This window comes from Lichenihabitans psoromatis, from assembly GCF_004323635.1.
GTDB classification, from domain to species: domain Bacteria; phylum Pseudomonadota; class Alphaproteobacteria; order Rhizobiales; family Beijerinckiaceae; genus Lichenihabitans; species Lichenihabitans psoromatis.
The window spans coordinates 3,931,647-4,162,332 of record NZ_CP036515.1; the positions used below are offsets into that span (position 1 = coordinate 3,931,647).

221 protein-coding genes, 6 tRNA genes and 1 pseudogene (1 of these 228 running past the window's edge) are annotated in these 230,686 nt (G+C 62.4%); 99 read left to right on the forward strand and 129 right to left on the reverse strand.

Going from position 1 to position 230,686, the window contains the following annotated elements; genetic code table 11:
• Nucleotides 1–311: the 5' end (the start) of a penicillin-binding protein 1A gene (locus tag EY713_RS18345; RefSeq protein WP_131117763.1), read on the reverse strand. It extends 2,107 nt beyond the left edge of the window; the window shows 311 of its 2,418 coding nt (coding positions 1–311); it begins with the start codon at nt 309–311; the stop codon falls past the left edge of the window.
• Nucleotides 312–585: 274 nt separating this feature from the next.
• Between EY713_RS18345 and EY713_RS18350 the strand changes: the two genes are divergently transcribed.
• Together EY713_RS18350 and EY713_RS18355 are read left to right on the forward strand one after the other, a co-directional pair.
• Complete coding sequence (locus EY713_RS18350; RefSeq protein WP_207388201.1) at nt 586–2,001, forward strand: cytochrome P450; 1,416 nt, start codon at nt 586–588, stop codon at nt 1,999–2,001.
• Complete coding sequence (locus tag EY713_RS18355; protein ID WP_131117766.1) at nt 1,998–2,882, forward strand: lysophospholipid acyltransferase family protein; 885 nt, start codon at nt 1,998–2,000, stop codon at nt 2,880–2,882. Before EY713_RS18350 ends, EY713_RS18355 begins: the two co-directional genes overlap by 4 nt.
• Nucleotides 2,883–2,925: 43 nt before the next feature.
• Here EY713_RS18355 and EY713_RS18360 read toward each other — a convergent pair whose 3' ends face one another.
• A complete protein-coding gene (locus tag EY713_RS18360) occupies nt 2,926–4,206 on the reverse strand; it encodes an N-acetylmuramoyl-L-alanine amidase (RefSeq protein ID WP_245572781.1) in 1,281 nt (426 codons plus the stop codon).
• A 733-nt stretch (nt 4,207–4,939) separates the two neighbouring features.
• Here EY713_RS18360 and EY713_RS18365 point away from each other — a divergent pair.
• The gene (locus EY713_RS18365; protein WP_131117771.1) at nt 4,940–8,191 is read left to right on the forward strand and encodes an Rne/Rng family ribonuclease; all 3,252 of its coding nucleotides are present in this window, start codon (nt 4,940–4,942) and stop codon (nt 8,189–8,191) included.
• Nucleotides 8,192–8,298: 107 nt separating this feature from the next.
• On the opposite strand, the gene EY713_RS18370 is transcribed toward EY713_RS18365, so the two are convergent.
• Nucleotides 8,299–9,483 (reverse strand): pyridoxal phosphate-dependent aminotransferase, encoded by a 1,185-nt coding sequence (locus EY713_RS18370; protein ID WP_131117774.1) that lies wholly within the window; start codon nt 9,481–9,483, stop codon nt 8,299–8,301.
• Between the two features lie 246 nt (nt 9,484–9,729).
• Here EY713_RS18370 and EY713_RS18375 point away from each other — a divergent pair, with 246 nt between their 5' ends.
• From EY713_RS18375 to EY713_RS18395, 5 genes are all read left to right on the forward strand, one after another.
• The gene (locus EY713_RS18375; protein WP_245572782.1) at nt 9,730–10,533 is read left to right on the forward strand and encodes a DsbA family protein; all 804 of its coding nucleotides are present in this window, start codon (nt 9,730–9,732) and stop codon (nt 10,531–10,533) included.
• 28 nt (nt 10,534–10,561) lie between these two features.
• The gene (aroQ, locus tag EY713_RS18380; protein WP_131117777.1) at nt 10,562–11,008 is read left to right on the forward strand and encodes a type II 3-dehydroquinate dehydratase; all 447 of its coding nucleotides are present in this window, start codon (nt 10,562–10,564) and stop codon (nt 11,006–11,008) included.
• 113 nt (nt 11,009–11,121) lie between these two features.
• Entirely contained in the window at nt 11,122–11,574 is a 453-nt protein-coding gene (accB, locus tag EY713_RS18385) for an acetyl-CoA carboxylase biotin carboxyl carrier protein (RefSeq protein ID WP_245504076.1), read from the forward strand.
• 76 nt (nt 11,575–11,650) lie between these two features.
• On the forward strand, nt 11,651–13,006 hold the full coding sequence (accC, locus tag EY713_RS18390) for an acetyl-CoA carboxylase biotin carboxylase subunit (protein WP_131117783.1): 1,356 nt from the start codon (nt 11,651–11,653) through the stop codon (nt 13,004–13,006).
• 59 nt (nt 13,007–13,065) lie between these two features.
• On the forward strand, nt 13,066–15,183 hold the full coding sequence (locus EY713_RS18395; protein WP_131117786.1) for a PAS domain-containing hybrid sensor histidine kinase/response regulator: 2,118 nt from the start codon (nt 13,066–13,068) through the stop codon (nt 15,181–15,183).
• A 21-nt stretch (nt 15,184–15,204) separates the two neighbouring features.
• On the opposite strand, the gene EY713_RS18400 is transcribed toward EY713_RS18395, so the two are convergent.
• Nucleotides 15,205–16,497 (reverse strand): RsmB/NOP family class I SAM-dependent RNA methyltransferase, encoded by a 1,293-nt coding sequence (locus EY713_RS18400; protein ID WP_131117789.1) that lies wholly within the window; start codon nt 16,495–16,497, stop codon nt 15,205–15,207.
• On the opposite strand from EY713_RS18400, the gene EY713_RS22860 reads away from it, so the two are divergent.
• Complete coding sequence (locus EY713_RS22860) at nt 16,460–16,747, forward strand: hypothetical protein (RefSeq protein WP_165490974.1); 288 nt, start codon at nt 16,460–16,462, stop codon at nt 16,745–16,747. The two genes, EY713_RS18400 and EY713_RS22860, sit on opposite strands and share 38 nt — an antisense overlap.
• 61 nt (nt 16,748–16,808) lie before the next feature.
• Here the strand turns inward: EY713_RS22860 and EY713_RS18405 are convergent, their stop codons facing one another.
• Both EY713_RS18405 and guaB read right to left on the reverse strand, forming a co-directional pair.
• Nucleotides 16,809–17,231: an MAPEG family protein gene (locus EY713_RS18405; protein WP_131117793.1), complete on the reverse strand. Its 423-nt coding sequence runs from the start codon at nt 17,229–17,231 to the stop codon at nt 16,809–16,811.
• A gap of 24 nt (nt 17,232–17,255) precedes the next feature.
• Nucleotides 17,256–18,746 carry an IMP dehydrogenase gene (gene guaB / locus EY713_RS18410; RefSeq protein ID WP_131117796.1) on the reverse strand — a complete coding sequence of 497 codons (1,491 nt, stop codon included), beginning with the start codon at nt 18,744–18,746 and terminating at the stop codon, nt 17,256–17,258.
• Nucleotides 18,747–19,026: 280 nt separating this feature from the next.
• On the opposite strand from guaB, the gene EY713_RS18415 reads away from it, so the two are divergent.
• Nucleotides 19,027–20,463: an MFS transporter gene (locus EY713_RS18415; RefSeq protein ID WP_131117799.1), complete on the forward strand. Its 1,437-nt coding sequence runs from the start codon at nt 19,027–19,029 to the stop codon at nt 20,461–20,463.
• Here EY713_RS18415 and EY713_RS18420 read toward each other — a convergent pair.
• The 3 genes from EY713_RS18420 to EY713_RS18430 all read right to left on the reverse strand — a co-directional run bounded on the left by EY713_RS18420 (nt 20,460) and on the right by EY713_RS18430 (nt 23,209).
• Nucleotides 20,460–21,221 (reverse strand): RlmE family RNA methyltransferase, encoded by a 762-nt coding sequence (locus EY713_RS18420; protein ID WP_131117801.1) that lies wholly within the window; start codon nt 21,219–21,221, stop codon nt 20,460–20,462. The genes EY713_RS18415 and EY713_RS18420 overlap by 4 nt on opposite strands.
• Complete coding sequence (locus EY713_RS18425; RefSeq protein WP_245573030.1) at nt 21,218–22,279, reverse strand: Ppx/GppA phosphatase family protein; 1,062 nt, start codon at nt 22,277–22,279, stop codon at nt 21,218–21,220. The genes EY713_RS18420 and EY713_RS18425 overlap by 4 nt, the downstream gene beginning before the upstream one ends.
• A 135-nt stretch (nt 22,280–22,414) precedes the next feature.
• Entirely contained in the window at nt 22,415–23,209 is a 795-nt protein-coding gene (locus EY713_RS18430) for a TerC family protein (protein WP_342635958.1), read from the reverse strand.
• Nucleotides 23,210–23,413: 204 nt separating this feature from the next.
• Between EY713_RS18430 and EY713_RS18435 the strand changes: the two genes are divergently transcribed.
• From EY713_RS18435 to xth, 3 genes are all read left to right on the forward strand, one after another.
• Nucleotides 23,414–24,637 (forward strand): FAD-dependent monooxygenase, encoded by a 1,224-nt coding sequence (locus tag EY713_RS18435; RefSeq protein ID WP_131117807.1) that lies wholly within the window; start codon nt 23,414–23,416, stop codon nt 24,635–24,637.
• A 93-nt stretch (nt 24,638–24,730) separates the two neighbouring features.
• Entirely contained in the window at nt 24,731–25,603 is an 873-nt protein-coding gene (locus EY713_RS18440) for a lysophospholipid acyltransferase family protein (RefSeq protein ID WP_131117810.1), read from the forward strand.
• Between the two features lie 23 nt (nt 25,604–25,626).
• A complete protein-coding gene (xth, locus tag EY713_RS18445; protein ID WP_131117813.1) occupies nt 25,627–26,403 on the forward strand; it encodes an exodeoxyribonuclease III in 777 nt (258 codons plus the stop codon).
• A gap of 30 nt (nt 26,404–26,433) precedes the next feature.
• On the opposite strand, the gene EY713_RS18450 is transcribed toward xth, so the two are convergent.
• The 5 genes from EY713_RS18450 to EY713_RS18470 all read right to left on the reverse strand — a co-directional run bounded on the left by EY713_RS18450 (nt 26,434) and on the right by EY713_RS18470 (nt 34,031).
• Entirely contained in the window at nt 26,434–27,270 is an 837-nt protein-coding gene (locus tag EY713_RS18450; RefSeq protein ID WP_131117816.1) for a tetratricopeptide repeat protein, read from the reverse strand.
• 536 nt (nt 27,271–27,806) lie between these two features.
• Entirely contained in the window at nt 27,807–30,518 is a 2,712-nt protein-coding gene (locus EY713_RS18455; protein ID WP_210215283.1) for a valine--tRNA ligase, read from the reverse strand.
• Nucleotides 30,519–30,530: 12 nt separating this feature from the next.
• Nucleotides 30,531–31,412: a PopZ family protein gene (locus EY713_RS18460; RefSeq protein WP_131117822.1), complete on the reverse strand. Its 882-nt coding sequence runs from the start codon at nt 31,410–31,412 to the stop codon at nt 30,531–30,533.
• A gap of 199 nt (nt 31,413–31,611) precedes the next feature.
• On the reverse strand, nt 31,612–33,042 hold the full coding sequence (locus EY713_RS18465; RefSeq protein WP_131117825.1) for a TolC family outer membrane protein: 1,431 nt from the start codon (nt 33,040–33,042) through the stop codon (nt 31,612–31,614).
• A 275-nt stretch (nt 33,043–33,317) separates the two neighbouring features.
• Nucleotides 33,318–34,031 (reverse strand): protein-L-isoaspartate O-methyltransferase family protein, encoded by a 714-nt coding sequence (locus EY713_RS18470; RefSeq protein WP_131117828.1) that lies wholly within the window; start codon nt 34,029–34,031, stop codon nt 33,318–33,320.
• Between the two features lie 179 nt (nt 34,032–34,210).
• Here EY713_RS18470 and EY713_RS18475 point away from each other — a divergent pair, with 179 nt between their 5' ends.
• Nucleotides 34,211–34,780 (forward strand): DUF4337 family protein, encoded by a 570-nt coding sequence (locus tag EY713_RS18475; protein WP_131117831.1) that lies wholly within the window; start codon nt 34,211–34,213, stop codon nt 34,778–34,780.
• Between the two features lie 27 nt (nt 34,781–34,807).
• Here the strand turns inward: EY713_RS18475 and EY713_RS22865 are convergent, their stop codons facing one another.
• Nucleotides 34,808–35,359: a hypothetical protein gene (locus EY713_RS22865; protein ID WP_165491185.1), complete on the reverse strand. Its 552-nt coding sequence runs from the start codon at nt 35,357–35,359 to the stop codon at nt 34,808–34,810.
• Nucleotides 35,360–35,558: 199 nt separating this feature from the next.
• On the opposite strand from EY713_RS22865, the gene EY713_RS18495 reads away from it, so the two are divergent.
• Nucleotides 35,559–36,467, forward strand: coding sequence for an EcsC family protein (locus EY713_RS18495; RefSeq protein WP_131117844.1), 909 nt, complete (start codon nt 35,559–35,561; stop codon nt 36,465–36,467).
• Between the two features lie 34 nt (nt 36,468–36,501).
• On the opposite strand, the gene EY713_RS18500 is transcribed toward EY713_RS18495, so the two are convergent.
• Nucleotides 36,502–36,575 (reverse strand) — tRNA-Cys (locus EY713_RS18500).
• Between the two features lie 185 nt (nt 36,576–36,760).
• Here EY713_RS18500 and EY713_RS18505 point away from each other — a divergent pair.
• The 4 genes from EY713_RS18505 to EY713_RS18520 all read left to right on the forward strand — a co-directional run bounded on the left by EY713_RS18505 (nt 36,761) and on the right by EY713_RS18520 (nt 39,107).
• Nucleotides 36,761–36,836: transfer RNA gene (locus tag EY713_RS18505), tRNA-Asn, on the forward strand.
• 143 nt (nt 36,837–36,979) lie between these two features.
• Nucleotides 36,980–38,461 (forward strand): cryptochrome/photolyase family protein, encoded by a 1,482-nt coding sequence (locus tag EY713_RS18510; RefSeq protein WP_131117847.1) that lies wholly within the window; start codon nt 36,980–36,982, stop codon nt 38,459–38,461.
• 36 nt (nt 38,462–38,497) lie between these two features.
• Nucleotides 38,498–38,902 (forward strand): acyl-CoA thioesterase, encoded by a 405-nt coding sequence (locus EY713_RS18515; protein WP_131117850.1) that lies wholly within the window; start codon nt 38,498–38,500, stop codon nt 38,900–38,902.
• Nucleotides 38,903–39,030: 128 nt separating this feature from the next.
• Nucleotides 39,031–39,107 (forward strand) — tRNA-Met (locus EY713_RS18520).
• 297 nt (nt 39,108–39,404) lie between these two features.
• On the opposite strand, the gene EY713_RS18525 is transcribed toward EY713_RS18520, so the two are convergent.
• Nucleotides 39,405–39,767: a hypothetical protein gene (locus tag EY713_RS18525; protein ID WP_131117853.1), complete on the reverse strand. Its 363-nt coding sequence runs from the start codon at nt 39,765–39,767 to the stop codon at nt 39,405–39,407.
• A gap of 149 nt (nt 39,768–39,916) precedes the next feature.
• Nucleotides 39,917–40,801 carry an NmrA family NAD(P)-binding protein gene (locus tag EY713_RS18530; RefSeq protein ID WP_131117856.1) on the reverse strand — a complete coding sequence of 295 codons (885 nt, stop codon included), beginning with the start codon at nt 40,799–40,801 and terminating at the stop codon, nt 39,917–39,919.
• A gap of 505 nt (nt 40,802–41,306) precedes the next feature.
• Between EY713_RS18530 and EY713_RS22870 the strand changes: the two genes are divergently transcribed.
• Complete coding sequence (locus EY713_RS22870) at nt 41,307–41,861, forward strand: helix-turn-helix domain-containing protein (RefSeq protein WP_165491186.1); 555 nt, start codon at nt 41,307–41,309, stop codon at nt 41,859–41,861.
• Between the two features lie 89 nt (nt 41,862–41,950).
• On the opposite strand, the gene EY713_RS18540 is transcribed toward EY713_RS22870, so the two are convergent.
• The 10 genes and pseudogenes from EY713_RS18540 to EY713_RS18585 all read right to left on the reverse strand — a co-directional run bounded on the left by EY713_RS18540 (nt 41,951) and on the right by EY713_RS18585 (nt 51,912).
• A complete protein-coding gene (locus EY713_RS18540; protein WP_131117862.1) occupies nt 41,951–43,531 on the reverse strand; it encodes an amidase in 1,581 nt (526 codons plus the stop codon).
• Complete coding sequence (locus tag EY713_RS18545) at nt 43,528–44,529, reverse strand: acetamidase/formamidase family protein (protein WP_131117865.1); 1,002 nt, start codon at nt 44,527–44,529, stop codon at nt 43,528–43,530. The genes EY713_RS18540 and EY713_RS18545 overlap by 4 nt, the downstream gene beginning before the upstream one ends.
• A 26-nt stretch (nt 44,530–44,555) precedes the next feature.
• Nucleotides 44,556–45,268, reverse strand: a pseudogene (locus tag EY713_RS18550) (ABC transporter ATP-binding protein).
• Nucleotides 45,261–45,989 (reverse strand): ABC transporter ATP-binding protein, encoded by a 729-nt coding sequence (locus EY713_RS18555; RefSeq protein WP_131117867.1) that lies wholly within the window; start codon nt 45,987–45,989, stop codon nt 45,261–45,263. The pseudogene EY713_RS18550 and the gene EY713_RS18555 overlap by 8 nt, the downstream one beginning before the upstream one ends.
• Nucleotides 45,989–47,011 carry a branched-chain amino acid ABC transporter permease gene (locus tag EY713_RS18560; protein WP_131119930.1) on the reverse strand — a complete coding sequence of 341 codons (1,023 nt, stop codon included), beginning with the start codon at nt 47,009–47,011 and terminating at the stop codon, nt 45,989–45,991. The genes EY713_RS18555 and EY713_RS18560 overlap by 1 nt, the downstream gene beginning before the upstream one ends.
• Nucleotides 47,012–47,075: 64 nt before the next feature.
• On the reverse strand, nt 47,076–47,942 hold the full coding sequence (locus EY713_RS18565; protein ID WP_131117870.1) for an ABC transporter permease subunit: 867 nt from the start codon (nt 47,940–47,942) through the stop codon (nt 47,076–47,078).
• 114 nt (nt 47,943–48,056) lie between these two features.
• On the reverse strand, nt 48,057–49,283 hold the full coding sequence (locus EY713_RS18570) for an urea ABC transporter substrate-binding protein (protein ID WP_131117874.1): 1,227 nt from the start codon (nt 49,281–49,283) through the stop codon (nt 48,057–48,059).
• Entirely contained in the window at nt 49,189–49,935 is a 747-nt protein-coding gene (locus EY713_RS18575; protein ID WP_131117877.1) for an ANTAR domain-containing response regulator, read from the reverse strand. The genes EY713_RS18570 and EY713_RS18575 overlap by 95 nt, the downstream gene beginning before the upstream one ends.
• Nucleotides 49,932–51,134 (reverse strand): transporter substrate-binding domain-containing protein, encoded by a 1,203-nt coding sequence (locus EY713_RS18580; protein ID WP_165491187.1) that lies wholly within the window; start codon nt 51,132–51,134, stop codon nt 49,932–49,934. The genes EY713_RS18575 and EY713_RS18580 overlap by 4 nt, the downstream gene beginning before the upstream one ends.
• Before the next feature lie 436 nt (nt 51,135–51,570).
• Nucleotides 51,571–51,912 carry a CsbD family protein gene (locus EY713_RS18585; RefSeq protein ID WP_165491188.1) on the reverse strand — a complete coding sequence of 114 codons (342 nt, stop codon included), beginning with the start codon at nt 51,910–51,912 and terminating at the stop codon, nt 51,571–51,573.
• 537 nt (nt 51,913–52,449) lie between these two features.
• Between EY713_RS18585 and EY713_RS18590 the strand changes: the two genes are divergently transcribed.
• A complete protein-coding gene (locus EY713_RS18590) occupies nt 52,450–54,645 on the forward strand; it encodes a putative bifunctional diguanylate cyclase/phosphodiesterase (RefSeq protein WP_131117882.1) in 2,196 nt (731 codons plus the stop codon).
• Between the two features lie 22 nt (nt 54,646–54,667).
• Here the strand turns inward: EY713_RS18590 and EY713_RS18595 are convergent, their stop codons facing one another.
• Both EY713_RS18595 and EY713_RS22875 read right to left on the reverse strand, forming a co-directional pair.
• Entirely contained in the window at nt 54,668–54,883 is a 216-nt protein-coding gene (locus EY713_RS18595) for a hypothetical protein (protein ID WP_131117885.1), read from the reverse strand.
• A 64-nt stretch (nt 54,884–54,947) separates the two neighbouring features.
• Nucleotides 54,948–55,106 (reverse strand): hypothetical protein, encoded by a 159-nt coding sequence (locus tag EY713_RS22875; protein ID WP_165491189.1) that lies wholly within the window; start codon nt 55,104–55,106, stop codon nt 54,948–54,950.
• Nucleotides 55,107–55,360: 254 nt separating this feature from the next.
• On the opposite strand from EY713_RS22875, the gene EY713_RS18600 reads away from it, so the two are divergent.
• The 6 genes from EY713_RS18600 (at nt 55,361) to EY713_RS18625 (ending at nt 59,735) form a co-directional block, all read left to right on the forward strand.
• Nucleotides 55,361–55,603: a hypothetical protein gene (locus EY713_RS18600; RefSeq protein ID WP_131117888.1), complete on the forward strand. Its 243-nt coding sequence runs from the start codon at nt 55,361–55,363 to the stop codon at nt 55,601–55,603.
• A 394-nt stretch (nt 55,604–55,997) separates the two neighbouring features.
• Entirely contained in the window at nt 55,998–56,192 is a 195-nt protein-coding gene (gene hemP, locus EY713_RS18605; RefSeq protein WP_245572783.1) for a hemin uptake protein HemP, read from the forward strand.
• Between the two features lie 5 nt (nt 56,193–56,197).
• Nucleotides 56,198–57,073, forward strand: coding sequence for a heme/hemin ABC transporter substrate-binding protein (locus tag EY713_RS18610; RefSeq protein WP_131117891.1), 876 nt, complete (start codon nt 56,198–56,200; stop codon nt 57,071–57,073).
• Entirely contained in the window at nt 57,073–58,119 is a 1,047-nt protein-coding gene (locus EY713_RS18615; protein ID WP_131117893.1) for a FecCD family ABC transporter permease, read from the forward strand. The genes EY713_RS18610 and EY713_RS18615 overlap by 1 nt, the downstream gene beginning before the upstream one ends.
• A complete protein-coding gene (locus tag EY713_RS18620; protein WP_131117896.1) occupies nt 58,116–58,919 on the forward strand; it encodes a heme ABC transporter ATP-binding protein in 804 nt (267 codons plus the stop codon). The genes EY713_RS18615 and EY713_RS18620 overlap by 4 nt, the downstream gene beginning before the upstream one ends.
• 108 nt (nt 58,920–59,027) lie before the next feature.
• Nucleotides 59,028–59,735: a hypothetical protein gene (locus EY713_RS18625; RefSeq protein ID WP_245572784.1), complete on the forward strand. Its 708-nt coding sequence runs from the start codon at nt 59,028–59,030 to the stop codon at nt 59,733–59,735.
• 51 nt (nt 59,736–59,786) lie between these two features.
• Here the strand turns inward: EY713_RS18625 and hmuQ are convergent, their stop codons facing one another.
• The 9 genes from hmuQ to EY713_RS18670 form a co-directional block, all read right to left on the reverse strand.
• The gene (hmuQ, locus tag EY713_RS18630) at nt 59,787–60,110 is read right to left on the reverse strand and encodes a heme-degrading protein HmuQ (RefSeq protein WP_131117902.1); all 324 of its coding nucleotides are present in this window, start codon (nt 60,108–60,110) and stop codon (nt 59,787–59,789) included.
• Between the two features lie 47 nt (nt 60,111–60,157).
• Nucleotides 60,158–62,332, reverse strand: a complete 2,175-nt coding sequence (locus EY713_RS18635; RefSeq protein WP_131117905.1) for a TonB-dependent hemoglobin/transferrin/lactoferrin family receptor — start codon at nt 62,330–62,332, stop codon at nt 60,158–60,160.
• A gap of 184 nt (nt 62,333–62,516) precedes the next feature.
• Nucleotides 62,517–62,792, reverse strand: a complete 276-nt coding sequence (locus EY713_RS18640) for a hypothetical protein (RefSeq protein ID WP_131117908.1) — start codon at nt 62,790–62,792, stop codon at nt 62,517–62,519.
• A gap of 123 nt (nt 62,793–62,915) precedes the next feature.
• Nucleotides 62,916–63,227 (reverse strand): hypothetical protein, encoded by a 312-nt coding sequence (locus EY713_RS18645; protein WP_131117910.1) that lies wholly within the window; start codon nt 63,225–63,227, stop codon nt 62,916–62,918.
• A 282-nt stretch (nt 63,228–63,509) separates the two neighbouring features.
• The gene (locus EY713_RS18650) at nt 63,510–64,307 is read right to left on the reverse strand and encodes a GGDEF domain-containing protein (protein WP_131117913.1); all 798 of its coding nucleotides are present in this window, start codon (nt 64,305–64,307) and stop codon (nt 63,510–63,512) included.
• On the reverse strand, nt 64,280–65,227 hold the full coding sequence (locus EY713_RS18655; protein WP_131117916.1) for a cache domain-containing protein: 948 nt from the start codon (nt 65,225–65,227) through the stop codon (nt 64,280–64,282). The genes EY713_RS18650 and EY713_RS18655 overlap by 28 nt, the downstream gene beginning before the upstream one ends.
• A 92-nt stretch (nt 65,228–65,319) precedes the next feature.
• Nucleotides 65,320–65,907: an SAM-dependent methyltransferase gene (locus EY713_RS18660; protein ID WP_131117920.1), complete on the reverse strand. Its 588-nt coding sequence runs from the start codon at nt 65,905–65,907 to the stop codon at nt 65,320–65,322.
• Nucleotides 65,904–66,644, reverse strand: a complete 741-nt coding sequence (locus EY713_RS18665; RefSeq protein ID WP_245572785.1) for a PIG-L deacetylase family protein — start codon at nt 66,642–66,644, stop codon at nt 65,904–65,906. The genes EY713_RS18660 and EY713_RS18665 overlap by 4 nt, the downstream gene beginning before the upstream one ends.
• Nucleotides 66,644–67,825, reverse strand: coding sequence for an acyl-CoA dehydrogenase family protein (locus EY713_RS18670; RefSeq protein WP_245572786.1), 1,182 nt, complete (start codon nt 67,823–67,825; stop codon nt 66,644–66,646). The genes EY713_RS18665 and EY713_RS18670 overlap by 1 nt, the downstream gene beginning before the upstream one ends.
• Nucleotides 67,826–67,997: 172 nt before the next feature.
• Between EY713_RS18670 and EY713_RS18675 the strand changes: the two genes are divergently transcribed.
• Nucleotides 67,998–69,254, forward strand: coding sequence for a glycosyltransferase family 2 protein (locus tag EY713_RS18675; protein WP_165491190.1), 1,257 nt, complete (start codon nt 67,998–68,000; stop codon nt 69,252–69,254).
• Between the two features lie 95 nt (nt 69,255–69,349).
• Here the strand turns inward: EY713_RS18675 and EY713_RS18680 are convergent, their stop codons facing one another.
• Nucleotides 69,350–71,659 carry a ComEC/Rec2 family competence protein gene (locus EY713_RS18680; RefSeq protein WP_245572787.1) on the reverse strand — a complete coding sequence of 770 codons (2,310 nt, stop codon included), beginning with the start codon at nt 71,657–71,659 and terminating at the stop codon, nt 69,350–69,352.
• A 220-nt stretch (nt 71,660–71,879) separates the two neighbouring features.
• Between EY713_RS18680 and gltX the strand changes: the two genes are divergently transcribed.
• From gltX to EY713_RS18700, 4 genes are all read left to right on the forward strand, one after another.
• Complete coding sequence (gene gltX, locus EY713_RS18685) at nt 71,880–73,307, forward strand: glutamate--tRNA ligase (RefSeq protein WP_131117929.1); 1,428 nt, start codon at nt 71,880–71,882, stop codon at nt 73,305–73,307.
• Between the two features lie 196 nt (nt 73,308–73,503).
• On the forward strand, nt 73,504–74,793 hold the full coding sequence (gltA, locus tag EY713_RS18690; RefSeq protein WP_131117931.1) for a citrate synthase: 1,290 nt from the start codon (nt 73,504–73,506) through the stop codon (nt 74,791–74,793).
• Nucleotides 74,794–75,286: 493 nt separating this feature from the next.
• Nucleotides 75,287–75,712, forward strand: coding sequence for an HIT family protein (locus tag EY713_RS18695; RefSeq protein ID WP_131117934.1), 426 nt, complete (start codon nt 75,287–75,289; stop codon nt 75,710–75,712).
• Between the two features lie 36 nt (nt 75,713–75,748).
• The gene (locus EY713_RS18700; RefSeq protein WP_131117938.1) at nt 75,749–76,615 is read left to right on the forward strand and encodes an NAD(P)-dependent oxidoreductase; all 867 of its coding nucleotides are present in this window, start codon (nt 75,749–75,751) and stop codon (nt 76,613–76,615) included.
• A 60-nt stretch (nt 76,616–76,675) separates the two neighbouring features.
• Here the strand turns inward: EY713_RS18700 and EY713_RS18705 are convergent, their stop codons facing one another.
• A complete protein-coding gene (locus EY713_RS18705) occupies nt 76,676–79,375 on the reverse strand; it encodes a caspase family protein (protein WP_131117941.1) in 2,700 nt (899 codons plus the stop codon).
• 94 nt (nt 79,376–79,469) lie between these two features.
• Nucleotides 79,470–80,096, reverse strand: coding sequence for a uracil-DNA glycosylase family protein (locus EY713_RS18710; protein WP_245572788.1), 627 nt, complete (start codon nt 80,094–80,096; stop codon nt 79,470–79,472).
• A gap of 158 nt (nt 80,097–80,254) precedes the next feature.
• On the opposite strand from EY713_RS18710, the gene EY713_RS18715 reads away from it, so the two are divergent.
• Complete coding sequence (locus tag EY713_RS18715; protein WP_131117947.1) at nt 80,255–81,799, forward strand: sensor histidine kinase; 1,545 nt, start codon at nt 80,255–80,257, stop codon at nt 81,797–81,799.
• Nucleotides 81,800–81,803: 4 nt separating this feature from the next.
• Here the strand turns inward: EY713_RS18715 and cobT are convergent, their stop codons facing one another.
• Nucleotides 81,804–82,820, reverse strand: a complete 1,017-nt coding sequence (gene cobT, locus EY713_RS18720) for a nicotinate-nucleotide--dimethylbenzimidazole phosphoribosyltransferase (RefSeq protein WP_131117950.1) — start codon at nt 82,818–82,820, stop codon at nt 81,804–81,806.
• Between the two features lie 144 nt (nt 82,821–82,964).
• Between cobT and cobS the strand changes: the two genes are divergently transcribed.
• The 3 genes from cobS (at nt 82,965) to EY713_RS18735 (ending at nt 84,708) form a co-directional block, all read left to right on the forward strand.
• A complete protein-coding gene (cobS, locus tag EY713_RS18725) occupies nt 82,965–83,795 on the forward strand; it encodes an adenosylcobinamide-GDP ribazoletransferase (RefSeq protein WP_131117953.1) in 831 nt (276 codons plus the stop codon).
• Nucleotides 83,788–83,997 (forward strand): DUF1289 domain-containing protein, encoded by a 210-nt coding sequence (locus tag EY713_RS18730; RefSeq protein ID WP_131117956.1) that lies wholly within the window; start codon nt 83,788–83,790, stop codon nt 83,995–83,997. Before cobS ends, EY713_RS18730 begins: the two co-directional genes overlap by 8 nt.
• Nucleotides 83,998–84,090: 93 nt before the next feature.
• On the forward strand, nt 84,091–84,708 hold the full coding sequence (locus tag EY713_RS18735) for a retropepsin-like aspartic protease family protein (RefSeq protein ID WP_131117959.1): 618 nt from the start codon (nt 84,091–84,093) through the stop codon (nt 84,706–84,708).
• A gap of 4 nt (nt 84,709–84,712) precedes the next feature.
• On the opposite strand, the gene dusA is transcribed toward EY713_RS18735, so the two are convergent.
• The gene (gene dusA / locus EY713_RS18740; protein WP_245573032.1) at nt 84,713–85,675 is read right to left on the reverse strand and encodes a tRNA dihydrouridine(20/20a) synthase DusA; all 963 of its coding nucleotides are present in this window, start codon (nt 85,673–85,675) and stop codon (nt 84,713–84,715) included.
• Between the two features lie 249 nt (nt 85,676–85,924).
• On the opposite strand from dusA, the gene EY713_RS18745 reads away from it, so the two are divergent.
• The 3 genes from EY713_RS18745 (at nt 85,925) to EY713_RS18755 (ending at nt 89,509) form a co-directional block, all read left to right on the forward strand.
• The gene (locus EY713_RS18745) at nt 85,925–86,359 is read left to right on the forward strand and encodes a pyocin activator PrtN family protein (RefSeq protein WP_131117965.1); all 435 of its coding nucleotides are present in this window, start codon (nt 85,925–85,927) and stop codon (nt 86,357–86,359) included.
• A gap of 240 nt (nt 86,360–86,599) precedes the next feature.
• Nucleotides 86,600–87,835, forward strand: a complete 1,236-nt coding sequence (locus EY713_RS18750) for a hypothetical protein (RefSeq protein WP_131117968.1) — start codon at nt 86,600–86,602, stop codon at nt 87,833–87,835.
• A 978-nt stretch (nt 87,836–88,813) separates the two neighbouring features.
• Nucleotides 88,814–89,509: a hypothetical protein gene (locus EY713_RS18755; protein ID WP_165491191.1), complete on the forward strand. Its 696-nt coding sequence runs from the start codon at nt 88,814–88,816 to the stop codon at nt 89,507–89,509.
• 28 nt (nt 89,510–89,537) lie between these two features.
• On the opposite strand, the gene EY713_RS18760 is transcribed toward EY713_RS18755, so the two are convergent.
• The 44 genes from EY713_RS18760 to EY713_RS18975 all read right to left on the reverse strand — a co-directional run bounded on the left by EY713_RS18760 (nt 89,538) and on the right by EY713_RS18975 (nt 125,575).
• Complete coding sequence (locus EY713_RS18760; protein WP_131117975.1) at nt 89,538–90,851, reverse strand: replication-associated recombination protein A; 1,314 nt, start codon at nt 90,849–90,851, stop codon at nt 89,538–89,540.
• A gap of 6 nt (nt 90,852–90,857) precedes the next feature.
• Nucleotides 90,858–92,276: a Do family serine endopeptidase gene (locus tag EY713_RS18765; protein ID WP_131117978.1), complete on the reverse strand. Its 1,419-nt coding sequence runs from the start codon at nt 92,274–92,276 to the stop codon at nt 90,858–90,860.
• Between the two features lie 142 nt (nt 92,277–92,418).
• The gene (gene rplQ, locus EY713_RS18770; protein WP_131117981.1) at nt 92,419–92,829 is read right to left on the reverse strand and encodes a 50S ribosomal protein L17; all 411 of its coding nucleotides are present in this window, start codon (nt 92,827–92,829) and stop codon (nt 92,419–92,421) included.
• Between the two features lie 91 nt (nt 92,830–92,920).
• Nucleotides 92,921–93,937, reverse strand: coding sequence for a DNA-directed RNA polymerase subunit alpha (locus EY713_RS18775; protein WP_131117983.1), 1,017 nt, complete (start codon nt 93,935–93,937; stop codon nt 92,921–92,923).
• 100 nt (nt 93,938–94,037) lie between these two features.
• A complete protein-coding gene (rpsK, locus tag EY713_RS18780; protein WP_131117987.1) occupies nt 94,038–94,430 on the reverse strand; it encodes a 30S ribosomal protein S11 in 393 nt (130 codons plus the stop codon).
• Between the two features lie 55 nt (nt 94,431–94,485).
• Nucleotides 94,486–94,854 (reverse strand): 30S ribosomal protein S13, encoded by a 369-nt coding sequence (gene rpsM, locus EY713_RS18785; protein ID WP_131117990.1) that lies wholly within the window; start codon nt 94,852–94,854, stop codon nt 94,486–94,488.
• Between the two features lie 209 nt (nt 94,855–95,063).
• A complete protein-coding gene (locus EY713_RS18790; RefSeq protein ID WP_131117993.1) occupies nt 95,064–95,681 on the reverse strand; it encodes an adenylate kinase in 618 nt (205 codons plus the stop codon).
• Entirely contained in the window at nt 95,678–97,015 is a 1,338-nt protein-coding gene (gene secY / locus EY713_RS18795; protein WP_131117996.1) for a preprotein translocase subunit SecY, read from the reverse strand. The genes EY713_RS18790 and secY overlap by 4 nt, the downstream gene beginning before the upstream one ends.
• A 396-nt stretch (nt 97,016–97,411) precedes the next feature.
• Entirely contained in the window at nt 97,412–97,891 is a 480-nt protein-coding gene (gene rplO, locus EY713_RS18800; RefSeq protein ID WP_131117999.1) for a 50S ribosomal protein L15, read from the reverse strand.
• Nucleotides 97,892–97,904: 13 nt separating this feature from the next.
• A complete protein-coding gene (gene rpmD / locus EY713_RS18805) occupies nt 97,905–98,102 on the reverse strand; it encodes a 50S ribosomal protein L30 (protein WP_131118002.1) in 198 nt (65 codons plus the stop codon).
• A 16-nt stretch (nt 98,103–98,118) separates the two neighbouring features.
• Nucleotides 98,119–98,673 (reverse strand): 30S ribosomal protein S5, encoded by a 555-nt coding sequence (gene rpsE, locus EY713_RS18810; protein ID WP_131118005.1) that lies wholly within the window; start codon nt 98,671–98,673, stop codon nt 98,119–98,121.
• A gap of 157 nt (nt 98,674–98,830) precedes the next feature.
• On the reverse strand, nt 98,831–99,190 hold the full coding sequence (gene rplR / locus EY713_RS18815; protein ID WP_131118007.1) for a 50S ribosomal protein L18: 360 nt from the start codon (nt 99,188–99,190) through the stop codon (nt 98,831–98,833).
• Between the two features lie 10 nt (nt 99,191–99,200).
• Complete coding sequence (rplF, locus tag EY713_RS18820) at nt 99,201–99,734, reverse strand: 50S ribosomal protein L6 (protein WP_131118010.1); 534 nt, start codon at nt 99,732–99,734, stop codon at nt 99,201–99,203.
• A gap of 2 nt (nt 99,735–99,736) precedes the next feature.
• The gene (rpsH, locus tag EY713_RS18825; protein ID WP_131118012.1) at nt 99,737–100,135 is read right to left on the reverse strand and encodes a 30S ribosomal protein S8; all 399 of its coding nucleotides are present in this window, start codon (nt 100,133–100,135) and stop codon (nt 99,737–99,739) included.
• Between the two features lie 10 nt (nt 100,136–100,145).
• Nucleotides 100,146–100,451 (reverse strand): 30S ribosomal protein S14, encoded by a 306-nt coding sequence (gene rpsN / locus EY713_RS18830; protein WP_131118014.1) that lies wholly within the window; start codon nt 100,449–100,451, stop codon nt 100,146–100,148.
• A 40-nt stretch (nt 100,452–100,491) separates the two neighbouring features.
• Nucleotides 100,492–101,064, reverse strand: coding sequence for a 50S ribosomal protein L5 (gene rplE / locus EY713_RS18835; RefSeq protein WP_131119940.1), 573 nt, complete (start codon nt 101,062–101,064; stop codon nt 100,492–100,494).
• A 79-nt stretch (nt 101,065–101,143) separates the two neighbouring features.
• Entirely contained in the window at nt 101,144–101,461 is a 318-nt protein-coding gene (gene rplX, locus EY713_RS18840; RefSeq protein WP_131118017.1) for a 50S ribosomal protein L24, read from the reverse strand.
• Nucleotides 101,461–101,829, reverse strand: a complete 369-nt coding sequence (gene rplN, locus EY713_RS18845) for a 50S ribosomal protein L14 (protein ID WP_131118020.1) — start codon at nt 101,827–101,829, stop codon at nt 101,461–101,463. The genes rplX and rplN overlap by 1 nt, the downstream gene beginning before the upstream one ends.
• A gap of 82 nt (nt 101,830–101,911) precedes the next feature.
• Nucleotides 101,912–102,154, reverse strand: coding sequence for a 30S ribosomal protein S17 (gene rpsQ, locus EY713_RS18850; protein ID WP_131118023.1), 243 nt, complete (start codon nt 102,152–102,154; stop codon nt 101,912–101,914).
• A 7-nt stretch (nt 102,155–102,161) separates the two neighbouring features.
• The gene (rpmC, locus tag EY713_RS18855; RefSeq protein WP_131118026.1) at nt 102,162–102,377 is read right to left on the reverse strand and encodes a 50S ribosomal protein L29; all 216 of its coding nucleotides are present in this window, start codon (nt 102,375–102,377) and stop codon (nt 102,162–102,164) included.
• Between the two features lie 14 nt (nt 102,378–102,391).
• A complete protein-coding gene (rplP, locus tag EY713_RS18860; protein WP_131118029.1) occupies nt 102,392–102,805 on the reverse strand; it encodes a 50S ribosomal protein L16 in 414 nt (137 codons plus the stop codon).
• A gap of 32 nt (nt 102,806–102,837) precedes the next feature.
• Nucleotides 102,838–103,569, reverse strand: a complete 732-nt coding sequence (gene rpsC / locus EY713_RS18865; RefSeq protein WP_131118032.1) for a 30S ribosomal protein S3 — start codon at nt 103,567–103,569, stop codon at nt 102,838–102,840.
• Nucleotides 103,570–103,579: 10 nt separating this feature from the next.
• Nucleotides 103,580–103,963, reverse strand: a complete 384-nt coding sequence (gene rplV / locus EY713_RS18870; protein ID WP_131118035.1) for a 50S ribosomal protein L22 — start codon at nt 103,961–103,963, stop codon at nt 103,580–103,582.
• A 2-nt stretch (nt 103,964–103,965) separates the two neighbouring features.
• Entirely contained in the window at nt 103,966–104,244 is a 279-nt protein-coding gene (gene rpsS / locus EY713_RS18875) for a 30S ribosomal protein S19 (RefSeq protein ID WP_131118038.1), read from the reverse strand.
• A 3-nt stretch (nt 104,245–104,247) separates the two neighbouring features.
• On the reverse strand, nt 104,248–105,087 hold the full coding sequence (gene rplB / locus EY713_RS18880) for a 50S ribosomal protein L2 (RefSeq protein ID WP_131118041.1): 840 nt from the start codon (nt 105,085–105,087) through the stop codon (nt 104,248–104,250).
• A 21-nt stretch (nt 105,088–105,108) separates the two neighbouring features.
• Nucleotides 105,109–105,405, reverse strand: a complete 297-nt coding sequence (locus tag EY713_RS18885) for a 50S ribosomal protein L23 (RefSeq protein WP_131118044.1) — start codon at nt 105,403–105,405, stop codon at nt 105,109–105,111.
• Nucleotides 105,402–106,022, reverse strand: a complete 621-nt coding sequence (gene rplD / locus EY713_RS18890) for a 50S ribosomal protein L4 (protein WP_131118047.1) — start codon at nt 106,020–106,022, stop codon at nt 105,402–105,404. Before rplD ends, EY713_RS18885 begins: the two co-directional genes overlap by 4 nt.
• A 3-nt stretch (nt 106,023–106,025) precedes the next feature.
• A complete protein-coding gene (rplC, locus tag EY713_RS18895) occupies nt 106,026–106,745 on the reverse strand; it encodes a 50S ribosomal protein L3 (RefSeq protein ID WP_131118050.1) in 720 nt (239 codons plus the stop codon).
• Between the two features lie 51 nt (nt 106,746–106,796).
• Complete coding sequence (gene rpsJ / locus EY713_RS18900) at nt 106,797–107,105, reverse strand: 30S ribosomal protein S10 (protein ID WP_131118053.1); 309 nt, start codon at nt 107,103–107,105, stop codon at nt 106,797–106,799.
• 59 nt (nt 107,106–107,164) lie between these two features.
• Nucleotides 107,165–108,355 (reverse strand): elongation factor Tu, encoded by a 1,191-nt coding sequence (gene tuf, locus EY713_RS18905; protein WP_131118056.1) that lies wholly within the window; start codon nt 108,353–108,355, stop codon nt 107,165–107,167.
• A gap of 47 nt (nt 108,356–108,402) precedes the next feature.
• Nucleotides 108,403–110,478: an elongation factor G gene (gene fusA, locus EY713_RS18910; RefSeq protein ID WP_131118059.1), complete on the reverse strand. Its 2,076-nt coding sequence runs from the start codon at nt 110,476–110,478 to the stop codon at nt 108,403–108,405.
• Between the two features lie 36 nt (nt 110,479–110,514).
• Nucleotides 110,515–110,985 carry a 30S ribosomal protein S7 gene (gene rpsG / locus EY713_RS18915; RefSeq protein ID WP_131118062.1) on the reverse strand — a complete coding sequence of 157 codons (471 nt, stop codon included), beginning with the start codon at nt 110,983–110,985 and terminating at the stop codon, nt 110,515–110,517.
• 22 nt (nt 110,986–111,007) lie between these two features.
• Complete coding sequence (rpsL, locus tag EY713_RS18920; protein ID WP_131118065.1) at nt 111,008–111,379, reverse strand: 30S ribosomal protein S12; 372 nt, start codon at nt 111,377–111,379, stop codon at nt 111,008–111,010.
• A 477-nt stretch (nt 111,380–111,856) separates the two neighbouring features.
• A complete protein-coding gene (locus tag EY713_RS18925) occupies nt 111,857–112,351 on the reverse strand; it encodes a hypothetical protein (RefSeq protein WP_131118068.1) in 495 nt (164 codons plus the stop codon).
• 173 nt (nt 112,352–112,524) lie between these two features.
• Nucleotides 112,525–116,703 carry a DNA-directed RNA polymerase subunit beta' gene (rpoC, locus tag EY713_RS18930; protein ID WP_131118071.1) on the reverse strand — a complete coding sequence of 1,393 codons (4,179 nt, stop codon included), beginning with the start codon at nt 116,701–116,703 and terminating at the stop codon, nt 112,525–112,527.
• A 114-nt stretch (nt 116,704–116,817) separates the two neighbouring features.
• Nucleotides 116,818–120,933 (reverse strand): DNA-directed RNA polymerase subunit beta, encoded by a 4,116-nt coding sequence (gene rpoB, locus EY713_RS18935; RefSeq protein WP_131118074.1) that lies wholly within the window; start codon nt 120,931–120,933, stop codon nt 116,818–116,820.
• A gap of 338 nt (nt 120,934–121,271) precedes the next feature.
• Nucleotides 121,272–121,643 carry a 50S ribosomal protein L7/L12 gene (rplL, locus tag EY713_RS18940; protein ID WP_131118077.1) on the reverse strand — a complete coding sequence of 124 codons (372 nt, stop codon included), beginning with the start codon at nt 121,641–121,643 and terminating at the stop codon, nt 121,272–121,274.
• A gap of 51 nt (nt 121,644–121,694) precedes the next feature.
• On the reverse strand, nt 121,695–122,210 hold the full coding sequence (gene rplJ / locus EY713_RS18945) for a 50S ribosomal protein L10 (RefSeq protein ID WP_131118079.1): 516 nt from the start codon (nt 122,208–122,210) through the stop codon (nt 121,695–121,697).
• Nucleotides 122,211–122,743: 533 nt separating this feature from the next.
• The gene (gene rplA, locus EY713_RS18950; RefSeq protein WP_131118082.1) at nt 122,744–123,454 is read right to left on the reverse strand and encodes a 50S ribosomal protein L1; all 711 of its coding nucleotides are present in this window, start codon (nt 123,452–123,454) and stop codon (nt 122,744–122,746) included.
• Between the two features lie 5 nt (nt 123,455–123,459).
• Nucleotides 123,460–123,888: a 50S ribosomal protein L11 gene (rplK, locus tag EY713_RS18955; protein ID WP_131118085.1), complete on the reverse strand. Its 429-nt coding sequence runs from the start codon at nt 123,886–123,888 to the stop codon at nt 123,460–123,462.
• 197 nt (nt 123,889–124,085) lie between these two features.
• Entirely contained in the window at nt 124,086–124,616 is a 531-nt protein-coding gene (gene nusG / locus EY713_RS18960) for a transcription termination/antitermination protein NusG (protein ID WP_131118088.1), read from the reverse strand.
• A 54-nt stretch (nt 124,617–124,670) separates the two neighbouring features.
• A complete protein-coding gene (secE, locus tag EY713_RS18965) occupies nt 124,671–124,862 on the reverse strand; it encodes a preprotein translocase subunit SecE (protein WP_131118091.1) in 192 nt (63 codons plus the stop codon).
• A 211-nt stretch (nt 124,863–125,073) separates the two neighbouring features.
• Nucleotides 125,074–125,150, reverse strand: a tRNA-Trp gene (locus EY713_RS18970).
• A 101-nt stretch (nt 125,151–125,251) separates the two neighbouring features.
• Nucleotides 125,252–125,575, reverse strand: a complete 324-nt coding sequence (locus EY713_RS18975) for a YbjQ family protein (protein ID WP_131118095.1) — start codon at nt 125,573–125,575, stop codon at nt 125,252–125,254.
• A 269-nt stretch (nt 125,576–125,844) separates the two neighbouring features.
• On the opposite strand from EY713_RS18975, the gene EY713_RS18980 reads away from it, so the two are divergent.
• The 3 genes from EY713_RS18980 to EY713_RS18990 all read left to right on the forward strand — a co-directional run bounded on the left by EY713_RS18980 (nt 125,845) and on the right by EY713_RS18990 (nt 127,169).
• A complete protein-coding gene (locus EY713_RS18980; protein WP_245572789.1) occupies nt 125,845–126,813 on the forward strand; it encodes a GlxA family transcriptional regulator in 969 nt (322 codons plus the stop codon).
• 187 nt (nt 126,814–127,000) lie between these two features.
• Nucleotides 127,001–127,085 (forward strand) — tRNA-Tyr (locus EY713_RS18985).
• Nucleotides 127,086–127,095: 10 nt separating this feature from the next.
• Nucleotides 127,096–127,169, forward strand: a tRNA-Gly gene (locus EY713_RS18990).
• Nucleotides 127,170–127,430: 261 nt separating this feature from the next.
• Here the strand turns inward: EY713_RS18990 and EY713_RS18995 are convergent.
• The 10 genes from EY713_RS18995 to EY713_RS19035 all read right to left on the reverse strand — a co-directional run bounded on the left by EY713_RS18995 (nt 127,431) and on the right by EY713_RS19035 (nt 137,432).
• The gene (locus EY713_RS18995) at nt 127,431–128,192 is read right to left on the reverse strand and encodes an SDR family NAD(P)-dependent oxidoreductase (RefSeq protein ID WP_131118097.1); all 762 of its coding nucleotides are present in this window, start codon (nt 128,190–128,192) and stop codon (nt 127,431–127,433) included.
• A 32-nt stretch (nt 128,193–128,224) separates the two neighbouring features.
• Nucleotides 128,225–128,530, reverse strand: coding sequence for a putative quinol monooxygenase (locus EY713_RS19000; RefSeq protein ID WP_131118100.1), 306 nt, complete (start codon nt 128,528–128,530; stop codon nt 128,225–128,227).
• Between the two features lie 11 nt (nt 128,531–128,541).
• Nucleotides 128,542–129,948, reverse strand: coding sequence for an amidase (locus EY713_RS19005; protein ID WP_245572790.1), 1,407 nt, complete (start codon nt 129,946–129,948; stop codon nt 128,542–128,544).
• Entirely contained in the window at nt 129,945–131,459 is a 1,515-nt protein-coding gene (locus EY713_RS19010) for an amidase (RefSeq protein ID WP_210215284.1), read from the reverse strand. Before EY713_RS19010 ends, EY713_RS19005 begins: the two co-directional genes overlap by 4 nt.
• 30 nt (nt 131,460–131,489) lie before the next feature.
• Nucleotides 131,490–132,194, reverse strand: a complete 705-nt coding sequence (locus EY713_RS23010) for an ABC transporter ATP-binding protein (protein ID WP_210215285.1) — start codon at nt 132,192–132,194, stop codon at nt 131,490–131,492.
• Nucleotides 132,194–132,913 (reverse strand): ATP-binding cassette domain-containing protein, encoded by a 720-nt coding sequence (locus EY713_RS19015; RefSeq protein WP_413771107.1) that lies wholly within the window; start codon nt 132,911–132,913, stop codon nt 132,194–132,196. The genes EY713_RS23010 and EY713_RS19015 overlap by 1 nt, the downstream gene beginning before the upstream one ends.
• A 2-nt stretch (nt 132,914–132,915) precedes the next feature.
• Nucleotides 132,916–134,001, reverse strand: coding sequence for an ABC transporter permease subunit (locus EY713_RS19020; protein WP_131118106.1), 1,086 nt, complete (start codon nt 133,999–134,001; stop codon nt 132,916–132,918).
• Nucleotides 134,001–134,867 (reverse strand): branched-chain amino acid ABC transporter permease, encoded by an 867-nt coding sequence (locus tag EY713_RS19025; protein WP_131118109.1) that lies wholly within the window; start codon nt 134,865–134,867, stop codon nt 134,001–134,003. The genes EY713_RS19020 and EY713_RS19025 overlap by 1 nt, the downstream gene beginning before the upstream one ends.
• Before the next feature lie 35 nt (nt 134,868–134,902).
• Entirely contained in the window at nt 134,903–136,144 is a 1,242-nt protein-coding gene (locus tag EY713_RS19030) for an urea ABC transporter substrate-binding protein (RefSeq protein WP_131118112.1), read from the reverse strand.
• A gap of 199 nt (nt 136,145–136,343) precedes the next feature.
• Nucleotides 136,344–137,432, reverse strand: coding sequence for a substrate-binding domain-containing protein (locus EY713_RS19035; protein ID WP_131118115.1), 1,089 nt, complete (start codon nt 137,430–137,432; stop codon nt 136,344–136,346).
• Nucleotides 137,433–137,527: 95 nt separating this feature from the next.
• Between EY713_RS19035 and EY713_RS19040 the strand changes: the two genes are divergently transcribed.
• A complete protein-coding gene (locus EY713_RS19040) occupies nt 137,528–138,010 on the forward strand; it encodes a MarR family winged helix-turn-helix transcriptional regulator (RefSeq protein ID WP_131118118.1) in 483 nt (160 codons plus the stop codon).
• A gap of 129 nt (nt 138,011–138,139) precedes the next feature.
• Here EY713_RS19040 and EY713_RS19045 read toward each other — a convergent pair whose 3' ends face one another.
• Nucleotides 138,140–138,328 (reverse strand): hypothetical protein, encoded by a 189-nt coding sequence (locus tag EY713_RS19045; RefSeq protein WP_131118123.1) that lies wholly within the window; start codon nt 138,326–138,328, stop codon nt 138,140–138,142.
• A gap of 61 nt (nt 138,329–138,389) precedes the next feature.
• On the reverse strand, nt 138,390–138,644 hold the full coding sequence (locus tag EY713_RS19050; protein ID WP_131118125.1) for a hypothetical protein: 255 nt from the start codon (nt 138,642–138,644) through the stop codon (nt 138,390–138,392).
• Between the two features lie 481 nt (nt 138,645–139,125).
• Between EY713_RS19050 and EY713_RS19055 the strand changes: the two genes are divergently transcribed.
• From EY713_RS19055 to EY713_RS19060, 3 genes are all read left to right on the forward strand, one after another.
• Complete coding sequence (locus EY713_RS19055; RefSeq protein ID WP_131118128.1) at nt 139,126–140,124, forward strand: GGDEF domain-containing protein; 999 nt, start codon at nt 139,126–139,128, stop codon at nt 140,122–140,124.
• Nucleotides 140,125–140,205: 81 nt separating this feature from the next.
• Nucleotides 140,206–140,835, forward strand: a complete 630-nt coding sequence (locus EY713_RS22880; RefSeq protein ID WP_165491193.1) for a hypothetical protein — start codon at nt 140,206–140,208, stop codon at nt 140,833–140,835.
• 2 nt (nt 140,836–140,837) lie between these two features.
• A complete protein-coding gene (locus tag EY713_RS19060) occupies nt 140,838–141,710 on the forward strand; it encodes an alpha/beta fold hydrolase (protein ID WP_165491194.1) in 873 nt (290 codons plus the stop codon).
• 7 nt (nt 141,711–141,717) lie between these two features.
• Here the strand turns inward: EY713_RS19060 and EY713_RS19065 are convergent, their stop codons facing one another.
• Nucleotides 141,718–142,299: a flavin reductase family protein gene (locus tag EY713_RS19065; RefSeq protein ID WP_131119946.1), complete on the reverse strand. Its 582-nt coding sequence runs from the start codon at nt 142,297–142,299 to the stop codon at nt 141,718–141,720.
• Nucleotides 142,300–142,382: 83 nt separating this feature from the next.
• Nucleotides 142,383–142,964 carry a nitroreductase family protein gene (locus EY713_RS19070; protein ID WP_131118134.1) on the reverse strand — a complete coding sequence of 194 codons (582 nt, stop codon included), beginning with the start codon at nt 142,962–142,964 and terminating at the stop codon, nt 142,383–142,385.
• Nucleotides 142,965–143,180: 216 nt separating this feature from the next.
• Between EY713_RS19070 and EY713_RS19075 the strand changes: the two genes are divergently transcribed.
• The gene (locus EY713_RS19075) at nt 143,181–144,203 is read left to right on the forward strand and encodes a hypothetical protein (RefSeq protein ID WP_131118137.1); all 1,023 of its coding nucleotides are present in this window, start codon (nt 143,181–143,183) and stop codon (nt 144,201–144,203) included.
• 17 nt (nt 144,204–144,220) lie between these two features.
• Nucleotides 144,221–144,457: an Lrp/AsnC ligand binding domain-containing protein gene (locus EY713_RS19080; RefSeq protein ID WP_131118140.1), complete on the forward strand. Its 237-nt coding sequence runs from the start codon at nt 144,221–144,223 to the stop codon at nt 144,455–144,457.
• Between the two features lie 271 nt (nt 144,458–144,728).
• Here EY713_RS19080 and thrS read toward each other — a convergent pair whose 3' ends face one another.
• Nucleotides 144,729–146,687 (reverse strand): threonine--tRNA ligase, encoded by a 1,959-nt coding sequence (gene thrS, locus EY713_RS19085; RefSeq protein WP_131118143.1) that lies wholly within the window; start codon nt 146,685–146,687, stop codon nt 144,729–144,731.
• 200 nt (nt 146,688–146,887) lie between these two features.
• Here thrS and EY713_RS19090 point away from each other — a divergent pair, with 200 nt between their 5' ends.
• Nucleotides 146,888–147,859: a hypothetical protein gene (locus tag EY713_RS19090; RefSeq protein WP_131118146.1), complete on the forward strand. Its 972-nt coding sequence runs from the start codon at nt 146,888–146,890 to the stop codon at nt 147,857–147,859.
• Here EY713_RS19090 and yidD read toward each other — a convergent pair.
• Together yidD and EY713_RS19100 are read right to left on the reverse strand one after the other, a co-directional pair.
• Nucleotides 147,823–148,176, reverse strand: coding sequence for a membrane protein insertion efficiency factor YidD (yidD, locus tag EY713_RS19095; RefSeq protein ID WP_131118149.1), 354 nt, complete (start codon nt 148,174–148,176; stop codon nt 147,823–147,825). The genes EY713_RS19090 and yidD overlap by 37 nt on opposite strands.
• Entirely contained in the window at nt 148,173–148,616 is a 444-nt protein-coding gene (locus EY713_RS19100) for an iron-sulfur cluster assembly scaffold protein (RefSeq protein WP_131118152.1), read from the reverse strand. Before EY713_RS19100 ends, yidD begins: the two co-directional genes overlap by 4 nt.
• Before the next feature lie 178 nt (nt 148,617–148,794).
• On the opposite strand from EY713_RS19100, the gene folE reads away from it, so the two are divergent.
• The 5 genes from folE to pnp all read left to right on the forward strand — a co-directional run bounded on the left by folE (nt 148,795) and on the right by pnp (nt 153,903).
• The gene (gene folE / locus EY713_RS19105) at nt 148,795–149,457 is read left to right on the forward strand and encodes a GTP cyclohydrolase I FolE (protein ID WP_131118155.1); all 663 of its coding nucleotides are present in this window, start codon (nt 148,795–148,797) and stop codon (nt 149,455–149,457) included.
• The gene (gene hisI / locus EY713_RS19110; protein WP_131118159.1) at nt 149,454–149,876 is read left to right on the forward strand and encodes a phosphoribosyl-AMP cyclohydrolase; all 423 of its coding nucleotides are present in this window, start codon (nt 149,454–149,456) and stop codon (nt 149,874–149,876) included. Before folE ends, hisI begins: the two co-directional genes overlap by 4 nt.
• A gap of 104 nt (nt 149,877–149,980) precedes the next feature.
• A complete protein-coding gene (locus tag EY713_RS19115) occupies nt 149,981–151,021 on the forward strand; it encodes a patatin-like phospholipase family protein (RefSeq protein ID WP_131118162.1) in 1,041 nt (346 codons plus the stop codon).
• Between the two features lie 231 nt (nt 151,022–151,252).
• Nucleotides 151,253–151,522: a 30S ribosomal protein S15 gene (rpsO, locus tag EY713_RS19120; RefSeq protein ID WP_131118165.1), complete on the forward strand. Its 270-nt coding sequence runs from the start codon at nt 151,253–151,255 to the stop codon at nt 151,520–151,522.
• Nucleotides 151,523–151,761: 239 nt separating this feature from the next.
• The gene (pnp, locus tag EY713_RS19125) at nt 151,762–153,903 is read left to right on the forward strand and encodes a polyribonucleotide nucleotidyltransferase (protein ID WP_131118168.1); all 2,142 of its coding nucleotides are present in this window, start codon (nt 151,762–151,764) and stop codon (nt 153,901–153,903) included.
• 72 nt (nt 153,904–153,975) lie between these two features.
• Here the strand turns inward: pnp and EY713_RS19130 are convergent, their stop codons facing one another.
• The 4 genes from EY713_RS19130 to fabA form a co-directional block, all read right to left on the reverse strand.
• Nucleotides 153,976–155,061 carry a Spy/CpxP family protein refolding chaperone gene (locus EY713_RS19130; RefSeq protein ID WP_131118170.1) on the reverse strand — a complete coding sequence of 362 codons (1,086 nt, stop codon included), beginning with the start codon at nt 155,059–155,061 and terminating at the stop codon, nt 153,976–153,978.
• 139 nt (nt 155,062–155,200) lie between these two features.
• Entirely contained in the window at nt 155,201–156,049 is an 849-nt protein-coding gene (fabI, locus tag EY713_RS19135; protein ID WP_245572791.1) for an enoyl-ACP reductase FabI, read from the reverse strand.
• An 11-nt stretch (nt 156,050–156,060) separates the two neighbouring features.
• Nucleotides 156,061–157,284, reverse strand: coding sequence for a beta-ketoacyl-ACP synthase I (gene fabB, locus EY713_RS19140; RefSeq protein ID WP_131119950.1), 1,224 nt, complete (start codon nt 157,282–157,284; stop codon nt 156,061–156,063).
• A 35-nt stretch (nt 157,285–157,319) separates the two neighbouring features.
• Nucleotides 157,320–157,841: a bifunctional 3-hydroxydecanoyl-ACP dehydratase/trans-2-decenoyl-ACP isomerase gene (gene fabA, locus EY713_RS19145; protein WP_131118173.1), complete on the reverse strand. Its 522-nt coding sequence runs from the start codon at nt 157,839–157,841 to the stop codon at nt 157,320–157,322.
• Between the two features lie 160 nt (nt 157,842–158,001).
• Here fabA and EY713_RS19150 point away from each other — a divergent pair, with 160 nt between their 5' ends.
• Nucleotides 158,002–158,403 (forward strand): (deoxy)nucleoside triphosphate pyrophosphohydrolase, encoded by a 402-nt coding sequence (locus EY713_RS19150; RefSeq protein ID WP_131118176.1) that lies wholly within the window; start codon nt 158,002–158,004, stop codon nt 158,401–158,403.
• A 6-nt stretch (nt 158,404–158,409) separates the two neighbouring features.
• On the opposite strand, the gene EY713_RS19155 is transcribed toward EY713_RS19150, so the two are convergent.
• The 3 genes from EY713_RS19155 to tsaD are packed head-to-tail and all read right to left on the reverse strand — an operon-like array spanning nt 158,410 to nt 160,949.
• Nucleotides 158,410–158,832, reverse strand: a complete 423-nt coding sequence (locus tag EY713_RS19155) for an EVE domain-containing protein (RefSeq protein ID WP_131118179.1) — start codon at nt 158,830–158,832, stop codon at nt 158,410–158,412.
• Between the two features lie 57 nt (nt 158,833–158,889).
• Nucleotides 158,890–159,891 carry an NAD(P)H-dependent glycerol-3-phosphate dehydrogenase gene (locus tag EY713_RS19160; protein ID WP_131118182.1) on the reverse strand — a complete coding sequence of 334 codons (1,002 nt, stop codon included), beginning with the start codon at nt 159,889–159,891 and terminating at the stop codon, nt 158,890–158,892.
• Nucleotides 159,891–160,949 carry a tRNA (adenosine(37)-N6)-threonylcarbamoyltransferase complex transferase subunit TsaD gene (tsaD, locus tag EY713_RS19165; RefSeq protein ID WP_131118185.1) on the reverse strand — a complete coding sequence of 353 codons (1,059 nt, stop codon included), beginning with the start codon at nt 160,947–160,949 and terminating at the stop codon, nt 159,891–159,893. The genes EY713_RS19160 and tsaD overlap by 1 nt, the downstream gene beginning before the upstream one ends.
• Nucleotides 160,950–161,167: 218 nt before the next feature.
• Between tsaD and hemC the strand changes: the two genes are divergently transcribed.
• The 5 genes from hemC (at nt 161,168) to EY713_RS19190 (ending at nt 164,694) form a co-directional block, all read left to right on the forward strand.
• Entirely contained in the window at nt 161,168–162,058 is an 891-nt protein-coding gene (gene hemC / locus EY713_RS19170; protein WP_245572792.1) for a hydroxymethylbilane synthase, read from the forward strand.
• Between the two features lie 3 nt (nt 162,059–162,061).
• Nucleotides 162,062–162,772, forward strand: coding sequence for a uroporphyrinogen-III synthase (locus EY713_RS19175; protein WP_131118190.1), 711 nt, complete (start codon nt 162,062–162,064; stop codon nt 162,770–162,772).
• A gap of 144 nt (nt 162,773–162,916) precedes the next feature.
• Nucleotides 162,917–163,231 carry a hypothetical protein gene (locus EY713_RS19180; protein WP_131118193.1) on the forward strand — a complete coding sequence of 105 codons (315 nt, stop codon included), beginning with the start codon at nt 162,917–162,919 and terminating at the stop codon, nt 163,229–163,231.
• A 185-nt stretch (nt 163,232–163,416) separates the two neighbouring features.
• The gene (locus tag EY713_RS19185; protein WP_131194783.1) at nt 163,417–163,758 is read left to right on the forward strand and encodes a CsbD family protein; all 342 of its coding nucleotides are present in this window, start codon (nt 163,417–163,419) and stop codon (nt 163,756–163,758) included.
• A 141-nt stretch (nt 163,759–163,899) separates the two neighbouring features.
• Complete coding sequence (locus EY713_RS19190; protein ID WP_131118199.1) at nt 163,900–164,694, forward strand: SDR family NAD(P)-dependent oxidoreductase; 795 nt, start codon at nt 163,900–163,902, stop codon at nt 164,692–164,694.
• Nucleotides 164,695–164,744: 50 nt separating this feature from the next.
• Here the strand turns inward: EY713_RS19190 and EY713_RS19195 are convergent, their stop codons facing one another.
• From EY713_RS19195 to EY713_RS19210, 4 genes are all read right to left on the reverse strand, one after another.
• Entirely contained in the window at nt 164,745–166,571 is a 1,827-nt protein-coding gene (locus EY713_RS19195) for a glycoside hydrolase family 15 protein (RefSeq protein WP_131118201.1), read from the reverse strand.
• Nucleotides 166,572–166,640: 69 nt separating this feature from the next.
• A complete protein-coding gene (locus EY713_RS19200; protein ID WP_165491196.1) occupies nt 166,641–167,525 on the reverse strand; it encodes a carbohydrate kinase family protein in 885 nt (294 codons plus the stop codon).
• Between the two features lie 4 nt (nt 167,526–167,529).
• Nucleotides 167,530–168,495 (reverse strand): pseudouridine-5'-phosphate glycosidase, encoded by a 966-nt coding sequence (locus tag EY713_RS19205; RefSeq protein WP_245572793.1) that lies wholly within the window; start codon nt 168,493–168,495, stop codon nt 167,530–167,532.
• A complete protein-coding gene (locus EY713_RS19210; protein ID WP_131118207.1) occupies nt 168,492–169,433 on the reverse strand; it encodes a nucleoside hydrolase in 942 nt (313 codons plus the stop codon). Before EY713_RS19210 ends, EY713_RS19205 begins: the two co-directional genes overlap by 4 nt.
• Nucleotides 169,434–169,615: 182 nt before the next feature.
• Between EY713_RS19210 and EY713_RS19215 the strand changes: the two genes are divergently transcribed.
• Both EY713_RS19215 and EY713_RS19220 read left to right on the forward strand, forming a co-directional pair.
• Nucleotides 169,616–169,831, forward strand: a complete 216-nt coding sequence (locus tag EY713_RS19215; protein ID WP_170314091.1) for a hypothetical protein — start codon at nt 169,616–169,618, stop codon at nt 169,829–169,831.
• 141 nt (nt 169,832–169,972) lie between these two features.
• Nucleotides 169,973–171,112 (forward strand): AI-2E family transporter, encoded by a 1,140-nt coding sequence (locus EY713_RS19220; RefSeq protein ID WP_425374322.1) that lies wholly within the window; start codon nt 169,973–169,975, stop codon nt 171,110–171,112.
• Nucleotides 171,113–171,114: 2 nt separating this feature from the next.
• Here the strand turns inward: EY713_RS19220 and tlpA are convergent, their stop codons facing one another.
• Nucleotides 171,115–171,777: a thiol:disulfide interchange protein TlpA gene (gene tlpA / locus EY713_RS19225; RefSeq protein ID WP_131118213.1), complete on the reverse strand. Its 663-nt coding sequence runs from the start codon at nt 171,775–171,777 to the stop codon at nt 171,115–171,117.
• 20 nt (nt 171,778–171,797) lie between these two features.
• Here tlpA and argH point away from each other — a divergent pair, with 20 nt between their 5' ends.
• Nucleotides 171,798–173,189: an argininosuccinate lyase gene (argH, locus tag EY713_RS19230; RefSeq protein WP_131118216.1), complete on the forward strand. Its 1,392-nt coding sequence runs from the start codon at nt 171,798–171,800 to the stop codon at nt 173,187–173,189.
• Here argH and EY713_RS19235 read toward each other — a convergent pair.
• Nucleotides 173,180–174,148, reverse strand: a complete 969-nt coding sequence (locus EY713_RS19235; RefSeq protein WP_131119956.1) for a LysR family transcriptional regulator — start codon at nt 174,146–174,148, stop codon at nt 173,180–173,182. The genes argH and EY713_RS19235 overlap by 10 nt on opposite strands.
• Nucleotides 174,149–174,310: 162 nt before the next feature.
• Between EY713_RS19235 and EY713_RS19240 the strand changes: the two genes are divergently transcribed.
• The 6 genes from EY713_RS19240 to EY713_RS19265 all read left to right on the forward strand — a co-directional run bounded on the left by EY713_RS19240 (nt 174,311) and on the right by EY713_RS19265 (nt 183,479).
• Complete coding sequence (locus EY713_RS19240; RefSeq protein WP_131118219.1) at nt 174,311–174,568, forward strand: hypothetical protein; 258 nt, start codon at nt 174,311–174,313, stop codon at nt 174,566–174,568.
• A gap of 14 nt (nt 174,569–174,582) precedes the next feature.
• Nucleotides 174,583–175,854, forward strand: coding sequence for a diaminopimelate decarboxylase (gene lysA / locus EY713_RS19245; RefSeq protein WP_131118222.1), 1,272 nt, complete (start codon nt 174,583–174,585; stop codon nt 175,852–175,854).
• A 99-nt stretch (nt 175,855–175,953) separates the two neighbouring features.
• On the forward strand, nt 175,954–177,402 hold the full coding sequence (locus tag EY713_RS19250) for a murein hydrolase activator EnvC family protein (protein WP_131118225.1): 1,449 nt from the start codon (nt 175,954–175,956) through the stop codon (nt 177,400–177,402).
• Nucleotides 177,399–178,748, forward strand: coding sequence for a S41 family peptidase (locus tag EY713_RS19255; RefSeq protein WP_170314092.1), 1,350 nt, complete (start codon nt 177,399–177,401; stop codon nt 178,746–178,748). Before EY713_RS19250 ends, EY713_RS19255 begins: the two co-directional genes overlap by 4 nt.
• Before the next feature lie 361 nt (nt 178,749–179,109).
• Nucleotides 179,110–180,330, forward strand: coding sequence for an efflux RND transporter periplasmic adaptor subunit (locus EY713_RS19260; RefSeq protein ID WP_131118228.1), 1,221 nt, complete (start codon nt 179,110–179,112; stop codon nt 180,328–180,330).
• Nucleotides 180,331–180,332: 2 nt separating this feature from the next.
• Nucleotides 180,333–183,479, forward strand: coding sequence for a multidrug efflux RND transporter permease subunit (locus EY713_RS19265; RefSeq protein WP_131118231.1), 3,147 nt, complete (start codon nt 180,333–180,335; stop codon nt 183,477–183,479).
• 12 nt (nt 183,480–183,491) lie between these two features.
• Here EY713_RS19265 and EY713_RS19270 read toward each other — a convergent pair whose 3' ends face one another.
• Nucleotides 183,492–184,811, reverse strand: coding sequence for an MFS transporter (locus EY713_RS19270; protein WP_131118233.1), 1,320 nt, complete (start codon nt 184,809–184,811; stop codon nt 183,492–183,494).
• Between the two features lie 441 nt (nt 184,812–185,252).
• On the opposite strand from EY713_RS19270, the gene shc reads away from it, so the two are divergent.
• The 3 genes from shc to EY713_RS19285 are packed head-to-tail and all read left to right on the forward strand — an operon-like array spanning nt 185,253 to nt 188,590.
• Complete coding sequence (shc, locus tag EY713_RS19275) at nt 185,253–187,238, forward strand: squalene--hopene cyclase (RefSeq protein ID WP_131118236.1); 1,986 nt, start codon at nt 185,253–185,255, stop codon at nt 187,236–187,238.
• A 4-nt stretch (nt 187,239–187,242) separates the two neighbouring features.
• A complete protein-coding gene (locus EY713_RS19280) occupies nt 187,243–188,025 on the forward strand; it encodes a phosphorylase (RefSeq protein ID WP_245572794.1) in 783 nt (260 codons plus the stop codon).
• Between the two features lie 46 nt (nt 188,026–188,071).
• Nucleotides 188,072–188,590, forward strand: coding sequence for a methylated-DNA--[protein]-cysteine S-methyltransferase (locus tag EY713_RS19285; RefSeq protein WP_131118239.1), 519 nt, complete (start codon nt 188,072–188,074; stop codon nt 188,588–188,590).
• Between the two features lie 67 nt (nt 188,591–188,657).
• On the opposite strand, the gene hpnH is transcribed toward EY713_RS19285, so the two are convergent.
• Entirely contained in the window at nt 188,658–189,806 is a 1,149-nt protein-coding gene (hpnH, locus tag EY713_RS19290) for an adenosyl-hopene transferase HpnH (RefSeq protein WP_131118242.1), read from the reverse strand.
• Nucleotides 189,807–189,863: 57 nt separating this feature from the next.
• Nucleotides 189,864–190,790, reverse strand: a complete 927-nt coding sequence (gene ispH, locus EY713_RS19295) for a 4-hydroxy-3-methylbut-2-enyl diphosphate reductase (RefSeq protein WP_131118245.1) — start codon at nt 190,788–190,790, stop codon at nt 189,864–189,866.
• 358 nt (nt 190,791–191,148) lie between these two features.
• Between ispH and EY713_RS19300 the strand changes: the two genes are divergently transcribed.
• The 6 genes from EY713_RS19300 to EY713_RS19325 all read left to right on the forward strand — a co-directional run bounded on the left by EY713_RS19300 (nt 191,149) and on the right by EY713_RS19325 (nt 199,447).
• Nucleotides 191,149–192,072 (forward strand): outer membrane protein, encoded by a 924-nt coding sequence (locus tag EY713_RS19300; RefSeq protein WP_131118248.1) that lies wholly within the window; start codon nt 191,149–191,151, stop codon nt 192,070–192,072.
• Nucleotides 192,073–192,239: 167 nt separating this feature from the next.
• Nucleotides 192,240–192,971, forward strand: coding sequence for an outer membrane protein (locus EY713_RS19305; protein ID WP_131118251.1), 732 nt, complete (start codon nt 192,240–192,242; stop codon nt 192,969–192,971).
• A gap of 90 nt (nt 192,972–193,061) precedes the next feature.
• A complete protein-coding gene (locus EY713_RS19310; protein WP_425374372.1) occupies nt 193,062–194,240 on the forward strand; it encodes a phosphoserine transaminase in 1,179 nt (392 codons plus the stop codon).
• Nucleotides 194,241–194,373: 133 nt separating this feature from the next.
• On the forward strand, nt 194,374–195,954 hold the full coding sequence (gene serA / locus EY713_RS19315; RefSeq protein ID WP_131118257.1) for a phosphoglycerate dehydrogenase: 1,581 nt from the start codon (nt 194,374–194,376) through the stop codon (nt 195,952–195,954).
• Nucleotides 195,955–196,109: 155 nt separating this feature from the next.
• Nucleotides 196,110–197,405 (forward strand): adenylosuccinate synthase, encoded by a 1,296-nt coding sequence (locus tag EY713_RS19320; protein WP_131118260.1) that lies wholly within the window; start codon nt 196,110–196,112, stop codon nt 197,403–197,405.
• Between the two features lie 92 nt (nt 197,406–197,497).
• Nucleotides 197,498–199,447, forward strand: a complete 1,950-nt coding sequence (locus EY713_RS19325) for a hypothetical protein (protein WP_131118263.1) — start codon at nt 197,498–197,500, stop codon at nt 199,445–199,447.
• A gap of 52 nt (nt 199,448–199,499) precedes the next feature.
• Here EY713_RS19325 and rpoH read toward each other — a convergent pair whose 3' ends face one another.
• The 3 genes from rpoH to EY713_RS19340 all read right to left on the reverse strand — a co-directional run bounded on the left by rpoH (nt 199,500) and on the right by EY713_RS19340 (nt 202,132).
• Complete coding sequence (gene rpoH, locus EY713_RS19330) at nt 199,500–200,405, reverse strand: RNA polymerase sigma factor RpoH (RefSeq protein WP_131118265.1); 906 nt, start codon at nt 200,403–200,405, stop codon at nt 199,500–199,502.
• Between the two features lie 346 nt (nt 200,406–200,751).
• A complete protein-coding gene (locus tag EY713_RS19335; protein WP_131118268.1) occupies nt 200,752–200,916 on the reverse strand; it encodes a YdcH family protein in 165 nt (54 codons plus the stop codon).
• A 229-nt stretch (nt 200,917–201,145) separates the two neighbouring features.
• Nucleotides 201,146–202,132: an SDR family oxidoreductase gene (locus tag EY713_RS19340; protein ID WP_131118271.1), complete on the reverse strand. Its 987-nt coding sequence runs from the start codon at nt 202,130–202,132 to the stop codon at nt 201,146–201,148.
• A gap of 318 nt (nt 202,133–202,450) precedes the next feature.
• On the opposite strand from EY713_RS19340, the gene EY713_RS19345 reads away from it, so the two are divergent.
• The 7 genes from EY713_RS19345 to EY713_RS19375 all read left to right on the forward strand — a co-directional run bounded on the left by EY713_RS19345 (nt 202,451) and on the right by EY713_RS19375 (nt 208,043).
• Nucleotides 202,451–202,666: a YdcH family protein gene (locus EY713_RS19345; RefSeq protein ID WP_131118274.1), complete on the forward strand. Its 216-nt coding sequence runs from the start codon at nt 202,451–202,453 to the stop codon at nt 202,664–202,666.
• Between the two features lie 124 nt (nt 202,667–202,790).
• Nucleotides 202,791–203,048 (forward strand): GlsB/YeaQ/YmgE family stress response membrane protein, encoded by a 258-nt coding sequence (locus tag EY713_RS19350; protein ID WP_131118277.1) that lies wholly within the window; start codon nt 202,791–202,793, stop codon nt 203,046–203,048.
• 135 nt (nt 203,049–203,183) lie between these two features.
• A complete protein-coding gene (deoC, locus tag EY713_RS19355; protein ID WP_131118280.1) occupies nt 203,184–203,897 on the forward strand; it encodes a deoxyribose-phosphate aldolase in 714 nt (237 codons plus the stop codon).
• A 64-nt stretch (nt 203,898–203,961) separates the two neighbouring features.
• The gene (locus EY713_RS19360; protein ID WP_245572795.1) at nt 203,962–204,912 is read left to right on the forward strand and encodes an alpha/beta fold hydrolase; all 951 of its coding nucleotides are present in this window, start codon (nt 203,962–203,964) and stop codon (nt 204,910–204,912) included.
• Nucleotides 204,913–205,011: 99 nt separating this feature from the next.
• Complete coding sequence (locus tag EY713_RS19365; RefSeq protein WP_165491197.1) at nt 205,012–206,205, forward strand: HlyD family secretion protein; 1,194 nt, start codon at nt 205,012–205,014, stop codon at nt 206,203–206,205.
• A 27-nt stretch (nt 206,206–206,232) separates the two neighbouring features.
• Nucleotides 206,233–207,273 (forward strand): cation diffusion facilitator family transporter, encoded by a 1,041-nt coding sequence (locus tag EY713_RS19370; RefSeq protein ID WP_131118289.1) that lies wholly within the window; start codon nt 206,233–206,235, stop codon nt 207,271–207,273.
• Nucleotides 207,274–207,275: 2 nt separating this feature from the next.
• Complete coding sequence (locus EY713_RS19375; protein ID WP_131118292.1) at nt 207,276–208,043, forward strand: MOSC domain-containing protein; 768 nt, start codon at nt 207,276–207,278, stop codon at nt 208,041–208,043.
• Here the strand turns inward: EY713_RS19375 and EY713_RS19380 are convergent.
• Both EY713_RS19380 and EY713_RS19385 read right to left on the reverse strand, forming a co-directional pair.
• A complete protein-coding gene (locus EY713_RS19380; RefSeq protein WP_245572796.1) occupies nt 208,040–208,552 on the reverse strand; it encodes a disulfide bond formation protein B in 513 nt (170 codons plus the stop codon). The two genes, EY713_RS19375 and EY713_RS19380, sit on opposite strands and share 4 nt — an antisense overlap.
• Complete coding sequence (locus EY713_RS19385) at nt 208,543–209,124, reverse strand: YqaA family protein (protein ID WP_131118297.1); 582 nt, start codon at nt 209,122–209,124, stop codon at nt 208,543–208,545. Before EY713_RS19385 ends, EY713_RS19380 begins: the two co-directional genes overlap by 10 nt.
• A 246-nt stretch (nt 209,125–209,370) precedes the next feature.
• Between EY713_RS19385 and EY713_RS19390 the strand changes: the two genes are divergently transcribed.
• The gene (locus EY713_RS19390; RefSeq protein ID WP_170314116.1) at nt 209,371–212,202 is read left to right on the forward strand and encodes an EAL domain-containing protein; all 2,832 of its coding nucleotides are present in this window, start codon (nt 209,371–209,373) and stop codon (nt 212,200–212,202) included.
• Between the two features lie 27 nt (nt 212,203–212,229).
• On the opposite strand, the gene EY713_RS19395 is transcribed toward EY713_RS19390, so the two are convergent.
• Complete coding sequence (locus EY713_RS19395; protein ID WP_425374373.1) at nt 212,230–213,594, reverse strand: nucleotide sugar dehydrogenase; 1,365 nt, start codon at nt 213,592–213,594, stop codon at nt 212,230–212,232.
• A gap of 160 nt (nt 213,595–213,754) precedes the next feature.
• Between EY713_RS19395 and EY713_RS19400 the strand changes: the two genes are divergently transcribed.
• The 4 genes from EY713_RS19400 to EY713_RS19415 all read left to right on the forward strand — a co-directional run bounded on the left by EY713_RS19400 (nt 213,755) and on the right by EY713_RS19415 (nt 217,096).
• Nucleotides 213,755–215,005, forward strand: a complete 1,251-nt coding sequence (locus EY713_RS19400; protein ID WP_131118303.1) for a BtaA family protein — start codon at nt 213,755–213,757, stop codon at nt 215,003–215,005.
• A complete protein-coding gene (locus EY713_RS19405; protein ID WP_342635960.1) occupies nt 215,002–215,646 on the forward strand; it encodes a class I SAM-dependent methyltransferase in 645 nt (214 codons plus the stop codon). Before EY713_RS19400 ends, EY713_RS19405 begins: the two co-directional genes overlap by 4 nt.
• A gap of 115 nt (nt 215,647–215,761) precedes the next feature.
• Nucleotides 215,762–216,427 (forward strand): HAD family hydrolase, encoded by a 666-nt coding sequence (locus EY713_RS19410; RefSeq protein ID WP_131118306.1) that lies wholly within the window; start codon nt 215,762–215,764, stop codon nt 216,425–216,427.
• 84 nt (nt 216,428–216,511) lie between these two features.
• Entirely contained in the window at nt 216,512–217,096 is a 585-nt protein-coding gene (locus tag EY713_RS19415; RefSeq protein ID WP_227400984.1) for an exopolysaccharide biosynthesis protein, read from the forward strand.
• Between the two features lie 22 nt (nt 217,097–217,118).
• On the opposite strand, the gene EY713_RS19420 is transcribed toward EY713_RS19415, so the two are convergent.
• Together EY713_RS19420 and iolG are read right to left on the reverse strand one after the other, a co-directional pair.
• A complete protein-coding gene (locus EY713_RS19420) occupies nt 217,119–218,288 on the reverse strand; it encodes an MFS transporter (protein WP_131118308.1) in 1,170 nt (389 codons plus the stop codon).
• An 82-nt stretch (nt 218,289–218,370) separates the two neighbouring features.
• Nucleotides 218,371–219,363, reverse strand: a complete 993-nt coding sequence (gene iolG, locus EY713_RS19425; protein WP_131118310.1) for an inositol 2-dehydrogenase — start codon at nt 219,361–219,363, stop codon at nt 218,371–218,373.
• A gap of 180 nt (nt 219,364–219,543) precedes the next feature.
• Between iolG and EY713_RS19430 the strand changes: the two genes are divergently transcribed.
• From EY713_RS19430 to EY713_RS19470, 9 genes are all read left to right on the forward strand, one after another.
• The gene (locus EY713_RS19430) at nt 219,544–220,392 is read left to right on the forward strand and encodes an SDR family oxidoreductase (protein WP_131118312.1); all 849 of its coding nucleotides are present in this window, start codon (nt 219,544–219,546) and stop codon (nt 220,390–220,392) included.
• A 15-nt stretch (nt 220,393–220,407) separates the two neighbouring features.
• A complete protein-coding gene (locus EY713_RS19435) occupies nt 220,408–222,354 on the forward strand; it encodes a bifunctional 5-dehydro-2-deoxygluconokinase/5-dehydro-2-deoxyphosphogluconate aldolase (RefSeq protein WP_425374323.1) in 1,947 nt (648 codons plus the stop codon).
• A gap of 31 nt (nt 222,355–222,385) precedes the next feature.
• Nucleotides 222,386–224,233: a 3D-(3,5/4)-trihydroxycyclohexane-1,2-dione acylhydrolase (decyclizing) gene (iolD, locus tag EY713_RS19440; RefSeq protein ID WP_131118316.1), complete on the forward strand. Its 1,848-nt coding sequence runs from the start codon at nt 222,386–222,388 to the stop codon at nt 224,231–224,233.
• A 27-nt stretch (nt 224,234–224,260) separates the two neighbouring features.
• On the forward strand, nt 224,261–225,160 hold the full coding sequence (iolE, locus tag EY713_RS19445) for a myo-inosose-2 dehydratase (RefSeq protein ID WP_131118319.1): 900 nt from the start codon (nt 224,261–224,263) through the stop codon (nt 225,158–225,160).
• A 34-nt stretch (nt 225,161–225,194) separates the two neighbouring features.
• Nucleotides 225,195–226,001, forward strand: a complete 807-nt coding sequence (gene iolB, locus EY713_RS19450; protein WP_131118321.1) for a 5-deoxy-glucuronate isomerase — start codon at nt 225,195–225,197, stop codon at nt 225,999–226,001.
• A 70-nt stretch (nt 226,002–226,071) separates the two neighbouring features.
• Complete coding sequence (locus EY713_RS19455) at nt 226,072–226,290, forward strand: hypothetical protein (protein ID WP_131118323.1); 219 nt, start codon at nt 226,072–226,074, stop codon at nt 226,288–226,290.
• 141 nt (nt 226,291–226,431) lie between these two features.
• Nucleotides 226,432–227,550, forward strand: a complete 1,119-nt coding sequence (gene dnaN / locus EY713_RS19460; RefSeq protein WP_131118325.1) for a DNA polymerase III subunit beta — start codon at nt 226,432–226,434, stop codon at nt 227,548–227,550.
• Complete coding sequence (gene recF / locus EY713_RS19465) at nt 227,547–228,725, forward strand: DNA replication/repair protein RecF (RefSeq protein WP_131118327.1); 1,179 nt, start codon at nt 227,547–227,549, stop codon at nt 228,723–228,725. The genes dnaN and recF overlap by 4 nt, the downstream gene beginning before the upstream one ends.
• Nucleotides 228,726–229,225: 500 nt before the next feature.
• On the forward strand, nt 229,226–230,563 hold the full coding sequence (locus EY713_RS19470) for a UDP-glucose dehydrogenase family protein (protein WP_131118330.1): 1,338 nt from the start codon (nt 229,226–229,228) through the stop codon (nt 230,561–230,563).
• Nucleotides 230,564–230,686 lie beyond the last annotated feature (123 nt).

The following is a 230,686-nucleotide window of genomic DNA, read 5'->3' on the forward strand; positions in this document are numbered from 1 at the left end:
CCCTCGGGATCGACGCCATTGTGACTATAGAAATTCTTGTCCTCGGCCGACAGGAACGCCTGCTTGACCAAAGGCGGAATCGCGGTCGACGGCAGATACAGCCGCCGCTCGCGTGCATATTCGGCCAAGAGGCTGCCATCGTTGGCATGAACGCGGGTCATCACCGGCGGCTCATAATTTTTTAGCTGCGTATAGTCCGGGAGATCCTGTTCGTATTTCCAGATCAGCAGGCCAGTCGCCGCGGCGCCGATGACGAACACCAATGCACCGGTCGCAAATACGAAACCCAGGAAACGGGCGATTAGCCGCATAAGGATAAGGCCTTCAACTGAGTGTTCGATCTGCCCGGGTAACGCGGGTGCCGGGAATGAAGGCGCGGGCTTCAGACATTTTTTAACGTCTTGGCGATGGAGATAAGCTGCGGCAGTTTTATGGTGTCAATGCGGCTGATCCTCCAGCCACCCCGTCGCGGAGAGCCCGACCGGCCGGAACCGGCCAATTGTGATATTTCAGCCACAGCTCTCCGCTTGGGGCTTCGGCGCTAGTCATCTAAGCTGTCCCCGCCTCAGGAGACGATACATCAGGATGGCTGCCTATATTCCGCCCTACCCGCTTCGCCCGCAAAAGGCATTGCCGCCCCTGGCGCTGTTGCGCCTGGCGCGCCGCAATCTTCTCGCCATTTGGCCGGAGGAAACGTTTTCCAAGACCATCTTCGGGCACCGCTTGTTCCGACGCGGCGTCATCGTGGTCAACAGCCCCGAGACCGTCAAGCAGACGTTCGTCGACGGGGCGGCCGCCTATGAGAAGAAGTCGCCGCAGCAGCGGAATGCCCTGAAACCGCTCATCGGCGACGGCTTGTTCATCAGCGACGGGGAGATCTGGCGCAACCGTCGCAAGGTCGTGGCGCCCGTGACCCACATTTCGCGACTGCCCGAACTCACCGAAGGCATCAGCGCCGGCGCCGGCGCCCATCTCGCCTCTTGGAAAGCGCTGCCCGAAGGCGCCGAGATCGACGCGCTGGCCGACATGGCTCATCTCACGGCCGGCATCATCTGCGCCACCATCTTCGGTCGCAAACTTGGCACGAAAGCCGCCGAAACGATCGTGTCGGCCTTCAGCGTCTACCAGAAGCTCATCAACCAGATGGACGTGTTGTCGCTAATCGGCGTGCCGGATTTCCTGCCCCGCTTTCAGGGCTTCCGCATCCGGGCGGCGGCACGGCGGATCCATACGGTTCTTGACGGGCTGATCGACTCGATCCTTGCCGATAAGAACGCGTCCGAGACCTCGTTGCTGCGGTCCATGTCGCAGACCAAAATGGGCGATACCGGGACCGCCATGGACCATCGGGCGTTTCGCGACGAAGCGGCGGTGTTGTTCATGGCCGGGCACGAAACCACCGCCAATACGCTGGCCTGGGCCTGGTTTCTGCTGTCGCAGGATCCAGAGACCGAGCGTCGCCTGCACGCGGAGGTCGATGCGGTGCTGGGCGAGGGCCCGGCGCAATTCGCCGATTTCGCCAAGCTTCCCTTCAGCCGCGCCATCATCGAGGAGACGTTGCGGCTCTACCCTCCGGTTCCGCTGCAGGCCCGCACCGCCGCCGAAGATCAGACCGTTGGCGGTCGCAGCGTCAAGAAGGGCGACCTCGTCATCCTCAACGCCTGGCTGCTGCATCGGCACAAGTCGCTGTGGGATCAGCCGGACACCTTCCTGCCCGACCGGTTTATGCCCGGCGGATCCGGGATCCCCTCGCGTTATGCCTATGTGCCGTTCAGCATCGGTCCGCGCGTCTGCACGGGGGCCGCATTCGGCCTGACGGAGGCGGTACTGTGCCTCGCAACCCTGGCGCGGCACGTGCGGCTGCGCCTCAAACCAGATTGGGTCGTGGAACCTGTGTGCCGGCTCAGCTTGCGACCGGGCGAGCGCCTGCCGATGCTGATCGAACATCGGCGAGCCGCTGTCGCCGCAGTGGCCGAAGACGTCGCCGAGACGCTTCCGTGAACACCGCCGATCGCATCGATTGGACGCTTCATCTCGCGATGAGCAAGATGCCGATCAGCCTTTGTTCGAGCCTCGGCGCGAGGCTGGGCTTCGCGATGGGCAAACGCAAACACCCGCTTGAACATCAACGGGCCGTAGCGCTTTTTCGGCGTCTCCGGCCCGATCTAGCGGCAGACCCCGGTGCCTATGATGCCATGGCGGACCGCCTGTGGGCCAATATCGGCCGCACCTTCGCCGAATTTGCGGTCAGTCATCGCATCCTCCGGAGCGGGCGCGTGACGATCGACAATCGCGACCGGCTCGATGCCACGCTTTCGGCCGGGAGGCCCATCGTCGCCATCTTTCCCCATCTGGGCAACTGGGAGCTGACCGAGATGCAGATCGGCTTCTATGCCCCTCACCGCGGCGCCGTGATCGTCGCGCCGCCCGCCAGCGCGGCTCGCGCCGCGATCGCGCATCGGGTCCGAAGCCAGGCTCCGGCGGAACTCCTGCCAACGTCACGCACCGTCTGGCGCAAAGCGATGGAGCGGCTTCGTCGGCCGGATGGCATTCTGATGGTGGCGGTCGACGACTATGCGAATGGTCGGGTGGGAGCGCCCGCTTTTGGCGCGCCGCCCCGTCTCGACGGCAATCTCGCCAAGGCGGTACGCTTGGCCATGATGCACGATGCGATCATCATGCCGTTTCACAACGAGCGGGTGGCCGGCTCACGCTTCATGACCCGGATCCTGCCGACCTTCATGCTCGACGGTTCGGCCGACGATGCCGGAGCCGTCCTGGCCGGGATCCAGCAGATCGACGCAGTCATGACCGAGCCGATCCTTCGCCTGTTAGATCAATGGTATATGGCGATCTCTTACCCTCAGCCGACACCGTCTTGACCATACGGCGACCGGCTCGTCGCGCCGGCCGTCTCATGTCTGCTCAATTCGTGGCGCGGGCCTCGTCGGCATGCCCAGCCGTGCGCGTTGCTCCGGCCGGTGCCGCCGGTATCGCCGCCGTCCCGTTGCTCGTGGGATGCCGAGGCGCAAAGAAGCTGTCGATGGCGTTGACGATCGATCCTGTCGCGCCGTCGCGCCATTCCGTCGAGGTCAGGTTTTTCACATCCTTGTCGCTCGACAGATAGCCGAGTTCGAGCAGCACCGAGGGCACATCCGGCGCTTTCAACACCATGAAGCCCGCCGATCGCTCCGGGTTTTTGTTGAGGCGCGCGATCTTCTGCCAGTAACCGACCAGGGTTCGCTGGAAAAGATGCGAATAGGTTCGGGTTTCACGCCGGGTCAGGTCGAAAAGAATGTCGTTGACGTCGGGCTTTTCCGGTTCGGCCTGAACCCCCGCCGCCTGATCCGATTGGTTCTCGGCATCCGCCACGCGCGCCGCCTCGGCGTCCGACGCTTTGTCGGAGGACGTATAGACCGTCGCGCCCGTGACGGAGCCGTTGACCGTCAGCGTGTCGGCATGAACCGAGACAAATAAGGCCGCATTGGAGTCGCGGGCGATCCGCACTCGATCGCCGAGACTGACGAAACTATCGTCAGTGCGCGTCAAGCGGACCCGGTAGCGGCCGGTCGCCTTCAATTTATCGGCCAGCATCGTGCTGAAATCGAAGACGATGTTCTTCTCGACCACCCCATCGAGGCCGCTGGCACCGGGATCGACGCCGCCATGGCCCGGATCGATCACGACGAGCGGCAGAGCCGTTGCGTCCGGCGCCTGGTCGGAGATGGTCGCCGTGCTGGCCGGTGGCGCGGGCGGCGCATCGATCATGACGGCTTTGTGGAACGTGCCGCGATCGACCTTGGCGAGTTCGATGACCATACGGGAGGGGTCGCCGCCCGCAATCGAGGTCGTGGCGAGCTTGGCCACGGTCGCTGGACCGGCGAGATCGATGACGATGCGGGATCGACCGGGAGCGAATAAGCCAAAGCGGAACGATCGGATCAGCGGATCACGATCGGGCTTGAGATGTCCGGCGAGCGGATCGATTTGAAAATTGACCTCGGGCAAATCGATGATGACGCGATCCGGCGCCTCGAGCACGGTGGCGTTGGCCGTGACCGATGAGGAGAGATCGAGGCTGAGGCGCGTTGTGGCTCCAATCCTCTCGAGCTTGTAGCCGACCGCCATGGGCGGAGCATGCTCGGAAAGGTCCGGCGCGGTCCAACCCGGCCCTGGCATGAGGAGCAAACCAAGCATTGCCAGCATTGACGCAATCAGACGTCGGCCGATCCACGGCTGAGTCGAACGACTGATCGAGATGTCGGTCAAACCTGCGTCCCTGCGTTGCTCGGCCACGAGGCGTTGCCCCATGCGCGGTGACATTCGTTTTAAAGCGATAAGGCCGGGTGGTTAACGGGTCGTAACGGCGCGGAGCGCGGTTGCGATGGGTCGTTGCGGAAATGAGACAAGACCGGAACCTTGCCATTTCGACGTCAAGCTCCTAATGAGGGTCTGTCCTTGTACGGCGGTCAGCTGGCCCTGCATGAACCTGTACTTTGCCCCTCGGCAATCTTCCGCGGCTTGGTGCGTTTCGTTGTGCAGGCTTTGCGCGTGAAGCTCTTTAACGAGACTTTGCACTGACGTCAGTCCTGTTTCGCCGCTGGGATGTGGACGACACGATCTCGGTCCGACGATCGTGCTTCTATAGGTATGCGACAATGACTCGCCCTGTCCTGGGTCATCACGCCAAAGCTGATCAGTCGTCCGCCCACGTGCCATCGAGGATGCTGCGTAGCGGACGCCGAACGTCGTCCGTGACCGGTGCTTCCGCGCCCATCGATCCGTCGTCGCTTCTCTCTCGAGCGAGCGTCGGCGCGCCTCTTCTTCCCCATAACAGCAACATATGCCGGCACCCTGCCGCGTCTCGTCTTGCACCCTGGCTCATCGCCAGCGGCGACGACGGCGCGCGGGGTGCTTCGGCCAAACCATAGAGTTCGCCATGGCCAATAAAATGATCATCGACGCCGCACACCCGGAGGAAACCCGGGTCGTGGTGCTGCGCGGCAATCGGGTCGAGGAATTCGATTTCGAAGCCGCCAATAAGAAGCAGTTGCGCGGCAACATTTATCTCGCGAAGGTCACGCGCGTTGAACCGTCCTTGCAGGCCGCCTTCATCGAATATGGCGGCAACCGCCACGGCTTTCTGGCCTTTTCGGAAATCCACCCCGATTATTACCAGATCCCCGTCGCCGATCGACAGGCGCTTCTCGACGAAGAAGCCCGCTCGCACGAGGACGAGGAAGACGACACCCGCTCGCCCAGCGCAAACAATAGCGGTAACGGCAACGGCAATGGTGGCCATCGGCGCAGCCGGCGGCATCGTCGCGGCGATCGCCCGGCTTCGGCCGAGAAGCGCGCCAACCCCAACGGCGAATCGATTTCGAGCGATGCGATCGGCAGCGATCTGGTCTCGTCCGATCCGACGATGGCGGCCGACGGCCAGGACGAAACCGGCCTTGAGCGAGGCGGCCTCAATCAGGCGGCGGGTTCCGAGGACCCGAGCGCGGCTGACTTCCTCGCTATCCAGGCTGATGAGCCGACCGACCCCCTCTTTCAGGATGCGGAGATCCACGCTGGCGAGTCGCAAATGGCAGTGTCGGATCAGGCTTTGTCCGAGACGACCGAGGGTGTCGACCATGCCGACGATGCCGGCTTCGACAATGCCGACCGCAGCGAGGACGACGACTCGCGCGACGATGTGACGACCTTCGAGCATGGCTTTGAGGCCGCGCACGAGCCGGCGGAGAATGACCAGGCCGGCCACGAGGACCGCAAGAGCGACGGCCAGCATCACGACCCCGAGCAGAATGACGCCGAAGAAGATGGCGTCGAGCAGCTGGGCGGAGACGCCATGGAAGACGTGCCGCAGCGCACGTCACGCCCGCGCCGCCATTACAAGATCCAGGAAGTGATCAAGCGCCGCCAGGTTCTGCTGGTTCAGGTCGTCAAGGAGGAGCGCGGCAACAAGGGCGCGGCGCTGACGACCTATCTGTCGCTCGCCGGTCGCTATTCGGTGCTGATGCCGAACACGGCGCGTGGCGGTGGCATCTCGCGCAAGATCACCGATGCGGAAGATCGCAAGCGCCTGAAGGCGATCGCGCAGGAATTGGAAGTGCCGGAAGGCATGGGCATCATCCTGCGGACGGCCGGTGCCGCTCGCGGTATGCCCGAGGTGAAGCGTGACTTCGAATATCTGATGCGGATGTGGGAGACGGTGCGCGAGACGACGCTGAAATCATCCGCTCCGACGCTCGTTTACGAGGAAGGCTCGCTGATCAAACGGTCGATCCGCGATCTCTACGGCAAGGAAGTCGACGAGGTGATCGTGGCCGGCGACGAGGGCTATCGCGAAGCCCGCGAATTCATGCGCCTGCTGATGCCGACCCACACCAAGAACGTGATCGCCTACCGCGACCCGCAGCCGATCTTCGCCAAATCCGGCGTCGAGGCGCAACTCGACGCGATGTTCTCGAACCAGGTGGTGCTCCGCTCGGGCGGCTATCTGGTGATCAACCAAACCGAAGCGCTCGTTGCGATCGACGTGAACTCGGGTCGGTCGACCCGCGAACATAACATCGAGGATACGGCGCTCCGCACCAATCTCGAAGCCGCCGACGAAATCGCGCGCCAGTTGCGACTGCGCGATCTCGCCGGCCTGATCGTGGTCGATTTCATCGACATGGAAGAAGGGCGTAACGATCGCGCCGTCGAGCGGCGCATCAAGGACGCCCTGAAGAACGATCGCGCCCGCATCCAGATCGGCCGCATCTCACACTTCGGTCTGCTCGAGATGTCGCGTCAGCGCATGCGGACCGGCGTGCTTGAAGGGTCGACCGTCATGTGCCCGCATTGCGCCGGCTCCGGCACGGTTCGGTCGGTGTCGTCGATCGCGCTGCACGTGCTGCGTCTGCTTGAAGATTCGCTCATCAAGTCGGCCGCCTACAACCTCGTGGTTCGCACCCGGCCCGACGTTGCGCTCTACATCCTCAATCAGAAGCGCGCCAACCTGCTCGATCTCGAGGCCCGGTTCGGTGTCTGTATCAACGTCTTCTCCGATCCGCTGATGAACGGCACGGTCTATCATGCGATCGATCGGGGGGCCGAAGCGACGCCGCCGCAATTGCTGAGCTTCCGGCCGGATGTGAGCCACGCGGCTTCCGCCATCGATGCTCTGGTGCAAGAAGAAGACGACCTCGACGCCGCCGCTGAGGAATTTGAAGAGGTCGAGACCGAAACCGGCTCCGAGGCCCAACCTGTCCAGGCTCGCGACGGCCAGACTGGCGAGCGCAGCGAAGGTGAGGGCGATGGATCGCGCCGCCGCAAGCGTCGTCGGCGTCGGCGTGGGCGTGACAATCAGAGCCAGTTCGCGACATCCGAGGGTGAACAGCAAGGTGGCGAAGCCGGTCTCGACGAGACAGACGGCACGGACGAAGAGGCTGGCGAACTCGCCTTCGAGGGTCGCGAGAGCGACGATATCGCCGTTACGGTCGATCGCAGCACCGGCGATCACGAGGTCGAAAATGTAGCGGACGTCACGGCCGACCCGATCGTCGCCGAAACGACGACCGACGTTTCTGTTCTGTCGTTGGCCGACGCGGATCAGCCCGTCTCTGCCTCTATCGAACCTGCAACCGCCGAACCTGCGGTGCTTGCCGACACCGTATCGGACGAAGCTGGGACAGCGGAGGCCGCACCGGTCGAAGCGCCGCGCCGCCGTCGCCCGCGCCGCCCAACCCGCAGCGCGGAGGCGGCAGCCGCCAGCGTGGCCGATCTCGACATGGGATCCCCTGCGGCGAGCCTCGATGCCGCCACCGACCCGGTCGATGAGGTGGTCGCGCCAGCCCGGCGTCCCCGCCGGTCACGTGCGCGGGTCGCCGAGGCCGTGACGGAGGTGTCGGCAGATCTCAGCCGCCCGTCCGCCGACCGTGATGTCGGTGCGGATACGGCCGAGCACCACCCAGCACAGGTGACCACGTCGCGCGAGCAGCCGGAATTGCCGTTGAGCAACGCGTCTCCGACGGTGCCCGCACCTGCGACCACGCTCGAGACTGTCGCCGAGGCGCCCACGCCTCATGCTGACCCGAGCGAGCCGGTTGCAACCGAAGCTGAGGCCGAGGTTGTCGACCCGGACCGGCCGAAGCGGTCAGGCTGGTGGCAGCGCGCCAAAGCGACCTTCACGACAGGGTCGTGAGGGTCATCTGAAGCACGCGAAAAATTAAAGCGATCCCGGCCTTGTGCCGGGATTTGCTTTTCGGCCACGCGTGACGCTTGAGGGCTGCCGATCCGTCGAGGCTCGTCTTAGGGCTTCAGCCAATCGCCCAGTCTCGTGACCGCCTGCTGAACGTCACTCGGCGCGCCCGCAAAGGACAGCCGCATCGTGCGATGACCACGGTCGCGATCGAAATCGATGCCGGGCGTCGCGGCCACGCCTGTCTCGGCCAGCATCCGGTTGCAGAAGGCGACCGAGTCGTTGGTGAACCGGCCGACATCGACATAGACGTAGAAAGCGCCGTCGACGGGATGAAAATCTCCGAGCCCGATCCGCGGCAAAGCGTCGAGCAGATGAGCCCGGCTGGTCGCATAGGTCTGCTTGATGAGATCGAGTTCAGCCGTGGCGTCGAAGGCCGCGATGGCCGCGATCTGGCTCAAGGTCGGGACCGAGATCGAGAGGCTCTGCTGAAGGCGCTCGACCGGACGAACGAGCGCCTCGGGCAGGATCAACCAACCGACGCGCCAGCCCGTCATGCAGTAATATTTCGAAAAGGAGTTCACCACGATGGCGTCGTCGGAGAAGGCGAGAGCCGTGTCGGCAGCGCGCTCGTAAGTCAGTCCGTGGTAGATTTCGTCAGAAATGAACGCCACGCCGGCCCCATCGCAGAACGCGGCGACGTCTCTGAGGTCATCCGTCGTCATCATCGTGCCGCTCGGGTTGCCGGGGCTCATCAGCAACACGCCATCCAGCGGTTTTTCCGCATGCGCGCGAGCCAGCATATCCGCCGCGACGACGTGGCGGCTCGCGACGGTCGTCTCCAGGGACACCACCTCGATACCGAGCGCCTCAAGGATGTTGCGATAGGCCGGGTAGCCCGGCGCAGCGATCGCGACCCGCGCCCCGACATCGAAGAGAGCCAGGAACGACAGGATGAACCCGCCTGAGGAACCGGTGGTGACGGCGACGCGGTTCGGCGTAACCTCGACCCCATAAGTGTCGTGATAGTGTTGCGCGATCCGCGCCCGGAGCGCCGGAAGTCCGAGCGCTTCGGTGTAGCCGATACGGCCGGCCTCCAGCGCCCGGATCGCCGCCTGACGAATGCGCTCGGGCGCAACGCCACCGGGTTCGCCGACCTCGAGATGCAGGATGCTTTCTCCTGCTCGCTCGCGCAACCCGGCCGCGCTAAAGACATCCATGGCCAGAAACGAGGTAATTTGGCTCCGCTTGGATGCGTTGAGGCGATACGGCTTTTGGCGAGGCTGGTTTGTCATGCCACGCGCATAGAGCAAGATCGCGGTGGATGAAACGCCTTTACGGTCGCGACAGCCGCGTTGCATCGTCGGCAGCGGCTCAATACCGACATGATTCTTCAGTAGCGGTATCGATGTTTTGACAACGTCCCAAGAATTTTGACGATGTCCCAAGAACGCCCTATCTCAGAGTGCGTGTATCGGACTCGTTGATGGTTCGGCATGCTGTCTTGAAGCCGAAGAAACGCCCTGCTTTGAAAGATCGTCATGTTTTCTGACATTCGGCCCATGTCGCTGCTCGTTTTCCGCCGTCCCCTCGAGGTCATCGCCACGGCGATGATGCTCGGCTCCGCTATCGTGGCTCCGGCCTCTGCTGCCGAGTTCACGGATGCCCAAAAGGCGGCGCTCGGCCCGATCATCCGAGACTATCTTGTGCAAAATCCTGAGGTGGTTCGTGATGCGATCGCGGCCTTGGACAAGAAGCAAAAGGACGACGAAGAGACGCGACGCCTGCAGGCGGTCGACACGAGTTCGTCCGACCTCTTCAACTCGCCCTATCAGGCAACGCTTGGCAACCCGAGCGGCAAGGTCACGCTGGTCGAATTTTTCGATTACAATTGTGGCTACTGCAAGCGGGCGCTCGACGACACCGCCAAGTTGCTGAAATCCGAACCCGAATTGAAAGTCGTGCTGAAAGACTTCCCGGTGCTCGGCCCGGGGTCGGTCGAGGCGGCGCAAGTGGCGGGTGCGGTCCGGAACCAATTCAAGGGCGACAAATTCTGGCAGTATCATTACAAGCTGCTGTCGAGTCACGGCCCCGTCGGCAAGGCTCAGGCGCTCTCCGTCGCCAAGGATCTTGGCGCCGATATGGATCAAATCGCCAAGGACATGGACAAGCCCGAGATTCGCGCCGGCATTCAACAGAATATGCAGCTCGCCGATATGTTGAGCCTGACTGGGACACCATCCTATGTGGTCGGCAAGGATGTCGTCGTTGGTGCGGTCGGCTATGACGAACTTAAAGGCCGCGTCGACAACAACCTGCGTTGCGGCAAGGCGGAATGCTCGTGAGCCCGAAACGCCTGGCGACTGAAGCCTGATGACGACCGTCTTCGTCCTGAACGGGCCGAACCTCAATCTTCTCGGCACGCGCGAACCTTCGATCTACGGGACCGATACGCTGGCGAGTATCGAGAGCGACCTACGGGCTCAGGCGCTTCCGCACGGCGTCGACATCGTCTTTCGTCAATCCAACCACGAGGGCGATCTTGTCGACTGGATTCAAGAGGCCGGTCAGGCGGGTAACCCCGTTATTCTGAACGCCGGAGCCTTGACCCACACGTCAATTGCGCTGCATGACGCCATAAAAGCGGTTGCGGCGAGTGTGGTGGAGGTTCATCTCTCCAATACGCATCGGCGTGAACCGTTCCGGCATCATTCTTTCGTCTCCCCCGTAGCCACAGGCGTCATCATGGGTTTCGGCGCGCGCTCTTATACGCTCGCGCTCGAGTCCATCCTGTCGTCGAACGTCAAGAGCAACTCATGATTCGTAACGGCGTGCGATCGCGCGGCAAGTCGCCCGAAGCTGTCGAGGCACCCGGCTCAGCGCCCTCCGATGGGGCAGGTCCGGTTTCCGAGACCGGCATCGACGCCAGCCTCATGCGGCAGCTCGCGCATCTGATCAGCGAAAGCGATCTCGCCGAACTGGAAGTCGAAAAGGGCGACCTTCGAATTCGCCTCGTCCGCTACTCGCCGGCCCCCGCCTCGCATCAGCATGCGATTTCCGCCCCCGTTGCGACCACGACCACCATTCCAGTGGCGGCCGCCCTGTCTCCAGCGGCTGTGGTGCCGGCTTTGTCGCCCAGCGACGCGGATCATCCAGGCGCCGTCAAATCCCCGATGGTCGGCACCGCCTATCGCCGCGCAAGCCCGGACAGCAAAGCCTTCGTCGAGATCGGCTCCGTCGTGAAAGCGGGCGAAAAGCTATTGCTGGTCGAGGCGATGAAGACGTTCAACGAAATCGTTGCGCCGCGCGCCGGAACCGTGACCGCGATCTTCATCGATGACGGGCAGCCGGTCGAATATGGCGAACCTCTCCTCGTGATCGAGTAAAGCCACCGAACCGATCCTTCGGCTGGCCGGTATCGGCCGTTTGCCGCCATGCCTTTATTAGAGTGCGCGAAACCTCATGTTCCAAAAGATCCTCATCGCCAATCGCGGCGAGATCGCCCTGCGCATTCTTCGGGCCGCCAAAGAACTCGGCATCGCCACCGTCGCGGTGCATTCGACAGCCGACGCCGAAGCCATGCATGTGAAGCTGGCCGACGAAAGCGTCTGTATCGGGCCGCCTGCAGCGCGCGACTCCTACCTCAACATCCCGGCCCTCCTGACCGCTTGTGAAATCACAGGCGCGGATGCGATCCATCCCGGCTACGGATTTCTGTCCGAGAATGCGCGATTTGCCGACATTCTGGCCGAACACAAGATCGCCTTCATCGGTCCAAAAGCCGACCACATCCGGATCATGGGCGACAAGATCGAGGCCAAGCGCACCGCCAAAGCGCTTGGCATCCCGTGCGTCCCTGGGTCGGAGGGGGGTATCACCGACGATGAGGAAGCCCTGCAGGTCGCAGAGGAGATCGGCTACCCGGTCTTGGTGAAGGCCGCATCGGGCGGCGGTGGCCGTGGCATGAAGGTCGCGCGCACCAAAGCGGACCTCAGTGACGCGCTTGCGATGGCGCGAACCGAAGCAAAGGCAGCTTTCGGCGATGATGCGGTCTATCTCGAGAAATATCTCGAAAAACCCCGTCACATCGAGATCCAGGTGCTCGGGGACGGCAAGGGCAACGCCATCCATCTCGGCGAGCGCGACTGCTCGATCCAGCGCCGTCATCAAAAGCTGTGGGAAGAGGGCCCCTCGCCCGCGCTTGATGATCGTCAGCGCGAGGACATTGGTGAGATCGTCGCGGCTGCGATGCGGAAGCTCGGCTATATCGGGGTCGGCACGGTCGAGTTTCTCTACGAGAACGGCCAGTTCTTCTTCATCGAGATGAACACGCGCATTCAGGTCGAACATCCGGTGACCGAAATGATCACTGGGATCGATCTTGTGAACGAGCAGATCAAGATCGCGGCCGGCTTACCGCTGACGATTCAGCAATCCGACGTGCGTCTGTCGGGTCATGCGATCGAATGCCGGGTCAATGCCGAGAACCCGGAAAACTTTCGGCCCTCGCCGGGGCGCATCAGCTATTATCACCCGCCCGGCGGTCTCGGTGTCCGGGTTGATAGCGCAGTCTACCAAGGCTATCTGATTCCGCCGAATTATGATTCGCTCGTCGGCAAGCTCGTGGTTCATGGCCGCACGCGAAGCGAGGCCCTGATGCGGTTGCGCCGCGCGCTTGACGAGTTCGTGATCGATGGCATCGAAACAACATTACCGCTGTTTCGCGTTCTCGTGCGGAATGCTGATATGCAAAACGGCGATTATGACATTCACTGGCTCGAGCATTTCCTGGCCGATGGGGGCATGTCGGCGCAATAAAGGCGCATCTCGACGGCGTCTCGCGTTTTCAAAGCCTCGACGCTTACGGGTGGTGACGCATGGCGGTTGACGAGATCCGGACCAGTGCGACGAGGGTCGTGCGAGAGGTCGGCACGCTCCAGCGCGATAGCGTGGCGCTTTATGCGGTTCTCGAGCAGTTGCCGCTCGGCATCGTGTTGGCGGACATTCCGTCCGGTCTCATCGTCTTTCACAATCGCCGCGCCGAGGAGATTTTGGGCGAGGCCGTCACGGCGTTAAGGTCCGTCGCCGACCTCGAACTTCTCGGCGGCCTTCACGCCGATGGAACGCCGTTCGATTGCGATGACTATTCGCTGGCCAAGACCGTGCGCGGTCACGTCGCCATCGAAGATCGCGACATTCTCATCCGACGCCGGGATGGGACGACGTTGCAACTCTCCGTCAGTTCGGCCGCGATTGCGGGCCCGAGCGGTGAACCGATCTACGCCATCTGCAGCTTCCACGACGTCTCGGCGCAAAGGCGCAGTGCGGATGAACTCCGCGCCACCTCGGTCAGCATGAGGCTGGCGACCGAGGCCGCTAAGCTCGGTCGGTGGGATCACGACATAGCCAGCGGAACTCGCTTCTGGGATGAGCGCAATAAGGCGCTTTTTGCCACGGCGGGAGATGCAGACCGGGCTGCTTCCGAGTCAGAGTATTTTCTGAGCCTCATCCATCCCGAGGATCGCGAGCGCGTCCAGCAGGCCATCAACGCCGCGATGCAGTCGCATCATTCACATGACTTCTACCAGGAATACCGGATCGGTGACGGCACCACTCCGACCATATGGGTCGCGAGCTACGGCACGACCTTGTTCGAAGACGATCGCTGCATCCGCTTCGTCGGCGTCACGCAGGACATTACCGAGGACAAGCGGCTCGAGGAGCGTTTGCAGCGCTCGAATGACGAACTCGAGGCGCAAGTGCGCGACCGCACGCTCGCGCTGCAATCGGCCAACGATCGTCTTGTCGCCGAAATGGCCGAGCGCGCGCGGGTCGAGAGCTCCTTGCGTCAGATGCACAAGATGGAAGCCGTGGGCCAATTGACGGGCGGCATCGCGCATGACTTCAACAACATGCTGACCGGGATCATCGGCAGCCTGGAGCTCATCAAACGCCGTGTCGCCAATGGACGCGCGGATGAGATCGGGCGGTTCATTGATGCGGCGATGGTCTCGGCCAACCGCGCCGCAGCCCTCACGCATCGGCTGCTGGCTTTTTCGCGTCGGCAGTCGCTCGAGGCTAAACCGGTGGATGTCGGCCGCCTCGTGATCTCGATGCAAGACTTGTTCGTGCGGACAATCGGGCCGTCCATCTCGCTCGATATCCGGGTTTCGGATACGGCGTGGCTGGCGCGCACCGATGAAAACCAGCTCGAAAACGCGTTGTTAAATTTGGTGATCAACGCGCGCGACGCGATGCCGGACGGCGGACTTTTGACGGTCGAGACCACGAATGCGCGGCTCGATCGCCACTCGGCCGATGCGTTCGGCGACCTTCAGCCGGGCGATTACCTGCTGCTCAGCGTCAGCGATACCGGCGCCGGCATGCCACCCGACGTGATCGCCAAAGCCTTCGAGCCGTTTTTCACGACCAAGCCGATCGGCCAAGGGACCGGGTTGGGCCTCTCGATGATCTACGGCTTCATGAAGCAAAGCGGCGGTCACGTTCTGATCTATAGCGAAGTCGGCCATGGAACGAGCGTCAAGCTGTATCTGCCGCGAGACCGATCAGACCCGAAACACCAAGCGCCGGAACCGTCGGAAGCCGTCACAGGCCACGCCAATGGTGATTGCGTTCTGGTGGTCGAGGACGAGCCCGCCGTCCGCATGCTGATCCTCGATGTGTTGGCGGACCTCGGCTACCGGACGTTTGAAGCCGGCGATGCCCCCTCGGCCTTGCCGATTGTCTCGTCCGATGAACGGATCGACCTACTCGTGACCGATGTCGGTCTGCCCGGCGTCAACGGGCGGCAGCTGGCCGAAATGGCGCGCCAAATCCGGCCCGACCTCAAGGTGCTGTTCATCACCGGCTATGCCGAGATCGCCGCCGTGCGCGGGGGCTTTCTCGCTCCGGGGATGGAGATGCTGAGCAAGCCCTTCGCGGTGAACGTGCTCAGCGCCAAAATCCGCAGCATGATCGAGGGGACAACCCGATAGCGGTTATGGCTCGCCTGCCGTTCAGGCCTTGACCAGCGCCGCCATGTAGAAGCCGTCGGTTCCGGTCGTGTGCGGGGTGAGGCGCAGCCCCGGGCCCAGGCGCGATGCGACCGAGGCAAGATCGTCGAGGCCGGCCGCATGCGTCAGGGTCGAGACCTCGACCGGCGACATGTCGCTTCGCTCGCCGAGCAGATGAGCAATCCGGTCTTCGTTTTCCTCACGCAGCACCGAGCAGGTGATGTAGGCAAGGCGGCCGCCCGGCTTCAAAAAACGACATGCTTGCGAGAGAACGAGATCCTGATCTTTCAGGCGTTCAGCCAAGGCGCCGGGGCGCATCCGCCACTTCGCATCCGGGTGGCGCCGCCAGGTGCCGGTTCCGGTACAGGGCGCATCGACGAGGACGAGATCGCAACGCCCTTCGAGATCGGCCACGACATCCTGCTCGCGTTTGGGCGAGCGAACCTGAATGTTGCGCGCATCTGCGCGCGCGATGCGATCGTAAATGGGCGCGAGACGACGGGCATCATCGTCCGTGGCATAGATCTGGCCCTTGTTGCCCATGATGGCCGCGAGCGCGAGCGTCTTTCCACCGCCGCCCGCGCAGAGGTCGAGCACCTGTTGGCCGGCCTGTGCGCCGCTGAGACGCGTCACAAGTTGTGAGCCCTCATCCTGGATCTCGACGTGACCCTTGAGATAGGATGGCTCGGTGCTGAGCGCCGGCGCCCGACCGTCGTCGCCCAAAGGCACCCGCAGGCCAACATCAGAACGCGGTGTCGGCTCGGCCCCAAGATGCGCGAGGGCCTTCAGGGCCTTCTCCCGGGTGGCCTTCAACATATTGACCCGCAAGTCGAGCGGTGCGCGCGCCGCGAGCGCACGCCCCTCAGCGGCGGCATCGCTCCCGAAGGCAGCCGTAAAGGCCTCGGCGAGCCATTCGGGATAGTTGCCGCGCACATGATCGGGCGCATCGTCGAGCGTCGCCACCGTCAAACGCAGGCGTTCGGCGTCGCTCAGCGCCGCAGGGGCGTGCCCTTCCCCGGTCGCCAAGGCGGCAAGCGTGTCGACGTCGAATCCGCGAAGGTCGCGCAACATGCCGAACAGGATCGCACGCGGCGTTTCCGCATCCATCAGCCAAGCCGCCGACGCTTTCACGCGAAGCGAATCATAGACGAGACTCGCGATGGCGGCACGATCCTTCGAGCCGGCAAATCGATGACCGATCCCCCATTCCTTCAGGCAGTCTGGCGCCGGGCGGCGTTGAAGGTCCATCACGGTCAGGATGTCGATTGCGGCAGAGAGCCGAGCGGCCGGTGTCATTGCGGTCTTGCGCCTTGTTAAAGCTTTGAAAAAAGAACAAAGAAACCACGCGTCCGAAGAAGCGGCATCTCCTGCTCGCGACGTTGTAGAAGAAAGTGACAAAATGTCGAAATTGATCAGCCGTTCAGCGCTCGCGCTGCTGGCTCTGTCATTGGCTGCCTGCGCCGCTGCGCCCCCGCCGCCGCCATCGATCCAGGCTCCGCCGCCGCGCCACGCCGATGCTAAGACGACCCTCGAAAACCATTACTGACGCGAGCCGCCGGGAGATGACGCGTTCCAGTCGTCTTCCGGCACCGTGAGGGTTCACCCGGTCACGCCCCGGCGAGGATCTCGAACCCGAAAATGATCCAAGCGATCGCCAGCACGACGCTGCTCGCCAAAAACGCGGGTCCCCGCAGCGACACGGTGTTGGAGGTCGTATGGATCAGCGCGTGCAAGACCCTGAACAGAACGAACAGCCATTCGAGGATGACGAACAGCAGGTCGGCCTTCCGCGTGACCATGACCAGCGGAACCAGGGCGAAAAACAGCACCGGCAGTTCAAACTGGTTGACGTAGCTGTTGCCGAACTGCGTGGCGCGCGGGGGCCAGACGTTCTGGCCGAGCGCGACATCATCGGTCGTCGTGGCACCCCGCGCGAGCGCCACTGTCCTCGACCAACACAACCCCGCCAGCACCCCATAAACCAGCAGGACCAGCACGAAGACAGGCGCAAGAATGCTGGCGACGCTCATGAGTTGCTCCGATTGGGCAAAACCTCAGATGCCGGTCGGGTAATTGGGGCTCTCGCGCGTGATCGCAACGTCATGGACGTGGCTCTCCCGCAAACCCGCGCCGGTGATCCGGACGAATTGGGCCTTGTCCTGAAACTCGCGTACGGTCGCGCCGCCGACATAGCCCATGGCGGCCCGAAGCCCGCCCGCCAGTTGATGCAGAATCGTGGCAGCCGGCCCACGATACGGAACCTGACCTTCGATCCCCTCCGGCACCAGCTTCAGCGCGTCCTTGATATCCTGCTGGAAGTATCGATCCGCCGAACCGCGCGCCATCGCGCCGACCGATCCCATTCCGCGATAGGCCTTGAAGGACCGTCCCTGGTAGAGAAACACCTCGCCGGGGCTCTCATCGGTACCGGCCAGCAGCGATCCGATCATGACCGCATCGGCGCCCGCCGCGATGGCCTTGGCAAAATCGCCGGAGAATTTGATGCCACCATCGCCGATGACCGGAACATCATGGCGGCGAGCCACTTCGGCGGCCTGCAGAATGGCGGTAAGTTGCGGCACGCCAACGCCCGCGACGATGCGGGTCGTGCAGATCGACCCGGGGCCGATACCGACCTTGATCGCATCGGCGCCCGCGTCGATCAGAGCCTTGGCGCCATCGCCCGTTGCGACATTGCCGGCAATGATCGCGACCTTGTTGGACTGCCGCTTCAAGCGGTTCACCTGATCGAGCACCTGCTGCGAATGGCCGTGAGCCGTATCGACGATGATACAATCGACCCCGGCATCGATCAGTTGAACGGATCGATCGAACCCCTTGTCGCCGACCGTCGAGGCCGCCGCAACCCGCAGGCGCCCCTCCCCATCTTTGCAGGCGTTCGGAAACAGAGTGGCCTTTTCCATGTCCTTGACCGTGATCAGGCCGACGCAACGGCCGTCGTCGTCAACGACGACGAGCTTCTCGATGCGGTGCACATGCAGGAGGCGGCGCGCCTCATCGAGGTTGACGCCCTCCCGAACCGTGATGACCGTTTTGGTCATCAGGCGCGACACGGGCTCGCTCGGATCGTCGGCGAAACGCACGTCGCGATTGGTCAGAATGCCGACCAACGGCGCGGGCTTGCCGGGAGGACCTTGCTCGACCACTGGAATGCCAGAGATATTGTAGCGCTTCATCATCGCCCAGGCGTCCGCAAGCGTCGCATCGGCATGGATCGTGATCGGGTTGACCACCATCCCGCTCTCGTAGCGTTTCACCTTGCGGACCTCTTCGGCCTGCGCGTCGGGATCGAGATTACGGTGGATCACGCCGATACCACCCGCCTGAGCCATGGTGATGGCCAACCGCGCTTCCGTGACCGTATCCATCGCCGATGAAATCAGCGGCAAGTTGAGGTCGATGCTACGGGTCAATCGCGTACGAAGATCCACCTGCCCCGGCATGACCACGGAATGAGCCGGAAGCAGCAGCACGTCGTCAAACGTCAAGGCTTCGGGAAATTGCGGATAGGCGATCGGGATCATGGGCCAACTCCACGTCGGGCGATGCGTCAGCAGAAGCAGACGCGCGCGACACGATTGTAAAAGATCGGGAACAATCCGCTTCGGTAGGCGGACTATAGTTGGCAGATGCCGTTAGCACGGTGAGGGTTTCGAGGAAAGTGTCACGATGCCCTGGAACGCGCGTCTTGTTGCAGCCCTGGAGAGCGTTTACAGCATGACGAGGTTGGCAGGGGCACAACGCGCAAATTTGCCAGCATCATCATGCCTCTTGCGCCTCGCCTTGTGCCACTAGGATAGAGCTGTGCCGAGCCGCCTTCTCACCCCGCTCATCATCGCCTGCGCGTTGTTCATGGAAAACCTCGACAGCACCGTCCTGGCGACATCGCTGCCGGCCATCGCGATCGATCTCCATGAAGATCCGATCGCCCTGAAGCTCGCGCTAACGTCTTACTTGCTCAGCCTCGCGATCTTCATCCCGGCGAGCGGCTGGGCCGCCGATCGATTTGGCGCTCGCACCATCTTTCGTGGCGCCATCGTGGTGTTTACGCTTGGATCGATCCTCTGTGGGTTCTCGAGCACCCTGCCCCAATTCATCGCCGCCCGCATTTTTCAGGGGTTGGGAGGCGCCATGATGGTGCCGGTCGGTCGCTTGGTGCTGCTTCGCTCGGTGCCGCGCAACGAGATCGTCCAAGCCTTGGCCTATCTGACGATGCCGGCGCTGATCGGTCCAATTCTCGGGCCGCCGCTCGGCGGTTTCATAACTACCTATTCGGATTGGCGCTGGATCTTCTGGATCAACGTTCCGATCGGTATCCTCGGCGTGACGCTCGCGACGCTCTTCATCGACGATGTGAAAGAGGCGGAGCCGCCGCGTCTCGACGTTCCAGGGTTTCTCCTCACGGGGTTCGGCCTGTCCGGTCTCATGTTCGGGATGTCCGTGGCGGGGCGCGGGTCGCTCCCGCCCCTCGTCACCGCAGGGCTGATCGGGAGTGGTGTGATCCTGCTCGGCTTGTATCTTCGACACGCCCGTAGGACCGCGTACCCGATCATCGACCTCGCGCTGCTTCGCGTTCCGACCTTTGCGGCGAGCCTCTACGGCGGTTTCCTGTTCCGGCTCGGCATCGGGGCGCTTCCGTTTCTTCTGCCGCTGCTGCTGCAACTCGGCTTCGGCCTCTCGCCCTTCCAGTCGGGCTGCCTCACGTTCGGCGCAGCAGCCGGCGCGTTCCTGATGAAGACGACAGCCCACCCGATTTTGCGGCGCTTCGGCTTCAGGCGCGTGCTGATCTTCAATGCGATCGTCAGTAGCCTCTTCTTGGCGCTCTACGGCCTTTTCACGGCCTCGACGCCCTGGTGGATGATGTTCGCTTTGCTGCTCGGCGGTGGCTTCTTCCGCTCGCTCGAATTCACCAGCATCAACGCCATCGCCTACGCGGATATCGACAATGCGGCCATGAGCCGGGCCACCAGCTTTGCCTCGGTGGTTCAGCAACTCTCGCTGTCGACGGGCGTGACGGTCGGCGCGGCCGTCATCGAATTCTCCCGACGAATCCATGGTGACAGCACGTTGCGGACCGAGGATTTCGGCGCCGCCTTCTTTCTGATCGCGCTGATCTCGGCCGCGTCCGCCTTGATCTTCATGCGACTGCCGCCGAGTGCCGCGGCGGCCCTGACCCAGCGCGGCGCGCGCCCCGCGCCTGCAATCGCCTCGGCCGCAACACCAGCCGGGCGAGACGGTTAGTCGGTCTCGGCCGACGCCTCGTCCGGGTGATGATCGATAGGCGTGCGCTTACCGCGAAACCCCGTCGCCAACACATAAAGTTCGGACGAGTCGGCGCGGCTGGATTGCGGCTTCACATGACGAACCGTGACAAAGTCGCGCTTCATCTCGGTCAGCAAGGCGCCTTCCGTACCGCCCTGCAGCACCTTTGCGAGGAACAGGCCGCCGGGGGCCAGGATCTCGCGCGCGAAAGCGAGCGCCAATTCGACGAGGGCCACGATTTTCAAATGGTCCGTCTTCCGATGGCCGACGGCATTGGCGGCCATGTCGGACAGCACGGCATCGACCGGACCGCCCATCATGGCGGTCAAACGCGCGGGCGCATCATCGTCGAGAAAGTTCATCTGCGTGAACTCGACGCCGGGCACCGGCTCCATTTCGAGGAGATCGATCGCGACGACGCGCCCTTTGCCGGTCTCCGACCCAACGCGACGCGAGGCGATCTGCGACCAGCCGCCCGGTGCAGCGCCGAGGTCGAGGACCCGCATGCCCGGCTTCAGAAGCTTATATTTGTCGTCGATCTCGATCAGCTTGTAGGTGGCTCGCGAGCGATACCCGTCGCGCTTGGCCTTCGCCACATAGGGGTCATTGAGCTGTCGGGATAGCCAAAGCGTGGACGACAAGGAGCGTTTCCTCGCCGTCTTCACGCGCGTTTTGAGCGAGCGGCCGCCTTCGCGTCCACCGGAGCCTGCGCCCCCGGCTCCGTTTCCTGTCGTCATTGCATCCGGCTTGTCTGTGCGTCGCGGCACCAAACGCCGTCGGCCGCCATCATCTGCATCAGCAAGCCTTCCCGCAAGCCCCGGTCTGCGATGCGAACGCGTTCGGATGGGAAAGCACGTCGGATCGCCTCGAAGATGGCGCAGCCAGCCAGCACCAGATCGGCGCGATCCGGGCCAATACAGCCATGTGCCACCCGCGCGTCGAAGCTCATGTTGCGAAGCCGCGCGATCGCCTCGTCGACATCGGCATGCGACATCCAGAGGCCATCGACCCGTCGCCGGTCGTAGCGGGGGAGATTGAGATGCACGCCAGCCAAGGTCGTGACCGTGCCGGACGTTCCGAGCAGGTGGAAGCGCGAACACCGCATCTCGCTGCGGGCGCGCTCGGCGAATTCCTTCATCTCGACGGTCACATAAGCCACCATGGCCTCGAAAACTGCCGGCGTAACGATGCGACCACCAAAGCTTTCGGCGAGCGACACCACACCGAGCCGCAGCGACGTCCAGAGTCGGATACGGTCGCGAATGCCCTCGTGCTCGCCGCTGCGGTTTTCCGTGTCCGATGCTCGCGTCAGCCAGACGACCTCCGATGAGCCGCCACCGATATCGAACAGAAGCACGCCTTCGGCGCGATCATCGGCCAGCGCGGCGCAGCCTGCCGTGGCAAGGCCCGCCTCCGTCTCGCGATCGACGATTTCGAGTTGAAGCCCGGTTTGAACGGCGACGCGATCGATGAAGGCCGCGCCATTGTCGGCGGCCCGGCAGGCTTCCGTCGCGATCAGCCTTGTCCGCGTGACGCGCCGAGAATCGAGCTTGTCACGACAGACGTGAAGCGCCGAGAGCGTGCGCTCGATCGCTTGCGGGCAGAGCCGTCCCGATTGACCGAGGCCCTCACCGAGCCGAACGATCCGGGAGAACGAGTCGATGACGCGAAAGCCAGCCGGTGCCGGACGGGCGATCAGCAGCCGACAATTGTTGGTGCCGAGATCGAGCGCGGCATAACATCGGTCGGTCGGGCCGGAACCGGACGCTTGCGGCGTCGCATTGTCCAAGCCGATCTGATCGGCATCACCCACACCCACCCCCGTGATCCACGCAACAGCGCCCCGATCGTGGAGCCCATCCGCAACCTACGATGCAGCGTTGCCCAAACGCAACGCCGGAAGCGGCATTGCGTCGCGATGAAGACCTGATCAGGATTTCAGCTTGGCAGTGGCCGGCGCTTTGACCGACGCGTTCCGCGCGACTGTCGATGCCTGTGCGGCGCGACGGCGATTGCGAGCCCAGATGTTGATGGCCTCGACCGCAGTCGAGAAGCCCATCGCCGCATAAATGTAGCCGCGTGGGATTTCGAAGCCCGATCCCTCCGCCACGAGCGCAAAACCGATCAAGACCAGAAAGCTGAGGGCCAACACCTTGGCGGTCGGATGCGCCTTGATGAAGGCCGCGACCGAGGTTGCGGCCAAATACATGGCCAGCAGCGCGATCACGATCGCAATGATCATGATCATGATGTCTTTCGCCATCCCGATCGCGGTCAGAATGCTGTCGATCGAGAACACCAGATCCATGACGGCGATGTTGACGATCACGATGCCGAAGGCGCGCGAGGTCGAGACCTTCGCGTCCGCCTCTTCGGTATGTTCGACTTCGCGGTGCAATTCGGTCGTGGCTTGCGCAATCAAGAAGAGACCGGCGGCCAGCAGGATCACGTCGCGCCAGGAAAATTCATGATCCCAGATGGTCGCGATCGGCTCGGTAAGATGGATCAACCACGTCAGCAGCGACAGGCACAGAACGCGGAAGGCGAAAGCCAGAACCAAGCCGAGCATTCTGGCGGTTGCGGCCTGTTTGGGCGGAAGCTTCGAGCTGATCAGCGACAGGAACACGACATTGTCGATGCCGAGCACAACTTCCATCGCGGTCAGCGTCAGAAGCGCGATCCAGCCGGACGGATGGTAGATCCAATCGAAGAGTTCGAGGTTCACGGTGGCTGTCGTCCCTACTGCGACGCCAATGCGCCAACCCCGCCCATATCGAGGTTATGCGACACTTTCGCCAGGGGTCAGGCCCAGAAACATAGGCGTGCTCGGGACTCGACAGGAGTTCGTCTCGATTTGAGGTCCGCGTTTCTTTGCCACGACCGCGAGATCGCTCTGGCTGAATCCGCGTCCCGACCGATATTGTGGCGCATGACTTCAAACCGCTCGACTCCCCTCACCGCAGACGTGATCGTGGCCGGCGCCGGCGCGGTCGGCCTTGCTCTCGCGATCGCCCTGGCCCGTGATGGGTTCTCGGTCGTCTCGCTCGGATCTGCGTCCGCCTCGCGCAACGGACGCACCGTCGCACTTCTCGACGGGTCTGTGCGGATGCTTCGCGCCTTGCAGGTTTGGCCTGGCCTCGAGGCGCTCGCGGCACCACTCGCCGTCATGCGGCTCGTCGACGATACGGGGTCTCTGTTCAGGGTACCGCCCGTCAATTTTAAAGCGAGCGAGATCGGACTGCCGGCCTTCGGCTACAATATCGAAAACGCCGATTTGGTGGAAAGCTTGATGCGTGTCGCCAACGACACTGTCGGTCTGGTCCGCGTCGACGCCTTGTTGCGGGACTTCCACCAAACCGAGGGCGGCATCGTGGTTCGCACCAACGGCGGACCGGAGATTGCCGCGCGCCTGCTGATCGCGGCCGACGGTGCGTCGTCGCCGACCCGCATCATGGCCGGCATCGCGACCCGCACGACGGACTACCCGCAAGTCGCCTTGACGACGGTGCTGCACCACGCCGCGCCGCACGGCAATGTGTCGACCGAGTTTCACACCCGCGAAGGTCCGTTCACGCTCGTGCCCCTGCCCGCGAATGACGACGCTCGGCATCGCTCCAGCCTCGTCTGGGTCATGACGCCCGCCAAAGCCTCGGAACGGCAGAGCCTCGCGCCGCTGGCCTTCGCACAAGCCATCGAATCGCAGTCGAGGTTGTTGCTAGGACGGGTGGAGCCACAGGGGACTGTCGGCCGGTTCCCCATCCGCAGCACGGTCGCCGATCGACTGGTCGGGACCCGATTGGCCCTTGCGGGCGAAGCCGCTCACGCCCTGCCGCCAATCGGGGCACAGGGATTGAACCTGAGTTTCCGTGACGCCGCGACCTTGGTCGATCATCTCGCCAAGGCTCGACAAGCGGGGCTCGATCACGGCAGCGCGACGGTGCTGGCCGGCTACGAGCGCGCCCGAATGGGTGACATCGCGATCCGGTCGCGCGGTGTCGACATGCTCAATTCGGCGCTGCTGTCACGCATGCTTCCGGTCGACCTGCTGCGAGGTGCTGGCCTGCTCGCTCTGGCGTCGATCCCGGCGGCGCGCCACGCCGTCATGCGCGAGGGGCTTCGCCCGCGACATGCGGTTCCGAGCCTGATGCGCTGATGCGTGCTTGACGGAGCGGTACAACATCAGCAATCAAACGCACGCAATCGCGACGACGCCGTGTCGGCGCGATCAGGAGTAGTCCACGCTTTCATGCCGCGCCTTGTGACGTCGCTCAAATTTGGGCTCGAATATGCCGGGTTCCAACTTGCGGCGCTGATCTTGGGATCGCTGAGCGTGGAGGCCGCCTCGAATCTGTCGGGGTCGATTTGGCGTAAGCTCGCGCCGCGCTTCCGCCGCCACGAGCGAGCGCTTGCCCATCTAGCCAGCGCCTTCCCCGAATTGTCGAGCGACGAACGCGAGGCGATCGCGATCGCGATGTGGGAAAATCTTGGACGCACGTTCGGCGAAGCGTTCCACCTCAAGGAAATTGCATCGAGCGGTCGGGTCACGATCGAAAACCAAGCAACTTTCGAAACCTGGGCGGCGCGCGAGGGCGGGAAGGTCGCCTGTGCCGGCCACCTCGGGAATTGGGAATTGGCGATCCTCGGCATCAGCCAGCGTGGCCTGAAGCCATGGAGCATCTATCAGCGGATCAAGAACCCCTATGTGGACCGCCGCGTCGCAGGGATGCGGGGCTTTCTCTATACGGGCGGTCTTGTTCAAAAAAACCCGGCGCTGCCCCGCCTTTTCATGCGCGTGCTGCGAGAGGGCGGCACGATTGGGTTTCTCGCCGATCTGCGCGAATTCAGCGGGGTCGATGTGCCGTTCTTCGGGCGGCTGGCTCCCTCGACCACCTTTCCGGCCTTGCTGGCGCGGAGCGTCAATGCGCCGATTCTCATGGTGCGGATGCAACGGCTTCCCGGTGTCCGTTTCGTGCAATCGTTCGAGTTGATCGAGACGCCCATCACCGAGGATCGAAAAGCGGACGTGACGAACGCGACCGCGATGATCCATGCTGCCTTCGAGCGTTATATTCGCGACCGTCCAGAGCAATGGATGTGGGCCCACCGGCGCTGGGGTTGAGTGCCGACCACGAAGGAGCCGCCTTGCGTATCGCCACGTGGAACGTCAATTCGGTGCGGCAGAGGCTCGAGCATCTTCTCGGCTACCTCAAGCAGGTCGAACCCGACGTCGTTTGCCTGCAAGAGCTGAAGTGCGTCGACGACGCCTTCCCCCGCGCCGAAGTCGAGGCTGTCGGCTACCACAGTCACGTGCATGGTCAGAAGGGCTTCAACGGCGTCGCGATCCTGACCAAGCGGGACGCGATCGTGACCTCCGGACTGCCGGGGGATCCGTCCGATGCTCAGGCCCGCTACATCGAGGCGATCGTGCCACACGGCGACCGATCGGTGCGGGTCGCCTCCCTTTACCTCCCGAACGGCAATCCGGTCGGAACCGAGAAATATCCTTATAAGCTCGGCTTCATGGACCGTCTCATCGCGCGCGCGCGCCACCTCCTCGACCACGAGGAAATCCTGGTGCTTGCGGGCGACTATAACGTCATCCCCGAAGCGATCGATGTCGCGGATCCGCAGAACTGGGTCAATGACGCGCTGTTCCTTCCCGAAACACGAGAGCGCTTCCGTTCGCTTCTCAATCTCGGTCTCGTCGATGCCGTCCGCGCCATGACGGATGAGGCCGGGCTCTATAGTTTTTGGGACTATCAGGCCGGCGCATGGCAGCGAAACCGGGGCATCCGGATCGACCACCTTCTTCTCTCGCCGCAGGCTGCGGACCGCCTTCAATCATTCTCGATCGACAAGGATCTCCGAGCGCTCGACAAACCGTCCGATCACGTCCCGGTTCGGATCGACCTCGCCTGAGCCAAGACGGAGCCCTCAAGCTCCGCTTAGTCAGTTCCGCTTGCGCCGTTCTTCGGCATAGACCATCGCAACCTGTCGGTCATTGTCGGTCGCCGTATCGGCTGCCTTGTTGTAAAGGTCCACGATCCAGCCGTCCTTCGGGTCTTTTGAGTCCAGCGCCGCGTCCCGCGCCAGCGTCAGCCACATCAAACCTTTGGCGCGTTGCTGGGCAAAGCCATCGAACCCGTTGAACAACATGTGGCCCAGCAAGGCTTCAGCTTGATAATGGTTCTTCTCGGCTGCCAGCGACAACCAGCGGGCCGCCTGCCGTATGTCTTTCGGGATGCCATCCGCGCCATCTAAAAACAGCCGCGCGAGATTGTATTGAGCGTCGGCGTTGCCGAACGTCAAAGCCGCATATTGAAACATCTCAAGCGCCCGCTCTGGATTCGGCTTCACGGGCGAGTTTGCGATCCCATTGAGACTATAGACGCCGAGGGCCACAAAGGCGTTGGACACGACCGACATGTCACGACGATTGTCATCATCCTCGTCATAGTTCTGGACGATCTGCGAGAAGTAATCGAAGGCCTTGGCGTCGTCGTGTGGGACGCCATCGCCATCCGCATACATCTTGCCCAGTTTCCACCGCGCGAGCGGATTGCCGTTGGCGGCCGCATATTTGAACGCCTCGACCGAGGATTTCACATCACCAGACCGATACCCGTCGACCCCCACCCGCAAGGCCTGTTGCGGGTTCTTGAAGACTTGCAAGGGACCTTTGTTGGCCGGCGCATAATCATTGCCGTCGAGCGCAGACGCGCTCGTGCCGACGGCGATGAAACATCCGGCCATCAACACAAGGGAGAAGCGGCTAGCGGCAAGCATCGTGACGCACCTCGGCCGTGCGTTCAACACGGATCACAGCGAAAGAGGACGAGCGACGCGTGATGGAAGGAGAAGGGTCCCTCCCGGAGCGGCTCGGCAGTTTCGTCTTGTCGAACACAGGCTCATCCATCGATAAACGCGTCACATGCACCGGCCGAAACCTCACACACCCAAGACGCCACGATCGGTGGCGCAGAAGGGGCGATAGGCCCATTGGAGCAATTCAAGAGACGCTGCGGCGGGCAAGCCAAGCAATTGAAGGCGTTGCCAAAACCCGAGCAGTTGCCCGCTTGTAATTGATCGAAATTAGCGGGAGGTTTATGGCGCAATCGCGGCGCTAATAGAGTTGCAAAACGACCCTATCAAGATGAACAACGGCTGTTGCCCAAAAGCGACGTTTATGCCGTGTTCATGCTGCCCGAGAGTCACATCAAGAGCGCACCGCCCGCAAATTCGAGCACAAGCGACGCTTTTCGCCTATCCAAAATGCGACGGCGAGACGGGCGCGATGCGCTCTCGCATCGCGCCGAAGCGGTTCAAGATTCGCTCAACCGATCGATGGCGTTGCGGAGCTTGTCGGCACGCGCCAGAGCCTCGGCGCGTCGCTCACGGTTTTCTTCGATCACCTCTTCGGGAGCCCGCGCGACGAAATCCGCATTGCCCAGCTTGGCCTCGATCTTGGCCACCTCGGCCTCGATCTTGGCGACGTCCTTGCGGAGCCGGTGACGCTCGGCCGCGATGTCGATCACGGCCCCGAGCGGCATGAGGGCGGTCAATCCAGCAACGACGATCTGCACCGAGCCTTGATCCGCGGCCGCGACGCTCACGATCTCCGACAGGCGAGCCAGCCGCTTTAACGTCTCCTCCCACCGGCCTAGACGGTCTATCGCACTGGCCTCGGCATCGAGCAGATGCAGCGGAATTTGCGCGCCGGCCGGAACGTTCAACTCCGACCGAACCGATCGAATTTCCGAGATCAGGTCGATGATCCAGCCGATTTCGGCCGAGGCCGCATCAGCACCCGCGTCAGGCGTTTGCGTCGGCCATGCGGTGAGAGCCAACAGGGCCGAGCGCGCCGGGCCCTGTTGGCCTTTGATGGCCCAAAGCTCTTCCGTGATGAACGGCATGAACGGGTGGAGCATCGTCAAAATGTGATCGAGCACGAAAGCTGTCGTCGCCCGCGTTTCGGCTTTTGCGTCGCCATCGGGCCCGGTCAGAAGCGGCTTGGCGAGTTCAAGATACCAATCGCAATAGAGGTTCCAGACGAACCGATAGACCACTGCCGCGGCATCGTTGAACCGATAAGCCTCGAGAGCGGTCGTCACGTCGGCGGCGGCTTTGTTGGCCTCGTCGATGATCCAGCGATTGAGCGGCTCGCGCAGCGCCTTGGGGTCAAAACCCGTGACCCGCTCACAACCGTTCATTTCGGCAAAGCGCGCGGCGTTCCACAGCTTGGTCGCAAAATTGCGATAGCCCTCGACCCGCGCGGTCGCCAATTTGATGTCGCGGCCCTGTGCCGCCATCGCCACCAAGGTGAAGCGCAACGCATCCGCACCGAACTGATCGATCAACCGCAGGGGGTCGATGACGTTGCCCTTCGATTTCGACATCTTCGCACCCTTCTCGTCCCGGACGAGCGCGTGCATGTAGACGTCTTTGAAGGGAACCTCGCCGGTGAAATGCAGCCCCATCATCATCATCCGGGCAACCCAGAAGAAGATGATGTCGAATCCGGTCACCAGCGTCGACGTGGGATAATAACGAGCCAGTTCGGGCGTCGACTGCGGCCACCCGAGGGTTGAAAACGGCCACAACGCCGATGAGAACCATGTGTCGAGCACATCCTCATCACGCCGCAGGTCGACCGTCTCGCCATAGACCGAGACGGCCTCGATCTGCGCCTCGGCCTCGGTGGCGGCGACGAAGACATGGTTGTCAGGGCCATACCAAGCCGGAATGCGGTGACCCCACCAGAGTTGCCGCGACACACACCAGGGCTGGATATTGTCCAACCACTCGAAATAGGTTTTTTCCCAAGTCTTCGGCACGAACACCGTCCGGCCGTCCCGCACAGCCTCGAGTGCCGGCGCCGCAAGCGTCTTCGCATCGACATACCATTGATCGGTCAACCACGGCTCGATCACGACATTCGACCGATCACCATGCGGCACGCCATGAACATGCGGCTCGATCGCGACGAGCAGCCCCCGCTCCTCCATCATCGCGACGATCCGCTTCCGCGCCGCAAATCTGTCGAGACCGTGCAACTCCATCACGGCCGACAGATCGGCGGACGCGATGAGATCGAGCAGAAACGCGTCGTTGCGGTCCAGCGTTAAACGAGCTTCCGCATCCAAAATATTGATAAGACGTAACGAATGTCGCTTTCCGACTTCGAAATCGTTGAAGTCATGTGCCGGCGTAATCTTGACCGCGCCGGATCCCTTTTCTGGATCGGCATAGTCATCAGCCACGATCGGAATACGGCGCCCGACGAGCGGCAGGACGGCAAATTGACCGATGAGATCGCGATAGCGCTCATCATCCGGATGGACAGCAACCGCGCTATCGCCCAGCAACGTCTCGGGTCGCGTCGTCGCAACCGTGATGAAACGACCGTCTTGCCCCTCGATGGGATAGTTGAAATGCCACAGGGAGCCGCGGGTCTCGACCGCCAGAACCTCGATATCCGACACGGCCGTCAGAAATTTCGGATCCCAATTGACGAGACGTTTGTCTTTATAGATGAGCCCGTCGCGATAAAGTTTGACGAACACCTGGACGACGGCCTCGCTCAGCCCCTCATCCATCGTGAACCGCGTGCGAGACCAGTCGCAGGAGGCACCAAGACGCTTGAGTTGATCGACGATCTTGCCGCCCGACTCGTCCTTCCAGGCCCACACACGCTCGATGAAGGCCTCGCGTCCTATGGTCCGTCGATTGGGCATCTGCCGCTCGGCAAGCTGGCGTTCGACGACCATCTGGGTCGCTATGCCGGCATGATCCATACCCGGTTGCCACAACACGTCCTTGCCGCGCATCCGCTCGAAGCGGGCCAGCACGTCCTGGAGCGTATGATTGAGCGCATGCCCGATGTGAAGCGACCCCGTCACGTTCGGGGGCGGCATCATGATGCTATAAGGCGCCGCGCCGGCGCGATCTGGTCGGCCTGACGCAAAAGCGTCTGCGGCCTCCCAGGCTTCACGTGTTCGTATTTCGACCGCGGCCGGATCGAAGGTCTTATCCATTATGCTTCTGACTTAGTTGTTCGAGGGACGTCCGCCACGAGCCAATCGTTCGATTTCTTGCCGAACGAGGCGCTCGACGAGCGCAGGAAGATGATCGTCCAACCATGACTTCAGCAAGGGACGCAGCATCTCTCGGGTGAGTTTCTCGATTGTGTCGGAATTCTGCAAAACGACCGATGTCGCGAGAGTTTGGAAGGCTGAACCGACCGTCGCGCCTGCTTCGGGAGAAACCAGGGTCTCAGGCTCGACGGAGGGTGCCCGAGTGCCTTGAAGCGAGGCCATGACATTCTCCTGCTCGCGCTCGGGCTCGACCAGGGCGACGTTGTCGACATCGAGTGCAAAATGGGACGCTGTCGACGCACCAGCGAAAGGTTCGGCAGGCGCTGAGGGGGCCGGCGGCTCGGTCGACGATTCTGGAACGGCGCTTGAATTGAGGTCCGAGGGTTGCGCGTCGACGGTCTCGGTCAAGGCATCCCAATTCGCCGCCAAATCCTCAGGCGTCGACTCGGCTTGCGAACTGAACCGCGGTCGCAGGATCGACGATACGGCCTCGTCGGCGATGCGATCCACCAGGGACGACGTCGTCGCCTCGTCCAACGCCGGAGCGGGCGGCACATTCAGATGTGGCTGCGCGTAGGAGCCTTGCAGGACTGGAGAGACCGCCTCGCCGACGACCGGCTCGTTCGTCGGAAGCGACCTTGCTTCCTGCTCAACGGGCGGAACCGGTCCGGTTTGTTTTCGGAAGGATGCGGACATCGACGCCGCGTTCCTCGACTGATCATCGGCGATGATCCGCCGGATGGAGGCGAGAATATCCTCCATGGAGGGTTCCGCCGAGCGCGGCTCGGCATAAGCGTCGTTTGACTGCGGAAGAGGTGCGTTAACCGCGCTCATGACTTTGACGCTTTCTACGCTGCTCCAACACCCCCGTTGACGGCAAGCATCGGATCACTGGTGGGAATTGTCGACCGCCGCGCCGGCGCTGATCGCTGTAACGAAGAATTAACCCCGCCGTACCGCGGCAACAAGCTCTTGCGGGCCTCAACACTTCCGTCCCACCGTTTTATTTCAGCGAGGCGGCGGCCGTCCGACGTTATTTTCCGTCGGGCGTCCGCATGCCGTACCACTTGTCCTTGACCTGCTCGAAATGCACCACGGGGTTATATTGCTTGACGTTGAGACCCAGCAGGGTCGTCGAGAGGCGACCGATCGTGGCGAGCACGGCGTAAGAGGCGACGACGCGATCGCGCTGCGCGCCGACGAGCGCGACGCGCGAGTTCAACAAGGTCTGCTGCGCGTTGAGCACGTCGAGAGTGGTGCGTTGGCCGACGCGAGCTTCCTCGCGAACACCGTTCAGCGCGATTTCCGATGCGTTGACCGACGCTTGATCCGAGGTCACCGTCGCCTTCGAGGATTCCAGCAGGCCCCAAGCAGAGATGACGGCGGCTCGGACGTTTTCGCGCTGGACGTCGGCCAGCAAACGCGACTGGGTCAGGGTCTCTTTCGCTTGGCGGATCGTCGCGTAATCGGCACCGCCCTCATAGAGCGGAATGCTGACTGACCCCACGACCGCGCCAACGAAGGCATGGCTGCCAGGAACATTGCTGACGTCATATTCCTGCGACAGCGATCCTTGCACGCTGACGGTCGGATAGAGCGCGCCTTCGGCGATCTTCACCTGCAAGGCCGCCGCATCTACTTGATGCAGCGCGGCCTGGACGGATGGATGCTCGACCTGCGAAATATTGATCGCGGTCGCCAACGTCGGCGGCAGTCCGCGCTCGAGCGGACGCGCAGGCTCGAGGCGCGTCGGCTGAACGCCCACAACCTGCCGGAAACTCGCGATTGAATTCTGCAGGTTTGACTGTGCGGTATAGAAGTCGGCGCGAGAGCCAGCGAGACCGGCTTCCGCCTGGGCCACATCGGTTCGTGTCACTTCGCCGACCTTGAACCGATCCTGCGTCTGACGCAGTTGCTCGTCCAAGACCTTGATATTGCTCGATCGCAGATCCAACACCGCAGTGTCACGCAACACGTCCATGTAGGACTGCGCGGCGCTCTGCAAAACGCTCTGCTCGGTGTTCCGCAAGGTCTCGCGAGACCCGAAGACATTCGATTCCGCCTGGCGAATGGAGTTCGGTGTCTTGAAACCATCGAACACGGTCTGCGTGACCGTCAGGCCAACACCTCGGGGAACCGTATCGTTGACGCCGGCAAGCGATGAGTTCGCTCCGCTCGCAAGACCTGCCACACCAGCGTCCGAATGCGTGAAGCCGACGCTTCCGGTTCCGCTCACTTTTGGCAAGTAGCCGGAGTTTGCGAGAGGGACGTTCTCGTCGGTTGCTCGTGTGCCGGCCCGCTGGGCATTCAGTTGTGGGTTGTTGACGTAGGCTTTCGTCAGGAAACTATTGAGCGATTCTGCGCTGGCGGGGGCCGACAGTCCAACGGTGAGGAGCACCGCGGAAAGCGCGACTGTCGTCTCGAACCGGACCGTTCCGGATTGCTTGGATCTCTTGAACAACATGCTCAAACCTTGGCTCACGCGTAAGCATCCAGTCGCACAGGCTTCCGGAGACGATGCGTTTCCGCACACTCCCGGATGGAATTCGATTCCCGCCGACGGCGCTTCGCCGTGAGCTTAAACCATTCGAAACCGGGTGTGCGACTTCTCGGAGAGCAACTGCGGCAAAAATGGAAGCTGCCGCAAAAATACGACACTTGGCTGCCTTAATGGTGGAACCACCGGCCGCGATCGAGCACCGAAACCGACGCCCGGATCTGGCACGCGACGCCGCAGACCTAAAAGTTGAAGCGCGGCGCGTCGCGAAATTCGGGCAAGACCGGAACGGTCGCGTCAAACAGAGCTCTCGCGCTCATTTCGCCGCCGACATTGTCGAACCGGGTCGCCTTACCGGACCGCCGCGTTGCGCCGCTCGACATGGTTTCGATCGTCAGCAACCGGCCTTTTGGGGCGAGTTGAGCGAAGAGAGCGTCAAGATTGCACTCGACTGCACCATCGACCAGAATCAGATCATAAGGCGCACCCTCGGCGTAGCCCTTGGCCAAGGGTCCGGTCACGCATGTCACGTTGGACAAACCCAAAGCCAGAAGATTGGCGGCTGCCGTCCCCGACATAGCGGCATCGGATTCGAGAGCCACGACCGAGGTGGTGAGTTCGGCCAGGATCGCGGCCGCATAGCCGGTCGCGCTTGCGACCAGCAGAACCCGATCGTTGATGTCGATCGTGGCGCCCTGCAGCAGCTTGGCCAGAAACATCGGGGGCAGGAGAACGCGGCTTTCCGCATTGGCCTCGGCCGACTTCAGCGCGATCTGCGCGTCCGAGTAAGCGAGCGATTGAAGATCGGCCGGCAGGAACTTGTCGCGCGGAATGAGGTAGAACGCTTCCAGCACGCGCTGGTCCGTCACATCGAAGGTGCGGACCTGATTATCCACCATGACGCGTCTCAGGTCGTGCGATACGCGCTCCGCCCGTGCGACCTCATCCTGCGCCATGCCGTTCGCCTTCCGCCGTTGAGCTCAATCGTATCGACAGGACCAGAATGGTCGAACCCGTGGTCGCAGCCGACGCGGATGTCTCACAGGGCGCAAAAAAACACAACGGGCCACCTGCCCAACCCAGATCCTATTCGGCATGATCGCGGGGCGTGCCCGTCGGCACCGAAGGATAGGCCATGAGCGATTCGCCGACCGAACATCTCGAGCATGCAGAACACGCCGAGCACGCGGCTCATAGCGGCGACCCCTTCCTGGCAGTCGTCTCGGTCACGATCGCGGTCCTCGCCGTGATCGCTGCAACCATCGGCAGCTTCGAGACGGTCGAAAGCGGCAAGGCGATCACGGACAAAAACGAATCCGTGTTGTTGCAGAACAAGGCGACCGACACCTGGGGCTTCTTCCAGGCTCAGAGCATCAAGAAGAACATGTATGATCTGGCGGCCGCGGCGCAGAGCGACGCCGGGCGGCAGGCCGACTACGTCAAAAAGGCGCGCCAATATGAAAGCGATAGCGGCGAGGTGAAGTCGAAGGCAGAAGGGCTCGAGAAAGAGCGCGATGCCAAGCTCGAGGAGAGCAACACCCACGAGCATCGCCATCACACGCTGACAGCCGCCGTCACGTTTCTCCATGTGTCGATCGCGATTGCCACGATCGCGATCATCATGCGCGGCAAACGCTGGCCCTGGCATGGCGCCATGGCGCTCGGTGCGCTCGGCACGATCCTGGCGATCTACGCCTATCTCTGATCGTGCCGCGGATGTCGCCGGTTGAGGTTATTGACCGGCGGCCTTCAGGCGCGTGTTGCACTGGCTGAGATATTTCGGCCAGGTGATCCCCGGGGTTTGCGCTTTGAGCGCGACCTTGTTGGCCTTCCACTCGGTGCCGCATTGCCGCTCGCGCGCCACGAAAGCCGTGCGGCCTGCCGATTGAGCCTTGACCGGGGTGGCGGCGGGTGCGCTGGCCGTGGTGGTGGCCGGAGCAGCCATCGGCGCGGTCGCGGGAGCCGCAGCGACGGGGGGCACGGTCGGCGCGGGTTTGAGCGGGTTGGCGGCGGCGGCCGTCGGCGGAGCTGCGGGCGTTGCCGCCGCGGGCGTCACCGAAGCGGAGGCAGGCTGGGCTTTGAGCTTGGCCGAACAATCGGCCCGGAACTGGTTCCAGGTCATCCCGCCCAACGTGTTGGCGGCCTTGGCGGCCTGATATTGCTGGCCGCATTGCTGCATGACCGACTGGGCCGAAGCCGGGTCGCTGCCGAAGGCGCTCAATCCCATGATTGCGGCGGCCGCGATCAAGCCCGACAAGGTTTTTGCTGTTGTTGAACGAGCCATGATGTTTCCTCGCGTCGACCCGCGACAGTCGGGCGAACATCGCCCTCAGGTGTCGCTTGCGGCCAGCCCTACCCTGTTAGAAACGGCAGATTTCGTCAATCCGCGACGCTCGCGCGTTGCAGACGCGATATGATGTTTGGCGTGAAGGCTGCCGCACCTCCGGTCGCGCCTTCCATCGTGGGAAAAGGACGCTGATTTCATGGTGACCGATATCGATATTCTACCGCCCGAGACGGATCTGACGAAGTTCGACGAGGCGGATCTCGATGCGCTTCGTAAAGCGGTCGCGACCCTTGAACATTCGAGCCTCGCGGCCCGATTCAGTTCAGTCCTTGGGCGACAGGTCGATCTTGCGGCGCAATTCGTGCCGGAGCCAGTTCTGGCGGTTGCCAACCGCGCCACGATGGCGGCGCTGCGCGTTGCTCTCCGCGCGGCCGTGAAGTCCCTGCCCGCAACAGGCAAGACTACCCCCTCGAACCGGGCCCACATGGCCTATGTGGCCCTATCGGGCGCGGCGGGCGGGACGCTTGGACTGATGTCATTGCCGGTCGAACTTCCGATTTCGACGACGATCATGCTGCGCTCGATCGCCGATATCGCCCGCAGCGAAGGTGAGGATCTGACGCAGCCGGAGGCACGGCTGGCCTGTCTGGAGGTCTTCGCGCTTGGAAGCGGCGGAGAGACTGGGCCGGCTGGCGAGAGCGGCTATCTCGCCATGCGGGCGCTCTTGGCCAAATCCGTCTCCGAGGCGGCACGGTTCATGATTCAACGCGGGGTGGCGGACGAGACCGCTCCCGTCATGGTCAAGCTTCTGACCCAGATCGCAGCCCGATTCGGGATCATCGTCGGCCAGAAGGCGATGGCCCAGGCGGTCCCGGTGCTCGGTGCTCTCACGGGCGCGGCCGTCAATGCAGCCTTCGCGGATCACTTCCAGGCTCTGGCGCAAGCGCATTTCACCGTGCGGCGGCTGGAGCGTCGTTATGGCCAGGAGCCTGTTCAGGATGTTTTCACCCGCATGCGCCAAGCGCTGCGCGACAAGCGAACCGGCGGCAGCGACGCGGGCCGCGCACCATTGCAGGTGTTGAGCGACCTGCGAAAGAAAAGCTGAGGGCGCCTAGGTAAAGGAGGTGCATTGCGCCGATTGGAGGCCTCGCCCGGAATCGAACCGGGGTGCAAGGATTTGCAGTCCTCTGCGTGACCACTCCGCCACGAGGCCTCGTGACGTCAGCGCGAACGCCTCGTCAACATCGTCGCTCTTAAAGCGGTTCGATGCGTTCGGCAAGCCGCTTGCGTCATGCCGCGGCGGGTAAGCTGACCATCGATGCCCGCCCACAAGGATGATGCTTTGAAAGCAAAAAAGCCTTTGCATTCCGGCCCAGGGTTGTTATGCAGCCCCGACGTTCCCCGATAGCTCAGCTGGTAGAGCATTCGACTGTTAATCGAATTGTCGCAGGTTCGAGCCCTGCTCGGGGAGCCAATAAGGCTTCACTCTCGCTCGAAACAGATCCTTCGCTGATTGATGCTGCGATGGATACTCCAAGCGAAGCCGCCCTTTCCTTTCCCCGCATGCGCCCCATAAGTCGGGAAGAGCCGTGCACGGCGCGGTGAAATGGGATCGGTATGGCCAAGAACACAAGCACCACGCTGACGCTGATGTGGTTTCGAGACGATCTTCGTATCAGCGACAACCCTGCGTTTCATGAAGCGGCGACTCGAGGCTGCGTGCTGCCGATCTATTTGTGGGACGAGCGATCGGATGGGCTGCGCGCGCTTGGCGGCGCATCGCGGTGGTGGCTGCATTATTCGCTCGCGAGCCTCGCGGAGCGGCTAACATCGGTCGGTTGCCCTCTTCACATCGTGAGGGGCGCGGCGGCTGAGGTTATTCCGGCGATCGCGGCCGCAAGTGGGGCCGTGGCTTGCGTCTGGAATCGACGCTATGGGCAAGCCGAGCGCGCCGTCGACACAGCCGTGACGACCCGCCTTCAAGGCATGAATATCGAGACCAAGACGTTCAACGGCACGTTGCTGCATGAGCCGGGCGAGGTCACGCCCAAGGCCGGAGGCTCATTCAAGGTCTATACGCCTTTCCTGCGCGCGTCTCTGGCGCTTGGCCCTCCCGGCCACCCCCTTGCCGCGCCGAAGACCATCACGGCGCATGACGGGCCGCTCGAGCTTCCGGGCAAGACGAGCCTCGAGGGCCTTGGCCTGTTGCCGACCGCGCCGGACTGGTCCGCCGGCTTACGCGACACGTGGCAACCCGGGGAGCCGCAGGCCCAAAAGCTGCTGCATGGATTTCTCGAAGGTGGGCTGCGGCGCTATGGGGAAGACCGCAATCGCCCGGCCCTGCCCGCCTCGTCGCGCCTGTCACCCCATCTTCGTTTCGGCGAAATATCACCGCGTCAGATCGTGACTTTGGCCCGCCACGCTGGAGCGGACGGAACCGCCAGCGGAGAGCAAGTGGAGAAATTCGTCTCGGAGGTCATCTGGCGAGATTTTGCCTATCTGCTGCTGACGAGCCATCCCGATCTCGCGGACAAGCCCTTCAATGCGGCCTTCGAGAAGTTTCCCTATGCGAAGGCGTCGCCGACACATCTGCGCGCTTGGCAGACGGGACAGACTGGCTATCCGATCGTCGACGCTGGAATGCGGCAATTGTGGAAGACCGGTGTGATGCACAACCGGGTTCGGATGATCACGGCCTCGTTCCTGGTCAAACATCTGTTGCTCGATTGGCGGCTCGGCGAACAGTGGTTTTGGGATACGCTGTGCGATGCCGATCCGGCCAGCAACCCGTTCAACTGGCAGTGGGTGGCGGGGTCCGGCGCCGATGCGGCACCCTATTTCCGCATCTTCAATCCGACGTTGCAGGGCGAGAAGTTCGATCCGGACGGCGATTATGTCCGCAGTTTCGTCCCGGAACTGACGCGATTGCCGGCCCGATGGATCCACACGCCCTGGGCCGCGCCGCGGGATGTTCTGGCTGCAGCCGGCATCACGTTGGGCAAAACCTATCCGCAGCCGATCGTCGACCATGACGCGGCCCGTTTGCGAGCGCTCGCGGCTCTCGCCGACATGCGTCAAGCGGAGCAAGCGGAAGCGTGACCTTGAAGACGGAGCGGGAGCGTTTATGCTTCCCCGATGTCCGATCCTTTGCTTCCCCTTCACCAGCCCCATGTCCGCGTCATCGCCATGCCGGCCGATACGAACCCGGCCGGGGATATTTTCGGCGGATGGCTGATGGCCCAAATGGATCTCGCGGCCGGAAATGCGGCGGCGCGCCGCGCGCGAGGTCGTTGCGCCACCGTGGCGGTGGATCGGATGACCTTTCATCGTCCCGTGCTGGTCGGCGACGAGGTTAGTTTTTACGCCGAGGTGGAATCGGTCGGTCGCACGTCGATGACGATCCACGTACAGGCCTGGCGTCGCAGCCGCGATTCGGAGGAGACCGGCCTCGTCACGCAGGCCACGTTTACCTTCGTGGCCATCGACGCCGAGCGACGGCCACGGACTGTCCCGGGGCTCGAGCCCACCGTCATGGTCTAGCGCCGCATCCCGAGGACGCGACTAAACGGCGATTGCGGAGCATTCGTGTCCCGCGTCTCAATGGACTGTTGACACTCCGCCGCGACCCTCATTATATCCGCCGTGCTTTGGGCCTTTGGCCCAGACGCGGCGGGGTAGCTCAGCTGGTTAGAGCAGCGGAATCATAATCCGCGTGTCGGGGGTTCGAGTCCCTCCTCCGCTACCATTCATCCTTTGAAGCGACTCCAAGAGCCCGGTTCTCTGGTTTGATCGTCGGGCTTAAAGGTCTCGCAGCGCCCGGGACGTGACGTCCAGCCGACCGCCTTCAACCTCTCGGCTTGCTCACGCTTTCGCTGAGCGTCATGGCAGCAAGAGGTGGCTCGGCACCCATGAGACGTAGGCGCGGGCGACGCACCCATCGTCTCGTCCTCGTCTGGCACACCTGCATTGGGTTTAACGGCGGCACCGGGAGCTGCCGCTGTGAGTCACAGGAATTGGCTGCCGAGCCGGCGTCTCCGCGCCGCTACTTCGCGGGTTCGGCCAGCAGCAGGCCGAGCGGCCAGAGGGGCCCGACCGGAATGATCTCGAAGACCATCATATCGGCCCGGCCCAAGGGAAGGTCTTCCAGCAGCTTATGGGCCTCGGCCGGGTCGGTGACGTTCATCAGGAAGACGGCGCCGGACCCGTCGGACTTCGCGAACCACTGATCGATCTTGCCGGCTAACATCAGACGCAACGTGTCCCGCGCCTCGTCGGGCATGATGGCGGGCCGTTTTTCCGGGGTCGCCTTGGCGGTCCACGTCCCGATCGCCAGAATACGGGTCGTCAGCGCCTTCGCGGCGGCCATCTCGGTTGCGCCCGTGCTGGATCGTGCATTGTCGGCCATGATGAGAAGCTCCTTTACTGGTTGATTGGGGGTCGAGCAGGCTGCGCCTGGTGGCGACGCGGCACGAAGGCCGGCGGTTCCCGCCCAGACAGGGTCGAGGGTCGTCAGCATCAGAGCGCCAGAGAGAAACGAGCGACGAGTCACCATTGTCAGGCGACTGTACCGTTGAGGACGTCCGCGTGAGCACGTGCGAATTCCCCGACCGTCATGGATCGGCGTCCTGTCAGTGCCTCGACGTTGTTGTCCGACCCCGACATGATGCCATGCTGGTAATCGACCATCGCTCCGCTGAGATGTTGGATGATATAGGCCGGGACATTCATCTGTTCGAGAGAGGCGCAGTATTCATCCACCGGTAGGTCTTGAAAGATGATCTTGCGACCAAGCGCCTCGGTTAATTCCAGCGCCATCTGTTCGTGGTTCATCTCGACCGGGCCGGAGATCGGAATGGTCTGGCCAATCTGTTTATCGGGGTTCGCCAGTAAGGCTGCGATGACGCGTCCCTGGTCGTCCGCGGCGATGGGAGAATGACGCCCCTTGCCGACCGGGATGCGAAGGATCCCTTTCTGCAAGAAAGGCAGTTGCCACGGGTACAGCAGCCACTCGAGGAAAAACGTCGGCCGCAGATGGACGACGCGAAGGCCGGACCAATTGAAGACCTGTTCGGCGATATAGCTATCGCGGCAGGAGTTGCTGGTGGAGTTGCGGTTTGCCGACCGTTGCGAAAGATTGATTACAGTCGCGACGCCGGCTTCCTTCGCGGCCTGGATGAAATTGACGGTGGCGTTGATCAGACCTGCCTGCACCGGCCACACGAAATAGGCGGCCTCGGCGCCCTCCATCGCGGCGCGGATGGTGTCGATGTCGAGAAGATCGCCGAACGCGATTTCGGCGCCGAGCGACTCAAGAGCGTCCGATCGGGCATCCTTACGGTGCACCATCGCCCGGACGACGAGCCCGAGCGCGAGGGCCTCGCGCACGGCTGCGCGACCCGTGTCGCCGGTCGCCCCCGTGATCAACACCATTTTGCTCATGCCACATCACCCGTTTTTGAACGTGGACCGTCGCTGTTAGGGCGCCGCTTCGGTCAGACGCTGATCCTCCCGCCGAACATATCGATCGCCTCGAAGCTGTCTTTCTGCGAAGGCGCGGGATATTATACGAGCGTCTCACCGAAGGGGTTGATCCGTGGCCGACGCACCATCGCGAGACCTCATCGGGCCGAATGACAGAGGGGAGTTCCGACGTTTCTGGCCCCGTCGGAGCCGTGACATCCTCAGCGGGGGCGAACTCCTGCTCGAAAATCACTTCGCGACCGGACGAAGCGAGTTTGAAGCGCCAGGAATGACGCATCACATGCTCATCATCCCGCTCAGGGCAAAGACACGCATGCGCTTCGGGTGGGCAGATGCGAAATTCGAGGGATTGTTTCGAACGGGAGACCAAATCCTGCTTCCGGCGAAAGAGCCGAGTCATTGCTTCTTCGATCGCATCGAAGACGCGTTAGTGGTCCATTTTCGACAGGAATATCTGAATCGTTTGCTCGAGAGCGAATGGGGCGTGGATTCGTCGAATTTAGCGATCGGGTGCGATCTCTGGTTCCAGAACACCTCCTTGCTGTCGATCGGCCGCATGATGCGCGACATCCTGAGCCTGGAGGAGCCGGGGCATCGATTGTTGCTGGAATCGCTCGGCACTGCCGCAGGAATGCTCTTGCTCGACGCCAGCCGCTCGGTCGAGGCGCGTCGTCCATCGGTCAGGCACCACGCCGGATTATCCGCGCTCCCGCGTGTCTTGGACTACATGCATTCCCATCTGGCCGATAACATCGGCCTTGCTGAACTTGCCACGCTCGCCGGTTGCAGCCTCCAGCACTTCAAGCGTGGCTTCAAGGCATCGACCGGTCAGCCGCCTCACCGCTTCCTGATGGATCTCCGCATTAAGCGAGCGCAGGCGCTGCTTGCCGAGAATGACCTGCCGCTCGCCCAGATTGCGCTGGAATGCGGCTTCTCGAGTCAGTCGCATTTTACCGTCGCGTTTCAACGCCAGACCGGGTGTTCGCCTGCTCGCTGGCGGCGAACGACGGTCGGTTGAGCGGCCGTCGGATAGGCAAACCACACGCTCATTCTGCCGCGCGTTGCAAAGCCTGATCGTCACCGCGTCGCAGCAGCCGACGCTGTGTTTCAGGACGGGTCGCGTGCCTTGCCGGCGGATTGAAGGACCGGGGGCCTGCGGTGGCGCGTTGCCTGTTCATACGCATAGGCGAAAGCAAGAAGATCGACCTCGCTCCATTGCGGCCCGACCACGATCAGGTTGAACGGCGCTCCTGACTGATAAAAGCCAGCCGGAACCGTGACGCCGGGCAGCCCCGCGATGTTGATTTCGCTGACCGTGGTTTCGTGGATGATATCGCCTGCATCGATGCCAGCGAGCGCGCTCCGCATTTGTGGAAACACCAAAGCATCGAGCTCGTTTTCGTCAAAGACGCGCGTAAAAATGTCGAGATGCGCTTCGCGCAACGCAATAAAATCAGCCATATCGGGCGGGCGTGTCGGGTCGGCCAGACAGGCGTCAAAGCCCGGCACGTGCGTCATGTAGGTGAGGACGCCGGAGGGTCCGAAGGCATCTTCCGCGGCGGTTGCGGCCGCAAAATCCGCGAAGGTCGGAAGAGCGGCGCCCGGCCCAAGGCGCGCAAGGTAGCGGCCAAGATCGTAAGGCACCGATTCGAGGCCACGCGCGTCGAATTCCTGCCCCGGCACGGTGGGTGTTCGCAGCGCCGCGAAACCGGAACCGTGGAACGGATCATCGACCAGGATCGCACCCGCGGCCCGCAGTTCCTCCTGCACCCGCGCGTAAAGCGACGCGGCTTCGTCCGACAAAGGCATGTCGCGCCAGCCCGGACCATAGGTGCCGATCCGTTTATGCTTCAACGCATCGACGTGGAGCCGCGACGTATAGCCCCCCTTGGGCCGCCGACCGACACCCGCAATGGTCTTCGGATCCTCCATCGTAAAGCCCGCCAGCACATCAAGCGTCAGGGCGGCATCCCACACGCAGCGAGCAATCGGGCCAACGACGTCGCGCAGGCTCGACAAGGGCATCACACCCGCGTTGGGGACCAGCGCGAAAGTCGGCTTGATCCCGACCAACCCTTGGGCCGATGCCGGGTTCTGGATCGACCCACCGGTCTCTTCGGCAAGGCCGAGCACCGCCATACTGGCCGCGACCGCCGTCGCCGTGCCGGCGCTGCTACCGCCGGGGAGCAACGCGACATCGGCGGCATTGTAGGTGGGGCCTGCCCAACTGTCATTGGCATGGCTCCCGGTGGCGCTCAGGACCGGAATGTTGGTCTTCCCCAGGATCACGGCTCCGGCGGCGCGCATGCGCGCCACGACGGGCGCGTCGGTCTCCGGCATCAGATCGATCCCTCCGGCCTTGCTGGAGAGCAGCCGCCAGCCTCCCGTGGTTGGGAAGCCCTTCATGTCCATCGCGTCCTTGACCACCACGGGGACGCCATCGAGCGGGCCGAGCGCTGCGCCCGCCTTCCGTCGATCGTCCGACGCGCGTGCATCGGTCAGTGCGTCGGGATTCATGAAGATGATGGCGTTATAGGGTGGGTTGTAGAGCGCGATCCGGTCGAGAAACGCCTGCGTCAGGCTTTCGGACGTAAAGGACCCCTGCGCGAAGCCCGTCTGAACCTGCTCGACCGTCATCTCGACAAGATCGATCGCGCCTGTTTCGTCCGTCATCGTGACCGCGCTCATGACTGATGTGCCTTGACGATGGCCTTCGAAATCGAGGCCGCGAGCGTGTATTTGGGATCGACCATATTGCCGAGCCGGACCTTGCCGCACATCGTCAACAGCAGATAGGCGTCGATTTCGTCGAAGCCGAATTCGGTCGCCATCCAGCGGATCAATTCACGATAGGCGATGCGTGAGGCATCTTCCATCGGTCGGGCCGAGCCGATCGTCATATAGAACTCGGATGTTTCGAGGCGCGGCCAAGCGAGGGTCCAACCCTTGATGAGATCGACCTGAACCGTGGTCGTGGTCGGATGTTCGAGCGCGACGCCGCATAACTCGCCATCGCCCTGGATGGCGTGGCAATCACCGAGATAGAGCAGGCCGCCCGGCGCGTGGACCGGCAGATAGATCACCGCATCCGGCCCGACATCCGGCAAATCCATATTGCCTCCATAATAGTCGGGAACGAGGGACGAGATCGCCTCGATCTCGGGCGATGTCCCGATCGTGCCGATGAAGGGCTGGTAGGGCAGCGTGATCTTGTCGCTCCATTTCACGCCCCCCTCGACCGTCACCTCGATTTTCTTGACATACTCGGGCAGCGGTTTGTTGAGCAGCGCCGTGACGCCGGTCCCGACCAGCCCGCCAAATTCGGGAATCAGGCAGGTGGTGCCGACCGGCTGCGGGCCACGCGGCACGATCGACTTGATATAAACCGCGAGGCAGTCGCCCTTTTCGGCGCCATTGACGAAAATCGGTCCGTTCTGCGGGTTGAGGAACGGAAAGTTCAGTTTTTCGCTCGGCTTGTCGGTCTCGCGCTTGATCGCGCCCTCGAAGGCATCATGGGTCTCGCAGGCGATCACCGCGCCCGGATCAACGGTCAGCACCGGCTTGGGGAACGGCCCATAGACGTAATGATACTTGCCCTGCTCAGCCTCGGTGATCGTGAACTCACGACCCGGCTTGCCCTTGGCAACGGCGGTACGCGCCATGATAGACTCGTCGAACCAGGACATCGTTGCGTCTCCTCTTTCGCTTTTGCTCAAACCGATAGATGCCGACGCACGACATCACGGTCGTCCAGCATCGCGGGGGTGAGTTCGGTAATGATGCGCCCTTGTCCATGACGTAGCAACGCTGCGCCATGGCTCGGATCATGTCGATATTCTGCTCGACCAGCACGACGGTCAGACCCGTCTTGCGGTTCAGGTCGACGACGATGCGGGCGATGTCCTGCACGATCGAGGGTTGAATGCCCTCCGACGGTTCATCGAGCAGCAGAAGCGCCGGGCCGCCGACCAGCACACGGGCGATCGCGAGTTGCTGCTGCTGGCCGCCCGATAACGTGCCGGCCGCCTGCCGCCGCCGCTCCTTCAGAATCGGAAAATAGCCGTAGACCGCATCGAAGTCCGCGATCGCGACCCCGCTGATGCTCAGCCCAACGGTCAGGTTTTCCTCTACGCTGAGCCGCGGAAACACATCCCTGCCCTGCGGCACATAACCAAGACCGAGGCGCGCCCGCGCATGCGGCGTCGTGCCCACAAGGTCATGGCCCTTAAAGCGCAGCGTGGCGGCGCTGGCAGGCAGCAACCCGATGATGGCTTTCATGAGCGTCGATTTGCCGACGCCGTTGCGGCCGATCACGGCGGTGATCTCGCCCTCGCGGATGTCGAGATCGACGCCTTGAAGCACCGGCTTACCGCCGTAGCCGCCGCGCAATCCTTGAATCGAAAGAAGGGCGGTGGGCTCAACCATGACGCACCCCATGACCCTGGCCGAGGTAGATTTCGGCGACGCGGTCATTCGCCATGATGTCGTCGATCGAGCCCTGCGCGAAGATATGGCCGAAGTGGAGAACCGTGACCCGGCTGGCGACCTGCCGCACGAAGTCCATGTCGTGCTCGACGACCAGCACCGTCATGCCCTCGGCCCTCAGGGCCCGGACCATCTCGCCTGTCGCGCGCGTTTCCTCCGGCGACATACCGGCGGTCGGTTCATCGAGCAGCAGAAGCTCTGGCTTAAGGCTCGTGGCCATCCCGATCTCGAGCCACTGCTTCTGGCCATGGCTGAGATTGCCAGCCAATTGCGCGGCCTCGGCCGCCAGATTGAGAAAGTCGAGTTGCTGGCGGATTTCACCGCGCAGGCTGTGGCCTTCGAGGTGATGCTGCAAAGCGATCTCCAGGTTTTGGCTGACGCTGAGCGCGCCAAAAATGCCAGGGACTTGGAACTTGACACTGATGCCGCGCCGGATCCGGTCATGCGGCTGCAGCGCCGTGATGTCGCGTCCATCGTAGAACACCTGCCCGCTGCTCGGCGCATATTCGCCGAGGATCAGGCGGAAGAGCGTGCTCTTCCCTGCCCCGTTCGGCCCGATCAGACAGTGGAGTTCGCCCGGCTCCAAAGCGAGATTCACGTCGGCCGTCACCTGCAGGCCGCCGAAATGCTTGTTGAGCTTCCGGGTTTCGAGCAGCGGCATCAGGCATTCTCCCCGGCGCGGCGGCGCAGCAGTTTGCCTGGTAGCAGCGCTAAGGCCGCGACGAGGCCCTCGGGCGCGAGCAAGACGGTCAGCACGAGCAGCAAGCCCATGACCACCAAGGCATATTGGCTACCATAGACCGTCAGGGCCTGAAATCCGCCGATCAGGACGATGGTGCCGAGGAGCGTCGTCGTGAGATCGCTGCGGCCACCGACCGCAACCCAAACGATCGGCAGAGCGGCCGCCGTGATCCCCATGCTGGACGGCGTGATATACTGGCCCCAACTCGTGTAAAGCACGCCGCTCAGACCCGCGAGCGCGCTACCGATCACGAAAGCGCCGAGCTGATACTTGCGGACGTCATAGCCGAGCATCGTGGCACGCAGCGGATTCTCGCGGATCGCCACCAAGACATTGCCGAAGGAGGAGTTCACCAGGATGCGGAGCGCCAGATAGGTGACGACCAGCAAGCCCAGCACCACGTAATAAAGCGGAATGTCCGGCGTCAATGCGATCGGATCGTCGCTGCCGGGCCACGGGATCGTCAAGGGCGGCATGCCGCTCATGCCGTTGAACCCGTTCAGGCGGGCAGCGCCGATATGCCATTCCGGCCCTGCGGTCTGCGCCATGAAGCGTTCGAGCACCAGCGTGACCGCGAGCGTGACGATGCCGAGAAACACGCCGTTGATGCGCCCGAAGAACAAGAAATAGCCCAGCACCGCCGCGACCAGGGCCGAGATCGCCACAGCGCCAAGCAGGGCCCACAGTGTCAGTCCGAAGTCCGAACCGAAATCGACCGTGATGACCCCATAGGCATAGCCTGCGATACCGAAGAAGGCCGTCTGCCCGAAGCTCAGCGCGCCGCCATAACCCCAGATGAGGCAGAGCCCGAGCGCCATGAAGGCCCAATTGAAGAAATAGACCGTGTTGCCGACCGTGTAGGAATCGGTCAGCAGCGGATAGATGACGGCGGCCGCGAGAACCGCTACGGCGCCGAGCCAGAACCAGGGGCCGCGGCCCATGGTCTGCGGACCTTCGAGGCGGGTCGCGATCCGCAGGATGAGGGGGCGTCGTACCGTCACGGCGTCAGGCCCTTTCACGAAGAATAAGCCCGGATATGCCGCGCGGCAGAATCCGGATCACGATGATGACCGCGACCAAAAGGCCGATCTGGCCGGCGAGCTGCCCCTCCCAGCTCGTTATGGCGGCGCGGATGAAGCCAAGCATCACCCCGGCCGGGGCCGTACCGAGAAACACATCGCCGCCGCCGGTCACGACGGTGACGAAAGCTTCCGTGATGAACTGGCTCCCCATGGTCGGAACGAGCGTCATGGTCGGCGCATAGAGCCCGCCGGTCGCACCCGCGAGCGCCGCCCCGATGCCGAACGTGAGGCTATAGATCAGCCGTGTGTTGACGCCGAGGGCCTCGGCCATATGCGGCACCTGGATGGTGGCGCGCGCCAGCACGCCGAAACGCGTGAAGGTGAAAAGCAGGTAGAGCGCCAGCAGGATGGCGGCAGCCGTTCCCATCAGAACGAAGCGGTAGACCGAATAGGAGAGATCGCCGATCTGCACGCTGCCGAGCGGCGTCGAAATATCGGACAGGCTCGGGCCGAGCAGGATGAGCGTGCCTTGCGAGGCGATGAGGCTGACGCCCCAGGTCGCCACGATGGTGTCGAGCGGGCGACGATAGAGATGCCGGATGACCAGCCGCTCGAGCACAATCCCGATCAACCCGGCCACCAGCGCTCCGCAGCCGATGGCAAGCGGCAACGGCACGCCGAGCTTGGCGACCGACACGGTCGTGTAAGCACCGGCCATGATGAACTCGCCATGAGCGAGGTTGATAACGCCCATCATGCCGAAGATGATCGCAAGGCCGCTCGCGGCCAGGATCAGAAAGGCGGCCGCGTCACCGAACTGGTACAAAAACCCAACCACTGCATCGACCATCGCAAAATCCCGCGCGAATGAAGACATCGGGCAGGCCGCAGCCCGTCCGATCGATCGTCCCTGTCGGCGACGACGCAGCGCGGTAAGGCGAGCCGCGTCGTCGGTTAACCCGTCTCAGCCCTTCGGCGGCGGGTTGCTCGGCGTATATTGCGCGTTGGGGTTCTTCTTGGTGAGGTCGCAACCCGCTTCGCCGAGCCAATAGGGCTTGATGTCCTTCCAGACCTTCGGGAAGCTGATCGAGTGGTCATCGTTGACCTTGGCGAGATAGATGGTGTGGCTCATGTGCTGGCTCTTGGGATCGAGGCAGACGTGGCCCTCTGGCGCGTCGACGCAGACATCACCTTGGGCGATGATCTTGCGGAGATCGTCGCGCTTGGTCGAGCCTTTCGCGCGCTCGACCATTTCCTTGTACATATAGACTGCGAGATAGGAGTTCTCGGCTTCTTGATTGATGTAGGGCTCGTTCGGGAACATCTTGTGCCACTTGGCCACAAATTCCTTGCTCTTCGGGTCGTCGACCTCCTCGATCCAATTGGTCGTCACATACATGTTGGCGAGGCTCGGCGGCTTGAAGCGCTTGTGCTCATAGGCTTGGCCGACGTTGACGGAGCTCCCCATCGGAATGTGCAGATTGGCGGCCGCAGCCTGCTCGTAATAGGAGGACTGCGCCGTGCCGACCAACAGCGTGATGAGGATATCGGGCTTCGCCTTCTGGATGTTCTGGATCGTCGAGGCGAATTGCGAAACGCCGAGCGGGATGAACTCCTCGCCGACCATCTTGCCGCCCTGAGCCTTGACGATGTTGCGGACCCATTCGGCCGAGATCTGACCGAAGTTGTAGTCGGCCGCGATCGTATAGACGTTCTTGCCGAACTTCTCCATCATCCAGGGGATGAGCGTGGAGAATTGTTGTTCGGGCACCGCACCCGTCACGATCATATGAGCGTCGCAGACCCCGCCTTCATATTGATTGTTGTAGAAAGCGAAGCCGCCGAGTTGGTCGACGATCGGCCGATAAGCCTCTCGCGACGCGCTCGAAAAGCCGGCGAAGACCACGTCGACCTTGTCCTTCTGCAGGACGCGCCGCATGAATTCCTGGAAGCGGGTGTTATCGGACTGCGTGTCGTAGATCACGAGTTCGATCTGTCGACCATCGATGCCGCCCGCTTTGTTGATTTCATCCGTGGCGAGCTGGATGCCATGAACCTTGCCGATCGTGGCCAGCGCGAAATCGCCCGACTGGTCCTCAAGCACGCCGAGCTTGATCGGATCCGCAGCTTTCGCGGTCAGCGGCATCAGGAGCGCCGTCAAGGCCGCCCCCATCATCAGAAAACGACGCATCTCCGTACTCCTCTGGCTCGGTCGGTGGGTGAAAGGCGGCCTTGGCCTTAGGCCAGGCGGCCGGGAAACTGCTGTCCCTCTCGAAAAGGGCTTCGCAGAATTCTTCGAGGCCGGTGCGCCGCCGCATAGACTCGCGGCGGAGTTCGGCGAAGGCTTCATCGTCGGTCAGGCCCCGCGCCTGCACCAGCGCCACGACCGCCTTGATGATGAAGCGGCGTCCCCGGCGTTTGCGGGCATGATCCGCGAGCTGGAGTTCCGCTGCTCGGAGCCGCCGATAGGTGTTCACGCCGAGAAACAGGACCGAATAGACCGATGTGGCCTGCACCGGTTTACGGAGGATCGCCGTCGCGCCGGCCTCGGCCAGCAAGCGCAGGCGGCTCGGCGCTTCCACGCCGACGAGGCCAATCACCGGGGCGGCCGGAAGTGACGAGCCCGCCTCGATCAGCGCCGTGGGCGTGATCGGCTGGTCGGCATCGAAGAATACGATGTCGCGATCGGGGTCGAGGCTCAACGGCACGACCTCTTCGAAGCGGACCAGCGACACGCCGAGGCGGTGCAAGCTGCGCTCGAGGATTTCCGCGTTGAAATCGCTCCCGGCCCACAAAATGCCTCGGCTATTGCGGAAATTCTGGATGAGGCGCTGTGGGGTCATGATGCCACCCGCAAGACAGGTCGGACCGACACCGCGCCATAGCGCGAGGAGCTTCTGATCAGATAGGGATCAGCCCGCACAGGCGCGCTCGCCTCGCGGAGGATGTCGAACCGGCCTTTGGCGTTGGAGCGTGCGATCCGGGGTGTCAGGCACGCATGCATCGTATCGGCATCGATGCTCACGTCACCCTGGGGTGCCGCAATGGATTGTCGACCGATGACGCGTTTGATCGCCGCCGCGTCGGTTGCGCCCGCATCCGCCAGAGCGAGAGCCAGGAGGCGCACCGCGATATAAGTCGCTTCGGCATCGGCCGAGACCGCAGGCCCATCCGGGAAGCGATCCGCATAAGCCGCAACAAAGCGCCTGTTGGCCTTCGTCGGGAGGGTCGAAAAATACACGCTCGAGGTGATGTGCCCGTCGATAGCGTTTGGCCCGATGGCTTCGAGTTCCGGCTCCGACAGGGTGCAACTCACCACCGGGATGTCGTTTGGCTGATCGATGCCCCGCTCAACGCAGGCGGCCCGCAGATCGCGGAGGAATTGGTAGGACGACACGCCGATCAGCGTGTTGAACACGAAGGAGGGACGGGCCACCAGGATCGCCTCGATGACCTGCCCGAAGTCCGTGCATCCGACTGGAAAATAGCGCTCGGCCAGAAGCGTACCGCCGCGCGGACCGATCGCCTCGCGCAGAATGCGATTATTTTCCCAGGCCCAGATGTAGTTCGACCCGACCCCGAAGGCGCGCGGCCCAAGATGGGTCAGCGAGTAGTCGACCAAGGGAAGCAGATGCTGATTGGCCACCGCTCCTGTGTAGATCACGTTGGCGGAGGTCTCGAAGCCTTCGTAATGCGAGGGATACCAGAGAAGCGTATCGGCCTTTTCGAAGAGCGGAATGATCTCCTTTCGGCTCGACGATGTGTAGCAGCCCACGACATGCTGGATGCCCGCCGCGAGCATATCGGTGGTCAGCGCGGCGTAACGTGAAAGCTCACCGCCGGGATTACCGATCGTCGGCTCGAAGCGAATATTCCCGGCTGCTGAATTCACCTCGTCGATCGCCAGGAGCGCACCACACAGCATGCTTCGCGACACGACACTGTAGGGGCCGTCGGACGAAATCAGAATGCCGAGTGGAACGCGGATGATGGACACGGCCAGCGTAGCCTCCACCGATCGGGTCAGACCGATCGGCCTCATGCGGCGCCATTGCCTTGAAACCGGGCTGTCGACCGCTCACGCTCAAGGGGCAGCACTGCCCGCGTGAAGTCGGTTTGTCACTCAGACAATTAAGCAAAGTCTGTGCCATGCCTTGGCTTGGTGACCGATCAGCGCGTCGCAAAAGGTCCGACGGTGAGGTGGGTCGTCCTGCCGGGAAGCCGGACAGACGGGTTGACCAACGACGCTCTCGTCCATGTTCGAGGGTCGCCTGCTCACTTTTTGACCCCAGAGACCGCATCGACGCTTAAACCATCGACAGCAAACGCTACCCGAAGACACGTCGCAATGTTGCGCGCAACAGAGGCAGGAGCTCTCTCCGCGCCACCACAGTAACGTGATGGGTCACGCGAGTCAGTCGCAGCGCAGGATGCCGGTCGTTCTCAGCCGTGACGATCCGGCCACCCGCGATGATAGTTCAGCGACGCTGCGAAACGACGAGGCCGAGCAGGAAGCCGATCGCACCGGCCAGGACAATCCCGGTCACAGGGTGCTGATTAATCGTCGTTTCGACAGTCTCGGCGCCCTGCTGGACGTAGACGCTTCCACGCTCATAGGCCTCCTCGGCATAGTTGGACACGCTATCGGCCGCATCCTTCAATCCATCTTTGGCTTGCCCATAGAGATTCTGGCTCTTGCCCCCGACTTCTCGAGCCAAGCCTTCGGCCCGGAGCCGCCCGCTTCCGGTTGCCATCCCGACGGTTTGCTGGATTTTGCCGCCGATCTCCTGGGCAGTCCCGTCGATACGATCAGAATTCATAGAATGCATCCTTTGAGCGAGGTTTGCCGTGCCGATACCGCGACGCGGCCAGTTGGACCAACAGAGTGTGAAAGAAGGCATTGGCTTCCGTCACGAGCCGCGTCTTGGCCGGTTGCTTCCCTCATCGTTCCTTTTGACTGATCGACAGCGCCGTCGCTCCGCTTTTTGTTCCTCATCCATCGCCTTCACGGGCCTGTTCGACGCAACACATCGGGATAGGGGATGAACTCCATGGATCGGTCGAGTAGCGGCCCCTGCGCGAAGGGCGGAAGCAACGCCGCCCCCTAACGCTCCGACTGGGAGGTCAGCAAGCTTGTCCGAAAATGCTGGATCCCCATCAAGTTATCCTGAAACAATCCGGCTTTTTAATAAAAATATTGTCGGCCTGTGGATTGATCTCAGGCTTGCTGGCGCGACGCCACTGGTTACAGCGCGAAAGCCAGGACGCTGCCGGAGCGACGCTCGGGCTTATCCAAAAACGTTTTAACGGATCAGCAATCACTCGGCTTTAGTGGTCGGCCGCACTCGGAGAACCTTATGCGCGCTGCTCCAATTCCGATCGATGAGGACGCTCGGCTCGCTCGTCTGGCGGATTATCAACTCGGCGATCAATCCGACGACCCGACTTTCGATCATCTGGTCCAGCTGACGTCGCGGCTGTTTAGCGTCCCAGTGGCGTTCGTGTCGTTCATGGAACGAGACCGACAAGTCTTCTACTGCAAAATCGGCTTGGATCTAGCCGAGACCGACCGCGAGCTGTCGTTCTGCACCCATACGATCTCGCGGGACGCCCTCTTCTTCGTGCTGGACGCATCTCTCGATCCGCGCTTCTACGACAATCCGCAGGTGACGGGCTGGCCCTTCGTTCGCTTCTACGCGGGTGTCCCGTTGCGTTCGCCGTCGGGCCACGCCTTCGGAACGATCTGCATTATCGATCACAGGCCCAGGAACCAGTTTTCCGAGCGCGATGCACAAAACCTGACGGATCTCGGCAAGATCGCAACCGATCTTTTCGAAAAGCGGCGGCTCGACCTTGCCCGTGAAACCAGCCAGTCTCGTTTTCAGGGCATCGCCGCAAGCTCTCCCGATGGGATCATCTGCTGCGACCAAGAGGGACACATCACGGTTTGGAACGAAGCGGCGACGCAGCTCTTCGGCTATGCCTCGAGCGAAGCGATCGGGCAAAGCGTCGACATCATCGTGTCACGGCGCGCCGCGGGCGCTCATAACACGGGGATGATGCGTGTCGTCGATGGGGGCGCGCCGCGGCTGATCGGCAAGACCATCGAGCTTCCAGCCCGACATAAGGACGGAACCGAATTTCCGATCGAACTCTCGTTGTCGATGTGGTCCGAGGATGGGCGCAGGGCCTTTGGATCGATCGTTCGTGATATCCGGGAGCGCCGCGCCAACGAAGAGCAACTCTTCAGCCTCGCGCATCACGACCCACTGACGGCCTTGCCGAACCGGATGGTTCTCTCGAACCGGATCTTGGAAGCCACGCAAGGAGGGCAAGCCGCTTCCATCTTGGTGATCGATCTCGACGGCTTCAAAGAGGTGAACGACGCGCTCGGTCATTCTGCAGGCGACCAGTTGTTACAGATAACGGCGAAACGCCTCCTCGATTGCGTGCGGCCGACCGATACGGTGGCGCGCATCGGTGGCGATGAATTTGCCGTCGTGCTCGTCGCGACGCCGGATCTGGCATCGGCGTCGGAAACCGCCTCCGTCATCCTGAAAGCGATTGCGGACCCCTTTACGATTTGTGATGAAAACATCAATCTTGGGGCCAGTATTGGGATTGCACGCAGCACGACCGACAATGAAACGGCGGAGGAGTTGCTGTCCCGTGCCGATTTGGCACTGTACCGAGCCAAAGCCGATGGGCGGAATTGCTTTCGTCAATTCACCCCGGATCTGAAACAGACGGCACTCAATAAGCGCGAAAGCCGGGAGGATCTTCACCGCGCCACCGAGAATGGCGAATTCGTGATTTTTTATCAGCCTCAGGTGCACTTGCCCGACGGCAGTCTGATCGGCGCTGAGGCCTTGCTTCGGTGGCAGCATCCAAAACACGGGCTGCTCTCCCCCGCCACCTTCATCAGCAACCTCGAAAACAGCCGTTATGCTGCCGAGGTCGGCACATGGGTGATGTCGCAGGCCTGCCTGCAAGCCGCCGAATGGCGCAGATACGCGCCGGATTTTCGCATCGGCGTCAACCTGTTCGGCGTCCAAAGCCGCAGCAGCGCCCTCGCCAAACAGGTGCTCGACGCCTTGTCGGCAGCTCATCTTCCCACGTCGGCGTTGGAGTTGGAGATCACAGAGAATATCATCTTGGTCCACGACAAAGCGCAGATCGCCATGTTCAGCGCGCTGCGGAAAGCCGGGGTCGGCATCGCTTTTGACGATTACGGAACCGGTTATGCCTCACTGAGTCAGTTAAAGGCTTTCCCGCTCACGCGGTTGAAGATCGACCAGTCATTTGTGCGTGGCATGTGCGATAGCCGAGAGGATGCCGCGATCATCCGGGCCGTTATCGACCTGAGCACCAGCTTCGGGCTTGCGATCATCGCAGAAGGCGTTGAAACCGAAGAACAACGATGCAGATTGCTCGACAAAGGCTGCTCGGAGGCCCAAGGCTACTTGTTCTCACGACCCATTCCGGCTGCCGACTTCACGGCGCTGTATCGCCTATCCGACGACATGACCTTGCCCGACAAGAAGAGCGCCTAACAGACGAAAGCAACGCGATCGATCATTCAAGATCGGGCAGTTCGGCTCCCTCGGCCTGCCATGTCTCCTTGTCGTCCATGATCTTGTAGGAAAATCCGCAGCCCGGGCCGATGTTGGGCTCATGGCTCAACTCTTCGATCTCGCGCTCGGCCGCATCGTCGTCCCCAGTGATATAATAGAGGGCGGTATGATGCTCGGGCATCATGGTTGGGCCGTACATGATCGCGATGATCGGCATGACTTTTTCCTCGTTCTCGACGCTGACGGCGCGACGCTCGAGGTCGCGGCCGTCCTGACCGCGACTATGTCACGATCCGAAGCCGTGGTGCAGCCCGGACGGGTTTGACGACCGGCAGCGCGCGCATTCCAACCACATGGGACAGGCGCAGTTTCGGAGACGCACGATCGAACAATCGATGCTGGACCGCATGCGCCATGCAGGCGTCGAAATGTGCGCTCAAGGAGTCCGTCCGCGGGATCAACCGCAGCGGCATGGCCACCGCGAGAGCAAGAAGGGGTAGCCACATCGTCGGAAAGCTCGGCCGGAGAATGTCGATTGTCGCCCGGTCAATGCCGCGCGACTAACATAGGTTGCGAGCATCCGATGCGCGTATCGCAGCAGGCGTCAAAGCCAAGCGACAGCGCTGCATCGGGTGGCCTGCAGCGCCAGGGTGTGGTTCTCTCGCAACCGACCACGAGAAGAGGATCTACCACGATGACTCAATTGATCCCGCCGAGAGTGGCGGCGCAGCGAGCCCGGGCGACGGGGGCGGTCGCGACCGGCGCAGGCGCGACCGGAGCCTTTGCGATAGGAGCCGCCGCAGTGGGGGCGCTGGCTTTCGGGGCCGTCGCGGTCGGGGCTTTCGTCATTGGGCGTTTGTCGGTCCGCAAAGCGCGTTTCGGCACCTTGGAGATCGATCGTCTGATTATCCGCGATATGACGCTCCCGCGTCGCTGACACGCGAGACCTGTCGCAAAGCCACGAGCGTCGATTGTCAATCGCCCATGAGCGATGAGGCAGGGTCGGTAACATGTCGTCGCCTCGGGCGGCGAATGCCCTCTGGCAAGCTGCCCGAGCGTGATCGCGACGCCTGACAGACCCCGAACGACCACAGATTTCGGCTTGTGAGCCATCCTGGACAAGGCTCTCGCCCACGACTGCCCGCCGATCCTCACCATACGACAATCCGCCGGATCACGAGGCCGTTCGGCCGACGCGAACACGCGTTCGTCAAAGATCATTTGACGCGGCCGCTTGGCTCGACGTACAGAAAACAAGCATCTACTGCATTTGTTTGACTTTAAAATGATTTCAAACTGTAAAGGCAGCTTGTCGCGAGGGTTTTACTTTTGTGAATGAGAGTAATTCCAAACAACCGAGCCGAACATCCTCAACCGATATGGCTGCGGCGAGACGTCCAGAGGCGCCGCCGGTGTTTGCGGTCGAGACGCTTCTGTCGCGCGGCGGCGAAGCCGTGCTTCTCCACGCCAACGAACGCTATCGCCTGAGGATTACGGCCAAAGGCAAACTGATCCTGACCAAGTGAGACTCATGATATCGCGCTCCGTCCACCGTGCCCTGATCCTGCTGTTTGGCCTGTTGCCGATCACCTTCGCAAGCGCTGCCACGCCAGCGGATGTAAACAGGGTCGTGGTGCTCGGCGGCTCGATCACCGAGATCATCTATGCCCTGCATCGCGAGGAGCGGATCGCCGCCCTGGATACGACAAGCCTGTTTCCGCCGTCTGCCCTGAAGGATAAGCCGAATGTCGGTTACGTCCGCAGCATCTCGGCGGAAGGCGTTTTGTCCTTACGGCCCGACCTCATTCTCTCGATCGACGGAGCGGGCCCGCCCGACGCCTTGATGCTGATCCGGCAGACCGGCGTTGCTTTCGTGACAATCCCGGACGACCCCACTCCGGACGGCATTCACCGGAAGATCGACGCGATCGGCAAAGCGCTTGGCGACGAAAGCGGGGCGGCCGCTCTCGATCGCGACGTTGCGGCAGGCTTTGCCTCGCTGGCGGTCCTCCGGACAAGGATTGAGAAACCGCGCCGCGTTCTGTTCGTCTTGTCTCTGCAGAATGGCCGATCGATGGTGGGCGGACGTCACACCTCCGCCGACGGGATGATCCGCCTGGCAGGCAGCGTCAACGCCGCCGACGACATCGACGGGTACAAGCCGATCACCGACGAAGCGATCGTGGCTGCCGCGCCGGATGTGATCCTGACGATGCAAAACGACCGGCATGCCCTCTCGGCCGACACCGTCTTCGCGATGCCGGCTTATGCGGCCACACCCGCTGCAAAAACCCGCAGCCTCGTCAGCCTCGATGGCTTGCTGCTGCTCGGGTTCGGGCCCCGCACGCCCGAGGCCGCGACCACGCTGATCAGAGCGCTTTATCCTGATCTTGCGCCCGCGCCCTGATGTCGCGCACCGCGATCGTCACCCTCGCACTGCTCTGCCTGTTGCTGGCCGGAACAGCGATCGCCTCCGTGGGGCTTGGAGCCGTCACGATATCGCCGTCGCGAATCCTGATGGTGCTGCGAGCCGCTTTGACGCGCGACCCCGCGCTCGACGCGGCCCATGATGCCCTGATCTTGCTCGACATCCGGATCCCGAGGACGCTGCTCGGCTTTCTGGTCGGGGCCGCGCTGGCGATGTCGGGGGCCTTGCTGCAAGGCCTGTTTCGCAATCCGCTCGCCGATCCTGGTCTGATCGGGGTCTCGGCCGGGGCGGCGCTTGCGGCCGCCGCCGCGATCGTGTTGGGAGACCGGTGGATCCCGGGCCTGCTGGACGGCCCATGGGCCGTCGTCGTTCTGCCGCTTGCGGCGTTCGGCGGCGGATTGGCCGCCACATCGATTTTATACGGCCTCGCGACTCGCGACGGTCGCACCTCGGTCGCGCTGTTGTTGCTGGCCGGTGTGGCGCTCGGCGCCCTCACGGGCGCGGCCACGGGACTTCTGGTTTATCTGAGCGACGACAGGCAATTGCGCGACCTCACATTCTGGTCGCTCGGCAGTCTCGGCGGCGCCACCTGGGGCAAGGTCGCAGCCGCGGCCGTGCTGATTCTACCGGTTCTGGTGATTGTTCCGTTCCTGGCCCGCAGCCTCAATGCCTTGGCGCTCGGGGAAGCGGATGCCTATTACCTCGGCGTGCCGGTGCAGCGAACAAAACGCATCATGATCGGCCTGGTGGCGCTCGCGGTCGGCAGCAGCGTGGCTTTGGCCGGTCCCATCGCGTTTATCGGGATCGTGGTGCCGCATCTCCTAAGGCTCACGGCCGGCGCCGATCATCGCATCGTGCTCCCGGCCAGCGCCTTGCTGGGTGGATCGTTGCTGGTGGGGGCCGATATTTTGGCCCGCACCCTCGCGGCTCCGGCCGAAGTCCCGATTGGTATCCTCACGGCAGCCATCGGCGCACCGTTCTTCCTCTGGCTTCTCCTCACCCGGGCCCAGGATATCGGCGCATGATACCGCTGCTCGAAGCCGAAGCTCTCACGTTCGCGGTTCGCGACGCGGTATTGATCCGCAATGCCGCGCTGACGCTGGACGCTGGTCGCGTCACCATCGTGGTCGGCCCCAACGGCGCGGGAAAATCGACGTTGCTGAAGCTCCTGGCCGGCGGCCTTCAGGCGCAATCCGGATCGGTCCGGCTGCATGGGCGAGCGCTGCGTGATTTTCCCGCGTGGCAGCTCTCGTGCCGTCGCGCGGTGCTGCCGCAGAACGCGCAGGTGTTCGTGCCGTTCAAGGCTCATCAAGTCGCCGCTCTCGGCAGCGATGGCGTTGGCCGGGCGCTCGGCAAGATCGAGCGAGCCGGCATCGTCGAGAGCGCTCTCGTGCGGGCGGGTGTCGATCACTTGCGCGATCGCATGTTTCAGACTCTATCGGGTGGCGAGCAGCAGCGGGTCCATTTTGCCCGTGTCCTGTGTCAACTGGCGGCAGGTCGCTCGCTCGCGCCCAGTCAGCTCCTGTTTCTGGACGAGCCCATCGCCAGCCTGGACCTGCGGCACCAGATCGGATTGCTGGACGAGCTACGCGTCCTGGCCAGGGAGGGCACCGCGGTGCTGGCCATCATCCACGATCTCAATCTTGCGGCAGCTTACGCCGATCACCTCGTCGTGCTCGATGGCGGTCATTTGGTGGCCCAGGGCCCCCCGGCCGAGGTGATGACCGATGCTCTTCTGCGAGACGTGTTCCGCGTCGATCTGCGGGTGGGTGCCGTGCCGGGCGCCGGCGTTCCCTTTGTGCTCCCGACCCGTCGCGGTCCGTAAGGCTCTTGGCGATGGCGGCGTGTTAAGCGTCGGATGACCACGAGTGTCCGGCCCTCGTTTCGTCACGCGGGTTTCGCAATGCTTGCGCACATCTCAGACATGGGACCAATGAGACAGCATCTGAAAACCGGCGCGACCGCCCTGATGATCTCCACGATTTGCGCTGCCGCGGGCGCGCCATCGGCATCAGCACGGGCCGAATGGCTTGGCTCGCCCCTCGGCCGCATGGAAGTGCTGGCCCTCTTGCAGACGCTGAGCGTGTCGTTGTTGAGCCACGACAGTGCGACGCTGGTTCTAGAAAAGTGGTGCGCCGATCACGGCCTTGCGTCGCGCGGAAGCCAAATCGCTGCGGAGCGTGTCAAGGGTGCAGACAAACAGGCCACCGAGCAGGATCGCGCGCTTCTCCGGATCTCCACGGACGAGCCACTCCGCTATCGGCGGGTCAAATTGCGGTGTGGCGACCATGTCGTCTCCGAAGCCGACAATTGGTACGTGCCGGCACGGCTGACGCCCGCCATGAACATGGCGCTCGACACCACCGACGGGTCGTTCGGCCGGATCGTTCAGCCTCTCCGGTTTTACCGGCGCACGCTCGCCTCACGCCTGCTCTGGTCGCCTGTTGCGGAGGGGTGGGACAACGGCCACGCGACCATCTTGGGCGGGTCGCCCGGCATCCTCTCCATCCCCGACCATCTCATCGAAAACCGTGCGCTTCTTTCGCTGCCCGACGCCACACCGTTCAGCCTCGTGGTCGAGACTTATACCAGCGAGATCCTGCAATTCACGCCGCCTGCCGTGCCAATGACCGACCCCTGATCGAAAAGGCTCGACGAGGCGATCGTCGGAGCCTGCTATGGTCGTGACAGATCAGGCCACCGCCTCCGCTTCCATCGACACCGCGTCAAAACCTTCGAAGACGGGATGGCCGGTCGTCAACGGGCGGCCCTTGCCGGCATTTTTGTGGGCGTCCCGGAACTGCTCGGACTGGGTCCAAGCTTGGAAAGCTTCGCGGTTCGCCCAGACCGTATGCGACGCATAGAGTGTGTAGTCCTCTTGCTGCGGACCGCGGAGCAGATCGAACGACACATAGCCGTTCATCTCATGCAGGCGGCTCTCACGCGAGCGCCAGACCTGCTCGAAGGCATTCTCCTCACCCACGATCACTTTGAATCTATTCATGGCGATATACATGCGATGGTCTCCATTGGTTGTGTGGCTTTGCATGAAATCGAGGCGCCTCACTTGGAGGCGAATTTCACGGTCAGGGAGGCTTTCACGACCGTGCCGGCGCTCGGCTCACTGTCGAGATATTGGCGATATTGTCGGTCGAAGAGGTTTTTGACCGTGAAGTCGCCAGCGACCCGGTCGTTGACCTTATAATTGGCGAAGAGGTCGACCAGCGCATAGCCGCCGCTCGGCGTGTTGGTCACGGTACCGGTCGCCAACGATATGACGACGCTCTTGTCCACCAGCGTCAGCCGTGTCCCGACGGTGAGACGGTCGTCGAGGAAGCGGAGCCCGAGCGTCGAGGTGAGCCGATCCGGGATCGACGTGACCAATGCGCCCTTGGTGGTCTCGTTCTTGGCGTCGATATGCTGACCCGAGAGCGTGAAGAACCCCTGCCCCCAATCATAGCCACCCTCGACCTCGACGCCCGTCAGATTGGCCTTGGCGATATTCAGATATTGATAGGAGGTGATCGGGAAACAGAGCGAGGGTCGGCTGGCGCAGAGCGACACCGGAGCGCCGGGAATGAACGGCACCAGATAAGGCGCGCCCACGGTCTCCATATCGATGTAGTTGCTGACGTCGTTGGAGAAGACCGTCAGCTTGCCTCTGATCTTGTCGCCATCTCGGAAAACGTCGTCGTATTTGACGTTCACGCCACCCTCGACGTTATGCGCGACCTCGGGCCTCAGTGTGGGATTGGGCAGAATGTTGAACGCCGGAAACGGATGCGCGCCGGAGATCAGAGTTTCGGTGATCGAGGGCGCGCGGTAGCCGTCGGCATAGGTCGAGTAGAGCTCGATGCCGCGGATCGGCGTCACCCCGACGGTGATCTTCGGCGAGACCCGGCTGCCTTCCGAGTGATAGGCGCCCCCGTTCAACTCGTAATCGTCATAGCGGGCGGCACCGAGCACACGAAGCCATCCGCCGTAGCGCGCCTCATCTTGGATGAAGGCCCCCGAGATACGCCGCGTTCCCGAAGGCGTCAGCGCGCCGACGTAACCGCCCGCCTGATCGTCGGTTCTGACATGGTCCCAAGCGCTGTCGCCACCGACCGTCAGCGCATGATGCACCGGGCCAGTGTCGAAACGGGCCGTATTATTGAGGTCGAAGCCGACCGTCCGGACCCGATCCGACAACGGATCGCCGGGCTGAACCCCGAGCGCCTGGTAGGTGGCGTCCGGCGCGACCGCCGTCTCTTTATTGCGTGTCGCCGACGAATAGGCCTTGGCGCTGAAATCGAGCCATTGGATCTCGGGCCGGCTGAATGTGTAGCCGATTGTGTAATTCTCGGCCGTGACGTCGTCGCGAAACCGGGACCCGGCAGCACTCGTGCCGTTATTGGCGAACGTATAATTCTGCTGCATGGCCGACAGGCTGATCTGCTGCCCCTCGGCGGGGCGAATATTGGCCTTCATCAAGCCACCAAGCAGCCTGCTCCCCGTATCTTGAACCTTGTCGCCCGCGCCATCGTCATAGGGATCGAGCCCGCGATAGACGAATTGTCCGTAGAAGTCGGCTACATCACCGAAGCGCGTCGCGACGGCCGATGAATTGAGAAATTCCGCGCCGTTTGAGCCGACACCCACCTTCTGCAAGGCGCCATAGGTTTCGTTGGGCGCGAGGACGTCCTCGACACCCTTGGTGCGGAACGCCACGACACCGCCGATGGCCCCCGATCCGTAGATGTTCGACACCGGGCCGCGCGTCACATCCACCTGCCCGATGAACTCGGGGTCCAGATAATAGGTGCCGTTGGCGTTGTGGCCGGAGATTTGATAGTCCTGGCGCGCTCCGTCGACGAGAACATTGACCCGGCCGAAATCTTGAAGCCCGCGAATGTTGACCGACTGACCCGGATCGTTTTGGCTGCTCTGGGTCGTGACGCCCGGAATCGTCTGTAGAATTTCGGAGACCTTCGAGGGCTGCAGCCTGTTGATCTGGGGGCGGTTCACGACGGTCGAGCCCGACAAGGCATCGATGGCCGGTTCCGGTGTTTTGGTCGACGTTACGGTGATCGTATCGAGCGCGACGGCGGCGCTCAGATCGGCCGGCGTGTCGTTCGTTGCAGAAGCGGTCGCGTCGGATGCGCGTCGAACTTGTTGCCCATAAGCTTGCGTTGCGCCCTGGGCGGCGACAAGGAAAGTGGCGGTCGCGATCGCGACCGCGCGTGTGCGGGACCCCATTGGTCAGCCTGTTCCATCATGTCATGCTGGCTGGCTTGCGGGGGGAGCATCCGCTGGCTGGCTTGCGCCTCAATTCCGTCATACCGACGGCCCAATCCGTTAATCACGGATGGAAATCGAAGTAAATCGCCGCGTAACAAACAGTATTTCGTCTAATTATAAAGTAACGAGACGCCAAGAGCGCTCAGGGCCGCCGCGCTTCGAGCCACCGTTGAGCCTCCGGCATCATGCCAAGGCTGCCCAAGAGCGCGCGTTCGCTGATTTGCAACAGAAACAATCGATCGCCTTCTGTCAGCAGGCGTCGAAAGCCTGACATCATCATGTCGACAGGTTGGTAGGTGTCGACGAACCAGACGTCGAGGAAGGCGCGGCAAGCCTGAAGGCGATCGAGCGCGCCCCAGAGTGGCGCGTAGTCGTGAGTCGCGTCGGTCGTTGCAATATGGACCATGTAGGTCGCCATCGTCGTCCCTTGGGTGGAGCGCCACGGTCGACCGCGGCTTTGTCACGGAGCTACGGTCAGCATCGCCGAATGGGCTCACCAGACGACGCGTATCTCGCGCCGCGAATCCGCCGCGAAACGACGTCAGCCGGTCGCGAGCGTCGACCCCCCTAAATTTCCGAAGATCGACCATGCCGGCGAGCGAGGGGTCACCGGCTTTTTACAAGACAAGGCGCTCCACCACGCGCCATCCGGCAGTTCGATCACTTGAACCTCGGCGTCGAGGCCGAAACAATCATGCAGAGCCGCCAACAAGGCGGCTCGGCTTTGATCGATCTTCACCACCCAGCTTCCGTCACCGACATTGCGTCCGTCGATGACACGCATGGCCTCGGCAAGCGATGCCTGGTTGCTCGATCCACCACTCCTCGAGAAACCGACCAGGTAACACGCCATTCTCGATCCATCCCCATCATTCAATTGCACGGGACTTTAGGAGCGATTGGTTGACGAAAGCTACCGCAACGTCGCCCTATTTGACGATAGAGGGCGCTCCGGCCGGTGTCGGAAGTGTCGGAAATAGGACATGGTCAAAGGCCCACCAGAGAAGAATCAGCAAGCAGAGCATCACCAAAATCCAAATGATCTTTCGGTCCATGCTGTTGGTCCCCTTCGGTTGCGCCGCCGCCATCGTGCTTACGTCGAACGCGTGCGGGCGGCTAGACGCATCAGGCCGCCTCAGGCGACGTTCTGAATGGGCGACGCAGTGTCACGCGAATCCATGCTGACGCAATCGCGTCCCTGGCTCTTGGCGTCGTAGAGCGCCCGGTCGGCTCGCTCGATCAAGGCCTGGATGTCGGTGTCGTTGGTGGAGATCACCGCGCCACCGATATTGATCGTGACTCGAATCTCTTGTCCCGCGTGGTGGATGACGGCTGCACGGACCGCCAGGCGCATGCGCTCGGCCAGGTGTCGGGCTTGGTCCTCATCCGCGTCCCGCAGGAGAATGACGAATTCCTCCCCACCAAATCGCGCGACCTTGTCGCTCGATTGCACCCCTGCCTCGCGCAGGAAACCAACCTGCCGAATCACCTCGTCGCCCGCCGGGTGACCATAACTATCGTTTACCCGTTTGAAGACATCGATGTCGGCGACCAGGATCGAGAGGCTGCGCTGGTGACCGTCATGGTGAAGCATTGCATCATCTGCGTGCATTAGGAATGAGCGTCGGTTCAGGAGGCCCGTTAGCGGATCGGTATCGGCAACCCGCTGAAGCGTGGCAATTTCGGCGTGAAAACGCCGCTCGATCAGCGTCGACTGGGTCTCAACCCGGTGGCGTTCCTGCTCGGCGACGCCGATACGGCGGAGGAGTGAGCGCAACGATGCTGACAGTTCGACAAACTCCTGCGAGCCACCGAAACGCGGCAGCATCGTCATGGACGGATCGCGACCGAGTTGGCGTGCAGCCTGCGTCATGGCGCGGACAGCCGCCGCCGCGTTGCGGGCGATCATCCAGGCCAACGCGATGCTGAGCAAGGCCAACCCGGTGCCGACAACACAATCGTCCGGGCGGTATCGTCGATCGCTTTATACGCGACACTGACGGGTCGGCGCGACACGACGATCCATCCGAGGCCAGGATAGGTCTTGTCGCTGGACGTGACCGCAAAGCCGGTCAGGATCGTGTCGCCGGCGCTTCGATCCTCGAAGACACCGGACCGCTCGATCGCAAAAAAGGTGAGCCGCTGGGCATCGAACGGTGCAGCGCCGAGGGTCGGGCCGAGTAGGATTTGTCCGTCCGATGCGAGCACCCAAACTTCGGTCTCTCGGCCGGCACCGTCGGAGGACAGCAGCCGTTGTCGCAGGTCACCAGCCCACGACCAACTCAGATGGGCGCCCAAGACCCCCGCAAGCATTCCAGCCTCATCACGGACGGGGACGGAGACGTCGACGAAGCGAAACGGCCCGACATCGGGACCCCTTCGGAGGACCGTCGCGAGCAGTTTTGCGTCGTGCACGTCGCCGACGGACGGCGCTTTCAAACCATTGACGAACCAAGGTCGTTCGGCAACGGAGGCTCCTTCCAGAAGCTTTTTCGTGGACGAGAGCACCGTTCCATCCGGCGCAGCGAAGCCGATCCACGTATAAGCCGGCAGTGATGCCTGCAGGGTGTCGAGGACTTCGCGCACCTGACCGGGGTCGGTGCGCCAAGCGGTACGAAGCGGACGCAACCCGCCAATTACCTGGATTTCGCGAAAACGGTCCCGCATCGTGCTGTCCAGCGCCGATGCCATATTGCTAGCAAGTTCGGACATATTCTGTCGGACCATCCTGACAGCTTCGCGGCGACCGATCATGATGGCGCCGACGATCATAACGCCCGCCAAGGCGACGCACAGAAGGCCGACCAAGATCGCGACCTGCTGCTCGAACCGAAGGCGGGATTGATTGAACAAGAGTCTCTCGCTTGGCCTAAACGTCTTTAAACTATCTTCATCCCGGACACCGACGGATTGAAGCTCGTGAGAACGGTAAACGAAGGGCTTAATCAGGACCCGGCCACCAGCCGATCGAGCCGATATCCCGGTTCCCGCGACGTATGATGCGAGATCACCCAACTTGAGGCTGCTGTCACGAAGGTTTCGGCGGCGGCCTCGCCCGTCAAAGGATAATCGGTCTCGCCGAGCCAGTGACAGAGCACGATTTCGCCGCCCGGCGCCAATGCGCGACGGCACGCTGCCGCGGTCCGACGCACGTCGTCGGCGACGAGATAATACAGGACTTCCGACATCACGATGAGATCGAACGGCCCCTCGGGGACATCGGCCGGCACCAGCCCAAGCCGGATGTCGACATGCTCGAGATCGGCACAATCGGACCGCGCGGTGTCGAGCGCGACCTGCGAGGCATCGATCGCGACAAGACGCGAGCAGCGGGCCGCAAGTCGCCGCGTGAAGACCCCGATCGAACACCCAATCTCGAGCGCGTCGGCGTAATGTGCCCGCTCAAGGATAGCGAGCGTCGCAGCATATTTGCGGCGCTCGTAATCACTGCTTCTGAACCCCCACGGATCGGGCTCACTCGTATAGAGCCGATCGAAATAGTCGGGTTTGATCGTCTCGGTGCGGCGGCTCACGGCTGCGTCCTGATGAAATATTCGTAGCGGCCCGTGAATGGACGGAGAGTTGTGTCGGTGAATCGAAAGCCAGCCGGATCGTCGATCAGGTCGGTCATTTGAGACACATGAGCCGCGATGGCCCGACGCTTCACTGCCTGGAAGGCCGAGACATTAAGCCGAAGCCCTTCGAGGGCCGCAACCTCCACCGGGCGGTCACGCGCCAGGTGCCACCCCCAGATCGGATAAGACCATAGCGCAAGACCGGGCACGCGAGCCGCGACCGCCCGCGCCATGCTGGCTGCGGCTTGATGATCGCAATGCGGATCCTGGTCCCAGGTCACGAACATTTGCCGGATGCCACCGTTGGCCACCTGCGTCGCAATGGTTGCGACCGCGGTCTCGAAATCGGGCCCCGACGTCGGCGCCCGCGTATCCGGAAGTCCGAGATGGCCAACGCGTTCGGGAGCGAGGCCGAGCGCGCGCGCGGCCTGCTCGGTTTCCTCGCGACGGACCGCCGCAAGACGCTTGGCCGGATAGCGAATCGAGTTTGGATGCGAGCCCGCGCCATCGGTCAACACAAGCACATCGACCGGAACGCCGACGTGGCAGGCCGCCGCGATCAATCCGCCACAGCCGAGACTCTCGTCGTCTGGATGGGGTGAGAGCACCAGCATCGGGCCTTGCTGCAACAAGGCCTCGACCTCGACGAGCGGGAAGGCATTGATGGCATCGAGCGCGTCACCGGCCAGCATCATCAAAGATCCCAAAGCCGGCGCGTCGATCGGGGCGAGGCCAGCACCATCTTGGCCGCATCCAGCATCGCGCCATCAGGCACCGGCTGGCGTAGATACGTCGACAGATCGCGCGACACGCGCTCCACCGCATGCGGGCGAATGAAGGCGCCAAGTCCGATGCCGCGATGCACCGCCTCGAGTACGTCAAGACAGGCGCGCTCGGTCACGACGCGGGTCAGATTGACAAAGCCCACGGTTGCCTCGGCATCGACGGCGTCGACGACGGATGAGTGTGAGGCCAACCGGGCGGCCGCATGCTCGACCCAGAAAGCGGCGCTCCCGAGAGCGGCGGCGCAATGCGCGACGCGTTGCTGTTGCAGCGCGTCGCCGTCTCGCGATCTCGAAACGAGATGCTCGCGATAGAGGTCGAGAAGGCGTTCGGCTGCGCCGAGGTGGACGGCGCAGAAGCGCCACGCTCCACCCGAGAAGGAGGGCTGGCGAATGTAGTCGCCCGCGCCTCCGATCTGCGCCGCAAAGGGAATCGTCAGTCCGGTGAAATCGACGGTGCCGGTCGCGGTCGAGCGCACGCCTTGCGCGGTCCATCCGGACAGGTCGGCTCGCTCGCCCGAAGCCAAAACCGGAATCACCATGATGACGCCATCCGGGCCGGTCGGCGTGACGATCGGGTGAGTGATGGACCCGGCTCCGGACGCCAAGATCTTGCTGCCCGTAAGATGCCAGCCGGTAGCCGTCCGTTGCGCTCGCAACGGCTGCTTCCCTTCGGCATTCCAAACGGCCGACATCGCGCCCTGCGCAACAGCGTCGGCAAACGCCGCCACCTGCCCGCTCGTCCCGAAGCGCGTCACCAAGGCAACGGCGTTCACATGTCCTTCGTAGAGGCGCGCGACCGACAAATCGCCGGCCCCGATCAGGCGCAAGACGGCGGTCAGATCTCGCGACCGTTCGGCCGACAACAGATCCTCGCCACCCCAGCGCGCCGGAAAGGGAGCCAATAAAAGCGTAGAGGCCCGGAGTGCCGCGTGGACACGATCCGTGATGCGGGTTTCCCGGTCCGCCTGCTCGCCCTCCGCGAACAACAGATCGGAGAGCTGTGTTGCACGCAGCACGGCGTCCAGCGGCCCTGCCCGGCGTCCGCCATCGTCGAGCGGGATGCGTTCGAGACAATCAGCGTGTGATGACAAACGAAGGTCCTTGGCCATGCGGCCTCACCAATCTCTCGACAGCGAAAGCAGTGGAGGCTTTGGAAAGCGATCATGGAACGGACGATCTGCGACAATGTTCCGGCCAAGGTGGACCCGTCCGGCTGGAGCGGCGTTCTGGCTTCACCGCCGCACACTTCGAAGAGCCACCCTCATGATATCTCGTTTGACCGTGGAGCCGACAACGCTGGAGTTGAACCTGATCGCGGCTCGTCAGCCCGCATCGAGAGCGATTGTGGCTATCCCGGCCTGTAATGAGATCGAGCGGATCGGTTTGTGTCTGGCGGCCCTCGCGGTCCAACGCGATCGAACAGGCGCCCCGTTGGGTGCTGGCACGTTCGAGGTGTTGGTTTATGCCAACAATTGTACGGACGGCACCGCGGCTTCGGTTCATGCGTTGGCGCCCCTGCTCCCGTTCGGGCTCCACGTCGTTGAGGCGATGCTGGATCGCGAGAAGAGCCATGCCGGGTGGGCGCGGAAATATGCCATGGATGCGGCCGCCGCGCGTTTGACGTCGCCGGGACGAACCGACGGGATCATCCTGACGACGGATGCCGACACGATCGTGGCCGCCGTTTGGGTCGCTAACACGCTGACGGCCTTGTCCGACGGCGCCGATGCCGTGGCGGGTTATGTCGATGCGCACCCCGCCGAACTGATGCGGCTTGGCGCGGCGTTTATCCAACGGGGCCGATGGGAGGACACCTATCTCGCGGCCATGGCCGAGATGATCGCCTTGTGCGATCCCCACCTGCATGACCCGTGGCCCAATCACCGTGTCGCCTCAGGCGCTAGTCTCGCGGTCACGCTTGAGGCCTACCGGGCGATCGGAGGACTGCCGCCCATGCCGGTCGGGGAGGATGCGGCTTTGGTGAAAGCGCTCGGCCGTGCCGGGTTCAAGGTCCGCCATACCCTCGCGGTATCGGTCACGACATCGGCGCGGCTCGATGGGCGCGCCGTTGGGGGCGCCGCCGACACGATGCGGTTTCGCCACGAGAATCCCGACGCGGTCTGCGATGCCGATCTCGAACCAGCTCACTTGGCGTGGCGACGCGCGTTCTGGAAAGGTTATTTGCGGCGATGGCACCACGGCGAGGCGCATCGGCCGACCGCGCGTTGGGCCTTTAAGCTCCGGCTCGATAGTGCCGTTGCGGATGCGATCGCGCGCGAGAACCTTCTGTTCGATGATCTCTGGGCAGCCGTGGAAGCCAAGAGCCCGCGTCTTCGTCGTCGCCCCGCCTTGCGTCCGTCTGAGCTTCCGGCCGAAATTGAGCGGGCCGAGGCGATCATCAAGCGTCTGCGCCGTCGCGCGATCAGGGACCGCGTCGTCGCGCCAGACGACACGATCCTCGCGGCAGATCATGCCGGTCGCTCACGCGAAGCACTGCTGGTTGTCGGCCAGTCGCAGTGACGCGATCGTCAAGGACGATGATCCAACACGCAGGCGGCACCAAAGCGTGACGCAAGGATCCCCTTTGAATCGATGATCATGGCGATGTGTTCGCATCAGGGTTGGCTCAAATTCGGATCGTCCGGTGTGGCATAGCCATCCGTCTCACCCTGTCCGTCCCGATCGGGCAATGGCTCGGGCCGGGTCGACGCGCGAAATCGCCGCCGCAGCGGCTGCGGTGCCGGCGACCACGGGCGATCCGTCATCGCGGTGCGGGCCGGGTCGGTCAGCCACCCCCCGTTGCGAAGCCAGAGGCCGAGCGAACCGGTCGACGCCAAGCTGGCACGATCGACGATCAGCGCAGCGGCACAGCTTTCTGGCGCATAAAGCCCGGTCACGATGACGTCGGCGCGGCCGCAATCCTCCTCGAAGGCCTGCGGCTCGGACACCAGCGACAGGATCTGCCCGCCCGGCAGCGGCGCGACGCACCCGAGCTTGTCGCAACGGCCGACCGGGGCCGCAGTTTGACGACCCAGCAAGGCGGCTTCGCGACCATCGCCATCGGCGCGCAGCCATTGCTCGACCGCGAAGGAGTTGCTCTTGCCCACGACGGCTAGCAACCCGCTCTCCTGGCGCACCGCGACCGCATCCCCGGTCGGCGCGACGATCATGTCGTATCGCGAGCCGAGCGCCGTTCCGGCCAATCCGATCATGAGCAGCGGCATCGCTGTCAGGCGAAACAGCCATGTCCGCCAGATCACGACCGACAACACCGCAAGCGCAAGGAACGGCATCGCCCAGGGCGCGAAGGCCGGGAGATTGACGGTCGAATGCGGCGCAGAGGCGATCAGTCGCGCGGCCCACAGCACGATGCCGATGCCGGCGCCGACCCAGTGCCACACCAAACCATCGAGCCCGAGCGGATAGAGAACGCAGCCCAGCAAAGCGCCCGGAACGGCGAAGAATTCGATGATCGCCAGTGTCAGAGGATTGCCGATGAACACATAGGGGCTGAGTTCGTGGAAATTGCCGGCCATGAACGAGGCGGTTGCGATGGTGGCGCAGACGGTCGCGACGAGCAAACCGCGACCGTGATCGACGATGTGGTGAAGCCAGCGCCAAACGCCCGGAGCCGGTTGGCCACGCTTGGGAACGTCATCCGCCCCGTCCGCGCGACGTCCGCGCTCCCGCGTTTCGTAGACCGCGACAAGGGCCGCGACCGCCGCGAAAGAGAGTTGGAAGCTCGCGCCGAGAATTGACTCCGGCTCGACCAGCACGACCACCAGGGCGGCCAGTGCGAGGTTCCGCATGGTGAAACCGCGCCGGTCGACCAGCACGGCCCCGAGCATGATCAGTGTCATGAACAAGGCGCGCTGCGTGCCGATGCGCGACCCCGTGAGAATATCGTAGGCGATCGCCCCGGCGATGGCGACCAGCGCGGCCCATTTCTTGATCGGATAGCGGAGCGCCAGCGTGCGGCTCAGCGCGAGACCGCGGCGCGTGCCACCAAACAGCAATCCGGCCACAAGCGTCATTTGCACACCGGCGATCGTGATGATGTGGAAGATGCCGGCCTCGCGGATCAAGTCGCGGCCGTCCTCCGATAGCAGGTCGCGTTTGCCCGTCACCATGGCGGCCGCGATTGCGCCCGTATCGCCGCCGAGGATCGTATCGACCCGCGACGCGAGCGCGTTGCGGGCTCGATCGACCGCCATATGGAAGGCGAGGCCAAAGGAGGGCGCAGCAGGCGCCGTTGCGGTTTTCAATCGACCGAGGATCGACCCGACCGCGCCGAAGCCGGAAAAGTAGGCGTCGCGCGCGAAGGCGTAGCCGCCCGGGAGGGACGCTTGCGCGGGCGGCAGAAGGCGTGCCGTGACGGCGATGAAGTCACCCGCCTCGACAGGATCGTCGCGCCGTGTCGTGAGACGCACGCGATCCGGGACACGCGCGGGGTCGAGCCCCTCGGCGCTCCGTACATTGAGGATCAAGCGACTGCCCTTGCGGCGATGGTCGACCTCCTCGACGAAGCCGGTCAATTTGGCGATGCGGATCCGATCGAGCACCGGTGCCGCCACCCGCTCCGTTCGAAACCCCGCCGCCACAAAGCCACTGAACACGGCCGCGACCGCGACCGACAGCATGAAAGCGGACCGATTGTTGCGCGCCACCCAGGCGAGCGTGCCGAAACCGGCCGCCAAAAGCATGGGCCACCACAGCACGGGATTGCGATCGGCGGCGAGAAACAGCAGTACGCCGACGCCGCAGAGAACCGGCAGCCAGAGAAAGAAGCGGCGCTGCTCCCACTCGATCTCAAAGGCCATCGAGACGGCCCGGCCGACTCCCGTGATCGGGCGCAGCGAACCCGCGAACGCCCCGAGGCCGGCGAGAACGCCGATCGCGGAGGCTTTGCGGGTCGCTTCCACCATGAGGGCAATTGTTTCGGCAAGCGCGTGGCCAGAAACCGCGGACGGGCGTGTCTCTGCCGCCCTGACCGGATCGGCATGGCGATCCTATATACGATGGCCTCAGCCTGTCCTCAAAAAACGGACAGGGTGACGCCCCTCATGGTAGACGGGCGCTCGATGCGATGCGCCGTCGCGACCCGCGCGGCCGTTCCCCTTTCCTCAGCCACGAGGCCATCCACGCATGTCCGATCAGGTCGTCACCCGTTTTGCACCCTCTCCGACGGGCTTCCTCCATATCGGCGGCGCCAGGACGGCCCTGTTCAACTGGCTTTATGCGCGCAAGCACGGTGGAACCATGCTGCTTCGCATCGAGGATACCGACCGCGAGCGCTCGACCACAGCCGCGATCGACGCCATCGTGGATGGCCTGAACTGGCTCGGCTTAAGCTGGAACGGCGATGTCGTTTATCAATTCCAGCGCGCCGCACGGCACCGCGAGGCCGTCGAGGATCTGCTGGCCAAGAACTTTGCCTATCGCTGCTATGCGACGCCAGACGAGCTCGAGGCCATGCGCGAGGACGCGCGTCGCGAGAAGCGGCCGCCCCGCTACGATGGGCGGTGGCGCGATCGCGATGCCTCCGACGCACCATCCGGCGTGAAGCCTGTGATCCGCCTCCGCGCCCCGCAAGACGGGCAGACCCAGATCCATGACAAAGTCCAAGGGACCGTCACCTGGGCCAACAAGGATCTCGACGACCTCGTTCTGCTCCGCTCCGATGGCAACCCGACCTATATGCTGGCCGTGGTGGTCGACGACCACGACATGGGTGTCACGCAGATCATCCGCGGCGACGATCACCTGACCAATGCGGCCCGGCAGGCGCAGATCTATGACGCCTTCGGCTGGCAGGCCCCCGCCATGGCGCATATCCCGCTGATTCATGGGGCCGATGGGGCCAAGCTGTCCAAGCGCCATGGCGCACTCGGGGTCGATGCCTATCGGGCGCTCGGCTACCTGCCGGACGCTGTCCGCAACTACCTCGTGCGGCTCGGGTGGAGCCAGGGTGACCAAGAGTTCTTCTCGACCGAGGAGATGACAGCGGCCTTCTCGCTCGAGAATGTCGGCCGCTCGCCGGCGCGTTTCGATTTCGCCAAGCTGGAAAACCTCAACGGGCACTACCTGCGATCGACGCCCGACGCGGACCTGCTGACCGCGCTGATCGACACCCTGCCCTATCTGGACGGCGGACCGGCGCTCGAAGCCAAACTCGACCCCATCCTACGGGCCAAGCTTCTCTCTGCCATGCCGGGCTTGAAGGAGCGCTCCAAGACGTTGGTCGAACTGCTGGACGGCGCAGGTTACCTCTTTGCGGATCGTCCGCTGCCGATTGATCCGAAAGCCGCCGAGGTTCTGGCCAAAGGTCGGGATCACCTCGTCGCTCTGCGGCCTTTCTTCGCGGCTCTCGAAATCTGGACAGCCGCGACGACCGAAGCCGTGGTTCGGGATCATGCGGAAAAGACCGGCACGAAGCTCGGCCTAGTCGCCCAGCCGCTGCGGGCTGCCTTGACGGGCCGCACGACCTCGCCCGGGATTTTCGACGTGCTTGAGGTGATCGGTCGGGATGAAAGTCTTGGCCGAATCGACGATTGCATCGCCGGCCTCACCTGACCAAAGAGTCGCTTAGCGCGACCCCGCTGCTTTGGCCAATCACTGAATTGTGTTGTCGCATTGACGCATGTGTGCCGCTCTTTGAGCGACCTTGACGCAATGCAGCGATCCGCTAGCTTCCACGCAGCGCACAAAGGCCGGTTTCCTGTTGGAGATCGAGCCTTTGCTTGACCGTTAGATCTCGCAAGGCAGCTCAATGACAGGCACTTCAGGCACCATCATCGTCGACAACAAGTCGATCGAGCTGCCGATCAAGACGGGTACGATCGGCCCCGACGTGGTCGACATCGCCAAGCTCTACGCCCAGACGGGTGTGTTCACTTATGATCCCGGCTTCACCTCGACGGCGAGCTGCGAATCCCGGATCACCTACATCGACGGCGACGAGGGCGTTCTGCTCTATCGCGGTTACCCGATCGAGCAGCTGGCCGAGCATGGCGACTTTCTCGAGACCTGCTATCTGCTGCTTTACGGAGAATTGCCGACCAAAATCCAGAAGGCCGACTTCGATTATCGCGTCACGCGCCACACGATGGTGCATGAACAGATGTCGCGCTTCTTCCATGGGTTCCGGCGCGATGCGCATCCGATGGCCGTGATGGTCGCGAGCGTCGGCGCTCTGTCGGCCTTCTACCACGACTCGACCGATATCTCGGACCCGACGCAGCGTATGGTCGCTTCGATGCGGATGGTCGCTAAAATGCCGACCCTGGCCGCTATGGCGTATAAATATACGGTCGGTCAGCCGTTCGTCTATCCGAAGAACGAACTCGACTATACGTCCAACTTCCTCCGCATGTGCTTCGCGGTGCCGTGCGAGGAATATAAGGTCAATCCGGTCCTCTCCCGGGCGCTTGATAAGATCTTCATCCTCCACGCCGACCACGAGCAGAATGCGTCGACCTCGACGGTTCGTCTCGCAGGCTCGTCGGGCGCGAATCCCTTCGCCTGCATCGCGGCCGGGATCGCCTGCCTTTGGGGTCCGGCGCATGGAGGCGCCAATGAAGCGGCCTTGAAGATGCTCGCCGAGATCGGGTCGGTCGACCGTATTCCGCAGTTCATCGCTCGTGCCAAGGACAAGAACGATCCGTTCCGTCTCATGGGCTTTGGTCATCGCGTCTACAAAAACTACGATCCTCGCGCCAAGATCATGCAGAAGACCTGTCACGAGGTGCTTCGCGAGATCGGCATCAAGGACGATCCGCTCCTTGACATCGCCATCGAACTCGAGCGGATCGCCTTGTCGGACGAGTATTTCATCGAGAAGAAGCTTTATCCGAACGTCGATTTCTACTCAGGCATCACGCTCAAGGCGCTTGGGTTCCCGGTTTCGATGTTCACGGTGCTGTTCGCGCTCGCCCGTACGGTTGGCTGGATCGCGCAGTGGAAAGAGATGATTGAGGATCCGGGTCAGCGCATCGGTCGCCCACGGCAGCTCTATGTCGGCGCGCCACGCCGCGACTATGCCCCGGTCAGCGAGCGTTGAGGCTTATCGCCTCGAGACAAACCTGACATCAAAAAGGGCGGGATCCAGTGGATCCCGCCCTTTTTTGCAACTCCGGCCCGTGATCGGCTCCGATTGTTTGCGGCTCGCTACACAACCGTACAACTGTTAAAACCAGTAACGGAACGCGATTTGATCAACAAAACCGCAGCTCCGTTCCTCAAGTCTCTAAATGTTTGGATTATTGCAGAGAGATAGACGGCCATCTGTAGGCGGTCTCTTCTTTAACATGCAGCTTATAAACTGCCGACCTTGGGCGTACTTCCCTAGACTTGGACCGCTCGAAGCGAACTCTTGTGTCGTTGACAGTGATAAAGCACAGCTATTAGCGTCGCGCAAGGCTGCCATGCAGATTTTTTCATCGATCTGCCCTTTTTGTGCAAGCGGAAACGCCGTGCCGCAGTGGTCGGTTCGCCGCGCTTGACGCGACGAGCGTGGCTTGCCACGGAGGATCGACGCATGACCGAGGCTTGCCATGTCGACCTATGATGAAAACAACGTCTTTGCTAAAATCCTCCGCGGCGTGCTGCCGTGCCACAAGGTCTTCGAGGACGAGGTCGCCCTCGGGTTCATGGATGTCATGCCGCGCGTGGACGGGCACGTGTTGGTCATTCCAAAGGTCCATGTCCGCAACCTGATCGACATCGCGCCCGCCGATCTGGCACTTCTCATGCCCCGCGTGCAGGCCGTCGGACTTGCGGCGCAACGCGCCATGCAGGCGCCCGGGCTGACCCTGCAGCAATTCAACGAAGAGGCAGGCGGACAGGTCGTGTTCCACCTGCATTTCCATCTCCTCCCGCGTCACCCCGGCGTCGCCATGAAACCGCCCGGTGGTCCGATGGCATTGCCGGAGATGCTGGCCGACCAGGCCGAGCGCATTCGCGCAGCACTGCGCGACTGATCCGGCAAACCGTCTTTCCCCACAGGAGCCACACCCGTGAAACAGCTCGCATTCCTAGGTCTCGGCGTCATGGGTTACCCCATGGCTGGCCATCTCGCCGCGAAGGGGCACGATGTCGTCGTTTATAATCGCTCGTCCGCAAAGGCCGATGCTTGGGTCGGGCAGCACAAGGGCACCTCGGCAAAAACCCCGAATGACGCCGCCCGCGAGCGCGACATCGTCTTCTGCTGCGTCGGCAACGATGATGATCTTCGGTCGGTCACGCTCGGCCCCGATGGGGCTTTCGCGGGCATGAAACGCGGCAGTATCTTCGTCGATCACACGACGGCATCCGCCGAAGTGGCGCGCGAACTCGACGCCAAGGCGAAGGAGCTCGGGATTGCATTCATCGACGCGCCGGTGTCCGGCGGACAGGCCGGCGCCGAGAACGGCGCCCTGACGGTGATGTGCGGCGGCGATCAAGCCCCCTACGCTGACGCCGAACCCGTTATCGCGGCCTATGCCAAAGCATGCCGCCTGATGGGACCCTCCGGCGCGGGTCAATTGACCAAGATGGTCAACCAGATCTGCATTGCGGGGCTCGTGCAGGGCCTTGCGGAAGGACTCAACTTTGCGGAAGCGGCCGGGCTCGACCTCTCCGAAGTGGTGGCCGTGATCTCGAAGGGGGCGGCTCAATCCTGGCAAATGGAAAACCGCGCCAAGACCATGGAGGCCGGCAAATTCGATTTCGGCTTCGCGGTCGATTGGATGCGCAAGGATCTCGGCATCTGCCTCGCGGAAAGCCGACGCAATGGTGCCCCACTCCCGGTCACCGCCTTGGTCGATCAGTTCTACGGCGACGTGCAAGCCATGGGCGGCAAGCGATGGGACACGTCCAGCCTCATCGCGCGGCTGAAGCGCTAATCAGTCCAGAACTTGCATTCTCAAGAAGGCCGGGCTCAAGCCCGGCCTTCGTCGTTGTGATTAACGGCACGGCGGCTCGTTCGGGCCACCGCATCCCGGATGGCCATGCTGGCCTTCCTGCTGGCGGTGCTGCTCCTGCTGTTGTTGGCGCTGCTGCTCTTGCTGCTGGCGCTGCTGACCTTGTTGTTCCTGACGCTGCTGTTCCTGCTGCTGGCGCTGCTGCTGCTGTTGGCGTTGTTGATCCTGCTGCTGATGCTGCTGGCTCTGCTGTTCCTGACGCTGCTGCTCCTGCTGACGCCGCTGTTGATCTTGCTGTTGGCGCTGCTGATCATTCTGCTGCCGCAGTTGCTGCTGCTGTTGGCGCTGTCGGTCCTGCTGCTGATGCTGCTGGCTCTGCTGATCCTGGCGCTGCTGGCTCTGCTGATCCTGGCGCTGCTGCTCCTGCTGACGCCGCTGCTGATCTTGCTGTTGGCGCTGCTGATCATTCTGCTGCCGCAGTTGCTGCTGCTGTTGGCGCTGTTGGTCCTGCTGCTGATGCTGCTGGCTCTGCTGGCTCTGCTGATCCTGGCGCTGCTGCTCCTGCTGACGCCGCTGCTGATCTTGCTGTTGGCGTTGTTGTTGCACCGCCGGATTTGGCACGGGCGTCCCTTCTGGCAACTGACCCTGGGGACGGCGCTGGGCCGGGTTCGGCACCGGCGTGCCTTCCGGCAGTTGATGCGGCGCCTGCGGGGGCTGGCCCTGAACGGGACGTTGAGCCGGGTTCGGCACCGGCGTGCCTTCCGGCAATTGATGCGGCGCCTGCGGGGGCTGGCCCTGCACGGGACGCTGGGCCGGGTTCGGCACCGGTGTTCCTTCAGGCAGTTGATGCGGCGCCTGCGGGGGCTGGCCCTGCACGGGACGCTGGGCTGGGTTCGGCACCGGTGTTCCTTCAGGCAGTTGATGCGGCGCCTGCGGGGGCTGGCCCTGAACGGGACGCTGGGCCGGGTTCGGCACCGGTGTTCCTTCCGGCACCTGATGCGGCGCCTGCGGGGGCTGGCCCTGAACGGGACGCTGCACCGGGTTCGGCACTGGCGTGCCTTCCGGCAATTGATGCGGCGCTTGCGGGGGCTGGCCCTGTGGAGCTTGGCCGCGGGGCTGCCCGCCGCCATCATCTCCGACGGTGTTGCGCGGATTTTGACCTTGGTTCCGATTGTCGAACTGGCCTTGGTTAAATTGGCCCTGCCCGTCGTTGTTGGGGCGGCCGTCGTAACGGCCCTGCCCGTCATTGTTGGGGCGGCCGTCATAACGGCCCTGCCCTTCGCCATTCTGCGGGATCAGATTGCCATTTGGCTCCTGCGCGAAGGGCCGAGGTTGTGCATATTGCCCCCGATAGCCAGCCGGCGGCTCCAACCGGCCGGGTTCTCCATAGGGCCGCGAATAGGGAATCGGGATCGGGATGGGGATGGGCAGAAAGCCCGGTGCGATCGATGGCGGCGGCGGCGGGAGATCGACGAAATAGGTCGGTCGCGGCGGCAGAAACACCACTGGCGGCGGCGGCGGCGGCGCGTAATCCGGCTCAGACAGGATGATCCTTGGCTCGTCGAAGACGCGATATTCGACCTCGGGGGGCGGCGGCACGTCGTAATCGATCACATTGAAATTCGATGGTGGGTCGAATGCGGCCGACAGGCTCGCCAGCCTGCGGCGCGCGTCGTAAACGTGCGGACCATGCGGATAACGCCGCAGATACGTCCAATAGGCATCGGGGCTGTTGCGGCTGACGGTCCGGCGCCAGATCAGCGCCTCGCGTCGCACGGCCAACAGCGTCCGGACTCGCGCCGCATAAGGGCTGTCCGGAAAAGCCGAGACGAAATCATTATAGCCATCGAACGTATCGCGCGCGACCGCGATGCTATAGGCATCCTCGACCGGAAATTCGCGGATGGGGCGCTTGCTCATCGCGGCAAAGCTCTGCTGCGCGCTGGCGAGAGCCGGTGCCCCCGGACCAGCCTGCAGAAACGCGAACGACGCCGTCAGTTTCGACACGTCCCAGGGCACCTGGGCGCCTTTGGTGGTCTGGTTCACGCGCAGCCGCACCCGATCGAAAACCTCGTCGACCGGCACACCGCCGCTCCGCATCATCTCCGCCAGCGCCTGCCCATAGACCCCATAGGTTCCCTTTGGATTGGGGGCGACAGTGCCCGGCGCAGCGTTGAACGCGATCAAGCTCCCTTGTTCGGCATCGACGAGCGACAGGCCCGGCGCGACATGCTCCGAAGCGGGAATCGCGGGATTCTGATAGGCGGCATCGAGCACGACGACGCGAGCGCGAAGCGGAAGCGCTGCCAGCGCGCGGGTGAAATCGGCAAGCCGGAGCGATTGGATCGGGATATCGGTTTCACGCGCCAGGGTCGCATCGACCGGCACATAGTAATTATCACCATCGAACTGCAAAGCGTAGCCGGAGAGATAGACGAACACGATCGCATTCGGCCCCGCAGCCCCGGCCTTGGTGAGAAAGTCGCGGAAGGAGCGTCGGATGTCGTCCGACCCGAGATCGCGGGCGCCGGTCACGTCGAACCCCGCAGCCGTCAGTGTCTGCGCCACGAGCCCGGCATCGTTGGCGGCCGTTGGAAGAGCGCCCCGCGCATAGGCTCCATCGCCGATCACCAAAGCCAGGCGAGGCTGCTGTTGCTGCTGGGCGACGGCTGGACTGAGGGGCGCGGCGGTGCCGCCGAGAAGGATCGCGACCGCGACAATCTTTCTGACCAGTCTGCTCATTTTTCGTCCCGATTGCTAACATCCACGGCAGTCATTTCACGCCGCACGGGCTGAACCAAGCCTGAACATCGCGGGGCAGCACTCGGCACGTCGATCATCCCACAGCGTCGGTCCCGACCAATCGTGCGACTTCCGCGCGAACGACCGGCAGCACCTCCACCTCGAACCACGGGTGACGCTTCAACCAGCCACTGTTGCGCCAAGAGGGATGCGGCAGCGCGATCAGGCGGGGCAGGCCAGGTCGTTCGAACAAGGCACGCCACGCCTTCACCTGCTCGGTCAAACCGAGCGACGGAGCGATATCCGGGTGGAGGCGGGCGAGATGATAGCGGAGGGCGTAGAGGCCGATCACCAGGATGGTTTCGACCTGTGGCATGCGCGCGAATACGGCATCGTGCCACGCGGCGCGACATTCCACACGGGGCGGAAGATCCCCCTTGCTGGCGTCGTGGCCCGGAAAGCAGAACCCCATCGGCACGATCGAGACCCGCGTCTCATCATAGAACAGATCCGGCCCGATCCCCATCCAGGCCCGAAGTCGTTCACCCGAGGGGTCGTCGAATGGCGTGCCGCTGACATGGGCGCGGATGCCGGGAGCCTGACTTGCGATAACCAGACGAGCCTTGTTGGACAGACGGAGGATCGGCCGAGGCGCATGCGGGAGCGGCAGCTTGCGGGGGCTCTCGAGACAGATGCGGCACGTCCGAATCGTGTCGGCCAACGCGGCGGGGTCTCTCGAATCAGGATCGTCGATACAGCAGTCCTCCGATGATCAATCGCTTTATCAAACTCATTTTACAGGTGTGGTGAGCCGCTCATTAAGGTTTCTTTGCGACCCTCATTCTTATTCGATTGTTTAATGTCGGGCGTATTGCGTCGATGAAACATGTCACCGCGGAAACGGAGGAACGCGGGCGCAGCGATCACGTGTTGGCTGCCACGTCGCATCGGCTGCGATGGTTCCACGGGGTCAGGGCCAGGCTTTCAGACGGCCGCCGCGTGTCGGTCTTCGATGTCGAACTGCTCCGCATGTTCGCCGAGCGACACCGCGGCGCGACGCCCGCGATGGGAACCCTCGCCTTCGTGGTTGCTGGCGTCGCCACCATCTGGGTCCCGGTCACCGACGTCCTGATCTGGTTGTCGTTGCTGTGTTCCGCAATGGTCGTTCTATCGGGGTGGACCACCACATTTCTGTTCCGCTCGGATACACGGGTTGGTTCGCGCCAGTGGACGCTCCGGTTCATCCTTGGCGAGGGAGCGCAAGGCGCGGCATGGGCCTTGATCGTCGCGCTGTTGCTCCATGTCCGGGACCCTGCCGCACAGACCTTCGTGCTCTTCGTGCTGCTTCTGGTGGCGGCCACGACCGCTATGTTGTCGGCCACACTCCCGGCCGCCGTCTACGCCAGCCTCGCCCCGATCACGATCGCGATCGTGGTCTTTACCCGGCCCGTATCCGGCTATGCGGCACTGCCCCTGATGACCCTTGCGGGAGCCGCCGTCGTATTTTTCATCGTACTGGCGCGTCGTCTCTATGGCACGGCTGTCGAGACCTTGGTGGCGCAGGCCGAGAAGGATGCGCTGATCGTCGAACTCGAACAGTCCAAGCTGAATTCCGACGAGGCACGCCGTCGCGCCGAAGAAGCAAGCCTCGCCAAATCACGCTTTCTGGCGACCATGAGCCACGAATTGCGGACGCCGCTCAATGCCATCCTCGGATTTTCAGAGGTTATGAAAGGCGAGTTGTTCGGCCCGCATACCGTGTCGGCCTATCGGGAATATTCCGACGATATCCACTCCAGCGGGCAGCATCTCTTGATGCTTATCAACGAGATTCTCGATCTGTCGCGGGTCGAAGCCGGTCGCTATGAGCTCAAAGAGGAATCCGTAGCGCTCGCCCATGTCGTGGATGATTGCCAACGTCTTCTGGCGCTCCGCGCCGGCAAGCGGAACATCACCCTGGTGGATCTCGTCGAGGGTGGCCTGCCCCTCATTTGGGTCGACGAACGAGCGATCCGGCAGGTGATCCTGAATCTGCTCTCGAACGCGATCAAATTCACCCCGCATGGGGGCACCGTGACGATCAAGGTCGGCTGGACCGTTCAAGGCGGCCAATATGTGTCGATCCGCGACACCGGACCCGGCATCCCCGAGGCGGAGATCCCCGTCGTGATGTCGTCCTTCGGGCGTGGCACTCTCGCGCAGAAAAACGCCGAAGAGGGGTCCGGTTTGGGACTACCGATCGTCAAGGGTTTGATCGAATTGCACGGCGGCACCTTCACGCTGAAATCGAAACTGCGTGAAGGTACAGAAGTCATCGTGATTCTGCCGCCGGAGCGGATCATCGACCCGACCCCGCAAGACAACAGCGAAAGCGTGCCCGTGCGAACGGAGCGCCGACGCCGGGCTGTCCGGTCCGCCGCCTGAACCATCAATCCTTGTTGGACACCCCGGCATCCGCAAAGGTCGCCATGCCGGTGTGGCAGGCGAGAGCCGCCTTGACGATGCCGGCAGCGAGCGCCGCACCGCTCCCTTCCCCAAGCCGCATGCCGAGATCGAGCAAAGGCTCTTTGCCGAGGCGCCGCAACACCTCGCCGTGCTGGCCTTCCGCCGAGCGGTGCCCCGCGATGCAGTGATCCAAAATGCCAGGTGCGGCCGCATGAAGCACTGCGGCGGCGGCACAGACCACGTAGCCATCGAGGATGACCGGCACGCGCTGCATGCGCGCCGCCAGAATGGCACCCGCCATGGCGGCGATATCACGGCCGCCGAGCCGCCGCAGCAGCTCGAGCGGATCGCTCGAGGATCCCTTGTGAAGCGCGACGGCGCGTTCAACCGCCGAAATCTTGCGGGCGAGACCGGCATCGTCGACGCCCGTGCCGCGCCCGACCCAGTCGGCCGCCGATCCCCCATATAGCGCGTGATAGATCGCCGCCGCGATGGTGGTGTTGCCAATCCCCATCTCGCCGAGGCACAGCAAGTCGGTCCCTCCCGCAATCGCCTCCATGCCGAACGCCATGGTGGCGGCGCAAGCGGCCTCGTCCATGGCGGCGTCTTCGGTGATGTCGTTAGTCGGATAGTCGAGCGCCAGTTCGAACACCTTCAGACCCAGCCCGTAGGTGGCGCAAATCTGGTTCACGGCCGCGCCGCCGGCCGCAAAGTTGCTGACCATGCCCTGCGTGACCGATTGCGGAAACGATGACACGCCCTGAGCCACGACGCCGTGATTGGCCGCAAAAACCGCCACCAGAGGCCGGTTGAGCGTTGGACGGGGCGTGCCCTGCACGGCGCCGAGCCATTCGGCCAAGCTCTCGAGCCGGCCGAGCGACCCCAACGGCTTGGTGAGTTCGGCATCGCGATCGCGCATGCCGGCCACAGCCTCCCCATCGAGCGGGGGCAGACGCGTGAACAGGTCACGGATATCGTCGAACGGAAGGCCGGTTGTCATCGGGTCGTCATGCTCCCTGGCGGCATCGGCCTCGGCCGTCTGCGTCGCCTCGGCTTGTAGCCGCCAAGCGCCGCTCTGCCTACACCCGCCTGCCATGCGCCATTGCGGCTCGACAGTGCGCCGGTTTACCCGCAGAAGACAGCCATGCCGACCAACCCGCCTCGCCATCCCACGATCGTGGCGCAAGCCTTCGCGCTCGGGGCCGATGTCGTGACTTGCCTGCGTTTCTTTTCGCGCCTGCCCCTGCCCCCCTTCGCGTTCGAGCGTGATGGCATGGGCATTCTGGCCGAAGCCGTGCGTGTGCTGCCGGTCGCGGGCCTGATCCTTGGGGCGATCGGCGCAGCGGTTCTGGCCGTCGGCGCCGGATTGGGCTTGCCGGATGCTGCATGCGCCGCGCTGGCCTTCGCGGCCTTGGCGATAGCGACCGGCGCGTTACACGAGGATGGATTGGCCGATACGGCTGACGGATTCGGGGGCGGCGCGACGCGTGACCGCAAACTCGCGATCATGCGAGACAGCCACATCGGGTCTTACGGGGTGCTGGCCTTGGTGTTCGGCACGCTGCTCCGCGTGATTGGGCTCGCGACCGTGCTCGATCGGGCCGGGCCGGTGGGGGCGGCTTGCGCGCTGATGGCCGCGAGCGCCGTCTCGCGAGGGCTTTCGATTCTCCCCATGACAATGCTGGCAGCGGCGCGACACGATGGATTGGGCCGGTCGGTCGGGCGTCCCGCCGCGAGCGTCAGCCGCATCTGCTTCGTTCTCGTCGCGGCCATCGGTGTGGCGTTGCCGATCGCAGGCGGCCTCGATGGTCGTTCGGCATTGATCGCCTGCGGCATGGCCGCCGTTGCGGCGCTCGGCATGACGCGCCTCGCCTTCCGGCAAATCGGCGGCCATACGGGCGACGTGGCCGGCGCGACTCAACAGGTCAGCGAGATCGCGTTTTTATTCGGACTTTTGATCGTGATTCATGCCTGATCTTGCTGCCGCAACCTCCTCGCCCTGCATCAAACTCTGCCGGCTCGACGAGGCCGCGACGATGTGCCTTGGCTGTGGTCGCACCCTCGAGGAAATCGGGCTCTGGGGCGGCATGCCGGAGCCGACGCGGCTCGCCATCATGGCCAAGCTCCCGGAGCGGCTCGTTGCGGCAGATCGCGATACCGGTATTGCCGAAACTTAACCCTGCGGTCGCCTCGACACGCCAAGATCGAGAGCCTACCTGATCGGTGAGGGATTGATCCTTCGGCCCCCGACCGGACGTGATGTCCCCGCGATGAACGACCTCACCCAGCCCGAGATTGTCAGCCTGCTATTCTATGGCGCGCTTGCGCTGTGGCTGGCCGCAGCGATTCCACGGTTGTTTCGCGGACGCTTTATGGCCGGGCTCGCGGCTCTGACGTTCTGGATCATTGCCTTCCTCGTGGTCATCACCGGCTATTCCTATCGCGACGAGTTACGGGGCGTCGCCTCCCACGTGATCGCGACAGTCGTCCCGGGCATGCCCATGCAAGTCAGCGCCAGCGAGGTCGCGGTGATGCGATCCTCGGACGGGCAATTTTTGGTGCGGGGAACCTCCGGCGACGCGAGGCTCAGCTTTATTTTCGATACGGGCGCCTCGGCGGTCGTGCTGCGTGCCGAGGATGCGAGCCGCCTCGGCATCAAGCCGCGCGACCTGACCTACGACGTCGATGTGGCGACCGCGAACGGACATGCGATGACGGCCGAAACGACCCTGCCGGAACTCCGGATCGGCAGCATCGTCGAAACCGATGTCGAGGTGCTGGTCGCCAAACCCGGCGCCTTGCACGAGAATCTGCTCGGCATGACGTTTCTCAATCGGCTCGCCAGTTTCACCATCGCGGACAACAAGCTGATCCTGCGGAGCCGGTAAAGGATCAGGCTGCGGCGCCGAGCATGGATGCCGCCGTTTCGAGATGCCGAAGCGCCTCCGCCACGACCTCCAGGCCAGCGCCTCGCTTGGGGGCCTCGGTGGCAAGATGTCGCCGCCAGAGACGCGCGCCCGGGCGCCCCGCGAACAACCCGAGCAGATGGCGGGTCATGTCATGGAGACGGACGCCGCGACCAAGCTGATCCGCCATATAGGGCATGAAAGCCTCGACGGCCTCGGCGCTGCTCGCCACGGGGGCCGGAACGCTGAACAGCACAGGATCGACCAGCGCCAGAAAATCCGGATTGTGATAGGCGGCGCGCCCCACCATCACGCCATCCACGTGAGCGAGTTCGGCCTGCATCGCCTCGAGCGTCACAAGCCCGCCGTTGATGCTGATCGGCCAATCCGGATAGGCGGCCTTCAGCGCGTGCACCAGCGCATAGTCGAGCGGCGGCACATCGCGGTTTTCCTTCGGCGACAGACCTTGCAGCCACGCCTTGCGGGCATGCACGATCAGGGCTTCGGCGCCAGCGCGTCGCACCGTCTCGGCCATGGCGAACAGGGCCTCCTGCGGATCCTGATCGTCGACGCCGATGCGGCACTTCACCGTGACGGGCAGCGGGGTCGCGGCCACCATGGCGGCGACGCAATCCCCGACCAGCGCGGGTTCTCGCATCAGACAGGCGCCAAACCGGCCATTCTGCACCCGATCCGACGGGCAGCCGACGTTGAGGTTGATCTCGGCATAGCCATAGTCGGCACAGATTCGGGCCGAGGCCGCAAGATCCCCCGGATCCGAGCCGCCGAGTTGCACCGCGACCGGATGTTCCGCCGCATCGAACGCCAGCAGCCGCTCCCGCGGCCCGAACAGGATTGCGCCGGTCGTCACCATCTCGGTATAGAGCCGCGCGCGGCGCGTCATCAGGCGGTGGAAAAACCGACAATGTTTGTCGGTCCAGTCCATCATCGGTGCAATCGAAAACCGATGGGGGCTGACTTGACCCTCGATGTGATTGATCGGTGAAGGTGTTTCGGCGTTCAGGTTCGTCTCGTTCATGGGGCGATCAGTGCCTTTTCAGGCCGTTTTTCGGGTGCGCGTGCGACCGCGTCGCAACACGTGGAGGCTTGTCGCACTGATGGATACAAACACGGCACGCAAGCGCCGCGACGTTTCCATCGGTATAACGCGGAAATCGGGCTGAGACGAGACGGCACGATGGTCTTCGGACGCGGACGAAGCAGCACCACGACGAGGACGCTCAACACCGCATTTCGTCTTGCGGCGCAAGAGAACGGGAGGCCGATCATCCCGCTCGACGACATGCGGCGCGACGACGCCTCGCACCTCACCCTCGACACGGTTACCCGCAAGCTCAGTTCCGGCAACATCCCGCTGCCGCTGTTCCGATCCGAAGAAAGCCAGAAGGCACCGAAAGGCGTGCACCTGACTGATATAGCGCTCTATCTCGACGAACGCCGCAAGGCTGCGGTCAAGCTCAGGGACCAGATGACGGGCGGCGGGGGTGAGGGGCGGATGGGCTTGCATTCCACCAGCTTGAGCGCTCGAAAATCCGAGTTGGGTGGAAGGCTAACATTCGCCGTCTGCGGACCGAAACGTGGAAAAAGACCGGAAAAGCATTACATAAAATGAACAAATCCGTGCGACCCCGGGGCGGAAGAAGGTCTACCTTTTGCCCTGCTCGAACACTGGATGAGTTGGATCGTACTCCACTTCAGGACTCCATCTTAGGTCAGAGGCGAAAAGAGAGACCATTGATATCCACCACTTTTGTGGTCGTGTTTTTGGTTTGTTCTAAGAACCACGGCGCGCGCGTATATACTCGAGCCGGCTCCCGTCATCGGTGGCATCATCTATCAGTGAGGCGGACCGATGTACGACAGACCCGATAGCCTCTTTTCCGGCCCCAGTGTTTTTGAACTGACTAACCAGGTTCCAGTGCATGCCATGGCCGCTTTGAAAGGTTACGACGAGAACAAGATCCTTTCGATGCCAGCTGACGATCTTGTCGCCGAAAATTGTCAGAAGCACCGGCTGTATATTCCAGTGCTTAATACTCAAGAAACCTGGATTGAAGAAAAGGAGATTACGCAGATAGTAAATCATGCCGGCTACGACATCTACGAGGACCGCTTTGGCTCCCGCGAGTCTGTAGTTCACATCGTGATCTTCCATCTGCCGTTTTCTGGCGATGGCAGTCTCTTCAAAATCGGCCCCAGTTCCAGATCTGTTCCGGGTCCGCAGGCAAATGTCGGTAACCAGGAACTGTCAATCGCGCTTGCGACGCTAGACAAGAGCCACGACCAGATCAGGGCCGAGTACGATCAAAGAGTCCAGGACATTCAAAGGCATCTGATGACTCTGAGCCGAGATGTCGCCAGTCTTCCCGTGCAAATCGAGGCGCAAGCGCGGACCTATGTGGAGCAGCGGAAGGCGCAGCTTCTAAAAAGCAAGAACTTGGTTGCGTCGCTTGGATTCCCGATGAGGCGGCGACCGGACGTGCCCGCGACCTTCCACGCTCCAGAAGTCAGGCGCAAAATCATGCCCGTCCGACCGCAAACAATCCCTCCGTTCAAACCGGAGCCTGCTCTTGATGAAGCTGAATATCAGCATATCCTGAGCGTCATGGACAATATGACAAGGGTTATGGAGCGCAGCCCGAAAACCTTCCACAACATGGGTGAGGAGGATATTCGGCAGCATTTTTTAGTACAGTTGAATGGCCATTACGATGGACAAGCTACAGGGGAGACTTTCAATTTTCAGGGCAAGACAGACATCCTGATTCGGTCGGATGGACGGAACATCTTCATCGCTGAGTGCAAGTTCTGGCACGGCGAGAAGGCCTTTCTAGAGACTATTGACCAACTGCTCTCGTATCTTAGCTGGCGGGACAGCAAGACCGCCCTTGTCATCTTCAATCGCAATAAGAATTTCTCTGCTGTCATTGGCGCGATCAAAGGCGCTATGGACATGCACCCTCAAAGGAAGGACGGACCAACAGTCGAGGGTGAAACCCGGCTTCGCTACAAGATGGGATATCCTGCGGACCACAGCCGCGAGATCATCGTCACTGTCATGGCTTACGATATCCCAACACCTTTTTAACCGAGGCGCGAAATCGTGCTGTGGCTGACATTGAAGCTATGGGCATTTTCTCGGACACTATAGACTGCGCCTAGCGGGCCATAGCTTCCGCCTGCTAATGCGGAGTCAGCTTTGGCTTGCGCCTGGATTTTAAACCGCGCGTCTTGGCCGCCTCGTGGCACCGCGCGGTTCGATGAAACGCTTGAGTTCCCAACTGCCGCAGGGTCTGCCTTCACCTTAGGAACGGTCTTTCGCCAGCGCCTCGCTCAATTTCCGAGTTCGGGCTGTAGCGACGATTAAGGCAATAAGTCGGACCAAGCTTCCAAGACTCATGCGCCGATGCGTCTGTCTATAGTCAAGACGGGTATGTTTTAAGGACAATCCGTCCAGTCTATCATAAGCACCAACGAGAAACGATGGGAGCTAACGCCGGTTGCCGAGTCGCGCGAGATGCGAGGCTCTGCCGTGGCGGGATCGGACCCGTTCATCTGCCGGACACGGCCAGTCCAGCCCACGCTTAAGCCCCGCTCATTCACGCGAGCAGCATAGAGACGTCACGCTCATCCCCGCCCAAGACGCGGCCGATTGGCAGCCCGCTCGATCGACGATCTCGTTGGCAGAGGGAAGGTCAGCTTGAGTTCCGCGCCATGACCTGTAATGGGTCTAGAACGGGGGGACCTCACGTCACCTCGGCAGAGGCCCCTATGGCAAAGCACCTGTCTCAACCCTTCGACCGTCGTCCGATCGTCACGATCCCGATGAGCAGAATGGCGCACATCTGGGCCGACGGACGCGGATATCGAGCATCGCTGATCCCAGCCCTGCGCGTCGTCTTTCGTTATCAGCCCATGCCACTCAGCAACGCGGAATGTCTGTCAGGACGGAAGGTGGAGAATGTCTAAGACTGCGTTTGTCTATTGCGCGCATTTTGTCTCCAAATCAGTCGAACGCGAAATTGCACGTCTGGATCGAGAGCTCGATCCGTCGATCGATTTGTTTGTGACGGGTTGCAGCGCAAGCGGCAGCGACCTCAAGGAGCTCGCGATCGGACGCGCGAAGGTTTTCCCCTATTATAAAAAGGACGTCGAGGCCCTGCCCTACAGCAAGAAGCTGGAAAGCATGGATTGGGTCACGATGCGCGGAAACCCCGACCTCTTCCTCTTGTGCTTCTTCCGCGACGTCAAAGACTACGACCAATATTGGTTCTGCGAATATGACGTTCGATATACGGGGCGCTGGGGCACCCTGATGGACGACCTGAAGGATTCGGCGGCGGACCTGTTATGCTCCTATACCACGACCTATCAGGATGGCCCCGATTGGATGTTCTGGCCGTCGTTCCATATGCCGGGCAAACCGGGACGCGTCGATCTCGTGCGCTCGTTCCTGCCCTTCTGCCGCGTCTCGAATCGCCTTTTGTCGAAGATCGACGAGAATTGCCGGGACGGGTGGGCGGGGCATCCGGAAGTTTTGTGGCCGACCATCGCGGTTGATAACGGATTCTCGCTCGAAGAGATCGGCGGCGCGGGCCGCCTCGTGCCGGACGCCCGTCGGAACAAATATTATTACTCGGCAAGCCTGACGTCGAAGATTTTCGTGTCGACCTTTGGCGCGTGGCCGTTCTATTCGGAAAAGAGCAACTTCAAGCCAGGGGTCGGCGAGCCCGACATTCTCTGGCATCCCGTCAAGGAGTGACGCTCGACCATCGTGTCGTCGCGATCGATCAGGTGCCGGACTCGCGCTCGGCGCGCAGTTTGGCCCACCAATCAAGCCGCTTCTTCAACTCGCGCTCGAAGCCGCGTTCGACCGGCTCATACAGCTTTTGGCGCCCGATCGATTCCGGCCAATAATTCTGGCCGGAGAACCCATCCGGCTCATCGTGGTCATAGGCATATCCTTCGCCAAACCCCTCGTTCCGCATCATCTTGGTCGAACCATTGAGGATCACCTTCGGCGGTGTCACCGATCCTGCATGTTTCGCGAGCGCCATCGCGGCCTTGAAGGCCGTGTAGGCCGCGTTGGATTTCGGCGCCGTCGCCACGTAGATCACCGCCTGGGCGATCGCGAGTTCGCCTTCCGGACTCCCGAGAAAGTCGAACGCTTCCTTGGCGGCATTTGCGACGACCAGCGCCTGGGGATCCGCAAGGCCAATATCTTCCACCGCCATGCGAACGATGCGGCGCGTGATGAACAAGCGATCCTCGCCCGCGTCGAGCATCCGCGCGAGATAATAAAGCGCTGCATCCGGATCCGAGCCGCGCACCGCCTTATGCAACGCCGAGATCAGGTTGTAATGCCCATCCTGACCCTTGTCGTAGAGCGGCGCGCGGCGCTGGACGACATCGAGCAGGGTCGCGTCGTCGAACACCTCGCCAGGACGCGCGGCCCGCCAGATCTCCTCGGTGAGGGTCAGCAGCGCCCGCCCATCCCCATCGGCAAGACGGACCAGCGTCGCGCGGCCGCTCTCGGAGATCGGTAGCGCCCGCCCTTCGGCCGCCTCGGCCCGGTCGAGGAGCTTGCCGAGCGCTGCCTCGTCGAGCGCCCGAAACACCAGAAGGCGGGCCCGCGACAGCAGCGCCGCATTGAGCTCGAAGGAGGGGTTCTCGGTCGTGGCGCCGATCAGCGTGATGGTGCCATCCTCCATCACGGGCAAAAAGCTATCCTGCTGGGCGCGGTTGAAGCGATGGATCTCATCGACGAACAACAAGGTGCCCTGCCCGGTCCTGCGGCGGGCGCGCGCTTCTTCGAAGAGCTTCTTGAGTTCCGCAACGCCCGAGAAGATCGCCGACACCTGCACGAACGTCAGCTTGGTGTCGCGGGCCAGGAGACGCCCGACGGTCGTCTTGCCGGTTCCAGGAGGCCCCCAGAAGATCAGCGAACCCATCGAGGTCGCCCCGATGAGCCGGGTCAGCGCCCCGTCGGGTCCAAGCAAATGATCCTGCCCGGCCACGTCGGACAGGGTCCCCGGTCGCAACCGATCCGCAAGCGGACGCGGGGCCGATTGATCCAATCCCGCCGCCGCAAACAGATCCGTCATCGTCGTCTAGCCACCGATTTCGGTTTGCACCACCTGTCCACCGCGCGACAGCGTCAAATGGTAATAGCTGCGATTGAGGTTCGTGGCGCGCTCGAGTTGCTTGGTCGAGGTGATCTGATCATTCTCGAGCCCGAGAATGACATCGCCCTTCGCAAGACCTGCCTCGGCCGCGTTCGAGCCCGGATCGACGTCGGCCACGACCACACCGTCGTGAACCCCCTGGATCGACAGCTCTTCCGCCACCGCGGGTGAAAAGTTCACCACCGTCGCGCCAGAGAAAGGCGACCTATTCTTAAGCTTGATCACCTCGCGCGGCGGCACTTCCGGCGCGGTCGTCAGCTTGATCGGCACGATGACGGTTTTGCCACCGCGCGACACCGTGAGCGAAGTGACCGAGCCAATCGCCTTCGTGGCAAATCGATACCCAAACCCATCCGGATCGTCGATCGACTGCCCATCGACCGCCATGACGATATCGCCACTTCGCAAACCCGCGTCTTTCGCGGGTCCATCATCGAGCACGCTCGCGACGAGCGCGCCCGTGGGACGGTCGAGGCCGAGCGTATCGGCGATATCGCGGGACATGACCTGGAGCGTCGCGCCGAGCCAAGGCCGGCGCACGTCATGGGCTCCAGCCTTGGCGCTCTCGATGACGGTTTTGACGAGATTGACCGGGATCGCGAACCCGATCCCGACGCTTCCGCCCGATTGCGAGTAGATCGCCGAATTGATGCCGATCAGCCGACCATGCATGTCGACCAGCGCGCCGCCCGAATTGCCTGGATTGATGGCCGCATCGGTCTGGACAAAGAACTGGTAGTCACTGCCGCCGACTTGCGTGCGGGCCAACCCCGACACAATGCCTTGCGTGACAGTCTGGCCGACGCCGAAAGGGTCGCCGATGGCGAGCACCAGATCGCCGACCTCGAGCGCATCCGAATCGCCGAGATCCATGCTTTGGAACGGACCGCCGGTCTTGAGTTTCAAAATGGCGAGATCGGTGCGCTTATCCCGCAGCACGATATCGGCCGCGACCTCCCGCTTGTCGGAAAGGGCGACCTTCACGTCCGTCATCGTGTCGATGACGTGGTAGTTGGTCACCACCAGCCCCGACGAATCGACGATTACACCGGAGCCGAGCGACTGAGCCGTCGGCCCGCCGGGACGGGGTGTCGAGCGCCCTCCCCCGAAAAATTGCTGAAAGACCGGATCGTCGAACAACGGGTTCCGAGCCTGGCGATCCGTCCGCGACGCATAGACGTTCACGACGGATGGCTGCGCCTTCTTGACGACCGGCGAAAACGACATCAGCACGTCTGACCGCGCTTGCGGAACAGTCCGCAGATCATCGGCCACAGCTCCGCCAAAGCTGCCCACAAAGGCCAGCACGACAAGAGCTGCTCGTCGATTCGTCAAAGACTTCATCGCCTGATCCTCTCCTGCCTCAATCGAAACCGTGGGCGATCGTTTGGACATGGCGACCAGACCGGTGACGCCGCTCGAGCCCACAAACCAAAAGGGAGAACACGCTGCCGTATTCCCCCCGTCGTGCTGAACTAAAGAACGCTTACGCGGCTTCGTCGACGATGGTGCCGATCGGGGGCTGGCCCCGCGCTTCGACGTCGCGATCGACGAATTCGATCACCGCCATCGGAGCGTTGTCGCCGTAGCGGAAGCCGGCCTTGAGAACGCGGATGTAGCCACCCTGGCGATCTTTGTAGCGGGGTCCAAGCACGTCGAAGAGCTTCTTGACCAAGAGCACATCCTTGATCTGCGCGATCGCTTGACGCCGCGCATGCAGATCGCCGCGCTTGCCGAGCGTGATAAGACGCTCGACGACGGGGCGGAGATCCTTGGCTTTGGGCAAGGTCGTGATGATCTGCTCGTGGTGGATCAGAGCACAAGACATATTGGCGAACATCGCTTTCCGATGTTCGGCCGTGCGATTAAAGCGGCGCTGCGAGCGACCGTGATACATGGCTGTCTCCAATTGTTATGCGGCCGCCGTGCCACGGTACGGCCGCTCTTTTGAGGAGCCCGATTGTTACGGGCTCCGGGTATCGATCGGCTTAGTAGTGTTCTTCGAACCGCTTGGCGAGTTCGTCGATGTTCTCTGGCGGCCAACCGTTGATTTCCATCCCGAGATGCAGACCCATCTGGGCCAACACTTCCTTGATCTCGTTCAACGACTTTCGACCGAAGTTCGGGGTCCGAAGCATTTCGGCTTCCGACTTTTGAATGAGATCGCCGATGTAAACGATATTGTCGTTCTTCAAGCAGTTCGCTGAACGGACCGACAATTCGAGCTCGTCGACCTTCTTCAACAGCGCCGGGTTGAACGCCAATTCCGGAATAGCCGCCGAAACCTCTTCGCGCTTCGGCTCTTCGAAGTTCACGAAGACGTTGAGCTGGTCCTGCAGAATGCGGGCCGCGTAAGCGATCGCATCTTCGGGCGTAATCCCGCCGTTGGTCTCGATCGTCATGGTCAGCTTGTCATAGTCGAGGATCTGACCCGCGCGGGTGTTCTCGACACGATAGCTGACGCGCCGAACCGGCGAATACAGACTGTCGACCGGAATGAGACCGATCGGGGCATCTTCAGAGCGATTACGATCCGCCGCGATGTAGCCCTTGCCGGTGTTGACCGTGAACTCCATCCGGATTTCTGCACCCTCGTCGAGCGTACAAATCACCAGATCGGGGTTGAGCACGATAACGTCGTTGACGGTCGCGATATCCCCGGCCGTGACCCGACCCGGGCCCTGCTTCTTCAGAACGACACGCTTCGGGCCTTCGCCCTGCATCTTGATCGCGATGTCCTTCACATTGAGGACGATGTCGGTCACGTCCTCGCGAACGCCCGGGATCGACGAGAACTCATGCAACACGCCATCGATGTGGATGGCCGTGACGGCAGCACCCTGCAACGACGAGAGCAGGATCCGCCGAAGTGAATTGCCCATCGTAAGACCGAAGCCGCGCTCGAGCGGCTCCGCCACGAGGGTTGCGGTCCGCTTCGGATCATCGCCAACGATGACCTCGAGCTTGTTCGGCTTGATCAAATCCTGCCAGTTTTTGTGAATCACGTGTGCACCTTCAAATTCGATACCCGGCGCCGAAACGCCGGGCGCAGGCCGGGTTCACTGTCGATGGGAGCGGGGCGCCACGAAAAGCAGCGCCGCCACATCAAACGCGACGACGCTTACGTGGCCGGCAGCCGTTATGCGGGATTGGGGTCACGTCGCGGATCGACGTCACGGTGAAGCCGGAGGCCTGCAACGCGCGCAGGGCCGATTCGCGCCCCGAACCGGGTCCCGACACTTCGACTTCAACCATACGCATCCCGTGCTCAGACGCCTTGCGGGCCGCGTCTTCGGCAGCCATCTGAGCCGCGTAGGGGGTCGACTTGCGCGAGCCCTTGAAACCCATCGTGCCGGCTGACGACCACGAGATCGTGTTGCCCTGTGCATCCGTGATGGTGATCATGGTGTTGTTGAACGTCGAGCTCACATGAGCGACGCCGGAGGCGATATTTTTGCGTTCGCGACGACGAACGCGTGTTGCTGCTTCTTTTGCCAAAGGTCTTGTCCTTCAAGCGCGCCCGTCATGCCAGGCGCTCGGGATGAATGTTAAATTACTTCTTCTTACCGGCGATCGGCTTGGACTTGCCCTTACGGGTGCGCGCATTGGTATGCGTGCGCTGGCCGCGAACCGGAAGGCTGCGACGATGACGCAGGCCGCGATAGCAGCCGAGGTCCATCAGGCGCTTGATGTTCATCGAGGTCTCGCGACGAAGGTCGCCCTCAACGAGATAGTCACGGTCGATCGTCTCGCGAATCTGAAGGACTTCAGCGTCCGTCAGCTGTGCAACACGACGATCCGCCGGGATGCTGACCTTTTCACAGATCTCTTCCGCCTTCTTCGCTCCGATCCCGTGAATATACTGAAGCGCGATCGTCACGCGCTTGTTGGTTGGGATGTTTACGCCTGCAATACGGGCCACGTGGTATACTCCAACGGGTGTGATCGAGCCCACCCGGATATTTCAAAGGAAAAGGTCGTCGCTCGAACGAAAAAATACCGGGCGCCCACACGGATTGCCCAGTCACACCAAGCTTCGCCACCTTGAAGGTTTTGGCCTATAGAGCGTCGTAGCTCACCCGTCAACCCTCAAGCGAGATCGGCCGTCAAAAGCCGGCCATTCCCGGCGCATCAGGATCGGGATGACGCCATCGCAGCGGAACCGACAAGCGTGTCGAGTTCACGGTTGATCTGATCCGTAACCTCGTCGATCGGCATCATTCCGTCGATCCGCCGAAGCGAGCCGTGGCGCGCATAATAATCCGACACCGGCGCGGTCTGTGCCTTGTAGGCGTCGAGTCGAGCCTTCACGGTCTCGGGCTTGTCATCGGCCCGAACCACGCCGCCACGCGCCGCGGTCTCGAGCGCCCGGTTGTGAATACGCGAGACGAGAACCGATTCGTCGACGTCGAGTTCGATGACCCCATCGAGGCGCATTGCCTTGCCGATCAGCATGCTGTCGAGCGCCTCGGCCTGCGCGACGGTGCGCGGAAAGCCGTCCAGAATGAAACCATTCTGCGCGTCGGTTTGCATGATTCTATCGGCCACGATGCCGACAACCACATCATCCGAGACGAGATGGCCGGCATCCATGATGGCTTTGGCCTGAAGGCCGATCGGTGTTCCGGCGCTCACAGCCGCACGCAACATGTCACCCGTCGACAGTTGCGGGATGTGATAGCGCGCCCGCAGTCGTTCCGATTGGGTTCCTTTACCGGCACCAGGTGGTCCCAGCAGAACGATCCTCATCTCTTCTTTCCTCCCCGCAAACGGGACTTCTTGATCAGTCCCTCATATTGATGAGCTTGCAGGTGGCCGTGGATTTGCGCAACCGTATCCATCGTGACGCTGACGATGATCAGCAACGATGTGCCGCCGAAATAAAACGGAAGGGCGGCGTAAGACACGAGGAGTTCGGGCAAGAGGCAGATGATCGCGAGATAGGCTGCACCGAGCACGGTGATGCGGGTCAGCACCGTATCGATATATTGCGCCGTCCGTTCACCGGGTCGAATGCCGGGCAGGAACCCACCGTGCTTCTTGAGATTATCGGCCGTCTCCACCGGATTGAAGACCACGGCCGTATAGAAGAACGCGAAGAACACGATCAAACTGACGTAGGCGATCTCGTAGAGCGGGCGACCACGACTGAACACCGCGACGATCGACGAGAGGATCCCCGTTCCGCCGGCCGACTGCGAGAAATTCGCGACCGTCGTGGGCAGAAGCAGCAGAGAAGAGGCGAAGATCGGCGGAATGACGCCGGCCGTGTTCAGCTTCAACGGCAGAAAAGATGTCTGCCCTTCAAAGACGCGGTTACCCACCTGTCGCTTCGGATAGGTGATGAGCAGCCGACGCTGCGCACGCTCCATGAACACGATGAAGGCAATCACGCCGATCGCCATCACCAGCACCAGGAGGATAAGGCCGGTCGACAGCGCGCCCTGACGTCCAAGCTCCAGCGTATTGGCGATAGCGGCCGGAAATGCCGCGACAATGCCGGCGAAGATGATCAAGGATGATCCGTTGCCGATCCCACGCGACGTGATCTGCTCACCGAGCCACATCAGGAACATTGTCCCGCCCATCAATGTAATGACGGTCGAGATGCGGAAAAACCAACCTGGATCGGAGACAACCCCGCTCTGCCCTTCGAGCCCTACCGCGATCCCATAGGCTTGGAACGCCGCGAGCACGACCGTGAGGTAGCGCGTATATTGGTTGATGACCTTCCGGCCCGCCTCACCTTCCTTTTTCAAGCTCTCGAGGGAGGGCACCACCGACGTGAGGAGCTGGACGATGATCGAGGCCGAAATGTAGGGCATAATGTTCAGGGCGAAGATCGCCATTCGCTGAACCGCGCCGCCCGAGAACATGTTGAAGAGTTCGAGCACGCCCTGTTTGTGACCGACGAAATTGGCCTCGAACGCGGCAGGATCGATTCCCGGCAGCGGAATGTATGTCCCGAGCCTGTAGATCACCAAAGCGCCGAGCGTGAACCAGATACGCTTCTTAAGCTCCTCGGCCTTGCCGAAAGCCGAAAAGTTGATGTTCGCTGCAAGCTGTTCAGCTGCCGATGCCATTTCTGTGCTCCGCAGGCACGCGCACGCGCGCCAGATCAAACCATGACGGTGTAGACCAGGAGGTGCCGCTCAATGACCACCTCCCCGTCGTCTATCCGTCTCGCAACTCCGCCACACTTTTCGTCTTGCGGCGGGCCTTCATAGCAGTGCGACCCTACTACAGCACACCGACGCCCGGGCCATCACGGCTCAGATCGACCGGGAGAGATCGAAAGAGCCGCCTCGCGTCCGGATCCCGGTTGAGCAGCGCTTGTTATCTAAGATAGACGAGAGCGGCGCAACAGGTCTTCGACCTTAGAGTCGTATCGACCGGTCCAGAGCCTTCGTTACTCTACTCAAGAAAAAGGGGGCTGGCGATTGCTCGCCGCCCCCAATCCTTACCCGAAAAGCGGATCGTCACGCAGCTGACGCGTCGCTCGACTGGGCCGACATCGTGATCGTCCCGCCTGCCTTTTCGATCGCTTCAACCGCCGACTTCGAAGCCGCAGCCACATCGAAGGTCAGCTTCGCGGTCAGTTCGCCCATACCAAGGATCTTAACCCCATCACGAGCCTTCGAGACGAGACCAGCCTCGATGAGGCCCGCAACCGTGATCGGACCACTGCCGAGTTTGCCGGCATCCACTGCCTGCTGGATACGGCCGACATTGACCTCGTTATAGTCAATCGAGGACACGTTATTGAAGCCACGCTTGGGGAGCCGGCGATGCAAGGGCATCTGACCGCCCTCGAAGCCCTTTACCCGAACGCCGGTACGGGCCTTCTGACCCTTGACGCCGCGACCGCCGGTCTTGCCTTTACCCGAACCAATGCCCCGACCGACGCGCATGCGCGACTTGCTGGACCCGTCATTATCCGAAATGCCATTGAGCTTCATGATTGTAGCTCCTTCACTGGCTATCGACGATACGGACCATGTGCGCCACTTTGGCGATCATGCCCCGGATTGCCGGCGTATCTTCAAGGGTGGACCGACGGCCGACCTTGTTGAGCTTCAGCCCAGCAAGGGTGCGACGCTGCTCGCTCGGACGCCCGATGGGGCTTCCGGTCTGCTCGATCACGATGGTTTTTCCGTCCAGGGACGCCATGCTCAGACCTCCCCGCTCAAGCTTCAGCCGCTTCCGCATCCACACCCTGACGGCGCGATTGCAGAACCGAGACCTTGAGATTGCGGCGAGCCGCGACCTGACGAGGCGAATCTTCATGCTTCAAAGCATCGAACGTCGCCCGAACCATGTTGTAGGGGTTCGACGAACCCTGGCTTTTCGCAACGACGTCATGGACGCCAAGCGTTTCGAAGACGGCGCGCATCGGGCCGCCGGCGATGATCCCCGTACCGGCCGGAGCAGCGCGCAAAATCACCTTGCCGGCGCCATGACGGCCCAGCACGTCGTGATGAAGCGTGCGGCCATCGCGCAGCGGCACCCGGATCAGACCACGCTTTGCGGCTTCCGTCGCTTTACGGATCGCTTCCGGCACTTCGCGGGCCTTACCGTGACCGAAACCAACACGCCCCTTTTGATCGCCAACCACCACGAGAGCGGCGAAACCAAAGCGACGACCACCCTTCACAACCTTCGCGACACGGTTGATGTGAACCAACCGGTCGACGAACTCGCTATCGCGCTCTTCGCGATCGCGTTCCCTTTCACGTGCCATTTTTACTTTATCCGTCACTTGCGCGGACGCTGGCGACCGAAACCCGGCCCGCTACCCGCTCGCTTCGAAACGCGAAGACGTGCCGGTCGCAGGGCATCACCCTCAGACCGACACGTCTCGACGATTTAACAAGATTGTCCGCAATAGCGGCCAATCGCTAGAACTTCAAGCCACCTTCACGCGCGCCTTCGGCCAAAGCCTTGACACGGCCGTGATACATGTAGCTCCCACGATCGAAAACAACTTCGCTGATCCCAGCCGCAACCGCACGCTGTGCGAGCAATGCCCCGATCGACTTAGCGGCTTCGACATCCGCGCCCGTCTTCAACGACTCGCGGTTCTGCTTCTCGAGAGAGGAAGCGGCGACGAGAGTGACGCCGTTCGCATCATCAATGATCTGCGCGTAAATCTGCTTCGACGAACGAAACACCGACAGACGCGGACGACCGTAGGCGCGAGCCCGGATCGACCGCCGAACCCGGCTCTTACGCCGATCTAATTGGTCCTGCTTGGCCATGGTCGATCCCTTACTTCTTCTTCCCTTCCTTACGGAAGATAAACTCGCCTGCGTATCTCACGCCCTTGCCCTTATAGGGCTCCGGAGGCCGGAAGCCGCGGATTTCCGCAGCAACCTGACCCACTTCACGTCGATCGATGCCGGAGATGGCCAATTCGGTCGGACGAGCCGCCACGATTGTGATGCCTTCCGGAATCGGAAAATCGATATCGTGACTGTAACCAAGCGAGAGCTGCAGCTTGCGGCCCTGAACCGCAGCCTTGTAGCCGACGCCCGTGATCTCGAGCTTGCGCTCGAAGCCTTTGCTGACGCCAGTCACCAGGTTGGCAATCATCGCACGCGAGGTGCCCCACATTGCCTGTGCCCGCTTGGTCTCGTTGCGCGGATCAACGCTGATGTTCCCATCAGCGAGAACGACCGAGACTTCTTCCGGAACGCTGAAATGAAGTTCGCCCTTGGCGCCCTTTACCGACACGTTCTGCCCGTCGACCTTGGCTGTAACGCCTGCCGGCACGGGAACCGGCTTCTTACCTACACGGGACATGGTCAGAACACCTTGCAGAGCACTTCGCCGCCGACGTTATTCTCACGCGCGGCATGGTCGGCCATGACACCCTTCGGCGTCGAAACGATCGTGATCCCGAGACCATTAGCGACGCGAGGCATCGCATCAACCGCGCAATAAACGCGACGGCCCGGCTTGGACACACGCTCGATCAGCTTGATGACCGGCTCATTGTCGAAATACTTCAGTTCGATCTCGAATTCGGTACGGCCATTGCCGTATTCCGTCGTCGAATAACCGCGAATGAACCCTTCCTGCTCCAAGACGTCGAGCACGTTCGCTCGGATCTTAGAACCGGGGGTCGAAACCTTACCTTTACGACGCATTTGTGCGTTGCGGATACGCGTGAGCATATCGCCCAATGGATCATTGACTGACATGATCCCCTCCTTACCAGCTCGACTTAACAAGACCGGGGATCAACCCCTTCGACCCCAGCTCACGAAGAGCAATGCGCGACATCTTCATCTTGCGATAGACCGCGCGGGGACGACCGCTGACTTCGCAACGATTGCGAATGCGGATCTTGGCAGAATTGCGGGGGAGCTCCGCAAGCTTGAGGCGGGCCTCGAACTGCTCTTCGATCGGCGCCGACTGGTCGGACGCGATTGCCTTAAGCCGAGCGCGACGGGCGGCGAACTTCACCACCAGCGCCTGCCGGTTCTTATTCTTTTCGATTGAACTCTTCTTTGCCATCTACAATGGTCCTCGAGTTACCGCGTTTGAGCGACGTGGCTCACTGCCGGAACGGAAAATTGAACGCCTTGAGAAGCGCACGAGCCTCATCGTCGGTTTTCGCGGTCGTGCAAACGATCACGTCCATCCCGAGATTAGCTTCGGCCTTGTCATAGTCGATTTCTGGAAAAATAATGTGCTCTTTAATGCCGAGCGCAAAATTTCCGCGACCATCGAAAGATTTGATGTTCAAACCGCGGAAATCGCGGACGCGCGGCAACGCGATCGTGATCAGACGGTCCAAAAACTCATACATGCGCGTGTTGCGAAGCGTGACCTTTGCGCCGAGCGGCATATTCTCGCGAACCTTGAAGGTCGAGATCGCCTTGCGCGCATGGGTGATTACCGGCTTCTGACCAGCGATCAACGCAAGATCAGCCGCCGCGCTCGTCACCTTCTTGGTGTCGTTCACGGCGTCGCCCACGCCCATGTTGAGGACGATCTTCTCGAGGCGCGGAACAGACAATGCATTCTTATATCCGAACTGCTCGACCATCGCGGCCCGCACAGTCTCGTTATACAACACCTTCATCCGCGGCACGTACCCGGCCGGAGTTTCCGGCGATGCCGACATATCGACGTCGTTGTTTTGCTTGTTACGAGCACCCTTGGCGCCTGCCTTAGCAGCCTTGCCAGATTGGGCGGACTGAGCCTCAGCCATCGATCAAATCTCCTGAAGCCTTCGCGAAGCGAACCTTACGGCCGTCTTCGAGCACCTTGAACCCAACGCGAGTGGCCTTGCCGGTCTTCGGATCGGCAATAGCCAAGTTCGACAGCTGAATCGGTGCTTCCTTCGAAATAATACCACCCTGCTGGGTCTGGCTCTGCGCCTGATGCTTTTTCACGAGGTTGATCCCGCGAACGAGCGCGCGATCTTCCTTCGGAATCACCTGGACAACTTCACCGTTGCGACCCTTGTCGCGACCAGCGAGGACGACGACTTTGTCGCCTTTCTTGATCTTGGCAGCCATTACAGCACCTCCGGCGCGAGCGAGATGATCTTCATGTGGTTCTTGGCGCGAAGTTCGCGCGGCACCGGGCCGAAGATACGAGTTCCGACCGGCTCTGACTGATTGTTGACCAGCACAGCAGCGTTGGAATCGAAACGGATCACGGACCCATCAGCCCGACGAATGTCCTTGGCGGTCCGAACCACGACCGCCTTCATGACGTCGCCCTTCTTGACGCGCCCACGTGGAATAGCCTCTTTGATGGAGACGACAATAATGTCTCCAACGCCGGCGTATTTCCGCTTGGAACCGCCCAGCACCTTGATGCACATCACACGCCGGGCGCCGGAGTTGTCGGCGACGTCGAGGTTAGTTTGCATCTGAATCATGGCATCTGCCCTTCAACTCGAATGGGGTCCTTCCCCCTTCAACCGGCGGCAGGCCCTTCGTAAACTTTTATAATCGAGACGCTCAGGCCTTATCCGCCGCCGTCAGCGCAATCCAGCGCTTCAGCCGCGAGATGGGCTTTGTTTCTTCGATCGACACCAGATCGCCGACCTTGAAGGCACGACCCTCGTCATGTGCGTGATAGTTCTTCGAACGGCGAACCGTCTTCTTGAGCAGCGGATGCGTGAACCGCCGCTCGACCTTCACAACGATCGTCTTTTCCTGCTTGTCGCTGACGACGACACCCTGGAGAATTCGCTTTGGCATCTTCTTCTCAACCCTTCGCTGACGTGCTGCGCTTCTGCGCCGCAATCGTCTTGGCCCGCGCGATGTCCCGACGGACGACACGAACTCGAGATGTATTTTCGAGCTGGCCCGTCGCGCGCTGGAAGCGCAGGTTGAACTGCTCCTTCTTCAACCTCAGAACTTCGTCCGAAAGCTGGTCATCCGACATCACTTTGAGATCGGAAAGGCGCTGCTTGTTCTTCATCTTTTCCCCTCCCCTTACTCTGCAATACGCTGGACGAAACGAGTCTTGATCGGAAGCTTTGCGGCCGCCAAAGCCAAGGCTTCCTTCGCGATGTCGACCGACACCCCATCCAGCTCGAACATGATACGCCCCGGATGGACGCGAGCCGCCCACAACTCCGGGGCACCCTTACCCTTACCCATACGCACTTCAGTCGGCTTCTTCGAGACCGGGAGATCCGGGAACACCCGGATCCAAACACGGCCTGCACGCTTCATGTGGCGAGTCAAAGCGCGACGAGCGGCTTCGATCTGCCGAGCCGTGACCCGGTCCGGCTCCATCGCCTTCAGACCGAACTGACCGAAATTCAGTTCGAACCCACCCTTTGCCACGCCGCGAATGCGTCCTTTGAACGCCTTGCGGAAGCGGGTGCGCTTTGGTTGCAACATCGTCTTATTCCCAAATCTAAGTCAGCGGCCCGTTAGGCAGCGTGACGCGGTTCCCGCTCACGACGACGACGATCACCACCGGCGCCGCCGCTCTGATCGACTTCCGCCATACGCCGCTCCTGCGCCATCGGATCATGTTCCAGGATCTCACCCTTGAAGATCCAGACCTTGATGCCGCACGTGCCGTAAGCCGTGTGGGCGGTTGCAACACCATAATCCACGTCGCCGCGCAAGGTATGCAGCGGGACACGACCCTCGCGATACCACTCCTGACGAGCGATTTCGGCACCGCCGAGACGACCGGAACAGTTGATCCGGATGCCTTCAGCGCCAAGACGCATCGCCGATTGAACGGCACGTTTCATCGCACGACGGAACGCCACGCGACGCTCGAGCTGCTGGGCGATCGAGTCGGCCACCAGGGTCGCGTCGATTTCCGGCTTCCGGATCTCGACGATGTTGATCACGACTTCCGACGTGGTCAGCTTGGAGACCATCTTGCGGAGCTTGTCGATATCCGCGCCCTTCTTGCCGATCACGACACCAGGCCGCGCCGACATGATGGTCACGCGGCACTTCTTGTGCGGCCGCTCAATGATGATCTTGGACACTGCGGCCTGCTTCAACGCAGCCATCAGCACTTCCCGGATCTTCATGTCCTCATGGAGGAGCTTACCATATTCATTCTTGTTCGCGAACCAGCGCGAGTCCCAGGTCCTATTGATCCCGAGACGCAGCCCGATCGGATTGACTTTCTGACCCATCGTCTTTTCCTCAGGCGGTCGCTTGTTCGACTTCGCGAACGACAATCGTGAGATTGGCAAACGGTTTCTCGATCCGTCCGGCGCGACCGCGCGCCCGCGGGCTGAACCGCTTCAGCACCAACGCCTTGCCGACATGAGCCTCGGCAACGATCAGATCGTCTACGTCGAGGCTATGGTTGTTCTCGGCATTCGCGATCGCGCTTTCGAGGGTCTTCTTGACCTCAACGGCGATCCGCTTGCGCGAGAACTGCAGGTCGGCAAGAGCATTGTCGACCTTCTTGCCCCGGATCAGCTGAGCCAGGAGGTTCAACTTCTGCGGGCTGACACGAAGCATGCGGCAGACCGCCTTCGCTTCGTTATCCTTCAGGGCGCGGGGAGTTTTCGGCTTGGACATCCTCAGCCCCTCTTGGATTTTTTGTCCGCGGCATGGCCGTGGAACGTGCGGGTAGGCGAGAACTCACCGAACTTGTGGCCGATCATCTCTTCGTTGACGGTCACCGGCACATGCTTGTGGCCGTTGTGAACGCCGAACGTCAGACCGACGAACTGCGGCAGGATGGTGGAGCGACGGCTCCACATCTTGATGACTTCGGAACGCCCAGACCCACGGACGGTATCGGCCTTCTTCAGCAGATATCCGTCGACGAAAGGACCTTTCCAGATCGAACGGGACATGGATTAGCCCTTCTTCTTGCGGCTGTGACGGGAGGCGACGATGAACTGCGTCGTCGACTTGTTGCTGCGGGTCTTCTTGCCCTTGGTCGGCTTACCCCAAGGAGTAACCGGATGACGTCCACCCGAGGTGCGGCCTTCGCCGCCGCCGTGCGGATGATCGACCGGGTTCATGGTCACGCCGCGGTTATGCGGACGCCGACCCAACCAACGACGACGACCCGCCTTGCCGTAGTTGATGTTCATGTGATCGGGATTCGACACCGCACCGACCGTGCCGAAGCACTGTCCGTGGATGAGGCGCTGCTCACCCGAATTCAGACGCAGGATGACGTAACCCTGATCACGACCGACGATCTGAGCATAGGTGCCAGCGGACCGAGCGATCGCCGCGCCCTTGCCGATCTTCATCTCGACATTATGCACGATCGTGCCGACCGGAATGCTTGCCAGCGGCATCGCATTGCCGGGCTTCACGTCCACCTGGTTGCCAGCAACAACGTCGTCGCCGACCGCCAAACGCTGCGGAGCGATGATGTAGTTCTGCTCACCATCCTCGTAGCGGATAAGCGCGATGAACGATGTGCGGTTCGGATCATATTCGATCCGCTCCACTTTCGCGACCATATCGAGCTTACGACGCTTGAAGTCGATGATCCGGTAGGTCTGCTTATGACCGCCGCCACGAAACCGCACCGTAATGCGACCCGTGTTGTTGCGGCCGCCGGCAGACGACTTGCCTTCGGTCAATGTCTTGAGCGGCTTGCCCTTGTAGAGGCCGCTACGGTCCACGATAACCAGCTGGCGCAGGCTTGGCGTGACCGGTTTGAATGTCTTCAGTGCCATCGCACTATTCCCTCAACCTGCTCAAAGACCGGTGGTGACATCGATCTTGTGTCCCTCGGCGAGGGTCACGACGGCCTTCTTCACGTCCGACTGGGTGCCGCGGAATCCGCGAAACACCTTGCGCTTACCCTTACGGATCAGCGTGTTGACGCTTTCGACCTTGACGTCGAACAACTGTTCGACAGCGGCCTTGATCTGCGGCTTGGTCGCGTCCTTGCGAACGCGAAACACAACCTTGTTCTCGTCAGAAGCCATAGTCGCCTTTTCCGTGATCACGGGAGCGACAATGACGTCGTAGTGGCGCGGGTCCTGACTCATTTGAAGCGTGCCTCTAGCGCGTCGACCGCGGCCTTTGTGAGGACCAGCTTCTTGCGGCGCAAAATATCGTAGACATTGATGCCCTGCACGGGCAGCACATCGATTTGCGGAATGTTCCGGGCCGCGAGGCGAAAGCCTTCATGCGGCTCGGCGCCATCAATTACCAGCGCGTTGGTCAAACCGAGAGCCTCGAACTGCTCGCGCAGCAACTTGGTCTTGGTTTCGCTGACTTCGGCGCGATCCCAGATGATGATCTCGCCGCTGGCAGCCTTGGCCGACAAAGCATGGCGCAACGCCAGCGCACGGACCTTCTTGGGAAGATCATGTGCATGAGACCGGACGACCGGACCCATGGCGCGACCGCCGCCTCGAAACTGCGGCACGCGAGCCGACCCGTGACGAGCCGAACCAGTGCCCTTCTGCTTGTACATTTTCTTGCCGGTGCGCCAGACGTCGGCGCGACCTTGCGTCGCGTGCGAGCCAACCTGGCGTGCCGCCAACTGATAGCGGATCATCCGAGCAATCAGATCTTGGCGCGGCTCGAGGCCGTAAATCGCGTCTGAAAGCTCGATTGAACCCGTCGATTGACCGTCGAGCGACGTCACATCAATTTTCACCGCTCAACCCTCCGAAACTTGTTCGCTGGGCGACTGACCGGCAGCAACCGGCGCCCGGAACTTGCCGGGAAGCGGCACGTCCTTGGGAGCAGCCTTCTTGACCGCGTCACGAACAAAAATATACCCGCCGGCAACACCCGGAACGGCACCTTCGACCAAGATCAAGCCGCGCTCCACATCGGTCTTCACGACCTTGAGGTTCAGCGTGGTGATACGGTCAGCACCCATGTGCCCCGCCATCTTCTTGTTCTTGAACGTCTTACCGGGGTCCTGACGACCGCCGGTCGAACCGTGCGACCGATGCGACACCGACACACCATGGGTGGCGCGAAGACCACCGAAGTTCCAGCGCTTCATAGGGCCGGCAAAGCCTTTACCCATGCTGGTGCCCGTCACGTCGACGAACTGACCCTCGACGAAGTGATCCGCCGTGATCTCTGCACCGACAGGAATGACCTGATCGGCCGACACCCGAAACTCAGCGAGCTTCATCTTGGGCTCGACATTGGCGATGGCAAAACGCTGGCGTTCGGCCTTCGGCACGTTCTTTACCTTTGCCCGACCAATACCCAGCTGCAGCGCGGTATAGCCATTGGCTTCTTCCGTCCGATGGGCGACGACCTGGCAACCGTCGATCTTCAGCACGGTGACCGGCACATGTTCGCCGGTTCCGGTGAAGACTCGGGTCATCCCGACCTTCTGGGCTATAACACCTGACCGCATGTCAGAAATCCTTCAAGACACTTTGATAGAAAGTGCCGACCGGTTCACAAATCAAAGCTTGATTTCGACGTCGACACCGGCGGCTAGATCGAGCTTCATCAAAGCATCAACCGTCTGCGGTGTGGGATCGACGATGTCGAGAACGCGCTTATGGGTACGAATTTCGAACTGCTCGCGCGACTTCTTATCGACGTGAGGCGAGCGGTTCACCGTAAATTTTTCAATCCGCGTCGGAAGCGGAATCGGACCACGAACCTGAGCGCCAGTACGGCGCGCCGTGGAAACGATTTCCTTCGTCGAAGCATCAAGCACCCGATGATCGAATGCTTTGAGGCGAATGCGGATGTTTTGACCGTTCATGGGTTCATCCTTTGATCGAGCGGAGCGGGAGCTTATGTCCCGCTCCCCCAATCGGCCTCTTATTCGATGATCGAAGCGACAACGCCGGCGCCGACGGTGCGGCCACCTTCACGGATAGCGAAGCGGAGCTTCTCCTCCATGGCGATCGGCACGATGAGCGCCACTGACATCGTCACGTTATCGCCGGGCATCACCATCTCGGTGCCTTCCGGCAGCGTCACGATCCCGGTCACATCCGTGGTGCGGAAGTAAAACTGCGGACGGTAGTTCGTGAAGAACGGCGTATGACGGCCACCCTCGTCCTTGGTGAGGATGTAGGCCTCAGCCATGAACTTCGTATGCGGCTTCACCGAGCCGGGCTTGCAGAGAATCTGGCCACGCTCGACATCTTCGCGCTTTGTGCCGCGGAGCAGGCAACCGACGTTATCACCGGCCATGCCCTGGTCGAGCAGCTTGCGGAACATCTCGACGCCTGTAACCGTGGTCTTGACGGTCGCCTTGAGACCGACGATCTCGATTTCCTCGCCGACCTTGACGATGCCGCGCTCAATGCGACCTGTCACGACAGTGCCGCGGCCAGAGATCGAGAACACGTCTTCGACCGGCATCAGGAAGGGAAGATCGATCGGCCGATCCGGCTGCGGGATGTAGGCATCAACCGTTTCCATCAGCTTGAGAACGGCATCATGGCCAATCTCGGGCTGCTTGTTTTCAAGGGCGCAAAGCGCCGAACCCTTGGTGATCGGAATGTCGTCGCCGGGGAAGTCATACTTCGATAGCAGCTCGCGAACTTCGAGCTCGACGAGCTCGAGGAGCTCTTCGTCGTCGACCATGTCGACCTTGTTCAGGAACACCACCAGAGCCGGCACGCCAACCTGACGAGCCAACAAAATGTGCTCGCGGGTCTGAGGCATCGGACCATCGGCGGCCGACACGACCAGGATCGCGCCATCCATCTGCGCGGCGCCAGTGATCATGTTCTTCACATAATCGGCGTGGCCGGGGCAGTCGACGTGAGCGTAATGCCGGTTCTTGGTCTCGTATTCGACATGCGCGGTCGAGATCGTGATGCCACGAGCCTTCTCTTCCGGAGCCTTATCGATCTGATCATAGGCCGTGAACGTTGCACCGCCGGATTCAGCCAACACCTTCGTGATAGCTGCCGTCAGCGATGTCTTGCCATGATCGACGTGACCGATGGTGCCGATGTTGCAATGCGGCTTGTTGCGCGAAAACTTTTCCTTAGCCATGCTAAGCTCCTTCAAACCCCTGTGACAGGCTCAGATATACGGCCCGATCAAGCGTATTTGGCTTGAACCTTGGCGGCTTCACCCGCCGGGACCTGTTCATAGTGATCGAATTGCATCGTGAATGTCGCACGGCCTTGGCTGAACGACCGAAGCTGGTTGACATAACCGAACATGTTGGCAAGCGGCACCATCGCATTGATGACGTTCGCATTACCGCGCATGTCCTGACCCTGAATCTGCCCGCGGCGCGAATTCAAATCGCCGATGACCGAACCTGTGTAATCCTCGGGTGTCACCACCTCGACCTTCATGATCGGCTCCAGCAAAACCGAACCGCCCTTCTGAAGCGCCTCACGGAAAGCTGCACGAGACGCAATTTCGAACGCCAGGACCGAGGAGTCGACGTCATGGAAGGCGCCGTCAATCAAGGTCGCCTTGACATCCACCACCGGGAAGCCGGCGAGGATGCCGGCGCCCATGACGCTGTTGATACCCTTCTCGACGCCAGGCACGAATTCCTTCGGAACTGCACCGCCGACAATCTTTGACTCGAACACATTGCCGCCACCGGCCTCGTTCGGCTCAAAGATAATCTTGACGCGGGCGAACTGGCCCGTGCCGCCGGTCTGCTTCTTATGCGTGTAATCCTGCTCGACCCGCTTGGTGAGCTTTTCACGATAAGCAACTTGCGGCGCGCCGATATTCGCGTCGACCTTATAGGTGCGGCGCAGGATATCGACCTTGATGTCGAGATGAAGCTCGCCCATTCCGCGAAGAATGGTCTGGCCCGACTCCTGATCGGTCGACACGCGGAAGGACGGATCCTCTGCGGCGAGTTTCGCAAGAGCGACGCCCAGCTTCTCCTGGTCGGCCTTGGACTTCGGCTCGATCGCGATCTCGATGACCGGCTCGGGGAATTCCATGCGTTCCAGAATAACGGGCTTCATTAGATCGCAAAGGGTATCCCCCGTGCGAGTATCCTTGAGACCCGCTAGAGCGACGATGTCTCCCGTGTAGGCTTCCTTAATGTCCTCGCGGTTGTTCGCATGCATAAGAAGCATCCGCCCAACGCGCTCTTTCTTCTCCTTCGTCGAGTTCAGCACGGTCGTGCCAGATTCAACGTGGCCCGAGTAAACGCGGCAAAACGTGATCGTCCCGACAAAAGGGTCGTCCATGATCTTGAAGGCCAGCATCGAGAAAGGCTCGCTGTCCTTCGGAAGACGAGTGATCTCTTCTTCCGTGTTGACATCGATCCCCTTGATCGCATCACGATCGATCGGCGACGGGAGAAAGTCGACGACTGCATCGAGAAGCGGCTGAACGCCCTTGTTCTTGAAGGCCGTTCCGCAAAGAACCGGAACGAAGGTGACGGTCCGAACTGCCTTGCGGATCAGAGCCTTCAGCGTCGCCTCGTCCGGCTCGTTGCCGTCGAGGTAAGCCGCCATTGCATCGTCGTCGAGCTCGACCGCTGCCTCGATCAGAGCCAGGCGGTATTCCTTGGCACGATCCAGCAGCTCGGCCGGGATCTCTTCGTCATGATAGTTGGCACCGAGAGCTTCATTCTCCCAAACCACGGCCTTCATACGCACGAGATCAATGATCCCGAGGAAGTCGGCTTCGGAACCGATCGGCAACTGAACGCAAACCGGACGGCCCGCGACACGCACCTTGATGTCATCGACGCACTTGTAGAAATCGGCCCCGATCTTATCCATCTTGTTGACGAACACGATCCGCGGGACGTTGTATTTGTCAGCCTGGCGCCAGACCGTCTCGGTCTGGGGCTCGACGCCCTGGTTGCCGTCGAGCACGCAGACCGCACCATCGAGCACACGAAGCGAACGCTCCACCTCAATGGTGAAATCGACATGGCCGGGCGTATCAATGATGTTGAGGCGCTTATCCTGCCAAAACGTCGTCGTCGCAGCAGACGTGATCGTGATGCCGCGTTCCTGCTCCTGCTCCATCCAGTCCATGGTCGCGGCGCCGTCGTGGACTTCGCCGATCTTATGTGACTTGCCGGAATAGTAGAGAATCCGCTCAGTCGTCGTCGTCTTACCGGCATCAATGTGAGCCATGATGCCGAAATTACGGTAATCTTCGATCGCGTGGCTGCGGGCCATGGAATAATCCTCGAGAAATCTCGAATGAAAGCGGAATTACCAGCGGTAATGCGAGAAGGCCCGATTGGCCTCCGCCATACGGTGCGTGTCTTCCCGCTTCTTGACCGCGTTGCCGCGGTTGTTCGAAGCATCGAGCAATTCGGCCGACAAACGATCGACCATGGTCTTGTCGTTCCGAGCACGGGCTGCGGTGATGATCCAACGGATCGCCAAAGCTTGGCGGCGCTCGGGACGAACTTCGACCGGAACCTGATAGGTGGCACCACCGACGCGACGCGACCGAACCTCGATGGCCGGGGCGACATTTTCGAGAGCCGCACGAAACACCGGGAGCGGCTCCTGGCGCGTCTTGCCCTCGATCAAATCGAATGCACCGTAGACGATCGCTTCTGCGGCAGACTTCTTGCCGTCATACATGATCGAATTCATGAATTTAGTGAGAACAACGTCACCGAACTTTGCGTCCGGAATGATCTCACGCTTCTCTGCGCTGTGCCTTCGCGACATAACGACCGCTCCTTGAAACCAGTTACTTCGGACGCTTCGCGCCGTATTTCGAACGGCGCTGCTTACGATTCTTGACGCCCTGGGTATCCAGCACACCGCGGAGAATATGGTAACGAACGCCCGGGAGATCCTTCACACGGCCGCCGCGGATCATCACCACGGAATGCTCTTGAAGGTTATGACCCTCGCCAGGGATATAACCGATGACCTCGAAACCGTTGGTCAAACGAACCTTGGCCACCTTACGAAGCGCCGAGTTCGGCTTCTTCGGGGTCGTCGTATAAACACGCGTGCAAACTCCGCGCTTCTGCGGGCTTTGCTGCAATGCAGGCACCTTGTTACGCGCCTTTGCAACAACCCGCGGTTTGCGGATCAACTGGCTGATCGTCGGCATTTCCCGCCTTCACGCAAAAATCGTGGCCAAACCAAACAAGCATTTCGATTGGCCAAATCAAAACACGGGCTTCTAAACCCAAAACGAATAGCGCTTTCAGCCATTACGGCTTCAAGCGTCAAATGCAGAGGACCACGGAGCAAAGCTTCGCGGTCTTGCGTTTATCTGGCCGAGGCCAGCTATGACTACATCAAGTCGCCCGGAGAGGCCAACAGCGTTTAGGCAATCTGGGTTCAGGGCGAGTCGCTCCGAACGAATTGGCCTACTGCCTGTCGAAAGTTGTGTTCTTTTACGGAGCGGAGTGGGTGTCGTCAAGGATAAAACGACAGAGATGTGAATGCGTCGTTAGGAAAGGTTCGGAAGGCTTTTCCGCATTTCCCAACTCGTCGACCATCACGACTTGACCATCCGATTAAGAGAAAACGGCCGACTTGAGCCCTTAGTACCGGTTAGCGGCCGCTATTTCGGTAGGTCCTATCAATTTGTCGGATCTTGCGATCCGAACATGTCCAGCAGCAGCATCGTACACACCGCATTTTGTCGGTCCGACTTATTTGACGCGACCGCGATTCGTTCAACCAGTTGATAGGGCGACTGATCCGGGCAGTTCAGAACGAGGATGTGGAACGGGAGTTCGCCATGCGTATCTTCCGTGGATGGCGCGACATTGGACGTAAGTGCTATCTCCAAAACTCTGCGGACGATGCCCTGCGAAACTTCGCTTGACCCAGCTCCCCCGTCGTTCTGATGTGAGAGCGCATCAGCGGCCGTGGTCGCATGAAGTACGCGCCCGCTCGTGCCAATCAGCCAAACCGGCAATCTCTCCATCTCACACGCATCAGCAAACAGGCGCGCTCGCTGGCCGGCCAAGAGCGGGCCAAGAACATGAGCCGGCATATCGCGAAGCAATGCCCCTGCCCCTGCGTGCGGCGTAATTGGTGTTTGAGAGACGGGATCGGGCAACACGGGCATTTCAATCGGTTCGAGACGTTACGCGAATCTTAACAACCTGAGGCGGGACTGGTTCCATAAATCGGATCGTCGAGCTGGCGCGGAAGAGGTACGACCGTGCACGACCGTGATGACACAAGTGCATGAAAAAGGGCGCCGAGGCGCCCTTCATCGTTGTGTCTCGCGACAGCCGATTACTCGGCCGCTGGAGGAAGTTGGAGCGGCACCGCGGCTTGCGACGCACCCGCCTGCTGCTCGAGGATCAGTCGATCCCGGGCCGCAGCGACGCGACGAAGCTTGGACATTGCCGCTCCGGTTCCGGCTGGAATAAGACGTCCAACGATGACGTTCTCCTTCAAGCCCTCCAGTGTATCGATCTTACCGTTGACCGCAGCCTCCGTGAGGACGCGCGTGGTCTCCTGGAAAGACGCCGCAGAGATGAAGGAACGCGTCTGCAAGCTCGCCTTGGTGATTCCGAGCAGCACCGGAGTCCCGACCGCGATCTTGCCGTTGTTCTCGAGCACCTTGTTATTGGCCTCTTCGAGCTCGACCTGATCGACCTGCTCGCCGTTGAGGAAGTCGGTATCGCCTGGATCGGTGATGTCGACCTTCTGCAGCATCTGGCGAACGATGACCTCGATGTGCTTGTCGTTGATGCTCACGCCCTGCAGGCGATACACTTCCTGGATCTCGTTGACCAAATAGGCCGCGAGTTCCTCGACGCCCTTAATCGCAAGAATATCGTGCGGTGCCGGGTTGCCATCGACGATGTAGTCACCCTTCTCCACGACGTCGCCGTCCTGCAGATGAATGTGCTTGCCCTTCGGGATCAGATACTCGACGGGCTCGCCACCTTCATCGTGCGGAACGATCGAGAGACGCTGCTTGTTCTTGTAATCGCGACCGAACTGGATCGTGCCGGACATCTCCGCGATGATGGCGTGATCCTTCGGCCGACGAGCCTCGAACAATTCCGCGACACGCGGCAGACCGCCGGTGATGTCGCGGGTCTTGGCGCCTTCCATCGAGATACGAGCGACGATATCGCCCGCCACGACTTCGCCGCCAACATCGAAGCTCAGGATCGAGTCGACCGGCAAGAAGTACCGCGCCTCGCTACCACGGGGCAGCTTCACGACCTTGCCGTCCTTGCCCTTGATGACGATCGCGGGACGAAGATTGACGGAGCGCTGATTCAAACGCCAGTCCATCACGACGCGCTTGGCGATGCCGGTCGCCTCGTCGATCGACTCGGACATCGAAATGCCCTCGCTGAGATCCTCGAAGCCCACGACGCCGTCGATTTCGGTCATGATCGGACGGGTGTAAGGGTCCCACTCGGCAAGACGCTGACCGCGCTTGACCTTGTCGCCCTCGTCGACCTTGAGGCGCGCGCCGTATTGAACGCGATGCGTCGCCCGATCCGTACCATCCGGTCCTTCGATCACGATCGCGACGTTCCGCGCCATGACCATCAGGTCGCCATCCGCATTGCGGGCAAGCGCCCGGTTGCGGATCTTGACCGTGCCGTCGAAATTCGACTCGACGAAGGACTGATCCGCGATCTGGGCTGCGCCGCCGATGTGGAACGTCCGCATCGTCAGCTGCGTCCCAGGCTCGCCGATCGACTGAGCCGCGATGACGCCGACCGCTTCACCCATATTGACCGGCGTGCCGCGTGCAAGGTCACGCCCGTAGCAGGTCGCGCAAACTCCGTTCTTGGCCTCGCAGGTCAAGACCGATCGGATCTTCACCTCTTGGATACCAGCCGCATTGATGCGGTCGATATGCCATTCCTGGATCATCTCGCCTTCAGAGACGATGACGCTGCCGTCCTGGTTGAGCAGCGGTTCGGCCGACGTCCGGCCGAGGATGCGGATCGCCAGCGACGCCACGATCTGTCCGGCGTCGATGATGGCGCGCATCTTGATGCCACCCTTCGAGCCGCAATCGACCGTCGAGATAATCGCATCCTGCGCCACGTCGACGAGGCGACGCGTCAAGTAACCCGAGTTCGCAGTCTTCAACGCGGTATCGGCCAAACCCTTGCGGGCGCCATGGGTCGAGTTGAAATATTCAAGGACGGTCAGACCTTCCTTGAAGTTCGAGATGATCGGGCTCTCGATGATTTCACCCGATGGCTTGGCCATCAAGCCGCGCATCGCCGCCAACTGCTTCATCTGAGCAGGCGAACCACGCGCTCCCGAATGCGCCATCATGTAGATCGAGTTGATGGGCTTATCCCGGCCGTCATCATCCTTCTGCACGGTGGAAATGCGGAGCATCATTTCTTCCGCGAGCTTGTCGGTGCACTTCGCCCAGGCATCGACGACCTTGTTGTACTTCTCACCCTGGGTGATCAGGCCGTCGTTATACTGCTGCTCGTATTCCGTCGCGAGCGTACGGGTGTCCTCGACGATCTTCGGCTTGGTTTCCGGCACGACCATGTCGTCCTTGCCGAACGAAATGCCGGCGCGGAAAGCCTCGCGGAAGCCCAAAGCCATGATGCGATCGCAGAAGATGACCGTCTCCTTCTGACCGCAGTTGCGGTAGACGGTGTCGATCATGTTGGAGATCTCTTTCTTCGTCATCAGCTTGTTGGCGACGTCGTAAGGAATCTTGGGGTGGCTCGGCAGAATCTGGCCGAGGATCATCCGGCCCGGCGTCGTGTCGAAGATCTTCGATACCCGCTCGCCATTCTCATAGGTCCAGGCACGGCCCCGGATCTTGGTGTGCAGCGTCACGGTCTTTGACTGCAGCGCATGTTCGATCTCGGCCTGGCTCGAGAACACCATACCCTGACCGATATCGCCATCGCGCATCAGCGTCACATAATAGAGACCGAGCACGATGTCCTGGCTCGGCACGATGATCGGCATGCCGTTGGCCGGATGCAGAATGTTGTTGGTCGACATCATCAGCACGCGAGCTTCCAGCTGCGCTTCGAGTGACAGCGGAACGTGAACGGCCATCTGATCGCCGTCGAAATCGGCGTTGAAGGCGGCGCAAACCAGCGGATGCAGCTGGATCGCCTTGCCTTCGATCAAGGTGGGCTCGAACGCCTGGATGCCCAAACGATGCAGCGTCGGCGCACGGTTCAGCATGATCGGGTGTTCGCGGATGACCTCATCCAGGATATCCCAAACCTCGGGCTTCTCCTTTTCGACCAGCTTCTTGGCCTGCTTGACCGTGGTCGAGAGGCCCTTGGCGTCGAGACGCGAATAGATGAACGGCTTGAACAGCTCCAGCGCCATCTTCTTCGGCAGGCCGCACTGGTGCAGCTTCAGTTCCGGACCCACGACGATCACGGACCGACCGGAATAATCGACGCGCTTGCCGAGCAGGTTCTGACGGAACCGGCCCTGCTTACCCTTCAACATATCGGCGAGCGACTTCAGCGGGCGCTTGTTGGCACCGGTGATGACGCGGCCGCGACGACCGTTGTCGAACAGCGCATCGACCGCCTCTTGAAGCATACGCTTCTCGTTGCGGATGATGATGTCCGGCGCGCGCAGCTCGATGAGCCGGCGAAGACGATTGTTGCGGTTGATGACGCGGCGATAGAGGTCGTTCAGATCGGACGTCGCGAAGCGTCCGCCATCCAGCGGCACCAGCGGACGCAAGTCCGGCGGAATGACCGGAATTTCGGTCAGGATCATCCATTCGGGGCTGTTGCCCGAGTGCATGAAGGCTTCGATGATCTTCAGCCGCTTGGCGAGCTTCTTCGGCTTGAGCTCGGTAGTCGCCTCCGAGATCTCGACCTTGAGGTGCTCGGCGATGCGGGGCAGATCCATTCCGCGCAGAATTTCGCGAATGGCCTCGGCGCCGATCATGGCGGTGAAGTTGTCCTGCCCGTATTCGTCCTGCGCGCGGATGAATTCATCCTCGCTCAGAAGCTGACGGTCCTTGAGCGTGGTCAAGCCGGGCTCGATCACGATGTAGGATTCAAAATACAGGATCCGCTCGAGATCCTTCAAGGTCATGTCGAGCAGCAGGCCGATCCGCGACGGCAGGCTCTTCAGGAACCAGATATGCGCGACGGGAGCCGCCAGGGAGATGTGGCCCATGCGCTCGCGCCGGACCCGCGAAAGCGTGACCTCGACGCCGCACTTCTCGCAGATGACGCCCTTATACTTCATCCGCTTGTATTTGCCACACAGGCACTCGTAGTCCTTGATCGGACCAAAGATGCGCGCGCAGAACAAACCGTCCCGCTCCGGCTTGAAGGTGCGGTAATTGATGGTTTCGGGCTTCTTGATCTCGCCGAACGACCACGAGAGGATCTTCTCCGGGCTCGCGATTGCGATCTGAATCTGGTCGAATGCCTGAGGCTGGACGACCGGATTGAAGAGATTCATGACCTCTTGTTTCATAAACAGCTCCTGGACTGGGGCGATCTGGCAGCGTCTGCCTCCGCGCCCTGTCGGATGAATGTATCGTCGCCAAAGCTGGAGGGATCCGCCGATCCCTCCAGCTTCGTTTGCTTGTTATTCGGCCGCTTCGGCGATCGTCTCGTCGGGCTTCTTGGATTGAGTCAATTCGACATTGAGGCCGAGCGACCGCATCTCCTTGACCAACACGTTGAAGCTCTCCGGAATACCGGACTCGAACGTATCGTCGCCGCGCACGATCGACTCGTAGACCTTGGTCCGGCCCGCGACGTCATCCGACTTTACGGTCAGCATTTCCTGCAGCGTGTAGGCGGCGCCGTACGCCTCGAGCGCCCAAACCTCCATCTCGCCGAATCGCTGTCCGCCGAACTGTGCCTTGCCGCCCAGCGGCTGCTGGGTCACGAGGCTGTAGGGTCCGATCGATCGGGCGTGGATCTTGTCGTCCACAAGATGATGCAGCTTCAGCATGTAGATGAAGCCGACCGTTACCTTCCGATCGAATTGGTCGCCCGTCCGGCCGTCGTAGACCGTCGACTGACCCGACGAATGCAGGCCCGCCTGCTCCAACATCTCGACGATGTCCGGCTCGTGCGCGCCATCGAAGACCGGCGTCGCGATCGGCACGCCGCGCTTCAAGTTATGGCCGAGCTCGACCATTTCCTCGTCGTTCAGCGACGCGACCGTTTCGTTATCGCCGTAGATGTCGGCCAGCTTGGTCCGCAACGGCTGCATGTCGCCATGGCGCATGTAAGCATTGACGGCCTCGCTCACCTGCTTGCCAAGGCCAGCACAGGCCCAGCCCAGATGCGTCTCGAGAATCTGACCGACGTTCATGCGGCTCGGCACGCCGAGCGGATTGAGCACGATATCGACCGGCGTACCGTCGGCCAGGAAAGGCATATCTTCCTGCGGCACGATCTTGGACACCACGCCCTTGTTGCCGTGGCGGCCTGCCATCTTATCGCCGGGCTGGATCTTCCGCTTTACCGCAACGAAGACCTTGACCATCTTCATCACGCCGGGAGGCAGCTCATCGCCGCGCTGCAGCTTCTCGACCTTGTCCAGGAAACGGCTTTCCAGCCCCTTCTTGGCCTCATCATACTGCTTCCGCATCGCCTCGATCTCGCCCATGACGGCGTCGTCCTGAATGGCGAAATTCCACCACTGAGACCGCGGATATTCGGCGATCAGCTCCTTTGACAGGACAGTGTCCTTCTTGAAGCTCTTCGGGCCGGAAATACCGGCCTTGCCGGACAGAACGGTCGCAAGACGCGCATAAACGTTCCGGTCGAGGATCGCGAGTTCGTCGTCACGATCCTTGGCGAGCCGCTCGATCTCTTCGCGCTCGATGGCCTGAGCACGCTCGTCCTTGTCGACACCGTGTCGATTGAACACGCGAACTTCGACGATCGTGCCCTGTACACCCGGAGGAACCCGCAACGAGGTGTCACGGACATCGGAAGCCTTCTCGCCGAAGATGGCGCGAAGCAACTTCTCTTCCGGCGTCATCGGGCTTTCGCCTTTCGGCGTGATCTTGCCGCAGAGGATATCGCCCGCCTGCACTTCGGCACCGATATAAACGATGCCGGCTTCGTCGAGATTCTTCAGCGCTTCTTCCGAGACGTTCGGAATATCACGCGTGATTTCCTCTGGACCCAACTTCGTATCGCGGGCCATCACCTCGAACTCTTCGAGATGGATGGACGTAAAGACATCCTCCTTGACGATCTTCTCGGATAGCAGGATCGAATCTTCGAAGTTGTAGCCATTCCACGGCATGAACGCGACTAGCACGTTCCGCCCGAGCGCGAGATCGCCGAGGTCGGTCGAGGGACCGTCAGCGATGATGTCGCCCTTGGCCACCATCTCGCCGACGCGCACCAGAGGTTTCTGATTGATACAGGTCGACTGATTGGAACGCTGGAACTTCATCAAGCGATAGATGTCGACGCCCGGCTTCGCGGCATCGACCTCTTCGGTAGCGCGGATGACGATACGGGTGGCGTCGATCTGATCGACCACACCGGTCCGTCGGGCAGCGATCGCGGCGCCTGAATCGCGCGCCACGATGGCTTCCATTCCGGTCCCGACCAGCGGTGCATCCGCCTTAACCAGAGGCACGGCCTGACGCTGCATGTTGGATCCCATGAGCGCACGGTTCGCATCGTCGTTCTCGAGGAACGGGATCAGCGCGGCCGCGACCGAGACCAACTGCTTCGGCGACACATCCATAAAGTCGACGCGTTCACGGGGCACGAGCATCACATCGCCGGAGTGACGACAGATCACGAGTTCGTCCGTGAGGGTTTTATCCTTGCTGGTCGCGGCATTGGCCTGCGCGACGTAATGCTTGGACTCCTCCATGGCCGACAGGTAGACGACCTCGTCGGTCACATGACCGTCGCGAATGCGGCGGTAAGGCGCTTCGATGAAGCCATACTTGTTGACGCGGGCGAAGGTCGCCAACGAGTTGATCAGACCGATGTTGGGGCCTTCCGGCGTCTCGATCGGGCAGATGCGGCCATAATGGGTCGGATGCACGTCGCGGACTTCGAAGCCGGCGCGCTCGCGCGTCAGTCCACCCGGTCCAAGCGCCGAGAGACGACGCTTGTGGGTGATCTCGCTGAGCGGGTTAGTCTGATCCATGAACTGGCTGAGCTGCGAGGAGCCAAAGAACTCACGCACCGCTGCGGCTGCGGGCTTGGCGTTGATCAGATCCTGCGGCATCACCGTGTCGATATCGACCGACGACATACGCTCCTTGATGGCGCGCTCCATGCGGAGCAGACCGAGGCGATATTGGTTTTCCATCAATTCGCCGACTGACCGCACGCGACGGTTGCCGAGATGATCGATGTCGTCAATTTCGCCACGTCCGTCGCGCAGATCGACCAGAGATTTGGCGACCGCCAGAATGTCTTCCTTGCGAAGGATACGGACTGTATCGGCCGCATCGAGATCCATCCGCATGTTCATCTTGACGCGACCGACCGCCGAAAGGTCGTAGCGCTCGCTGTCGAAGAACAGCGAGTGGAACATGGCCTGGGCGCTATCGACCGTCGGCGGCTCGCCGGGGCGCATCACGCGGTAGATGTCGAACAAGGCCTCCTCGCGCGACGAATTCTTGTCGACCGCGAGCGTGTTGCGAATATAGGGGCCGATATTGATATGATCGATATCGAGGATCGGCAGCTCGTCGAAGCCGGCCTCAAGCAGAAGCGGCAGCGTCTTTGCGGAAATTTCGTCGCCGGCCTCGGCGAAGATCTCGCCAGTGCTGGGGTTATAGAGATCCTGCGCGATATACTGGCCGTAGAGATCTTCGTCCTGCACCCGCAGAGCCTTGATGCCCCGCTCCGCCAAGAGGCGAGCCGAACGAACCGTCAGCTTCTTGCCGGCTTCGATCACGACCTCGCCCGTGTCGGCGTCGATCATATCAAGGGCGGCCTTCATGCCCTTCATACGCTCAGCGTCGAACGGCATGCGCCATCCTTCGGTCGTATGCGTGTACTGAATGGTCTTGTAGAAGGTCGACAGAATCTCTTCGCCGTCCATGCCGAGCGCATAGAAGAGCGAGGTCGCCGGCAGCTTCCGGCGGCGATCGATACGCGCGTAAACGATATCCTTGGCGTCGAATTCGATATCGAGCCACGACCCGCGATACGGGATGATACGGGCTGCGAACAGCAGCTTGCCCGACGAATGGCTCTTGCCCTTGTCGTGATCGAAGAACACGCCCGGCGAGCGATGCATCTGTGAAACGATCACGCGCTCGGTCCCGTTCACGATGAACGTGCCATTCGACGTCATGAAGGGCATGTCGCCCATATAGACGTCCTGCTCTTTGATGTCCTTGACCGACTTAGCGCCGGTATCCTGGTCCACATCGAACACGATCAGGCGGAGCGTCACCTTGAGGGGCGCCGCAAAGGTCATGCCGCGCTGACGGCACTCGTCGACATCAAACTTCGGCTGCTCGAACTCGTAACGCACGAATTCCAGGAGAGACGTTCCGGCAAAGTCCGAGATCGGGAACACCGATCGGAACACCGATTGCAGCCCTTCGTCGGGGCGACCGCCCTCCGGCACGTCGACCAGCAGGAATTGGTCGTAGGATGCCTTTTGAACCTCGATGAGGTTCGGCATTTCCGCAACTTCTTTGATGTGACCGAAGAATTTGCGGACCCGTTTCCGGCCGGTGTACGTTTGCGCCATGTTGCTCCTCGTACCTTCTGGCTTGAGCATGACCGCCCGTGCGGGCCACGCTCACTTACTCGCGTCGGATCCGAACCGACGGCGTCACGAGAACCAACGAGGCTCTCCCGAACGGACCGGCGTGCCACCCTCAGGGCTCGCCTCATCCGTCCCGACATCCGGGCTCGGCATTGTCGACCGACATCGACATCTTCGGTTGGATCGTTCGGCGCTCGAGGGACACTCGGCTTAGACGAACCGAACGCACCAAAGGTCCCGGGGGGATAATCCCCGAGACCATTGCATTCGTTAGTGAGGAATGATGCGCGAGATGACCCGCGCGTGTTGTGACAACGGTCTTACTTGAGTTCGACCTTAGCGCCGGCCTTCTCGAGCTGTGCCTTAAGCTTGGCAGCATCTTCCTTCGACACGCCTTCCTTGACGGCCTTCGGAGCAGCTTCGACCAAGTCCTTGGCTTCCTTCAGCCCGAGACCCGTGATGGCGCGAACTTCCTTAATGACTTCGATCTTCTTGTCACCGATCGCGGCCAACATGACCGTGAACTCGGTCTGCTCTTCAACCGGAGCAGCAGCAGCAGCCGGGCCAGCCGCAACAGCGACAGCGGCGGCGGCGGAGACGCCCCACTTTTCTTCGAGCAGCTTCGCGAGCTCAGCAGCTTCGAGGACGGTCAGCGCCGACAGGTCGTCGACGATCTTTTCGAGATTTGCCATAGTGATCTTCCTGATATTTGGTTGGAACCGTATTTTTACAAGACGCCGCCGTCAGGCTGCATCGCGATCGGCATAGGCCGCGAAGACGCGCGCCAGCTTGGCAGCCGGAGCGGTCGAGAGCTGCGCAAGCTTGGTTGCGGGCGCCTGGAGAAGGCCCACGAGCTTGGCGCGCAATTCGTCGAGCGAGGGAAGCGTTGCGAGCGCTTTCACGGATTCGACGTTCAAGGCGGTCTGGCCCATGGCGCCACCGAGGATCACGAACTTGTCGAAATCCTTGGCAAAAGCCACAGCTACCTTCGGGGCCGCTACCGGATCGGCCGAATAGGCGATCAGGGTCGGGCCGCGCATCAGCGGTCCGATGGAAGCGACATCCGTGCCTTCGAGAGCAATCTTGGCGAGGCGGTTCTTGGCGACCTGGACGGACGCCCCGGCTGCACGCATCTGCTTGCGCAAATTCTGCATCTGGGCGACGGTCAGGCCGGAATAATGAGCTACGACCACGACTGATGCTTTGTCGAAAACATCATGGAGCGTCGTGACGAACTCCTTCTTTTCCGCTCTGTCCACAGCGTACTCTCCGCTTGGCGGAACGAAAGGTTCCGCCGGTTGCACATCATACGCGGCACGAGAGAGACCGGGATTTACCGGCAGCCACCGAGCCACGTTCATTGTGCCTGCCCCCGGAGCGATCAGAGATCGCCGCCGGACAGATGGTTCGAACCAAATAGAGACGGCCCGCATCTCGGCGAACCTTCCTGAAAATCCGGTTATCCCCGTCTATGCAAGCTTCGTCGCAACCATTCCGACCAGAAGCCGTTGGGTTGCAGATCGAGGATCAAGCCGCCGGTCGCCCGGCATCGGCACTTGCAGTCTAGGACAGGACACGGCTGCACCGATCAAAGATCGAGGCAGCCCATCCACTCCGCCCGATGATCGGACAAGCCGAAAAACGGGACGAAGATTCATGCCGGATAAGCGTTAACGCAAATCCAACCTGCTTCATACTGCCCCTCGGATCGTTTGCCAAGGGGCAGTATGAAGTTTTTCTACGATGTCAAGCCGTATCGTCCCGGCTCGGTTGCCAGAGCCGTTCAGCGCTTTTAGTTCTGGACGTTCGACGCCAGCACGGTCGACGGATCGACCTTCACGCCCGGGCCCATGGTGGACGAGATTGCAACGCGCTGCACATAGGTGCCTTTGGCGCCCTGCGGCTTGGCCCGCGACACGGCGTCCACGAACGCCTTGATGTTTTCGACCAGCTTATCCTCGTCGAACGACGCCTTGCCGACGCTGCCCTGAACGATACCGGCCTTCTCGACCCGGAACTCGACAGCGCCGCCTTTGGAGGCCGCAACAGCCGACGCGACATCCATCGTCACCGTCCCGACCTTCGGGTTTGGCATCAAACCGCGCGGGCCCAACACCTTACCGAGACGACCAACGAGCGGCATCATGTCCGGGGTTGCGATGCAACGATCGAACTCGATCGTTCCGCCCTGGACCGCTGCGACCAAGTCTTCCGCGCCGACGATATCGGCTCCGGCCTTCGTGGCCTCATCGGCCTTGGCGCCACGTGCGAAGACGGCGACCCGGACGGTGCGGCCTGTGCCGTTCGGCAGGTTGACCACGCCGCGAACCATCTGGTCGGCATGTTTGGGATCGACGCCGAGGTTCATGGCGATCTCGACCGTTTCGTCGAACTTGGCGGCAGCCTTGGACTTCACCAGCGACACGGCGTCGGTGACGCCATAGAGCTTGATCCGGTCGATGCTTTCGCGAGCCTTCGCGATCTTCTTTCCGATATGTGCCATCGTGATTACCCCACCACCTCGAGGCCCATCGAACGGGCGGAGCCTTCGATCATCGACATTGCGGCCTCGACGGACGCGCAGTTCAGATCAACGATCTTCTTTTCGGCGATCTCGCGCACCTGAGTCCGCGTGATGCGACCAACATTGCCCTTGCCCGGGGTCTTCGACCCGGCCGCGATGCCAGAGGCCTTCTTGAGCCAAAACGACACCGGCGGAAGCTTCATCTCGAACGTGAAGGAGCGATCCTGATAGGCCGTGATGACGACCGGGATCGGCGAGCCCTTCTCCATCTGCGCGGTACGCGCATTGAAGGCCTTGCAGAACTCCATGATGTTCAGACCGCGCTGACCGAGCGCAGGCCCGATCGGCGGGGATGGGTTAGCGGCTCCGGCCGGGACCTGGAGCTTGATGTAACCCGTAATTTTCTTTGCCATTCACATACTCCAAAAGCACCGTGGGACATGACGGTCCCGGCGGCGGCTACGGTTTCGTGGTGCGTCAGTCAGACCGGCAGGCTGGCCGGGCCGTGACTCCCACGCTGATGAGCGGACCGAGATCCGCCCCGCGCTCCGTCAGGAACGCGTTTCGGAACGCAGCCATGACGGCCACGCCCCAAATCGTTGAACGAAGGTCAGAGCTTCTCGACCTGCGCGAATTCGAGATCGACCGGCGTGGCGCGACCAAAGATCGACACCGCAACCTTGACGCGCGAGCGACCCTCGTCGACCTCTTCGACGATGCCATTGAACGACGCGAACGGACCATCGGCCACGCGCACCTGCTCGCCGATCTCGAAGACGATCGAGGACTTCGGCCGCTCGACACCTTCCGCGACCTGACCCTTGATCCGGTCGGCCTCGGCGTCGGAGATTGGCATCGGCTTCTTGTCGGCACCGAGAAAGCCCGTGACCTTCGGGGTGTTCTTGATGAGGTGATAAACGTCATCGGTCAGGTCGGTTTTCACCAGCACATAGCCCGGGAAGAACTTGCGCTCGGAATTGACCTTACGGCCTCGCTTCACCTCGATGAAGTTTTCGGTCGGAACCAGGATCTCGTCGAACTTGTCGGCCAAGCCACGCTGGCCAGCCTGCTCGCGAATCGAATCCGCGACCTTCTTTTCGAAGTTCGAGTAAGCGTGGACGATGTACCAGCGCATGCTCATGAATTGTTCTCAAAACCCGTTTGATGACGATGGAATGAAGACCGGCCGCAACGTCTAGCGGCCAAGCCCCAGGACGAGACCCACGAGAAAGTGAATCGCCTGATCGACCGAGACGAAGAAGACCGACGCCAGCACAACCATGACGATGACCATTCCGGTCGTGATCAAGGTTTCGCGGCGAGTCGGCCACGTGACCTTCGTGGCTTCGGTCCGAACGTCCTGAATGAATTGAAATGGGTTCGCCATACGAAATCCAACAGCCTCCGGCTGTGTGCCAGAAGACGGCTCCGGCGAAACTCGCCTACCCTGCTCGGACGCTAGCCTGAAAGAAGAGCGGCGCGAGACCGTTCGGTCACGCGCCACATCGAAGCTGCTATAACGCGACTTGCCGATGCAGCCAAGCGAAAAAGCATTTGCGGTACGCTGGGCGTCTTTACAGAAAATTCGGAGCAGCGGCTGGCAGGAGAGGTGGGACTCGAACCCACAACCCCCGGTTTTGGAGACCGGTACTCTAGCCGATTGAGCTACACTCCTGCACGCGAACCCGCGAGCGCCGCCATGCTGTTTAGCCGCAAGATCGGGCGGGACGCAAGAGCGTATTCGGCTTGGCGCGGCATCCACGCCCTGCAGTCGCCCTATCGAAGCGGCTCCACCGTCACGGCCGTGCCATGGGCCAGCACCTCGGTGATCCCGTCCATGATCTCGTTGGCGTCGTATCGCATGCCGACCACGGCATTCGCGCCGGCCTGCCCGGCGTGCCTGACCATATCGTCGTAGGCTTCCTGGCGCGCGTTTTCGGCAAGGCGGACGTAAATGCTCAGGCGGCCACCGAAGAAGCTCTGCCAGCCCCCGGCCCAGTTCCCGATAACACTGCGGGACCGCACGGTGATTCCACGACAGATGCCGAGATGCTGGATGATCCGGTAGCCCGCGATCTCATTGGTGGTCGTGACAATCATTAAAGGAATCCCTGGCAACGCATTGCGGCCGGCACGACGCGCGCGCGGTCCGTGATTTCGGATTTGACGCGTTCTAAACTCTGTTCCAAATTCGACGCGGGTGTCGTTTTTGACAGAGGCACCCATCGAGGCTCATCGCCATCAAACATCTCTCACTCACGCCCGCCCCCATCGCCGCCGTCCGGCCCGCCACCTGGCTCGACAACGGCTCATCAGGTGCTCAAGCTCCGGCGTCCGAAGCCGGGTTGGCGCACGCCGAGAGCGGGCCCGTGAGCACGATCCTGTTTCTGATGGTACCATCCTTTTCGATGATCGCCTTCGCGTCCGCAGTCGAGACCTTGCGTCTCGCTAATCGCGCGATGAATAACCACGCCTACCGATGGAAGGTGTTGAGCGGAGACGGCCGGCCCGTCATCGCTTCGAACGGCATCCCGGTCGCAGCAGATGGGGCCTACGCCGATCTGGCGGGCGCCACGGCCGCTATCGTCTGCTCCGGGACGGACGTGCAAACCTTCGAGCATCGCGATCTCATCGCGAAGCTCCGCACGCTCGCGACACGCGGTGTCGCGCTCGGCGCGCTTTGTACCGGCTCCTACGTCCTTGCACGGGCCGGGCTTCTCGATGGCCATCGATGCACGATCCACTGGGAAAACTTCGACGCGTTCCGCGAAGAGTTTCCCGACCTATCGGTCACGCAGGAGCTGTTTGAGATCGACAAGCTGCGGTTCACCTGTGCCGGAGGCACAGCCGCGATCGACATGATGCTGTCCTTGGTGTCGAAGCAAAAGGGACAGGAAGTGGCCGCCATGGTGACGGATCAACTGATCCATCACCGGATGCGCGACGCCCACGAGCGTCAGCGGATGGAGTTGCGCGCGCGTCTCGGGGTCGCGCATCCCAAACTGATCAGCGTCGTGAGCGAAATGGAACGCTGCATCGAACAGCCGCTGTCATGCGCCGATTTGGCGGACGGCGTCGATCTTTCGACCCGGCAACTTGAGCGCCTGTTCCGCAAATATATCGGCGATGCTCCGACGCGCTATTATCTCGGCCTGCGCCTCGATCGCGCGCGCCATCTGCTGCTGCAGACCAGCATGCCGATTCTGTCGGTCGGTCTCGCCTGCGGTTTCGTTTCGGCGTCGCATTTTTCCAAATGCTACAGTGAGCATTTCGCCCGGACCCCATCGCAAGAGCGCCGGAACCCGCGACGAGACGATCGCGGTTCGAAACAGGAGTGATGTCACACGACGCCCTCGCACCCGCGCGGCAAAGTCGGACAGTACGGCGGCTTTTTCCATTGACAGGAACGGCTCAGCTCACCATAAGCGCCCACACAAGGACGGGTTCGGCGGGTGCAACAGCCCCGGTTCGAAGTCGGCCTCGGGCTTACACGCTGATTGTCATTGACGATCCTGCATGTGGTCTGGAGGAGTGTCCCGAGTGGCAAAGGGGGCGGACTGTAAATCCGCTGGCTAAGCCTTCGTAGGTTCGAGTCCTACCTCCTCCACCAATTGGCCCATGCGGGTGTAGCTCAATGGTAGAGCAGCAGCCTTCCAAGCTGAATACGAGGGTTCGATTCCCTCCACCCGCTCCAGTTTTTTCAAACCCTCACGCCAGGTTTGCAAGCGTCCATTTGAAACGAATGGCGGCTGCATTCGGAAACAGGACCCCGTCTGGGCAACGGCGCTTTAGTCTGCCGTCGATTCGGACCGCGCGCGCTCGATACGATCGCGGATCAGGGGAATTGCGTGATGCCGGGCGCGGATCAGCCACCCGCTTCCTTTGCACCGCATCTCTGTTTGGCTTTAGGCATGCCCGGCCAAGTTCATGCGCGGGCGTCGATCCTGCGCTCAGGTCAGAACTGCACGCCGCGCGTCAGTGCGCCGTCGACCAGGAGATTGGTGCCCGTGACGAAGCTTGCGGCTGGGCTCGCCAGGAACACGACCGCATTGGCCATTTCCTGCGGTGTGCCCATCCGGCCGGTCGGATTGAGCGCGAGCGAGGTCTTGTAGAGATCCGGGTTGCCGTCCTTGATCTGGTGCCACACTCCACCCTCGAAATAGGTATTGCCCGGCGACACCGTATTGGCACGAATGCCTTTATTCGCAAGCTGATAGGCCAGCCCCTGCGTGTAGTGGATCAGCGCAGCCTTGAAGGCGCCGTAGGGTCCCGCCGCGAAGTCGATCTCGCGACCCGACACGCTCGATATGCTGACGATCGCAGCCGCCTCACTGCTTTCCAGATACGGCATCGCAGCCTCGACGAGGCGCACGCACCCCATCATGTCGACCTCGAAGCCGCGGCGCCAGCTCTCCTCGTCGGCGCCGATCGAGAGCGCGCTGACATTCGCCACCACGATATCGATGCCGCCCATGGCTTTGCCGGCCGCCTCGACCCAGGATTTCAGGCCGGTGGCGTCGGCGATGTCGAGCACTGTGCCAAAGGCCTCGACGCCTTGCGCTCGGATCGCCGCTTCGGTGGCGGCAGTCTCGGCGCCGTTGCGGGCGCAGAACGCCACGGAGGCCCCCTCGCTGGCGAACGTCTCGACGATGGCGCGCCCAATGCCTTTCGTGCCGCCGGTCACGATGGCCTTGAGGCCTTTTAGATGCAGATCCAATCCCGTCTCCTCCCCTGTCGTCGGACCACGTCTCAACGCTTGGCCGAAACCGCGTTCACGACATCGCCGACATGAACCGTAACCTCGCCCAGAAGATCAATGGTCGCCGAGAAGAAGGCTTTCGATCCATCGCCGTCGTTATGCGCCGTCATCGCGGCCGCATCTGCAAATCGTTCCTGCGTGATCAGGATCGATGGATCGTCGGTCGAACGGATGACCACATAGTCAAGCGTGCCGGCTTCATGTGCCTTGACGTAGTCACCCACGGCCAAAAGCGCGCCCAGGACTGTCTCGACACTGCCCGGCTTGCACCGGATGATGGCCATGAGGCTGACCATATGCGCGATCCTTACTGCAGCCGAGGATGCCGCTTGTGCCAATCGGTCACGCTTTGGAACGCATGGCCGGCTCGACACAGCAGCGCTTCGTCGAGGTGGCGACCGACGAGTTGCACACCGACGGGGCGCCCGTTGGACGTGACACCGGCCGGTAGTGTGATCGTGGGCTGACCGGTCATGTTGAACGCGGACGAGAACCGCAGCAAATCGGCGATGACGGCGTCGGCTTCGGCGGCTGTCAAAATGTCGGCCATGGTCGGGCCGCTCATGCCCTGAACTGGGACGAGCAGCAGGTCGATGCCATCCATCGCGGCCTCGACCTCGCCTCGGAAGGCGAGACGGCGCAGCGCGATCTTCTGCATATCGGCCGCCGTGACATCGGTCGCGATATCGAGAAACTGTGCCAGGATCACGCCGTAATCGGCACGGCGAGAGGGAAACGTCGCCTCGTGAGCCACGGCGGCTTCGACGGCGCAGAGCGGGAACCAGTCCTGCAGCACTTGCCGGCTGTCCGGAAAGTCGATCTCGACCATCGTTGCGCCGAGATCGACCAGGGTTCTCCGCGCCTCCTCGATGGCCGCCATGGCCGGCGCGTCGGTTCCTTCCGCCATCCAGCGCGGTGCGAGGCCGATCCGCAGGCCAGCCACACCGCCATCGATGCCGGCCAGATAATCGGGGACGGCCGCGCGGAGGCTGGTCGGATCCTTCGCGTCATATCCCGCAATTACCCCAAGCATGGCGGCGGCATCGCGAGCGCTACGGGTCATCGGGCCGAGATTGTCGAGCGTGCCGCCAAGTTCGAAGGCACCGTATCGGCTGACCCGCCCCCACGTCGGCTTGATGCCGGTCAAGCCGTTGGCGGCCGAGGGGAAGCGGATCGATCCACCCGTGTCGGACCCGATAGAGCCATAGCAGAGGCCGGCGGCCGTTGCGGCGCCGGAGCCGCTCGAAGACGTGCCGGGCCAAGCCTCGACGTCCCACGGGTTCAGCGGCACCGTCATGTCGGGGTGGTAACCCGCATAGGCTCCTTCGGTCATGGCGAGCTTGCCGAGAATGATGGCTCCGGCCGCGCGCAACCGCGCCACAACGGTGCCGTCCTCCGGCGCCATGAAGCCCCGATGCAGCGCCATGCCGGCGGCTGTTGGCGCATCGGCGGTCCAGCACAGGTCCTTCACGGCCAGCGGTACGCCATGCAGGGGACCGCGAACCACCCCGCGCGCGATCTCGGCTTCGGCCAGCGCGGCTTCGGCCAGGGCGCTCTCGGGCATCAGGCGCTCGTCGCTGTGCAAGGCGCCATCTTTGGCGGCGATCCGCTCGAGCATCGCCTCGGTCAACGCGACTGGTGAGACAGCCCCCGCCTGGACCTGCGCCGACACCTCGGTCAGTTCGGCAAAAGCCATCTCGTCGCTGAGCGTCACAGGGATTTCCAATCGGTGCCGGATTCAAAAGCCGAGGCGGCGGCATAAATCGACATTTCGTCGTAGCTCTTGGCCACCAGCATCATGCTGATCGGGAGCCCGTCGCTCATGCCGCATGGAATCGCCATGGCAGGATGACCGGTGATGTCGAACGGGGCGGTGTTGGGCAGCATTTCGAAAGCGCGTTGCACGACGAGACCGAGAGGCGCATCCGCCGGCGGGATTGGGGTAGCCTTCATGGGCAGGGTCGGCATCAGCAGCAGATCGTAGGTGCCGAGCGCCTTGTCGTAGGAGGCCTTCAGCATGCGAGTGAGATTCTGCGCCTTGGCGTAGAAACGTCCACGATATTGCGAGATGAAATACTGGCCCACCATCATGGTGATCTTCAGCGTATCCGACAGGCAATCGGCCCGCTCGCGCCACGCCGCATGGGCATCGAGCAACGAGACCGTATAGAGACCCTTCCAATTATAGCCCATGCCGTTGCCCAGCATCATCTGCATCTGAGCGCCCTCGCTGGCGACTGGCGTCCAGATCGCGGGGCCCCACAGATGCTCGGGTAGCGAGATTTCGGTGACCTCGGCACCCATTTCGCGCAATTTGCCGGCGGCCGCCCGCACCTTCGCGTCGACATCCTCCTCGCTTTGGGCAAAACCAAAGCCCTCCTTCAGCACGGCGATCTTCATGCCTTTGACGCCGCGACCGAGCGCCTGCGTATAGGGCGCGACTTTCGGCGCATATTGGCGCGGGTCCAGCCCGTCCTCGCCCGCCAGCACCTCCAGCATCAGCGCGTTATCGGCGACATTCGCGGTAATCGGGCCGGTATGGTCGATCGTGGATTCGATCGGCATAACGCCGGTATAGGGCACGAGGCCATGCGTCGCCTTCATGCCGTAAATGCCGCAATAAGCGGCCGGAATGCGGATCGAGCCGCCTTGGTCGCCGCCGATCGCCAGGTCGACCTCGCCTGATGCAACCAGCGCGGCACTCCCCGAGGAGGAGCCACCCGCCGAATAGCCCATCTTATGCGGGTTATGGACGGGGCCGCTCGCGTTGGTGTGACTTCCGCCCGAGAAGCAGAAATATTCGCAATGGGCCTTGCCCATGATCGTAGCGCCGGCGTCGAGCAGGCGTGTCACGATGGTGGCGTCGAGGTTGGGCACATAGCCTTCGAGGCTGGAGGCACCGTTCATCATCGGAACGCCGGCGAGGCAGACATTGTCCTTGAGCGCGACGGTCTTGCCTTTCAGCTTACCCTCGGGCGCGCCCTTCACCTCGCTTTTCACGTACCAGGCGTTGAGCTTATTCTCGCTCGCGGGAGGAAACACGCCGGGCGTGCGGGGATATTTAACCGCCGGAATATAGTCGGGCAACGATTCCACGAGGTCATAGGCCGCAAAGCTGCCGGCCATGAGATCCATGAATTCGGCGATGCGCTCGGGCGAGAGGCTCATGCCGAGGCCGTCGACGATATCGGTCATCTGTTCGGGCGTGGGGCGTGCGACTGCCATAACGTTCTCCGTTGTTGGTGTAGCCTGAGGTCAGGCCGCCATCCCGATGAGGTCAGCGACGATATCGGGATCGTCGAGTTGGTCGGGCCGCAGTTCGCCGGTGATGCGGCCTTTCTGGATCACCAACACACGGTTCGACAGCGCCGCGATGAACTCGAGATTCTGCTCGACCAGGATCATGGCGATGCCGGATGTCTCGCGCAGCCGCTGCAGCGTCGCTGCGATCTCCTCGATGATGGAGGGCTGTATGCCCTCGGTCGGCTCGTCGAGCAGGATCAGCTTGGGTCGGGTGCAAAGGCATCGCGCCAAAGCCAGAAGCTGTTGCTCGCCGCCCGAAAGCGCCCCGCCCTGCCGATCAAGGAGCCGGGTCAGCCGGGGGAACAATTGCAGCGTCTCGTCGATGATGGCGCGGTTCTCGCGTCCACCGGCCACGCAGCCCATGCGGAGATTGTCGAGCACGCTGAGCGCCGGAAAGATCTCGCGCCCCTGAGGCACGTAGCCCATGCCGCGCTTCACGCGCTCGAACGGTTTGAGATGGGTGATGTCATCGTCGAGCAGCGCCACACCGCCGTAGGTGGCCGGAATGAAGCCCATCAAGGTTCGCATCAGCGTCGTCTTACCCATGCCGTTGTGGCCGAGGATGCCGAGGAACTCGCCGGCCCGGAGGCGAAGATCGATGCCGGTCAGCACCGGAACGCGGCCATAGGAGGCTTGGAGGGCGGAGACCTGCAGCATTACGCGGCCTTCTTGCCGAGGTAGACGTCGCGCACGCGCTGATCGCGCATCACGGCATCGGCCTTGTCTTCCATCAGCACCGCGCCTTGGCTGAAGACGGTAATGAGGTTCGAGATCATGCGGATGAAGGCCATGTCGTGCTCCACCACGATGAGGGATTTGGTGCGGTTGATGGTGCGGATGATCTCGGCGGTCCGGCCGACCTCGTCGTGGTTCATCCCGGCGGCCGGCTCGTCGAGCAGGATGAGATCGGGTTCCCCAGCCAGGACGGTGCCGATCTCGACCCACTGGCGCTGGCCGTGCGACAGCGTTCCGACGATCCGGCCGGTGTCGCCGGTCAGCGCCACCGTTTCCAGCACCTGATCGACCAGCGCCTCCGCCTTCCGGTCGGCGTTCTTGCGACGAGCTGCGAGCCACAGGTTTTCGCGGATCGAGAGGCCGTTGAAGACCGATGGGGTCTGCGTCTTGATGCCGATACCGGCCCGCGCGATGGCATGCGACGACGCGCCCGCGATCGACCGGCCGCGATACACGATCGTGCCGGCGCTCGGCAGGAGTTGCCCGGTCAGCATCTTGAAGAAGGTGCTCTTCCCCGCGCCGTTGGGACCGATCAGACAGCGCAATTCGCCGGGCGCCAATGTGAAGTCGACCGTATCGACCGCAACCACGCCGCCGAAGCGCATCGTCAGGCCCTTGGTTTGCAGGAGGGGCTCGCTCATGCTCATTCTCCCGCCCGCGCCGGCGCTCCGCCGGGCGGCTCCACCATCGGGACCGCGATCTCGTCACGCGCTGCGGCGACGACAGCGGCACGGCTCAGCTTGCGTCCCCGCCAGAGCCGAGATGTCAGTCTCTCGACGACCGGGACGACGCCGGCCGGCATCAGCAGCACGAAGACCAGCAGAATGATGCCGAGCACGAGATTGGCGTCGAGCGCCTGTTGGGTCCCGATCGCGGTGATCAGTTCCTGAATCGCGATGGCGCCGAGGACCGGCCCAATCAACGTGCCGAGGCCGCCGATCATCACCCAGATGATGATCTGCGCCGATGTGGCGAGGCCGAAGATCGTCGGGCTGATGAAGGCTCCCCATAGTGTATAGAGGCACCCTGCCAGACCCGCGATGCCACCGCCGATCACGAAGGCCAGCAGCTTATAAAGGCGCGGGTCATAACCGAGCAGCGAGGCGCGCGTCTCGTTCTCGCGGATCGCGACGACGACACGGCCAAAATGGCTCGCCAGTAAAAGTCTGAGGCCGAGGAAAATGGCGATCAGGCAGCCGCCCGTCAGATACCAATTGTCTTCCGGCGCGAACGCGTAATCGTTGAACGGCAGGGTGATGCCGGGTACCGACGGAATGCCGTTGAAGCCGCCGAGCGCCGCCGCCCCGATCCGATAGGCATCGCCTGCCGTCGAATTGAAGACGTTGAAGAGGATCAAGGTCACGGTCAGTGTGATGACGCCGATATAGACGTTGCTGATCCGGCCGTAGAACATGAAATAGCCAAGCAGCGCCGCAAACACGGTCGGCACCACAACGGCGCAGATCAGCGGCACCACGCTGTTTGGGAAATTAAAGGCCGCCACCGCATAGGCGTAGCCACCGAGCCCGAAGAACGCGGCCTGTCCGAATGACAGGATGCCGCCGAAGCCCCAGATGAAGCCGAGGCTGAGCGCCAGGACGCCCATGGCCAGGAACACCGTCCATTGCATCAGCGTGAACGTATCGACCAGTTGCGGCGCGACACCGACCAGGACAGCGGCCAGCAAGCCGAGGACAACAACCGGCATCGGGAGGGGGAAGCGCCGCATCAGAGGCTTCCCTTGAAGAAGCGGCCCGTGATGCCTTCCGGCAAGATGCGGATCAGCACCGTCGCGGCGACCAGGAGGATCACCTCACCGAAAACCGGCGTCGTGAAATACGATCCAAGCTGGTTGATAAAACCGAACAGCATGGCGGCGGACGCCGTCCCGGCCAGGATCGACGCGCCCCCGCCCACCACGGTAATGAATGCCTTGGCGATGAAGGCCGAACCCATCGTGGGCGAGACGCCTGATACGGGTGCCAGCAATCCGCCTGCAAGGCCCGTGACGGCCGCGCCGATGCCGAAAGTCAACATGTAGATGCGCGTCGGATTGACCCCGAGCGCGGAGGCCATGTTCGGGTTCTGCATGGTGGCGCGGGCGATGAGGCCGAACCGGGTGAACCGCATCACCACGACGACGGCGACCAGCAAGGCGAGCGCAACGAACGCCAGCACCAGCGTATAAAGGTCGGAGCGGTAGGCACCGACCTGGAAGCCGCCGAGCGGGGTCGGCACGCCTTTAATCGTATTGCCGAAGATGGTCGTGATCAGCCCGACGATGAAAAGGCTCAATCCCCAGGTCGCCAGCATCGTGTCGACCAATCGGCCATAGAGGAAGCGGATCAGGGTCCGCTCGATCAGCAGCCCGACGAGCCCGACGAAGATGGGCGACACGACCAGCATCGCGATCCAGACGTTGACGCCGAGGTTGGTCGACACGACCGTTGCATAAGCGCCGAGCATCAGGAACTCGCCGTGGGCGAGGTTGATGATCCGCATCATGCCGAAGATGATCGCAAGCCCCAGGCTGATCAGCACCAGGGATGCGATGCCGCTCAACACATTGAGGCCGATGATGGCCACGAGATCCATGGCGACAGCCTTTTCGATCGATCCGATGCCGACGATCAGATCTTGATGACGTATTGCTGGTTGTCGGTCGGGTTCTTGACGAGGTCGCAGACCGCAGCCGTGTCGAGCGGCTTCTGGTCGGGATAGCTCCCCGTGACCGACCATTTCTTGTCCTTAACGACCGCCAGATAGGCGCTGCGGACGGCATGGTGGGTCGGTTTGTCGATGGTGACTTGGCCGCTCGGCCCGGCGAAGCTGATGCCGGTTTCAAGCGCCTCGATCATCTTCATCCGGTCGATCGAGCCCGCCTTCTTGACGGCCTCGGCCCAGATGTGGACGCCCTCGTAAGTCGCGCAGGCGAGCTCGCTGATATACGGAATATCCTTCCCGTATTTCTCGTGCATCTTGTCCACATAGGCCTTGCTGGCCGGGGTGGTGAGTTCTTCGAAGAAGCCGTAGGCGCCCATGATGCCCTCGCTCTCCTTCGCGTCGAGGGTCGATGGCTCGTTGACGAGGCCGAAGGTGGTCGAGGCGATCGGGATCTGGCTCTTCATGCCGGCCGCAGTCCACTGACGGTAAAAAGCGGTGTGGTTGCCGCCAACCAAGGCCGACAGGATCAGGTCGGGCTTGGCCTGCTGGATCTTGCTGATCGTCGGGCCGAAATTGGTGACGTCGAGGGGGAAAAACTCAGTCGAGAGGACCGTCCCGCCATTGTCCTGGCAGTATTTGGTCATCCATTTGGCGGTGATCTGGCCGTAGTTATAATCAGCCGCGATAATGTAGGCCTTCTTGCCGCTTTTGCTCATCGCATCCGGCACGAGCTTTTGCACGGTTTGGGCCGGTGTGGTGCCGAGGCAGAACTCGTTGCGGTCGCAGACGCCACCCTCATAGAGGGTGTTGTAGAAATAAAGCACTTTGAACCGGTCGAAGATCGGACGGATTGCTTCGCGCGAGGCCGATGTGATGCCTCCGTGCACCACCGCGACCTTGTCCTTGAGGGCGAGTTGCTGGGCATATTGCGTGTACAGCTGGATGTTGGACTGGGGATCGTAGGACACGATCTTCAGCGGCCGACCGAGCAGACCGCCAGCGGCATTGAGCTCTTCGACGGCGAGTTGCACGCTGAGCACCATCGGCTGTCCGCTGGTGCCGAGCGGACCCGACTGATCATGCAGGCTGCCGACCAGAATCGGGTTCTCCGCACCGAGAGCGGTGTAGCGCAGGACGGCCGGCGAGAGGATGAGGCCGCCGGTCGCCGCCGCGGTCGAAGTCAATACTCTGCGACGTGTCCAATTCATAAGATGCAGCCTTGCAACGAAGGGAAATCACGCCTGCGGGGCGACATGACGAAGCGAAGGAGGCGAAATCCCGTCGCGCTTTATCGTCTGCAGACACCAGGACTTCACCACTCGATGCTTGAAATTTCAAGTATCAAAGATTCAACATCTTTGCGGTTGCCTTGCACAATTTCGCGGCGGGTTTGCCTCATTCTTGGGGTTATCTGCTCTGCACGACCCGAACGTCGACGCCGTCGGCGACCGCGAGATGCACCCGGCGGCTGCGCTCACGCGTCGGGTCCGAAGCGCGAGCACTGCGATGAAGCGGCGTTGCCCCGTTGACGACGGACCGCATCGCCGGTGCGGACGACGTTCCCGCGACGCCCATCAGAGCCGCGAGATAGTGCAGCCCCTCGTAGCAGGATTGCCCGATGTCGTTTTGTACCGGCGGCGACGCGCCGAAGGCTGCATGGTACCGCTCCCGAAAAGCGTCGTTTTCCGGCGAACGGAGGTGGGCGAAGTAGCAGCTTGAGAGGTGCATGTTCTCGGTATTCTCGGCCCCAATCCCGTAGAGGACGTTTTCGTCGATCGCGGTCGCGAATCGGAGCACGTCGCCAGCGAGCCCGGCTTCAGCAAAGGCTCGATTGAACCGCACGGCATCTTCGCCGATCAGCGACATCAGGACGGCATCGGGGCGATCGGCGCGGATTTGATCGAGGATCGCTTCGTAATCCTCGAGATCGAAGGGCAGCAGCGCACTCCCAACCACACGGCAACCCAGCTGGCGCAGCATCTGCCGCGCATGACGATGAACGACATGGGGCCAGATGTAATCATTCCCAATCAGCCACCACCGCTCGGCGCGACGATGGGTCGTTAGCCACTCCATACCCGGACGCAGCAACCGGTCTGGCGTTTCGCCAATCGCGAAGACGTTGCTGACGGCGTCGCCGCCCTCGTAGAGCGGCGTATAAACGTAAGGCATGTTGGGTGGAATCTGCGACGCGACGATGCCTCGGAGATCGCTGAGGTGCATCCCGACCAGTGCATCGACGGATTGGCTCACCACGATGTCGCGGAGGAGGCGTTCGACATGGCTGCGTGTTTGGCCGGCGTCGATGATGACGAGATCGACGGATTGTCCGAGCATTCCTGCGCCCGCGTTCAACTCGGCGACGGCGAGACGCGCGCTCGCCTCGCAGGACGGTCCCCAGATCCCCGCTGCGCCCTGCATCGGAATGAGCAAGCCAACTTTGATGGCAATCCCCAGCGCCAGCGACAGTCGTGAGAACGGAGCTTTGCAAGCCATATGCCGTCTGTCGCGAGGTGATCCACCTTCGCGATGGACAGCGCGGACCACCACCCTTAAAGCGATCAGAGGTGGTGCGCGAAAACAAGATCTCGATGACCGACCCCGTGACCGACCAATTCTCCTATCTCGTCGCCAAGATCGCCGCTCAGCTCGATGCGCGGGTCAAATCTGTCGTGGCCTGCGCCAATCTTTCGCCCGAGCAATGGCGCATTCTCGCGCTGCTCGATGAACGGGACGGGCGTTCGATGAGTGATCTCGCCCAGATGGCGTTTGTCGAAGCCGCGACGCTGACTAAGATGATCGACCGGTTGGTGTCCGACGCCATGGTGTATCGCGCGCCCGATACCCGCGATCGCCGTCGCGTGCTCGTTTTTCTGTCCTGCAAGGCGCTTGATCGCATCGCGGCGATCAAGCCTCAGCTGGCCGCCGAGGATGCGGCCGTCACCAAGCGGCTCGGTCCGCTGACGGTCCGCGCGCTGCAAGCGATGTCCCAACATCTCGAAGTCCTGCGCCGCGAGGCGGACCGTTTGGCACGCGAGCCTGATGAGAAGGTGCTGGCGCAAGCCTCGAAGTAGCGTCGTCGCGCGGAGCCGATTGCTCAGGCCGGCAAGCTGCTGGACGGCAGCCTATCGCGAGCCCGTGCTTGCACGGCCGTCATGGTGTTTAGGCGAAATGCCTGCGAGCCGTTGGCCCCGACGCTTGCGTCAGATCGCCGGAGGAGCGACGGGCTGGATGACGTCGCTCGCGACATTCGTGTTGGTCGACGACGTCTGCGGTTGCTCGACGGGACCGGAGAGAGCCTCCTCGGCTAGGGTGAAGACGAGCAATTCGTGCCTGATCTGCCGGGTGGACGGCAGCGGGAGGCGGCGTCCGAAACGCGTCGATTGAGCCATGGCACGAACCTGTTCTGTTGCCTTGCCGGCGCACCAATTGGCGCGCGTAGACCGTCGAAATTCAGTCTTCTTCGCCTGAATAAGGGGGGGAGGCTTCGACCAACACCGCATCAGGCTCGTTGCTGACGATGCTTAGCTTATCCTCTGGCGCAACGCGCCTGAAATTCTCGACCGCGCTCTTGATGCGATACTGGAGAAAACTGCCAACTGGTGGCAGTTGCGCCTCGATCGTGAACGGATTCAGTTTGGCGAAGAGCTGCTCGCCTTGAAAATCGAGCACGACGCTGTCTCCAACTGAATATCGATGAGTGGTCATGTCATGTCCTCCGTCACGTCGTCTCGGCTTGCGCGACCGCCATACTCGCCGCACCGATACGACTGCGGATCTCCATTACGACAATAGCGTGGGTCGCCCATCGGCTGCGGCTTCATCGCCCTGACCTCGACGACCCGCTCGTGCAGTATCGCGACCGACCGTTATCAACGGTTATACTCTGCTACACTTTATCGCAACCGCTCCTCCTTACCACGGGGCGCGCCACGGTGCACGCAAGTATTTTCCCGCCGACCGCGAGCAGCTCCCCTAAAATACTCGTGTATTACTTTTTCGTTCAGCCGCAAAAGGGCGGTACGGGAGCTAAATTTCTACCGTAAAGACATGCATTACCTCACTTGGTTTGCCGTTCCACCGCGGAACGGGATGGAACTGAATTGCGGTTTGCTCTTTTTCAAGAGGATCGATGTCATTGGGGGTGCCGGCCGGGCGCTCGCATCACTTGGCGATGGGAGCATGAGCGATGTCCGACCCTGAGGACGCAGACCTGCGGCTTGCCAGCATCAACGCTGCGATGACGGCCGCCTTCGACCATGTGACGGATGCACGCGATGCTGCTGTGATCGGCATGCTTCTCCAGAGCCTCGATGCAACGGGGATCGGCCTTTGTCTCTGCGACGAACAGGATCATATCCGCTACGCCAATACCGCGTTCCGCTCGGCTTTTCTGACAAGCCTCAGCAGGTCGCCCATCAATTTCGTCGACGCGCTGGCGGATGCGATCGAAGCGGGCGTCGGGATCAAGCTCGAATCGCAGCCTCTCGATCAATTTGTGACGCGCGTGAAAGAGCGGCGGCGAACCCACAAACAAGCACTGAGTTTCCCGGTTGACCTCGCCGATGGCAGCTGGTGGTGGGTGAACGATCATCCGCTCGAAACAGGCTGGATGCTGGTGATCGCCAGCGAGATATCCTCGATGAAGACTGAGGAGTCGCGGCTCAAATTAGCGCATGCCGATGCCGTGAAAGCGGCGCAAACAGATTTTCTGACCGGATTGCCCAATCGGAGGCAAGGCTTCGAAGCGGCAGAGGTCGCCATGGCGGTCTTTCGCGCCAATCGCCTGCCGCTCACTTTGGCTTTGTTGGACATCGATTATTTCAAGCAGATCAACGATGCTCACGGACACGAGACCGGCGACCAGGTGCTGATCCACCTCGCTAATAATCTATCGGCACGGCTCGGCCCACAGGATCAACTCAGTCGGATCGGTGGCGAGGAGTTTCTGCTTGTCATGCCGAGTACCTCACTGTCGCGAGCCGAGCTTAAAATCACCCGTCTTCTCGACGCGATCGAGCCTTTGTCGCGACGAGACGGCCAGAGCTTGACCGTGACGCTCAGTGCAGGTCTTGTCGGCCCCGATCCGGGCGAGACCTTCAAAGATGCTCTCCGACGCGCCGACAAGGCGCTTTATTCAGCCAAGGCCCAGGGCCGCAATCGGATTGAACTGAGCAGGCCAGGCTGACGGATGAAAGTCTCGGCACGATCAGAACGTGGCTGGCGATCGCTCCGGCGCATGCGCGACGAAGCGATCAGGTTTTCGGACATGACCACCGCCGAGGCCGATGCGATCATCGTGGCACGGGATATCGATCTGCACAGGGTTGCGCGGCTGCGCTCGACGTCCTTTGGACGGCCCATTCTGCTCGAGATCGACGAGGTCGAAACCGCCGATGCGGCGCTCCTACACTGGTTACCTGCTTGGCCGGATGGCATCGTTCTGCGTCGCTGCCGATCGGCGTTCGACGTTCAACATCTCAGCGCGAAGCTTGCGGTTCGGGAAGCGGACGCCGATGTGCCGCATGGCACCACCGTCGTGATCGCAATGGCGGGCAGCAGTGCCTCAAGCCTGCTTGACATCGCAAGCTTCCGCGATGCTGGGGCGCGGCTCATCGGTCTTGGCTGGGACGACTGCGATCTCGCGGCCGACCTTGGTGCCGAGCCTGCCACCTTTGCGGCCACCGATCTATGGCGGTCGGCCCGTTCAACGGTGGCGCTGGGTGCGGCAGCCGCGGGCGTGCTCGCTCTCGATACGGCTCATTCGGAAGCGGCGTGTCAGCTTGGGCCGCGTTGCGTGCAAGCCAGGGCCCTCGGCTTTGCAGCGAAGATCGCGGGGAGCGCGGGCGAGACAGCCACCATCAACGAGGCGCTGCGGCGCGGCCCTATCGGAGCGTGATCGTGCCCCCTCTCCCCGACACATTCGTCTGGATCGATCAGGCGCAACGGCTCGATCTCTCGATCGAGCGCCGAGGGCAAGGGCCAACACTGCTGATGCTGCCCGCGCTGAGTTCGATTTCGACCCTCGGCGAAATGCAACCGCTTCAGGACAGGCTCTCCGATCGATTTCAGACCGTCGCGCTCGATTGGCCCGGCTTTGGCACGCGACCGCGTCCCAAGCGGATCTGGGATCGAAAAGCGCTGCAGACCTATCTGGATGTCGTGCTCGACACGGTGGTCGAACGCCCCCTTGCGACGCTCGCGGCAGGACATGCGGCGGGCTATCTGCTCGATGCCGCTATGCGCCGGCCCGGCCTTGCAGGCCGACTGGTGCTGCTGGCCCCCACCTGGCGTGGTCCGTTGCCGACCATGATGGGTCGGCGCTCGAGGCTTGGCGAGCGGGTCGGTCGCGCCGCTGATGTCCCGCTTCTCGGGTCCCTGCTCTACCGCCTCAATCTCAATCCGCCGATGGTCCGCCTCATGGCGCGCCAGCATGTTTATACGGATCCGACTTGGCTGTCGGGCGACCGCTTGGCCGCCAAGATGCGCGTCGTCAACCAAACCGGCGCGCGTCATGCGTCCTTACGTTTTGTCGCCGGCCTCCTCGATCCTTTCGACGATCACGAGGCTTTTCTGACTGCGGCCACGCTGGTCCGTGACCCGATTCTCGTCGTTTATGGAGACCAAGCTCCGTCGAAGTCGAAAGCCGAAATGGCCGCGCTCTCTGCTCTACCGCATGTCGAGACGATCGTCCTGCGGAAAGGAAAGTTGGCGCTGCACGAGGAATGGCCCGACGAAGTCGCGGCCGCCATTCGGCCGTTTCTATCGCGATAAACTCGCCTCAGCGTACCCCGGACGTCGTGACATCGCCCCCGGCGCCGCGCGGTCGCGCGATCGAGAAAAGCGTGTCGACGACGGCATAATCGGCATAGCCGCACCGCGCGATAGGCTGCATGGCCGCTGTATCGATGCGTCCATCATTGATATACGCGTCGTCGATATGCACACCGACCACTTGGCCGAGAACAAGAAAATTGTTGATCTGCTGGCCCTCGACGTCGTTCAGCGTGACGATCTCGATCAGGCGGCATTCAAGCGCGCACGGACTTTCGGCCACGCGGGGCGCTTTCACGATCGTCGAGGGGGCGGGAGTCAGCCCTGCATGGGCGAATTCACTCGTGCCGCGCGGGAGCGGCGCCGACGAGGCGTTCATGGCATCGCGCAGCGCGTAGGTCGGCATATTCCAGACGAACTCTCGCGTTTCCTCAATGAAGGCGACGCTGTCTTTTCGCCCCTCGCTCGAGAAGGCGATGATACAGACGGGTGTCGACGCGATCGCATTGAAAAACGAGTAGGGCGCGAGGTTGAACGCTCCATCGTGATTGATCGAGCTGATCCAGCCGATCGGACGCGGCACGATCATGGCCTTGAACGGATCATGCGGGAGGATGCTCGTGTCGCGTGCCTCGGGCCGGTAGAACAACGGCTTGATCCTTCAGGTTGCGCTTAGAAACGGGTGACGATGTCCGCCAGCACGGGACGGATGCGATCGTCCAACACGGCTGTCGGATGTCCGATGTGAATGAATCCGGCCACGTTCTCCGTGTCGGCCAAGCCCAACGCGGCTTTGGCGCGCGTATCGTAGGCGTACCATTCGGTGAGCCAGGACGTGCCGAACCCCATCGCATTGGCCGCCACCGTCAGGTTCATGGCGACCGCGCCGGCCGACAGAATCTGCTCCCATTCGGGAATTTTGACATGCGGTGCAGCGCGCGAGACGATCGCGACCACGACCGGCGCATGCATGAGGCGCGCCCGTTCGAGGTCAAGGCGCTTGGCCGGCGTGTCGGGATTATCGTCCAGCACGATCTTGGCGAGTAGATCGCCTGCACGGGCACGCCCCTCGCCCTCGAAGACGATGAAGCGCCAAGGCGCGAGCTTGCCATGATCGGGAACACGGGCCGCGATGGTCAACAGCGCGTCGAGTTGCTCGGACGTCGGACCCGGAGCCGTCATCGATTGCGGCGGCACGGATCTGCGATGCTGCAACAGGGCGATAGTCTGATTTGCGCTTGTCTGATCGGTCATGCGGAAACTCGAAGCACAATCGGCATCGAACGACAAGCTGTGCAAGCCGTCACCGTCGCGGCACTTGGGCTGACCAACCTTGTGCCGAAGGGGCCGTTTAGGTCACAAGCTGACACGCGAGTCATCAATCGGTCCGATTTGGTCCACATGGCTCGGTATGGCAGCGCAAGAGATGCGACCTCGAGACCAAGAGCGATGGACAGAGCGGATGATCGCGTGACGACGGCCAATCGAGGATTGTTGTGCTCGCTTCTCGTCGGGATCCTGGTCGGTGGTACGCCATTTTCCGCTTTGGCGCAGACCCAAGCCGACTTGCCGAGGCTCGCGACGCCGCAGGCGCCGCCAGCGACGCCACAAGTCCGACCCTCGGAATCAATCGCTGCGGCTTCGGCGCATGATGCAGCGCCTGCTGCTCCGACAAGCGAGCAGCCGGAGTCTGGCAAATCGCTGCTTCATGTCTCGGCGGGATTGACGGTCGACTCAACCTATCTGAAAGCCGGTCTGATGTGGCGTGTCTTCGACGCGACACCAACGGCTGCGGGAACCTACACACTCGTGGCGCAATCGACCGACGCACAGGCCACGTTCAAGCTGGTTGACGGGTCCTACATGGTGCATGTCGCCTATGGTTTCGCGAGTGCGATGAAGCAGGTGCAGATCACCGGCCGCGCCGTGACCGAGCGCCTCAACCTCAATGCCGGCGGCATCGAGGTCAAGGGTTTGAACGGCGATGATCCCATCACGCCGGATCGGTTATCGCTGTCGATCTTCGTGCCGGAACGGAATAATTCAGAAGCCAAGCTTGTGGTTTCCGGCGCCAAACCAGGGCAGATCATTCGCTTGCCGGAAGGCCCCTACCACGTTGTCTCGACCTATCTCGACACCGTCGGGGTTGGCTCTCTCACGCCGGTGACCGACACGAATTCGACCGTGAGCGCAGATCTTCGGGTGCAAGCCGGCAAGCTGATCGAGGCCACTGTGCGGCACAGGACAGCCGTCTTAACGCTCAAACTCGTGAATGCCGCGGGAGGCGAAGCCTTGGCCAATACGAGTTTCACGATTCTGACACCGGGCGGCGACATCATTCGCGAGTTGATCGGGGCATTTCCCTCGCTTGTCCTGGCCGAAGGCGACTATCTCGTGATCGCACGTCATAATGGGCGCACGTTCCAGAGCGAGTTCAAGGTGCAGTCCAACCTCGATCGCGACGTGGAAGTCATCGCCCAGTCGCAACCCTGAACGCCGAGTCGAACGCCATGCAGACCTTCTTCGTCGAGATCAAATGCGCCCTCGGCCGGACTTACGCGGTCGCGAATGCCCTCGCCGAGGCGGAGATCGCGTCTGAAATCTATTCGATTGCCGGCAATTACGACATTTTCGCCAAATTTTACGTGTCGAAGGACACCGACATCGGCCATTTTGTCGGCCAAAACGTGCAGTTGATCGATGGGATCGTCGACACCCGCACCATCATCACGTTCAAAGCTTTCTAAGTCCGATCACGCCGACCCCGACGCTCGGGAAGACCGTCGAGGGAAGCCGCAAGGGCGGCGCGACTGATGCGGCGACGGCCGGAGCGTTGCGCCCGGACACCCGTCGATCTGCCATACGAGGTCAGCGAGCCCATCATGGCATTCCAGCAGAGAACCGATCGCGAATCGTTGCTCCGCACTCAGTCGCTGCTCGGACCGAGCCGGCTTTGCCCCCCGCGAGCACCGTAGCGCCCGGCGTGGAACTCGTCGAGACGTTGCGGAGAGCCGCCTGTTAAGCGGGCTTCCGCAAATCGGGAGGCGTGGCCTCGGCAGCGAGCAGATCGAGCGCCTCGTCGAGGCCCATCACCGATTGATCGGGCGAGCCGAGGCGACGCACCGAGACGGTCCGCTCAGCCGCTTCCTTGCGCCCGATGACGAGAAGCACAGGCACCTTGGCGAGCGAGTGTTCGCGCACCTTGTAGGTGATCTTCTCGTTACGGAGGTCGCCCTCGAACCGCAGGCCACGCTTGCGCGCTTCCGCCAGCACCTCGAACGCGAAATCGTCCGCGTCCTGGGTGATCGTCGCGACCACGCCCTGAACCGGCGACAGCCACAGCGGCAGATGACCGGCGTAATGCTCGATCAAAATGCCGATGAACCGCTCCAGCGAGCCGCAGATCGCCCGATGCACCATGACCGGCGGGGTCTTGTCGCTGTTCTTGTCGACATAAAAGGCACCGAACCGCTCCGGCAGGTTGAAGTCGACTTGCGTCGTCCCGCATTGCCAGTCGCGCCCGATCGCGTCGCGCAACACATATTCGAACTTCGGGCCGTAGAATGCGCCCTCGCCCGGATTGACGCCCGTCGTCACGACGTCGCCATGTTCGGTTTCGATCCGCGACATCACGTCGGACATGACGGCTTCGGCGTGGTCCCACATCGCATCGCTACCGACGCGCTGTTCCGGTCGGGTCGACAGCTTCAGCATGATCTTCTCAAAGCCGAAGTCGCCGTAGACCGAGAGAATAAGATCGTTGATCTTGATACATTCGGCGGCGAGCTGCTCCTCGGTGCAGAACACATGCGCGTCATCCTGCGTAAAGGCCCGCACACGCATCACGCCATGCAGCGCGCCCGATGGTTCATAGCGATGCACGATCCCGAATTCTGCAAAGCGCAGAGGAAGTTCGCGGTAGGAGCGAAGGCCATGCTTGAAGATCTGAACGTGGCCCGGGCAATTCATCGGCTTCAAAGCGAAGACCCGTTCGTCCTTGGTCTCATCACCGGCCGACTGCACCTTGAACATGTTTTCGCGAAACCAGCCCCAGTGGCCGGAGGTCTCCCACATCGCCTTGTCCATCACCTGCGGAGCGTTCACCTCCTGGTAATCACCTGCGAGGCGGCGGCGCATATAGGCGACGAGCGTCTGGAACAGCGTCCAGCCCTTCGGATGCCAGAAGATGGCGCCGGGGGACTCCTCTTGGAAATGAAACAGGTCCATCTCGCGACCGAGACGCCGATGATCGCGTTTGGCGGCCTCTTCAAGCTGCTTCAAATAGGCGTCGAGCTCATCCTGCTTGGCGAAGGCCGTGCCATAGATGCGCGACAGCATCGGCTTGGTCGAGTCGCCCCGCCAATAGGCGCCAGCCACCTTCATCAGCTTGAACGCCGAGCCGATCTTGCCGGTCGAGGTCATATGCGGACCGCGGCAGAGGTCGAGCCATTCGCCTTGATTATAGAATTTCAGATCCTGCCCGGCCGGAATGGCATCAACGAGCTCGACCTTGAAAGCCTCGCCCCGCTTTTCGAAAAAGGCGCGCGCCTCGTCGCGGCTCTTCACGGTCTTGGTGAAGGGTGCATCGCGCGCGATGATCTCTCGCATCTTGGCTTCGATGGCCGGAAAATCCTCCGGCGTGAACGGCTCGGCCTTGAAGAAATCGTAGTAGAATCCGTCGTCGATCACGGGGCCGATCGTAACCTGCGTGCCAGGAAACAAAGCCTGCACGGCCTCGGCCAGGACATGGGCGGTATCGTGCCGGATCAGTTCGAGCGCACGCGGGTCATCGCGTGTCAGAAACTCGATGCGAGCATCCTGCTCGATCGGATCGGCAAGATCGACGACGGCGCCGTCGAGCGCCATGGCGGCGGTGCGTTTGGCGAGGGAGGGCGAGATGCCTTTGGCGATCTCGACACCTGTGGTTCCGGCCGGAAACGAGCGTTGCGCCCCGTCGGGGAAAGTCACGGCAATCATAGTGTCTCCTTGTGCTCACTCGCCGATACAGGTCGGCGTAAGCGGATCGTTCGGCCACCCTTCATGGAGGGCCGGGAGCGCCCTATAGCAGGTTGCCGAAGGCTGACAAAGCGCTCGTCCACCGCGCTGATCTCTTGAAGCCTTGCCGTCGCGCCGGGTGGCATTAGGATGCCGGCCGGTTTGGTGTGGATCGGATCTCGATGAATTTCTTGCGGATCGTGCTGGTCGTCCTTGCGACATTCATCCTCGCGGCGATCGGATGGCGCTTGGCCCATGTCCCGCGACCGACGTCACCGGAGGTGGCATCGATGCCGGCAACGTCACTGGAGTCCACGGTCGCGCCGACACCGCCCGCTCCCATCCCGCCCGTGCCGGCTCAGCCGGCACCAACCCAGCAATCGGCTGCGACGCCCGACGTTTCACCGCCAACATCCTCGCCTGCCCAATCCGCCGAAACCACGGCGGCACCGGCCACGGCACCAGAACCCGCGATAGCTGCCGTATCCGACGCGCAGCGTGCGCGAGTCGAAAAAGCCATGCAGGATGCGGCTGATCTCGCGCCGACCTTCGATCGTATCAAGAATGCGTTCCCGGCCGTCGCGCAACGCGCGGTCGATGGCGCAGCCGCGAAGCTGAAAGCCGACACCGACAGGCCATCGCCGGACGACGTCTTTGCCAATGCGGTTCGCGATCTTCGGCAGTCGTCCGGCGTTCTCGCCGCGAAGGCCGGGCCGGACGCCCTCGGCGCGATTTTCGACAAGCAATCGGCGACGTTGGCCGAATTGTCCCAAACCGATCCGCATCTCTGTGCCGATTATCTCTATGGCGGAACCAGCCCTGCCTATGCTGATTTTGCGTCCGGTCATCGTGCCTTGGTGGCCCAGGCGGCGGAGGCGACGCTCGGCGCGATCCTCGACGGCCGCAAGCAGCAGATCGACCACGGGACGCCCTCGCCGGACGACTTCAAACTGGTTGAGGATGGCTTGACCGCGAAGGGTCTTTCGGCGGACGAGATTTCAGCGCTGCTCGATGGGAAAAGCCTGGACCCGCCCCTTCCCGACGATCGCCTTTGTTGGAATGCCAGAACCTATCTGTCGGTCCTGCATGATCTACCGCTCGATCCGCGTCTGCGGGTTTATGGTTTGGCGGCGGAGCTTTTGGCCCGATCCTGATCGACGCTGTGTGGTCTCTCGCGGCCGGGGCTCTTGCGCCATGCGCCAAAGCGCCATGGTGTGAACCACGCTGCCGTGGGGAGTGTGGCCGGCACGGGGTCGAAACCCGCGTCGCCCCACGGATGGCAACGGCAGATGCGCGAAAGGCCCATCCACCCACCGGCCCAGAGGCCATGGCGCTGGATCGCCTCATCGGTAAAATCCGAGCAGGTGGGGAGATATCGGCATTGCCGCCCGGATAGGCCCGACAGGGTCAGTTGATAAGCGCGGATCGCGCCATGCGCCGTGCCGCGCAACAGGCGGCTCGCGGCGTTCATGCCGAGACGACGACCCCGGCTTCGATCTTTTCGACCGCCTGAACGACAGCCTCAAAGGTCAGCAGGGTCGAGGCATGCCGCGCTTTATAGTCGCGCACGGGTTCGAGCACGGCGATATCGGCCCACGCGCCCGATGGCGGGGCGCCATTCTCCTTCAGCATGCGGCGAACCGCGTCCCGCAAGCTACGGAGATCGTCACCCGTGGACCCGATGACATGGCGCGCCATTATCGACGACGAGGCTTGGCCAAGCGCGCAGGCTTTGACGTCGTGAGCGAAGTCGGACACCACCCCATCGTGCATGGCGACATCGACCGTCACGGTGGAGCCGCAGAGCTTGGAATGGACGGTTGCGGAGGCATCCGGCGACGGCAGACGGCCCAACCGGGGGATGTCGGCCGCGAGTTCCAGGATGCGGCGGTTGTAGATCTCGTTCAGCATGCCTATTCCCATACCGTTGCGGGCCTGTTTCGCGCGCCCGCTCGCTTATATAAGGCAGTGCCCTGCCCGCTCCCAAGGGTCGAGCGCGACGAAACGACTGAACCGCTCGGGCCGGGTCACCGGACTGATGAAATCCGAGCGGATATGACCCGGGATCGACCGGGCAAAAGGGCTGTTCATGAGTTCCGTTACGACGATCAGGTCCGACATTCCGGAGATCAAGCGAGCCGAGGCGACAAGCCTGGCCCATGGTGTGGCTCGCCCCACGCGCGCCGAAGCCGAAGCGGCGGTCGAGACCTTGCTGCGCTGGTCTGGCGACGACCCGACGCGCGAGGGTCTGGTCGATACGCCGCGCCGTGTGGTCCGCGCCTATGAGGAATTGTTCAGCGGCTATCGCGACAATCCCGCCGACGAACTCGCGCGCGTGTTCGAAGAGATCGCGGGTTATGACGATCTCGTTCTGATGCGCGACATTTCGTTCGCGTCACACTGCGAGCACCACATCATCCCGTTTCTCGGCAAGGCGCATATCGCTTATTACCCGAACAAGGGCGCAGTCGGCCTGTCGAAGCTCGCCCGCGTGGTCGAGATTTTCGCGCGGCGCCTGCAAACCCAGGAGGCCCTCACGGCCCAGATCGCGGACGCGATCGAGGCGGCGCTGAAGCCGCGCGGCCTCGCCATCATGATCGAGGCACAACATCTTTGCATGTCGATGCGCGGCATTAACCTGCACGGCAGCACCACGCTGACCAGCAAATTCACCGGCGTGTTCGCGACCGATCCCACCGAGCAGATCCGTTTTATGACGATGCTCCGCAGCGAGCACCGGGACCTGCGATGACCGTGATGTTCGATGCTCCGGGCGATAAGGCATCGCTCGAAGAAGGTACCGGCTTCACGCCTCGTTTTGATGCTGCTGGGCTGATCACTTGCGTCACGACCGAACACGGCACCGGAACCGTCCTAATGGTCGCACATATGAACGCTGAAGCGCTGAGCAGAACCCTGGAGACCGGGATTGTTCATTACTGGTCGCGCTCGCGGAACGAACTCTGGCGCAAGGGTGACACCTCTGGCCAGACCCAGACGCTGGTGACGATGCGGACCGATTGCGATCAGGACGCCTTACTCCTGATCGTCGAGGTCGGCGGCGACGGGCATTGCTGCCATACAGGACGGCATTCCTGCTTCTATCGCGACGTATCCTTCGGCCCATCGGCGGCTGACGTGCGTCTGGCGCCGGTCGATCGCGAGGCTTGAAGCCCTGCCGTTGCGCCGTTAACCCTCTTTCAGGATCGTGGTCTCGGAAACGAAATCGGCACCGATCTGATGCAGACTAGTCTGAGGCAACGGGATCGAGGACGATGGTGTTTCCCTTCGGCTGGAGCGTGACCGTCCGGGCGCAGGAGGATCAGGCGTCCGGCACAGAAGCGGCCCGACCCAAGGTCGGATTGGCGCTCGGCGCCGGAGCGGCACGCGGATGGTCGCAGCTCGGCATTCTGCGCGAATTGCTCGCGAACGGCTTTGCGCCCGATATCGTGGCCGGCACCTCGGTGGGGGCGGTCGTCGGAGGATGCTATTGCGCGGGGCATCTGGATGAACTCGAGAGCTTCGCGTTGTCGCTCAACAAGCGCCGCGTCTTCGGGCTGATGGATTTCACGCTTTCGGGCATGGGGCTGCTCGGCGGCGCACGACTTCGGGCCAAGCTCGAGCGCGACCTTGGTGACGTGCAGGTTAAGGATCTGCCGATCCATTTTGCCTCTGTCGCAACCGAGGTTCATACCGGGCATGAGATCTGGCTGACCCAAGGCCGTCTCGTCGATGCGATCTGCGCGTCCTACGCCCTGCCCGGCTTGTTCGAGCCCGTTCATCTCGATGGCCGCTGGCTCATCGACGGCGCGCTCGTGAATCCGATTCCGGTCAGTGTCTGCCGCGCACTCGGAGCCGATATTGTGATCGCCGTGAACCTCGTGGCCGAAACGTTGGTGCGCCGCCCCGCCCTGCAGGCGCCCGCACCGACGGCTCTCGCACCGAGCCCGGATACTCCGGCCCTCGCGTCCGACGTCCCGTCCGGCACCAGTTGGAGACACGGCTGGTGGAGCACAGCAGGCGCGACCGGGACAAACAGGCCGCGCGCCACGGTGGGACCCTCTGCACCTGGGATGGCCAGCGTTCTCGTCGACGCCTTCAACATCACGCAGGACCGGATCGCGCGATCCCGCCTTGCCGGAGACCCGCCGGACGTCATCATCAACGTCAAGGTCGGTAAGATCGGGCTGTTCGATTTTCATCGCGCCCGCGAGTTGATCGACATCGGCCGCGATGCCACGCAGCGCGCCATGCCGGACCTTCGCGACTATGTCGACCTCTATCCGGTTGCGGTGGCAACGCCGCCCGAGCCCTGAGGCCACGAGCGCTGCCCAGTCTGTGGCGCCAAGGCCACGCCCCCTCAGCAAACAGGGTAGCGCCTGCGGCTCGTTCGTGTATAAGCCGCAGGGTGCATGAGCCCTAAGGGTCGTGCATTTTGCTGTTTGCGGCTGGCTGGACGACATCCCGGCCTGACCGTTTTGCCGCAAATCCGAGAGACCGAGCAGATCCTGCTGCGGTTTCGCCTCCCACTCCTGAAAGGACTCTCGATGTCGATTACGGCTGAACGCAAGACCGAACTCGTCAAGGAATATGCAATCAAGACCAACGACACGGGTTCGCCCGAGGTCCAGATCGCGATCCTGACGCAGCGCATCACCAACCTGACCGAACACTTCAAGGCCCACACCAAGGATAATCATTCCCGTCGTGGTCTGCTGAAGATGGTGTCGACGCGCCGGTCGCTGCTCGATTACGTGAGGAAGAACGACGAAGCTCGTTACCGTTCGATCATCGAACGTCTCGGCATCCGTCGCTAAGACTCTTTTGGAAAGCGGCTCCGCTCGTCGGCGCCGTGATCCTGCTGACGCGCAACCGCCCGATGGGCGTCTCAAAATAGAAGACGAGCGGCATGGGTCGCTCATCTTTTCGACCCAGGACACATGTTGGCCATGGCAGGATCGCCGGGCGCTGGCGGCCGATCGCATTCGGTATCAGCGCCTCGCCGTTCTGCCCGTGGCCGGTTCCACCCCGTGTCCGCCACGAAAGACGGAAGACAATGTTCGACATTTCCCGCGAAGAGATTGAATGGGCCGGGCGCAAGCTCGTCCTCGAAACCGGCAAGATTGCCCGCCAGGCCGACGGTGCCGTTCTCGCCACTTACGGCGAAACCACTCTGCTGGCGACCGTCGTTTCGGCCAAATCGCCGAAGCCCGGCCAGGACTTCTTCCCCCTGACGGTAAACTATCAGGAAAAGGCCTTTGCGGCCGGCCGCATTCCCGGCGGTTACTTCAAGCGCGAGGGACGCCCCTCCGAGAAGGAGACCTTGGTCTCCCGCCTGATCGATCGCCCGATCCGCCCCCTGTTCCCGGACGGATATCGCAACGACACCCAGGTGGTCGTGACGGTGCTGGCGCATGATCTCGAAAATGATCCCGACATCCTCGCCATGGTGGCGACGTCGGCTGCCCTGACGCTGTCGGGCATCCCCTTCATGGGCCCGATCGGTGGCGCACGCGTCGGCTACATCAACAACGAGCTGAAGCTCAACCCGACCATCGACGAGATGAAGACCTCGAGCCTCGACCTCGTGGTCGCCGGCACGCATGACGCCGTGCTGATGGTCGAGTCGGAAGCCAAGGAACTCTCCGAGGAGCTGATGCTTCGCGCCGTCATGGTGGGCCATAAGGGCTTCCAGCCGGTGCTCGATATGATCATCCGCCTGGCCGAGAAAGCCGCCAAGGAGCCGCGCGATCTCGTGTCGGTCGACAAGTCCGATGTCGAAAAGGCTGTGCTGACGATCGCCGAGAACGATCTCCGCGCCGCTTACGGCATTACGGCCAAGGCCGAACGCTACAAGGCCATCGACGCCGCGAAGGCCAAGGTCATGGCCGAATTGGTGCCCGCGGCCGGCGAAGCCAAATTCACCAAGGAAGCCGTCGCGGTCGCGTTCCACGACGTTCAGGCCAAGGTGGTGCGTTGGAACATCCTCGATAAGGGCGTTCGTATCGACGGTCGCGATCTGAAGACGGTCCGTCCGATCGTCTCGCAGGCCGGCATCCTGCCGCGCGCCCACGGCTCGGCGCTGTTCACGCGTGGCGAGACGCAGGCCCTCGTGGTCGCGACGCTCGGAACCGGTGAAGACGAGCAGTTCATCGACAGTCTGGAAGGCACGTACAAGGAGCGCTTCCTGCTCCACTACAACTTCCCTCCCTACTCGGTCGGCGAGACGGGCCGGATGGGTTCGCCCGGTCGTCGCGAAATCGGCCACGGCAAGCTCGCTTGGCGCGCGATCCGTCCGATGCTGCCGACCGCTGCCGAATTCCCCTACACGATCCGCATCGTGTCGGAGATCACGGAGTCCAACGGTTCGTCGTCGATGGCGACGGTCTGCGGATCCTCGCTGGCCTTGATGGACGCGGGCGTTCCGCTGAAGCGCCCGACCGCCGGTATCGCGATGGGCCTCATCCTCGAGGGTGAGCGTTTCGCGGTCCTGTCCGACATTCTCGGCGACGAGGATCACCTCGGCGACATGGACTTCAAGGTGGCCGGAACCTCTGAGGGCATCACCTCGCTGCAGATGGACATCAAGATCACCGGTATCAACGAAGAGATCATGCGGGTGGCGTTGGATCAGGCCAAGGACGGTCGGCTCCACATTCTCGATGAAATGTCGAAGGCTCTGACCGGCGCGCGCGCCGAACTCGGTGAATTCGCACCCCGCATCGAAACCCTCAAGATCCCGACCGACAAGATCCGTGAAGTCATCGGTACGGGCGGCAAGGTGATCCGCGAGATCGTGGAAAAGACCGGCGCGAAGATCAACATCGAGGACGACGGCACCGTGAAGGTCGCTTCCTCCGATGCCAATTCGATCAAAGCCGCCATTGCCTGGATCAAGTCGATCGCCAACGATCCGGAGATCGGCCTCATCTACGAAGGCACCGTCGTCAAGGTGGTGGACTTCGGCGCGTTCGTGAACTTCTTCGGCTCGAAGGACGGTCTCGTCCACATTTCGCAGCTCGCCAAGGGCCGCGTTGCCAAGGCCTCCGATGTCGTCAAGGAAGGCGATAAGGTCAAGGTCAAGCTGCTCGGCTTCGATGATCGCGGCAAGGTTCGCCTGTCCATGCGGATCGTCGATCAGGTGACCGGCGAAGACCTCGAAGGCAAGGAAAAGGCCGAACAGGGCGCCGCCGACTAAGCGATCCCTCTCCGTCAAGCAAAAGGGCAGACCTCGCGGTCTGCCCTTTTTCGTCAGATCACGATGGTCAGATCAGTCGTTGCGGTCGTTTTCGCGCTGATCACGCGACATGGGCATGTCATAGCTCGGCCGACCGTCTTCTTCGCCCGAGTAAGAATGGCGTTTGTCAGCCCGATCCATGCGACGATCGTCACGGCCCTCGCCTCGGCCTGCGTCGTCCTGCTCGCCATAGCCATGGTGGCGGCGCATGTCACGAGGGCCGTTGCGGTCTTCACGATCCCAGCCACCGGCGCGCTCGTCGTCACGCGCGGGGCCACGATCGTCCCACTTGCGATCCATGCCGCGATTATCGCGTTCGTCACCTATGTGGTCGTCAGCACGCCAATGGTCGTCGGCGGCGCGAGTGTCGCGCGAGCCACCCTCACGCTCCGCATCCGGCCCACCGCGCTTGTGGTCCATGTCGCCATGCATCATGCGGTCGCCGCGCATGGGTTCATCATTCTGACCGGCATCCTCACCGATCATGCCTCTGACCATCATGCCCACTGGGCTCCGTTCCATGGCAATGTCGTGCAACAACATCGGCAAGCGGCGCTTCTGATCGACCGACAGCGTGGCATAGAGCGGTGAGGCGGCATCGGCGAGAGCCCCGAGTGCCTTGCCACGAATCAACAGATCGTCACTGGTGATCTTCAGGCCTTCGATCGCACCAGCGGCGTCCAACCCCTGGCGATCGGTCTCGTCCTGACGCTGATCGGTCCTATGATCCCGCAAGGTCTCGCGCATCGCGGCGACACCACGGATGGCTTGCTCAAGAGCAGGCCACAATTTCTCCTGATCCGGCGTCAAGGTCAGTCCGGCGTGGAGAGCGGCGACGCGGGCATCAAAAAAGGCAGCGCGATCAGCTTCGGCCGCGCGAGCGCGATCGGCTTGCTCGGCCTTTGCGGACGCCGCCGACATCGAAGCCGGATCCATCGCATCGGTCTCCGCATCCGGAGCGGGCATCGGCTTCGGCAGAGGGGCTGCCGCGGGTGTCGCGGGCGAAGCGGCGGGAGGAACCATCGGCGCGGCGGGCGGCGTTTGGGCCCAGGCCGTTGCGACAGCGGTGCTACCAAGGATGCCGGCGAGGAAGATCGCGGCAGTGCGTGTTGATCTCATAGAACAACCTTTCAGGTCATGGCGTGCTTAAGCCGAACCGGAAAGGCAGCGTCATGGTTACATTAAAAGATCGTCATATCGCTTGAAGCGCGAGCATTGTGCTTAAGCTGGTGCCACCACGATTTGCCTCTGGATTGACTCAGGGGATGGCGTCCTCACGCATGGCCTCAACCTCGCGCATGTTCTCCGGACGCGGGATCGACACGATGTTGAAACCGGCGTCGACGAAATGAACCTCGCCGGTGACCCCGTTTGCAAGGTCCGACAAGAGATACAACGCGGAACCGCCCACATCCTCGATCGTCACGGCGCGGCGCAGCGGCGCATGGCTTTTCTGGTAGTTGTACATGAAACGCGCATCGGCGATGCCGGCGCCGGCCAGCGTTCGAATGGGTCCGGCCGAAATCGCGTTCACCCGAATGCCCTGTTGGCCGAAATCCGCCGCCAGATAACGGACGCTGGCTTCGAGGGCAGCCTTGGCGACACCCATGACATTGTAGTTCGGAGCTACACGCGTTGCCCCACCGAACGTCAACGTCACCATCGAGCCACCATCGGTCATGAGCGTTGCGGCGCGTTTGGCGATCTCGGTGAACGAGAAGGCCGAAATTACCATGGTTCGCACAAAATTCTCGCGCGTCGTGTCCGCATAGCGGCCCTTGAGCTCCGAGCGATCCGAATAGGCGATCGCATGAACCAGGAAGTCGATCGACCCAAAGGCATCGCCAACCTGCTTCAAGGCAGCATCGACTGAGCCGATATCCTCGACGTCGCACGGAACCACGAGATCGGCACCGATCGTCGCGGCGAGCGGCTTGACCCGACGGCCAAGCGCCTCGCCCTGATAGGTGAAGGCGAGTTCAGCACCCTGAGCCGCGAGCGCCTTGGCGACGCCCCAGGCAATTGAATGATCGTTCGCGACTCCCATAACGAGACCGCGCTTGCCCTGCATCAAACCTGACGAGTGCCGCTGCAGCGATGTGACCATGACGGCTCTCCTCAAAGATCTGGGTGCTGGAAAACCAAAGTCGCGTTCGTGCCGCCAAACCCAAAAGCATTCGACAAAACGGTTCCGAGTTTGACCCCATCGCGACGCTGCCGAACAATGTTCATGTCGGCGAAGGCTGGATCGAGTTCCTCGATATTGGCGCTCTGGCAGATGAAATCGTGCTTCATCATCAGCATTGAATAAATGGCCTCCTGCACGCCCGTCGCACCGAGCGAGTGCCCGGTCAGCGACTTGGTGGCGGCGATCGGCGGACAGGCTTCCCCTGATCCGAAGACCGCGCGAATGGCTTCGATTTCCTTCTCGTCGCCCTTCGGGGTCGATGTCGCATGAGGGTTGATGTAATCGATGGGCGCCTTCACATCGGCCAGCGCCATTCGCATGCAGCGAATCGCGCCCTCGCCTGAGGGTGCCACCATGTCGTAGCCATCGGACGAAAGGCCATAGCCGATGATTTCGGCGTAGATCTTGGCGCCGCGCGCAATGGCCCGCTCGCGATCCTCGAGCACCACGATACCGGCACCGCCCGCGATGACGAAACCATCACGATCGCGGTCATAGGCACGGGATGCAACGGCTGGCCTGTCGTTGAAGGCAGACGACATAGCGCCCATCCCGTCAAACAGCACCGACAGGCTCCAGTCGAGTTCTTCGCAGCCGCCGGCAAACATCAGATCCTGCTTGCCGTAGCGGATCATCTCGTAAGCATTGCCGATGCAATGGTTGGAGGTCGCACAGGCCGACGCGATCGAATAGTTGACGCCCTTGATCTTGAACCAGGTCGACAACGTCGCCGAAGATGTGGACGACATCGCCTTCGGCACCGCGAATGGCCCAACCTTGCGAGGCCCTTTCGTCCGCGTGATGTCAGCGGCCTCGACGATCGTCTTGGTCGACGGCCCGCCTGAGCCGGTGATGAGCCCCGTCCGCTCATTCGACACATCCTCCGGCGTCAAACCGGCATCGGCGATGGCCTGATCCATCGACACATGAGCCCAGGCGCTACCGAGCGCATGAAATCGCATGGCGCGTCGATCGACGACGGTTGCCGGATCGAGCGTCGGGGCGCCGTGCACCTGACATCGAAAACCAAGTTCGGCATAGGTTTCAGCCCGAACAATCCCGGATTTCGCGGCCAGCAGGGATGCGTGCACCTCGGAAACGTTGTTCCCGATCGATGAAACGATCCCCATTCCCGTGATCACGACTCGACGCATACTCAACTTTCCATCTTAACCGGCGTCGCCGACCGTCAGGCGGCGCTTGGCTCAGCCCGAAACAGCCCAACCCGGAGGTCTTTCGCCTCATAGATGCGCTGGCCATCCGCTTCAAGCCATCCGTCGGCGATCCCAAGCACGAGCTTGCCCTTGAAGACCCGCTTGATATCGATCCCGTAGATGACACGTTTCACGGTGGGCAGGACCTGATTGCTGAACTTGACTTCGCCAACACCGAGCGCACGCCCGCGTCCCGGCAGGTCGAGCCAGCCGAGATAGAAACCGCAGAGTTGCCAGAGCGCGTCGAGACCGAGACAGCCCGGCATGACGGGATCGTTCTTGAAGTGGCACTGGAAGAACCAAAGATCCGGCCGGATGTCGAAGGCCGCGCGAATTAGCCCCTTGCCGTGCTGCCCGCCCTCTTCCGAGATTTCCTCGATGCGATCGAACATCAACATCGGAGGAAGAGGAAGCTGGGCATTTCCCGCACCGAACAGCTTGCCTTCCGCACAAGCGATCAAGTCTTTATAATCGAAGCTCGAACGCTTCTCGCTCATGTCATCGACCGCCTTTATTGTACCCACGAACCCGAAGCTGGCATGACCCAGGTCTCTCCCGTCGCGCGCGACGCTAGCATAGCGCAGTTCGGGCCGGAAGGTTTCATCGCGGAGCTGGCAACAGGCCGGTCCCGCCATTCACCAAGCATCCGGGGCCATCATGAAACTCGTTCTCGTCGTTGCCGCTGCCCTAGTGGATCCCGACGATCGGGTGTTGATCGCCCAACGCCCCGCTGGCAAAGCGCTCGCGGGTCTATGGGAGTTTCCAGGCGGCAAAGTCGAGCCGGGCGAACGCCCCGAGGCTGCGCTGATTCGAGAGCTGGCCGAAGAACTCGGCCTCACGGTTGCGGAGCCCTGCCTCGCGCCGCTGACTTTCGCGAGCTACGCCTATCCGGACTTCCACCTGCTGATGCCGCTTTACGTCTGCCGGCGATGGGAGGGGTTTGCGGCAGCGCGCGAGGGGCAATTCCTGAAGTGGGTGCGGCCGCGCGACCTCCGCGCCTACCCCATGCCACCCGCTGACGAACCGCTGATTCCGCCCTTGATCGATCTCATCGGCTGAGGCGGCTCATGCGTTGCGGACGCCGCCGAGGCGGCACACATGCCGCCACTCCGCCTCCGTGACCGGCTGCACGGACAAGCGCGAATTCTTGACCAGCATCATGTCGGCCAGAGCCGGGTCGGTCTTCACGGCTTCAAGTGTCACGGGAGTCGAAAACGCTTTAACTGCCTTAAGATCGACCATGCCGAACTTGTTGGTCGCGTCCGTATGGTCCGGATAATAGGGTTTAATGACCTCGACGATGCCGACGATCTCCTTCCCCTCGTTCGAGTGATAGAAGAACACCCGCTCGCCCACCTGCATGGCCATCAGATTCTGCTTGGCAACGTGGTTGCGAACCCCGTTCCAGAACGTCCCCTTATCGCCAGCCGCGATCTGATCGTCGAAAGACCATTTCGCGGGTTCGCTCTTCACCAGCCAATGGGCCACGCTACTCTCCTGTTCGCATCGCTCGCGCGTCATTGGATGGAAAGCGCGACGCGACAATCATGCGCCGAGACGGTGTTCAGCCCGAAACGGGCGGCTGAGCAACCCATCGATCGCGTCGTCGACCCGTAATGTTCCGGCCAGAATGGCCGCGACGCTCGAGGAGATCGGCATGTCGATGCGACGCTCCCGCGCGAGTTCGGCCAGGGCCTGCGCTGTCCAAACGCCCTCGATGACCGAGCCCCTCCCGAAATCCGGAAGCGGGCCAAACGCGATCGCATGTCCGAAGGCGAAGTTCCGTGACTGCATCGAGCCACAGGTGAGGACCAGATCACCGAGACCAGACAGGCCCGCCAAGGTCTCGGCTCGCCCCCCGGCCCGCTGACCGAACCGCGACATTTCCGCAAAGGCGCGCGCGATCAGCGCCGCCCCCGCGCTCGCGCCGAGGCCCCGCGCTTCGGCGATGCCACAGGCGATCGCAAGCACGTTTTTGACGGCTCCGCCAATCTCGACGCCCCGGATATCGTCCGTGTGGTAGAGACGAAACGAAGGCGAACCGATCTGTTGGCCAAGGCGAGCCGCTTCGGCCAAGCTCTCGGCCGCGATCGTGACGGCGGTCGGCAAGCCCAAGGCCACGTCGGCCGCAAAGCTCGGCCCCGAGAGGATCGCAGGAGGGTTAGCGGGCAAGCAGTCGCGGACGACCTCACTCATGAAGCGGCCGCTCGCGCGCTCGATGCCCTTGGCGCAGACCACGACGGGAACGCCGCGTTCCAACAGGTGTGGGAGGGCCTCAAGCAGGCCCCGCAAAGATTGGGCCGGCACCGCAGCGAGCACGAGATCGGCGGACCGGACCGCAACCGCGAGATCGTCTGTTGCGACCAAGCTCGACGGGAGAAGCCGGCCAGGCAGATGGCGGCGATTTTCGCGACGCGCCGCCAGGTCAACCATCTGGTCGCCATCGCGACCCCAAAGCCAAACGGGTCGGTCGCCTTGGGCCGCGACGATCGCCAGAGCCGTACCCCACGCGCCGGCCCCGAGAACGGCGACGCGGCCGGGTGCCATCACGCCTTCCCGTTGAGGCTGGGCTCGGCCTGGGTATCGAGCGGCCACCGGGGCCGTGCTGCGACGAGAAGATCGTCGGTCAGCCCGAGGCCCAACCGTTCGATTCCGGCCCAGGCCACCATGGCACCATTATCGGTGCAAAGTTCGGGGGCCGGGATCACCAGCTTGACGCCCGTTTCGCCGGCGAACCGCGTCAGCGCGCGCCGGATCGCACCGTTGGAGGCAACACCGCCCGCGGCCACGAGGGCGGTCGGGCGGTCGGCGACCTGTCGAAAGGTCCGCAAGCCTGCGCGGGTCCGGTCGATGATGACATCCACCACCGCGGCCTGGAACGAGGCGCAGAGATCCGCGACATCGGTCGGTGTCAACGGTTTGATTCGCTCGGCTTCGAGCCGCACGGCGGTCTTTAGACCGGAGAGTGAGAAATCCGGAGTGGGGCGCCCCGTCATCGGGCGCGGCAAGGCGAAGCGGGTGGCATCGCCGCGCCAGGCTTCGCGCTCCACGCTTGGGCCGCCCGGATAACCGAGGCCGAGCATCTTGGCAGTCTTGTCAAACGCTTCGCCGATGGCATCGTCGACCGTGGTGCCGAGACGGACATAGTCGCCGACACCCCGCACGGCCAGCAACTGCGTATGACCGCCCGACATCAGCAGCAGCAGATAGGGAAATGGCACGTTGTCGGTCAGGCGCGCCGTCAACGCATGGGCCTCGAGATGATTGACGGCCATCAGGGGCTTCCGCGTCACCAGCGCCAGGGCCTTGGCGGTCGTCAACCCAACCAGAACCCCACCGATGAGACCAGGCCCGGCCGCCGCCGCAATTCCATCGAGATCGGCCAATTCGAGCCCGGCCTTGGCCAACGCGACGTCGATCAACCCATCGATCGCCTCGACATGGGCGCGCGCCGCAATCTCGGGTACCACGCCACCAAAAGCCGCATGCTGCGCGATTTGGCTGAGCACCTCGTTCGACAGGATGGTCCCGCCCCCGTCTGCGTTCAGCTCGACGATCGCCGCAGCGGTTTCGTCGCAAGTCGTTTCTATTCCGAGGACGCGCATGCTTCCCTTTCGCATCAAGCCTGCACAGCTTATAGTCGGCGCCGTTCCGGAACAACATCGGGGGCCATGACGGACCGGGTGGAGCGATGTCGATCCACACGTCATCGCTGCATTCTCGAACGCATCAGCGGGTTCGATATCGGTCGAAGCCGACGCTGCGCTTCATTGCCAGGAAGACTTGATCGTTGAAGCTCGGCACACGAGGAAGCCCCCTGGCCTTGGCTCAAGCGCACGAAGCGCGCAGGCGATTGGCGAGCGCCAACGGTTGGGCCGACGACGCGATCGAGATTGTCGTGATCCGCACCACCGGCGACCTCATTCAGGATCGCGCCTTGTCCGAGGCGGGCGGCAAAGGCCTGTTCACCAAGGAACTCGATCGAGCGCTCATCGACGGTTCGATCGACCTCGCTGTCCACTCGGCCAAGGACTTGCCGACGACCCTGCCGGCCGCGATCGCGATCGCCGGCTATCTGCCTCGGGAGGATGTCCGCGACGTGTTGATCGCGCCTCGGGCTAAAACTATTGCGGGCCTGCCGCGCGGCGCCACGGTGGGGACGGCCTCGCTGCGACGCCAAGCGCAAGTGATGCGGCTGCGGCCCGACGTCGAGGTCAAGCTGCTGCGTGGCAATGTCGGCTCGCGCTTGCGGAAGGTCGAAAGCGGCGAATTCGACGCGACCCTGCTGGCGCTCGCAGGCTTGAACCGTCTTGGATTGGCCGAGCATGCAACAGCGATCCTCGACACCGACGATTTTCTCCCCGCGGTCGGCCAGGGCGCCATCGCGGTGACGGTTCGCAGCCACGACGACCTCGTCAGAAGCCAAGTCTCCGGTGTGATCGATCATGCCACGACGGTCGCGCTCGCCTGCGAGCGCGCATTCCTCACGGTGCTCGATGGATCGTGCCGGACACCGATTGCGGGTTTCGCATCTCTGACCGACGCGACCCTGTCGTTTCGCGGGATCGTCCTGTCAAGCGACGGGTCGGAAGCGATCGAGTCGATCGCGTCGGCCGGTCCCGACTATGCCGCCGAGTTGGGGGAGGACGCAGCGCGATCCCTGCTGGCGCGATGTCCGCCACATATTCTGGCCCCGTTCAAACCGGCGGGTTGAGCGATGCGCGTGTTGCTGTGTCGACCACACCGGGACAGCGAGGCGACGGCCCGCCTTCTCGCAGATGCTGGACATACGAGCAGGATCGCTCCGGTCATCGAGATCATGCCTCTTGCGTTCGACGAGACTTCGTTCGGCATCGTGGATGCGCTGGTACTCACGAGCGCCCATGCGGCCCAGGTTCTCCCATCCGATGTGGTCGCGCGCTGGGCGGGTCATCCGGTCTATGCGGTCGGACAGGCAACGGGCACCGCGGCCACCCGGGCCGGATTCCACGATGTCAGGATCGGCGGCGGCGACGCGCAGGCGCTAGTTTCGCTTCTCCAACTCACCCTGCCCGCCCCGCGCCGCCTCGTCTACCTCGCAGGGCATGTCCGAAAGCCGATGCTCGAAGCGACCTTGAAGCCGGAGCGCTACACCGTCGGCGTGGTCGAGGTGTATGATGCCCGAGAAACCGGGGGCTGGAACGCGCACTTGGTGGCCGATCTCGGTTCGGGGGGCATCAACGGAGTGATGCACTTCTCGCGTCGCAGCGCAGTCCTGGCGCTCGATTATGCGACCCGGGCCGGGGTGGGTGACGCATTTCGGCAGCTCCCTCATCTTTGCATATCGCGGGATGTTGCAGCCGTCTTGAGCGAAACGGGGGTCGACACCATCACGACCGCAGCCTTGCCCACCGAAGACGCGCTGTTGAGACTGCTTCCAGCTGCATGATCGACCTGGACTCCGCAACACTCCGGCGGAATGCCTCATGCAAAAGCATCATGGCTGCCACAATCTGATTTGTGCATTTGGAACTTGCTGCACCGCAACATTATTGAGATGATAACGACGGGAGAGCGTCAGGGAGCACGACCGATGAGCGAGATCTGGAACACCAAATACGGCAAGCGGAAAGTTCGTCACGAACCTGCGACGCTCGAGGATGCGATCTTCGCGGCGCAAGGCATGACCGACGACCTGGAAGGCCAGATCGAGATCGCGTCGTCGCTCATCGACCTCCCGCGTGAGGCCGTCAAGGCGGCTCTTACCAAGAAGGCGCCGTTGCGCTTGAACTCGTCACGCATCGCAGCGACCGGAGCCGGTGGCCAGACCCGCGCTGTCATTGTCGAGCGCCGGCCCGTGCGTCGCATGGTGGCTCAACCAGCCGCCCTGAATGTGAGAACAGCTTAGTCGAAGCTTTTCGACCAAACTACGGGAACCTGTCATTTCCCGCAGCGTTCCTCCACGGAGACGTTCTGAATGTTCAGCGCGTCAGAGGGTCGACCCTCGGTCTTCAACGGCGTCAGCTTCAGCCCGAACGGTTGACGGCGCCGCTTTTCGATCGTCGCGACCATTCGTTTCACGGAGGTGTAGTTATGGACAACGATCGTATCGAAGGCGCAGCGCGCAACATCGGCGGCAAGGTCGAGTCGGCTGCGGGCGATTTGCTCGGCGACAACAAGACCAAGACCGATGGTCTGATGGACCAGGTCGCGGGTCAGGCGCAAAATGCGTTCGGCAGCGTGAAGGATACGGCCCGTCAGGTCGCGAACGACGCTCCGAAATATCTCGACGACGCCATCGATAACGGCCAGCGTTATTACCGTCAGGGCAGCCAGGCGGTCCGGGAACAGTTCGGCAATGTCCCGGTCACAGAAATCATGTTGGCTGGTGCTGCTGGTTATCTGTTGGCTTGGTTGATCCACGGCCGCCAGTGACCGAGAGGGCGGATTGTCGTTAAGGCGTCCCCCGCTCCACCCGTTGAACTGACACGCGTCAGCGATCTGAAAATTCGACCGACGGCGCCGGCTGCAATCATGCACCTCCGGCGCCGTTTTTCGTTCTAGCTGGAGGACATCATGAATATCGATCTCACCGGAAAAGTCGCGCTCGTGACGGGGTCGACCGAGGGTATCGGTTTTGCGATCGCCGGAGGGCTCGCAGCCTCAGGCGCGACGGTCGTCCTGAACGGTCGGACACCCGAGAAGGTCGATGCCGCAATTGAAAAGATTAAACGCACGCTGCCGGAGGCGAATCTGCGCGGCATCGCGGCCGATCTTGGCACCGCCGAGGGCTGTCAGGCGACGGTCGCGGCGCTGCCCGACGTCGATATCCTGGTCAACAATGTCGGGATTTTCGAGGCCAAGGATTTCTTCGCTACCTCGGACGACGATTGGCTACGCTTCTACGACGTCAACGTCATGTCGGGCGTCCGCCTAAGCCGCGCCTACCTCAAGGCGATGATGGAGCGCGATTGGGGACGTGTCGTGTTCATTTCCTCCGAATCGGGCCTGAACATTCCGCCCGACATGTTGAATTACGGCGTGACCAAAACCGCGATGTTGTCTGTCTCGCGCGGCCTCGCCAAACTTGCGAAGGGCACCGGTGTCACGGTCAATGCGGTCCTGCCAGGCCCGACTTTGACCGAAGGCGTGGAAGCCATGCTCGAAGCCCAAGCCTTGCAAGAAGGCAAGACCGTCGATGAGGTCGGCCTGAACTTCGTCAAGGAGAAGCGGCCGAGTTCGATCATTCAGCGCCTCGCCACGCCCGAAGAGGTCGCGAGCCTCGTCGTCTATGTGTGCTCGTTGCAGGCCTCGGCCACGACGGGTGCGGCGCTCCGAGTCGACGGCGGAACGGTCGATACCATCGCCTGAACATGGATCGCGTGAGGGCCGTCGAGAGACGGCCCTCATGCCCGAATAGACTACTCGGCCGCAGCCGTCATCTCCATCGACTCGGCACGATGCTGCGCCGGGCCGACATCGCGCCACAGGTTATGGGCCGAGTTGATCAGACCCACATGGGTGAAGGCCTGCGGAAAATTGCCGACCTGCCGCTTGGCCTCGACATCATATTCTTCCGACAGCAAACCGACGTCGTTACAGAGGCCGACCAGGCGTTTGAACAAGGCATGCGCCTCGTCGGAGCGGCCCATTAGCGTATAATTATCGACGAGCCAGAAACTGCAGGGCAAAAATGCACCCTCGTGGCCGGTCAAGCCATCGACGTTGCTGTCGGTGTCGTAACGCAAGACGAACCCGTCTCGAAGCAGGGTCTTTTCGATGGCTTCCACGGTTCGGATCATGCGCTCGTCGGAGGCGGGAAGAAACCCGACCAGGGTCAGCAGCAAGAGGCTGGCATCGAGATGCTTGCTTCCATAAGCCTGCGTGAAATGCCCGAGTTCGGCATTGTAGCCTTTGTCGAGCACCTGTTCTCGAATAGCATCGCGCGTCCGACGCCAGCGATCGACATCGGCATGGTCGAGTTCGAACTCTTCAACCGATCGAATGGCGCGATCGAACGCGACCCATGCCATCACCTTGGAGTGGGTGAACTGCTGCCGTTCGCCGCGAATCTCCCAGATCCCGTCATCCGGCTGCTGCCAGATCGTATCGAGATGATCGACGAGCGCCCGCTCGATCGACCAACCAAACTCGTCATAGTCCATGCCCATGCGGCGCGCCTGATACATGGCGTCGAGCACCTCGCCGAACACGTCGAGTTGCAATTGATCCGACGCCGCATTGCCGACCCGCACCGGCTTTGACCCCTCATACCCCTCGAGCCATGGCAATTCGAATTCGCTGAGGCGACGCTCGCCAGCGATGCCATACATGATCTGCATCTGATCCGGCGTTCCCGCGATAGCGCGGACGAGCCAGTCACGCCACGCGACCGCTTCGTCGACGAAGCCGCTGGACATCAAGGCGTAAAGCGTCAGCGTCGCGTCCCGCAGCCAGCAGTAGCGATAATCCCAATTGCGGCCACCACCCAATTGCTCGGGCAAGGAGGTCGTCGGAGCCGCTACGATGCCACCCGTCTCGAAGTGTGTAAGGGCCTTGAGCGTGATGGCAGACCGCAGGACGAGGTCGGCCCATTCGGCATCGACCGCAAACGAATGCTTGCCCGACCACTCCGCCCAGGCCGTGGAGGCCTCCTCGATCACCGACTTGACATCGACGCTGGCTGGAATTGGCAAATAGGACGGCGCCCATTCGAGCGAGAACGGAAGTTCCTCGCCGGCCTTCAACGTGAACGCCGCAACCGTGTGCATATCCTTTCCCGTGAACGGGATCGGGGACGTAAAGGTCAACCGGTCCGGCCCCGCCACCATGGTGAGGCGGTCATCGCCGAGACGACGCGCCCACGGCACGACAAGGCCGTAACCGAACCGAATAACGAGGTCGATCCGCATCTCGACCGAACCCGACTCACAGCGCACGAGGCGCACGACATCGGCATGGTCGCGACGCCGTCCCATACAATCGGTCAGGACCACGACGCCGGTCGCGGTCTCGAAACGGGTTTCGAGCACCAGCGTCCCTTGTCGGTACTGACGGGTGGCCTTAGACGTCTGATCCGTCGGACCAATCAGCCACCGTCCGTTCTCTGGATTGCCGAGCAACGAGGCGAAGAACGCGTCGGAATCGAAGCGTGGCAGCGACATCCAATCGATCGACCCATCTCGACCGACAAGCGCGGCGCTCGCGCAATTTCCAATCAACGCGTAATCTTCAATCAAGCTCGGCATGAATATGTCCTTTCGATCAACGATCCTAACGCGGCTGTATGTCCGTTGTTCGTCAACAAGCTCCGGCGTTTACACCGTAGGCCACCCCCCGATGATCGTCACGGCCTGTGCGCCAGCCGCCACGGCTCGATCGAGCGCGAGCGTGATGGACTGAGACGCGAGGCGCGCCGCAAGAAACGCGGCAAAGAAGACATCGCCGGCGCCGGTCGTATCCAGCACGTCCACCGATGGAGCATCGACTTTCCAGTGCGAGCCGTCGCGCGACTTCGCCTGGCACCCGCGCGCCCCGCGTTTGATGAGCGCGAGATCGGCATGGCCGATCAGTCCGTCGAGTTGGCTGTCTGGATCGTCGAACCCGGTCAACGCGCCAGCCTCATCGGCATTGGCGACACAGATGGCGGCACCCTCGGTCCAGGCCAGAACCTGGGCGGCCCCAATTTCCCGGATCAGGCTGACCGACCCCGGATCGAACGAGAACGGAATGGCCGACTCTCGCACCCGGTTGAGCAACCACAAAGCTGTCTCGCGCGTGGCCTCGCCGACGAAGCTGTAGCCCGAGAGATGAAAGTGACCGATGCCGTCCAACACATCGTCCGGCAAGTGGTGCAGCGACAAACCATCATTGGCCCCACGGTCGGTGAGGAAGGAGCGCTCGCCGTCAGCATCGACAAGCGCCACGAGCGTCCCGGTCGGAAACGCGGGATGCGGCACGAGCGCGGGCTCTATGCCATGCAGACGCATCCGTTTGACTTCGGGCTCGAAATCCTCCGCCGCCACGCAGCCGATAAAACGAACCGCCGCGCCAAACCTGGCGAGCCATGCCGCCTGATTGGCGCCCGAACCGCCCGACACCGTCTGGATGATGGCCCTCTGATCGGTGCCGCGCAGGATAGGGCCGGCGGGACGGACGATGATGTCGCGCATGACATCGCCCATCACCAGCACCCGCGTCATCGGATCAAGCCGTCGCGCGGTGCGATGTTGTCGCCTCGAGCTCGGCCAGCGCCACCGCGATGGCGGCTCCAAGCGCGGCATTGTTGCGAACAAGCGCGATATTGGCGGTCAGGCTGCGCCCCTCGGTCAATTCATACATGCGCTGCAGCAGGAAAGGCGTGAGATCTTTCCGCGATACGCCCGCCGCATCAGCGTCGCGGATCGCTTGAGCGATCCGTTCCTCGATCAGGGTCGCGTCGAGCGCATCCGTCTCCGGGATTGGATTGGCGACCAGGAGACCGTTCCGCATCCCGAGGCGCTCACCGATCGCGATGATGCGCGCGATATCGGCCGCACTCTCGACGCGATGATCGACCGGGTACCCGCTGACCCGCGCGTAAAACGCCGGAAAGTCATTCGTCTGGTAGCCGATCACCGGCACGCCATGGGTCTCTAGAACTTCCAGCGTCTTCGGAATGTCGAGGATCGACTTGGCTCCGGCGCAGACCACCGCGACCGGGGTCTTGGCGAGTTCGGACAAGTCGGCTGAGATATCGAAGGTTTGTTCGGCGCCGCGGTGAACGCCCCCGACACCGCCCGTCGCGAAGATCCTGATCCCGGCGAGATGCGCGCCGATCATGGTGGTGGCAACCGTCGTTCCGGCCGTGCCGCCACGGGCCAGAACCGAGGCAATGTCCCGCCGCGACGCCTTGACGACGCCCGAGGATCGGTTGGCGAGGCGATCGAGATCGACGGCCTCGATGCCGACCCGGAACACGCCATCCATGATCGCGATCGTGGCTGGAACAGCCCCGCCCTGACGCACGACCGCTTCGACCGCCTGAGCGGTTTCGAGGTTCTCCGGATACGGCATCCCATGCGTGATGATGGTGGATTCGAGCGCCACCACGGCGCGACCGGCCGCCAGGGCCTCGCGCACCTCCGCCCCGACCGCGACGAGCCCGGCGAGATTGTCCAAAGCGACGCTCACGGCAACACCGCCAACCGCTCGACCAGAAGATCGTAGAAGCCGTCGACGTTGGCGGAGCGCATATACTGGACGTTGGCGGCCCGATCGGTCACGGACCAATAGTCCACGATCGTCATGCCCCGGGAGAGTTCGCTTGCGAGTTCGACGGTCACGTTGATGGTTCGTCCTGTGTAGAGGCTGGGGTCGATCAGATAGGCGATAACGTTCGGATCATGCAGCGGCGCCGCCGACCATCCGTAGCGTGCAAGGTCGAAGCGTTCCGAGAACCGCAGCATTTCGGCGGCCGCGATGCCGCACCGATTGCCGATAGCCGCAAGGCGGCCCAGCCGCTCTTCCGTGCTCAGCACTGTATGCGTGACATCGAGCGGCAACATGGTGATCGAGCATCCGCAGCGCAGCACGATATCGGCCGCCTCGGGGTCGACATAAACATTGAATTCAGCCGAGGGCGTGATGTTGCCGCCCTCAAAATGCGCGCCGCCCATCAGGACGATCTCGCGGATGCCCCGCGTGATGTCGGGCGCCTTCACCAGCGCCAAAGCAAGGTCGGTCATCGGGCCGAGACAGCAGAGCGTGATCTCGGCGTCGGCCGCAGCCCGCAACGTGTCGATGATGAAGTCGACACCATGCTGCTGCTGCAGCGGCATGGTCGGATCGTCAAACGAGGGCCCATCCAACCCGGTCTCGCCGTGAATGTGTTCCGCCGTCACCAGCGGGCGCAGCATCGGGCGCGGACAGCCGGCAAAGACGGGGATGTCGGTTCGGCCCGCGACTTCGAGCAGCTTACGCGCATTCGATTCGGTTCGGGCCAAAGGGACGTTGCCGGCCACCGCGACGAGCCCCAGCACCTCGATCTCTGCCGGCGAGCCGAGCGCCAGCAGAATCGCGACGCCGTCGTCCTGACCCGGATCCGTATCGATGATGATCTTGCGTCGCATGCTGCCCTCGGATCCACACCCGCCTCGGGTTCACTGATCGAGACACGCCATCCTGTCAAACAGCATCCCCAGATTTACATTAGAGGAATTAAAAACTGTTGCGCTCGGATCTTTGTTAGCTTAGAAAGATTGTAAGGTAGGAACTGGCAAGCGATGCCGGCCTTGAGTGAAGGACAATCCCCATGATCACCAACGCTTCGTGCAACAAGTGCGCTTTCTTCGACGATCATGCCGTCAGCGGCGCGCAGGCTCCGAAAAACGATGGGCTTTGCCGTTTCAATCCCCCGATTTCGCAGCCCGGCCCGGAAGAGCATGGTCTGTGGCCGGTCGTGTCGACCAACGATTGGTGCGGCCATTTCAACTCGGCTTCGGCTCAGTCGCAGGTTGCTGCTGAATAATCATCTGATCGAACCGATCGAAACGCCGGGCCTTGCCCGGCGTTTTTCGTTTGAGACTTGCTGGCCCAAAGCGCAACGGGGGCAACCGGTTCACGGCTTCCCTGGTTTGGGCTAAGGACGATCGGCCAGGAGAGACACGTGATGCCCATGATCAACGACCAGAGCGTGCCGCCCCCCGAGCAGACCAACCGGATGCAGCGGAACGCGCGGCTCGTCCTCATTCTGGCATTGGTTGCCCTCGGCGCATGGACTCTGCACGGCTTCATCGCGGCCCTGGTCTGGGCCGCCATTATCGCGATCGCGATTGGGCCGCTCTATGCAAAGGCAACGCTGCGCTGGCCGCCAGGCAAGCACAACATCGCTTTGCCGTTGCTGTTCACGACTCTCGTGGCCGTGATCTTCCTGCTGCCCTTCATCGTTCTCGGCATCCAGGCGGCGCGAGAAGCCCAAGCCTTGATGCATTTCGGTACCGAGGCCATGCGATCGGGCATCCCCGAGCCGGCGTGGGTGGGGTCGCTGCCGTTCGGGGCAGCCGAGGTCAGCGACTGGTGGAAGACGAACCTTGCCAATCCCTCCGACGTGTCGGGCCTCGTGCATCACGCGACGCATAGCGCGGGGATGCTCAACAATCGCGAATTGTGGACGGCATTCACACATCGCATCGTGACGTTTTTCTTCACCATCGTGACGCTGTTCTTCTTGCTCCGCGATGGCAAAAGCCTGTCGAACGACATGCTGCTGGCGAGCCATAAGCTATTCGGCCCACATGGTGAGCGGATCGCGCGCCAGATGGTCTCATCGGTGCACGGCACGGTGGATGGTCTGGTGCTGGTCGGGCTTGGCGAAGGCGTGTTGCTCGGCATCGCTTATGCGCTGGCAGGCGTGCCGCATCCGACACTGCTTGGCGCCTTCTCGGCTGTCGCGGCCATGATCCCCTTTGTGGTCGTGGTTTTGCTTCTGGTGCTCGGCGCGGTCCTTGTGGCTCAGGGCGCGCTGTGGACCGCGATCGCGCTGGTGGCATTCGGGCTGGTCATGAATTCGATCGCCGACCACTTCGTGCGTCCCGGCCTGATCGGAGGCGCCACGAAACTGCCGTTCCTGTGGGTGCTGCTCGGCATTCTCGGCGGGGTCGAGACCTGGGGGCTTATCGGCCTCTTCGTCGGGCCGGCCGTCATGTCGGCCCTGATCCTGCTGTGGCGCGAGTTCGTCCGCCCTGCGCCGCTGCTCGACGAGAAGCCGGCCCGCAAGACGCTATCGCCGGTCCCGATCGCGGGCGAATAACCTCAGGAGCCCTTGGCGGCCGCGATCAGTTTTTCGGCGTCGGCCGAATCCCATTCGGCCGGCCCGGCCATCGTGCCGATGCCGCAGCCATGTGGGTCGATCAGCATGGTGGTCGGCAACCCGAGTGCCTGCCCATCGGCTCGCAAGGTTTGAAACACGGTCGCGGTCGCATCGGTGTAGAGCGGCAAGCGCGTCACGCCCGTGTCCTGCAAGAACTGCTTCGGCCGATCGAGCTTGGCCGTATCGATGTTGATCGCGACGACCTGGAAGTCGTCGCTGCCGAGCTTCGCCTGCAATCGATCGAGGGCCGGCATTTCTTTGCGGCACGGTACGCACCAAGTCGCCCAAAGGTTCAGCAACACCGTCTTGCCTTTGAAATCGGCGAGCGTCATGGCGGAGCCGTCCGCCGTCTTGAAGGCCAGCGCCGGAACCGGCCGTGCGGTCCGCGACAGGTTAAGGGCCGCGACCTCACCATGGACGAACGGATCGACGCGGGACACGATGGCGCTCGTGGTCCGGCACTCGGGCGCCGCTTCCTTGCCGAGTTTCCCCATCCCGTATAGGACCGCGAGACCGCCACAGACGACGACGACAGCACCGCCCGCGAGCAGGCCGGCAAGCCTCTGGTGGCGGGACGGGTGGGCCGGGCTGGACGTGTCGGTCATGTCAAAAGGGTCCGAGGCAGATGAGCAATACGATGTGGGGCGGGCGGTTCTCGAGCGGTCCGGACGCGATCATGGAAGAGATCAACGCGTCGATCGGTTTCGACTACCGTCTCGCCGCGCAGGATATTGCCGGATCGCGCGCCCATGCGGCCATGCTCGCCAAACAAGGCATCATTTCGGCCGACGACGCCGTTTCGATCGATCGCGGTCTAGGCCAGATCGCCACGGAAATCGAGAGCGGCAGCTTTTCGTTCTCGCGCGCGCTCGAAGACATTCACATGAACGTCGAGAGCCGCCTTGCCGATCTGATCGGCGATGCCGCGGGGCGGCTGCACACGGCCCGCTCGCGCAACGATCAGGTGGCGTTGGATTTCCGGCTCTGGGTCCGCGACACCGTCGATGCGCTCGACATCGGCTTGGCCGACCTGCAGCGCGCCTTCGTAGAACGCGCGATCGAGCATGCCGGATCGGTAATGCCGGGTTTCACGCATCTTCAATCGGCCCAGCCGGTGACGTTCGGCCATCACCTGCTGGCCTATACTGAGATGGTCGGCCGTGACCGCGGCCGCTTCCGCGATGCGCGCAACCGTCTCAATGAATGTCCGCTCGGCGCCGCGGCGCTGGCCGGCACATCCTTCCCGATCGACCGACACATGACCGCGCAGGCGCTCGGCTTCGACCGGCCCACCGCCAATTCGCTCGACAGCGTGGCCGATCGCGATTTCGTGCTTGAGGTGCTGGCCGCCGCCTCGATCTGCGCCGTGCATCTGTCGCGTCTCGCCGAAGAGATCGTGCTGTGGGCGACCCCGCAATTCGGCTTTGCCAGCCTGTCGGACAAGTTTTCGACCGGATCCTCGATCATGCCGCAGAAACGCAATCCGGATGCGGCCGAATTGGTGCGCGGCAAGAGCGGCCGCATCATCGGTGCGTTGACCGGCCTGCTGATCGTCATGAAGGGTCTTCCGCTCACCTATTCCAAGGACATGCAGGAAGATAAGGAAGGCACGTTCGACGCCGTGAACGCCCTGGTGCTCTGCGTCGCGGCCATGACCGGCATGGTGCGGGATCTGAAGCCCGACACCGCCCGGATGGAAGCGGCCGCCGGGTCCGGCTACGCGACCGCGACCGATCTCGCCGATTGGCTGGTGCGCCGTCTCGATATGCCGTTCCGCCGCGCCCATCACGTCACGGGCCGGATCGTCGCTCTCGCGTCGGAACGAGGTGTGCCGTTGGAGGGGCTCGATCTTCCCGCTCTACAAGCGATCGAACCCGCGATCACGAACGAGGTCTTCGGCGTGCTCGGGGTCAGGCATTCCGTGGCGAGCCGCACGAGCTACGGCGGCACCGCACCCGACAATGTGCGCCAGCAGGCGCAGGCCTGGTTGAACCGACTGAACAGCCTTCAGGCCTGATCGAGTTCGGCGTCGGGTGGCGGTTCAAGCCCCGCAACCTGGGCGGCGCCGAGATCGTCTTCGGCCGAACTGCCCGCCAACCGCTCCAGCAACCATTTCGCCGCAGGCCCGGGCGGCTGGTCGCTACGATGCACCGCCGACAGCATATATCGATGACCGGGGTGGTTCGCGATGTCGAGAAGGACGAGGCGCCCCTGCGCCAGATCCTCCCGCACCATCACCTCGGGCATGTTCCCCCAGCCGAGGCCCTCGACCAAGAGAGCATGTTTGGCCCCAAGGTCGGCCAACCGCCACGTCTGTGGGCTCAGCACCGCAAAGTCCTGACCCACCGTGAGATCGGACCGGTCGGTGAGGACGAGCTGGACATGGCGACGAGCCTCGGTTTTGCTCAACGGCGCCGGAAGGCGCGCGAGCGGATGTCGCGGCGATGCGACCGCGATCATCCACACGCTGCCAATGGGCCGTTGTTCGAGGCCATCGACGGGCCGTAACATTGGCCCGCTGACCCCGACGGAGCAGGTGCGATCGAGCACCAGCCGGGCGACGGAGCCCAGAGCCTCGACATAAAGCCGCAGCGTGACGGTCGGGAACGCATCTCGGAACGTCGCCAGCGCCGCGACAAGCCGACGGGTCGGCAACATGACATCGACCGCGATCGCCACTTCGGCCTCAAGGCCGGCCAGCAATCCCCGTGCGCGCGCCTGCAAGCCATCCACCCCCGACGCGAGTTGGCGCGCATCGGCTAGGATCGCATGCCCGGCGAGCGTCAAGGCGGGGCGGCGCGTCTTGCGCTCGAACAACGACAGGCCCCCGAGTTGCGCCTCAAGGTTCGCGATCGTGTAGCTGATCACCGATTGCTGTCGGTTCAGCTTGCGAGCCGCAGCCGAAAAGCTGCCGGTTTCGACGATGGCCAGAAAGACGCGCAACTGATCGAAGGTGGGAGATCCGATATCCGGCATGGGTGGCGTCGCGCCCTCGTCGTGGTCGAGCAGGCTTACGCCATCCAGCGCGGAGCCGCCATGCCGACGGAGGCCTCGCCCCCGCGCTTGCATTTCCCCTCGCCTGTTGCAGCCCTTTGCTTGTACAGCATGCTCAGTCGAGGCGAGTGGAAGGTGCAGGTCTTGAGCGTGAGTGTCGTGAGCTTGAAAGTCTCGGCGCGTCCAAGAGGCGTCCGCCTTGCGGTCACCGTCGCCATGGCGGCGATCGTCGCGACAGGCCTGGCTGGATGCGGTCGTCGCGGCCAATTGGAACCGGCGCCGGACCCGACCGTTCAGGCCGCAGCACCGAGCGACGGGAACTCCCAAGCGATGGAGCGGCGACCGAAACGGGTGCCGATCAAGCCGCCGCACGAGTCCTTTTTCCTCGATCCACTTCTCTGACGTCAGCCCCGATCATGCATCACTTCGAGTATCGCGACGGCGTGCTCCACGCCGAATCCGTCGACATCCGCGCCATCGCAAAGGCTGTGGGGACGCCGTTCTACTGCTATTCCCGCGCCACGATGGAGCGCCATTACCGCGTCTTCAGCGAGGCGTTCGGCCGTCAGCCGATCCTTGTCTGCTATGCCATGAAGGCCAATTCGAACCAGGCTGTGCTGCGGCTTTTCGCCAATATCGGCGCCGGTATGGACGTGGTGTCGGGCGGCGAATTACGCCGCGCGCGGGCAGCGGGCGTCCCAGCTTCACGCATCACATTCTCGGGCGTCGGCAAGACCGCGCGTGAACTCGATGCCGCCCTGGACGAGGACATCCTCTGCTTCAACGTCGAATCGGAGCCCGAGCTCGCCCTCCTCTCCGAGTTGGCGACCCGCAAGGGACGCACCGCAAAGATCGCCTTGCGGGTCAATCCCGACGTCGACGCACGGACGCATGCCAAGATCTCCACCGGCAAGGCGGAGAACAAATTCGGCATCCCGATCGATCGGGCGCGCGCCGTCTATGCTCATGCCGCCACGCTGCCCGGCCTGCGCGTTACCGGCATCGACATGCATATCGGCTCGCAAATCACCGACCTCGAGCCCTTCGATCATGCCTTCGCGGTACTGAGCGATTTCGTCGTGCAATTGCGGGCCGATGGCCACACGATCGACCATGTCGATCTCGGCGGGGGCCTCGGTATTCCGTATCACGAGGGGGAGGATGCGGGCGCGTTCCACCCCGACCGCTATGCCGCGCTGATCGGCAAATATGCGAATGCGCTCGGCGCCACGATCGTGCTGGAGCCGGGGCGGCTGTTGGTCGGCAACGCCGGCGTGCTCGTGACCGAGGTGGTGCTGGTCAAGACCGGCGGCGACAAGACTTTCGTGGTGGTGGATGCCGCCATGAACGATCTGATCCGACCGACGCTCTATGAGGCGTTTCACGAGATCAAGCCGGTGGTCGAACCGGCGACGGGCGCGCGTGCGACCGTGGACGTCGTCGGCCCGGTCTGCGAGACCGGCGATTATATGGCGCTCGGCCGCGATCTCCCGCCTGCGGCGGCTGGCGATCTCCTCGCCATCATGACGGCGGGCGCCTACGGAGCCGTCCAGGCCGGCACGTATAATTCGCGCTTGCTCGTGCCCGAAGTCATGGTGGATGGCGATCGTTACGCCGTGATCCGGCCTCGGACGAGCTACGACGATCTGATCGGCCTTGATCGGATTCCCGAGTGGCTCGGCGCCTAAGCATCGCAGCGCCGCCCTGATGGCGACGAATTCGTAACCGATCGTCTCCAACAATGAGTGGGCCCGACTGATTCGGGATCGGTGAAACGAAGGACGTTTATGACTGACGCGCGGCGGTCCGGAGGCAGGCAGAGCGTGCCGTGCCGCTACGGTCCCGCGATCCTCCTGGCGGTGGTGGCGGCCGGCGTCGCACTTCCGGTCGCGGCCCAGGATGCGGCGCCGAATGCGGCACAAAGCAATGCGTCCGTAGCGGCCACGCCCGACTCTTCCGTGACGGCGTCTGTCCCCGCCACGACCGCGACCGACCGCGACCAGCAGATTGATGCGAGAAAGCAGGAGTTGCGGAGCCTGCAGGAGAATCTTTCGGTCTCCGATGCCGAGCGACACAAGATCGTGGCCGACATCGAGGCAATCCGCACCGACCGTGTGCGCCTGAATGCCGCCCTGCTCGAAACGACGCAGCATGTGCAAGATGCGGAGCGGAAGGTGGGGGAGGCGCAGGGGCGCCTCGATACGATGACGGGCAGCGAAGACGCGATCAAGCAATCGCTTGAAGGCCGGCGCGGCGTCATCGCTGAAGTGCTGGCGGCGCTGCAACGCATGGGCCGCAAGCCGCCGCCTGCGATCTTGGTGCGGCCCGACGACATTCTGAAGTCGATCCGGACATCGATGCTGCTCGGGGCGGTGGTGCCGGAATTGCGTTCGGAGGCCGAGGCTCTGGCATCCGACCTCAGCGATCTGCAGCGGTTGCGCGTCTCGATCGCGGGCGAACGCGACCAGCTCGCCTCCGAAATCGCCGGACTCGGCAACGAACGCGCACGACTGGATGGGTTGATCGTCGCGAAGCAAGCCGCCCAGACGGAGGCCGAAGCCGCTCTCGGCTCGCAACAAGGCCGCGCGGCCGATCTCGCGCGCCGGGCCACCAGCCTGCAGGATCTGATCTCCCGTATGGAGAACGAGGTTGCCTCTGCCCGACACGCCGGGGACGCAGCGCGGGCAGCCGACGAGGAGCGGCGCAAAGCCGCAGCGGCGGATGCCGACAGCATCCGGGCCAAGGTGGCGGCTGGCCCCTTTAGAGATCCAGCCCGGCTGACCCCGGCGGTCGACTTCGCCGATGCCAAGGCGATGCTGTTCCTTCCCTCGACAGGGCGCGTCGTCAAACGGTTCGGAACCGCCGACGACTTTGGCGGAACCGAAAAAGGCATGTCGCTCGCGACCCCGGCGCGCGCGGTCGTCGCAGCCCCATCGGATGGCTGGGTCGCTTTTTCAGGGCCCTACCGCACCTATGGACAAATCTTAATTATAAATGCGGGAAGCGGATATTATATCGTCTTGGCTGGAATGAGCCGGGTGAATGTGGCGCCGGGACAGTTCGTTTTGGCGGGCGAGCCGGTTGCGACAATGGGGGACGGCTCTGTCAAGACCGCGGCTTCGATCGCGCTTGGCGCGGCAGACCCCATTCTCTATGTTGAATTTCGAAAAGATGGAACGGCCGTCGACCCCAGCCCATGGTGGGCGAAGGCCGACCTGGAAAAGGTTCGCGGATGATGCGCAAGGTGACATTGATGGTTGCGGGTGCCGTTCTGGGCGCAGCGACCGCGACAGGCGTAATGCATACCAGTCTGATCGCGAGCAGCCCCGCCAGCGCCGCGGCATCCGATACGTATCGCAATCTCAATCTGTTCGGCGACGTGTTCGAGAAAATCCGCACCGATTATGTCGAGAAGCCGGATGAGGAAAAGCTTGTCGAAGCGGCCATCAACGGCATGCTGACCTCGCTCGACCCGCATTCCTCCTACATGGATGCGAAGAGCTATCGCGACATGCAGGTGCAGACGCGCGGCGAATTCGGCGGCCTCGGCATCGAAGTCACGCAGGAAGATGGAAACATCAAGGTCGTTACCCCGATCGACGATACCCCTGCGTCGAAGGCCGGTATTCTATCGGGCGACATGATCGTCGCGATTGATGGTGACGCCGTCTCCGGCCTGACGCTGAACCAAGCCGTCGACAAGATGCGGGGCGCCGTCGGAACGCCGGTCACGCTCAAGATCCTTCGCGCGAAGCAGAAGGATACGCAGGACGTCAAGCTCACCCGCGCCGTCATCACGATCAAGTCGGTCAAATACGAAGAGAAGGACGATGTGGGGTACATCCGCATCAGCCAGTTCAACGAGCAGACCTATGATGGCGTGAAAGCCGCCATGCAGAAGTTTCAGACCGACATCCCGAGCGACAATTTCAAGGGCTACATCCTGGATCTCCGCAACAACCCGGGTGGATTGCTCGATCAATCGATCGAAGTGTCGAACTCCTTCATCGACCGCGGTGAGATCGTGTCGACGCGCGGCCGCAACGCTGACGAGACCCAGCGCTACAGTGCGCGTCCGGGTGGCGACCTGTCCCATGGCAAGCCGATGGTCGTGTTGATCAACGGCGGTTCCGCATCCGCCTCCGAGATCGTCGCAGGCGCCCTGCAGGATCACAAACGCGCCACCATCATGGGCACGCGTTCGTTCGGCAAAGGGTCGGTCCAGACCATCATCCCGCTCGGCCAGAGCGGCGCCTTGCGCCTGACGACGGCCCGTTACTACACCCCATCGGGTCGATCGATCCAGGCCAAGGGCATCGAGCCCGAAGTGCAGATCCTCGAGGACGTGCCGGACGAACTCAAGGGCAAGGACGACACCAAGGGCGAAGCGTCGCTCAAGGGGCATTTGAAGAATGGCGACGACGAAAAGCAAGGCTCGCAGGCTTACGTGCCCCCGGATGCCAAGAACGACAAGCAACTGATCGCGGCGCTGAACCTGCTGCGCGGCAACACCAAGGCTTCAAATACGCCGGCACCGGCAGACGCCCAGAAACCCGCGACGGCGACACCCGTTCCGAACTGATCATCTGATGTGATCTCGAGCATTGGAAGGGCGGCGCGCAAGCGGCGCCCTTTTTCTTGGCAAGAGGTTTGCGGTCCAACTCGTCGCAGGCACCAGGCAGGTGCAAGCGGAGCTCGTCCGATTTCGGACAGACGCGTCAGCCTCGCTCTATCGCTCGGCTGCCGTAAGGGATTGTGCCACCCGCATCTACCAAACTGGATACCGCGACACATCCGCACGCCCGGACATGACAAAGATTTAATTTGTCCTGGTGCACCAAACTGCTCACGTTGCGGTCGCGATAAGCTGCGATGACCCGGATCGCGCCGATCCGTCCAGATCGTCTTCGCAGCGTTTCGCCCCCACCGGAAAAGCAAGCGTCATGTCGAACCCAAGCGATCGCAAGGGCCGCGGTTTTTCACGATTGATCCTCGTCGCGATCGTCATTGCGGCAGCTGTCGGGGTCTATGAGTTTCGAAACAACGACGCGTTCCGCGCGAAAGTCTATGCGACGGCTCCCTTTCTGAAACCCGCCGACAAGGCGGAAGCTAAAGCAGCGCCACCGCCGATGGCGGTGCCGGTGAGTGCCGTCGCGGCCCAGACCGGAGATTTTCCCGTGATCCTGGTCGGGCTCGGGACCGTGCAGGCGAATAATACGGTGCTGGTCCGCAGCCGGGTCGATGGTCAGATTATCAAGATCAACTTCACCGAAGGTCAGATCGTCAAGAAGGGCGATCTCCTCGTGCAGATCGACCCCCGCCCCTATAAGGCAGCGCTCGAGCAAGCGCAGGCGAAGAAGCAGCAGGATCAAGCCAATCTGGCCAATGCCAATCGTGACCTGACCCGCTACGAGTCACTCGCCAAAAATGATTATGCAACGAAGCAGCAGCTCGATACGCAGACCTCCCAAGTTGCCCAATTGACGGCGCAAATTGCGGCGGACGATGCGGCGATCGACAATGCTCAGGTGCAACTCGATTACGCGACCATCACGGCACCGATCACCGGACGGGTCGGGTTTCGATTGGCCGACCAGGGCAACATCGTGACGGCCGCCAGCGCCACCGGCATCGTCTCGATCGCACAATTGCAGCCGATTGCCGCGATCTTCACCGAACCGGAAAACAGCCTCGGGCAACTCCAAGCCGGGGTGGCGGCTGGGCCAGTGCCGGTCAACGCGTTGACGACGGATGGCAAGACCGTGCTGGCTGAGGGGACACTCGACACTCTGAATAACGAGGTCGACACGTCGAGCGGAACCATTCGGGTCAAGGCTCTGTTCAAGAACGAAGATAATAAGCTCTGGCCGGGCTTGTCGGTCACGACGCGGACCACGGTGGCGATCCGTAAAGATGTCGTGATGATTCCCGAAGCTGCGGTACAGCGCGGGCAAACGGGTTTTTATGCGTTCGTCGTCGGTCCGGACAATAAGGTCCAGCAGCGAAATCTGAAGATCGGCCTTATCGGTGATGGCAAGGCGCTGATTCAGGATGGGATCAAGGCAGACGAGATGGTCGTGACGGCGGGCCAATATCGGCTTCAGCCCGGCGTCCTGGTTAAAGTCGGCGACGATCAACAGAAGACAGCAGCAAAGGAGCCGTGAGCATGTACGGAGGCATCTCAGGCCCGTTCATTCGCTATCCTGTCGCCACCACGTTGCTGATGATCGGCATTCTGTGCATCGGGCTCGTGGCCTATCCTCTGTTGCCCGTCGCGCCGCTTCCGCAGGTGGACTTTCCGACCATTCAGGTGTCCGCAAGCCTTCCCGGCGCCAGCCCGGAAACCATGGCATCGTCCGTGGCGCAGCCGCTCGAGCGACAATTCGCGCAGATCCCCGGCGTTGCACAGTTGACGTCCACGAGCGCGCTCGGCAACAGCGCCATCACGATCCAGTTCGATCTCGACCGCAATATCGACGGCGCCGCCAATGACGTGCAGGCCGCCATCAATGCGGCCGGCGGGCAGCTGCCAAAGCAGCTCCCAAGTCCGCCAACCTACCGCAAGGTCAACCCGGCCGACTCGCCCATCATGCTTCTGGCCGCCACATCTGACACCTTGCCCCTGACCGAGGTGGACGACAACGCCGACACCAAGGTGGCACAGCAGATCAGCCAAATCTCCGGCGTGTCACAGGTGACGATCGGCGGCGAGCAGAAACCCTCGATCCGCATCCAGCTCGACCCTGCCAAGCTCGTGACCAAAGGACTGTCGCTCGAGGATGTGCGGTCCGCCATTGCGGTGACGACGGTCGATAGCCCGAAAGGCAGTATCGACGGCAAGCAGCAAAGCTACACGATCTACGCCAACGATCAGTTGACCAAGAGCAGCGACTGGAACGACGTCGTCATCGCCTACCGCAACGGCGGCCCGATCCGCATCAAGGACATCGGTCAGGCGGTCAGCGGCCCGGAAGACGCCAAGAAAGCGGCGTGGTCGCAAGGCAAGCGCGGTGTCTTCCTCGTCATCTTCAAGCAGCCCGGCGCCAACGTCATCCAGATCGTCGATCAGATCAAAGCCATGCTGCCGCGGTTGCAGGCGTCTATCCCGCCGGCAATCCATCTCGACATCATCAGCGACCGCACCACCACGATCCGCGCGTCGGTCCATGACGTGCAGTTCACCTTGCTGTTGACGATCGCGCTCGTCGTGATGGTCATCTTCATCTTTTTGCGAAGCTTCTGGGCGACCGTCATTCCATCCATCACGGTACCGCTCGCGCTGCTCGGAACGTGCGCCCTCATGTGGGGGATGGGCTATAGTCTCGACAATCTGTCGCTGATGGCTTTGACGATCGCGGTCGGTTTCGTGGTCGATGACGCGATCGTCATGCTCGAAAACATCACGCGTCACATCGAGGAGGGGGAGAAACCCCTCGAAGCCGCCTTCAAAGGCGCGAGTGAAATTGGCTTTACGATCCTGTCGATCAGCATTTCGCTGATCGCGGTGCTGATCCCGCTGCTTTTGATGAGCGGGATTATCGGCCGCTTGTTCCGCGAGTTCGCGGTGACCCTGGCGATGACGATCGCCGTGTCGGCTTTCGTCTCGCTGACGCTGACGCCGATGATGGCGTCCCGCTTCCTGACCGACCCGCATCAGCAGAAGCATGGTCGGCTTTACATGATGAGCGAGCGCTTTTTCGATGGGATGCTGAAGCTTTACGAGCGCGGCCTCAACGTCTGCCTGAAGTTCCGTTTCGTCACCTTGATGGTGTTTTTCGGCACGGTCATCGCGACCGTTTATCTCTTCAACGTGATCCCGAAAGGATTCTTTCCGAACCAGGATACGGGTTTGATCTTCGGCACGTCGGAAGGCGCTCAAGACATTTCCTTTGCCGACATGAAGCTGAAGCAGGAGGCGCTCGGCGACATCGTCTCAAAAGATCCGGATGTCGCGACGGTCGGGATGTTGCTCGGGTCAGGCGGTAACGCTCTGAACAATGGCCGCCTGTTCATCACCCTGAAACCGCGCGACGAGCGCGAGGCTTCGGCCCAGCAGATCATTGCGCGACTTCGCCCCCAACTCGACAAGGTCGAGGGCGCGAAGCTGTTTCTGCAGGCCGCTCAGGACGTCAACGTCGGCGGTCGCGCCGCTCGGACGCAGTATCAATACACCCTGCAAGACGCCAACCTCGACGAATTGAACGAATGGTCACCGAAGATCTTCGACAAGCTGAAAACGCTGCCTGAAGTCCGCGATGTGGCAACCGACCAGCAAACCAACGGCACCACGCTGACCTTGTCGATCGATCGCGACCAAGCTTCGCGTTACGGGATCACGCCCCAACTCATCGATGACACCCTCTACGACGCCTTCGGCCAGCGTCAGGTCGCGCAATATTTTACGCAGATCAACAGCTACCACGTCATTCTCGAGATCCTGCCTGAACTCCAGGGTGACCGAACAAGCCTCAGCACGATCTATATGAAGTCGCCCGCGACCGGCGGCATGGTGCCGCTTTCGGCTGTCGCTCATTGGTCGACCAAGCCAATCCGCCCCTTGTCGATCAGCCATCAGGGCCAGTTTCCGGCCGTGACGATCAGCTTCAATCTCGCGCAAGGCGTCGCGCTGGGTGAGGCCACCGCCGCGATCCAACGTTCCATGAACGCGATCCAGGCGCCGCAAACGATCCAGACCACCTTCCAAGGCAATGCGCAGGCGTTCCAGCAGTCGCTCAGCACCGTCCCCCTGCTGATCCTCGCGGCCCTGGTGGTCGTCTACATCATCCTCGGCATTCTCTATGAGAGCTTCATCCACCCACTGACCATTCTGTCGACGTTGCCGTCTGCCGGTCTCGGAGCTTTCGCGATTCTGATGCTGTTCGGCTTCGACTTCAGTCTGATCGCCCTGATCGGCTTGATCCTGCTGATCGGCATCGTGAAGAAGAACGGCATCATGCTGGTCGACTTCGCGATCGTTGCTGAACGAGATGAGGGATTGACGGCCGAAGAGGCGATCAGAAAGGCGGCCCTTCTCCGCTTCCGCCCGATCATCATGACCACGATGGCGGCGATGCTTGGTGGTATCCCGTTGATGCTGGGGACCGGGACAGGCTCGGAAATTCGGCAACCGCTCGGCTATGCGATGGTCGGCGGCCTTCTCGTGAGCCAGGTGCTGACGCTATTCACCACCCCGGTCGTCTATGTCTACCTCGACCGCGTGTCGACGTGGCTCGGCGGCGGCCACAAAAAGCGGGAGGCCGACGACCACATCGAGGACGTCGCGGCACTCCCGCAGCGGCAGGCGGCAGAATAGCGAGCGCCGCCTTTAGCGACGCTTGCTGCTGTTTTCGACGTCCGGCAGAAGAAACGTCAGCACTCCCAACAAGGGCAGGAACGAGCAGACCTTGAAGACGAAGTTGATGCTCGTCTGATCCGCGAGTTCGCCGAGGAGAGCAGCCCCAAGCCCGGCGACCCCGAACGCGAAGCCGAAGAAGAGGCCGGCGACCAAGCCGACATTCCTCGGGATCAACTCCTGGGCATAGACCAGGATGGCCGAGAAGGCCGAAGCCAGGACGAGACCGATCACCACCGTCAGGGCGCAAGTCCAGAAGAGGTCGGCATAAGGAAGCGCCAAGGTGAAGGGCAGCACACCGAGGATCGAGACCCAGATCACGGATTTGCGCCCGACGCGATCCCCAACAGGGCCGCCGATGATGGTGCCGGCCGCGACCGCGCCGAGGAACACGAAGAGGAACACCTGCGCTGTCTGGATCGACACATGAAACTTGTCGATCAGGTAGAACGTGTAAAACGTGCTCATCCCTGCGAGATAGAAGTGTTTGGAAAAGATCAGGCCAAGCAGGATCAACACCGACGCGATGATGCGCCGGCGCGAGAGGGTCGACGGCGCATGGACTTCGCCGCCCCTCTTGGACTCCGTTCGCAGCGCGGTCGCATACCAGCTTCCGACCCGCGTGAGCAGAAGCATCCCAACGAAGGCCACAAGCGTGAACCAGGCGATGCTGGTCTGCCCGCGCGGCACGACGATGAAGGCCGCGAGGAGCGGGCCGGCCGCTGTGCCGAAGTTGCCGCCCACCTGGAAGAGCGATTGCGCCAATCCATGACGACCGCCCGACGCCATGCGGGCAACGCGCGAGGCTTCCGGATGGAAGATCGACGATCCGATCCCGACCGACGCGGCTGCGACCAACAGCATGGTATAGTTGGTCGCGTAGGCCAGCAGAACCAACCCGACGAGCGTGACGCACATGGCGACCGGGAGCGAATAGGGCCGCGGTTTACGATCGGTCGACAAGCCGACAAGCGGTTGTAAGAGCGACGCCGTCACCTGAAACGTCAGGGTAATCAGGCCGATTTGCCCATAGTCCAACGAAAAGGTCTTCCGCAGCACCGGATAGATGGCGGGCAACAGCGATTGCATCAGGTCGTTGAGGCCATGGGCGATGCTGGCCGCGAACAGAATGCCAAACACGGTTCCGCTTCGCACGGCGGCCGACCCAAGCCCTTGGGTTTCTATCGTTTGCCCCACCTCGAACCGTGCCGGGACTGCCGCTTCGGCAGATTGCGAACCGTCGCCGGAGCGCGAGCTCTCGCTCGGCGCGCTCTCGTTTAATCGTGCGTCCATGATGTCGCCCTGCCTCCCGATCCGCTGGACCGGCCACCGCCGCGATGTTGATTGGGGAACAGGGCAAGGCAGAAAAATGGCCTTGGGCGGTTCGCGCCGGATCGAGCGTTTCGATTGAGAATGGCCGGCAGCCGATCACATTGGTTCGATTGCCGTCGTAGCGATACGCGCGATAGCGCCAGAAAATCAAGCTCGGCCGATTGGCGACGCCGATTTCGTCGCAGTCGGAACGGATGCTCATCCTGTTCGTGTGCGGGCGGTCGGGCTGCGGCGACCATGTGACAGCATCTCGAGATCGGTGACCCAACCTGTCACATGCAAGTCACTCAAGCCGGCATTGCGGCGAGGGCTTGGCTTTTCGACTTGTCGGTGCGGCAGGCTTGTGAAAAACGCTATGCAATTGGGGCGGACCGATCGAGACACATCGAGAACATCTGGATTATGCCATTGAACGCTGTCGCAGTTTCGCTTCAGAGCGCGCGTCGTGAACCTGATCTCGAACTGAGTCCCGATCTCGATCAAGCCATCGCCCATGCGGCTCGCGCGCTCCGTGCTTACCAAAACCAGGATGGTCATTTCGCTTTCGAATTGGAGGCAGACGCCACCATTCCGTCCGAATATGTTCTGCTGAAGCATTTCCTTGGTGAGCCGGACCTCGAAATCGAGCGCAAGATCGCGGTCTACCTGCGCCGGACCCAGAGCGCCGATGGCGGTTGGCCGATGCTCCATGGCGCACCGGCCAACATTTCGGCGACCGTGAAGGCTTATCTTGCGCTGAAACTGATCGGTGATACGCCAGACCAGCCCCACATGCGTCGGGCCCGCGAGGTCGTTCTGTCACTCGGCGGCGCCGTCAATTGCAACGTGTTCACGCGCAATACCCTGGCGCTGTTCGGCATCGTGCCCTGGCGAGCCGTTCCGGTCATGCCGGTCGAAATCATGCTTCTGCCAAGCTGGTTTCCGTTCCACTTGTCGAAGATTTCTTACTGGGCCCGTTGCACCATCGTGCCGATGACGGTCCTGGCCGCTCTCAAACCGGTCGCCCGCAATCCTCGCGGGATCGGGATCGACGAATTGTTCGTTGTGCCGCCCGCTGAGGTTCGCGTTTGGCCGAAGGGACCGGATGTCGTCCAGCCTTGGGGAGCACTCTTCGGCGGCCTCGACGCCGTGCTGCAACGGACCGAACGATTTTTTCCGAATGGGTCGCGGCAGAAGGCCATCGCCAAAGCCATCGCGTTCGTGCGTGAGCGACTGAACGGTGAAGATGGCCTAGGCGCCATCTACCCGGCCATGGCCAACACGGTCATGATGTTCGACACGCTCGGAATGCCGGTCGATGCACCGGAAGTCGTGCTAGCCCGTGCCTCGATCGAAAAGCTGTTGATCGTCAAGGACGATGAGGCCTACTGCCAGCCCTGCCTTTCACCAGTCTGGGATACGGCGCTTACGGCTCATGCGATGCTTGAAACCGAGGGTGTCGAGTCAAAAATCGCGGCCGATTGCATCGCTTGGCTGAAGCCCAAGCAGGTGCTCGACGTCAAAGGCGACTGGGCCGACCAGCGGCCGGATGTGCGGCCGGGTGGATGGGCCTTTCAATACGAAAACGCTCATTATCCGGACCTCGACGACACGGCCGTCGTCGTGATGGCGATGGATCGGGCGGCGGCGAAACGTGGTGATCGACGCTTCGACGAGTCTATTGCGCGCGCGCGCGAATGGGTCGTCGGGCTGCAGAGCCGCGATGGCGGTTGGGGCGCCTTCGACGCCGATAATGACAAACATTACCTGAATGCAATTCCGTTTGCCGATCACGGCGCCTTGCTCGATCCACCGACCGCCGATGTGACGGCGCGTTGCGTGTCGATGCTGGCGCAACTGGGCGAGCAACCGGAGGCTGGTAGCGCCATCCGCCGTGGCCTCGACTATCTGCTCAAGAACCAAGAGCAGGACGGCAGTTGGTATGGTCGCTGGGGCCTCAACTACATCTATGGCACATGGTCCGTGCTCTGCGCCTTGAACGCGGTCGGCATTCCGTCGCACGATCCTGCGATGCGTCGGGCCGTCGCGTGGCTTGAGGCGGTGCAGAATTCTGACGGCGGCTGGGGCGAGGACGAACGAAGCTATGCGCTCGATTACAAGGGCTTTCGCCACGCCCCAAGTACCGCGTCGCAGACCGCGTGGGCGCTGCTCGGCCTGATGGCCGCCGGCGAAGCCGATAGCGTCAGTGTTGCGCGCGGGATCGACTATTTGTTGCGGCACCAGGGAAGCGACGGGTTCTGGGCCGAGGATATCTATACTGCGACAGGCTTCCCGCGCGTGTTTTACCTGCGCTACCACGGCTATCCCAAGTTCTTTCCGCTCTGGGCCATGGCGCGTTTTCGCAACCTTCAAGCCAGCAACACGAAATCTGTCCTGGTCGGGATGTGATGCGATGATGGCTGCATCACTCCCGGTCCTCGCCGTGACCGGCATGAACGCGGAAGCCCGGATCGCGGGTGGGAGCGGTGTTGCGACCCTCGCGGGTGGCGGCGACGCCGCTCGCCTCGCGCTTCTGCTGCAAGGAGCGCTGTCCCGAGGCGCCAGAGCGGTGATCAGTTTCGGCATCGCGGGTGGCCTCGCACCAGGGTTGAAGCCCGGAACGGTAATTATCGCGCGCGCGGTCGATGACGGCGAGACCGTGATGCTGACCGACCCTGTCTGGTTGAAACGTCTGTCGTCCGCCCTGCCCGATGCGATCGTGGCCGACCTCGTCGGTGTCGATCACATGGTCGTTGGTCACGATGCCAAGACACATCTGCATGCAACCACAGGCGCGGCGGCGGTCGATATGGAGTCGCATATCGCGGCACGATTGGCCGCGTTGCATCAGGTGCCTTTCGCGGCGCTTCGTATCGTCGCCGATCCGGCGGAGCGGACGCTCCCGCATGCTGCGACGGTCGGGATGCGGCCGGATGGCAGCACAGACGTCAAGGCCGTTCTCAAAGCGCTCGCCCGCCGCCCTGCCGATCTCCCAGCCCTGATCCGAACCGCATTCGATGCACGAGCTGCCTTTTCGGCTCTGAAGCATAGCCGCACCTTGTTGTGTGGCCATCTTGGATTCGACGAGAGCGATCTTGCCCGGGAGGATGGCGCTCAGAGGCCCCTCGTCGACATCGATGTTGGGACGCTGGGGGTGTTTGGGGTTGGCACCGACGTCTCGGTCGAAAACCGCTGAACGGAGGATCGATCGCGCCGCTCATCGATCGTGAGGAAGCGGCGGCGTGACCCTGTTTCTCGATCGCCTCGCCTCTCCGCTCGGCACCCTGCTGATCATATCGGACGGGTCGGCGCTTCGCGCACTCGATTTCCACGATTATGAATCCCGGATGCGACGCCTTCTCCAGCGTCATTATGGCAGCGTGGAGCTCCAGGCCGGGCATGGCACCGGAGCGATCGGCGACGCTCTCAGCGCCTATTTTGAGGGCGACATTAGGGCTCTCGACACTCTGAAGGTCGAGACCGGAGGCACTGCGTTCCAACGCCAGGTCTGGGCCGCGCTCCGCGGGATCCCACCGGGGACGACGACGACCTATGGTCGCCTCGCCGCCGCTCTCGGTCATCCAACTGCGAGCCGCGCAGTGGGGCTTGCCAATGGCGCCAATCCGATCGCTATCGTGGTGCCGTGCCATCGCGTCGTGGGCGCCGACGGGCGGCTTACCGGCTTCGGTGGTGGACTACCGCGCAAGCAATGGCTGCTGACGCACGAGGCCCATGCTGCCGGGAATGCGCGACTTCTCTAAGCCACGTTTAAACGACAAAACCCGACGCTCGAGAGCGCCGGGTCTGTTGTTAAACTATCGCTGTGGCTTATTCGGCAGCCTGCAAGGGAAGGCGATTCTGTTCCTTCGTCGTGATCTCTTCGAGCTTCGTCTCGACGTGCCGCGAAAACATATATTCCGCCGGGCGCTGGTTCTCGAGTGAGATATCGGGCGCCATCGGACCCTTGGTGCGGATGCCTTGCAGCGCCACCTTGAGGATCTTCCAGGGTTTGGTGACCGAATCGGCAACCGCGGTCGCCTCGAACCCGCTGTGGACCATGCAGTCGGCGCATTTTTCGTAATTGCCGGTGCCGTAGTTGCTCCAGTTGGTGTCTTCCATCAACTCTTTGAAGGTGCTCGCATAGCCTTCGCCAAGCAGATAGCAGGGCTTTTGCCAGCCGAACACGGTCCGGGTTGGGTTACCCCAAGGCGTGCAGTGATACTTCTGATTTCCGGCCAGGAAATCGAGGAACAGCGTGGATTGGTAGAACGGCCAAGCCTTGCCGCCCTTGTTCCGCTCGAAGATGCCGCGGAACAATTCCTTGATCTTGGCGCGGTTCAGGAAATGCTGCTGATCGGGCGCGCGCTCGTAGGCGTAGCCCGGCGACACCGTAATGCCGTCGATGCCCATCGCGGTAACCTCGTCGAAGAAACGCGCCGACCGCTCGGCATCCGCATCGCTGAACAAGGTGGTGTTGATGGTGACGCGGAAACCCGCCGCCTTGGCGGCCTTGATGGCCGCGACAGCCTTGTCATAGACGCCCTTGCGGCACACCGACTTGTCGTGCATCTCGCGATCGCCATCGAGATGGATCGACCAGTTGAAGAACTTGTTCGGCTTATACTCGTGCATCTTCTTTTCGAGCAGAAGCGCATTGGTGCAGACGGTGACGAATTTCTTCTTCGCCATCGCGCCTTCAACGATCTGCGGCAATTCCTTGTGGATCAACGGTTCGCCACCGGCGATCACCAACATGGGGGCGCCGCATTCCTCGAGCGAGTCGAGCGCGTCCTTCACCGAAATGCGTTGATCGAGGATCTTGTCCGGATAGTCGATCTTCCCACAGCCCGCACAGGCCAGATTGCAGCGGAACAGCGGTTCCAGCATCATGACGAGCGGGTAACGTTTGCGGCCACGCAGATGCTGGCTGACCACGTAAGCGCCCATCCGGGCTGCCTGGTGTATTGAAATTCCCAATGTGAACTCCTTGAGCCGCCTAAACACGGCCTCGCTCACGACGCGTATCGACGTTGGTTAATGGCTCATGGCCATGGTGGGCAATCGGAAAGAAACGGTTTCTTCGATTCCGGGGAGGGTCGAGACTTCGATCGGTCCCATTCGGCGAAGAGCCGAAATGACACCGTCCACCAGCACTTCCGGTGCCGATGCGCCGGCCGTTAGACCGATCACCTCGACGCCTTTCAGCCAGTTGAGATCGAGTTCCGTCCCATCGGCGATGAGATAGCTCGGCACGTTTGTCTCGGCTCCGATCTCCCGGAGGCGATTCGAATTCGAGCTGTTGTTGGCGCCGACCACCAAAATCAGGTCGGCGATCCGCGACAATTCCCGCACCGCCGTCTGTCGATTTTGGGTGGCATAGCAGATGTCGCGCGTATCGGGGCCAACGACGTCGGAAAACTTTTCTTCGAGCGCCGCGATGATGGAGCGCGTGTCGTCGACGCTCAACGTCGTTTGAGTGATGTAGGCGACGGGCGCATCGATCGGCAGATCGAGCATGGCGACATCCTCGACACTGCGGACGAGATGCACCTCACCATCGATCTGTCCCACAGTCCCGACGACTTCCGGATGGCCGGCATGACCGATCAGAATGACGGACCGACCCTGCGCCACATAGCGCCGGCCCTGGTGATGAACCTTGGCGACGAGCGGACAGGTAGCATCGAGCACCGGCAGGTTGCGCCGGGCGGCTTCCTGCTCCACGGAGCGCGCAACGCCATGGGCGCTGAAGATCGTCACGGCTCCGTCGGGAATCTCGGACACGTCTTTCACAAACCTGGCACCCTTCTGTTCCAGGCTCTCGACGACATGGCGATTATGGACGATTTCATGGCGGACGTAGACCGGAGCCCCGTGCTGGACGAGAGCGTTTTCGACGATCTCGACCGCTCGGACGACGCCCGCGCAAAACCCGCGCGGCTGCGCCAAGACAACCTTCATGCACACATCCCCGATTGCTTAGCCAAACCGGCAATATCCGACCAAGCCGCTCTCAGCTCGTGCTGAGCCTCAATATTTCCCGCCTTCGTAAGAAAAAAAGCAATGGGCGGCAACTGCCCCGCCTCACTCCGCAGCAAGGTGTTGCAATGCGGTGACCATGCGATCGTCCCAAACAACCGCGATCGAGAGAAGGATCGCGCAACATCGGACTGTCATGTCCCGACGCTTCTGCTGCAGCCGCAAGGTTAATCGTTAGGGTTAAGCTCCCCTTAAACAGTTTCTGCAACCTTTGCTCATCGTTGATGGGTCGACCCTCGGCCTAGCCGAAATTGCAACTGTTCAAGTGGGGACGTCATCTATGGGCAGCACCAAAGCCCTGCTTTTCGCGGGAGTCGTGGCACTTGGGGCTGCGACCGGCGCACGCGCCGCCGACCTCCCGTTGCCGCCTCAATATGTTCCGCCGCCCGAGGTCGTCGATTTCGGTGGGTGGTATCTGCGCGGTGATGTCGGTGTGGGCGTCGCCAGCAATCCGAACATTCGATCCACCTTCTACGATCAGAGCTATGCTCCGATCGATACCGCGACCGCTGTCCCGAGCTTTGCGCGGGACCAGCAGCACATCGCCGATTCGAGCTTCGTCGACATCGGCGTTGGCTATCAGGTCAACAACTGGCTCCGCTTCGATGCCACCGGCGAATATCGCACCGACCAGCATTTCAGCACGATCGAGAGCTACGATGCGGGTGCGGGTTTCGGCGTCCCGGGGACCGGGCGCGGCTACGATCAATATAACGGCTCGCTGCAGAGTTCGGTGTTCCTGGTCAATGCCTATGCCGACCTTGGCACCTGGTATGGCTTGACGCCCTTCATCGGGGCCGGCGTCGGCGCAGCCTACAACCGCGTCACATCCTTGAGCGATCTCGGCGTCGGTGGCCCGACCATTGTCGACCAAGCCGGCAATGTGTTCAACGGCGTCGGCAACGGCGGCTTCGGCTTTGCCAAGGAACATGACAAGTTCAACCTGGCCTATGCCGCCATGGCGGGCGTGTCTTATTCGGTCAGCCAGAACCTCAAGCTGGAACTCGGCTATCGCTACCTCAACATGGGTGATGCGACCTCGGGCTTCATCAATTGCGTGAACAGCACCGGCTGCGTGATCGAGAAGCATCGTTACGATCTTGCCTCGCAAGATATCCGGCTCGGCATGCGCTGGATGATCAGCGATGTGGCCCCTACCCCGGTCTATTATCCGCCTGAAGCGCCGATCGTCCGGAAATACTGACGCGCGGACATTCTACCTACTGAACGACAAAACGCGGGGCCCTGGCTCCGCGTTTTTCTTGTGGGATCGCTAGTCGAATACGCGGCATGGTTAAGCTGCCCTTAAGCATATTTGTTCATTCTTTTCAGTAAGGGCCGGGCAAGCGCGACGGTCGAGGAGAATTGTCGATGCGGGCCGGCACGGTAGCGAGATTGGGTTTTGCGGCCCTGATCGGAATGGCGGCGTCGCCGGTCTTCGCGCGAACCGCAACCCTCTCGCCCACCTATCCGCCCGCACCTGTCTTCGCCGAACCCGACGCCGATGTCGCCGTCGGAACGGGTTGGTATCTCCGCGGCGATGTCTCGTATGGCGACGACGATCGCCCCAAGCTGTCGCCGCTCGGCTTCGATCATCGATCGGCTGGGGGCTACGCGGCTGGCGGCGGCGTCGGCTACCGTTTCAACAGTATGCTGCGGGTCGACGTCACGGGCGACTATCTTCAACCGATCGACTATGCCACGCAGATCACGACCCGCGGGGTCACGACCCGCCAGCAGGGCTCTCTCAACCGCTACGATGGGCTGGTCAACGGCTACGTCGACATCGGCACATGGTATGGCGTGACGCCTTACGTCGGGGCGGGTCTCGGCTTCGCGGTCTTCGATCCGTCGGCTTCGGTGACCGTGTTGGACGCAACGGGCTTGAGCGCGAGCCAGGGCGGTTCGCCTCGCGGCAGCACGACCTTCGCCTGGGCCGCCATGGCAGGCCTCTCCTACGCGCTGACGGACGCTGTTACGGTCGACCTCGGCTACCGTCACCTCGACATCGGGCGCTTCGGCACAACCGTCGGAACGTCATCCTATTCCCGCAGCTTCACGCGTGACGACGTGAAGTTCGGCGTCCGCTACGCGATCGATTGAGCGACAGGAGCCGCTTGACGGCTCCGCGAGGTTCGTACTAGTCCTTGCGGCGGGACACCTCTCCCCAACGAGAGGCTACCATCTGTGAGGATGGATTTTATGATGAACAAACCGGTTACACGGCCCGCAAACCCGTGCTTTTCCTCTGGCCCCTGCGCGAAGCGCCCAGGCTGGACACTCGAGGCGCTCGGCAAAGCCGCCCTCGGCCGCTCCCATCGGGCCAAGCCCGGCAAGGCAAAACTCCAAGCCGCAATCGACCTGACCCGCGACATCCTGCAAGTCCCCGCCGATTACCGTATCGGCATCGTTCCGGCCTCGGACACCGGCGCCGTCGAAATGGCGATGTGGTCGCTTCTTGGGGCACGCGGCGTCGATATGGTGGCGTGGGAAAGTTTCGGCGAAGGCTGGGTGACGGATGCGGCCAAGCAACTGAAGCTCAAGGATGCACGGATCCTCAAGGCCGGCTATGGCGAGATCGTCGATCTCAATAGCATCGATTTCAACAACGACGTCGTCTTCACTTGGAATGGGACAACCTCCGGCGTGCGCGTCCCAAACGGCGATTTCATCCCGGCGGATCGGGCCGGTCTGACCATCTGCGATGCCACCTCGGCGGCCTTCGCGCAGACGCTTCCCTGGGACAAGCTCGATGTCGTCACCTTCTCGTGGCAGAAGGTGCTGGGCGGCGAAGCAGCCCACGGGATGCTGATCCTGTCGCCCCGCGCCGTCGAGCGCCTGCAGACCTATGCGCCCGCTTGGCCGCTGCCGAAGATTTTCCGCCTCACCTCAGGCGGCAAGCTGATCGAGGGCATTTTTAAGGGCGAGACCATCAACACACCGTCGATGCTTTGCGTCGAGGATTACATCGATGCGCTGACCTGGGCCAAAGGGCTCGGTGGTCTCGATGCGCTCGTGGCACGAGCCGATGCCAACGCCACGGCGATCGCCGATTGGGTCGCAAAGACGGACTGGATCGATCATCTGGCGATCGCGCCTGACACCCGCTCCAACACCTCCGTTTGCTTGAAGGTTGTGGCGCCCGCCGTTACGTCGCAGCCGGCCGACGCTCAGGCTGCTTTTGCCAAGTCGCTGGCCGATATGCTCGATAAGGAAGGCGTGGCCTTCGATATTGGCGGTTATCGCGATGCGCCTCCCGGCCTTCGTGTCTGGTGCGGCGCCACGGTCGAGACGGCGGATGTCGTCGCCCTGACGGCATGGCTCGATTGGGCCTACGCGCAAGCCTCGGCCAATCTCGCCAAAGCGGCCTGACGCGTCCCCAGACGCTTAAAACTCGTGCCTCGCGTGATCGGCACGAGCAACGCCTTTCGATCCATACTCCCATGTCGCACGTGCGCTCGTTCCGAAGGACGATGACGCCTGCTCCAAGATCTGGACAAATCCCATGGCTCCTCGCGTTCTCATTTCCGATAGTCTGTCGCCCGCCGCCGTCGCCATCTTCAAGGAGCGTGGTGTGGAGGTCGACGTAAAACCCGGTATCGACAAAGATGCTCTGGCCGAAATCATCGACCAATATGACGGCTTGGCGATCCGCTCAGCCACCAAGGTGACGGCGAAGCTGCTGGAACGCGCCACGAAACTGAAGGTCATCGGCCGCGCCGGCATCGGGGTCGACAATGTCGATATCCCGGCTGCGACCGCCAAAGGCGTGATCGTGATGAACACGCCCTTCGGCAATTCGATCACGACCGCCGAACACGCGATCGCGCTCATGTTCGCGCTGGCGCGCCAGTTGCCGGCCGCCGATACGTCGACTCAAGCCGGCAAGTGGGAAAAGAACCGCTTCATGGGCGTCGAGATCACCGGCAAGGTGTTGGGTATCATCGGGTGTGGCAACATCGGCTCGATCGTGGCCGAGCGCGGCGTGGGACTTCGCATGCGGGTCATCGCCTTCGACCCCTTCTTGTCGGCCGAACGTGCCCTCGCGCTCGGGGTCGAGCGCGTCGAACTCGACGAGTTGCTGGCCCGCGCCGACTTCATCACGCTGCACACGCCGATGACGCCGCAGACTAAGAACATCCTGTCGGCCGAAAATCTCGCCAAGACCAAGACGGGTGTGCGGATCATCAACTGCGCCCGTGGCGGCTTGATCGACGAGGAAGCGCTCCGCAAGGAGCTGGACAACGGCCATGTGGCCGGAGCCGCAATCGATGTGTTCGCGACGGAGCCTGCGAAGGAGAACGTGCTGTTTGGTCACCCGAACGTCGTTTGCACGCCGCATCTCGGTGCCGCCACCAACGAAGCTCAGGAGAACGTGGCGCTTCAAGTCGCCGAGCAGATGTCGGATTACCTGATCCGCGGCGCGATCTCGAACGCGGTCAATTTCCCCTCCATCACGGCCGAGGAAGCCCCTCGCCTTCGCCCCATGATCGAGCTGGCCGATCGGCTCGGCTCTTTCGCGGGCCAGTTGACCGATGCGCCGATCCGTCAGGTGAAGATCACCTATGAGGGTGCGGTCGCGGAGCTCAAGATCAAGGCGCTGACAGCCTCCGCCTTGGCGGGTCTGCTTCGTCCCGTTCTGTCGGCCGTCAACGTCGTGTCGGGTCCGGCCGTCGCCAAGGAGCGCGGCATCGTGGTCGAGGAGACCACGCGCGCCGCCGAGGGCGACTACGAATCGCTTATTACCCTGGCGATCACGACCGATGCGCAGGAACGCGCTATTTCGGGCACGGTGTTCACTGATGGTAAGCCGCGCATCACGGCCATCAAGGGCATCAAGGTCGACGCCGAATTCGCCTCGACGATGCTTTACGTCACCAACGAGGACAAACCGGGCTTCATCGGCCGATTTGCGACGACCCTGGGCGACGCCGGCGTGAATATCGCGACCTTCGCGCTCGGGCGCGACCAGCCAGGCGGCTCGGCGATCGCGCTGACGGAAGTCGATGGTGCGGTGCCGGATGGGACGCTCGACAAGATCAAGGGCATCCCCGGCGTAAAGGCCGTGAACCTGCTTCACTTCTAGAAACTGCGACCGACGGTCGAGACGAGCGACGGGAGCCCGGACATGATCGTCCGGACTTATTTACGAAGAGCAGCCCGGACACTAGTGTCGGGCTTGGCATCCCCGGGCCGCTGATGCGGTGGCCGGGGTCGCGGCGCGAGACGAGCTAGAGCAATATGGCGAATGTGGTGGTGGTCGGCGCTCAATGGGGCGACGAGGGCAAGGGCAAGATCGTCGACTGGTTGTCGACCGCGGCCGATGTCGTGGTGCGTTTTCAGGGCGGTCACAACGCTGGTCACACCCTGGTGATCGACGGCAAAGTGTTCAAACTCGCTCTTCTGCCCTCCGGCATCGTCCGCCCCGGCAAGCTTTCGGTCATCGGCAACGGCGTCGTTCTCGATCCCCACCATCTCCTGGCCGAGATCGACAAGCTGCGGCAGCAGGGCGTCGAGATCACCCCCGACAACCTGAAAATCGCCGAGAACGTCTCGCTCATTCTGGCGCTCCACCGCGAACTCGACGCGCATCGCGAATCCGCAACCGACACCGGCGTCAAGATCGGCACGACCAAGCGCGGGATCGGACCGGCCTATGAGGATAAGGTCGGACGCCGCGCGATCCGGCTGACCGATCTCGCTGAGCCCGATTATCTCGACGAGAAGATTGAGCGGCTGCTCTCGCATCACGATCCGCTGCGACGCGGACTCGGTCTCGAGCCGCTGTCGCATGCGGCGATCCGGGATGAGTTGATGTCGGTGGCCGACAAGGTCCTGCCCTATATGGCCGTGACGTTCGATCTTTTGGACACCGCACGACGTGACGGCAAACGCATCCTGTTTGAAGGCGCTCAAGGCGCGCTCCTGGATGTCGATCACGGCACCTATCCATTCGTCACCTCATCCAACACGGTGGCAGGCGCGGCCGCGACCGGGTCGGGCCTGGGTCCGAAAGCGATCGGCTATGTGCTTGGGATCGCCAAGGCCTATACGACCCGGGTCGGCGGCGGTCCCTTCCCGACCGAACTTCACGACGAGATCGGCCAGTTGATCGGCGATAAGGGACACGAATACGGCGTCAACACCGGCCGCCGCCGCCGGTGCGGGTGGTTCGATGCCGTGCTGGTGCGTCAAACCGTCAAAACCTCGGGGATCGACGGTATCGCCCTGACCAAGCTCGACATTCTCGATGGCTTCGACGAGATCAAGATCTGCGTCGGCTACAAACTCGACGGCAAGGACATCGCCTATCTTCCGGCCGGCCAGGCCGCTCAGGCGCGCGTCGAGCCTGTCTACGAGACCTTTCCGGGGTGGGAAGGCGCGACGGGCGGTGCGCGATCCTGGGCCGACCTACCGGCGCAGGCGATCAAATACGTCCGCTATATCGAGGAACTGATCGGTGCCCCCGTGGCGCTCCTCTCGACGAGCCCTGAGCGCGACGACACGATTCTGGTTCAGAACCCGTTTCAGGATTGATGCGCTTCGGCTATTTGTTGCACCGAGACCTTAACTCGCGGGCTCACATCAGCGGGATTGACGAACCAGACCAGGGATGGTGTTAACGCTGAATGGCCGAATATTATCCTCTTCTCTCTCGGGCGGTCGCCTCCCTGCACGACGCGCCGCCGGAGGCGCGCCGCGCCATCTATGATCGGGCGCGACAGGCGCTTCTCGGGCAATTGCGTTCGATGGAACCGCCCGTTCCGGCAGAGGACATCGAACGGGAGAGCGTCGCCCTCGATGACGCGATCGCGCGGGTCGAGACCGACATCGTGGGGCCGCCGACGGTCGCTGCACCCGTAGCCCCCCCCTCGCCGGCTCCTGCTTCTCCGCCAACGGTCTCTCCTCAACCCTCAGCTCCTGCGGTCCCAGCGAGCGAACCGCCCGTCGCGGCATCGAGCCTCGACCCTGCGGCGCGGCAGGCAACGGTGTTGCCGCAGCCCTCGGCAGCGCCAGCCACGGTAACTACGGTTCGTCCGGCTGCCCCGGGCCTCACGTCTCTACGCGCAGGCTTGCCCCCAGGGCCAAGCCGTCCGCCGGGGCCGCCACGGCCCGTTCAGCCGATGCGACCGGCGAGCACATCGAGGCCAGTTGCAGCCCCCGTCATACGCGCGTCGCGCGAGACGGACGACCCGGCACAAGCCACACCCAAGACCATCTCATCGAGCCTCGCCTCGCAAAGCCCTGGATTGCCAAGCGCCTCGCGCCTGCAGGTTCCTTCGCCGACGGCCGAGCCGAACGAGCCGCTTGGCACGGATGCATCGGCGCACGAGCAACTCCCCGACACGCCGCAATTCCCGCCGACCAAAGATCGGTCCGACGAGCGGACCCTCAACCGAGACGAGTCGAACCGCCCGGCCGCGCCACGGCCGGTTCGGAAAGAGCCGTTCAGCCCTCGCGTTCTCATTGTCGCGCTTGTGGCGGCCGTCGTTGTGGCCGGCATTGCTTACACGGCTTGGCGCTTGCGCGACAAACCAGAAGCGATGGCGCGGGCACGCGCGGCGCTGCAGGCCGCTCAAAAATCCGAGCCGCAGAGCGGCAAGATCGTCAGCCGGGCGGACGGCACGAGCGCGCCGCCGACAATCCTGGCCGACAAGACACCGGCTACGGAAAAAGCGACGGCCGATAACACGACGCAGCCGGATCCCTCGTCCGCTGCTCCGCAAAGCCAGCCATCGGCTGCTCAATCGACAGCGGCACTGCCATCGGCTGGCGCTGCGCCGGAGGCAGCGCCAGCACAACCAACCTCGAACGACGCCGCCAATGCACCGGCTGCCGGCCCGACCGATGCCGCCAATCCACCGGCAGCCGCACCAAACGATAGCTCCACTCAACCGGCCGCAACATCGACAGCCGATCCCTCGGCTCCGCTCGCGGCGTCAACGGCCCCCGCGGCGCCAGCACCTACCTCGGCTGCGACTCCACCCTCCACCGCGACCGCACCTGCTTCGAGCGACGAGACATTGCCGGTTTCGCAACGCGCCGCGCTTCTCGTGGACGCGCCGGACGATCCCCAAAAAGTTAAAACCTATGTGGGTTCCGTGGTCTGGCATGCCGAAAATGTCAGCCCCGGCCAGGGGCAGCCCCTGGCCCAAGCCGTCCGCGCCGATATCGAAATTCCCGACGCCAATCTTAAAATGAGCATGCTGTTTCAGAAGAATTTCGAGCAGCAATTTCCCGCGAGCCATACGATGGATTTGCGGTTCACGCCGGGTCCGGGCAATCAACTTGGAAACGTGAAGCAAATCAACGTGCCGCAACTGCGCCGGGACGATTCACCGACAGGCGACACGCTGGTCGGACTGCCGGTGACCATCACGGACAATTATTTTTTGGTGGGACTGACGCGCGGCGACGTCGAAAGCCGCAACCTGGACCTCATCAAGAGCCGGAATTGGTTCGACGTCCCCTTGCTGCTGGTGTCTGGCAAGGTCGCCAAGATAACCTTCGAGAAGGGCACGTCGGGACAGCGCATTATCGAAAGCGCTATTCAAAGCTGGCAGTCAGCCACGCCATAAACAAAAAAGCCGAGGCGATTGCCTCGGCTTTTTTAGTAGTCGACCGTCAGGTTCAATGAACGCTCGATTGCGATTCCAACAAAGGCCGGCTTGCTTCAATCCGCGCCAATCCGGTCTTCACGGCAGCCTGCACCTTTTCGAAGGCTCTCACCTCGATTTGCCGAACGCGCTCGCGCGAGATGTTGAACTCCTCGGAGAGTTGCTCGAGCGTAATCGGATCCTCCGCAAGACGACGCGCCTCGAAGATGCGGCGCTCACGCGGGTTCAGAACGTCCAGCGCTCCCTTCAGCGCGTCGTGTCGGTTAGAGCTTTCTTCGTGGTCGGCAAGCAGAACCTCCTGGTTCGTCGAATCGTCAACGAGCCAATCCTGCCACTCGCCGTCGCCGTCCTCGCGCATCGGTGAATTCAGGGAGCTGTCGCCACCGAGGCGGCGGTTCATGTCGATCACATCCTGCGCGGTCACGCCGAGCTTGGTCGCGATGGTCTGAACGTGGTCAGGATGAAGATCGCCTTCCTCCAACGCCGAAATTTGGCTCTTCGCCTTCCGCAGGTTGAAGAACAGCTTCTTCTGGTTAGCGGTCGTGCCCATCTTCACGAGCGACCACGAACGAAGAATATATTCCTGGATCGACGCGCGGATCCACCAGATCGCATAAGTCGCAAGGCGGAAGCCCTTATCGGGCTCGAACCGCTTCACAGCCTGCATCAAGCCGACATTGCCTTCCGAAATGACTTCGCCGATCGGGAGTCCGTAGCCGCGATAGCCCATCGCGATCTTGGCCACGAGGCGAAGATGCGAGGTCACGAGTTCGTGGGCTGCATCGCGATCGTCGTGCTCACGCCAGCGCTTCGCCAGCATGAATTCCTGCTGGGGCTGAAGCATGGGAAAGCGACGAATCTCATTGAGATAGCGGGAAAGACCGCTTTCGCTTGAGATCATCGGGAGAGCAGGCGCCATAATATTCGTCCTTGGTCGGCCCGACTCGGGCCTTTTAACGGCCAGCATCCTGCCGTCTCGAACAATCAGATTTGAGCTACATGTCGATTTGATGGCTTAATGCTGCGGTGCAAGATCGACCGCTCGCAACGGCGGCCGCACTCTTTAACGCAACACTGCGATCATCGACCGAGCAGAGCCATCAACCGGCCTCTTCATCTCTTTCAAAAGATGGATCGCAAGACCCACGAAGTAAAGGGTGAGTGGCATCCCGCATCGGCGGCATGCAGTACGCGCTTTCATAGAAAAGGGGCCGGCGATCCGCACGGCCCCTTACACCTGTTTTTAAAATGATCGACGGCAGCTGTTAATGACGCAGCTTGGTCATCTCGTCTTTGAGCTGCAGTTTCTTGCGTTTCAACTCGGACAGTTTCGCGGGCTCTATGCTCGGCGCGGCACGGCAGGAGGCAATTTCTTTATCGATCGCCTGATGACGACGAGCCAACTCCGCAATGTGACTTTGCAGCGACATTCTGAACTCCTAACAGGAATCGTGTCCGAACGCGGTTCACGACGAGATGATGACACGATCTCGACGCGGCTCAAGCGGCCTTTCGGCTGCGTCGTCATCAACTCTTTGCGATGTTGGAGCGGTTTTAAAACGAATTAGCGGCGTCCGACCTTTGCCTGCTCGCGTTACGCCGGGTTACTGCGAGAACACGATCGAGCCGCAGCGTGGCTCGATCGTCTTGGGTTATGCCTTAACGGATTGATCGCACCGAGTGTCGGAGGGCGAAGAAGAGCCCGATCAGCCCCGCGACGACGACCGTGTCACGATGTCGGCTAGTGAAAATTTCCCAGTTTGTGTCGCGCGCATTCAGGTCGAACCGCCCATGCGCCGCATAGACGCCGCCGATCGGCCCGTACAGGTTCGCGGTGGCGCTGCCGAGTTCGCGTTGCTTGGTGATCTGCGCCGGATATCCACCGAGCGCGAGGAGACGATCGGCAAGGCCCGGCGCAAAGCGATCCATCATGATGGCCGCAAGCGTGGACAGGCCAACCCAAACGTCACGACGCGGATGTTGAGCAGTGAACACGATGGCGCGGGCTGCGACTTCCGGCTGGTAGACGGGAGCCACCGGCTGCGGCTTGCGGCCAAGGCGGTTGAGGCTCCAGTCGAATTGGGGGGTGTTGATCGATGGCAGATGCACCATCGACACACGGATGTGGGATCGATCGTGGAACAACTCAGACCGCAAGGCAGCCGTAAATCCCCGGACCGCGAATTTTGCGCCCGACATGGCTGACTGGAGTGGCATGGCCCGGTAGCCCATGGCCGAACCGACATTGATGATGAGGCCACGATCGCGCAGCCTCATGTGTTTGAGCGCCGCAATGGAGCCGTAGACCGTGCCAAGATAGCCGACCTCTGTGGCGCGTTTGAATTCGTCGGGTTCGATCTTTTCGACCGGCGAGAAGATGCTGGTTGCCGCATTGTTGACCCAGACCTCGATCGGGCCGAGCTCATGTTCGATGCTGTCGGCCGCGGCCGCGATGGCACTCGCATCCGCCACGTCGGCCGTGACCACATGGGCGCGCACGCCCATGTCGCGGAGTTCCTTTGCGGTGGCGTCGAGCCTTTGCTGGTCGCGGGCGATCAGACCAACATCGAACCCTTGTCGCGCGAATTCCCGAGCTGTCGCCCGCCCTACCCCTGCGCCTGCTCCCGTCACTACCGCTACGGCCACGTCGATCTCCCTGGTTACGGGCCGGATCGGCCCCTATCACTTGCGCTACGGGCTAACCCGTGCGGCGGGCGTTCGTTTCACACAAGACGCAGCCTTCCCGCGTGCTTGCTCCGCCACGCGACTAGTCGAGGAACCCAGCGTTGACGCTCAAGTCACTGATAGTTCGCGTAGATTTAGCTCGACGGGAATGCCCTCTTGCACCGCACTGAGGCTTGGCTCGACTTGCGACAGAACCCGGCTGTGCCATAATCTGCGGGTTCGGCTCAGCGGACAGACCTCCGGCTTGGAGCGAACGATGCGAATGAGGGTTGAGGCGCGATGAACCAATTGGGTCCCGAGGAAAAACGTGTCGCCCTGATCGAAATGGAGCAACTTCGCCAGGAACACCGGGACCTCGACGAAGCCATCATGGCCTTGTCGCTCCGGGAGACACGCGATCAGATTCAAGTGCAGCGGCTGAAGAAACGCAAATTGCTGCTCCGCGACAAAATCGGTTTCATAGAAGACCAAATCACACCAGACATCATAGCGTGACAATCGAGCCACATCGCGGCCACAGTTTCGTCTCGCTGCCGACCAAACAGCGGAACCTTTGCCGTGAACTGTCGGTTCCGCTGTTGGGCCTGTTTGGGCGGGCTGTTACACCGGGGATCGATACATGGACGGCCAATCACTCATCGTATTTCTCATCATCGGCGCGATCGCCGGCTGGCTCGCTGGACTCGTGGTTCAGGGCACCGGCTTCGGTCTGATCGGTGACATCATTGTCGGTATCATCGGCGCTTTCGTCGCTGGCTACCTGCTCCCGCAACTCGGGATCAACCTCGGCACGGGCGTCGTGGCTGCCATTATCGACGCTGCGATCGGTGCCATCGTGTTGCTCATCATCATCAAGCTGATCCGACGGGTCGTTTAACGATCTGGCGCATCGCTGCTTGAACAAACATCGGCAGATCAAGCCGGTCCGTCGGGTAGGACGGGCCGGCTTTTTGTTTTATTGTGCCATCGCCGCAAGGTGCCAAAGCGGCACGCGCAAGCTGGCGGGTCCATCATGAGCCTCTACGACAACGAAACGCCACGCCCCTCGCAGCGTTCAACCAGCGAGGTCCTCGACGCCGACGCCGCGAGCCTCGCCAGACTGATTGACCATACGGTCCTGAAACCCGACACGCTTGCGATCGATGTCGACCGCTTTTGCGCGGAAGCCGCACGGTTCTGCTTCGCCTCGGTCTGCGTCAACGGCGTTTATGTTCCTCGCGTCGTCGAGAGGCTCGCCGGTCTATCGATCCCAGCTTGTGCCGTCGTTGGCTTTCCGCTCGGCGCCATGTCGACACGCGCCAAGGCATTCGAAGCCTCCGACGCGGTCGCAGCGGGCGCTGGAGAAATCGACATGGTGATCCAGGTGGGGGCGCTGAAGGACCGGCAGTTCGACGTCGTCGAGGCCGATATTGCGACGGTGAAGCGCGCCTGCGGCTCGACCCTGCTCAAAGTCATCATCGAGACCTGCCTGCTGACCGACGACGAGAAGCGGGCCGCCTGTTCGATCGCCGCAAGCGCCGGCGCGAATTTCGTCAAGACCTCGACCGGTTTCGGTCATGCGGGTGCAACGATCGAAGATGTGGCCCTGATGCGAGGCGTGGTCGGCGATGCACTTGGGGTCAAAGCCTCTGGCGGCATTCGGACCAGGACCGATGCCGAACGCATGGTCGCGGCGGGCGCCAGCCGAATCGGAGCGAGCGCAAGTGTCGCCATCGTCCAGGCCTGACCGGAGAGGCGGAACGGCTCCCAGCAAGACGGCATCGCGCCACGTCAGCGTCAAGCTTGTGGAGGTGCCTCTCAATCGCCTCCCTTCAAATGCGGTCACTGATCTGCTGCCGATCGGGACGATCGAGATCAGGGTCGCGCGTTGGGAGGCGACTCGGGTACCGGCCGCCGGAACGGTCGTCCTCTGTACAGGACGCGGCGAGTTTATTGAGAAATATGCCGAGGTCGCGTCCGAACTCCTCGGTCGCGGGTTCGCAGTCGTGGCGTTCGACTGGCGCGGCCAGGGCGGCTCGTCACGCTTAGTGCGGGATGGACGCAAGGGACACGTCTCCGACTTCGAGGAATTTCAAGCGGATCTCGACGCCATCCGATCCGCCGTGCTCGAGCCGCACTGCCCAAGGCCTTGGTTCGCGCTGGCGCATTCCATGGGCGGCGCTATTGCGATCGCGCATGCCGCCGGCGGCCGTTGTATGTTCGATCGTATCGTTCTCTCGACCCCGATGGTCGAGATCTATGGCCTCGCGGCGCCCCGCGCCATCCGGGCGATGGCATCGACGGCATCTCGGCTCGGGCTGGGACGCTTCTATGTGCCAGGAGGAAGCAGCCGCTCGGTCATGATGAAACCGTTTGAGCATAACGTCCTTACGTCCGATCCAAAACGCTATGCCGCCTTCTCGGCCTTGGTGAGCGCCGCGCCCGAACTCGCGATCGGTGCGCCGACGCAGGGCTGGTTGAACGCGGCGTTCCGCTGCATGGGTGAGTTTCACGACGTCGACTTCCCGCGCCGGATTCTAACCCCGATGCTGGTGGTGGCCTGCGGCGCCGACAGCGTCGTCGCGACACGCGGGATCGAGCGTTTCGCCACCCGACTGAAAAACGCGAGCCTGATCGTTGTGCCTCATGCTCGGCATGAAGTTCTGATGGAACAGGATCACTTCAGGGCACAGTTTTGGGCGGCGTTCGATGGCTTCGTTCCAGGATCGTCGAGCGTCGCACCGCATCCGGCAGCGAGCTAGACAAAGCCTCTTTCGGGCGAAGCCTTGGCTTGGCTGTTCGGCCGCAGGAACCAAGCACGCCCATCGCATGTTTTCGCCTTAAAAATCGGGAAGTCCACCGTGCTCGACCAACCAAACGATGCTCCTCACGACCGCGACATTCTCAAGATCGGATCGCCGGACCACAAGGCGGACGAGCCGACGGCATTGCAGAAATCCGATGACGTCGACGACAGCGATGAGACCGACGAGACGTCGCCCGACGACGATGCGGCAGAGAAGCCAAAAGACACTCGGCCGTTCTGGCGCAAGCATCCGATTGCGCTGATCGTCGGCCTTATCGTGCTGATCGCGGCGATCGTGGCTGGCGTCCTCTGGTATCTGAACGCGCGCCACTTCGAGAACACGGATGATGCCTTTATCGACGGCCGGCCAATTTCGATCAGCGCCGAAGTCGAAGGCAATATCACCGCCGTGCCAGTCACCGATAACCAGGTTGTGAAGGCTGGTGACCTCCTGGCCCGCATCGATGATCGGAACTACACGGCTGCGGTCGCCAATGCGGAGGCTCAGATCGATCAGGCGCAAGCGCAGTTTGAAAATATCGAGGCACAGATTGGAGCGCAGAAGTCGCAAGTCCGGCAAGCGGAACAGCAGGTCAACGAGGCTCAGGCTGCGCTGAATTTCTCTAACGACGAGAACAAGCGATATCAGGATCTCGCCAAGACCGGCTTTGGGACGATCCAGCGGGCTCAGCAATCGGCCTCCGATCAGCAGCAGAAGCGCGCCGCGCTGGACGGCGCTCAATCCAACCAGGCTGCTGCTGAAAAGCAGATCAACGTGCTGAAAGCCCAGAGACGCAGCGCCGAGGCGCAAATCGAGCAAGCGAAGGCGCAGAAGCTGACGGCCGACGCCAATCTCTCGCGCACGATGATCCGCGCGACCGTCGATGGCCGCGTGACGCGGCTCACCGGGGCGGTCGGTTTCGTTGCAACCCAGGGCCAAGGCCTGATGGTTCTGGTGCCGTTGGATGTTTGGGTCACGGCAAACTTCAAGGAAACTCAACTCGCCGACATGAGGGTCGGACAGCCCGTCGATATCGAGATCGACGCTTTCGGCCGGACCTATCCCGGCAAGATCAACAGCATCCAGGCCGGGAGCGGCACGGCTTTCAGTTTGCTGCCGGCTCAGAACGCCACGGGGAATTACGTGAAGGTCGTTCAGCGCATTCCAGTGAAGATCACCTTCGATCAGCGTCCGGACGTGGAGCTTGGACCAGGCATGTCGGTGGTGCCGACCGTCCGGGTGCGGTAAGCTCTGGCGTCGCCACCGGAGTATTCGATGTCCGATCACCACCACGCCGCAGCATCGCCCCCGTTGGCGAGCGGCACGGACCACGCGCGTGACCATGCGGGCGCTGCGACACAGCCCCACAGCGATCACGTGCACGATTACGATCATTCGCATGCCGGGCACAACCACGGCATCGGAGGTCACGTTCACGCACCGGCCAATTTCGGCCGCGCCTTCGCGATCGGCATCGGCCTCAATACGGCCTTCGTGCTCGTCGAAGCGGGCGCCGGCGTCTATGGCCACTCGGTCGCGCTGCTGGCCGACGCTGGTCATAACGTCAGCGATATTCTGGGCCTGATGGTGGCGTGGCTCGCGCAATCTCTGGCGCAGCGTGTTCCCTCGCAGCGGTTTACCTATGGGCTCCGCGGCTCATCGATCCTGGCAGCGCTGTTCAACGCCATCTTCCTGCTCGTGGTGGTCGGAGCGCTGAGCCTGGAGGCCATACAACGGCTGTTCGCACCAGAGCCTGTGGCAGGCGGCACCGTCATGATCGTGGCGGCGATCGGCGTCGCGATCAACGGTTTGACCGCCTATCTGTTCGCGTCCGGGCGGCACAACGACATCAACATCAAGGGCGCCTACATGCATATGGCTGCCGATGCGCTGGTGTCGGTCGGAGTCATTGCGGCCGGGGCCGTGATCCTGCTGACCGGCTGGCTCTGGGTCGATCCCGTCGTCAGTCTCGTGGTCAACGCCATCATCGTGGCCGGCACGTGGGGGCTGCTTCGCGACAGCGTTTCGATGTCGATGCAGGCGGTTCCACCGTCGATCGAACCAGCGAAGGTTCGTCGTTTTCTGCTCGATCGACCCGGCGTCGCCACACTGCATGATCTGCATATCTGGCCGATGAGCACCACCGAGATCGCCATAACGGCGCATCTCTGTATGCCGGCGGGGCACCCCGGCGATCACTTCTTGTCGGAAACGGCTGTGACGCTGCGAGACACGTTCGGCATCGGCCATATGACGGTGCAGATCGAGGTGAGCGAAGACAATCGCTGCCTGCTCGCCCAAGACGGGGCGATCTAGCCTTGGATCACGTCTCGATCGTTTCGATCTTCTGCTATCCGATCAAAGGCTTGTCGCCGCAAGCTCTGTCCGAGGTGGAACTCACGAAAGGCGCTTATTTTCCCAACGACCGACTTTACGCCATCGAGAACGGCCCGTCGGGATTCGATGAAACCGCGCCGCGTTATCGGCCTAAGACCAAATATCTGATGCTGATGCGCGATGAACGTCTGGCGACGCTGAAGACGCGCTTCGACCCCTCGATGTCCCGCCTGACGATCGAGCTTGACGGCCGTCTTCGATGCGATGCCGATCTATCGACTTTCGCCGGTCGTAATGCGGTCGAGACCTTCTTCGCCGCCTTCTGTAAGGACGATCTCAAAGGTCCGCCACGCCTTCTCGGCCCGTTCGACCCGTTCCGATTCACAGACTCGACCAAGGGCTTCGTCTCCTTCGTCAATCTCGCCAGCGTCGCGGCCATCGCCAAGGCCGCTGGACAAGCTGTCGATCCCCTCCGGTTCCGCGCCAATCTCTACCTCGACGGATTGCCGGCCTGGGCCGAACACGACCTCATCGGGCGCCAGATCACGATCGGCAAGACGCGGCTCGCGATCACCAACACGACCGAACGCTGCGCCGCAACGAGCGTCGACCCTGCGACGGGCGAACGCGACATCAATGTGGTCAAGACACTTGTGAACACCGTCGGGCACAACCTTTGTGGCGTCTATGCGCGTGTCGTTCAGGGTGGCGGGATCCGGCCAGGCGATCCGGTCACGATCCTGGACTAGGCCGAACGGCTCCGTGACAGACCGACGAGGCTGCAGATCAAGAGGCCGAGCGAGATCACTGCGTTCCATCCTGCGAGCGACAAGCCCGCGACCACCAGGGCGGCGGCGTCGCAGCGGACGACCTTGACGCTCTCGAGTTGCTTCATGAAATCGCTCACTCCGGCCGCCGCTTGCACCGCACCGGAACAACCGGAGGGGCCGGGCCAGATTTTCCATTCGACGCCGGCATGATACACGCCGATCACCGTCCCGGCCGCAAATAGCAGGGCCAGCACAGCGAAGCCGATCGACGCCAATCCCCAACGACGCATCAGAATCGACACGATCGTCAACAAGCCGACCGCAAATCCCGCGTAGAACGGCTGGCGCTCCAGCAGACAAAGCTCACATGGCGTGTAGCCGGCCCGCTCGAAGGCCCAGACGGTCAGGATCGTGGCTACGATCGCGAGCGTTACCCCGATCGCGAGCGGCAGGATAAGGCGCGGGCGCGTCTTCATCGTCAGAGCCATTTGATCGCAATCCAAAAACCAATCACCACGATGGCCGCGAAGCTGATCAGGATAAGACCGAAGTGGCGATCGAGCGCCGCTTTGATCGGCACGCCGAAGCGGCCCAGAATAGCAGCGAGCACGAAGAAGCGGATGCCGCGCGTGACGAGCGAGAGCAGAACAAACAGGCCGAAATTATACGACAGGAGGCCGCTGACGATCGTGACCAGCTTATAGGGGATCGGCGTCAATCCCTTGATCAGAATGAAGAGCGCGCCCCATTTGGCGTAGAATTCGCGCAATGCCTCGAGTTTGTCTGCATAGCCATAGAGGTGGATCAGCCACTGACCGAGCGTGTCGAAGAGCAACGCGCCGATCGCATAGCCCACCATGCCGCCAAGCACGGAGGCGATCGTGGCGATGGCGGCATAGCGCCAGGCTCGCTCCGGTCGCGCCAGCACCATCGGGACTAGGATAATGTCGGGCGGAACCGGAAAGAACGAGCTTTCCGCAAAGGCGACGAGCCCGAGCGCCCACGGTGCGCGCGGGCTATCGGCAAGGCGCAATACCCAAGCGTAGAGGCTCTTGAACATCGCCACCCCATAAGCGAGAGGTCCGTCCGTGTCCATCCGCGACAGAGCCGCAAGCTGAGCTTCAGCTCCGCCTTGCGCTTGCCTTATGGTCTCGCTACCACTTGAGAGCCGACGCGAGCGACCCGCGGGTTTCGATGTGACGGCTTGCCGCCCAAATCCCTCGCGTTGCACAAAGTAAAATCAGCCATCGTGCGTCATCTTCTTTCCCTTCTGATCCTCTGTGCGACCGCCTTGGTGATCGGCGGAATGGTCGGCGTTACGCCTGCTTCCGCCATCGAATCCGTTCGTGTCCCGGTGGACAGCCGAGCCATCGATCTGACTCGATCGGTTGAGCGCTACAATGGCCAGGGCGATCGCATTCAAATCTCGACGGCGCCAGGTGCGGACGGCATCGTTCGGCGCATTGAGGTCGGCGCCAAACAGGCGGGGACGCAACCAAACTGGATCGTGTTCGCGCTCACCAATGATTCCGACGAACAGCTCGAGCGCTTGGTCGTGGTGCCGCATTTCCGCCTCGCCGGCTCCGGTGTGATCTGGCCCGATCTCGGCACGGTCCGCATCTCCGCTATCACGGCGAGCCAGGGCTTCGCGCCCGAGAGCGAGGAAAGCGCCGACGCCGACGTGTTCCGCCTCACGCTCGACCCCGGTGCGACCGTTACCTATGTGGCCGAACTTCGCTCCGCCACCCTGCCCCAGATCACTTTGTGGGAGCCGGACGCCTATAAGGACAAGCTCACCAGCTTGACGCTGTTTAAAGGCATCGTGATCGGGATCGCCGGTCTGCTGGCGCTCTTCCTGTCGATCGTCTTCGTGGTGCGCGGCGCCATCATCTTCCCGGCAGCGGCGGCTCTCGCCTGGGCCGTCTTGGCCTATGTGTGCATCGATTTCGGCTTCTGGCACAAATTATTCGCGGCGGGCGGCGAGGCGGATCGCGTGTCGCGCGCGGTCGCGGAGGCCAGCCTTGCGGCGACCCTGCTGGCGTTCCTCTTCGCTTATCTCAACCTGAACCGTTGGCATGTGCGCTACTCGCATATTGCGGCCGGCTGGCTGATCTTTCTGGCGGCCCTCGTCGGCTTCGCGCTTTACGACGCACCGGTCGCGGCCGGCATCGCGCGCATCATGCTGGCGACCGTGGCGGCCGTCGGTTTCATTCTCGTCATCTATCTGTCGACGCATGGCTACGATCGCGCCGTCATGTTGATTCCCACCTGGTTCCTGTTGCTGGTGTGGGTGGCGGCGGCCGGGTTCACCGTCATGGGATCGCTGACCAACGACCTCGTCTCGCCGGCGCTGATGGGCGGTCTGGTTCTGATCGTCATGCTGATCGGCTTTACGATCATGCAAAATGCCTTTGCGATCGGGGGAATGTCTCACGGAGTCGTTTCAGATGCCGAACGCAAGGCGCTTGCGCTGACCGGCTCGGGTGACATCATCTTCGACTGGGACGTCAATGCCGATCGAATTTTCGTCAGCCCCGATGTCGAAACGCAGTTGGGTCTTCGGCGTGGCGACCTCGAAGGTCCGGCCGCCGGCTGGTTCGATCGCCTTCACGCGCTCGACCGCGACCGCTATCGCGCCTGCCTCGATACGGTGCTGGAGCAACGCTGCGGCCGCATAGCACAGGACTTCCGCTTGCGATCGGCCGATGGCGAATATTTCTCCTATGCCATGAAGGCGCGGCCCGTCGTCGGGCAGGATGGCGAGGTGGTGCGCGTCGTCGGCACGCTGGCCGACGTGACCGACATCAAGGCGGCGGAAGATCGGCTCCTGCACGATGCGGTGCATGACAGCCTCACCGGCCTGCCCAATCGGGAATTATTCTACGACAGGCTTGATGCCGCGATGACGATGACGCGGAGTAGCGACCGCGCCGCACCGACGGTGTTTTCACTCGATGTCGACCGCTTCAAGCAGATCAACGAGCAGGTGGGCCTCTCGGTCGGCGACTCGATCCTGCTGACGATCGCGCGTCGCCTCGGGCGCCTGATGCGGCCGCAGGACACGATGGCCCGGATCGGCGGCGACCAGTTCGCCTTCATCATCGTGTCGGAGACCGATGCCGACCAGATCATGCAATTGGCCGACACGATCCGGCGCGCCATCAATACACCTATCACGTTCAGCACCTACGAGATCGCCCTCACGTCGTCGATCGGTGTGGCGTTCTACGACACGGCCCTGCACGCGAAACGGGACGACATCCTGAAAGATGCCGAGATCGCCATGACGCATGCGAAGCGCGCGGGCGGCGACCGCATCGAACTCTATCGCACCGGCATGCGAGCGCAGCGGTCGGATCGGCTCGCGCTCGAAGCGGATTTGCGGCGCGCCATCGAGCGAAACGAGATCAAGGTGGTGTTCCAGCCGATCGTGCGGCTGGAAGACCGGACCATCGCGGGTTTCGAGGCGCTGCTGCGTTGGGAGCATCCGCGCCTCGGCACGCTGAGCCCGGCGGATTTCATCCCCCTGGCGGAGCAGACCGGGCTGATCGTCGACCTCGGGCTGTTCGCCATGGACCGAACGGCGCGGGAACTCGCCTCCTGGCAGCAAGCGCTCGACGTGTCGCCCCCCATTTATGCCAGCGTCAACGTTTCGTCGCGGCAGTTGCTGCGCCACGATCTCCTCGGCGATGTGAAATCGGTGCTCAAGCGCTCGGGTGTCCTGCGGAATTCGCTGAAGCTCGAACTCACCGAAAGCCTGATGATGGAAAATCCGGAATATGCGGCGCAGATGCTGCACCGGATTAAGGATCTCGGGGCTGGCCTTTCGCTCGACGATTTCGGCACGGGCTACTCGTCCCTCTCCTATCTGCAGCGGTTCCCGTTCGACACGATCAAGATCGACCAGTCGTTCGTGCGTCATAACGGCAAGGGCAGCCGTCCTGTCATTCTGCGGTCCATCGTCGCCTTGGCGCATGATCTCGGCATGGAAGTCGTGGCCGAAGGCGCCGAATCCGAGAGCGACGTGATCGAGCTCTCGCAGCTCGGCTGCGAATATGCACAAGGCTTTGCGTTCGGTCAGCCGATCTCGGCCGCCGAGGCCCGTAAGCTGGTCGGTGCGACGGCCGAAGCCGCCTGAGCGTTATCAGCCGCTGGTCGGAGCCGACTACGCCTTGAAGACGTGGTCCGCCACGATACCGGCTCGCGCGCAGGCGTTGCGGGTGTCGATCACGAGCCGGGCCTGCGCCACCAGCGCCGCGTAATCCACATCGTCATGGTCGGTCGAGATCAGCACGGCATCATAGGCCGCGACGGCCTTTGCGGTCAGATCGACCGACATCCGTCCCGTGAAGCGCGGGTGCTCGCGGATCACCGGGATCACCGGGACGTGAGAGTCGTGGAAGTCGGCGACGGCGCCCCGCTCTTCGATCAGTTCCATCAGGCGTAACGAGGGGCTTTCGCGCGTATCCTCGATATTCTTCTTATAGGCGACACCCATGACCAGGATGCGGGCGCCCTTCAGCCCCCGGCTCGCATGATTGTCCAGCGCGCGGGCCAGCCGCTCGATGACGTAATGCGGCATCGCCGTGTTGATCTCGCCCGCAAGTTCGATGAATCGCGTCGGCGTCTCGAATTCACGCGCTTTCCATGCCAGGTAGAAGGGGTCGATCGGGACGCAATGGCCGCCGAGGCCCGGGCCGGGGTAGAACGGCATGAAGCCGAAAGGCTTGGTCTTGGCGGCGTCGATCACGTCCCAGATGTCGATGCCCATCGGCTCGTAGATGACCTTTAATTCGTTGACGAGCGCGATATTGACCGAGCGAAAGATGTTCTCGGTCAGCTTGACGGCCTCGGCCGTCGCGCTGGAGGCGACCGGAACGGTACGGACCACGAGGCGGCTATAAAGCGCATCGGCGAGCGCCAGCGCATCCGGCCCCTCGCCTCCGACAACCTTCGGGATCGTCGAGGTCTGATAATCGGCGTTGCCGGGATCTTCTCGCTCGGGCGAAAACGCCAGAAAGAAATCGACGCCCGAGCGAAGCCCGCCTGCTTCGAGGATCGGCTTCACACGCTCGCGCGTCGTGCCCGGCCAAGTGGTCGATTCGAGGACGATCAATTGCCCCGGTCGCAGGCGAGTCGCGATGGCCTCGGCGGTTTTGTCGATGAAGGACATATCGGGCTCGCGCTGACGCGTCAGCGGCGTCGGGACGCAGATCAGAATAGCGTCGGGTTCGTCCAGCCGGGCGAAATCATCCGTGGCCACGAAACGTCCATCGCGCGCCGCCGTGTTGATCGCCTCGGTCGGGATATGTTTGACGAAGCTCTCACCGCGGTTGAGTTGCGCCACCCGCGGGCCGTTGATGTCAAAACCGAGGACGCGAAATTCGGCCTTCGCGGCTGCGAGCGCCAAGGGAAGGCCGACATAGCCGAGCCCTATGATGCCGATCAGGCAGGACCGATCCTCGATCTTCTGCAGCAGGGGCGCGACGGCAGCAGGTGCCGTATGACCAGATGCGACCGTCAATCCCAACCTCGTTTGCAAGAACGCGCCGCGCGTCGCGGCGTCCTGCAGTCCTTAGCCGCAATGAGGGTGGGCACCAAACCAAAGGCGTCCCGGCATCGCGGTCACGCCTTGGTCACACAAACCGACTACCGCCGCGCAACGCAGCATCTCATTTTTAGGTGAACCCATGTCGGAATCAGTTCGCGCGATGCGCCGCGAGACGACTGCAAATCTCGAATCGGCGGTTCACAGCAATCGTGCCTTGTCGCGGGCGGGCCTGCTCGAACGCTTGTTCACCTTGGCGTTCAGCGGCCTCGTCTATCCGCAGATTTGGGAAGATCCGATAGTCGATATGGCTGCCCTCGAGATCGGCCCCGACGACCACATCGTCGCCATCGCGTCCGGGAGCTGCAACGTCCTTTCCTATCTGACCGCGAACCCGGCCTCGATCAGCGCGGTCGATCTCAACGCGGCCCATGTGGCACTCGGCCGCTTGAAGCTCTGCGCGGCGCAGCACCTGCCTGACCATGCCGCCTTCTTCGCTTTTTTTGGACGGGCGGCCTCGCGCGCCAATGTGGCGGCCTATGACCAGGACATTCAACCGCATCTCGATTCGTTGTCGCGGGCCTATTGGAATGCACGCGGCGTCAGCGGTCGACGGCGCATCGACGGCTTTTCGGGCAACTTCTATCGTCGCGGTCTGTTGGGCCGCTTCATCGGAGCAGGCCATCTGCTGGCTCGCCTCTATGGCTGCGATCCGCGTGCCATGTTGCAGGCCGACAGCTTGACGGCGCAGCGCTCGCTCTACGATCGGCATCTCGCGCCGGTGCTCGACAAGGGGTTCGTGCGCTGGTTGATCCGGCAGCCCGCCTCGCTCTATGGCTTGGGCATTCCGCCGGCGCAATATAGCGCCTTGTCGAACGATCTACCGGGCGGCATCGCGGCCGTCCTGCGCCAGCGGCTGGAGCGATTGGCCTGCGGGTTCGACATCAAAACAAACTATTTTGCCTGGCAGGCCTTCGGTCGGCGCTATGATCAAGCGCCCGACGCGTCGCTCCCGCCCTATCTGCAACGCGACAATTTCGCAGCCATCCGCGATCGAAGCGATCGGGTCACCTACCGTCAGCAATCGATGACGGCGTTCCTCGAGACGAAGCCGGCGCGCAGCCTCGATTGCTACGTGCTTCTTGACGCACAGGACTGGATGACAGACGCCCAATTAACCGCCCTCTGGACCGAGATCACGCGAACCGCGAAGCCTGGGGCTCGCGTGATCTTTCGCACCGCGGCGGACGAGCGTTGCCTGCCGGGCCGGGTGCCGGCGCCCATCCTCAATGCCTGGACCTATGATGAGGAGCGAAGCCGAAGCCTCGGGGCGCGCGATCGCTCGTCGATCTATGGCGCCTTCCATCTCTACACGCTTGCGACCGTCGCGTGAGCGACGCCGCAAGTTTGATGGATCGGATGTATCGCTGGCAGCGGCACATCTACGATGCCAGCCGGAAATTCTATTTGCTGGGACGCGACGGACTGATCGCCGACCTCGCCCCTCCGCCCGGCGCCCATATCCTGGAAGTCGGCTGTGGCACAGGACGCAACCTGATCGCGATCGCGCGCGCTTATCCCACCGCCCGATGTTATGGTCTCGACGTCTCGGCCGAGATGCTGGCGACGGCGGAAAACGCGGTCGCCCGGGCCGGCTTGAGCGAGCGCATCGTGCTGCGACAGGCCGACGCGACCGCCTTCAACCCCCATGTCTTGTTCGGACGGGACGGCTTCGATCGCATCGTCATTTCCTATGCGCTGTCGATGATTCCACCCTGGAGGGCGGTGCTCGATCAAGCGACGCACCACCTCGCGGCGCGCGGATCGCTTCACATCGTCGATTTCGGCGACGGCAGCGATCTCCCGGCCTGGTTCCGCGCGGCGCTGACGGGCTGGCTCGGCTGGTTCCATGTCGAGCCGCGTGTTCAGTTGCCGGCTCGTCTCCACGAGGTCGCGACGGCGCGCAATCTCGTGCTCAGTCATGCCACTCCGTTTCGAGGTTACGCGGTTTACGCGGTGCTCCGGCGGCCCTAGGAGAAGCTGGGCAGCACTGCGGCTCCGGGCGTTTTATGTTTTGCCGCGACCGTGTAGAGACGGGGTCCGATAGCTCGGCGCTTCGCGTCTCCAACGACGGCTCGATATCCAATCCATGACCGCAACCTTGCTCTTCGATCTCGACGGGACGATCGTCGAAACCGACCACGTCCATTTCAAAGCGTTTCAAAACACCTTCGCGCCGCATGGCGTGAGCGTCGATTGGGAGACCTATCGCAAAACGATCATCGGCAAGGCCAATCCGGCCATTGCGGCCGCTTTTCTGCCGCATGTTCCGGTTGATCGTCACCACGCCATCATGGAGAGCAAAGAGGCGGCCTATCGCGCCCTGCTCGGTGAGATCGAGCCGGCGCCGGGGCTGCTCGACTTGCTGGCCTGGGCCGAGCGACACGCCATCCCCTGCGCGGTCGTCACCAATGCGCCGCGCGCCAACGCCGAACTGGTGCTGAAGTCGCTCGGGCTCGACACCCGCTTCGACGTCTTAGTGATCGGACCTGAACTCGCCGACGCGAAACCGCATCCGCTGCCTTATCTGACGGCCCTCGCGTTGCTCGGCGGAGCAGCGGCCTCGTCGGTCGCGTTCGAGGATTCGCCCTCCGGCGCCACCTCGGCGGTTGCGGCTGGCCTTGGCGTCGTGGGTCTGCTGACCTCCGTCGACGCGAGCGATCTGACCGCCGTCGGGGTCGAGATCATGGCGAAGGATTTCACAGATGCGGCCGTGCTGGCCTATGTGAGCGAGCGGACCGGAACGGCGCGCTAGCTCGGTCTCGTCCAGACACACGCTTGGCTTGTGCGATCACGACCGCTAAAGAAGAGCCGCTTCACGAAAGGCAAACCCGTTTCCATGCGCATGTCCCAGGTGCTGAGCAGTCTCGCCGACGAGCCTGGGGAGCGGATCACGATCAGGACGATCTTCGGTGCCTTGAGCGACCGATCGTTCGCGATTCTGATCGTGCTGCTCGGTCTGCCGAATTGCCTACCGATGCCGCCCCCGATCCCATCCATATCGGCGCTGCTGCTGATCCTCATCGCTGTGCAGATCGCGATCCGGCGGCCGGCTCCCTGGCTCCCGAACTCGCTGATGGGACGCTCGATCAAGCAGGCCGATCTCGGTAAGGCGATCCGCCGCGCGTTGCCGGTCGTCAACACGCTCGAGCGTTGGTCGAAACCGCGGCTGCACATTTTCGGCGCGCGAACGGGGGCGATTCTCACCGGCGCGATGTTGATCGTCATGGCGCTCGGCATGCTCACGGCGGCCCCGCTCATTGGTCAGGTGCCCTTCGGCCTTGGGGTTTGCCTGATGGGGCTGGGTCAGTCTGAGCGTGACGGCGTTCTGGTCGCATCCGGCCTGCTGGCCGGAGTGATCGGCGCCGCGCTGAGCGCCAGCTTCCTCTACGCCGTCATCCTCGCGGTCAGAGAATTGCTCTGACGACGGTTGGAGCTTTCCGGCATCACTCAGCCGGGCGTTGCGCCATCATCTGCTTGGCGCCGCTCTGGGCCATGAGCGTCAAAGCCAGCGCCACGACCGCGACCCCTGCCCCAAGCCACGGCAATTGCGCGTAATGGACCCCGGCGTTGATCGCGAAGCCGCCTACCGCCGCACCGATTGCGTTACCGAAGTTGAACGCCCCCTGGTTCAGGATCGAAGCGAGGTTCGGCGCATCCGAGGCCGCTTCGACGACCCAGATTTGAAGCGGTGCCCCGAGTGCGAACGCGAGGGCGCCCCACACCATCATGGTCAGCACAGCCGGAATGGCGGCGTGGCACGTGAACGCGAAAATCACCAGAACCGCGATGATGCAGCAGAGAATCGTCTTCACGGTTCCGGTCAAATTGCGGTCGGCGAACGGACCGCCGATGATATTTCCGGCCGTCAAGCCGAATCCGAACAGCAGCAGCGCGAACGTCACCTGACCCGGGGTGAGGCCGCTGACGGTCTCCAGCAGCGGCGTGATATAGGTGAAGACCGCGAACAGGCTCACGGACGAGGTGGCGCTGATCAACATGGGCATCAGCACGCGCCATTGCGCGAGCGCTCGAAATTCGGACCCGAGGCCGTTACGCGCGCCGGCAAGGCCCGAGGGTACGAAAATCGCGATCGCACCGGCCGCAATCACACCGATGCCGGTCACGGCCCAGAAGGCGGCGCGCCATCCGGCGACCTGGCCGAGTGCCGTGCCGAGTGGAACGCCGAGCATGTTGGCTAGCGTCAAGCCGCCGATCAGCAAGGCCACCGCCTGAGTCCGCTTGTTGCGCGGCGCGAGGTCCCGCGCCACGACGGCACCGATCCCGAAGAAAGACCCATGGGCGAAGGCCGTCAGCACTCGAGCGACCATCAAGCTCGTGTAGGTCGGGGCCAGAGCGCAGGCGATATTGCCGATGATGAAGATGGCCATCAGGGCCAGAAGAGCCGATTTACGGGGGAAGCGCGCGGTCGCGACGGCCACGATCGGCGCCCCCACCGCAACCCCCATCGCATAGCCGGACACGAGCAACCCCGCCTGCGGAACGGAGACACCGAGGCTATGGGCCACATCGGGCAAGAGGCCCATGATGACGAATTCGGTGGTGCCGATTCCGAAGGACGCAATGGCGAGGGCGAGAAGCGGCAGAGACAGCACGGGCAGCGGTTCCGGTTCGCCGCACCCTTAGCCTGCCGCATCGCACAAATCCATACGGCACTGCGGCATAGGAGCTCGGCGCTTAAGCCGTGATCTCGATGCGGCGCTTCTCCTGTGCGGATTGAGTCGCGGCATCGCTCAGCATCTGTGCCCGCAGTCCGTCCTGTCCGGACGGTGTCGGCGCCGTTCCGGACGTGACGGCTTTGACGAAAGCGTCGAGTTCAAGCCGATAGGCGCTCGCATAGCGTTCGAGGAAAAAGTTCTGCACCGGATCGGCGTTGAAGCCCGCCGCGCTCGCGAAATCCACGGTCGTTTCGTGAATGTTGCCGGCGCGGAGCATGCCCTTCGAGCCATGCACCTCGACCCGCTGATCATAGCCGTAGGTGGCGCGACGTGAATTCGAGATCTGCGCGATCTTGCCGGACCCTGTCTCGAGCAGAACGGCCGCCGTATCGACATCGCCGGCCTCCCCGATCGCGGGATCGACGAGCGCGCTTCCGGCAGCCGTGACGGCGATTGGCTCTTCGCCGAGCAGGAAGCGCGCCATGTCGAAATCATGGATCATCATGTCGCGGAACAGGCCGCCGGACCGGGCGATGTAGCTGACCGGCGGCGGAGATGGGTCGCGCGAGATGATGGTGACGATCTCGATATCGCCGGCGAGGCCGTGATCGAGCCGCGCCTTGAGGGTCGCGAAGTTTGGGTCGAAGCGGCGATTGAAACCGATCATCAGCGGCACCGCGGCCTGTGCGACGACATCGAGGCAGGCGCGAATGCGATCTGAGCTGAGATCGACCGGCTTCTCGCAGAAGATCGCCTTGCCGGCACGCGCGGCTTTCTCGATCAAGTCGGCGTGGAGATCGGTCGGGGCGCAAATCAGCACCGCGTCGATGTCGGAGGCGGTCAGGATGGCGTCGGCAGCACGAACCTCCGCGCCGGTCTGCTGGGCGAGCGCTGTGGCGCTGGCCGCGTCCGCATCCGCGATGGCCACAAGCCGCGCGTCAGATCGTGTCGCGACATTGCCACCGTGAATGCGCCCAATGCGCCCTGCCCCGATCAGTCCAAATCTTACCATCTCGTGATGCTCCCGATCGCTTGCTGTGGTCGACGCCAAGGACAAGCAAAACCTCGCGGCTCAAGCCGTCAAATTACACAATTGAAAGAAGAACGCATATTCTGAATTGACGCCAGAACGGAATTATTGTTTCATATTTTGAGATGAACGCCCTGCAAGAGGGGTCATTGGGAGGCCGTGATGAGCCACAACGCCAATCCAGCTTTCGCAAGAACCGCCGCGCCGAGCCATGAGCCACTGGCCGGCAAGGTCGCGCTGATAACCGGCGCAACGCAGGGGCTTGGCAAAGCTGTCGCAGAGCGATTCGCCGCCACCGGAGCGTCGGGCCTCGTCCTCTGCGGACGCAACACCACCAATGGGGCTGCGATTGCTGCGGCTCTGAACCGTGACGGTTGTCGGACCATCTTCGTTCGGACCGACTTGTCGTCGGTTGCAGATTGTCGCGCGGCCGTGGCGCGCGCCGATGCCGAATTTGGACGGCTCGACATCCTCGTCAATGCGGGTGGCATCACCGACCGGGGCAATATCTTTGACACCACCGAAGAGGGCTTCGACCGCATGTTCGCCACCAACGTGCGCGGCCCCTTTTTCTTGATGCAGGACGCCGTTCTGCTCATGCGACGCGAGCGGATCGAGGGATCGATCGTCAATATCCAATCAATGGCGGCACATGGCGGCCAGGCCTTCATCGCGGCCTATTCGGCCTCCAAGGCCGCGCTCGCGGCGCTGACCCGCAACACTGCTCATGCCCTGCTCAACTACCGCATCCGCGTCAACGGCCTCAACATCGGCTGGATGGCAACGCCGGGTGAGGATGCGACCATGAAGACCTATCACGGCGCCGCCGACGGCTGGCTGGAAGCCGCCATGAAGACGAGACCGTTCGGCCGGCTGATCGATCCCGACGAGGTGGCACGCGCCTGCGTCTATCTCGCCTCGAGCCAGTCGGGCCTGATGACCGGATCGAACATCGACTTCGATCAGACCGTCACGGGCGCGGCCGATGCGCCACTCGCCCGCGAAGACTGACCAGCGCGTCCGCCGATGTCCGAGGATCGAACCATGTCGTCCGCTCATCCGACCCTCGATCTAATCGCGATCGGCCGGTCCTCCGTTGATCTCTACGGCGCGCAGATCGGTGGGCGCTTGGAGGATATGGCGAGCTTCTCGAAGGCGGTCGGCGGCTGCCCGACCAATATCGCGATCGGGACCGCGCGGCTCGGGCTGAAGAGCGGTCTTGTGACGCGCGTCGGTGACGAGCATATGGGCCGGTTCATCCGCGAGCAGTTGGCCCGCGAGGGGGTCGATGTCGATGGCGTCCATACCGATGCGGAGCGGCTGACAGCTCTTGTGATCCTGGGCGTCCGCGATCAGAAGACGTTCCCGCTGATCTTCTATCGCGACAATTGCGCCGATGCCGCGCTCGACGACACCGATATCGACGACGCCTACATCGCCAGTGCGGCCGCGATCGTGGTCACGGGGACGCATTTCGCTCATCGCAAGGCCGCCGAGGCGCAAACCAAAGCGATCGGGATCGCCCGCCGCCATGGTCGCAAGGTGATCTTCGATGTCGATTACCGCCCGAACCTCTGGGGTCTTGCGGGCCACGGGGCCGGCGAGGAACGCTACATCAAATCGCGTGGGGTCACGGCGCTTCTGGCGCCGGTGCTGCCCGACTGCGACGTGATCGTCGGAACCGAAGAAGAACTGATGATCGCCGGCGGCGCGGACGATCCGCTCGACGCGATCCGGGCGATCCGAGCCGTGAGCGCGGCGCTTATCGTCTGCAAGCGCGGCCCCATGGGTTGCGTCGTCTTCGATGCGGCCATCCCAGCCTCGATCGAGGACGGCATCAAAGGGCCTGGCTTCCCGGTCGAGGTGCTGAACGTGCTCGGCGCCGGCGACGCGTTCATGTCCGGTTTCCTGCGGGGCTACCTGCGGGGCGAACCCCTCGAGACGACATGCGCCTATGCCAATGCCTGCGGGGCCTTCGCGGTCTCGCGGCTGCTCTGTTCGGTCGAATATCCGACCTTCACCGAGCTGACCCAATTTTTGCGTCAGGGCGTCACGTCTCCGCAGCTGCGGCGCGATGCGGGACTCAACCACATTCATTGGGCGACGACACGCGATGCGCTCACGCCGCGCCACGCCCATCCCAAGCGGATCATGGCTTTCGCGATCGATCATCGCATGCAACTCGAAGCCATGGCCGACGAGGCCGGCGCCTCGCGCCAGCGGATCGCAGCCCTCAAGGTGTTGGCCGTTGACGCGACCGTAGCGGTGGCAGACGGCCGCGACGGCTTCGGCATGTTGCTCGATGGCCAACACGGACAAGACGCCTTGTTTCGAGCCGCAGGCCACCCGCTTTGGATCGGGCGGCCGGTGGAGCGGCCAGGATCGCGGCCGCTCGATTTCGAGGGCGATGGCTCGCTCGGCGCGATGCTGAACGAATGGCCGCTCGCCCATACCATCAAATGCCTCTGCTTCACCCATCCCGACGATCCCGCTGCGTTGACGGCGCGCCAGGATCGCGAATTGCTGCGGCTTTCCGATGCGGCCCGCAAAGGCAACCATGAGCTGCTGATCGAGATCATCGCGGGCAAGCACGGCACGCTGACCGACACGACCGTTGCGAGCGTCATCGCTCGACTCTACGGGCTCGGCATCAAGCCCGATTGGTGGAAGCTCGAAAGCCAGCCGAGCGCGGCGGCTTGGGAGGCGATCGCCACCACGATCAAGGCCAACGATCCTTATGCGCGCGGCGTCATGCTGCTCGGCTTGGATGCGCCGGAAGATGAGTTGTTGGCTGCCTTCCGGCTCGCCGGGGCATGCGACATGGTCAAGGGATTCGCGGTCGGCCGCACGATCTTCGGCGAGCCCGCCCGCGCTTGGTTTGCCGGGCAGATCGACGATGCCGAGGTCACGGCCAGAATGGCGGGTCGATTCGAGCGGCTCGTCGACGCATGGCTGGCCATCCGGCCGAATTGATCCGATACAAGCCGAGGGGAGGGAGAGCGCCATGTCGACCGTCAGATTGACCGCCGCACAGGCACTCGTGCGGTATCTCGGCCAGCAGCAAACCGAGGTCGATGGAGCGCGCGTGCCGCTCTTCGCTGGCATCTGGGCGATCTTCGGTCATGGCAATGTCGCCGGCATGGGCGAAGCATTGCAGGCCGCAAGCGAGACGCTCCCGACCTACCGGGCCCATAACGAGCAGGCGATGGCCCATAGCGCGATTGCCTTCGCCAAAGCGACTCGGCGGCGGCGCATGATGGCCTGCACGACGTCGATCGGCCCCGGCGCCACCAATATGGTGACGGCCGCCGCCCTGGCGCATGTCAATCGGCTGCCGATCCTGCTTCTGCCGGGCGACGTCTTCGCGAATCGTCGGCCCGATCCGGTGCTGCAGCAGATCGAGGATTTCGGCGACGGCACGGTCTCGGCGAATGATTGCTTCCGCCCCGTCTCTCGGTATTTCGACCGCATCACCCGCCCCGAGCAGATCATGCCGGCGCTCGAACGTGCGCTTTCGGTGCTGACCGACCCGGCCGAATGCGGCCCCGTGACCCTGGCGTTCTGTCAGGACGTCCAAGCCGAAGCCTATGATTACCCCGTGAGCTTCTTCGACGAGCGCTTGCGCCGCATCCGCCGTCCCGAACCCGACCGCGATGAGCTGCGGCAGGCGGTCGACCTGCTGAAAGCGGCCCGCAAGCCGCTGATCGTGGCGGGCGGCGGCGTTCTTTATTCGGGAGCCGAGGCGGCACTTGCCTCGTTTGCCGAGACGCTCGGCATTCCGGTGGTCGAAACGCAAGCCGGCAAGTCCGCATTGCCGCATGACCATGCCGCAAGCCTCGGGGCCGTCGGGGTCACCGGCACCGCCGCCGCCAATGCCATGGCGGTGGAGGCCGATCTGGTGCTGGCGATCGGCACACGTCTCGCCGATTTCACGACGGGCTCATCGGCTCTCTTCGCCAACCCGGATTGCCGCCTCGTGACGCTGAACGTCCAAGCATTCGACGCGGGCAAATACGGCGCGACGCCGCTGGTGGCCGATGCATTGGTCGGTCTCGAGGCGCTCCGGGTCGCGATCGGCACCTATCGCGCGCCCCAGGATTGGACCAGCAAGGCAGCGTCCGAGAAGCGACATTGGGTCGAGACGGCCGGCCGCTATACTGACCCGAGCAATGTCGAGATGCCGTCCGACGCGCAAGTCATCGGCGCGGTTCAGCGATGCGCCGTCGCGTCCGACATCGTGGTCTGTGCCGCCGGGGGATTGCCGGGCGAACTGCACAAATTGTGGAAATCGAGTCAGCCGCTCGGCTACCATGTCGATTATGGGTTTTCCTGCATGGGCTATGAGATCGCGGGCGGGCTCGGCGTCAAGCTTGCCCAGCCCGATCGGGAGGTGTTCGTCCTGCTCGGCGACGGCTCATACCTGATGATGAATTCCGAGATCGCCACCTCGGTCATGCTCGGGCTGAAGCTGACGCTGGTGCTGCTCGACAATGGCGGTTTTGGGTGCATCAACCGGCTGCAGAAGGCGACCGGCGGCGCGGCGTTCAACAACCTTCTGGCGGATTCCAAACACGTCACGCTCCCGCTCCTCGATTTTGCCGCGCATGCTCGCAGTCTGGGGGCCGAGGCCGTGAAAGTCTCGGGCATCGCGGATCTCGAGACGGCTCTGCACAGAGCCCGCAGCGGATCGCGGACACAGGTGATCGTGATCGACACCGACGCCGCCCCAAGCACGGATGCGGGCGGCGCATGGTGGGATGTGGCGGTGCCGCAAGTCTCTCAACGGCGCGAGGTCGAAGAGGCCCACGACACTTACGCGCGCCACCGCACCCACCAGCGTCTCGCGATCTGACGGTCAACCGAGAAGGACCTTCGTCTCATGTCACTTCGTATTGGCGCCAACCCGATCGGCTGGTCGAACGACGATCTCCTGGAGATCGGCGGAGACATTCCGCTCGAGACGTGTCTCGCCGAAGCCCGGGAGGCCGGCTTCGTCGGTATGGAGCTCGGCAACAAATTCCCGCGGACCCCCGATGCCCTGAAGGCCGCTCTCGCGCCATTCGACATGGCGTGCATCGGGGGCTGGCACTCGGTGGAGTTGCTCGAGCGCTCGGCCGAGGAGGAGTTCGCACGCGCCAAACCGCATCGAGACCTGCTGAAGGCGATGGGGACGGACGTCTTCATCGTGGCAGAAACCTCGAACGCGATCCACGGCCGGCGTGACATGCCGCTGTCGAACCGGCCCATCATGGAAGCGGGAGCCTGGGCGACTTACGGGACCCGCATGACGGACTTTGCCGAGCGCCTCGCGGCCGAGGGTTTCCGGCTCTGCTACCACCATCACATGGGAACGATCGTCCAGTCCGAGGCCGACATCGATGCCTTCATGGCCGCCACGACGCTTCCGGTGAATCTGCTGCTCGATACCGGGCATGCGACCTGGGGCGGCGCCGATCCGGCTGCCTTGGCCAAGCGATACAGGTCGCGCATCTCTCACGTTCATTGCAAGGACGTGCGACCCACCGTGCGGACCCGTGTCGAGGCAGAGGACTGGAGCTTCCTCGACGCGATCCTCGGCAAGGGCGACGACCTTGGGATCTATACGGTGCCCGGCGATGGCTGCGTCGACTATGTCGCCGTCTTCGAGGCGCTTTCGGGCTATTCGGGCTGGGTCGTGGTCGAAGCCGAACAGGACCCGAACAAAGCCAATCCGCTCGCCTATGCGAAAAAGGGCGTGGCCCATCTCAAGGCCGCGCTGCATGAGGCCGGCTTGGCTTAAGCCGCCTGGACATTCCGCAAACGAGAACCGAGTCATGTCGCAATCGCCCCTTTTGGTTCACCCCTCGGCGCCCGACCGGGATGGCCGCATCCATGCCGTGACGCCAAAGAGTGCTGGCTGGACCTATGTCGGCTTCGAGGTCTACGATCTGGCGGCGGGATCGGCGCTCCGTCGCGAGACCGGCAGCACCGAAGTCTGCCTTGTGATCCTGTCCGGTCGCGCCACCATCACGGCCGGCGACAAAGACATCGGCACGATCGGCGAGCGCCACTCCGTCTTCGAGGGCTTACCGTGGTCGGTCTATGTCCCGGCCGGGTCGCAGTGGCAGGTCGTGGCAGAAGGGCCGTGCGAGCTGGCGGTCTGTGCCGCCCCCTCCTCCGGCGGCCGCCCGCCCGTCCTGATCGGCCCCGACAAGGTCGGACAGGAAACGCGCGGCAAGGGCAGCAACACCCGACATGTCCGCAATATCCTTCCCGACAGCAGTCCGATCGCCGAAAGCCTGCTGGTGGTGGAGGTCATGACGCCAAGCGGCAATTGGTCGAGCTATCCGCCCCATAAGCACGACCGCGACGCCTTGCCGGCCGAAAGCCTTTTGGAGGAGACCTATTATCATCGCCTCAACCCCAAACAGGGTTATGGCGTGCAGCGGGTCTATACGGACGACCGCTCGCTCGACGAGACCATGGCGTTCGGCGACCGAGACGTCGTGCTAGTGCCCCGCGGCTATCATCCGGTTGGGGCAGCCCACGGCTACGACCTGTTTTACCTGAACGTGATGGCCGGCCCGCAGCGGATCTGGCGTTTTTACAACGACCCGGACCATGAATGGATGGTCGGCTAAGCGCCGGCGTCTCCATATCCTCGCTTCAATTCGGCACCAGAGTAACGGCTCACACATCCGAGGGTCCGACGTGAGCTTTCAACTGGTGCGTGCAACCGACGACGAAATCGTCGTCTGGCACACGGAACACGGTCATATCTACCTCTACGAAATCCCGCCCAAAGCCCGTGACCTGACGATGCGCTGGTTCAAGAATATTCCCGACGCGACCCAGGATGCCGAAAGTCTGAAATCGGAAGCGCAGATTTATGCGACCGAACAGTCCCGCATTCGGCGTCTGATCGGCTGAACCTGCATGATCGGCACGCTTTCGACCCGATGGGTCGGCGTTGCCGCTTGCGTAATTCCCAAACTTTGGCAAAAGTCGCGGCCCCCGCGACGGCTTTGGCCGAAGCTGTGGCGATGTGTCTAAAGCGATCGGTGAGCCGCCATGAAAGTCACTCTTGAACGCGCGGCCTTGTTGAAATCTCTCGGCCACGTCCATCGCGTCGTGGAACGACGGACCACAATCCCGATCCTGTCGAACGTGCTGATCCGCGCCGAGGCGGGTGCGCTGAAATTGAAAGCCACCGACCTCGATCTCGAAGTCACCGAGACGCTTCCGGCCGATGTGGGGCAGCCGGGCGCCACCACCCTGCCGGCCCATACGCTGCACGATATCGTGCGGAAGCTGCCTGATGGCTCGCAGGTCACGCTGGAGATGACCGGCGACACAAGCCAGTTGGTGCTTCGCTCCGGCCGCTCGCGCTTCCAGTTGCAATGTCTGCCCGAGAGCGATTTCCCGGATCTGTCGGCCGGCGAACTCACGCACAGCTTCAAGCTCGTAGGTGCCCAGCTCAAGCAGTTGATCGACAAGACTCAATTCGCGATCTCGACGGAGGAGACGCGCTATTACCTCAACGGCATCTACATGCACACGATGGAGGTCGAAGGCCGCGCCGTGATGCGGGTGGTGTCGACCGACGGACATCGACTGGCGCGGGTCGAGATCCCCGCCCCGGAGGGCTCGGTCGAGATGCCGGGCATCATCATCCCCCGGAAAGCCGTCTCCGAGATCCAGAAGCTGATCGAGGATCCGACCGCCGACGTCATGCTCGAACTCTCGTCGACCAAGATCCGCCTGACGTTCGGTGGCGTGATCCTGACCACCAAGCTGATCGACGGGACCTTCCCCGATTATGCCCGTGTGATCCCGACCGGCAACGACAAGTTTCTCACGGTCGAGAAGGGCCCGTTCGCGGCGGCCGTCGACCGCGTCTCGACGATTTCGTCGGAGCGTGGACGCGCCGTGAAGCTGGCGATTGCCGATGGCAAGCTCATCCTGAGCGTCACCAACCCGGATTCGGGCTCGGCCACCGAGGAACTCGACGTCGATTACGACGCCGCACCAATCGATATCGGCTTCAACGCGCGCTATCTGCTCGACATCACCGAGCAACTCGACAACGACACGGCGTTGCTGAAGCTGGCGGATTCAGGCTCGCCGACGCTGGTCCAGGATCGAGAGGGCGCTTCCGCCATCTACGTGCTGATGCCGATGCGGGTTTGAGGGCGGCCACCCGCTTCCCAACGATCCGACGGCTGATCCTCGCCGATTTTCGGTCCTATGCGGCCCTCGATATCCGGGTCACCGGCCAGATGGTTCTGCTGACCGGCGACAATGGCGCTGGAAAGACCAATCTGCTCGAAGCGTTGTCGATGCTGACGCCGGGCCGCGGTTTGCGGCGGGCCGACGCCGCCGATCTCGCGCGCGCCGGCGGTTCCGGTAATTGGGCCGTCTCGATCGAGCTCGACGACAGCGATCATCATGGCGCGTCGGTGCGGCAAATCGGAACCGGGATCGAAACCAGCGAGGGGTCGACGGCCCGGCGCTGCCGGATCGATCGCGCCGTCGTACCGTCCGCGAAATCCTTCGCGGATCATCTGCGCGTCGTCTGGCTTACGCCCGCGATGGATGGTTTATTCGCCGGCCCGGCCACGGAGCGTCGCCGCTTTCTGGATCGGATCGTGCTCACGGTCGACGCCGACCATGCGACACGCGTCAATGCCCTCGATCGCGCGCTCCGCAACCGCAATCGCATTCTTGAGGATGGACGCGCCGGATCCTTGAACCGCGCCTGGGCCGAGGCGGCCGAACACGAAGTCGCCGGGCTCGGGGTCGCGGTCGCGGCCGCACGGGCCGAAACGGTCGCTCGACTGGTCGCGCTGATCGCGGAGACACGGGACGACGCCTCCCCTTTTCCCTGGGCCGACGTGATGCTGCGGGGCGATGTCGAGACCTTGCTGGAGCGCCATCCGGCCGTCGAGGTCGAAGACCTCTATCGAGACATGCTGCGGAGCAGCCGACCGCGCGACATGGCCGCGGGGCGAACCAGTATCGGCCCGCATGTCTCGGATCTTCTCGTTCGCCACGGCCCGAAGGCGGTCGAGGCCGCCCGCGCCTCGACAGGTGAGCAGAAGGCACTCGTGGTCGGGCTGGTGCTGGCGCAGGCGCGGCTCGTCGCCTCGTTGAGCGGCATCGCGCCCATGATCCTGCTCGACGAGATCGCGGCGCATTTCGATCCCTCCCGGCGGCGCGCGCTATTCGCCGCGCTTCGGTCCCTCGGCGGGCAGGTCTTCATGACGGGAGCCGACCCGGTTGCCTTCGGAGATGCGGGCGCCATCACGCGGTTGACGGTCGAGGCTGGATCGATCCGAGCAACACCCGATGATGCGCCCATGTGACACGCGAATCGGACGATGGTTCGATCGCGTCCACCGTCGGAGAATCCCACAACTCGGGGACTTGCCAGATCGTCTTAGTTTCCGTTACGTCAGCTAAGCTCTTTTTGTCTTACGACTGATATGAACGCGTTCTAGAGCAGCGTCGATCTTGGTCAATCGTGTGGGCGTTGACGATGCCTCTCTCGTGGGGCGCGTCGAGATATGATGGGCGGGGCCGAACGGCCCGTCGGCGATCGGGGCTGGATCGCGATGGGTTCGACGGGTCTGGCTGGGTGAGGCGCGGCATGCAGCGATCGCTGGGTGTTGCATGCGCGAATGGTGGACATACGGGTCGCCGCGGGTGAGATCATTGCCGCGACGACGACAAGCATGCGTTGCGACAGACTGCAAAGCCGCATCGAGACGGAACCGGCTCACGGTTCGATGATCTCGATGAGGCCGCAACCGAAGCCTGAGGGGGCGCCGGCTTCGGGTTTATGCCCCATGTGGAAAGGATCCTGATGCGTATCGCGATGATCGGGACAGGCTACGTCGGTTTGGTGTCGGGAGCGTGTTTCTCGGAATTCGGCACCAATGTCGTTTGCGTCGACAAGGATGCGACGAAGATCGAGAATCTGAAGCGCGGCCAGATGCCGATCTTCGAGCCGGGCTTGTCGGACCTCGTCGCCAACAACGTTCGGGCGGGACGCCTGTCGTTTTCCGGCGATCTGAAACCCGCCGTGGCGGGTGCGGGCGCGGTCTTCATCGCGGTCGGCACGCCCTCGCGACGCGGCGACGGACACGCCGACCTGTCCTATGTGTTTGCGGCCGCGGAGGAAATTGCCCACGCGCTGTCGGGCTATACGGTCATCGTGACAAAATCGACCGTGCCGGTCGGCACCGGGCGGCAGGTCGCCGACGTCATCGCCAAGGCGCGACCCGATCTCATGCTCGGGCGCGACTTCGACGTGGTCTCGAACCCCGAATTCCTGCGCGAGGGTTCGGCGATCAGCGACTTCATGCGCCCCGACCGCGTCGTGATCGGCACCATGTCGAATGCCGATCGTGCCCGGGCGGTGATGCGCGAACTCTACCGCCCGCTTTATCTGTCCGAAACGCCGGTCCTATTCACCAAGATCGAGACCTCCGAGCTCATCAAATATGCCGCGAACTGTTTCCTCGCGACGAAAATCACGTTCATCAACGAGATCGCGGACCTCTGCGAAGCCGTTGGAGCGGACGTGCAGGAGGTGTCGAACGGCATCGGCCTCGACGGCCGCATCGGCAAGAAATTCCTGCATGCGGGTCCCGGCTATGGCGGATCCTGCTTCCCGAAAGATTGCATGGCGTTGATCCGCACCGCGCGCGAAACGGGAACGCCGATCACCATCGTCGAGACCGTGTCGGCCATCAACGACGCCCGCAAACTCAAGATGGCCGATCGCGTCGAAAGCGCGATGGGCGGATCCCTTACGGGCAAGCGCCTGGCGGTGCTCGGCCTCACCTTCAAGCCCAACACGGATGATATGCGCGACAGCCCGAGCCTTGCGATCGTGCCGGCGCTGGTCAGCAAAGGCGCGGTCGTCCGGGTCTACGACCCCGAAGGCATGGACGAAGCCCGCAAGGTCATCGGCGATGTCGAATGGGCCAGCGACACCTACGATGCACTCGACGGCGCCGATGGCGTCGTCTTCATCACGGAATGGAATGAATTCCGTTCGCTCGATTGGGCGCGTGTCGCCAAGCTGATGCGCGGCCGCGTCGTGGTCGATCTTCGCAACATCTACGCCCCGGATCGGGTCGCGGATGCCGGCTTCACCTATCACTCGCTGGGCCGAGCATCCGTGTCGCCCCAATGATCGCTCCGCTGCGCGTTACGTAGCGTTGGCATAACTATTGCTTGCGATAATTAAAGACGGATAGGCCAACGAGAAAGTAGAGAAGCTTTTAAATCGATGTGAAAAGACAATCCATGCGAGCCA

Coding starts and splice junctions, on each gene's coding strand:
- EY713_RS18350 (WP_207388201.1), top strand. CDS start 586: ATGGCTGCCTATATTCCGCCCTACCCGCTTCGCCCGCAAAAGGCATTG.
- EY713_RS18360 (WP_245572781.1), bottom strand. CDS start 4,206: ATGCTGGCAATGCTTGGTTTGCTCCTCATGCCAGGGCCGGGTTGGACC.
- EY713_RS18365 (WP_131117771.1), top strand. CDS start 4,940: ATGGCCAATAAAATGATCATCGACGCCGCACACCCGGAGGAAACCCGG.
- EY713_RS18370 (WP_131117774.1), bottom strand. CDS start 9,483: ATGACAAACCAGCCTCGCCAAAAGCCGTATCGCCTCAACGCATCCAAG.
- EY713_RS18375 (WP_245572782.1), top strand. CDS start 9,730: ATGTTTTCTGACATTCGGCCCATGTCGCTGCTCGTTTTCCGCCGTCCC.
- aroQ (WP_131117777.1), top strand. CDS start 10,562: ATGACGACCGTCTTCGTCCTGAACGGGCCGAACCTCAATCTTCTCGGC.
- accB (WP_245504076.1), top strand. CDS start 11,122: ATGCGGCAGCTCGCGCATCTGATCAGCGAAAGCGATCTCGCCGAACTG.
- accC (WP_131117783.1), top strand. CDS start 11,651: ATGTTCCAAAAGATCCTCATCGCCAATCGCGGCGAGATCGCCCTGCGC.
- EY713_RS18395 (WP_131117786.1), top strand. CDS start 13,066: ATGGCGGTTGACGAGATCCGGACCAGTGCGACGAGGGTCGTGCGAGAG.
- EY713_RS22860 (WP_165490974.1), top strand. CDS start 16,460: ATGTCGATTGCGGCAGAGAGCCGAGCGGCCGGTGTCATTGCGGTCTTG.
- EY713_RS18400 (WP_131117789.1), bottom strand. CDS start 16,497: ATGACACCGGCCGCTCGGCTCTCTGCCGCAATCGACATCCTGACCGTG.
- EY713_RS18405 (WP_131117793.1), bottom strand. CDS start 17,231: ATGAGCGTCGCCAGCATTCTTGCGCCTGTCTTCGTGCTGGTCCTGCTG.
- guaB (WP_131117796.1), bottom strand. CDS start 18,746: ATGATCCCGATCGCCTATCCGCAATTTCCCGAAGCCTTGACGTTTGAC.
- EY713_RS18420 (WP_131117801.1), bottom strand. CDS start 21,221: ATGACGACAGGAAACGGAGCCGGGGGCGCAGGCTCCGGTGGACGCGAA.
- EY713_RS18435 (WP_131117807.1), top strand. CDS start 23,414: ATGACTTCAAACCGCTCGACTCCCCTCACCGCAGACGTGATCGTGGCC.
- EY713_RS18440 (WP_131117810.1), top strand. CDS start 24,731: ATGCCGCGCCTTGTGACGTCGCTCAAATTTGGGCTCGAATATGCCGGG.
- EY713_RS18450 (WP_131117816.1), bottom strand. CDS start 27,270: ATGCTTGCCGCTAGCCGCTTCTCCCTTGTGTTGATGGCCGGATGTTTC.
- EY713_RS18455 (WP_210215283.1), bottom strand. CDS start 30,518: ATGGATAAGACCTTCGATCCGGCCGCGGTCGAAATACGAACACGTGAA.
- EY713_RS18460 (WP_131117822.1), bottom strand. CDS start 31,412: ATGAGCGCGGTTAACGCACCTCTTCCGCAGTCAAACGACGCTTATGCC.
- EY713_RS18465 (WP_131117825.1), bottom strand. CDS start 33,042: ATGTTGTTCAAGAGATCCAAGCAATCCGGAACGGTCCGGTTCGAGACG.
- EY713_RS18470 (WP_131117828.1), bottom strand. CDS start 34,031: ATGGCGCAGGATGAGGTCGCACGGGCGGAGCGCGTATCGCACGACCTG.
- EY713_RS18475 (WP_131117831.1), top strand. CDS start 34,211: ATGAGCGATTCGCCGACCGAACATCTCGAGCATGCAGAACACGCCGAG.
- EY713_RS22865 (WP_165491185.1), bottom strand. CDS start 35,359: ATGGCTCGTTCAACAACAGCAAAAACCTTGTCGGGCTTGATCGCGGCC.
- EY713_RS18495 (WP_131117844.1), top strand. CDS start 35,559: ATGGTGACCGATATCGATATTCTACCGCCCGAGACGGATCTGACGAAG.
- EY713_RS18510 (WP_131117847.1), top strand. CDS start 36,980: ATGGCCAAGAACACAAGCACCACGCTGACGCTGATGTGGTTTCGAGAC.
- EY713_RS18515 (WP_131117850.1), top strand. CDS start 38,498: ATGTCCGATCCTTTGCTTCCCCTTCACCAGCCCCATGTCCGCGTCATC.
- EY713_RS18525 (WP_131117853.1), bottom strand. CDS start 39,767: ATGGCCGACAATGCACGATCCAGCACGGGCGCAACCGAGATGGCCGCC.
- EY713_RS18530 (WP_131117856.1), bottom strand. CDS start 40,801: ATGAGCAAAATGGTGTTGATCACGGGGGCGACCGGCGACACGGGTCGC.
- EY713_RS18540 (WP_131117862.1), bottom strand. CDS start 43,531: ATGAGCGCGGTCACGATGACGGACGAAACAGGCGCGATCGATCTTGTC.
- EY713_RS18545 (WP_131117865.1), bottom strand. CDS start 44,529: ATGTCCTGGTTCGACGAGTCTATCATGGCGCGTACCGCCGTTGCCAAG.
- EY713_RS18555 (WP_131117867.1), bottom strand. CDS start 45,989: ATGCCGCTGCTCGAAACCCGGAAGCTCAACAAGCATTTCGGCGGCCTG.
- EY713_RS18560 (WP_131119930.1), bottom strand. CDS start 47,011: ATGGGCCGCGGCCCCTGGTTCTGGCTCGGCGCCGTAGCGGTTCTCGCG.
- EY713_RS18565 (WP_131117870.1), bottom strand. CDS start 47,942: ATGGTCGATGCAGTGGTTGGGTTTTTGTACCAGTTCGGTGACGCGGCC.
- EY713_RS18570 (WP_131117874.1), bottom strand. CDS start 49,283: ATGCGTCGTTTTCTGATGATGGGGGCGGCCTTGACGGCGCTCCTGATG.
- EY713_RS18575 (WP_131117877.1), bottom strand. CDS start 49,935: ATGACCCCACAGCGCCTCATCCAGAATTTCCGCAATAGCCGAGGCATT.
- EY713_RS18580 (WP_165491187.1), bottom strand. CDS start 51,134: ATGAGGCCGATCGGTCTGACCCGATCGGTGGAGGCTACGCTGGCCGTG.
- EY713_RS18585 (WP_165491188.1), bottom strand. CDS start 51,912: ATGAATTCTGATCGTATCGACGGGACTGCCCAGGAGATCGGCGGCAAA.
- EY713_RS18590 (WP_131117882.1), top strand. CDS start 52,450: ATGCGCGCTGCTCCAATTCCGATCGATGAGGACGCTCGGCTCGCTCGT.
- EY713_RS18595 (WP_131117885.1), bottom strand. CDS start 54,883: ATGCCGATCATCGCGATCATGTACGGCCCAACCATGATGCCCGAGCAT.
- EY713_RS18600 (WP_131117888.1), top strand. CDS start 55,361: ATGACTCAATTGATCCCGCCGAGAGTGGCGGCGCAGCGAGCCCGGGCG.
- EY713_RS18610 (WP_131117891.1), top strand. CDS start 56,198: ATGATATCGCGCTCCGTCCACCGTGCCCTGATCCTGCTGTTTGGCCTG.
- EY713_RS18615 (WP_131117893.1), top strand. CDS start 57,073: ATGTCGCGCACCGCGATCGTCACCCTCGCACTGCTCTGCCTGTTGCTG.
- EY713_RS18620 (WP_131117896.1), top strand. CDS start 58,116: ATGATACCGCTGCTCGAAGCCGAAGCTCTCACGTTCGCGGTTCGCGAC.
- EY713_RS18625 (WP_245572784.1), top strand. CDS start 59,028: ATGAGACAGCATCTGAAAACCGGCGCGACCGCCCTGATGATCTCCACG.
- hmuQ (WP_131117902.1), bottom strand. CDS start 60,110: ATGTATATCGCCATGAATAGATTCAAAGTGATCGTGGGTGAGGAGAAT.
- EY713_RS18635 (WP_131117905.1), bottom strand. CDS start 62,332: ATGGGGTCCCGCACACGCGCGGTCGCGATCGCGACCGCCACTTTCCTT.
- EY713_RS18640 (WP_131117908.1), bottom strand. CDS start 62,792: ATGGCGACCTACATGGTCCATATTGCAACGACCGACGCGACTCACGAC.
- EY713_RS18645 (WP_131117910.1), bottom strand. CDS start 63,227: ATGGCGTGTTACCTGGTCGGTTTCTCGAGGAGTGGTGGATCGAGCAAC.
- EY713_RS18665 (WP_245572785.1), bottom strand. CDS start 66,644: ATGATGCTGGCCGGTGACGCGCTCGATGCCATCAATGCCTTCCCGCTC.
- EY713_RS18675 (WP_165491190.1), top strand. CDS start 67,998: ATGATATCTCGTTTGACCGTGGAGCCGACAACGCTGGAGTTGAACCTG.
- EY713_RS18680 (WP_245572787.1), bottom strand. CDS start 71,659: ATGGTGGAAGCGACCCGCAAAGCCTCCGCGATCGGCGTTCTCGCCGGC.
- gltX (WP_131117929.1), top strand. CDS start 71,880: ATGTCCGATCAGGTCGTCACCCGTTTTGCACCCTCTCCGACGGGCTTC.
- gltA (WP_131117931.1), top strand. CDS start 73,504: ATGACAGGCACTTCAGGCACCATCATCGTCGACAACAAGTCGATCGAG.
- EY713_RS18695 (WP_131117934.1), top strand. CDS start 75,287: ATGTCGACCTATGATGAAAACAACGTCTTTGCTAAAATCCTCCGCGGC.
- EY713_RS18705 (WP_131117941.1), bottom strand. CDS start 79,375: ATGAGCAGACTGGTCAGAAAGATTGTCGCGGTCGCGATCCTTCTCGGC.
- EY713_RS18715 (WP_131117947.1), top strand. CDS start 80,255: ATGAAACATGTCACCGCGGAAACGGAGGAACGCGGGCGCAGCGATCAC.
- cobT (WP_131117950.1), bottom strand. CDS start 82,820: ATGACAACCGGCCTTCCGTTCGACGATATCCGTGACCTGTTCACGCGT.
- cobS (WP_131117953.1), top strand. CDS start 82,965: ATGCCGACCAACCCGCCTCGCCATCCCACGATCGTGGCGCAAGCCTTC.
- EY713_RS18730 (WP_131117956.1), top strand. CDS start 83,788: ATGCCTGATCTTGCTGCCGCAACCTCCTCGCCCTGCATCAAACTCTGC.
- EY713_RS18735 (WP_131117959.1), top strand. CDS start 84,091: ATGAACGACCTCACCCAGCCCGAGATTGTCAGCCTGCTATTCTATGGC.
- dusA (WP_245573032.1), bottom strand. CDS start 85,675: ATGATGGACTGGACCGACAAACATTGTCGGTTTTTCCACCGCCTGATG.
- EY713_RS18745 (WP_131117965.1), top strand. CDS start 85,925: ATGGTCTTCGGACGCGGACGAAGCAGCACCACGACGAGGACGCTCAAC.
- EY713_RS18750 (WP_131117968.1), top strand. CDS start 86,600: ATGTACGACAGACCCGATAGCCTCTTTTCCGGCCCCAGTGTTTTTGAA.
- EY713_RS18760 (WP_131117975.1), bottom strand. CDS start 90,851: ATGACGGATCTGTTTGCGGCGGCGGGATTGGATCAATCGGCCCCGCGT.
- EY713_RS18765 (WP_131117978.1), bottom strand. CDS start 92,276: ATGAAGTCTTTGACGAATCGACGAGCAGCTCTTGTCGTGCTGGCCTTT.
- rplQ (WP_131117981.1), bottom strand. CDS start 92,829: ATGTATCACGGTCGCTCGCAGCGCCGCTTTAATCGCACGGCCGAACAT.
- EY713_RS18790 (WP_131117993.1), bottom strand. CDS start 95,681: ATGAGGATCGTTCTGCTGGGACCACCTGGTGCCGGTAAAGGAACCCAA.
- secY (WP_131117996.1), bottom strand. CDS start 97,015: ATGGCATCGGCAGCTGAACAGCTTGCAGCGAACATCAACTTTTCGGCT.
- rplO (WP_131117999.1), bottom strand. CDS start 97,891: ATGAAGCTCAATGGCATTTCGGATAATGACGGGTCCAGCAAGTCGCGC.
- rpmD (WP_131118002.1), bottom strand. CDS start 98,102: ATGGCGTCCCTGGACGGAAAAACCATCGTGATCGAGCAGACCGGAAGC.
- rpsE (WP_131118005.1), bottom strand. CDS start 98,673: ATGGCACGTGAAAGGGAACGCGATCGCGAAGAGCGCGATAGCGAGTTC.
- rplR (WP_131118007.1), bottom strand. CDS start 99,190: ATGGCCAAGCAGGACCAATTAGATCGGCGTAAGAGCCGGGTTCGGCGG.
- rplF (WP_131118010.1), bottom strand. CDS start 99,734: ATGTCCCGTGTAGGTAAGAAGCCGGTTCCCGTGCCGGCAGGCGTTACA.
- rpsH (WP_131118012.1), bottom strand. CDS start 100,135: ATGTCAGTCAATGATCCATTGGGCGATATGCTCACGCGTATCCGCAAC.
- rpsN (WP_131118014.1), bottom strand. CDS start 100,451: ATGGCAAAGAAGAGTTCAATCGAAAAGAATAAGAACCGGCAGGCGCTG.
- rplE (WP_131119940.1), bottom strand. CDS start 101,064: ATGTCGGCATCGCCGGAAACTCCGGCCGGGTACGTGCCGCGGATGAAG.
- rplX (WP_131118017.1), bottom strand. CDS start 101,461: ATGGCTGCCAAGATCAAGAAAGGCGACAAAGTCGTCGTCCTCGCTGGT.
- rplN (WP_131118020.1), bottom strand. CDS start 101,829: ATGATTCAGATGCAAACTAACCTCGACGTCGCCGACAACTCCGGCGCC.
- rpsQ (WP_131118023.1), bottom strand. CDS start 102,154: ATGCCAAAGCGAATTCTCCAGGGTGTCGTCGTCAGCGACAAGCAGGAA.
- rpmC (WP_131118026.1), bottom strand. CDS start 102,377: ATGAAGAACAAGCAGCGCCTTTCCGATCTCAAAGTGATGTCGGATGAC.
- rplP (WP_131118029.1), bottom strand. CDS start 102,805: ATGTTGCAACCAAAGCGCACCCGCTTCCGCAAGGCGTTCAAAGGACGC.
- rpsC (WP_131118032.1), bottom strand. CDS start 103,569: ATGGGTCAGAAAGTCAATCCGATCGGGCTGCGTCTCGGGATCAATAGG.
- rplV (WP_131118035.1), bottom strand. CDS start 103,963: ATGTCCAAGCCGAAAACTCCCCGCGCCCTGAAGGATAACGAAGCGAAG.
- rpsS (WP_131118038.1), bottom strand. CDS start 104,244: ATGTCCCGTTCGATCTGGAAAGGTCCTTTCGTCGACGGATATCTGCTG.
- rplB (WP_131118041.1), bottom strand. CDS start 105,087: ATGGCACTGAAGACATTCAAACCGGTCACGCCAAGCCTGCGCCAGCTG.
- EY713_RS18885 (WP_131118044.1), bottom strand. CDS start 105,405: ATGAGTCAGGACCCGCGCCACTACGACGTCATTGTCGCTCCCGTGATC.
- rplC (WP_131118050.1), bottom strand. CDS start 106,745: ATGCGGTCAGGTGTTATAGCCCAGAAGGTCGGGATGACCCGAGTCTTC.
- rpsJ (WP_131118053.1), bottom strand. CDS start 107,105: ATGAACGGTCAAAACATCCGCATTCGCCTCAAAGCATTCGATCATCGG.
- tuf (WP_131118056.1), bottom strand. CDS start 108,355: ATGGCTAAGGAAAAGTTTTCGCGCAACAAGCCGCATTGCAACATCGGC.
- fusA (WP_131118059.1), bottom strand. CDS start 110,478: ATGGCCCGCAGCCACGCGATCGAAGATTACCGTAATTTCGGCATCATG.
- rpsG (WP_131118062.1), bottom strand. CDS start 110,985: ATGTCGCGAAGGCACAGCGCAGAGAAGCGTGAGATCATTCCGGACGCA.
- rpsL (WP_131118065.1), bottom strand. CDS start 111,379: ATGCCGACGATCAGCCAGTTGATCCGCAAACCGCGGGTTGTTGCAAAG.
- EY713_RS18925 (WP_131118068.1), bottom strand. CDS start 112,351: ATGCCCGTGTTGCCCGATCCCGTCTCTCAAACACCAATTACGCCGCAC.
- rpoC (WP_131118071.1), bottom strand. CDS start 116,703: ATGAAACAAGAGGTCATGAATCTCTTCAATCCGGTCGTCCAGCCTCAG.
- rpoB (WP_131118074.1), bottom strand. CDS start 120,933: ATGGCGCAAACGTACACCGGCCGGAAACGGGTCCGCAAATTCTTCGGT.
- rplL (WP_131118077.1), bottom strand. CDS start 121,643: ATGGCAAATCTCGAAAAGATCGTCGACGACCTGTCGGCGCTGACCGTC.
- rplA (WP_131118082.1), bottom strand. CDS start 123,454: ATGGCACATATCGGAAAGAAGATCGCGAAGGCTCGCGAAAGCATCGAC.
- rplK (WP_131118085.1), bottom strand. CDS start 123,888: ATGGCAAAGAAAATTACGGGTTACATCAAGCTCCAGGTCCCGGCCGGA.
- nusG (WP_131118088.1), bottom strand. CDS start 124,616: ATGAGCATGCGCTGGTACATCGTCCACGCTTACTCGAACTTCGAAAAG.
- secE (WP_131118091.1), bottom strand. CDS start 124,862: ATGGCGAACCCATTTCAATTCATTCAGGACGTTCGGACCGAAGCCACG.
- EY713_RS18975 (WP_131118095.1), bottom strand. CDS start 125,575: ATGATTGTCACGACCACCAATGAGATCGCGGGCTACCGGATCATCCAG.
- EY713_RS19000 (WP_131118100.1), bottom strand. CDS start 128,530: ATGGTCAGCCTCATGGCCATCATCCGGTGCAAGCCGGGCAGTGTCGAG.
- EY713_RS19010 (WP_210215284.1), bottom strand. CDS start 131,459: ATGGCAGTCGCACGCCCCACGCCCGAACAGATGACCGATATCGTCGAC.
- EY713_RS23010 (WP_210215285.1), bottom strand. CDS start 132,194: ATGCTGCAGGTCTCCGCCCTCCAAGCCTCCTATGGCCGCGTTCCGGTG.
- EY713_RS19015 (WP_413771107.1), bottom strand. CDS start 132,913: ATGAGCGAGCCCCTCCTGCAAACCAAGGGCCTGACGATGCGCTTCGGC.
- EY713_RS19020 (WP_131118106.1), bottom strand. CDS start 134,001: ATGCGGCGCTTCCCCCTCCCGATGCCGGTTGTTGTCCTCGGCTTGCTG.
- EY713_RS19025 (WP_131118109.1), bottom strand. CDS start 134,867: ATGGATCTCGTGGCCATCATCGGCCTCAATGTGTTGAGCGGCATCGCA.
- EY713_RS19030 (WP_131118112.1), bottom strand. CDS start 136,144: ATGAATTGGACACGTCGCAGAGTATTGACTTCGACCGCGGCGGCGACC.
- EY713_RS19035 (WP_131118115.1), bottom strand. CDS start 137,432: ATGGCTTGCAAAGCTCCGTTCTCACGACTGTCGCTGGCGCTGGGGATT.
- EY713_RS19040 (WP_131118118.1), top strand. CDS start 137,528: ATGACCGACCCCGTGACCGACCAATTCTCCTATCTCGTCGCCAAGATC.
- EY713_RS19045 (WP_131118123.1), bottom strand. CDS start 138,328: ATGGCTCAATCGACGCGTTTCGGACGCCGCCTCCCGCTGCCGTCCACC.
- EY713_RS19050 (WP_131118125.1), bottom strand. CDS start 138,644: ATGACCACTCATCGATATTCAGTTGGAGACAGCGTCGTGCTCGATTTT.
- EY713_RS19055 (WP_131118128.1), top strand. CDS start 139,126: ATGTCCGACCCTGAGGACGCAGACCTGCGGCTTGCCAGCATCAACGCT.
- EY713_RS22880 (WP_165491193.1), top strand. CDS start 140,206: ATGACCACCGCCGAGGCCGATGCGATCATCGTGGCACGGGATATCGAT.
- EY713_RS19065 (WP_131119946.1), bottom strand. CDS start 142,299: ATGATCGTGCCGCGTCCGATCGGCTGGATCAGCTCGATCAATCACGAT.
- EY713_RS19070 (WP_131118134.1), bottom strand. CDS start 142,964: ATGACCGATCAGACAAGCGCAAATCAGACTATCGCCCTGTTGCAGCAT.
- EY713_RS19080 (WP_131118140.1), top strand. CDS start 144,221: ATGCAGACCTTCTTCGTCGAGATCAAATGCGCCCTCGGCCGGACTTAC.
- thrS (WP_131118143.1), bottom strand. CDS start 146,687: ATGATTGCCGTGACTTTCCCCGACGGGGCGCAACGCTCGTTTCCGGCC.
- EY713_RS19090 (WP_131118146.1), top strand. CDS start 146,888: ATGAATTTCTTGCGGATCGTGCTGGTCGTCCTTGCGACATTCATCCTC.
- yidD (WP_131118149.1), bottom strand. CDS start 148,176: ATGAACGCCGCGAGCCGCCTGTTGCGCGGCACGGCGCATGGCGCGATC.
- EY713_RS19100 (WP_131118152.1), bottom strand. CDS start 148,616: ATGCTGAACGAGATCTACAACCGCCGCATCCTGGAACTCGCGGCCGAC.
- folE (WP_131118155.1), top strand. CDS start 148,795: ATGAGTTCCGTTACGACGATCAGGTCCGACATTCCGGAGATCAAGCGA.
- hisI (WP_131118159.1), top strand. CDS start 149,454: ATGACCGTGATGTTCGATGCTCCGGGCGATAAGGCATCGCTCGAAGAA.
- EY713_RS19115 (WP_131118162.1), top strand. CDS start 149,981: ATGGTGTTTCCCTTCGGCTGGAGCGTGACCGTCCGGGCGCAGGAGGAT.
- rpsO (WP_131118165.1), top strand. CDS start 151,253: ATGTCGATTACGGCTGAACGCAAGACCGAACTCGTCAAGGAATATGCA.
- pnp (WP_131118168.1), top strand. CDS start 151,762: ATGTTCGACATTTCCCGCGAAGAGATTGAATGGGCCGGGCGCAAGCTC.
- EY713_RS19130 (WP_131118170.1), bottom strand. CDS start 155,061: ATGAGATCAACACGCACTGCCGCGATCTTCCTCGCCGGCATCCTTGGT.
- fabI (WP_245572791.1), bottom strand. CDS start 156,049: ATGGTCACATCGCTGCAGCGGCACTCGTCAGGTTTGATGCAGGGCAAG.
- fabB (WP_131119950.1), bottom strand. CDS start 157,284: ATGCGTCGAGTCGTGATCACGGGAATGGGGATCGTTTCATCGATCGGG.
- fabA (WP_131118173.1), bottom strand. CDS start 157,841: ATGAGCGAGAAGCGTTCGAGCTTCGATTATAAAGACTTGATCGCTTGT.
- EY713_RS19150 (WP_131118176.1), top strand. CDS start 158,002: ATGAAACTCGTTCTCGTCGTTGCCGCTGCCCTAGTGGATCCCGACGAT.
- EY713_RS19160 (WP_131118182.1), bottom strand. CDS start 159,891: ATGGCACCCGGCCGCGTCGCCGTTCTCGGGGCCGGCGCGTGGGGTACG.
- tsaD (WP_131118185.1), bottom strand. CDS start 160,949: ATGCGCGTCCTCGGAATAGAAACGACTTGCGACGAAACCGCTGCGGCG.
- EY713_RS19175 (WP_131118190.1), top strand. CDS start 162,062: ATGCGCGTGTTGCTGTGTCGACCACACCGGGACAGCGAGGCGACGGCC.
- EY713_RS19180 (WP_131118193.1), top strand. CDS start 162,917: ATGAGCGAGATCTGGAACACCAAATACGGCAAGCGGAAAGTTCGTCAC.
- EY713_RS19185 (WP_131194783.1), top strand. CDS start 163,417: ATGGACAACGATCGTATCGAAGGCGCAGCGCGCAACATCGGCGGCAAG.
- EY713_RS19190 (WP_131118199.1), top strand. CDS start 163,900: ATGAATATCGATCTCACCGGAAAAGTCGCGCTCGTGACGGGGTCGACC.
- EY713_RS19195 (WP_131118201.1), bottom strand. CDS start 166,571: ATGCCGAGCTTGATTGAAGATTACGCGTTGATTGGAAATTGCGCGAGC.
- EY713_RS19200 (WP_165491196.1), bottom strand. CDS start 167,525: ATGACGCGGGTGCTGGTGATGGGCGATGTCATGCGCGACATCATCGTC.
- EY713_RS19210 (WP_131118207.1), bottom strand. CDS start 169,433: ATGCGACGCAAGATCATCATCGATACGGATCCGGGTCAGGACGACGGC.
- EY713_RS19215 (WP_170314091.1), top strand. CDS start 169,616: ATGATCACCAACGCTTCGTGCAACAAGTGCGCTTTCTTCGACGATCAT.
- EY713_RS19220 (WP_425374322.1), top strand. CDS start 169,973: ATGCCCATGATCAACGACCAGAGCGTGCCGCCCCCCGAGCAGACCAAC.
- tlpA (WP_131118213.1), bottom strand. CDS start 171,777: ATGACCGACACGTCCAGCCCGGCCCACCCGTCCCGCCACCAGAGGCTT.
- argH (WP_131118216.1), top strand. CDS start 171,798: ATGAGCAATACGATGTGGGGCGGGCGGTTCTCGAGCGGTCCGGACGCG.
- EY713_RS19235 (WP_131119956.1), bottom strand. CDS start 174,148: ATGCCGGATATCGGATCTCCCACCTTCGATCAGTTGCGCGTCTTTCTG.
- lysA (WP_131118222.1), top strand. CDS start 174,583: ATGCATCACTTCGAGTATCGCGACGGCGTGCTCCACGCCGAATCCGTC.
- EY713_RS19250 (WP_131118225.1), top strand. CDS start 175,954: ATGACTGACGCGCGGCGGTCCGGAGGCAGGCAGAGCGTGCCGTGCCGC.
- EY713_RS19255 (WP_170314092.1), top strand. CDS start 177,399: ATGATGCGCAAGGTGACATTGATGGTTGCGGGTGCCGTTCTGGGCGCA.
- EY713_RS19260 (WP_131118228.1), top strand. CDS start 179,110: ATGTCGAACCCAAGCGATCGCAAGGGCCGCGGTTTTTCACGATTGATC.
- EY713_RS19265 (WP_131118231.1), top strand. CDS start 180,333: ATGTACGGAGGCATCTCAGGCCCGTTCATTCGCTATCCTGTCGCCACC.
- EY713_RS19270 (WP_131118233.1), bottom strand. CDS start 184,811: ATGGACGCACGATTAAACGAGAGCGCGCCGAGCGAGAGCTCGCGCTCC.
- shc (WP_131118236.1), top strand. CDS start 185,253: ATGCCATTGAACGCTGTCGCAGTTTCGCTTCAGAGCGCGCGTCGTGAA.
- EY713_RS19280 (WP_245572794.1), top strand. CDS start 187,243: ATGATGGCTGCATCACTCCCGGTCCTCGCCGTGACCGGCATGAACGCG.
- ispH (WP_131118245.1), bottom strand. CDS start 190,790: ATGAAGGTTGTCTTGGCGCAGCCGCGCGGGTTTTGCGCGGGCGTCGTC.
- EY713_RS19300 (WP_131118248.1), top strand. CDS start 191,149: ATGGGCAGCACCAAAGCCCTGCTTTTCGCGGGAGTCGTGGCACTTGGG.
- EY713_RS19305 (WP_131118251.1), top strand. CDS start 192,240: ATGCGGGCCGGCACGGTAGCGAGATTGGGTTTTGCGGCCCTGATCGGA.
- EY713_RS19310 (WP_425374372.1), top strand. CDS start 193,062: ATGGATTTTATGATGAACAAACCGGTTACACGGCCCGCAAACCCGTGC.
- serA (WP_131118257.1), top strand. CDS start 194,374: ATGGCTCCTCGCGTTCTCATTTCCGATAGTCTGTCGCCCGCCGCCGTC.
- EY713_RS19320 (WP_131118260.1), top strand. CDS start 196,110: ATGGCGAATGTGGTGGTGGTCGGCGCTCAATGGGGCGACGAGGGCAAG.
- EY713_RS19325 (WP_131118263.1), top strand. CDS start 197,498: ATGGCCGAATATTATCCTCTTCTCTCTCGGGCGGTCGCCTCCCTGCAC.
- rpoH (WP_131118265.1), bottom strand. CDS start 200,405: ATGGCGCCTGCTCTCCCGATGATCTCAAGCGAAAGCGGTCTTTCCCGC.
- EY713_RS19335 (WP_131118268.1), bottom strand. CDS start 200,916: ATGTCGCTGCAAAGTCACATTGCGGAGTTGGCTCGTCGTCATCAGGCG.
- EY713_RS19345 (WP_131118274.1), top strand. CDS start 202,451: ATGAACCAATTGGGTCCCGAGGAAAAACGTGTCGCCCTGATCGAAATG.
- EY713_RS19350 (WP_131118277.1), top strand. CDS start 202,791: ATGGACGGCCAATCACTCATCGTATTTCTCATCATCGGCGCGATCGCC.
- deoC (WP_131118280.1), top strand. CDS start 203,184: ATGAGCCTCTACGACAACGAAACGCCACGCCCCTCGCAGCGTTCAACC.
- EY713_RS19370 (WP_131118289.1), top strand. CDS start 206,233: ATGTCCGATCACCACCACGCCGCAGCATCGCCCCCGTTGGCGAGCGGC.
- EY713_RS19380 (WP_245572796.1), bottom strand. CDS start 208,552: ATGGCTCTGACGATGAAGACGCGCCCGCGCCTTATCCTGCCGCTCGCG.
- EY713_RS19385 (WP_131118297.1), bottom strand. CDS start 209,124: ATGTTCAAGAGCCTCTACGCTTGGGTATTGCGCCTTGCCGATAGCCCG.
- EY713_RS19390 (WP_170314116.1), top strand. CDS start 209,371: ATGGTCGGCGTTACGCCTGCTTCCGCCATCGAATCCGTTCGTGTCCCG.
- EY713_RS19400 (WP_131118303.1), top strand. CDS start 213,755: ATGTCGGAATCAGTTCGCGCGATGCGCCGCGAGACGACTGCAAATCTC.
- EY713_RS19410 (WP_131118306.1), top strand. CDS start 215,762: ATGACCGCAACCTTGCTCTTCGATCTCGACGGGACGATCGTCGAAACC.
- EY713_RS19415 (WP_227400984.1), top strand. CDS start 216,512: ATGCGCATGTCCCAGGTGCTGAGCAGTCTCGCCGACGAGCCTGGGGAG.
- iolG (WP_131118310.1), bottom strand. CDS start 219,363: ATGGTAAGATTTGGACTGATCGGGGCAGGGCGCATTGGGCGCATTCAC.
- EY713_RS19430 (WP_131118312.1), top strand. CDS start 219,544: ATGAGCCACAACGCCAATCCAGCTTTCGCAAGAACCGCCGCGCCGAGC.
- EY713_RS19435 (WP_425374323.1), top strand. CDS start 220,408: ATGTCCGAGGATCGAACCATGTCGTCCGCTCATCCGACCCTCGATCTA.
- iolD (WP_131118316.1), top strand. CDS start 222,386: ATGTCGACCGTCAGATTGACCGCCGCACAGGCACTCGTGCGGTATCTC.
- iolE (WP_131118319.1), top strand. CDS start 224,261: ATGTCACTTCGTATTGGCGCCAACCCGATCGGCTGGTCGAACGACGAT.
- iolB (WP_131118321.1), top strand. CDS start 225,195: ATGTCGCAATCGCCCCTTTTGGTTCACCCCTCGGCGCCCGACCGGGAT.
- dnaN (WP_131118325.1), top strand. CDS start 226,432: ATGAAAGTCACTCTTGAACGCGCGGCCTTGTTGAAATCTCTCGGCCAC.
- EY713_RS19470 (WP_131118330.1), top strand. CDS start 229,226: ATGCGTATCGCGATGATCGGGACAGGCTACGTCGGTTTGGTGTCGGGA.